Source organism: Streptomyces sp. NPDC021224, assembly GCF_044332905.1.
GTDB lineage: Bacteria > Actinomycetota > Actinomycetes > Streptomycetales > Streptomycetaceae > Actinacidiphila.
In genome coordinates this window covers 169,688-400,373 of record NZ_JBIRPW010000005.1, presented here as the reverse complement: position 1 = coordinate 400,373, position 230,686 = coordinate 169,688, and the positions used below count along the sequence as shown (strand labels likewise).

Sequence of the window (230,686 nt, the reverse complement as noted above, 5' to 3'; positions counted from 1 at the left end):
CCGTGGTGGAGGGTGGGGGCGGCTGGCCGACGAGGAGTTGTTCGCCGTCGGTGAGGGGGCGGGCGAGGTTGAGGGAGGTCGTGTCGGTGCCGGGGAGGGGGCCGCCCGCCGCGGTCAGGGCGTCGGCGACGCGGGAGCCCGGCGGGAGGTGGCGCAGGCCCGGGCTCGCGACCTTGCCGGCGATGTCGATCGTCAGGGCGGGGCGGGCCGGCGAGGGGCCGGGAGCCGGAGCGGGGGTGGACGGCGGGAGGGCCGCGGGGATCTGTACCGTCTGGGGGCGGCCCGTCATGTAATGGCGCACCGCGAGCCCCGTCGCCGCCAGCAGCACCACGGCCAGGGCCGCCACCGTGCGCAGTTCGAGGCCGCAGCGCAGCAGCAGCCAGGTCCGGACCCGGGCGGCCCGTCCGGGCGGCGGGCTCTCCCCGGGGGACGGCGGGGGCGGACCCGCCTCCGGGAAGATCGCGGACGCCCGCTCCCACGCTTCCCCGGGCACCTTCGCTTTTGCCGAGCCTGCCGAGCTTGTCGATCCTGCCGATCCTGCCGATCCTGCCGATCCTGCCGATCCTGCCGATCCTGCCGAGTATGTCGCGCGTGTCGCGCTCGTCACGTTCATACCGATCATCGTGGACCGCTCGGCACCACCCGCGATGATCTTGATCCGCAACCTGTGGAAAACTCCCGACCCCGCCCGCGGACCGGCGTGTTCAGTGCGGCGAGACCACCACGCCCAGCAGCCCCGGTCCCGCGTGGGCGCCGATCACCGCGCCCACCTCGCTCACGACGAGGTCGTCCAGGCCGGGAACGCGGTCGCGCAGCCGCTCCGCGAGGACGGCGGCCCGTTCGGCGGCGGCGAGGTGGTGCACCGCGAGGGCGACCGTCCGTGTGCCGGCCTGCTCGACGACGATCTCCTCCAGGCGCGTGATCGCCTTCGAGGCGGTACGCACCTTCTCCAGCAGCTCGATCCGCCCGTCGGCCAGCCGCAGCAGCGGCTTCACCGCGAGGGCCGAGCCGAAGAGGGCCTGGGCGGCGCCGATCCGGCCGCCCCTGCGCAGGTAGTCGAGGGTGTCGACGTAGAAGTACGCGGACGTGTCCGCCGCCCGTTTCTCCGCGGCCGCGACCACCTCGTCCGCCGTGCCGCCCGCCTCCGCCGCCTCCGCGGCGGCGAGCACGGTGAAGCCGAGGGCCATCGCGACCATGCCGGTGTCCACGACCCGGACGGGCACGGGCGCATCCTTCGCCGCGACGAGCGCGGCGTCGTACGTACCCGAGAAGTCGGCGGACAGGTGGAGGGAGACGATCGCGGACGCGCCGGACGCGGCGGCGGCCTCGTACGCGGCGGTGAACTCCGGCGGCGCGGGGCGGGACGTGGTCACCGGGCGGCGGCGTTGCAGCGCCCGCGCGACCGCGGGCGCGGAGATCTCGGTGCCCTCCTCCAGGGCCTCGTCGCCGATCACCACGGTGAGGGGAACGATGGTGATGTGGTGGCGGATCAGGGCGTCACGGCCGAGGTAGGCCGTGGAGTCCGTGACGATGGCGACGTGCGGGGGCATGTCCGGGAGATTACCCGGGGCGCGGGCCGGGGCGACAGCTCGGCCCGCCCCACCGGCCGGGACACGCCGCCCACCGGGACGTACCGCCCTCCGGCCCCCCGGCCCGCCCCACCCGCCGGGACGCACCCCCTCAAGCTCCTCCGCCCGACGCGCCCGCCGGGACACGCCCCCCGGCGGGCCGAGCTCACTCCCCCGGCGACGGCAGCTTCGGCGGTTCCGTCGGGGTCCAGTGGCGCAGGGCGGCGGATTCTATGGCGATCTGGTCGTTCAGGGAGGCCAGGTCGTCGGCGGTGGCGTGTTCGGCGCGGTCCTGGGCGGCCCAGCGCAGGGAGTTCGCGGAGTGGGTGACCTGGCGGACGCGGGTGGTGAGTTCGGGGAGGCGGGTCGCGACGCGCGACCGGTCCGGCTCGCGTTCGAGCAGCTTGAGCTCGCCGTCGAGGGCGCGGGCGTGGTCGTTGAGGCGGGCGAGCAGGGCCGCGGCCTCGGCGAGGGCGGGGTCGTCGGCGCGGCGCGCGTCCAGCGCGGCGAAGGTGCTGTCGATCGCGGCCCGCAGGTCGATGCGCAGCTGGGCCACCTCGCCGCCGGGGCCGGGCGTGGTGAAGCGGCGGGCCTTGAGCTGGGTGTCCTCGACGACCCGGCGGGCCTGCGCGGTGCCGCGGGCCACTCCGCGCTTGACGGCGCGCACGGTGCGTACCGCCACGACGCCCACCAGTACCAGGAAGGCCAGCACGAGCAGGAGAACGATGATCCCGGCGGTTTCCACAGGCCGCTCCTCCTGGGCTGGGGCGAGGTCACGTACGTCCGCGACGGACGCGTACCTCCACGGTAACGGCAAGGGGCAGGCCCGAGGGATCCGGTGGATCCCCCAAGCCTGCCCCTAAGGGACGGCCGCGCAAGCTCAGACGACGATGTTGACCAGCTTCGGCGCGCGCACGATCACCTTGCGCACCGCCGCGCCGTCCAGCGCCGCGGTGACGGCGGGGTCGGCCAGGGCCAGGGCCTCCAGGTCGGCGTCGGTGATGGCCGGCGGGACCTCCAGTCGGGCCTTGACCTTGCCCTTGATCTGGACGACGCAGGTCACGGCCGGGTCCTGGGCCAGGGCCGGGTCGGCGACGGGGAAGTCGGCGTGCGCCAGCGAACCGGTGTGGCCCAGCCGCGACCACAGCTCCTCGGCGATGTGCGGGGCCAGCGGCGCGACCAGCAGGACCAGCTGCTCGGCCACGGTGCGCGGCAGCGGGCCGCCGGTCTTCGTCAGGTGGTTGTTCAGCTCGGTGATCTTGGCGATGGCGGTGTTGAAGCGCAGGCCCGCCATGTCGCCGCCGACGCCGTCGATGGCCTTGTGCAGGGCGCGCAGCGTCTCCTCGTCGGGCTCGGCGTCGGTGACGGTGACCTCGCCGGTGGTCTCGTCCACGACGTTGCGCCACAGCCGCTGCAGCAGCCGGTACTGGCCGACGACGGCCCGGGTGTCCCACGGCCGGGAGACGTCCAGCGGACCCATGGCCATCTCGTACAGCCGCAGCGTGTCGGCGCCGAACTCGGCGCAGATCTCGTCGGGCGTGACGGCGTTCTTCAGCGACTTGCCCATCTTGCCCAGCAGCCGGCTGACCTTCTCGCCCTGGTAGAAGTAGGCGCCGTCCTCCTCGGTGATCTCGGCCGCGGGGACGGCGATGCCGCGCGCGTCGCGGTAGACGTGGGCCTGGATCATGCCCTGGTTGAACAGCTTGTGGAAGGGCTCGTAGGACGAGATGTGGCCCAGGTCGAACAGCACCTTGTGCCAGAAGCGCGCGTACAGCAGGTGCAGCACGGCGTGCTCGGCGCCGCCGACGTACAGGTCGACACCGCCTGCGGGCTGTCCCTCGCGCGGGCCCATCCAGTACGCCTCGACGGCCGGGTCGACGATCTTGTCGGTGTTGAACGGGTCCAGGTAGCGCAGCTCGTACCAGCAGGAGCCCGCCCAGTTGGGCATGGTGTTGGTCTCGCGGCGGTAGGTGCGCGGGCCGTCGCCCAGGTCCAGCTCGACGGTCGCCCACTCGGCGTTGCGGGACAGCGGGGTCTCGGGCGAGGTGTCGGCGTCGTCCGGGTCGAAGGTGCGCGGGCTGTAGTCGTCGACCTCGGGCAGCTCGACGGGCAGCATCGAGTCGGGCAGCGCGTGCGCGACGCCGTCCTCGTCGTAGACGATCGGGAAGGGCTCGCCCCAGTACCGCTGGCGGCTGAACAGCCAGTCGCGCAGGCGGTAGTTGACGGTGCCGTGGCCGATGCCGCGCTCGGCCAGCCAGGTGGTGACCGCGGCCTTGGCCTCGGTGACGCCCAGGCCGTCCAGCGAGACGGTCTCGTTGGCGGAGTTGACGATGACGGCGTCGTAGGAGGCGAAGGCGTCGTCCCACTCGGCCGGGTCCTCACCGCGGCCGTCGGTGGGCCGGACGACGCAGCGCATGGGCAGGTCGAAGGCGCGCGCGAAGGCGAAGTCGCGGCTGTCGTGGGCGGGGACGGCCATGATGGCGCCGGTGCCGTAGCCCATCAGGACGTAGTCGGCGACGAAGACGGGGACGGGCTCGCCGCTGACCGGGTTGACGGCGTAGGCGCCGGTGAAGACGCCGGTCTTCTCCTTGGCGTCGGCCTGCCGCTCGACGTCGGACTTCGACGCGGCCTGCTTGCGGTAGGCGGCGACGGCGTCCCCGGGGGTGGCGTGGCCGCCGGTCCAGGCCTCGCCGGTGCCCTCGGGCCAGGCGGCCGGGACGATCGCGTCGACCAGCTCGTGCTCGGGGGCCAGCACCATGTAGGTGGCGCCGAACAGGGTGTCCTGGCGGGTCGTGAAGACGGTCACCGCGTGCTCGCCGTCGGACCCGTGGACGGGGAAGTCGACGCGGGCGCCCTCGCTGCGGCCGATCCAGTTGCGCTGCTGCAGCTTGATCGCCTCGGGCCAGTCCAGCGCGTCCAGGTCGGTCAGCAGCCGGTCGGCGTAGGCGGTGATGCGCATCATCCACTGGCGCAGCTTGGCCTTGAAGACGGGGTAGTTGCCGCGCTCGGAGCGCCCGTCGGACGTGACCTCCTCGTTGGCCAGCACGGTGCCCAGGCCGGGGCACCAGTTGACGGGCGACTCGGCGGCGTAGGCCAGCCGGTGGCCGCCCAGCACGTCGGAGCGCTCGGCGGGGGTCAGCTCGGCCCAGGGGCGGCCGTCGGGGGTGGCGCGAGTGCCGTCCTCGAACTGCGCGACCAGGTCGGCGATGGGGCGGGCGCGGTCGGCGGCCTCGTCGTACCAGGAGTTGTAGATCTGCAGGAAGATCCACTGCGTCCAGCGGTAGTAGTCGGGGTCGATCGTCGCGAAGGAGCGGCGGCGGTCGTGGCCCAGGCCCAGGCGGCGCAGCTGGGCGCGCATGGTGACGATGTTGGCCTCGGTGGAGACCCGCGGGTGGGTGCCGGTCTGCACGGCGTACTGCTCGGCGGGCAGGCCGAACGCGTCGAAGCCCAGGGTGTGCAGGACGTTGTGGCCGGTCATGCGCTGGTAGCGGGCCGAGACGTCGGTGGCGATGTAGCCCAGCGGGTGGCCGACGTGCAGTCCCGCACCCGAGGGGTACGGGAACATGTCCATGATGAAGCGCTTGGGCTTCGCGGCCTCCTGCGGATCGGCGTTCAGGGCGCCGGTCGGGTTGGGGGCGGCGAAGGTGCCGTGCTCGTCCCAGTACTCCTGCCAGCGGCCCTCGATCTCGGCGGCCAGCTGTGCGGTGTAGCGGTGCGGCGCAGCCGTCTCGGCGGCCGGGGTGGTGTCGCTCATCGTCCTCGGTACTCCATCGATGTCATGACGGCTGCTACGGCCATCGCTGCCTGGTGGTCCTGCTTGCGGCATCCCGTCATCGGCGGGACAAACAAAAAAGCCCCTCGCGCAGGAGGGGTGCCGCACTGACGTGGTTCGTGGTCAGCGCGGCTCGCTAAGCAGGAGGCTCGTGGCTCGTCGCATGGCCCCAGATTACCGCAGCGGCCCGGCCGGACGCACGGTGGTACGGCCCGGCTGTGGACGGGCGCGGGCACGGCGGCGCGCCCGGTCGCGGACCGGCTCCGGTCAGGGTCCGGACAGGGCGACGGCCCCGCACCGTGGCCGGTGCGGGGCCGTGCCCCTGGCGGATGCCGTTACTTCTTGTGCTTGGGCGGCAGCGAGGAGGTGATGTACCCCTTCGCGGGCGTGCCCACGCCGGTGACGTCGTCGTAGCCGACCGTGGCGTGCAGCGACGCGTCGGCGCCGAGCGTACGCAGCGAGACGATCGTGCCGTCGGAGTCGTCGACGGAGTTCGCGTAGTCCACGCGGACCACGCCGAGGCCCTTGCCCTGGCCCAGCGGGTGGTCGGTCACGTCGTGGTAGGACGACGTGCCGTACTGGGAGTAGATCAGCGGGTTGGCGAAGCCGATGGCGATGCCGTGCCGGGCCTGCTCGGCGAGCGCCTGGACGCCGGCGATGACCGGCGCGGCCAGCGAGGTGCCGCCGATGCGGTAGGTGCTGTACTCGAGCGAGCCGTCCGGGTAGGTCTGGGTCTGACCCACCAGGAAGCCGGTGTTCGGGTCGGCGACGGCGGCGATGTCGGGCTCGACACGCTGCTTGACGCTGCCACCGTTGGCCAGGGCCAGCGAGTCCGGGACCACACCGCGCTGGTAGTACGGCTGGTCGTAGTACTTGCTGGTGCCGCCGCCGGCGCCCGAGGTGTACGGGCCGGGGAAGCCGCTCCAGTTCTTGCCGTCCGCGGACAGCGGGGCGCGCAGGGTGCCCCAGCCGGTCTCGAACAGGTACTTGTCGTTCTTGCCGACCGCGAGCGAGGTGCCGCCCACGGACGTGGCCCACGGCGAGTTGCCGGGCGTGTCGGCCTGCTTCACACCGGTCGAGGCGACGTTGTCGCCCGCGTCGCCGGAGGAGAAGTAGAAGCCGATGCCCTCGACCGCGCCCTGCTGGAAGACCTGGTCGTAGGCCGCCGCGATGTCCGGCGTCTCGTTGGCCTCGACGTCGCCCCAGGAGTTGGAGACGATGTCGGCGAGGTGGTTGTCGACGACCTTGTTCAGCGCGTCGAGCAGGTCGTCGTCGAAGCAGGAGGCGCCGCCGACGTAGACGATGTTCGCGTCCGGGGCCACGGCGTGCACGGCCTCGACGTCGAGGGTCTCCTCGCCGTACCAGCCGCCCGCGTCGCAGTCCTCGGTGCTGTTGTAGTCGCTCGGCAGGACCTGGCTGAGCTGGCCCTTCTTGTACTTCTGGCCGCCGGTGTCCTTGGCGTAGCGCGCCGCGTCCTGGGCGATGTACGGCGAGGCGAACGCGTCGGTGATCGCGACGGTCACGCCCTTGCCGGTGTACTTGCCCGCGCCGTACGCGGCCCGCAGCTGGTCGCCGGTGTAGCCCTGGATCGCGTAGGGCGCCTTGTCGCCGTACGCGGTCGGGTACTGCTTGGCGATCTTCGAGCCGTAGTACGTGGAGAACGGTCCGGCGTTCTTGAAGACCTCACCGGGCGGCGGCAGCTCGTCGTCGTGGGTGGACTTCTTGGGCGCCGTGTCCAGGCCCGTGACGGTGAGGACCGCGCCGTTCAGTGCGGCGGGCGCGGTCGCGGTGCCGGTCGGGGCGCGGTAGACGTGGCCCGACTTGCTGTAGTTGTGCAGCTGGGTGCCGAAGGCCTTCTCCGCGGCCGCCACGTCACCGGTGACGGTGAGGTAGTGGTCGTTGGAGGCGGTCACCTTCATGCCCGCCGACTTCAGCCACGCCGTGACCTCGGACACCTGGGCCTTGGTCGGGCCGTAGGCGGTCTTCGCCTGGGCCGCCGTCAGGTAGTGGCCGTAGTCGGCGGAGTTCGGGTCCGACACGGACTTCGCGTAGGCGGCGAGGCCCTTGGCGTCCTTGCCCGCGAGGTAGACCCGGACGGTCACCGCGGCGGAGTCGGCAGTGGCACCACGGTCCGCCTGGGCGGTGGCCCACTGCGGCTTGGTGCCGGACAGGAGCTGGCGTCCGGACGGCTGGTCGGCCGACGCGGACTGGGTCGAAAGCGCGAGCGCGCCGGCGACCAGCGGCAGCGCGGTGGCCGCCACGAGCGCCATACGCGTCCTCTTGCGCTCAAATCTCATGTAACCCCCATGCGAAGCGAGTTGTCGCGTTGTCGGGCTGTCCCTGGTACGAGCGGACCGTGCGGTGTCGCCGCTATGCGTACACACCGCACCGCAAAGCGACACTCTTTCGCTGATCAGTTCATGCCAGGACCACGATTTTCCCAAGAGCAGGTCAAGGAAACGTCCCTGCGGGAACCTCCCGAAGCCGGAAAACCTCTAAGGCGCCACTCGCTGACGGAGCCTCAGGCGGACACCCCAGACCTACTACCCATCCCCCGCCGGTGCACGCAGCCAGCACCGGCCGATCCCACGCCCGGCGGTATGACAATCACCGGAAACGACGAAAGCGGGGCCCGGATGCCTCACGCACCCGGACCCCGCCTCCGGCAGGACCCTCGACGACCCCGGCAGACACCGGAAGGTCGGACGAAGTGGAGCTACGGGGAATTGAACCCCGGACCTCTTGCATGCCATGCAAGCGCTCTACCAACTGAGCTACAGCCCCGCACACCGCCGGGATCCCCCGGCGACCTGGGGTTACTTTACACGCTCCCCGGGTGGCCGGAGCAAATCCGCGGTCCCGGCGAAGTTCATGAAGCGGCAACAAACCGACGGCCGACCCAGGGTTACGGTGGCGGCGGCCGGGGTGCCGGCCGGGCCCGCCGAGAGGGGAGACGACCGCCGTGACCACCGCGTTCGACCCGATAGACCTGGGCGGCCACCGGCTGCCCAACCGGATCGTGATGGCACCCATGACCCGCAGCCGGGCCTACGGCCCCGGGCTCAGCCCGACCGCGAGCACCGCCGCGTATTACGCCCAGCGGGCCTCCGCCGGGCTCATCGTCACCGAGGGCACCCAGCCCTCCGTGGGCGGACAGGGCTACCCGGACACCCCGGGACTGCACAGCGCGGAGCAGGTGGCCGGCTGGCGGCGGGTGACCGACGCCGTGCACGAGGCCGGCGGCCGGATCTTCGTGCAGCTCATGCACACCGGCCGGATCGGCCACCGCTCGCTGCTGCCGGACGGGCTGCGGCCGGTGGCCCCCTCGCCGGTACGGGCCCAGGGCAGCGTCTACACGGCGGCGGGCCCTCAGGAGTTCGAGGAGCCCGCCGAGCTGGACGAGAGCGGCATCGCCCGCACGATCGCCGAGCACGCCGCCGCCGCCCGCAACGCCGTCGCGGCCGGGTTCGACGGGGTCGAGGTGCACGCCGCCAACGGCTACCTGGTCCACCAGTTCCTGGCCCCCAACACCAACCGCCGCACCGACGGCTGGGGCGGCACCCCGGAAGGGCGGGCCCGCTTCGCCGCCGAGGTCGTCCGGGCCGTCGCCGACGCGATCGGGGCCGAGCGCACGGGCCTGCGGATCTCCCCCGGAAACACCCTCGGCGACATCGACGAGCCCGACCCCGAGCCGACCTACCTCGCGCTGCTGCGCGCCCTGGAGCCGGTCGGCCCCGGCTACCTGCACGTCGTGGAGAGCGGCGACCGGGCGCTGACGCTGGAGCTGCGCAAGCGCTTCCCCGGTGTGCTCGTCCTCAACGCCAGGGCCGGCGTACGGCACAACGGCCCGGAGCAGCTGGGCCTCGTCGAGGACGGCACCGCGGACATGGTCTCGTACGGCACGCTCTTCGTCGCCAACCCCGACCTGCCCGCCCGGCTGCGGGCCGGCGGCCCGTACAGCACCGCGGACCGGGCGACGTACTACGGCGGCGGCGACCGCGGCTACACCGACTACCCGGCCCTCGACGGCTGAGCCGCCCGGCGGGCGCCGGACGGCCGCAGCGCGCCGTACGCCGCTCCGGCCGCCCGGCCCCGGACGGGCCTCATACCGCCTTGCGGGCCCGGCCCCGGGCCAGGCCCGCCGCCGCACCGGCGACGCACACCGCCGTCATCGCCACCGTCAGCACCGTGTAGGCGTGCGCCGAGGCGTGGGCGCCCGGCCCGCTCACCCGGCTCAGGAAGAGCGTGCCGAGCGTCGCGACACCCAGCAGCTGGGCGATCTGCGTGACCGTGGCCAGGAAGCCGGAGGCGTCCGCCGCGTCCTGCGGGGCTATCGTGCCCAGCGCCATCGTGAGGGTGGGGCTGAAGCCGAGGCCGAGCCCGGCGCCCAGCACCAGCAGCCACACGTAGAGGGCGGCGCCGCCGTCCCCGCCGCCGCGCAGCGCCAGGCCCAGCCCCGCGAAGGACACCGCGGCGAGCAGCAGGCCCGCGCCCGCCAGCCACGGCCGCCACGACACCGGCAGCCGCCGCCAGTTCAGCCCCACCGTGCCGAAGGTGACCGCGGCGAAGGCGAACGTCAGCCCGGTGCGCAGGGCGCTGAAGCCGAGCCCGCTCTGCAGGTGCAGGGCGATGGCGAACAGGAAGCCCGCGTTGGAACCCATCGTCGCCAGGATCACCAGGCTCGCCCGCAGCATGCCCGGCGCCCGCAGCACCCGCGGCGCGATCAGCGGAGCGCCGCCGCGCCGCGCGAGCCGCATCTCCAGCAGCGCGAAGACCGCCAGCAGCGCCACGCTCAGCGCCAGGCACACCCAGCCCCACACCGGCCAGCCCTCCTCCTGCCCCAGCACGAGCGGCACGGTGAACAGCGTCACGGCCGCCGCGAGCACGACCAGCCCCGGCAGGTCGAGGCCGCGCGCACGGGCCTGGTCGCGCGGCCCGTCGGCGGGCAGCACGCGCGGCGCGATCAGCAGCATGGCCAGCCCGATCGGCACGTTGACCAGGAAGACCGGCCGCCAGCCCGTCCCGAACAGGTCCGCGCTCACCAGCACCCCGCCCAGCGTCTGGCCGAGCGCGGCGCCCGACGACAGCACCGCGGAGTAGACACTCATCGCGCGTGTCCTGGCCTCGCCGCTGAAGTTGAGCTGGAGCAGGCTCAGCACCTGCGGGATCATCAGGGCCGAGCCCGCGCCCTGCACGAAGCGGAAACCGATCAGCTCGCCCGTGCCCTGCGCCAGGCCGCACGCGAGCGAGGCCGCGGTGAAGACCGCGAGGCCGGCCATGAACAGCCGCCGGTGCCCCAGCAGGCCGCCGAGCCGGGCGCCGGTGATCAGCAGCACGGAGTAGCTGATCGAGTAGCCGGCGATGACGAGCTGGAGCTGCGCGCCCGAGGCGTGCAGGTCGTCGCGCATGGTCGGCGCGGCCACGTTGACGATGAAGACGTCCAGCAGGGCCATGAACTGGCCCATCAGGATGGTGCCCAGCAGCAGTCCGGGCGGCGGACCCGCCCGGCCGGTGCGGCGGGTCCCGGTATCGGGCCCGGCACCGGCCGCCGCGGTCGTGGGAGTACGGGTGGTGGCGCCGGTCACGGTCGCGCCGTTCGACGGAGAAGGAGTCATGGGCCGAGCCTGCGGCCCCCGCGATACGGGTAACGAGAGCCCCGTGATCCTGGTAGTGCCAGCACCTGGCAGCCGCCGGACGCGTTGGGGACGATGAGCGTATGCCCCAGCCACCGGCAGCGCCCCCCACCCGGACCGGGTCCCGGGATGCCACCGGATCCCGGCGTGCCGGCGGAGCCCGCCGCACCGAGCTCGCCGCCTTCCTGCGCAGCCGCCGCGCCCGGATCACCCCGCAGGACGTCGGCATGCCGCCCGGCCTGCGGCGGCGCACCCCCGGACTGCGCCGCGAGGAGGTCGCGCAGCTCGCCGGGGTCGGCGTCACCTGGTACACCTGGCTCGAACAGGGACGCCCGATCAACGCCAGCGTCCAGGTGCTGGACGCCGTCGCCCGGGTGCTGATGCTCGACGCCACCGAGTGCGAGCACCTCTACCGGCTGGCCGGCATCCCCTTCGTCCGCGAGCCCGCCGCCGACACCGACACGGTCGGTGAGGAGTTCCAGGGCGTCCTCGACGCCCTCAACCCGCTGCCCGCCGCGATCTACAACAGCCGCTACGACGTCCGCGCCACCAACGCGACCTACCGCACGCTGTGGCCGATGACCTCGCTCGTGGAGCGCTGGGAGCGCAACGTGCTCTACAAGCTCTTCACCGTGCCCGACTGCTGCCAGACCTTCGTCAACAGCGCGGACGAGCTGCCGTGGATGGTCGCGCAGGTACGGCGCAGCTACGGGCGGCACGTCGGGGAGCCCGCGTGGGAGTCCTTCGTCGCGCTCATGATCAAGTCGAGCGCGGACTTCGCGCAGATGTGGGCCAGCGGGGACGTCGCCGCGCCCGGCAAGCGCGTCAAGACCTTCCGGCACCCGGCCGTCGGCACGATCACCCTGACCTCGATGTCGCTCAGCATCGACGGCATGGCCGAGCACCGCTACGTCGTCTACACCCCCGCCACCGAGGCGGACCGGCAGTCCGTCGAGACGCTGCGCGCCATCCCCGACCCCGTCGTGGGCTGCGCCGTCCACGGCCGCAGGCTCTCCGTCATCCTCGCCGAGCGCGAGGCCTCAGGCCGCCCCACGAAGTGCCCGCACGAAACCTGAGCGGCACGCCGCCGCACGCACGGAGGGCGGTGCTCCCCCGCGTCTCCGCGGGAGGGCACCGCCCTCGTTTCCTGCTGCTGTGGAGCTACGGGGAATTGAACCCCGGACCTCTTGCATGCCATGCAAGCGCTCTACCAACTGAGCTACAGCCCCTTGCGACGTCAGAAATCATAGCCGTTCCCCGGACGGGAACGAAATCGGCTTTCTGCTGCGCAGGGCGGTACCTGTCAGGGGCCTGCCCTCTGCGTAGGGCGGTACCCCTCAGGGGCGCGGGGAACTGCGCGCTCAGCCCACCACCGGCCGGTGGTCCGGCACGGACCGAACTGCCCCTTCGGGCCGGTGACGACCCGCGCCCCGGTGGGGGCTGGCCGCGCAGTTCCCCGCGCCCCTGAAAAACGGGTGCCCCGCGCGGCACGCGCAGCCGCAGACAACGGGTGCCCGGCGGGGCAGGTGGGAGGTGCATACGCCCGCCCGGCGAGGGCTATGTGTCGTCGCCCAGCACGGGCTCGGGCAGGGTGCCCGCGTTGTGTTCCGTCAACCGCCAGCCGCGAGCACCCTCGCCGAGGACGGACCAGCAGCAGTTGGAGAGGCCGCCGAGGGACTCCCATGTCTCGGGGGCGAGCCCGAGCAGGCGGCCGATGGTCGTACGGATCGTGCCGCCGTGGCTGACGACGACGAGGACCCCGCCGTCGGACAGCTCGTCGGCGGCAGCGAGGACGACGGGGGCGGCGCGGTCGGCGACCTCGGTCTCCAGTTCGCCGCCGCCGCGGCGGACGGGCTCACCGCGCTTCCAGGCGGCGTACTGCTCGCCGTAGCGGCCGACGATCTCCTCGTGGGTCAGGCCCTGCCAGTGACCGGCGTAGGTCTCCTGGAGGGCCTTGTGGTGGGTGACGGGGAGGCCGGTCAGGACGGACAGCTCGGACGCGGTGGCGGCGGCCCGGCTGAGGTCGGAGGAGATGATCGCGTCCGGCGCGAGGGCGGCGAGCAGCCGGGCGGCGCGGCGGGCCTGGGCGACGCCGGTCTCGGTGAGCCGGATGTCGGTCGTGCCCTGGAAGCGCTGCTCCAGATTCCATTCCGTCTGGCCGTGCCGCCACAGCACGATCCGGCGGCCCCGGCCGCTGCGCCGGCCGTTCAGCTGACGATCCCGTCGTCGGCCGTCCCGGCGTGCTCCTTGCCCTTGCCGCGGGTGGCCACCGCGTCCTCGGGCAGGGGGATCTCGGGGCAGTCCTTCCAGAGCCGCTCCAGCGCGTAGAAGACCCGCTCCTCGGAGTGCTGGACGTGCACGACGATGTCGACGTAGTCGAGCAGCACCCAGCGGCCCTCGCGCTCGCCCTCGCGGCGGACCGGCTTGGCGTCCAGTTCGTCGCGGAGCTTGTCCTCGATGGCGTCGACGACGGCCCGCACCTGGCGGTCGTTCGGGGCGGAGGCGACCAGGAAGGTGTCGGTGATGGAGAGCACGTCGCTGACGTCGTAGGCGATGACGTCGTGCGCGAGCTTGTCGGCGGCGGCCTGCGCGGCGGCGCGGGTCAGCTCGATGGAGCGGTCAGTGGCGGTCACGGATACGGCTTTCCGGTCGGGGGCTCTACTGCTTCAAGGGTCTCACGACCCTCCGACAGCCCCCGACCGGATTTTCGACCGGGCGTCCGGTTCTTCCTGCCCACGCCGGCCGGAGCCGGTGAAAGCGCCGGTCGGCGCGGGTACGGCCGCGGCCGCGGTCAGGAGGCGTCCGGCGTGTAGTCCTTGCCGAGCGTGACGGCGATGTCCGCGTTGGACGGCACCTTGCCCTTGGCGACCGCGGTCGGCGGCAGGCCCAGGGTGGCGGCGACGTCCTTGGCCGCCTCCAGCCGGGCGGTGTCCGCGTAGAGGACCTGGGAGGTGCTCTTGGTGGCGCTCGCCTTGCCGCCGGAGACGTAGGTGTACGTGGCGCCGTTCACGATCGCGGCCTGCGCCATCGAGGCGGCGGACTTGCTGCCGGTCGCGTCGGTGATCAGGACCCGCGGCTGGGTGGTGCCCTCGGACTGCTTGACGGTGCCGCCCAGCAGCTCCTTGACGGAGTCGGTGGCGTCCGCGCTGAGGGTGCCGTCCTTCTGCACCGGGAGCATCGTGGTGTCGTACTGCCCGGTCTTGGCGAGGTCGGCGAGCTGGGCGAGGGACGCGCCGAGCTGCTTGTCGGTGAGCGACGGGTCGAGGATCTGGCTGAGGGCCTGCACGGTCTTGGTGGCGCCGTCGGCGTCGCTCGGCATCTTCTTCAGGACCGCCTGGAAGACCTGCCCGAAGCGGGCGAGCTGCTTGCTCTGCGGTTCCCCGGCGCCCCGGTAGGTGGCGTACGCGACGGCCGCCTGCCCGGACAGCTCCTGCTGCTTGCCCTGCGGCACGACGGTCTTGCCGCTGTCCTTGCCGGTGCCCTTCACCGCGGTGTCGGTGTCCACGTAGACGTCGCCGAGCGCGTCGACCAGCAGCTCCAGATAGGGGCTGTCGAGCCGCCAGCTGCCTTTGATGTCGGCGCCGAGCAGGGTGTTCAGGGAGTCCCGGGTCGGGCCTATGCCGTCGTCGACGGCCTTGTCGAGGGTGGTGGCGGTGCCGTCGTCGGAGGTGACGGAGAGGGTGTTGGGCAGCAGCACGGTGGTGCCGCGCTTCTTGGTGGCGTTGTCGACGAGCAGCGCGGTGTCGCTGGGGCCGCCGTCCACGGGCATGAAGTGCACGACGACGACGTCGCGCTTCTGCGGCCCGCCCGCCGCCGCCGTCGCGGCCTTGTCCTTGTGCGTCCCCGGCAGCTTGCCGGCCTGCCACAGGTACCCGGCGCCGCCGAGGAGGGCGAGCACCAGCACCAGGACGAGCCCGGTCTTGCGGTGGCGGCTGCGCCGCCGGGCCTCCTCGCGGCGCTCGGTGCGCGACTCGGAGAACTTCAGCCAGTCGATGACCTCTTCCGACTGCTCGGACTCCTCGTCGACGAAGGCGAACATCTCGGTCTGGTAGCCGCCGCGCCCGTCGCCCTTGCCCGGCCCGGCCTGCGGCTCCGCGGGCGGCTCGGCCTGCGCGGGGATCTGCCCGGTCGCGTACGCCTGCTGCTGACCGGTGTCGTACACCGGCATCTGGCCCGTCTGGTACGCGCTGTGCTGCCCGGTGTCGTAGGCCTGCTGCTGACCGGTGTCGAAGACGGTGTGCTGCCCGGTCTCGTACACGGGCTGCTGACCGGTGTCGTACGCCTGCTGCTGACCGGTGTCGAAGACCGGCTGCTGGCCCGTCTCGTAGACCGGCTGCCGGCCGGTGTCGTACGCCTGCTGCTGACCGGTGTCGTACACCGGCATCTGGCCGGTCTGGTACGCGGTGTGCTGCCCGGTGTCGTAGGACTGCGGCTGCGGGGGCTGTTCGTAGTACGGCTGCTGGGGCTGCTGCGGGATGTGGCCGCCGCCGTAGGTCTGGTAGGGGTCCTGGTAGCCGGGCTGCGGGGGCGGGGACTGCTGCTGCGGGGGGACGGGGCGGGCCTGCTGGACGTGCTGCCGGGGCGCCTGCGGGCGGGGGCGGCCGTACTCGTCGTAACCGCCCTGGTCGCCGTACCCCTCGTAACCGTAGGGCTGCTGCCCGTAGTAGGGCTCCTGCCGGTTCGGGTCCCTCTCGTCGTCTGGTCCACCCTCGGCATAGTGCCAACGGGGGTTTGCGTCGTTCACGAGGAACCCCTTCACCTGCTGTGGTTCGCGGTGCGTGTTATCCGGAGGCGTCCCGGTAGAGCGCGCGCTTGTCGATGTAGCGCACGACTCCGTCGGGAACCAAGTACCAGACCGGGTCGCCCTTGGCCACCCGCTGCCGGCAGTCGGTCGAGGAGATCGCCAGGGCGGGGACCTCCACGAGGGACACTCCGCCCTCGGGGAAGCCCGGGTCCGACAGGGTATGCCCGGGGCGGGTCACCCCGATGAAATGTGCGAGCGCGAAGAGCTCCTCGGCATGGCGCCAGGAGAAGATCTGCGACAGGGCGTCGGCCCCGGTGATGAAGAAGAGGTCCGCGTCGGGGTGCTCGGCACGCAGGTCGCGCAGGGTGTCGATGGTGTATGTCGCACCCCCGCGGTCGATGTCGCTGCGGCTGACCGAGAACGTCGGGTTGGACGCGGTGGCGATCACCGTCATCAGATACCGGTCCTCGGCAGGTGACACCGCGCGCTCGCTCTTCTGCCAGGGCTGCCCGGTGGGGACGAAGACGACCTCGTCGAGGTGGAAAAGGCTCGCCACCTCGCTCGCGGCCACCAGGTGCCCGTGGTGGATGGGGTCGAACGTGCCGCCCATCACACCGATACGGCGTTTGGCGTCGGACATGGTGAGACTAGTCGCGGTTGAAGCGGGTGACCAGCCACAGCAGGATGAGCAGGGCACCCAGCGCGCCGAAGCCGGTCAGGTACGGGCTGAGGCTGGGGTGGTTGCCCCCGTTGTCCTCGGCGAGCGTGGTCAGTGCGGAGACTGCGGCGGGCGACATGTCAGCGGAACCCTTTGCGAAGTCGGGGACAGGCGGCAAGACTCTCGGCACATGGTACGGGCGTGCCCGTGGGAACTTCGCGCAGGCTCCGCGCGTCCAGATTTGTGTACCGGTGGGCTAGCAGGGGGTTGGGCCAGTATGTCCGAGTCGCACGCATCAGGGGACGACCGGGTGAGTACCGAGAAGGTCCCGGGCCGTACCCGCAGAAGGTTCCCTGACATCTCGTCACGGGCGTACGAGCACCCCGCCGACCGCTCCGCCCTGGTGGCGCTGCGCAAGCTCAGCGGCTTCGACACGGTCTTCAAGTCGCTCAGCGGTCTGCTGCCCGAGCGCAGTGTGCGGCTGCTCTTCCTGTCGGACTCCGTCCGGGTGAGCGACGAGCAGTTCGCCCATCTCAACGCGATGCTGCGGGACGCCTGCCACATCCTGGACCTGGAGAAGGTCCCCACGATGTACGTGACGATGGATCCGCAGCCCAACGCCATGTGCATCGGCATGGACGCGCCTGTCATCGTGCTGACCACCGGCCTGGTCGAGCTGCTCGACGAGGAGGAGATGCGCGCGGTCATCGGCCACGAGGTCGGCCACGCGCTGTCCGGCCACTCGGTCTACCGGACGATACTGCTCTTCCTCACCAACCTCGCGCTGCGCATCGCCTGGATCCCGCTGGGCAACCTGGCGGTGCTGGCGATCATCACCGCGCTGCGCGAGTGGTTCCGCAAGTCGGAGCTGTCGGCGGACCGCGCGGGGCTGCTCGTCGGCCAGGACCTCCAGGCGTCGATGCGCGGCCTGATGAAGATCGCCGGCGGCAACCACCTGCACGAGATGAACGTCGAGGCGTTCCTCAAGCAGGCCGACGAGTACGAGGCGGCCGGCGACCTGCGCGACTCCGTCCTGAAGATCCTCAACGTGCTGCCGCGCAGCCACCCCTTCACCACCATCCGGGCCTCCGAGCTGCGCCGCTGGGCCGCCACCCGCGAGTACCAGCGGCTGATGGACGGCCACTACCCCAAGCGCACGCAGGACAAGGACGCCTCGGTCTCCGACGCCTTCCGCGACACCGCGACGCACTACTCCGACTCGATGAAGCGCAGCAAGGACCCGCTGATGGGCCTGATACGCGACATCACCAACGGGGCGACCGACGTCGGCGGCCGGCTCCGCGACCGCTTCACAGGCTCCGGCTCGCAGGCGACCGCGGAACGCCCGCAGGAGTCAGCAGCGGACTCGGGGACAGCGGAATCCGGTCCTGATCCTGAGGACGGGCAGCCGGAGAGCCCGCTGCCGTAGCGGTCACGGTGTCCAGGACGGCGGGGGCCGTCGCGCTCGGGGCCGTCGTGCTCGGGGCCGTCGTGCTCGGGTTCGCATCGGCCCCCGTGCCCTCCGTCGGGTCCACCCCGGTGAGCGGGGCGCAGCGGGCACCGGGCGGGGCGGCCGTCTCGTACGGGTTCACCCCGCTGACGGTGTCGGGCGCGCTGTGGCCGGCCAGTATCGGCAGGAAGTAGCTCTGCACCTCCGCCGCGCACGCGAGCGGCCCGGCCGTGACGTCGGAGCGCACGACCTCCAGACGGTGCTCGCGCAGCTGGCCGTGCGTGAAGTGGAAGGCCATCCGGCGCCGGACGGTGAAGAGCGACACCGGCCCGTCGGGGTCGGCGGCGTCCCGGATGGCGTAGACGTAGGTGTGGTCGGCGACGACCTCCAGCCGCCCGTCCGTGGTCAGGTCCGCGGAATAGGTGCCGCGCACCCGGATGTCGTCGGTCGCCAGCTCGACGCGGTCCCCCGGGTCCGGGTCGAAGCGCACCAGCCAGCCGGTGGCCTCGTGCACGCCGTCCGCCACCGGGGCGCTGAGGCTGCCGTTGAACAGGTCGAGCTGCTCGGGCTCCAGCAGCTTCTGCACGGCCCGGGTGTCACCGCCGGTGACCGTCTGCTCCTGGAGCCCGGAGTCGTCGAGGAAGCTCCGGACGATCTCGTAGCCGGCCGTCACGTCGTCCACGTCGAAGTCGCCGACCGCCTCCACGTCCTGCGGGAGCGCCAGGCCCTTCTCGCGGCTGTGGAAGTCGGGCCGGGCCGCGGGGGTGCCCGCGAAGGGCGCGTCGGGCGACACCGCGCGCACCGGGCCGTCGGGCACCAGCGGGGTCACGGTGACCTGAAGCTCGGTGCCGGAGGCCGGATCGTGCGCGTGGTAGGGGTGGCGCACCCCCATGTACACGGCGAAGGAGAAGGCCAGCACGATCAGCAGCACCAGGGCGACCGCCTGGCGGGCCAGGCCGCCGGGCAGCGCGTGGCGTACCCGGACGGCACGGCCGGCCTCGTCCTGCCGCTCACGGGCGGAGAACTCCTGGATCCGGGCAGCCCTCACGAACGATTCGTCGAAGACGACGGATCGGAATTCGTCCTCACCGCCTCCTGAGGCGCCCTCGGGCGTGCCCTCAGGAGGGTCTCCAGGCCCGCTCATACCACAAGGTTATGTCCGCCGACGCGGGAATAAACTCCCCCGTACCGGCCGAGTTGACATCGGATCAGGGCGCGGGTGCGCCGACGACGGGCGGCAGGCTCTGCCGCCCCACCTGACTGCCGCTGGACGGCGGCGCGTCGGCCGGCCGTCGGGTGCCCGCACCGGCTCCGCGGTAGACCGCGGCGAAGGTCAGCGCGACCACTCCGATGCCCATGACCACGGCGAGAGCCCAGGCCACCGGGCGGTGCCAGCGCGTGCTGCTGCCACGGTAGGGGTGCCCCGCGGCATAGAGGGGATCGGGGGCAAGATCCGCCGTGTCGTCCAGCTCGGGGACGTCATGGCGGCCGGACCCGCGCCGCCCGGACCACCCGGGCGCAGTAGCGGGACCTTCGGCGACGGCGAGCATCCGTTCCTGGGCCGTGGGCTCGTGGAACAGGGCAGACCGTACGAATTCTTCGTCGAGGACTACGGAGGCGAACTCGTCATCGTCCGGCATCTGTCCAGAGTAATGCGGAAGTTGGCCTTTTGGGCAGGGGAATCCGAGCCGCCTGTGGGCCGGCTGTGCACCCGGACGGCCCAGTGCCCCCGGGTCGGGGCGGCGCCGCAGGTCAGCGGATGTGGCCGTCCCCGGTGACGACGTACTTGGTGGACGTCAGCTCCGGCAGGCCCATGGGGCCGCGCGCGTGCAGCTTCTGGGTGGAGATGCCGATCTCCGCGCCGAAGCCGAACTGGCCGCCGTCGGTGAAACGCGTCGAGGCGTTCACCATCACCGCGGCCGCGTCGACCAGCCGGGTGAAGCGGCGGGCCGCGGGCTGCGACGACGTCACGATCGCCTCGGTGTGGCCCGACGACCACCGCCGGATGTGCGCGACCGCGGCGTCCAGCGACTCCACGACGGCGGCGGCGATGTCGTACGACAGGTACTCCGTCTCCCAGTCCTCCGCGGTCGCCGCCACCACGGTGGCCTTGCTGCCGGACTCCTCCGCGACGGCCAGCACCCGCGGGTCGCCGTGCACGGTGACGTCGGCGTCGGCGAGCGCGTCCAGCGCGCGCGGCAGGAAGCGGTCCGCGATGTCGCGGTGCACCAGCAGCGTCTCGGCGGCGTTGCACACGCTCGGACGCTGCGCCTTGGAGTTGACCAGGATGTCCACGGCCATGTCGAGGTCGGCCTCGGCATCGACGTACACATGGCAGTTGCCCGTGCCCGTCTCGATCACCGGAACGGTCGAACCCTCGACGACGGTACGGATGAGGGACGCGCCGCCGCGCGGGATCAGCACGTCCACCAGGCCGCGGGCCCGCATCAGCTCGGTGACGGAGTCGCGCGACTCGCCCGGTACGAGCTGGACGGAGTCCGCGGGCAGACCCGCGCCCTCGACGGCCTCCCGCAGCACCTCGACCAGCGCGGCGTTCGAGGAGTACGCGGAGGACGAGCCGCGCAGCAGCACCGCGTTGCCCGACTTCAGGCACAGGGCCGCGGCGTCCACGGTGACGTTCGGCCGGGCCTCGTAGATGATGCCGACCACGCCGAGAGGGACGCGGACCTGGCGCAGTTCCAGGCCGTTCGGCAGCGTCGAGCCGCGCAGCACCTCGCCGACCGGGTCGGGCAGGCCCGCCACATGGTCGACGTCCGCGGCGATCGCCTCCACGCGCTCCGCCGTGAGGGTCAGCCGGTCGATGATCGCCGGACTCGTCCCCGCGTCTGCTGCGCGGGCCACGTCGTCGGCGTTGGCCGCCACGATGTCGGTGGCCCTCGCGCGGAGGGCGGCGCTGATCGCCAGCAGGGCGGCGTCCTTCGCCGCGCGCGGCAGCGGGGCGAGTTCCGCGGCGGCGGCCTTCGCGCGGGTTGCCGCGCGGATGACGGGGGACTCTTCGCCTGACGTCAGCGCATCCATGCGTGCAGGGTACTGAATCCGTGGGGCCTCGCGCCCCCGCTGCCCATCCGCTGGGACGCTCCCCTGCCCCGCCGGGCACCCGTTCCTGGCTCGCGCTTGCCGCGCGGGGCAACCGTTTTCGGGCCGCGCTTGCCGCGCAGGGCGAGCGTTTTAGGGGCGCGGGGAACTGCGTGCTCAGCCCACCACCGGCCGGTGGTCCGGAGCGGACCGAACTGCCCCTTTCGGCCGGTGACGACCCGCGCCACGTGGGTGGCTGAGCGCGCAGTTCCCTGCGCCCCTAAAAAATCGGGTCCCCGGCGCGGCACGCGCACCCCGAAAAACGGGTGCCCCGCAGCGCAGCCGTGCGCTTCCCGCGGGGGGAGGTCAGAAGGGGTGGACGCCCGCCGGGATGGGGGAAGGCACCGCGCCGGCGGCGATGCGTTGGTGGTAGGTCACCCGGTCGATGACCTCGAGACCCACCGTTTCCCAGGGGGGCAGCTTCGCCGAGGAGCGGTGTTCGCCCCAGAGCCGGAGCGCCAGCGCGGCCGCGTCGTGGACGTCGCGCGCTTCCTCCCAGTAGCGGATCTCCGCGTGGTCGGGTGCGTAGCGGCTGGTCAGCAGGAAGGGGTGGTCGTTCGCGAGCTGTTCGAGGGCGCGCCGCAGCTCGGGCAGGGGGGTGTGGGGTCCCGCGACGCTGAGCGTGACGTGCCACAGCCGGGCGGCGGCCCGCTCCTGCGGACGGGCCTGGTGCGGCACGACGTGGGCGTCCGGTGCCGCGCGGTCGACGCTGACCAGCGCTCGCTCCGTCGACGTCCTGGTCAGTTGCCCTGGGCGCCCTCGTTTCACCGGCGGCCTCCCTGTGGGTTGCGCCCACCGCGGCCGGTCCCGCCGGTGCGACGGGAGCGGCGGCAGGGACGTACCTGCGCATCGCATCCTCATCAAAGTTGACCAGGCTCCGGCAGGGCGCGGGGGCGTTTTCGGCAAGAAGCCCCGGACGAGATCAGCTCGTGTGTCCCTGGCGGCGCAGCAGTACCAGGTCATCGCGGTGCACGACTTCCCGCTCGTAGGCGGGTCCGAGTTCGGCGGCCAGCTCGTGGGTGCTGCGGCCGAGCAGCCGGGGCAGCTCGCGGGCGTCGTAGTTGACCAGCCCGCGGGCGACGGCGGCGCCGGACTCGTCCACCAGGTCGACGGGGTCGCCGGCGGCGAAGTCGCCCTCGACGCCGGTGAGCCCGGCGGGCAGCAGTGAGCTGTGCCGCTGGGTGACCGCCCGGACGGCCCCGGCGTCCAGCCGCAGCGAGCCGCGCGGGGCGGAGGCGTGGGCGAGCCACAGCAGCCGGTCGGCGGAGCGCTTGCCGGTGCGGTGGAAGTGGGTGCCGGTGGGGCGTCCGGCGAGGGCGTCGGCGGCGTGCACGGCGGAGGTGAGGACGACGGGGACGCCCGCGCCGGTCGCGATGGCGGCGGCCTCGACCTTGGTGACCATGCCGCCGGTGCCGACGCCGGAGCGGCCGGCGCTGCCGATGGAGATGCCTTCCAGGTCGGCGGGGCCGCGGACCTCGCCGACGAGGGAGGTGCCGGGGGTGCGCGGGTCGCCGTCGTAGAGGCCGTCGACGTCGGAGAGCAGCACCAGCAGGTCGGCGCGTACAAGGTGGGCGACGAGGGCGGCGAGCCGGTCGTTGTCGCCGAAGCGGATCTCGTCGGTGGCGACGGTGTCGTTCTCGTTGACGACGGGCAGCGCGCCCATCGCGAGCAGCTGGTCCAGGGTGCGGTAGGCGTTGCGGTAGTGGGTGCGGCGGCTGACGTCGTCCGAGGTCAGCAGCACCTGGCCGACCCGGATGCCGTAGCGGGCGAAGGAGGCGGTGTAGCGGGCGACGAGCAGGCCCTGGCCGACGCTGGCGGCGGCCTGCTGCCGGGCGAGGTCGCGCGGGCGGCGGGGCAGGCCGAGGGGGGCGAGCCCGGCGGCGATGGCGCCGGAGGACACGAGGACGACCTCGCGCTCCTCGCGGGCCTTGGCCAGGACGTCCACGAGCGCGTCGACCCGGTCGGCGTCCAGCCCGCCGGATGCCGTGGTCAGCGAGGACGAGCCGACCTTCACCACGACTCTGCGGGCCTGCACCACGTCCTGCCGTGCCGCCGTCGTCACCTGCGTCCGTCCCTCGGGTCGACCGTTCCGCCGCCCCCAGTGTGGCCCGAAACCGCCGGGAGCCCCGCATCGTCTCGGACGGCGAGACGCGGAAGGGGCCGTTGTGGGATCTACGATGGCTCACGGGCCGTGCCGGGCCCGACACGCGCGGCAGCGCGGCCACCAGAGGAGAACTCATGCGGGAGCTTGCCGTCCCCGGTGCCTGGGTGCACGAGCCGAAGGTCTTCCAGGATGTGCGGGGAAGCTTTCACGAGTGGTTCACCGAGGGCGATTTCCTCGCCTCCGCGGGCCACCGGCTGCGGCTGGCGCAGGCCAACTGCTCGGTGTCGGCGCGCGGCACGCTGCGCGGCCTGCACTTCGCCGACGTGCCGCCCGGGCAGGCGAAGTACGTGAAGTGCGTGCGCGGCGCGGTGCTGGACGTGGTCGTGGACATCCGCACCGGCTCGCCGGACTTCGGCCGCTGGGAGGCGGTGCGGCTGGACGACGTGGAGCACCGCGCGGTCTACCTGTCGGAGGGCCTGGGCCACGCGTTCATGGCGCTCACCGACGACGCCACCGTGGTGTACCTGTGCTCGGAGGGCTACGCCCCGAGCCGGGAGCACGGCATCGACCCGCTGGATCCGGCGCTCGGCATCGAGTGGCCGCAGGACGTGCCGCCGCTGCTGTCGGAGAAGGACGCGGCGGCCCCCACCCTCGCGCAGGCGCGGGAGCAGGGGCTGCTGCCGTCGTACGCGGCGTGCCGCTCCTACGTCGAGGAGCTGCGCGCCGCGGTCGCCTCGGCCGGTGCCGCCGCGGGCTGACCGGGCGGTTCGCCGTCCGGCCCGGCGTCGCGCCCGGGGCGCGGTGCGAGGGCCAGGGCGGCGACGGGCAGCGTCAGCACCCCGAGGATCAGCGACGCGGACATGTACCGCCACAGCGGTGACGGGTTCGCGACCAGCACGGTGAGCTGGAGGCCGACCGGCAGCGCGGCGAGCGCGAGCAGCACCGGGCGCCGCCGCCGTACCACCGCCAGCAGCACGATCAGGTAGCCCAGGTACGTCCAGTTCACCCCGCGCCACACGGCGGGCTGGACGTAGTGCCGCTCGCTGCGCCGGAGCAGGTCGGTGGCCAGGTGGTTCAGCTTGTACGACAGCGGGCGCGGGTAGAGGGAGTCGCCGTACGGGACGCTGCGCGCGGAGTCGTGCCGGGCGGCGTGCCACTTGTCGAGGGCCGCGCGCGAGGAGGGCGAGTAGAGGCCGGTGTGGGTGCCGAAGGGCTTCCAGGCGATGTCCGCGCGGCACAGCCTGGCGTGCACGACGAGCCCCGGGGTGCGTTTGAGGATGCGGAACCACAGGTCCATCAGCTGGTCGTTGAGCTGCCCGGCCTTGAGGCGGTTCATCGGCTTGCGCATCAGCGCGTCGGCCTCGTGGCAGTCGGCGCCCGGTCCCGACCAGTGCGACAGCGGCGCGACCTGCCTCATGAGGGCCAGGTCGGCGGGGGTGAAGGTGTCCGGGCGCTCGCCGTACGCGACGCCGATGTCGGCGTAGTTGAAGGCGTACGCCTCGTCCGGGCGCGGCTTCTGCACACCGAGCGCGGAGTAGACGACCCCGTTGAGCAGCAGTGTGATCACCAGCGGTACGGCGGCGGCCAGCGCCATCCGGCGGCGCATGCCGCGCAGCAGCAGCACGAGCAGCACCCCGGCGCACAGCAGCACCGGGAAGCCGTTGTTGCGGAACAGGCCGATGCCGAGGAAGCCCGCGGCGAGCACCAGGGTGTCGCGGCGCAGGCCCCGGTCCGCGGGCAGCGGGCCGTCCGTGTGCAGCCGGCGGGCGGTCAGCGAGACGAGCGCGCCGAAGGCGACCAGGGTGGCCACCGCGAAGGCGACGTCCTTCCACACGTAGACCACGAAGGTGCCGCTGGAGGGCAGCAGCACCACGAGCAGTGCGGCGGGCGCGCTCCACCGGCCGCGTACGCCGAGCGCGCGCAGGCAGTGGCAGACGTAGCCGAGGGCGGCGGCGGTGGCCACCGTCTGGAGCAGCGTCAGGGCCGCGACGCCGCCGCTGAGGTGCAGCGACAGCCACTCCAGGGCGTCGTAGGCGACGGAGTGGTCCGAGCGCCAGGGCCCGTCGGTCACCTCGTAGGTGTACGTGACACTGTCCGCGCTGGTCCTGGCGGGGTAGAAGGCGGCCCACCACAGCAGGAGCACCACCTGGCAGCCGGCGTAGACGGCGGCGGCGATCCGCAGCCGGGGCGGTACGCGGCGCAGCGGCGCGGCCAGCCGACGCAGGGCGGGTGCGGTCATGAGGCGGAGGAGGACGAGGACGGGGTGGACGGACCGGAGGCGCCGGACGCCGCGCCGACGGGCTCGGGCGGAACCGCCCCGCCGAGCGGGGCCGGACGGGCCGGGCCGCGTCGCACGGGGGCGAAGGCGTGCCCGGTCAGGCTGCGCGCGGCGCCGAAGCGGCCGTGCCGCAGGGCGCGCGGCACCATCGTCAGGGCGTGCAGCCGGGTCGTCACATGGCGCCGGGCGACGCGTGCGGCGCGGTGCCAGCCCGCGGCGTCGCAGTCGGCGGCGACGCCCAGCAGGTAGCGGCGGATCTCGGCGAAGCGGGTGCCGGAGAAGGCCTGGACGGACGACTCGCTCAGCGCGTGCCGCCGGTAGTCGAAGCAGACCTCCGGGTCGGTGACCAGTTCCTCGCCGCGCAGCAGCAGCTCCATGACCAGGGCGAGGTCCTGGACGACGGTCAGGTCCTCCCGGAAGCTGACCTCCTTGAGGGTGCGCGAGCGCCAGCACATCGCCGGGAAGTAGAGCCAGTTGCCGCGCAGCAGGCTCGCCGCGAGCGCCTCGCCGGACTGCCGGGCGCGCTCGGTGCGGGCGGGCGGGCCGATGCGCTTCTTCGCCGCGTCCACCAGGGTGCGTACCGGTTCGCCCGCGCCGTCCACGACCCGCACGCCCGGCTGGTACATCGCGGCGCCCGGCATCGCCTCGGCCGCCGCCCGCTGCACGGCCACGTAGCTGGGCCACATCAGGTCGTCGCAGCCCATGAGCACCGCGAGGTCGTGCTCGACGAGATCGACGCAGCGGCGGAAGTTCCCGGTGATGCCGAGGTTGACGGGGTTGCGCAGATAGCGGACCCGGGGATCGCCGAGCGCGGCGAACCACTCGGGCACGCCGGGCTCGCTGCCGTCGTCGACGACCGTGAGCCGCCAGTGCGGGTCGGTCTGCGCCTGCACGCTGCGCACCGCCTGCCGCATCAGCTCCGGGTCGCCGTAGTACGGCAGCATGATGTCAATCGTCGTCACCGGGGGCGGTCCCTTCGGGGGTGTGCGGTGCGGGCGGGGCGCCGGCCGGTACGTACGCGGCGTCGTCCGGGCGGTGCGCGCTGCGCAGGGCCTGGTCGCGGGCGAGTTCGGTGAGCCGCTGCTCCAGGGCGCGGAAGCGCAGGTAGGTGTTGAGGGCGAGCCCGGTGACGCCGACGACGAGGAAGTACAGGACGAGGTCGGTGCCGCGTCCGACGCCGAGCAGGTGCGCGGCGCGCGTGGTGTCCTGCGGCCGGATCACCGCGTAGGCGTTGATGAGGCAGAACGCCAGGAAGGCCAGGCGCTTCCAGGCGCGGACGCCCGCGGTGTGCCAGCGGCGCGCGAAGAGCACCAGCATGACGACGACGGCGCCGATCAGGACCAGCTGGATGAGCACGGTCAGTTTCTCCGGCGGTTCAGGGACAGGTCGAAGAGGATGTTGACGCCGTTGAGCAGCGACTGGCCCTTCGCCCGCGAGTAGTCGGTGTACCGGATGTCGACCGGGGCCTCGACGACCCGCAGTCCGGACCGGGCGAGGAAGCCGGTGATCTCCGAGGCGTGCGCCATGCCGTTCATGGTGATGTCCAGCCGGGTGGCCGCCTCGCGGTTGAAGACCCGCAGCCCGTTGTGCGCGTCGGACAGCCGCAGCCTGCGCGCGGTGGGGCTGACGGCCGCGGCGGTGCGCAGCACGATGCGCTTGAGCCGGGGCACCTCGCCCTCACCGCGCAGGAAGCGGGAGCCGAGGACGGCGTCGGCGCCGCTCTCGCGGGCCAGCGCGACCATCGCGAGGGCGTCCTCGACACGGTGCTGGCCGTCGGCGTCGAAGGTGACGAAGTAGCGGGCACCGGGCTGCGCGAGCGCGTACTCGATGCCGGTCTGGAGGGCCGCGCCCTGGCCCAGGTTGACGGGGTGTCGCACCAGGTGGGCGCCGGCCTCGGCTATCCGCAGTGCGGAGCCGTCGGTGCTGCCGTCGTCGACGCAGACGACGTGCGGGAAGGTGCGTCGCGCCTCGGCGACCACGTCCCCGATGACCTGGGCCTCGTTGAAGACCGGGGTCACGAGCCAGACGTCCTCGACGCGCTCCCCCGCTAACAACGGCGTGGTGACAGTTGCCGTCATGCCGCAGCCTCTCGTGTTGCTCCCGCACAGAAACCGGCCCGGCGCGCACGTCGGTTCACCCCCCGCGCGAGCGCCTCACTTCGTCTGACGGAGAAGTCCCGCTTCTGGTTGCCTCCAAGTGACGTACGCCATCCCGGCAAGTAGCGCCTCGGTGACCGCCGCGCCAACGGCGTACGCGATCTCGACCCGGTCGCGCACCGCGAACGGGGCCGCCGTCACGACGAGCAGCGCGGCGATCCCGCAGGCCCACGCGGCGAGTTGGCGCCGGTGGCCGCCCATCGTCTGGAGCACCTGGCCGTGCACGGAGGCCAGCATGTAGAGCAGCGTGCCGCCGGACAGCCACGCGAAGTCGGCCGCACCCAGCAGATGCGGCGAGCCGAACAGCCGCGGCACCAGCCACGGTCCGGCGACGACCGCGACCAGTCCGCCCGAGCCGCCCAGCAGCAAGGTGAACGCCGTCGTGCGCAACAGCAGTTGACGGAACGTCGCCCGGTCCCCCGCGGCCACCGCGGAGGACAGCCCGCGCAGCAGCGAGGCCTGGAGCGAACCGAAGACGAACAGCGGCACCCGCGCGAGCACCACGGCCGACAGCAGCGCGGTGATGAACGCGGTGTCCGCGGCGCTCAGCAGTTTGGCGCTCACCACGGACGCGTTGACGAGCGCCTGCGCCAGCAGCGTGGACGGGACGAGCGCGGCCAGGCCGGTGGCGAGCGCGCGCCACGGCAGCCGCTCGCCGCCCGTCCACGAGCCCGCGGCCCGTATCACCGTGGGGCTCGTGACCAGCACCGACACCAGCGTCGGCAGCGCCAGTATCGCGGCGTACGGCAGCACCGTCCGCACGTGCGCGAGCGCGAGCACCACCGACAGCACGACCCGCAGCGAGCCGTCCAGCGCGAGCTGGAAGCCGTACGCGCGGAAGCGGCCCGCCCCGGCCAGCACCCCGCGGGTGACGTGCGCCACCGACAGCCCGGCGAAGGCCGCGCACAGCGCGCCGACCAGCGCAAGGTCGCCGTCGAAGAGCCGGTCGGCGAGCGGCCTGGCCACCGCGGCGGACAGCGCGCACACCACCGCGAGCAGCAGCAGCGAGGTGGCGAGCCCGCGGCGCAGCACCGGCGCGACCCGTCCGCCGACCACGACACGCGCCGCGACCAGCCGGGTGATCTCCTGCTCGACCGGGAAGAACAGCCCGAGCCCCACGGAGAAGACCAGCGTCCACAGCACGCTCAGCCCGGCCATCCGGTCCGAGCTGAGCACGTGCCCGGCGACCGCGAGCTGCACGTATCCGGCCAGCCCCAGCACCGCGGTGCCCGCGCCGACCAGCGCGGTGCCCGGCGGCAGCATCGCGACCGCGCCGCGCACCAGCCGCGCGGGCGAGGTCCGCGCCGCGGTCCGCGTCCGGGTGCCGCTGCCCGCCCCGGCCTCGGTCCCGGTCTCCGTCTCCGTTCCCGCCCCGTCAGTCATCGGCGGCCGCCCGCAGTGTGCCGAAGGCGTCGGCCAGCGCGGCCCGCCAGTCGCGGATCGGCTCCAGGCCCGCCGCCCGCCAGCGGTCGTGGCCGAGCACGCTGTACGCGGGCCGGGGCGCGGGGCGCGGGAAGGCGGCGGTCGTGGTGGGCCGCACCCGGTCGGGGTCGGCGCCGAGCAGCCGGAAGACCTCGCGGGCCAGGCCGTACCAGGTCGTCTCGCCGCCGCTGGTGCCGTGGTAGACGCCCGCGGGGGCGGTCCCGGCGAGCGCGGCGGAACCGAGCCGGACGAGCCGGTCGGCGAGGTCGGCGGTCCAGGTGGGCTGGCCGCGCTGGTCGTCGACGACATCGACGGTGGGGTGGCCGCGCTCCAGCCGGATCATCGTCCGGACGAAGTTCGCGCCGCCCGCGCCGTAGAGCCACGCGGTGCGGACGACGTAACCGGTGTCCGGGGCGGCGGCGAGCACCGCGCGCTCCCCCGCGAGCTTGCCGCGGCCGTACGCGCTGCGCGGCCCGGGGGCGGCGTCCTCGGCGTAGGGGGTGGCGGCGTCGCCGGGGAAGACGTAGTCGGTGGACAGGTGCAGCAGCCGGGCCCCGGCGCCGGCGCACGCCTCGGCGAGCCGCGCGGGCCCGTCGCCGTTGGCCCGCAGGGCGTCGGCCTCGTGCGTCTCGGCGTCGTCCACGGCCGTCCAGCCCGCGCAGTTGACGACGACGTCGGGACGGTGCGCGTCCAGCGCGGCGCGTACGGCGGCGGCGTCGGTGACGTCGAGCGCCGCGCGCCCCAGCCCGACCGCCTCGACCCCCGGCTCGGCCCGCAGCCGCCCCAGCACGTCCTGCCCGAGCATGCCCCCGGCCCCGGTGACCAGCCACCGGGAACCCCCTGCGTCGCTCACAGGGCGGCCCGTGCCTTGAGCGGCTCCCACCACGCGCGGTTGTCGCGGTACCAGCGGACGGTCTCGGCGAGGCCCTCGGTGAAGTCCTTCGTGGGGCGGTAGCCGAGTTCCGTGCGGATCTTGGTGCAGTCCACGGAGTAGCGGCGGTCGTGGCCCTTGCGGTCGGTGACGTGCTCGACGCTGTCCCAGCCCGCGCCGCACGCCTCCAGCAGCAGGGCGGTCAGCTCCTTGTTGGACAGCTCGGTGCCGCCGCCGATGTTGTAGACCTCGCCGGGGCGGCCGCCGGTGCGCACCAGGTCGATGCCCTGGACGTGGTCGTCGATGTGCAGCCAGTCGCGGACGTTGCCGCCGTCGCCGTAGAGCGGCACCGGGAGGCCGTCCAGCAGGTTGGTGATGAACAGCGGGACGACCTTCTCGGGGAAGTGGTGGTGCCCGTAGTTGTTGGAGCAGCGCGTCACCCGTACGTCCAGGCCGTGGGTGCGGTGGTAGGACAGCGCCAGCAGGTCGGAGGCGGCCTTGGACGCCGAGTAGGGCGAGTTGGGCCGCAGCGGGTCGGTCTCGGGCCAGGAGCCCTCGTCGATCGAGCCGTACACCTCGTCGGTGGAGATGTGCACGAAGGTGCGCAGGCCCGTGCGCAGCGCGGCGTCCAGCAGCGTCTGGGTGCCCAGCACATTGGTGCGGACGAAGTCGGCCGCGCCCAGGATGGAGCGGTCCACGTGCGACTCGGCGGCGAAGTGCACGACCTGGTCGTGGTCTTCGACCAGCCGCGCGGCCAGCTCCGCGTCGCAGATGTCGCCCTCGACGAAGCGGAAGCCGGGGTGGTCGCGCACCGGGTCGAGGTTCGCGGGGTTGCCCGCGTAGGTGAGCTTGTCGAGGACGGTCACCTCGACGTCGCGGCCTCCGGCGGGGCCGCCGGGGCCCAGCAGGGTGCGCACGTAGTGCGAGCCGATGAAGCCGGCGCCGCCGGTGACCAGGACGCGGTCGGTCATGAGGAGATCTGCACCTTGCTGTGGTCGCCCAGCACCAGCCGGTGCGCGGACGGATGGCGGGGGGCCGGGGTCACCTCGACGTTGCGGCCGATGAGCGAGGCCTCGACGCGGCCCACCCCGCACACCGAGGAGTCGCGCAGCACGATGCTGTACTCGATCTCGCTGTCCCGGATGACGCAGCCGCCGGCCACCGAGGTGAAGGGGCCGACGTAGGAGCCCTCGATGAGGGTGCCGGGGCCGATCACCGCGGGGCCGACGATCCGGCTGCCGGCGACCTTGGCACCGGCCTCGATCCTGACCCGGCCGATGATCTCGCTCTCCGGGTCGACCTCGCCCTCGCAGCACGGCTCCACGGTCTCCAGCACCGAGCGGTTGACCTCCAGCATGTCGGTGACGTTGCCGGTGTCCTTCCAGTAGCCGGAGATCGTGGTGGAGCGGACGTCCCGCCCCTGCTCGACGAGCCACTGGATCGCGTGGGTGATCTCCAGCTCGCCGCGCCGGGACGGCCGGATCGCGCGCACCGCCTCGTGCACGGCTGGCGTGAAGAGGTAGACGCCGACGAGCGCGAGGTCGCTGCGCGGGACGTCCGGCTTCTCCTCCAGGGTGCGCACGCGTCCGTCCGGGCCCAGCTCGGCGACGCCGAAGGCCCGCGGGTCGGAGACCTTCGTGAGCAGGATCTGGGCGTCCGGGCGCTCGGCGCGGAAGTTGTCGACCAGGGCGGTGATGCCGCCGACGATGAAGTTGTCGCCGAGGTACATCACGAAGTCCGCGTCGCCGAGGAACTCGCGGGCGATCAGCACCGCGTGCGCCAGGCCCAGCGGGGCCTCCTGGCGGATGTAGGTGATCTCCAGGCCGAGCGCGGAGCCGTCGCCGACCGCCGCGCGGATCTCGTCGGCGGTGTCCCCGACGATGATCCCGACGTCGGTGATCCCGGCGGCCGCGATGGACTCCAGGCCGTAGAAGAGGACCGGTTTGTTGGCGACCGGTACGAGTTGCTTCGCCGAGGTGTGGGTGATCGGCCGCAGACGCGTCCCGGCGCCTCCCGCGAGCACAAGTGCCTTCACGTTGCTCGTCCTTGTCAAGGGAACGGCGGTGGTCGGCCGACCGAACTTCCGGTGGCCTCGGCACGAGCATAGCGACCCGGCGGCGGAACGCCCGCCGCCGGGCCCGTGCGGGCTGACCCGCTGTCAGGCCGCGCCGGCCTCCTCGCGGGCCTGTTCGGCGTCCGCCACCCCCTCCGGACCATCGGGACCTTCCGGGCCTTCCGCGGGCGACGCCTCGTCGTTCTCGGGGGTGAGGTCGATCTGCAGGGCCGCCAGCCGGGCGATACGGCTCTCGGCGCGGCCGGCCAGCTCGCGCGCGGCCTCGCCGAAGCGCTCGATCGAGGCGGGCTCGTCCGGGCCGAGCAGGTAGGCGCGTATCTCGCGGCGGGCCGCGGCGAGCGGGTCGTTCTCGGGGCGGACGACGGCGGCGACCAGCTCGCCCACCCGGGCGGCGCTGTTGTCGAGGATCAGCGCGGCGCGCGCGGCGGTGTTCTGCCGCATGAACTCCTGCTCGCCGAGCCCGGCCGAGTCGGTGATCGCGTACGGCTTGCCGGTCGCGACGAAGTCCGACACGACGCTGGAGATGTCCGAGACCATCGCGTCGGCCTGGTTGAAGCAGTCGTACAGGTGCGGCGCCGGGCCGGTGACGACGGTGTGCTCCCACGGTGCGATCGACGCCCAGTACGCGGTGTCGCGCTCCACCCGCAGCCGGGCCAGCCGCTCGCCCGCGGCCGGGTCGGTCAGCGCGTCCCGCGAGGCGACGGCCGGGTCGTCCCCGTCCGCGCCGGGGCCCGCGGTGAGCGCGGCGATCTCCGCGTCGAGCCGGGCGACCTCGGCGCGGGCGGCGGCCCGCGCGTCGGCTCCCCCCGCGGTGCGCGCGGCCCACGCGGGGTCGGAGCGGCGGGCGGCGGCGGCCTTCTCGACCAGGGCGGTGATCTTCTGGTGGGCGGCCTTGGCGCGCTTGTCGACGGTCCCGGTGAAGGGGTGCGGCTTGTACAGCACGCGCACCGGCGGCTCGGACTCCAGCAGGCCGCGGACGATGTTCGCACCGGCCAGGATCAGCGAGGTGTTGCCGGGGTCGTCGGTCCAGCCCTCCCAGGTGGGGGCGTAGAGCACGGTGGGGATGCCGTCGGGGGCGGCGCCGTCCCAGGTGCGGATCGGGTCCAGCTGCGGGCGGCCGACCTCGACGATGTCCTCGTCGCGCACCCCGACCTCGGCGAGCGCGTAGCGGTCGCGGCCGGCCCGGCCGGCGGTCCACACCTCGTCGTAGACCTTGCTGAAGGGGTTGACGCTGGCGATCTTGTCGCTGTCGCCGTGGCCGACGAAGACGTGCTTGATGGTCGGGACCCGCAGCAGGTGGATGTTCTTGCCGACGTTCGCCGGGTAGAGCGCGACCCGCACGCTGGACAGGTCCATGTTCATCAGGTGCACGGCCCCCGGCACGCACAGCACCGGCAGGTCGGTCGGGGCGAGCTTGGCCAGGATGACCTCCTCGCGGAGGATGACCAGCGGGCGCTCCCTGAGCTGCTCCATCGTCGTCAGCCACATGTTGACCTGGTACGCGGAGTCCGGCGACCCGGAGAAGTACAGCACCGTGGTGGGCCGGTACTCGCGCAGCCAGGTGTCGATGAACGCCAGCGCCTTCGGCCGGCCGGCCGGCAGCCGCCGCCGGAGCAGCAGGTAGGGCGCGACCAGCAGCACGTACAGCAGCGCGATGCCGACGGTCAGGGCGAGGCCGGTCCAGCCGTACGCGGCGGCCTCGCCGTGGGCGTAGACCAGCAGCCCGGCCATCGCGAAGACGTCCAGGTGCAGCATCTTCTCCTGCCCGCGGCCGACCAGCCAGGACGGCGGGGCGTCCGGGATGCGCAGCCGGCTCAGGTCGATGTTGCGGGTCTCGAACGGCAGCCTGCGGCGGTTGCCGATGAGCGTGAGGAGCGCGCCGTGCGGGGCCTGGAGCCCGTAGAAGACGACGAAGACCACGACGGCGGTGGCGAAGACCGCGGTGCCGCCCAGGCCGAGGCGGGCCAGCAGCAGCAGGACGGTCAGCTCGCGGACCAGGAAGCGCGCGGGCAGCCCGACGCCGAGCAGCGCCAGCCGGTCGACCAGGTAGCTGCGGCGCTGGTGCAGCGACCAGTCGGCGAGGTAGCCGACGGCGGTCGCGACCGCGAAGAACGCGGCCGACGGCAGCAGCGCGGCCACCAGCAGGCAGGGGTAGCTGACCAGCATCAGCGCCGCCGCAGCCAGTTCGGTGCGGGAGCCGACGCGGGCTACGCGGATGGCCTTCGAGATCACGGGGTGAGTGCTCCTCGGTTCCTCAGTGTCACAATGTGCTGCGGTTCTGGCGGGCGGCAGTACCCCCTGCTGCCGCTCGTGGTGAGGCGGTGCGGGCCCGTCAGGTGCGCGCGGCCTCGGTGTCGTCGCTGTCGGCCAGGGTGCGGGCGAGGGCGGCCTCGAAGCCGGACACCGCCCCGTTGCCCCGGGTCGGGTCCTGCTGGCGCACGTCGATGACGTGCCCGGTCATGGCCGACAGCAGGACGTCCAGCGAGGTTTTGGCGACGGCCTCGGAGGACAGCAGGCTGCCCTCGGGCTCCTGGCCGAAGGCCTTGGTGCGCATGGGGGTGGCGGTGCGTTCGGGGTTGACGCAGTTGACGCGGATACCGTCGGCGGCCCACTCGTCGGACAGCGCCTGGGTGAGGTTGACCATCGCGGCCTTGGTCGAGGAGTACAGGCTGTAGTCGGCCCGTCCCCTGGTGTAGCTGCTGGAGGTGTAGAGCAGCAGCTGGCCGCCGGTCTCGGCGAGGTACTTGTGCGCGGCGCGGGCGATCAGCACCGGGCCGAGGTAGTTGACGCGCAGCGCCTCCTCGACGACCGAGCCGTCCGTCTCGGCGAGCCGGCCGATGCGCAGCACGCCCGCGGTGTTCACCACGTAGTCGATCCGCCCGGTCTCCTGGTAGGCGCGGGCGAGCGCCTCCTCGACCTGCCGCGGGTCCTCGACGTGGGTGCCGGTGGTGGAGCGGCCCAGCGCGTACACGGTGGCGCCGTGCTCCTCGGCGATCCGCGCGAGGTCGCCGCCGATGCCGTACGAGCCGCCGAAGACGACCATCGTGCGGCCGGTGAGCGCGGCCCGGTAGGCCTCCGCGTCGGCGGGGTGCGGGGCGGCGGTGGAGGCGAGCTGGAAGAGCTTGTCGGCGATGAAGACGTCGACGGGCTGGGTGACCTTCATGTTGTACTCGTCACCCGCGACGACGTGGATCGGCACGTCCGGCAGGTAGCGCAGCACCACCGAGCAGTCGTCGGTGGCCTGGAAGTTCGGGTCGTTCCCGGCGATCTCGTACGCGCGGCGGATCGTCGACAGCTTGAAGGCCTGCGGTGTCTGGCCGCGGCGCAGCCGGGAGCGGTCCGGGATGTCGGTGATGAACTCGCCGTCCTCGCCGTGGGTGCGCGTCACGATGATCGTGTCGGCGGACGGGATGGCCACGTCCACGGCCTGGTAGCGGTCCAGGGCGGCCACGCAGTCGGCGATGATGCGCTGCGACAGCAGCGGGCGGACGGCGTCGTGGAAGAGCAGGTTGCGGTCCTCGCCCTCGGCGAGGTCGGCGCCGAGCACCTGGATGGCGATCTCGGTGGTCTCGTTGCGGGTGGTCCCGCCCTCCATGATCCGGGTCACCTTGCCCAGGCCCGCCTTGGCGACGATCTTCTGCACGTCGGGCACGTAGCCGGGCGCCATCAGCACCAGGACGTCGTCGATGCAGTCCGCCTGCTCGAAGACCGCGAGCGTGTGCTCGATCACGGATTTGCCCGCGATCTTGAGCAGCTGCTTGGGTATCGAGAGCCCGACCCTTTGACCGGTGCCACCGGCGAGGATCACTGCGGTGGTACGGGGTGTGGCGGTGTGCTGCGACAACGGAAAAACCTACCCGGTGCGACGAGGGAACACTCGATGCTCTCACCGGCGATAACCCTGTAGCAAGGCAGACCACCTGTGAGCGTCTCCTGTTGTTCGCCGATCGTATGCTTTTCGAGCATCCCCGTACCGGAAGGCGCCTCACAGTGAACTACAGGGTTCAGCCCACCGCCCAGGTCGACGAGACCGCCGAGATCGGCGCCGGCAGCAGCGTCTGGGAGCTGGCACAGATCCGCGAGCAGGCCGTGCTGGGCACCGGCTGCGTGGTCGGCCGCGGCGCCTACGTGGGCACCGGGGTGGTCATCGGCGACAACGTCAAGCTGCAGAACTACGCCCTGGTCTACGAGCCCGCCCGGCTCGGCGACGGTGTCTTCGTCGGCCCCGCCGCGGTGCTCACCAACGACCAGTACCCGCGCTCGGTCGATCCCGAGGGCAAGCAGAAGCGCGGCGGCGACTGGGAGGCGGTCGGGGTGACGGTCGCCGAGGGCGCCTCGCTCGGCGCCCGCTCGGTGTGCGTCGCCCCCGTCTCCGTCGGCCGCTGGGCCCTGGTGGCGGCCGGCGCGGTCGTCACCCGTGACGTACCCGACTTCGCACTGGTCGCCGGCGTGCCCGCCAAGCGCCTCGGCTGGGTCGGGCGGGCCGGGGTGCGGCTGACCGAGCGGGACGGCGAGCCGGGCGTGTGGGAGTGCCCGCGGACCGGTGCGCTCTACGACGAGGCCGACGGCGTCCTGACCGAACGATAGGCTCGCCGCACGCCGGAGCTCGCGCGGCAGGACAGACCAGTGTGTGAAGGGATACGGATGAACAGCCAGGTGCTCTACCTCGCATTCGGCGAATACCGGATACGGGCGGCACGCACCCATGTCGAGGAGCTGGCGGCGGCCGGGGCACGGGTGGTGCTGATGATCGCCGACACCGAGGCCTGGAAGGGCGTCGCCGACGGTCTCGCGGCACTCGACGGCGTCGAGGTGACACGGCTGGCCCCGGACCGCCACGGCTCGGTGCAGAAGGCCGCGCGCAAGGCCGTCCTGTCCTCCTCCGGCCCGCTGTCCTCCGTGGACACGATCGTCGCCGGCGACGCCCAGGCGCTGCCCGTCGCGTGGGCCGCCCACCAGCGCAACCCGCAGCTCGCCCTCCGGCTCGAACCGCACGACAACGGCAAGCGCACCGCCGGTCCCGCCGACCTCGCGGTGCTCACGCCCTGGTACCCCTCCCCGAACCACGCCTACGCCGGCGCCTTCGTCCAGCAGTCGACGGCCGCCGTCGCGGACTGGTACGACAACGTCCTGACGCTGCACACCCAGGACTGGTCGGGCGCGGCCGACCCGGAGCTGAACGAGGCCGTCAAGATCGTCCGCACCCGGCTCAAGGACCGCGGCCTGTTCCCGCTGTACGACACCCCCGAGGGCACCCTGCTGCGGGTCCCGGTGCCGATCATCCACCGGAAGAAGTACGCGACCTGGGTCGAGGCCCAGGAGGCGATGCTGCGCAAGGCGCTGCCCAAGGGCCGTATCCAGGCGCCCGTCGTGCACGCCCACACCGGCATCTACGGCGGTGTGCTCGCCCTGCGGCTGGCCCAGCCGGACGCGCGCATCGTGGTGACCGAGCACTCCAGCTTCCTCGACGAGGTCTTCAAGCAGGCCGCGGCCCGCGCCCTCTACCGGGAGGTGCTGGAGCGCGCGGACGCCTTCCTGTGCGTGAGCGACCATCTGCGCGCCCAGATCGCGGCGGAGTTCCCCGAGTTCGCGGGCAAGCTGCGCGTGGTGCCCAACGTGGTGCCCTTCGACGGCCTGCGCCCCGGTACGCCGTACTCCCCGGACCTGGTGAAGTGGCTGTACGTCGGCCGGCTCGTCGAGGACAAGGGCGTGACCGAGCTGCTGGAGGCCTTCGCCCTGGTGGCAGCCAAGGAACCGGCGGCCACCCTGACGATGGTCGGCAGCGGCCCGCTGGCCGGACAGCTGCTCGACCGCGGCCGCGAGCTGGGGCTCGCGGACCGCTTCTCGGTGCTGCCCCCGGTGGCACCCGGCGAGATCAACGCGCTGATGCACCGCTACGACCTGCTGGTGCACGCCAGCAAGGCCGAGACGTTCGGCATGACGGTCGTCGAGGCCGTCGGGTCGGGGCTGCCGGTGCTGGTCGCCCGCAGCTCGGGCCCGCAGGAGACCCTCGCGGGCATCGCGGAGCAGGCCGGCGCGCTGATGGACATCAGCGACGACCCGCAGGTCATCGCCGACGCGTACTGGCGGCTGCGGGAGCGCGGCGACAGCCTCGACCTGCCGGCCGCCCGCGCCGCGCTGGAGGCCCGTTACAGCGCCCGCCGGGTCGCCGACCTGCTGATGGACGCCTACGAGGGCCGGGAGCTGCCCGTCCCCGAGCCGAAGGGCGCCGCGTCGGCCGCCAAGCCCGCGGCGAAGGCCGCGCCCGCCGCGAAGGCGGCGCAGGCCGGGGCGGAGCCGCGGGGGCGCGCGGTGCTGCTGGCGCTGATCCCGAGCCGGACCCGGCGGGTCGCCGACTTCGCCGACCACCTGCTGTCCCAGGGCGTGCACGTCACCCTGGTCACCGCCCGGATGCAGCCGTGGCAGCGCGCCCACCTCGACCCCCGGGTGGAGGTGGTCAGCGTGGAGAAGAGCGAGAAGAAGATGCTCATGCCGCGCGTCGAGCGCCTCATCGTCTTCCGCACCCCGCGCGCGGTGCTGCGCCGGGCCCGCGGGGTGGCCAGGAAGCGGCAGAAGAGCCTGGGCCCCGAGCTCACCGTGGCCAAGATGCAGCGCGTGCAGTCCCGGGCCGCGAACGCCTTCCACAAGAAGGTCTTCAACCCGGGCTTCCTCGAACTGCGGCCCCATCTGCTGTCGCGCATCACCCGCCGCGACGCACTGCCGAAGCTCCAGCTGGACCGTACCGACCATGTCTTCGTGTGCGACATCAACAGCACGGTGACGGCGTGGAAGTGGGCGAAGAAGCACCCGCACCTGACGGTCACCACGCATATGGACCGCACCGCCTACGCGGCGAAGGACGAGTAGCCGGCACGTGTCCGGGCCCCGGCCCGGACACGCCGCGGAGGCCGGTCGGTGTCGCACCGACCGGCCCCCGCTTTGTCGCGTGCCGTCCGCTCCCGGGCCCCGGGGGGCCCGGGGCGTGGTCAGTCCTCCGTGCCGCCGGCCGGGCGGCCGGTGATCTCCCGCAGCCGGGCCTCGAACGGCTCCAGCACCGCGGTCCTGCTGTAGGTGTCGGCGTGCCGCCGGGCGGCCTGCCGCTGGTCGGGCGTGAGGTCCCGGGCCGCCTTGCCCGCCGCGATCATGGTGGCGGCGAGCTTGTCCGCGTCGAGGCTGTCGGCGTGGAACCACAGCGGGTAGCCCTCCAGCACCTCCTCGGCGGCGATGCCCGGGGCGTGGACCGACACGATCGGACGGCCGGTGGCCATGTACTCGAAGATCTTGCCCGAGGTGACGTACTTGCCGCCGCCCGCGAGGAAGACCAGCACGTCGGCGTCCTCGTAGACCGAGTGGACCTCCGTCTTGGAGACCGGGCCGCGGTAACGCAGCCCGGTGTCCGCCTCGCCGGTCTGCGGTTCGCCGTCCAGGCCGAGCCGGTCCCGGAGCGCCTGCGGGCTGGTCTTGAAGAAGCCGAGGTGGCCGTAGACGCGCAGTTCCGCGTCCGTCAGGTCGGGGTGCTGGCGGGCCCGGCGGAAGGACTCGGCCATCTCCTCGACCGGCTGCTTCTCGGTCAGCGTCCCCAGGTACGCGAAACGCAGCGGGTCGGTGCGGTCCTGCGGGCCGGCCGGCTCGTCGGCGGTGTCCCCACCCTCGGGCAGGACGTCCGCGTCCCAGCCGTTGGGGACGACCATCATCCGGTCGGCGGCCTTCGGGTAGCGCTCGGCGTGCCACTTGCGCAGGGCCTCGTTGACGAAGACGGACGTGGCCGCCTTGTCCAGGGTCCGCTCCTCCCACGCCCAGGCGGGGTGGCCGTCCGGTATGCCCGGCACGTCGTGGAAGATGTCCAGGGTCCACGAGTCGCGGTAGTCCATGACGTACGGGACACCGGTCACCTTGTGGAAGAGCCACGCGGCCCCGAACGAGGCGAAGGGGTTGCCCGTCGCGACCACCACGTCGAAACGCTTCTTGGCGTGCAGCTTCAGGCCGCGCGCGACCGCCGCCCAGGCCCACGAGGCGTAGCGCTCGGGGAAGATCTTCTCCTGGCCGAACAGGTACATCCGCCGCGACATCAGCGGGAACAGCCGCCGCAGCCTGCTGTACTCGCGCAGGTCGCTCTGCCAGCTGTAGAGGTTCAGCGACGGCCGCTCGACGACGATCCGCGGATCCACCGTCTTCGACAGGTTCTCGTCGACCGAGCCGATCACGTCGTGCAGGAACTCCAGCGGCGCCGTGCACACGGTGACGTCCCAGCCCTGCTCCACGAGGTGGTTGGCCGTGGCGCGGGCCCGGTACACACCGCTCGCACGCGACGGCGGGAAGTAAAAGGCCAGATACAGGACGCGGGGCCGCCGCTCGCTTCGCTTCTTCATCGTCTTCCCTGGTCGTGCCTGCTCGGGGGGTGCTGGCGGGTCACGGTCGATGTTCTACCGGATACCCGCGGGGAGGTCGTCCACGCTGTAGCAGACCTCGGGAACGGGCAGGCCGTCACGGGCCCAGGCCTCCAGCCACTCCACCGCGACCGGCACCGACAGCGCGTCGGCGACGACCAGCAGCCGGGGGCCGCCCGCCGGGAAGGCCGCGTGGACCATCCGCGGCCCGGCCAGCGGCCAGGCACGCTTCTGCAACGGCACGAAGACCTTGCGGTGCAGCCGCCCCGCGACCTTCCGCTCGTACGCCGTCAGCGCCCGCTTGGCCCGGCCGCGCAGCGGACCGCGGCCGACCGCGCGTACCGCCGCCCGGGGCGCGCGGTACAGCACCGCACGCTCCACGCGCCGCGGCAGGTGCCGGGCTTCGAGCTCGCCGGGGGTGGCGACCTCCACGCCCGCACCGAACGTCACCGACTCCCAGGGCGCCCGCTTGCCGACGACGACCAGAACCCGGTCGCCCTTCGCAGCCAGCTCCGCCGACTCCTCCGTCACGGCCTTCTTGCGCGAGCCGGCGAGGGCCAGATACAGCACCTGCATGTCACTCCATCAATCGCGGGCGACAGCCCGTGCCGCGTCGGCATCGGGGCGGTCGGAGGGGGCGAACCACAGCCGGTAGTGGGCTTCGGCGACGGCCTCGTAGCCGTACCGGCCGGCCAGCACCTTCTGGGCCTGCTCCAGGTCGAGCCCGCCGGCCTCGAACCTCGAACGCAGGGCGCGGTAGCCCTCGGCCACCGACTCCGCGTTCTCCTCGACGTCGATGAACTGCGCGGCGGCGTCCTCGACGCCCGCGAGCGACTGCTCGGGACCGCCGCACCGCGTCACCAGCACCGGCATCCCGGCCGCCACCGCCTCGACGACGACCATGCCGAACGTCTCGTAGCGGCTGGGGTGCACCAGCACGTCGTGCTCGCGCATCAGCTCCAGCGCGCGGTCGGGACCGACCGAGCCGTGGAACTCCACCGCGTCGCCGAGCCCCAGTTCCGCCACCCGCGCGGTGAGCGCGGTACGCGACTCGCCGTCGCCGACGTAGGACAGGGTCAGCGCCGGGTCGTCGGCGTGGCACTGGGCGAAGGCCTCCAGCAGCCAGTCGACGCCCTTGAGCTTCGACAGCCCGCCCACGAACAGCCACTTGCGCAGGTCCTGGACGGGGGCCTCGCGCGGCACCCCGAAGGCGATCGGGTTGGGGATCTGCCGCACCTTGTCCACATGGTGCGGGAAGGCCTCGGCGAGGCGCTCGCGGATCGGGTCGCCGACGGCGAAGAAGCCGTCCACCCGGCGGAGCAGCTCGTCGTACATCGCGCGGGCCTCGGGCTCGGCGAGGATCTTGTCGAGGAAGCTGGCGTGCTCGGTGACGAAGACCCGGGCGCCGGGGGCGGCGCACTCCAGCGCGGCCCAGCCGCCGGGCAGGCCCACGTGGGCGTGCACCACCGAGGCCGGGATCGGGCGGCCGCCGAGCGCGGCGCTCAGCTGCCGCGCGTGGTTGCGGGCCTGCGCCCCGTAGCCCTGGCCGCGCGGGGTGGTCACGGGGAAGTGCACGAGTTCGGCGCCGCCGGACGTCGGCACCGCGTGGACCGCGCGGGCGAGCAGCTTGCGGTTGGCCGCCTCGACGCGCTCCTCCGCCGCGGCGTCCATGGCCGCGACCCAGGCGTCGCAGTGGTAGACCGTGAAGGTGTCGCAGCCCGGCGCTGTCGCGTCGACCATGGCCCGCACGAACGCCCCGCGGAACGGAAGCTCGCGTGTGGGATACCAAGGTGTGACGACGGCCGCATCCTTGGATGCCGCCTCGTTCATCCGGGGTTTCCTCTCGTGTCCACGATTCGAAGCATCACCTTATCATCGTGCTCATCCGGGCCATCGCTGCTTCCCAGCGGCCCGCAGCCCGCTCGGCCCGGCGGAAGAGAACCGCCCGGCCGTACTGTGAGGCCCGTACCCCATCCGCAAGGAGAGCACTCACCGTGAAGGTCATCAGCGTTGTCGGGGCCCGCCCGCAACTGGTCAAACTCGCCCCGATCGCTGCCGCGTTCGCCGCAACGGAGCACCGGCACGTGATCGTCCACACCGGACAGCACTACGACGCGGACCTGTCCGACGTGTTCTTCACCGGCCTGGGCATCCCCGACCCCGATGTGCACCTCGGTGTCGGCTCGGGCAGCCACGGCGTGCAGACCGGCGGGGTGCTCACGGCGATGGACAAGGTCCTGGAGGCCGAGCAGCCGGACTGGGTCCTGGTCTACGGCGACACCAACTCCACGATCGCCGGCGCCCTTTCCGCGGTGAAGATGCACCTCCCGGTCGCGCATCTGGAGGCGGGCCTGCGCTCCTTCAACCGCCGCATGCCCGAGGAGCACAACCGGGTGCTCACCGACCACTGCGCCGACCTGCTGCTCGCGCCGACCGAGGAGGCCATGCGGCACCTGGCCAACGAGGGACTGGCCGAACGCTCCGTGCTCGCCGGCGACGTGATGGTCGACATCTGCCTGCGCATCCGGGACGCGGTCGCGGCCGGCGAGTTCGCCGCGCCCGAACTGCCCGAGGGCATCGACCCGCAGGCGCCCTACCTCGTCGCCACGCTGCACCGCCCGGACAACACCGACAGCCCCGAGCGGCTGGCCTCGCTCATCGACGCGCTCGCCGCGCTGCCGGTGCAGGTCGCGCTGCTCGCGCACCCGCGGCTGCTGGCCAAGGCCGAGCAGCACGGCATCGAGCTGTCCCGCGGCGCGGTCCGGGCCGGCCGGCCGCTGCCGTACGCGGGCCTGGTCGCGGCGGTCGTCGGCTCCGCCGGTGTGGTCACCGACTCCGGCGGGCTCCAGAAGGAGGCCTTCCTGCTGGAGCGGGTGTGCACCACCATCCGGCCGGAGACCGAGTGGGTCGAGACGCTGGACGGCGGCTGGAACGTGCTCGCCCCGGACCCGGCCGCGCTGCCCGCCGGGGAGTGGGCGGCGCTCACGACCCGTCCCGCCCCGACCACCGACCGCGGGCTGCCCTACGGCGACGGCAAGGCCGCGCAGCGCGTGGTGGAGTTCCTGGAGCAGTACCACCGCGCCTGATCCGGTCCGTTCACGCACCCGGTCCCGCCGTCCGTCGGACGGCGGGACCGTTGTCGCTCGGCGGGAGGCGTCCGGGCGGACGCCGCCCCGGCGGTCAGCCGCCGATGACGACCCGGCGGACGCCTTCCCAGCGCGCCGGGTCGGTGGTGCGGCGGCCGTCCACCAGGACCCGCACCTGCGGCAGGTCGGCCGCCGCCAGCTCGCGGTACTCGGCGTGGTCGGCCTGGAGCACCGCGGCGGTGACGGCCTGCCCCGCGTGCGGGGTGAGGCCGAGCGCGGTCAGCTCCTCCGCGGTGTACATCGGGTCGGAGACGTACGGCACCGCGCCGCGCTCGGCGAGCGCCGCGACCGTGCCGAAGACGCCCGAGAAGGCGGTCTCCTTGACGCCTCCGCGGTAGGCGGCGCCCAGCACCAGCACCTCGACGCCCGTCAGGTCGCCGTAGGCGGCGGCCAGCAGGTCCACGGCGTACGACGGCATGGCCGCGTTCGCCTCGCGCGCGGCGCGCACGACGGTGGCCTCCGGGTCGTTCCACAGGTACATCCGCGGGTAGATCGGGATGCAGTGGCCGCCGACCGCGATGCCCGGCTGGTGGATGTGGCTGAACGGCTGGGTGTTGCACGCCTCGATGACGGCCTTGACGTCGATCCCGGCCTTGTCCGCGTAGCGCGCGAACTGGTTGGCCAGGCCGATGTTGACGTCGCGGTACGTGGTCTCGGCGAGCTTGGCCATCTCCGAGCCCTCGGCCGAGCCCAGGTCCCACACGCCGTTGGGGCGCGTGAGGTCGGGGCGCTCGTCGAAGTCCAGCACCGCCTCGTAGAACTCCACACCGTGCGCGGCCGAGGCCGCGTCGATGCCGCCGACGAGCTTGGGGTAGCGGCGCAGGTCGGCGAAGACCCGGCCGGTGAGCACCCGTTCGGGGCTGAAGACCAGGTGGAAGTCCTCGCCCGCGGTCAGGCCGGAGCCCTCGGCGAGCATGGGCGCCCAGCGGTCGCGGGTGGTGCCGACCGGGAGCGTCGTCTCGTACGACACCAGGGTCCCCGGGCGCAGGCCGCGCGCGATGTCACGGGTCGCGGCGTCCATCCAGCCGAAGTCGGGCACCCCCTCGGCGTCCACGAACAGCGGGACGACGACGACCACGGCCTCGGACTCGGCGACGGCCGCCGCGGTGTCCGTGGTCGCCGTCAGCAGCCCGGCGCCCACGACCTCCTTGAGCTTGACGTCGAGTGCGAACTCGCCGGGGAAGGGCTCGGTGCCGGCGTTGACCAGCTCGACGACCTTCTCGTTGACGTCGGTGCCGATCACCCGGTGGCCCTTGGAGGCGAACTGCACGGCCAGCGGGAGCCCGATCTTGCCCAGGGCCACGACGCAGATGTTCATGGGTACTACTTCTTCCTGAGTCGGAGCAGTCGCGCTGCGACGGCTCGCAGCCCGATCGGGGCGACGGTGCACATCAGCCGCCCCTTGCTGTCGTTGGAGAGTGCGACCGCGTACATCCGCAGGCCGCGGCGCACCAGACGCCACCGCTTGGCGCCGGAGGACTTCAGCCGCACCTGGTACGGCGTGCCCGCGAGCGTCACCGCCAGGACCGGGCGCCACCGGACGGTGTCCCGCGGTGCCGCGGCGGCCAGCGCCCGCAGCGGGATCCGGCCGCCGACCAGGGTCGCGGCGCCACCCTTGGGCATGCCCTTGACGGAGGAGTCGCCGGTGACCTCCGCGACCCCCTCGGGTCCGGCCAGCACGACCTGGACGCCGAAGGCGGGCCCCGCCCCGTACGGGCCGAGCAGCTTGACGCGCGCGGTCAGGTCGAGGACCGGGCCCTGGCCGGAGCGGCGAAGGGTCGCGGACGTGGCCTTGGCACCGGCGGCGAGCCGGCCCCCGACGCTCTCCTCGACGATCTCGAACCAGCGCATGGGCAGGGCCGGGTCGGCGTCCCGGAAACCGGGGTAGCGGGCGTAGGCGTGGCCGCTCTCCAGGACGAACGGCGGGGCGCCGTGCTCCGCCTCGTCCTCGATGAGCGCGCACAGCTCGGCCATCCGCCCGGCCTGCGCGAGGCCGACGCGGACCCGCTGCTTGACGCCCATGCTGTCGCGCACCGCGTCGGTGAGGTAGCGGTGGGCGAGGTCGGCGACGCCCTGGAGCAGGCGCTCGCGCACATCGGCGTCGAGAGCCGGGAAGTCGTCCTGGAGCAGCTTGGCCAGCTCCCAGCGGAAGTGCCGCATGAGCACGGCGTCCCGCAGCGGACCGGGCTCGACCAGGCCGGCGACGTGGTCCATGATGCGCGCCGCGCACGCGAGGCGGGCCTCGTGGTTCGCCCGGTAGGTGATGTTCCCGGAGTCCTCGCGCTTGACGGCGTAGTAGTACGTGTCGTCGGCGAGCACCGAGATACGGGAGGCGCGCAGGCACGCCTCGATCGTGAAGGGCTGGTCGCTGCCGACCGGCATGTCCTCGGGGAAGCGCAGCCCGTGCCGCTCGACCAGCTCACGCCGGAAGAGCTTGGTGTTGGCCACGGTCCACGGCAGCGCCGAGTTGGTGAACGTGACGTCGTGCCGCGTCTCCTGGTAGAGCTCCTGGTGGACGTAGCGCCCGTTGGTGCCCTCCATCTTGCCGATGACCACGTCCGAGCCGTGCTCGTCGGCGGCCGCGACCATCCGCTCCAGGGCGTACGGCGCGAGCCGGTCGTCGGAGCCGATGAAGAAGACGTAGCGGCCGGTGGCGGCGTCCAGCGCCTTGTTGCTGGGCGCCGCCGGGCCGCCGGAGTTCGGCTGCCGCAGCACCTTCACGGTGTCCGGGTGGAGGCTGGCGAAACGCTCCAGCTCCTTCGGGCTGTCGTCGGTCGACCCGTCGTCGACCGCGACGACCTCCAGCCGGTCCAGGCCGATGCTCTGCTCGACGAGCGAGGTCAGGCAGTCGGTCAGGTACGGCATGGTGTTGTAGACGGCCACCACGACGGTGACGTCCGGGGTGGTCACCCGCGCACCGCCACAGGGCCGAGCTGGACGGTCTCGCCGGTCTGCGCGGACTCTATGACCGCCGAGGAGACCTCGACCGTCCGCAGGCCCTGGCGCAGGGTGACGATGTCGGCGTCCTTGCCCAGCATCGCGTCCCGGAACAGCTCGTGCTCCACCAGCAGCGGCTCGCGCTTGGCGAGCGCGTAGCGCACCATGTCGCCCTCGGCGACCCCGCGGAAGGCGCGCAGCGCCTCCCACTCGGTGGTGATGACACCGTTGGCGAAGAACGTCAGGTCGGCGGTGAGGGTGTCGGCCACGAAGCAGCCGCGCTCGCCGGTGACCACGGTGGTGCGCTCCTTGAGCGGGCTGAGCCAGTTCACCAGGTGGTTGACCATCGTGCCGTCGGCGAGCTGGCCGACGACGGCGACCATGTCCTCGTGCTCGCGGCCGCTCTTGGAGACGGTCCGGGCGGACACCGAGGTGTAGTCGCTGCCGGTGACCCAGGAGGTCAGGTCGATGTCGTGGGTCGCGAGGTCCTTGACCACACCGACGTCGGCGATGCGGTGCGGGAACGGCCCCTGGCGGCGGGTGACCACCTGGTAGACGTCGCCCAGCTCGCCCGCCGCGAGCCGCGTCCGCAGGCTCTGCAGCGCCGGGTTGAAACGCTCGATGTGGCCGACACCGGCCACCAGGCCGCGCGTCTCGAAGGCCTCGACCAGCCGCTCCGCGGCCTTGACGGTGTGCGCCAGCGGCTTCTCGACGAGCGCGCCCGCACCGGCCTCGGCCAGCGCCAGGCCGACCTCCTCGTGCAGCGCGGTCGGGCAGGCCACGACCGCGTAGTCGACGCCGATCTCCAGCAGCTCCGCGACCGTGCCGACGACCGGGGCGCCCTGCGCGGCGCCGTTGACGTCGCCCAGCGGGTCGACGACGCCGACGAAGTCGACGCCCTCCAGGCCGGCCAGCACACGGGCGTGGTTGCGGCCCATCGCGCCGAGGCCGACCAGGCCCGCGCGCAGCCGCTGCGTGGACTCGCTCATCGCTGTCCCCCGAGGGCGTTGACGGCGGTGACGATCCGCTCCAGGTCGTCCTGGCTCAGCGACGGGTGGACCGGCAGCGACAGCACCTCGGCCGCGGCCTTCTCCGTCTCCGGCAGGTCCCACTGGCGGTTGGCCTTCTGGTCCGGCTCCCAGAACGGCTTGAGCCGGTGGATCGGCGTCGGGTAGTAGACGCCGCTGCCGATGCCCTGCTCGGTGAGCGCCTTCTGCGCGGCGTCCCGGTCCGCGACCCGGATCGTGTACTGGTGGTAGACGTGCCGGGCGCCCTCGGCGACCGGCGGGACGACGACCCCGGTGAGGTGCGCGTCCAGGAAGGCGGCGTTCGCCCGGCGCTGCTCGGTCCAGCCGGCGAGCTTGCCGAGCTGCACCCGGCCGATCGCGGCGGCGACGTCGGTCAGCCGCATGTTGGCGCCGACGATCTCGTTGGCGTAGCGCTGCTCCATGCCCTGGTTGCGCAGCAGCCGCAGGGTGCGGGCGGTCCCCGCGTCCGGGGTGCTGACCATGCCGCCCTCCAGGGCGTGCATGTTCTTGGTCGGGTAGAAGCTGAAGCAGGCCGCGGCGCCGAAGGCGCCGACGGGGGTGCCGTGCAGGGCGGCGTCGTGGGCCTGCGCGGCGTCCTCGACGATCGCCAGGCCGTGCTTCTCGGCGATGGGCACGATCTTGTCCATCGCGGCGGGGTGCCCGTAGAGGTGCACCGGCATGATCGCGGCGGTGCGCGCGGTGACCGCGGCCTCGACGGCGGCGGGGTCGACGCAGAAGCTGCCCGGCTCGATGTCGACGAAGACGGGCTCGGCACCCACCAGGCGGACCGCGTTCGCGGTGGCGGCGAAGGAGAACGACGGCACGATCACCTCGTCGCCGCTGCCTATGCCCAGCGCGAGCAGCGCCAGGTGCAGGGCGGAGGTGCCGGAGTTCACAGCCACGCAGTGGCGGTCGGCGACGAGCGCGGAGAACTCCTGCTCGAAGGCGGCCACTTCGGGGCCCTGCACCACGCTGCCGCTGCGCAGCACGCGCACGGCGGCGTCGATCTCGTCGTCACCGATGACGGGTCGAGCGGCGGGTACGAATGCCGGCTCAGCGCCTGACATGGTTCCCTCCCTTTCCGCACTTTGCGTATGGCGGGTGCGGACGCCTCGCCGGAGGCCGTACCCGAGGTGTGGATGTGTGTCCGGCGGCCGGTCCCGTGGGCCGCTCGGCTGCCCTCGCGGCCGGGCGTCTGTGCGGCGACCGACCGTTCGGTTCCAGATGCCCGCTGCCGCGATCGTCGTACCGGCGCAGCGGCAGGGAAGCACGGCGGGCGGGTGCTCTGGCGCCCTCACAGTACCAGGGGTGCCCAGCCCCTCCAGCGGCCCGACGTGCGGCATCGCACCGGCCCGGGCGGGCCCGCGGCACGCATTCCGCCGGGGCCGTCCGGCGTCCCCGAGGGCGCCGCGCGGTGGATCACCCGCGACGCCCGGTGATTTTCCGCGTGATCACTTCGGTGAACTCCCGGCGTCCGAATGAGGACCCCGCCTTGAATAACATCCGCCGGACTTCTCCGGTACCGGCGGCCGAATTTCCCTCATTCACCGCGTCCGCCGGCCCGTCCGGCGGCCGGACACCGGTTATTCGGCCCGCACACCCCGCCGTACCTGCGCCGCACCCCGTACCGTGTGGCTCCGGTGCCGGGCGGCGCGAACGACTCCACGGTCCAGTATCCCCCCGGCAGCGCCTCGTTATTCCTCGGTTCACTTTCTCTTTGCATTCAAGGCCGGGCGGCACAACTCGTGAATGCGGGAGGCTAAGCTGATCGAACGGGGTATGGTGCGGGCACCGCCGCCAGTCCCCCACATCCACGTGCGGCGCCGAAAGTGATCCCCATGCGACTATCGATCGTTGTTCCCTGCTACAACGAAGAGGCCGTGATCGACCTCTTCGACCAGCGGATCCGCGAGACGCTGGACACCTTGGACGTCGACTACGAGCTGTGCTACGTCGACGACGGCAGCAAGGACGCGACCCTCGACCGGCTGCGCGCCCTGGCCAAGAACAACCCGGACAGCACGCGCTACGTCTCCTTCAGCCGCAACTTCGGCAAGGAGGCCGGGATGCTGGCCGGCCTGCGGGAGGCCGGCGGTGACGCGGTCGTCGTCATGGACGCCGACCTCCAGCACCCGCCGGAGCTGATCGCCCGCATGCTGGAGCTCTACCACCTCGGCCACGACCAGGTCATCGCCCGCCGCACGCGCGAGGGCGACAAGAAGCTGCGCACCGCGGTGAGCCGGCTGTACTACCGCATGATCAACTCATGGGTGGACGTCGAGCTGACCGACGGCGTCGGCGACTTCCGGCTGCTGTCCCGCCCCGCGGTGGACGCGCTGCTGTCGATGCCGGAGTACAACCGCTTCTCCAAGGGCCTGTTCTCCTGGATCGGCTTCGACACGGTCACCTTCGACTACCGCAACGCCGCCCGCGAGGCCGGCGAGACGAAGTGGCGCTTCGGCTCGCTCATCAACTACGGCATGGACGGGCTGATCTCGTTCAACAACCGTCCGCTGCGGGTGGCCATCTACACCGGCCTGGGCCTCGCCGCCCTCGCGGCCGTCTACGCCGCCGTCATCACCGTGCAGGCCATCGTCCAGGGCCCGACCGCCCCGGGATACGTCACCCTGCTCGTGGCGATCACCGGCCTGGGCGGACTCCAGATGATCATGCTGGGGCTGATAGGCGAATACATCGGCCGTATCTACTACGAGACCAAGCGCCGCCCGCACTTCCTGGTCAAGGAGACCAACACACCGCGCAGCTTCCGGGTCGGCGACCAGGCCGGGGCACCGTACGGCGAGCTGCGCCCGGAGCGGTCGGCCGCGTCGGAGCTGCCCGAACCCGCGGAGCGTTCCGGCCCGCTGGGGATCGGTTAGGTTCGAGCGTGCCCAAGCTCTCGCCGCAACTCCTCCAGATCGTCCGGTTCGCCCTCGTCGGCGGTGTGAACACCGCCACGTTCTACGGCTTCTATCTGGCGCTGCACCCGCTGATGCCGTACTTCGCGGCCTATTCGGCGGCCTTCGTGCTGAGCATGATCGGCTCGTTCTTCCTCAACACGTACTTCACCTACCGCACCCGGCCGACCTGGAAGAAGTTCTTCCTCTTCCCGCTGACCAACGTCACCAACTACGTGGTGACCAGCATCGGCGTCTATGTCTTCGTCGAGTGGGTCGGGATGAACGACAAGATCGCACCGCTGGTCGCCGCGGCCGCCGCGATCCCGTTCACGTACGTGCTGTCCCGGCGGATCCTCACCCGTGACGTCCCCGGCGAGCCCGCCGGGAACGTCACCGAGGACAAGCCGCCGGCGACCGTCTGCTGAGACCGGGCCCCCGCCAGGACGGGGGCCGCGTCCGTTCCGGCCAGGGCCGGACCGGCCCGGACCGGGCTCAGGCGAACGGGTCGAAGCCGTGGTACTCGTCCTCGGCCTCGTCGCGCTCGGCCTGCTTGTCCTTACGGCGCTGGGCCGCCGCGCGGGGCGCGTCGAAGCGGTGGTCCTCGCCGCGGCGGCCGAGCATCTCGGCGCCCGCCGCCATCGTCGGCTCCCAGTCGAAGACGACCGCGTCCTCGTCCGCGCCGATCGCCACGCCGTCGCCCGCCTTGGCGCCCGCCTTGCGCAGCTCGTCCTCCACGCCCAGCCGGTTGAGCCGGTCCGCGAGGTAGCCGACGGCCTCGTCGTTGTTGAAGTCGGTCTGCCGCACCCAGCGCTCCGGCTTCTCGCCGCGCACCCGGAAGAGGCCGTCCTCCTCCGTCACCGTGAAGCCGCTGTCGTCGACGGCCTGCGGGCGGATGACGACCCGGGTCGACTCCTGCACCGGGCGCGCCGCGCGCGTCTCGGCGACGATCTGCGCGAGCGCGAAGGACAGCTCGCGCAGCCCCTCGTGCGCCACCGCGGAGACCTCGAACACCCGGTAGCCGCGCGCCTCCAGGTCGGGCCGGACCATCGCGGCCAGCTCGCGCCCGTCCGGCACGTCGATCTTGTTGAGGACGACGACCCGCGGCCGGTCCTCGAGACCGCCGCCGTACGCCCGCAGCTCCGCCTCGATCACGTCCAGGTCGGAGACCGGGTCGCGGTCGGACTCCAGCGTCGCCGTGTCCAGCACGTGCACCAGCACCGAGCAGCGCTCGACGTGCCGCAGGAACTCCAGGCCCAGCCCGCGCCCCTCGCTCGCGCCGGGGATCAGACCGGGCACGTCGGCGATGGTGTAGACGGTCGTGCCCGCGGTCACCACGCCGAGGTTGGGCACCAGCGTGGTGAAGGGGTAGTCGGCGATCTTCGGCTTGGCCGCGGACAGCACCGAGATCAGCGACGACTTGCCCGCGCTCGGGTAGCCGACGAGGGCCACGTCCGCGACGGTCTTGAGCTCCAGCACCACGTCCCGCGCGATGCCCGGCTCGCCCAGCAGCGCGAAGCCCGGCGCCTTGCGGCGGGCCGAGGCCAGCGCCGCGTTGCCGAGGCCGCCGCGACCGCCCTGCCCGGCCACGAAGGACGTGCCCTGGCCGACCAGGTCGGCCAGCACGTTGCCCTGGCCGTCCAGCACGACCGTGCCGTCCGGCACCGGCAGCACCAGGTCCTGGCCGTCCTTGCCGGAGCGGTTGCCGCCCTCGCCGGGCTTGCCGTTGGTGGCCTTGCGGTGCGGGCTGTGGTGGTAGTCCAGCAGCGTCGTGACGTCCTGGTCGACCACCAGGAGGACGTCGCCGCCGCGGCCGCCGTTGCCGCCGTCCGGCCCGCCCAGCGGCTTGAACTTCTCCCGGTGCACGGAGGCGCAGCCGTGGCCTCCGTTACCCGCGGCGACGTGCAGCTCGACGCGGTCCACGAAGGTGGTCATGGCGGTTCCTCCAGATACGTACGGGTGTGCGCCCTACGGCGCTGTCATAACACGCCGAGGGCGGCCCCGCTTCCCGTGCGCCGGGAAGGGGATCCGCCCTCGGAAAGTCCTCAGCGTGCCGTTCAGGCAGCCGGAACGATGTTCACGACGCGGCGGCCCCGCTTCGTGCCGAACTCGACCGCACCGGCCGACAGCGCGAACAGCGTGTCGTCCTTGCCGATGCCCACGCCCGCGCCGGGGTGGAAGTGCGTGCCGCGCTGGCGGACGATGATCTCACCGGCGTTGACGACCTGGCCGCCGAAGCGCTTGACGCCGAGCCGCTGAGCGTTGGAGTCGCGACCGTTCCGGGTGGACGATGCGCCCTTCTTGTGTGCCATCTCTCCTCAGTCCCTTACTTCGCAGCCGCGGCGGGGATGCCGGTGATCTTCAGCGCCGTGTACTGCTGGCGGTGACCCTGGCGACGCCGGTAGCCGGTCTTGTTCTTGTAGCGCAGAATGTCGATCTTCTGGCCCTTGTGGTGGTCGACGATCTCGGCCTGGACCTTGATGCCGGCCAGCACCCACGGGTCGCTGGTGACGGCTTCGCCGTCCACCACGAGCAGCGTGGAAAGCTCGACGGCGTCGCCGACCTTGCCGGTGGAAATCTTGTCGACCTCGACGATGTCGCCGACGGCCACCTTGTGCTGGCGGCCACCGCTGCGCACGATCGCGTACACGCGGAACTCACTCTCTGCTCGATGCGGAACCCCTGATGCCAGCCGTCCCACGGTGCTCGACGGGAGGCCTCGACCGGCCGGGCCGGAAGGAATGTGCTCAGGAGATGGGCGTGAAACGCCGAGGGTCAACTTTACGTAGCGGCTCCGCCGCGGGTCAAATCGCCCGCTGCCGCGCCACTGAAACGCTCACCCTGCGCCGCAGAGGAAGCCTCCACGCCGCAGGGTGAGCAGGGCACCGCCCTACGCGGAGGCCTACTCCGCCGGGGTCGCCGTCTTCTTCGCGGCAGCCTTCTTCGTCGTCGTCTTCTTGGCCGCGGCCTTCTTCGTCGCCGTCTTCTTGGCGGCCGCCTTCTTCGCCGGGGCCTTGCGCGTCCGCTTCTTCGGCTCCGCCTCGGCGGCGGGGGCCTCCGCGGCTTCCGGCTCGGCCGCGGCAGCGGCGGGAGCCGTCGCCGGGACGACGACCACGGCCGCCTCCTCCGCCGCAGCGGGGGAGCCCGCCGGGGCGGTCACCTTGCGGGTGGCGCGGCGCCTCGTACGGGCCGGGGGCTCCGTGGAGACCTCGGGCTCGGGCAGCGCCGCCGCCGGAGCGGGGGCCGCGGCCTCGGCGACGACCACGACGGCCGCCTCCTCCGCCGCCGGCGGCGCACCGGCCGGGGCCGTCGCCTTGCGGGTGGCGCGGCGCCTCGTACGGGCCGGGGGCTCGGTCGAGACCTCGGGCTCGGGCAGCGCGGCGGCCGGCTCGACGTCCGGCTCGCTCACCGGCACCACGACGACCGCGGGCTCCTCCTGCGTACCGGACACCGCGGCGGGCGCACCGGCGGGCGCGGTGGCCTTGCGGGCGCCCCGCCGCCGGGTGCGGCCGCGCGACTGGTTCGCGGCGGCCTCCGCCTCGGCGGCCGTGCCGAACCACTCCTCCTCCGGGTCGCCGACGGCCGGTACGAGGTCGGACTCGCCGACCTCGATCGGCTCCAGCTCCGGCACCTCGTCGGCCTCGACGGCCTCCGTCTCCTGGACGTGCTCGTGCTCGTGGGGCTGCGCGTCCGCGCCGGTCTTGCCGCCGCGGCGCTTGCGCTTGCCGCCACCGCCGCCCACCGTCGTGGCCTGGTCCATGTGCACGATGACACCGCGCCCGTTGCAGTGGACACAGGTCTCGGAGAAGGACTCCAGCAGGCCCTGCCCGACCCGCTTGCGGGTCATCTGCACCAGGCCCAGCGAGGTGACCTCGGCCACCTGGTGCTTGGTGCGGTCCCGCCCGAGGCATTCGAGCAGCCGGCGCATCACCAGGTCGCGGTTGGACTCCAGGACCATGTCGATGAAGTCGATGACGACGATGCCGCCGAGGTCCCGCAGCCGCAGCTGGCGGACGATCTCCTCGGCCGCCTCCAGGTTGTTGCGGGTGACGGTCTCCTCGAGGTTTCCGCCCTGCCCGGTGAACTTGCCGGTGTTGACGTCGACGACGACCATCGCCTCGGTCTTGTCGATGACCAGCGAACCGCCGGACGGCAGCCACACCTTGCGGTCCAGCGCCTTGAGCAGCTGCTCGTCGATGCGGTACGTCGCGAAGACGTCCGTCTCGGACGTCCAGCGCGACAGCCGGTCGACGAGGTCGGGCGCGACATGCGCGACGTAGTCGTGGATGGTCTCCCACCCGTCGTCGCCGCTCACGATGACCTTGGAGAAGTCCTCGTTGAAGATGTCGCGGACGACCCGCACGGTCATGTCGGGCTCGCCGTACAGCAGCGTCGGCGCGTTGGAGCCGCCGCCCTGCTTGGCCTTGCGCTGGATGTCGTCCCACTGCGCCTGCAGGCGCTCGACGTCGCGGCGCAACTCGTCCTCGCTCGCGCCCTCGGCGGCGGTGCGCACGATGACGCCCGCGTCCTCGGGGACGATCTTCTTGAGGATGGTCTTGAGCCGGGCCCGCTCGGTGTCGGGCAGCTTGCGGCTGATGCCGGTCATCGAGCCCTCGGGCACGTAGACCAGGTAGCGGCCGGGCAGGCTGACCTGGCTGGTGAGCCGGGCGCCCTTGTGGCCGATCGGGTCCTTGGTCACCTGCACCAGCACCGGCTGGCCGGACTTCAGCGCGGACTCGATCCGGCGCGGGCCGCCGGACAGGCCGAGCGCCTCGAAGTTGACCTCACCCGCGTAGAGCACGGCGTTGCGGCCCTTGCCGATGTCGACGAAGGCGGCCTCCATCGACGGCAGGACGTTCTGCACCTTGCCCAGGTAGACGTTGCCGACGTACGAGGTGGCCTGCTCCTTGTTGACGTAGTGCTCGACGAGGACGTTGTCCTCCAGCACGCCGATCTGGGTGCGCTCGCCGTTCTGCCGCACCACCATGACGCGCTCGACGGCCTCGCGGCGCGCCAGGAACTCCGCCTCGGTGATGATCGGCACCCGGCGGCGGCCCTGCTCGCGGCCCTCCCGGCGGCGCTGCTTCTTGGCCTCCAGACGGGTCGAGCCCTTGATCGACTGCACCTGGTCGGCGCCGGTACCGGCCGCCTCCTGCTGCGGGCGCGGCTCACGGACCCTGACGACGGTGCGCTCCGGGTCGTCGGAGTCGCCCGCGTGCGTGTCGTCCGCGCCCGCGTCACCGCTGCGGCGACGACGGCGACGACGGCGCCGGCTGCTGCTGCTCCCGCCGGAACCGCCCTGCGCGTGACCGTCCTCGTGCTCGTCGGACTCCTCGGCCTCGTCGCCGTCGTGCTCGTGCTCGTCGTCGTCCTCGTCGGAACCGCCCTCGCCGTCCTCGGCGTGGTCGGCGGCGTCACCGCGGCGACGGCGGCGGCCACCGCGACGGCGGCGGCGGGAGGTGTGACGGCCCTCGCCGTCGCCCTCGGCGTCCTCCGCCTCGGCCTCCTCCTCGACGTCCTCGGGCTCGGTGTCCTCGGTGATCTCGACGCTCTCGGGCGCGGCCTCCTCCACGGCGGCGGCGCCACGGCGGCGCCGGCGGCGGCGCGACCCGCCGCCCTCGTACTCCTCGGCGGCCGGCTCCTCCGGCGTCTCCGTCCGCTCGGCCCGCTCGACGGCGGGCGCGGGGGTCGGCGCGACGAAGACCGGCGGCTGGAACAGCGAGGTCGCCGGTGCGGCGGCCCGGCGGCGGCCGCGCGCGGGCGGCTCCGGCTCGGTGCGCACGTCGAGCACCACGCGCTCGGCCGGGATGCCGAAGGCGTCGGCGATCGCGGTGACCGCCATCGCGGCGGCCTCCTCGGGCGTGTCGCCGTAGCCGCGGATCTCGTAGGCGTCGTCGACCTCGACGGCCCAGCCGTCGCCGTCGCGCAGCGCGCGGCCGGTGTAGGCGTCGGTCGTGGGCGCGGCGGCGGGGGCGGCCGCGGGCTCCTCCTCGCGGGGGGCCAGCGCGCCGGGCTTCAGACGCCGGGAGGAGTCACCGGCGGAGAAGGTGGCGGCGGGAGCGGCCTTCTTCCGCGTCCGCCGCGGCCGCTCGGTGGGCTCGGCAGCGGCAGCCGCCGGGGCGGGAGCGGACTCGGCGGCCGGGGCCGGAGCCGTCTCGGCGGAGGGGGCGGACGCCGCGCGGGTGGCGCGCCGCCGGGCACGGGGCGCGGGGGCGGCCTCCTCGGCGGGGGCCTCCTCGGCGACCGCCGGGCTCTCCGTCTTGCGGGTGGCGCGGCGGGACCTGGGCGCGGCCTCCTCCTCTGCGGGCGCCTCAGCCGTCTCCGCCTCGGCGGACGCGGCGGGGCTCTCCGCCTTGCGCGTGGCACGCCGACGGGCACGCGGCGCGGGAGCCGCCTCCTCCTGCTGCTCGGGCGCCTCAACCGCCTCCGGCTCGGCGGACGCGGCCGGGGCGGCGGCCTTGCGGGTGGCGCGGCGGCTCTTCGGCGCGGCCTCCTCCTCGGCGGGGGCCTCCTCGGCGACCGCCGGGCTCTCCGCCTTGCGCGTCGCACGCCGACGTGCACGCGGCGCGGGAGCCGCCTCCTCCTGCTGCTCGGGCGCCTCGGCCGTCTCCGGCTCGGCGGACGCGGCGGGGCTCTCCGCCTTGCGGGTGGCGCGCCGCTGGGCGCGCGGCGCGGAAGCGGCCTCCTCCTGCTGCTCAGGCGCCTCAGCCGTCTCCGGCTCGGCGGACGCGGCCGGGGCGGTGGCCTTGCGGGTGGCGCGGCGGCGCTTGGGGGCCGCGGGCTCCTCGCCCTCGGCAGCGGCCTCGGCCGGCGCCTCGGCGGGGGTCTCGGGGGCAGCCGCCGCGGTCTTGCGCGTACGGCGCCGCGCGGGGGCGGCCTCGGCCTCGGTCTCCGGGGTGGTGTCGGTGCCGGCCGGCGGTCCCGCGGGGCGGGAGGCGGCACGGCGGCGGCGCGGCGGCGCCGCCTCCGCGGGCGTGTCGGCCCCGGCGGCCTGCTTCTCGTTCGTCTCGTTCTGGTCGGGCATTCGGGCAGTGCTCCCGTCGCGCTCCCGGGCGCCGCGTCCAGTTCGGAAGGGGCATGCCGCTTGGATCGCGGTTGCCGCCCTCCGGGGCGCGGGCGCCGCACGGGAGCTTGCTGTGTCGCTCGTCGGCCGCCCGTGCGGGGGCCGACGAAAGTCTCATGTGGTCAGCGGCGCCGGACCCGGGTGGCTCCCTGGTGCGTCGGCGACGCGCGTGACGACGCGGCTACGCGGTACCGGCGGGCACCGCCGCGGCGTCGCGATCGGGCGCGAGCGGGTCGGTGACCGTTCCGGTGTCCTCGGCGAGCGGCCCCTGCGCCAGCCTGGTCACCGCTGCGGGGACCGGCGGCGCGAGGTCGGCCGTCGCCTGAAGGCCGGACAGTACGTCGTCGGGCCGTACGGCAGGTGTCAGGTGCCGCACAACCAGCCGCAGTATCGCACAGGCGCGGTCCTGCGGCGTATCGGTACCCGGGCGCGGCGCGCCCGGGACGGCGGCGGTTCCGTCCTCCTCGACCACCTCGAACCGCGTGACCGCGGCCCGGCAGTCGAAGGTGCGGATGCCGTTCTTCGTGCTGCGCTGTACTTCCACGGTGTCCGCGGCGAGGAACGCCTCGACCGCCCGCCGGGCGTCGGCGGGCTCCACACCGTCCAGCCGGAGCTGCCACACCGACGCCTCCAGGCGCTCGGCCAGACCCGGTGTGCGGGCCTCGACGGCCTCGATGACATCGAGACCGGGCGGCAGCGACTCGTCCAGCAGGATCCGCAGCTTCTCCGGGTCACGGGAAGCCGACAGGCCGATCTCCAGATACTCCGCCTCGCTGCCGACGCCCGTGGGTGCGGCGTTGGCGTACGACACCTTGGGGTGCGGGGTGAAGCCCGCGGAGTACGCCATCGGCACCTCGGCCCTGCGCAGGGCCCGCTCGAAGGCGCGCTGGAAGTCACGATGGCTGGTGAACCGGAGGCGGCCCCGCTTGGTGTAGCGCAACCTGATGCGCTGCACCGTCGGCGCGGGCGGCGGGCCTTCGGGCTGTCGCTTGCCCAGTGTCGTTCAGTCCCTACGAGGAGTCGGCGGACATCGTCGTCTCCAAGGTTACGCCGCGCGGCCGTACGCCGTCGCCGCGCGGCCGTACGCCCGGCCGGTCAGCGCCGGTCGTCGTCCTCCCACGGCAGCCGCTTCGGCTCCGCCCCGCGCCGTACGGGCTCGCGCGGCTGCGCGCCGAACAGCACGTGCCGCACCGTCCTGCGGGCCTCGGCCACCGCGTCCGCCACCGGCCGCCACACGGCCCGCCGGTACCAGCGCCCCGCCGCCCGCACCGCGCGCAGCGCCGGGGCGCCCGTCCAGCCCCACACCCACGCCACCGGCTCCGCGACCAGCACCCGCGCGGCCCAGAGCAGCGCCCGGCCGAGCGCGCGCGACACGAACGCGGTGCCGCGCCACGCGAAGCACAGCGCCGCCCACAGCTCACGCGCGAGCGGCACCACGACCCGGCGCCACAACGCGCCGCCCGGCCGCCGCACCCCCCACGCGAACACCCACCCCACGGCCCGCCCGACCGCCCGCCCGACCAGGACCACACCCCGCCACACCAGGCCCAGCACCCACCCGACGGCCCGCCCGACCGGCACGACCGCCCACCGCCACACGAACGTGCCCGGCCGCACCAGCAGATACGTCCCGAGGAAGCGCAGCACCGCGCGCAGCGCGCGCCCGGTCGGCAGCGTCACCCGGCCCCACAGGAACCGCACCGCCGCACCCATCGCCCGCGCGACCGGCACCGTCACCCGGTGCCACAGGAAGCCCGCGACGGCATCGACCGCCCGCGCCACGGGCACGAGCCCCCACCGCCACACCGCCACCGCGACCGGCCGCACGACGTACCGGTAGAACGCGACGAGCGGCACGACGAAGAGGTAGCGCCCGACGGCGTAGAGCACCGGCAGCACCACGCGGCGCCACGTCCACCGCAACGCCTCGCGGCACGCGCGCGCCACCGCGAGCAGGGCGTCCCACACGAGGCGTACGGGCAGCACGACGGCAAAGGTCACGACGCGTACGGGTACGCGTACCGCGACCACCAGGCACCCTTCGCCCGCGGGCGGCGCCTCCTGTTCCCCCACCACTCCGTGAACGTAACAGCCGCGCCCACCCGGCGGATACGCCCCCAACAGCCTCTTGCGGCAAGCCCCTGACGGGCGCATCCCCCTGCGGGGGCAGGCCTTGCGGGCGAGGGCACTCGTTTTTCGGGGGCGCGGGGAACTGCGCGCTCAGCCCCCACCGGGGGAAAGGCACCATGCCACGCCAAGTGGCAATCACCTCAAGGGGCGCGTGGGGGCACTGCGCGAGCAACCCACCACCGGCGGACGATCGTGAAACCCACCCCGGGGGGCAACCCGCGGCGCCGCCGCGGAAGCCTCACGCAGTGAGGAGGCGGGTGAGGGCGGTCACGCCCGCGGTGATGTCGGGCGGGGTGCGGGCCGCGTACCCGAGGACGAGGCCCGGCGGGCCGGGCAACTGGCGGTGCCAGGAGAGCGGATGCACCTTCACCCCGTGCCCGAGCGCCGCCGCCGCGACCTCCGCGTCGGACCCCACCCCGTACGCCTCCAGCGTGACGGTGATGTGCAGTCCGGCGGCGGCGCCGTGGACGACCGCTCCGGGCAGCATCTCGCGCAGGGCCGCGACCATCGCGTCCCTGCGCCTGCGGTGTCTGCGGCGCAGCAGCCGCAACTGCCGCTCCAGCGCCCCGGTCCGCATGAGCCGGGCGAGGACGAGTTGCGGGAGGGTCGCGGTGCCGAGGTCGGCGAATCGTTTGGCCTCCACGAGCGCGTCGTGGTGCCGTGCGGGCACGAGCACCCAGCCGATGCGCAGCGCGGGCGCGAGGAGTTTGGAGACGCTGCCGGTGTAGCAGACGTGGTCGGCGAGCAGTGCGCGCAGCGCGGCGACGGGTGGGCGGTCGTAGCGGTGTTCGGCGTCGTAGTCGTCCTCGACGACGAGCCCGCCGTCGTGCGCGGCCCAGTCCAGGAGGGCGCGGCGGCGGCGTCCGCCGAGCACGACGCCGGTGGGGAACTGGTGCGCGGGTGTGACCAGTACGGCGGGGGCGCCGGTCGCGCGGAGCGCGTCGACGCGCAGGCCGTCGGCGTCGACGGGGACCGGCGGGGTGCGCAGCCCGGCGCGCACGAGGTGCTGGCGCACGCCGAGGGAGCCGGGTTCTTCGAAGGCGAGGGTGTCGATGCCGTCGGCGGCGAGGAGTTGGGCGAAGAGGCCGAGTGCCTGGGCGGTGCCGCCGACGATCACGACGTCGTCCGGGTCGGCGCGGATGCCGCGGTTCCCGGCGAGCCAGGCGGCGACCTCGCGGCGCAGGGCGGGGGCGCCGCGCGGGTCGCCGTAGCCGAGGTCGGCGGCGGGGAGGTCGGTGAGGACGGCCCGTTCGGCACGCAGCCATTCGGCGCGGGGGAAGGCGGCGAGGTCGGGCGCGCCCGGTGAGAGGTCGATCCGGGCGGGCGCCGCGCGGAGCCGGTCGAAGGCGTCGGAGCCGGGTGTCCCGTCGAAGGGTGTGGCGCCGGTGGCCGGTGCGGGCGGACGCCCGGGGGCCGTCCGCCCGCCGGCCTGCGCCGTCAGCGGCGCCGCGACCACCCGTGTGCCCGCCCGGCCGTCCGCGACGGTGTGGCCGTCCTCCGCGAGGCGGCGGTAGGCCTCGGTGACGACCCCGCGGGAGACGCCGAGGTCGGCGGCGAAGGTGCGGGTGGCGGGCAGGCGCGCGCCGAGCGGGAGCCGTCCGTCGTCGACCGCGCGGCGCAGTTCCGCGGCGAGCCAGGCGGCGCGTCCGCCGGGCGGCGCGGTGGCGATGTCGAGCTGGAGGAAGTCCGTGCCCGGCGTGCTGCCGGCGGACGGTATGGACCGGTCGAGAGGCTGCCCTTTGGACCTGTTCACCGGGCCATTGTGGCAGCAGGGTGGTGCCGCGGGCCACCCCCGCACCCTCGCCCCGAGCCCCCGCCCGGCGGGCGGAGCCGCCTCCCGCACCGGCCGCGACTCCGCGTCCGGCGGGTGGAGCCGCCCCGCGCGCCGTCGCCCCGGGGCCCCGTCCGGCCGAGCAACGGCCCTTCCCCGTACCGGAGTCGCCATGAGTACCGCCTTTCTCCTCACTGCCCTCGTCGTGTGCCTGACGCCCGGGACCGGGGTCGTCTACACGCTGTCCGCCGCGCTCGCGCACGGGCGGCGGGCCGGGGTGGTGGCCGCGGCCGGGTCCACGCTCGGGATCGTGCCGCACGTACTGGCCACCGTGACGGGGGTGGCCGCGCTGCTGCACACCAGCGCGCTCGCCTTCCACGCGCTGACGTACGCCGGGGCGGGGTGGCTGCTGGTCATGGCCTGGTCGACGCTGCGGGACCGGGACGCGCTGGTCGTGCCGGGCGACGCGGACGGCGCGCCCGAGCGGCCCGCCGCCCGCGTGATCGGGTCGGCGGTGCTGCTCAACCTCCTCAACCCCAAGCTGACCCTGTTCTTCTTCGCCTTCCTGCCGCAGTTCGTACGGGACGACGACCCGCACCCGGCCCGTCGGATGCTGGTGCTGAGCGGGGTGTTCATGCTGATGACGTTCGCGGTCTTCGCCGGGTACGGGCTGCTGGCCGCGTCGGTGCGGCAGCAGGTCGTGGCGCGGCCGCGGGTGCTGACGTGGGCCCGGCGGGTCTTCGCGGGCTCCTTCGTGACGCTGGGCGCGCGGCTGGCGCTGGCCGCCCGCTGACGCCCTCTCCCCGAGCCCCGCCCGCGGCACCTATGGTGAACGCGGGCACGGGCGGGGACGGCGACGGGGGGCGACCGCGTGATCAGCGAGCCGGAGATGGAAGGCGGCGAGGACGCCCCCGCAGCGCCCGGCACGGACCCCCTCGCGGAGCAGCCGCGCCTGCCCTTCGCACGCCGGTCCCGCGAGGACGCGGACCCGGGCACGGACCCCCGCACCGAGGTGCTCAGCGGCAGCGGCCGCCCGCCCCGCCCGCCCCGGCTGAGGCCGCTGCTGCTCCGGCTCCGGGAGCGCCCGTGGGTGTGGGCGGTGTGCGCGGCCGTTGTGACCTCGGCCATATGGGCGGGGGTGCTCGCGGGCACCGGGTACGGCCGGGCCTCCGCGCCCGACCTGCACGGCTACCACGTGGGCGACCGCAACCCCTGCACGTACCTGAACCTGCGGCCGCTCACCGCCCACCTGGACGCCCAGTCCTTCGGCCAGACGCCGCCGACGATCGCGCACAGTGCGGCGCTGGACCACGTCGAGTGCGAGCTGATCGCCGACCGGCAGGACGGCGGCGACGGCTGGACGTCCACCTACACCGTCTCCGTGACCGTGGACCTGCACAAGAAGACCGACCCCAGCACGGAGTTCGACGCGACCGGCGACGCCGTGGGGGCGCATCCGCACATCCCCGGGGCGGGATTCCTCGTCGTGGACATCGCCGAGCGGACGTCCCACCCGCGCGGCCTGGGCGACCGGGCGAACCTGGTCAGCTCGCAGTTCCGCCAGTCGCTGGGGGTACGGCACGGCGGGGCCGTCCTCACGCTGACGCTGACCGGGACGAACGACTGGGATCCGGCCCGCGGCCCGGAGCCCGACATCGCCTCCCGTCCGCCCGTCATCGACACCACCGCGCAGGCGAAGGACCTCGTCCCGGCGATGCGCACCCTGATGGCGGCGCTCTCCTCGTGACGGGACGCGCCGGTACGTCGGACGGCGGCAGCCCCGGCGCCCGGCACGGCGCGTCCGGCGACCCCCACCACGCGGATACGTAACGTCGTCGCATGACGACCAAACGTTACTTCCCGGTGTGCGGGTGGAGACCGGCGGTGGGGACGGCCCTCGCGTGCGTGGGCCTGCTCGCCGCCGCACCCACCGCGCTGGCGGCGCCGGGCGCGCGGGACATCGGGATGCCGCGCACCGCCGTACGCCCTCCCGTCCACGCGCCCGCGCACGCCCAGGGGCAGATGCCCGCCCCGGCCCGCGCGTCCGCGCACACGCCCGCCCGCGTGGGCGGCAGCCCCCGGGCCACCCGCCAGGGCGGCTCGCTGCTGCTCGACGAGACCTTCAGCGGCACCTCGGTCGCCGACCCCGGCTTCCAGCCGCTGGACACCACCTGCCTGACCGGCGCCACCACCGCGCCCCCGGCCGGCGAGTCCACCACCGGGCCGTGCACGGAAGCCGACCAGACGACCCCGCCGGTGCCCACCCCCGGTGTCACGCCGGGCTGGCTCCAGCTCACCGACAACGGCAACTACCGCGTCGGCGGCATCGTCTACAACCGCCCGCTGCCGGGCAACGGCGGCCTGGAGGTGCAGTTCGACCAGTACCAGTACGGCGGCAACGGCGCCGACGGCATCGGCTTCTTCCTCGTCGACGGCGCCCACGACCTGACGTCCGCGGGCGCGACCGGCGGCTCGCTCGGCTACGCCCAGCGCAACCTGGAGCCCGGCGTCGACGGCGGCTACCTCGGCGTCGGCCTCGACGCGTACGGCAACTTCGTCAACGACGGCGAGCAGCGCGGCCTGGGCTGCCAGCCCCCCGAGGTCTCCCCCGTGCAGGCAAACCCGCCCGCCCAGGTCCCGGACACCGTGACGCTGCGCGGCCCCGGCCAGGACCTGAACGGCTACTGCTTCCTGGCCTCCACGATCACGCCGGACGCCACCCAGCCGTCCGGCTACGTCACCACGCTGCCCGGCAGCCTGCGCGGCCCCGGCAGCACGCCGGACGACGCGCAGCGCACCGTGCGGATCAGCGTCAGCGCCAGCGTGATGCCGCTCGTCACCGTCGAGATCGACTTCCACGACGGCAACGGCTTCCAGACCGTGCTGACCCACCAGATGACGGAGAAGGCGCCGCCCACCTACAAGCTGGGCTTCTCCGGCTCGACCGGCGGGCTCACCGACACCCACCTGATCCGCAACTTCACCGCGTCCTCCGAGGTGCCCGTCGACGAGCTCAACCTGGTCAAGACCACGGCCTACCCGCCCGGCACCGACCCGGGCACGCTGCACGCGGGCGACACCGTGCCGTACCAGTTCCTGGTCACCAACACCGGGCCGACGACCCTCACCGGCGTCAGCGTCACCGACCCCGACGTCACCGGCATCACGTGCCCGCGCGACACCCTCGGCCCGATGGGCACCCCGACCTCGTCGATGGTCTGCACCGGCAGCCACACGCTGACCGACGAGGACGTCGCGGGGAAGACGGAGTTCACCAACACCGCGACCGCGCACGCCACCGGCTCCACGGGCGAGAACGTCGACTCCAACGAGTCCTCGGCGACCGTGCCCGTGGAAGGCCCGGCGCAGCCCGGCCTGGACATCACCAAGACCGCCGACGCGACCTCCGCCGAACCCGGCCAGAAGGTGGGCTACACCCTCACCGTCACCAACACCGGGACCACCCCGCTCACCGCCGCCCAGGTCACCGACGACCTCAGCGACGTCCTGGACGACGCCACCTACGACGGCGACGTCTCCGCGACGACCGGCACCGCCACCGTCACCGGCTCCACCCTCACCTGGACCGGCGACCTGGCACCCGGCGCGAGCGCGACGATCACCTACTCGGTCACCGTCCGCGGCGACGGCTACGACCACCCGGCGGGCAACGGCACCCTCACCAACTCCGCCACCACGACCACCCCCGGCGCCACCTGCTCCAGCAACCCCTCGGGCGCCCTCCCCTGCACCGTCACCATCCCCGTGACCTGCGAACCCACCCGCACTCCCCCGCCCACCACCTACGGCACCCGCCGTTCCTGACCCCACCCGCCGCGGGCCCCGTCACCCCTGACGGGGCCCGCGGCGCGCGCTCAGCGGTGGCAGCGGCAGCGGCGCCCGCAGCCACAGCCGCAGGACGTGGCGTCGTCGGCGAGCAGCCCGAGGCCCACACCGAACATCCAGGAGTCCTTCGCCAGCGCGATGCCGTTCTGCGTCGGCCAGACACTCCCCGGCTCCCGCATCCCGGGCGTGCGCCCGTAGAGCCCCAGCAGCGCCCCGGAGAACCCGGTCAGGAACGCCCCGGCCACCGCCCCCGGCACAAACGGCGCCAGCAGCAGCGACCCCGTGGCGATCTCCCCGCACGACAGCACCCGCAGGAACTGCTGCGGACTGAGCTTCCGGAACACCGGATACGCCCCACAGGCCATCCCGTGCAGCATCTCGGCGGTGGCCTCGTCACCCTTCCACTTCTGCAGTCCCGAGTGCAGGACGAAAGCCCCGGTGGCCACCCGGGGCGGGAGCTGGCGCAGCTTCATGACCGGATTCCTCCCGTCGCGACATCCCCCTCCCCCCAGGGTCCCAGCCCTGCCCCACCCCGCCACTCGACAACGAACGCACAGGCCGGCGCCATGTTCAGGACGGCGACATGTTCAGGACGGTCCGCAGCGCCCCGCGCCGCACACCGGGTCGTGGTCCCGCGCCCAGAGCCCGAGATCCCGCTCGGTCGCCCGCGCGACATGGACCAGCCGGCGCTGCCGCAGCCGCGGCTCGGTGGACGGAAGGGCGCGGAAGTCGTCGGCGCGCATCCGCAGCGCCGTGCGCACCTGCTCGCCGTCGGCCATCCGCACCAGCGCCCCGCACCACCACTGCCCCTCCACGGCGGGCAGCCGGGGAGAAGCCGGGTCGGGGTAGAGGAAGTGCTGCGACGCCAGGTCCACGTGCGCCCGCAGCCAGACGCCGTGCTCGCTCCGCTCCGCGGTCCTCTCCCCCGTCCCACCGAGCAGGGCGAGCAGCGCCTCGCCGTCCAAGGCCTTCAGGACCCGCGCCTCACGCGGTGCCCTGACCGGCCACGAGGTCAGCCCGGCGCGCTCGCGCGGGGACAGGCCGACAGGTCCCGGCCGCGGCTGCGGGATCGGGGGCGGGGGTGTCCAGCGGAAACCGGCCCGCTCGATCTCGCGGTGCATCCACTCCCGCTTCTCGGGGCCCGAGACCTGCCAGACGTAGCTCATCGGGCGCTCGCGCACCGCCCGGTCGTACGCGGACGGGCGGCGGGCGCCGGCCGGACGCCGCCGTCGCGGACCGAGCGGCATGTTGTCGCACAGGTCCGCGAGGAAGCGGATGCGCGACAGCGCCTCGGCGGGATCCGCTCCCTCACGGCGCGCGCGGCCCGCCAGCGCGCGGATCTGCCCGAGCGCGACGGCCGTCAGGTACGCCGCGAGCTCCCGGTCGTCGACCTCCCGCACAACCCCCGCCTTGTCACTGCCCCGCGGGCGCGCCGGTCGGGGAGTTGACGACGCTCAACGGGAGGAGCTTCTTGCCCGTCGGGCCGATCTGGATGTGGGTGTCCATCTGGGGGCAGACGCCGCAGTCGAAGCAGGGGGTCCAGCGGCAGTCCTCGACCTCGGTCTCGTCGAGGGCGTCCTGCCAGTCCTCCCACAGCCAGTCCTTGTCGAGGCCGGAGTCGAGGTGGTCCCAGGGCAGGACCTCCTCGGCGGTGCGCTCGCGGGTGGTGTACCAGGGGAGGTCGATGCCGGCGGCCGGGAGGACGGCGTCGGCGGCGCGCATCCAGCGGTCGTAGGAGAAGTGCTCGCGCCAGCCGTCGAAGCGGCCGCCGTCCTCGTAGACCGCGCGGATCACCGCGCCGACGCGGCGGTCGCCGCGGGAGAGCAGGCCCTCGACGATGCCGGGCTTGCCGTCGTGGTAGCGGAAGCCGATGTTGCGGCCGTACTTCTTGTCGCCGCGGATCGCGTCGCGCAGCTTCTCCAGGCGCGCGTCGGTCTCCTCGACGCCGAGCTGCGGCGCCCACTGGAAGGGGGTGTGCGGCTTGGGCACGAAACCGCCGATGGAGACCGTGCAGCGGATGTCGTTCTGCCCGGTGACCTCGCGGCCCTTCTGGATGACGCGCTTGGCCATGTCGGCGATCTGCAGCACGTCCTCGTCGGTCTCGGTGGGCAGGCCGCACATGAAGTAGAGCTTCACCTGCCGCCAGCCGTTGCCGTACGCGGTCGCGACCGTACGGATCAGGTCCTCTTCGGAGACCATCTTGTTGATGACCTTGCGGATGCGCTCCGAGCCGCCCTCGGGGGCGAAGGTCAGACCGGAGCGGCGGCCGTTGCGGGTCAGCTCGTTCGCCAGGTCGATGTTGAAGGCGTCGACCCGGGTGGACGGCAGCGACAGGCCGATCTTGTCGTCCTCGTAGCGGTCGGCCAGGCCCTTGGCGACCTCGGCGATCTCGCTGTGGTCGGCGGACGACAGCGACAGCAGGCCGACCTCCTCGAAGCCGGTCGCCTTCAGGCCCGCCTCGACCATCTCGCCGATGCCGGTGATGGAGCGCTCGCGCACCGGGCGGGTGATCATCCCGGCCTGGCAGAAGCGGCAGCCGCGCGTGCAGCCGCGGAAGATCTCCACCGACATCCGCTCGTGCACGGTCTCGGCGAGCGGCACCAGCGGCTGCTTCGGGTACGGCCACTCGTCGAGGTCCATGACGGTGTGCTTGGACACCCGCCACGGCACCCCGCTGCGGTTCGGCACGACCCGGGCGATCCGGCCGTCGGCCAGGTACTCCACGTCGTAGAAGCGCGGGACGTACACCCCGCCGGTGCGCGCCAGCCGCAGCAGCAGCTCGTCGCGCCCGCCCGGCCGGCCCTCGGCCTTCCAGGCGCGGACGACGTCGGTGATCTCCAGCACGGCCTGCTCGCCGTCGCCGATCACGGCCGCGTCGATGAAGTCGGCGATCGGCTCGGGGTTGAACGCGGCGTGCCCGCCCGCCAGCACCACCGGGTCGTCCACCGTGCGGTCCGCCGCGTTCAGCGGGATACCGGCCAGGTCGAGCGCGGCGAGCATGTTGGTGTAGCCCAGCTCGGTCGAGAAGCTCAGGCCGAAGACGTCGAAGGCCCGCACCGGGCGGTGCGCGTCCACCGTGAACTGCGGCACACCGTGCTCGCGCATCAGCGCTTCCAGGTCCGGCCACACGCTGTACGTGCGCTCGGCGAGCACGCCCTCGCGCTCGTTGAGCACCTCGTAGAGGATCATGACGCCCTGGTTGGGCAGCCCCACCTCGTACGCGTCCGGGTACATCAGCGCCCAGCGCACATCGGTGGCGTCCCACTCCTTGACGGTGGAGTTCAGCTCACCGCCCACGTACTGGATCGGCTTCTGGACGTGCGGGAGAAGTGCTTCCAAGCGCGGGAAGACCGACTCGACAGGCATCTCGGCGACTTTCATCAGCTGACGGTGGGCGGTGGTCCCGGGGCGGCGACGCGCCCCGACGGGGACGGGTGACCCTCAAGAGTACCCGGCCGCCCGCGCCTCCCGGTCCGCGTGCGCCCACGCCCGGGGGAGTTCCGCCCGCGCCCGCGCCGCCAGCGACCGCTCGGCCCGCGCCATCGCCTGGTACGGCCCCGGGTCCTCCCCCGCCGCGCGCGCCCGCGCCACCGCGCCCTCCAGGGCCGTACGGCACATCACACTGTCCTGGTGCTCGCCCAGCAGCTCCTGGAGCCGCTTCATCCGCGCGGAGTGCGCCTTCGCCGCGCCGCCCAGCACCGGGCGCACCGCCTCGCCGCTGTAGCGCGCCCGCTTGGCCGCCTTGCGGGCCTCGTGCAGCGCGGTGTCGCGCGCCGCGCCGGGGGCAGCCGCGAGCGCCGCCGCCATCCGGGAGCGCAGCCGCGCCAAGTCCCGCCGTACGGTCGCCTCCGCGGCGGGCCCCGCCGGGCGGCCCGCCGCCTCGCGGTACGGGGGTGCGGACGTCAGCGCGTCCAGCGCGCCGAGCAGCGCGGCGTACCGGGCGCCGTCGAGCGTGCGCAGCACCGCCGCGTGCGCCGCGAGGGCGCTGCCCGTGCCCAGCGCGTGCAGCCGCCCGCGGACGGCGCCGGGGGGCGCCGGCCCCACCCCCTGCTCCAGCTCCGCGAACCGGAGCGCCAGGCGCTCCGCGAGGACCTCGCGGTCGCGTTCGGCGCCCAGCTCGGCGGTGAGCCACTTCAGCTCCGCGGCCAGCGGGTCGGTGGCGGACCGGGCCAGCTCCGGGCGGAAGCTCTTGAGCGCGCTGCGGGCTCTGCGGGTGGCGACCCGCATCTTGTGGACGGCGTCCGGCTCGCCGCGGCGGACCTCGGGGTCCAGCGCGTGGAGCGCTGCGAGCTGGGCTTCCAGGTACGAGGTGGCCGTGCGGCCGGCTTCGGCACCCATACGGTTGACGCTACCCGTGCCCTCGCCGGGCAAGCGTTTTTCCGGGGCACGTGGGGCGCCTCCCACGCACCCCCCCCCAAACGGGCGGAGCCCCTACGCGGACATGGGTCTTTGCATCTTCACGGATTGCAGGAGCCCTATGGCAATACAGTTCGCGAACATCGACGACCCTCCGTAGGAGACGAAGGGCAAGGGGATGCCGGTCACCGGCATGATGCCCAGCGTCATGCCGATGTTCTCGAAGGACTGGAAGGCGAACCAGGTCACGACGCCCGCGGCCACGATCGTGCCGTAGAGGTCGGTCGCGCCGCGGGCGATCGCGCAGGCGCGCCAGAGGATGACGCCGATCAGGGCGATGATGAAGGCCGCGCCGACGAAGCCGAGTTCCTCACCGGCGACGGAGAAGACGAAGTCCGTCTGCTGTTCGGGGACGAACTGGCCGCTGGTCTGGCCGCCGTGGAAGAGGCCCTTGCCGAGCAGGCCGCCGGAGCCGATGGCGATACGTGCCTGGCTGGTGTTGTAGCCGACGCCGGAGGGGTCGAGCGCGGGGTTGGCGAAGGCCGCGAAGCGGTCGATCTGGTACTTGTCGAGGATGCCGAGCTGCCAGACCAGGACGGCGCCGACGATGCCGGAGCCGATGAGGCCGAAGATCCAGCGGTTGGGCGCGCCGGAGGCGAGCAGGACGCCGAGGACGATCGCGCCGAGCACCATGACGGAGCCGAGGTCCGGCATCAGCAGGATGATGAGGATGGGCAGCATTGCCAGCGCGAGGGACTGCATGACGGTGCGGTGGTCGGGGTGTTCGCGGTCGCCCGCGTCGACCCGGGCGGACAGCACGACGGCCATCCCGACGATGATCGCGACCTTGACGAACTCCGAGGGCTGGAGCGAGAAGCCGCCGCCGATGACGATCCAGGAGTGCGCGCCGTTGACGGTGGAGCCCAGCGGGCTGAGCACCGCGAGGATGCCGAGGATCGCGAGCCCGTAGTAGAAGGGCACGACGTCGCGCATCCGGCGGTGGCCGATGACGACCGTGCCGATGCCGAGGGCGGTGCCGATCCCGGCGTTCATCAGGTGCCGGATCAGGAAGTAGTACTGGTCGCCGTGGGTGAGGTTGGTGCGGCCGCGGGTCGCGGAGTAGACCAGCAGCGTGCCGATGCCGGTGAGCATCAGCGCCGCGAAGAGCAGCACCCAGTCCATCCGGCGGAAGACCGAGTCGCGCGCGAGGATCTTCCCGAGGGTGGACTTCTCGGGGGTGTAGCGGGGGACGCTCGCGTAGCCGGATGCGGTCATGACCAGTACTTCCTGCCGAGCAGCAGCTTCTCCGGTCGGCCGGGGCCGAGCGCGGCGACGGCGGGGGCGGCGCCGCCCGAGGTCGCCGGGCCGTCGGCGGGGACGGTGAACTGGTCGGTGGCGGGCACGGTGTACGAGGCCTGCGTCACGACGCCGTCGTCGGAGATCTTCGGCAGCGTGTTCACCGGCTTGGGCATGAGGCCCTTCTTCGGGTCGATCGTGGCGCTGTCCTTGGTGATGCCGTACATCGCCTCGTAGATGCGCCGGACGGCCTCACCGGAGGCGCCGGAGCCGGTGCCGCCCTGGGAGATCGTCATGACGATCGTGTAGTCCTTGGTGTACGTGTCGAACCAGGACGTGGTCTGCTTGTTGTAGACCTCGGCCGTACCGGTCTTGGCGTGCAGCGGGATCTTGTCCTGCGGCCAGCCGCCGAACTTCCAGTCGGCGGTGCCCTCGGTGACCACGCCGGCCAGCGCGTTGTCGATGTACTTGATGGTGGCCTTGGTGTCCGGGAGCTTGCCGGTGGCCTTGGGCGCGATCGGGGTGACGGTCTTGCCGTCGGCGCTGACGATCGCCTTGCCGATGGTCGGCTGGTAGAGGGTGCCGCCGTTGGCGAGGGCCGCGTAGACGCGGGCCATCTGCACCGGCGTGACGAGCGTGTCGCCCTGGCCGATCGCGTAGTTGACGGAGTCACCGGCGCGGATCACGTTGTGGTCGGCGCACTTCTCGATGGAGTTCTCGACCACCAGGCTCTTCTGCTTGTCGTTCTTGTGCTGGGCGGCGGTGCGGCACCAGTAGTCGTGCATCTCGTCGTTGTAGTCCGAGGCCCACTGCCGGTCCGGGACGCGCCCGGTGACCTCGCCGGGCAGGTCGACCCCGGTCTTGGCGCCCAGCCCGAACTGGTGGGCGGTCTTGAAGAACCAGTCCTTGGGGTGCTTGGGGTTGGTGCCGCCGTCCTTCTGCCACTCCTGGTACGCCACCCCGTAGAAGACGGTGTCGCAGGAGACCTCCAGGGCGCGGCCGAGCGAGATGTAGCCGAAGTTCTCGTTCTCGAAGTTCTGGAAGGTGCGGTCGCCGATCTGCATCGAGGACGAGCACATGTACTTGCCGTCGGGCTCGTAGCCGGCGTTGATGGCGGCGCTGGTGGAGATGACCTTGAAGGTCGAGCCCGGCGCGGACTGGCCCTGGATGGCCCGGTTCAGCAGCGGGTAGTCGGACTTCTTGTCGATCAGCGCGTTGTACGCCTTGGCGGAGATGCCGCCGACCCACTCGTTGGGGTCGTAGGTGGGCAGGCTCGCCATGGCGATGATGCGGCCGGTGTGGTTGTCCATGACGACCGCGGCGCCGGAGTCGGCCTTGTAGTTCTTGTGCGTGACGGTGTCGTACGTCTTGCGCGCGGCCACCATCGCGTCGTTCAGCTCTTTCTCGGTGACCGCCTGGACGCGGGCGTCGATGCTGGTCACGAGGTTGCTGCCGGGCTCGGCGGGGGTGTCGCCGGCCTTGCCGATGACGCGGCCGAGGTTGTCGACCTCGTAGCGCGTGACGCCCGCGGTGCCGCGCAGCTGGTCGTCGTAGACGCTCTCCAGGCCGGAGCGGCCGATCTGGTCCGAGCGCAGCAGCGGCGCCTTGGTCTTCTCCGACGCGCTGACCTCGTCGTCGGTGACCGGGCCGAGGTAGCCGAGCACCTGCGCCGCGTTGGACTTGAAGGGCCCGGCGTAGCGGCGTACGGCGGTGGGCTCGGCGGTGATGCCGGGGAAGTCCTCGCGCCGCTCCATGATCTGCAGGGCCTGCTGGGTGGTGGCCGAGTCGGTGATCGGGATGGGCTGGTAGGGCGAGCCGTTCCAGCACGGCTTGGGCGTCTTGGCGTCGCACAGCCGGACCTTGTCCATGACCTCCTGCGGCGTCAGGCCCAGCACCCCGGCGAGCCGGGTGAGCACGGCGGTGCCGTCGTCGGCCTGCTTGAGCAGGTCGGTGCGGGAGGCGGAGACGACGAGCTTGGTCTCGTTGTCGGCGAGCGGCACCCCACGGTCGTCCAGGATGGCGCCGCGGACGGCGGAGGTGACGACCTGCTGGATGTGGTTGCTCGCGGCCTTCTCGTCGTACTGCTGGCCGTTGCGGATCTGCAGGAACCACAGCCGGCCGCCGAGCGTGAGCAGCAGCGACACCACCAGGATCTGCAGGATGACCAGCCGGATCGTCACCCGGGTGGTGCGCCCGGTCTCCGGGATGTTGCCGCTCATCGCCTGGCCCCCCTGACCATCGTGCCGCCCCTGCCGAACAGTCCGCCGCGGGGTGCGGCGAGACCGGTCCTGATGCGTCCGGCCCGGCCGCCGCCGTAGCCGCCGGAGACGTCCTCGGACATCGGGTCGTGGTCGAAGTGCCGTGCCATCGCCATGACCAGCGGCACCACGAAGGGCGCGAGCAGCAGGTCGTAGATCGCCGCGGTGACGACCAGTTTGGCGAGGCCCACGTGGGCGCCCGCGGTGTCGCCGACGAGACTGCCGACGCCCGCGTACAGCAGCGTGGTGGCGACGGCCCCGCCGATGACGACGAGCATGGGCCCGGCGGCGGTGCGCAGCCTGCCGCTCTCCGGCTTGGCCAGGCCCGCCGCGTAGCCGACGACGCACAGCACGAGCGCGTAGCGGCCCACCGCGTGGTCGGCGGGCGGCGCGAGGTCGGCGAGCAGTCCGGCGAAGAAGCCGATGAGGCAGCCGGCGACATGGCCGTAGCTGATGGCCAGGCCCAGCACGGTCAGCAGCAGCAGGTCGGGCACCGCGCCCGGCAGGTGCAGCCGGGCCAGCACGCTGACCTGGACGACCATCGCCACGACGACCAGCACGGTGGGGAGCACGATCCGGTTCAGGCGCATGGCTCAGTCCCTGCCGCTGCTGGTGGGCGTGGAGGTGGTCGTCGCGGGCGGCAGCGCTCCGTCGGCCTGGTTGTTGGCGCCGCCCGGGGAGGCCGGGGCGGTCGGGGTGCCGGTCGCCTTGGGCTTGGGCGGCGGCGGGGTCGTCGGGCGGGGCGGCAGCACGCTGTCGCGCGGGTCGGTCCGCGGGCCGAGGACGACGACACCGACGACGTCGAGCCGGGTGAAGCCGACGAACGGCTGGACCTGGAGGGTCTTGGTGAGGTTGCCGCCGGACGGGTCGACGCCGATGACCTTGCCGACCGGCACGCCGGGCACGAACGGCTTGTCCTTCTCCGAGCCGAAGGTCACCAGCCGGTCGCCCTTGTGCACCGCGACCTTGCCGTTGAGCAGCTGCACCCGCATCGGGCGGTCGCCCTGGCCGCTGGCCAGGCCCAGCTCCATGGAGCTCTCCAGCCGGGTGCCGACGGTGAAGTCCGGGTCGTTGGCGAGCAGCACGGTCGAGGTGCTGTTGCCAACGGTGGTGACCCGGCCGACGAGCCCGTCGCCGTTGATGACCGTCATGTCGCGGGTGATGCCGTCGCGGCTGCCGGCGTCGATGGTGACCGTCCAGGAGAAGCCCTGCGCGGCTCCTATCGCGATGACCTGCGCGCCCTTGATGGTGTACTGCCCGGCGCCGGCGGTCTTGAGGAGCTGGTCGAGTTCCTGGGCCCGGTTGCGGGTGATGTCGTTGCTGCCGAGCTTCTGCTTGAGCGCGGCGTTCTCGCGTTCCAGCCGGCTGATGGTGCTGCTGCGGTCGCCGGAGTCGCGCACCGCGTCCACCGCGTTGCCGACCGGGTCGACGACTCCGGAGACGGCGTTCTCCACCGGGCCGAAAACGGATTCCGCGGCCTGCCGCGGCCGGTCGAGCGGCGAGTTCTCACCGCCCCGGATGTCCACGGTGATCAGCGCGAACGCGATCACCACCAGCAGCACCAGCAGCAGCCGGCTCTCCTTTGTGTCCCTCACGGGCGCCAGTCCGTGCCTTCCTCATCGGACCCGCCGCCGAGTGGGCAAGCGGCCGGTCGGAGCTACTGTGCTGGGGTGCGGGCCTCGCGGGCGGCCGGGCCTCGCGAGGCGGCGGCCCGCGGGCCGCGTGTCATCTGCGGGGGGCGGCGTCGAGGACGCGCTGCAGCGCCTCGAACTCCTCGACGCACTTGCCGGCACCGAGCGCCACGCAGTCCAGCGGGGTCTCGGCGATGTGGATGGGCATGCCCGTCTCGTGCCGCAGCCGTTCGTCCAGGCCGCGCAGCAGCGCGCCGCCGCCGGCGAGCACGATGCCGCGGTCCATGATGTCGCCGGACAGTTCCGGCGGGCACTTGTCGAGCGTGGTCTTGACGGCGTCGACGATCGCGTTGACGGGTTCCTCGATGGCCTTGCGCACTTCCGCGGCGGAGATCACGACGGTCTTGGGCAGCCCGCTGACCAGGTCGCGGCCGCGGATCTCGGTGTGCTCGTCGTCGTCCTTGTTCGCGAACGCGGAGCCGACGGTCAGCTTGATCTGCTCGGCGGTGCGCTCGCCCAGCAGCAGGCTGTACTCCTTCTTGATGTGCTGGATGATCGCGTTGTCCAGCTCGTCGCCCGCCGTCCGGATGGACTGCGCGGTGACGATGCCGCCGAGGCTGATGACCGCGACCTCGGTGGTGCCGCCGCCGATGTCGACGACCATGTTGCCCGTCGCCTCGTGGACCGGCAGGCCCGCGCCGATCGCGGCGGCCATCGGCTCCTCGATGATGTGCACGGTGCGCGCGCCGGCCTGGTTGGCCGCGTCGATCACGGCGCGGCGCTCCACACCGGTGATGCCGGACGGCACGCAGATGACCATGCGCGGACGGGCGAGGTAGCGGCGGCGGTGCACCTTGAGGATGAAGTACCGCAGCATCCGCTCGGTGATCTCGAAGTCGGCGATGACGCCGTCCTTGAGCGGGCGGACCGCCACGATGTTGCCCGGGGTGCGGCCGATCATCTTCTTGGCCTCGGCGCCGACCGCCAGGATGCCGCCGGTGTTGGTGTTGACCGCCACCACCGATGGCTCGTTCAGCACGATCCCGCGGCCCCTGACGTACACCAGCGTGTTGGCCGTGCCGAGGTCGACAGCCATGTCACGGCCGATGAACGACATGTTGTTCGCCATGAGGATACGTCTGGCCTTCCCGAGCTTGAGCGGAGATTCCATCGTAGTCGCGACCTGTGAGGCGCGCGGGCCGGGGCTCCGACGTCATTGTCATCAGAACACACAGCAGACCCCAGTAATGGTGACGCCGTGTCGGAGTGTTTGGTTCCCGACAGGCCACGGGCTACGCCCGCGGTTGCGGGAGTTAGGCCAGACCGGGGAAGAACAGCTTGATCTCGCGCTCGGCGGACTCCGGCGAGTCCGACGCGTGCACGAGGTTCTCCCGGACGATGGTGCCGAAGTCCCCCCGGATGGACCCGGGTGCCGCGGCGATCGGGTCGGTCGGGCCGGCCAGCGCGCGCATCCCCTCGACGACCCGCTCGCCCTCGACGACCAGCGCGACCGACGCCCCCGCGGACATGAACTCCACCAGCGGCTCGTAGAACGGGCGTCCGACGTGCTCGGCGTAGTGCTGCTCCAGGGTGCCGCGGTCCAGGGTGCGCAGTTCCAGGGCGCTGATCGTCCAGCCCGCCTTGCGCTCGATGCGGCCGATGATCTCGCCGACCAGGCCGCGGCGGACAGCGTCGGGCTTGAGAAGGACGAGGGTGCGCGTGGACACGGGCGGCTCCTGCGGGGAAGACGGGTGACGGTGGTGCGATGAGCCTACAAGGCCGCACTCAGGCGGACTGCGCCGCGTTCCTGGCCTTGGCCTCGTCGATCACGCGCCCGTAGTGGATCGACGCCCACCACAGAGCCGCGAAGACCGCGCCGAGGAAGAACATCGTACCGACCGCGAGGCCGCTCAGGATCAGCCCGATCTGCAGCGCCCAGCCCACCGTGAGCGCCCCGCGGCGGCCGAGCATGCCGCACAGCAGCAGGCACAGCACCATCACGATCCCGCACACCGTCCACACGGTGCCCACCGACAGGTCCTCGTTCTTCATCGCGACCAGACCCGCGAAGCCGACCACGAAGAACTCGCTGATCAGCGTGGTCGAACACAGCATGCGCATGAGATCAAGCCCCTCAACTGCGACCCAGCAGCAGCCGGGCCTCTCCCACGGTGATGACCGAGCCGGTGACCAGCACGCCCGCTCCGGCGTACGCGCCCTCGTCCTCGGCCAGCGTGATCGCCGCCTCCAGCGCGTCGTCCAGCCGCGGTTCGACCTGCACCCGCTCGTCGCCGAACACCTCGACGGCGAGCGCCGCCAGTTCGTCCACGTCCATCGCCCGCGAGGTGGAGTTGCGGGTCACGACGATCTCGGCGAGGACCGGCTCGAACGCCTCCAGCAGCCCGCGCACGTCCTTGTCCCGGCTCGGGCTCACGACGCCCACCAGGTGTGTGAAGTCGAAGGCCTCGCGGATCGCGGCGGCGGTGGCCTGCGCGCCCGCCGGGTTGTGCGCGGCGTCCAGCACCACGCTGGGGCTGCGCCGTACGACCTCCAGCCGGCCCGGCGAGGTGACGGCGGCGAAGGCGCCGCGCACGGTGTCCAGGTCCAGGGTGCGCTGGTGGACCTGGCCGATGCCGAAGAAGGCCTCCACCGCGGCGAGCGCGACCGCGGCGTTCTGCGCCTGGTGCTCGCCGTACAGCGGCAGGAAGACCTGGTCGTACTCGCCGCCGAGGCCGCGGAGCGTCAGCAGCTGCCCGCCGACGGCGACCTCGCGGGCGACGACGCCGAACTCCTGGCCCTCCCGGGCGACCGTCGCGTCCTCCCGCACCGCCCGCTCCAGCAGCGTGTGCGCGGCGTCCGCGGGCTGCCGGGCGAGGACGGCGGTCGAGCCCTTCTTGACGATGCCGGACTTCTCCACCGCGATCTCGCCCGGGGTGCGGCCGAGCCGGTCGGTGTGGTCCAGCGCGATCGGGGTGACGACGGCGACCTGCGCGTCGATCACGTTGGTCGCGTCCCAGCTGCCGCCCATGCCGACCTCGACGACCGCGACGTCGACCGGCGCGTCGGCGAAGGACGCGTACGCCATCGAGGTGATGACCTCGAAGAACGACAGCCGGTGCTCCTGCGCCTCGTCGACCATCTGCACGTACGGCTGGAGGTCGCGGTAGGTCTCGATGAAGCGCTCGGCACTGATCGGGGCGCCGTCCAGGCTGATCCGCTCGGTGATGGCCTGCACGTGCGGGCTGGTGTAGCGGCCCACCCGCAGCTCGAAGGCCATCAGCAGCCGCTCGATCATCCGCGCGGTGGTGGTCTTGCCGTTGGTGCCGGTGATGTGGATCGACGGGTAGCCGCGCTGCGGTTCGCCGAGGACGTCCATCATGGCCTGCATCCGCACCAGCGACGGGTCGAGCTTGGTCTCCGGCCAGCGGGCCAGCAGCTCCGCCTCGACCTCGCGCAGCTCGCGGTCCACCGCCGGGTCCTCGGGGCGGCGCGGCACGTCGTCCGCGGCGGACGCCGGGGCGACGCCCGCCCGCAGCGTGCGGCTGCCGGCCTCGATGACGGCCATGTCCACCTCACGGGGCGCGTCGCCCGCGGTGCGCTCGTCGTCGTCGGTGTCGTACGCGGCGGCGTCCGGGGCGGCGTCCGGATCGAAGGCCTCGTAGGCGTCGTCGCCGGGGGCGCCACGGCTGGGGAGGTCGGTCACGCCGTCCAGTCTACGGAAGGCGGCCCCGGCCTCATGGCCAGGGCCGCCCCCTTCCGCGCGTGTGCTCCGGCCGGCCCGTCAGCCCTGCGGGAGGGCGGCGAGCTGGGCGGTGATCCGCTCGATGTCGGACTCCGCCGTGGCGAGCCGGGCCCGGATGCCGGTCACGACCTTCTCCGGGGCCTTGGCGAGGAAGCCCTCGTTGCCGAGCTTGCGCTGCGCGTCGGACTTCTCCTTCTCGGCAGCCGCAAGGTCCTTCGCGAGCCGCTTGCGCTCGGCGGCCACGTCGATCGTGCCGGACAGGTCCAGCTCGACGACGGCGCCGCCGACCGGCAGCGAGGCCGTGGCGTGGAAGCCCTCCTCGGCGGGCTGGAGCCGCAGCAGGCGCCGCACGGCGTCCTCGTGCGGGCCGAGCACCGTACCGCCCAGGGAGAGCCGCGCGGGCACCTTCTGGGTGTCCTGGAGGCCCTGCTGGGTGCGGAACCGGCGGACCTCGGTGACCAGCCGCTGGACCTCGGCGATCTCCGCCTCGGCCGCCGGGTCGCGGAAGCCGCTGTCCTTGGGCCAGTCGGCGACCACGAGCGTCTCGCCGCCGGTGAGGGTCGTCCACAGCGTCTCGGTGAGGAAGGGCACGATCGGGTGCAGCAGCCGCAGCAGCGTGTCCAGGACCTCGCCGAGAACCCGGCCGGAGACCCGGGCGCTGTCGCCGCCGTTGAAGAACGCGGTCTTGGACAGCTCCACGTACCAGTCGAACACCTCGTCCCACGCGAAGTGGTAGAGCGTGTCGGAGAGCTTGGCGAACTGGTAGTCGTCGTAGAAGCCGTCCACGTCGGCGACGATCCGGCCGAGCCGGGACAGGATCCAGCGGTCGGCCGCCGACATCTGCTCGGGCGCGGGCAGCGGGCCCTCGGTGGTGGCGCCGTTCATGAGCGCGAAGCGGGTGGCGTTCCAGATCTTGTTGGCGAAGTTGCGGGACGCCCGCACCCAGTCCTCGCCGATCGGCACGTCAGCGCCCGGGTTGGCGCCGGTGGCCAGGGTGAAGCGGACGGCGTCCGAGCCGTAGGCGTCCATCCAGTCCAGCGGGTCCACCGAGTTGGGGTTGGACTTGGACATCTTCTTGCCGTGCTCGTCGCGCACCAGGCCGGTGAGCGCGATGGTGTGGAAGGGCGCGACGCCGTCCATCGCGTACAGGCCGAACATCATCATCCGGGCGACCCAGAAGAAGATGATGTCGTGGCCGGTCAGCAGCACGTCGGTCGGGTAGAACTTCGCCAGTTCCGGGGTGCTCTCGGGCCAGCCGAGGGTCGAGAAGGGCCACAGGCCGGAGGAGAACCAGGTGTCCAGGACGTCGGAGTCCTGCGTCCAGCCCTCGCCCGTGGGCGCCTGCTCGTCGGGTCCGACGCACACCGTCTCGCCGTTCGGGCCGTACCAGACCGGGATGCGGTGGCCCCACCACAACTGGCGCGAGATGCACCAGTCGTGCATGTTGTCGACCCAGTCGAAGTAGCGCTTCTCCATCTCCCGCGGGTGGATGGAGACCCGGCCGTCGCGCACCGCGTCGCCCGCCGCCTGCGCCAGCGGGCCGACCTTGACCCACCACTGCAACGACAGCCGCGGCTCGATCGTCGTCCGGCAGCGCGAGCAGTGGCCCACCGAGTGGACGTACGGGCGCTTCTCGGCGACGATCCGGCCCTGCTCGCGCAGCGCGCCGACGATCGCCGACCGCGCCTCGAAGCGGTCCAGGCCTGCGAACGGGCCGGGCGCGGTGATGACCGCGCGCTCGTCCATGATCGTCAGCGACTCCAGGCCGTGCCGCTGGCCGATGGCGAAGTCGTTCGGGTCGTGCGCGGGCGTCACCTTGACCGCGCCCGTGCCGAACTCCGGATCGACATGGGTGTCCGCGACGACCGGGATCGTACGGTCGGTGAGCGGCAGCTTGATGCGCCGGCCAACCAGGTGCCGGTAGCGCTCGTCGTCCGGGTGGACGGCGACGGCGGTGTCGCCGAGCATCGTCTCGACCCGGGTGGTGGCCACGACGACGCTGTCCTCGCCCTCCCCGTAGCGGATCGAGACCAGCTCGCCGTCGTCGTCCTGGTACTCCACCTCGATGTCGGAGATGGCCGTCAGACAGCGCGGGCACCAGTTGATGATGCGCTCGGCGCGGTAGATCAGCTCGTCGTCGTAGAGCCGCTTGAAGATCGTCTGGACGGCGCGCGAGAGGCCCTCGTCCATCGTGAAGCGCTCCTTGGACCAGTCGACGCCGTCGCCGAGCCGCCGCATCTGGCCGAGGATCCGCCCGCCGTACTCCTCCTTCCAGCGCCACACGCGCTCGACGAAGGCCTCGCGGCCGATGTCGTGCCGCGACTTGCCCTCGTCCGCGAGCTGCTGCTCCACCTTGTTCTGGGTGGCGATGCCGGCGTGGTCCATGCCGGGCAGCCACAGCGCCTCGTAGCCCTGCATGCGCTTGCGGCGGGTGAGGGCGTCCATCAGCGTGTGCTGGAAGGCGTGGCCCAGGTGCAGGCTGCCGGTGACGTTGGGCGGCGGGATGACGATCGTGTACGGCGGCTTGTCGCTCTTGGCGTCCGCCGTGAAGTAGCCGCGTTCTACCCAGCGCTCGTACAGCGGCCCCTCTACCTCGGCCGGCGCGTACGTCGTCGGCAGATCGGGGGTGCTGTTCGGCCCGCTGGCGGGGCGCTGAGTGTTGTCGGTCACCCGCCGATTCTACGGGGGCGGCCGGGGCTGTTACGAATCAGTTGGCCCCTTACGGCGCCCCCGCCCGCGGCGTCCGCGAGGATGGGGGGATTCGTTGACGGAGGGGACGATCCATGAGCAGCAACCAGCCGCCGCCCGGCCCGTACGGGCAGCAGCCGCCGAATCCGTACGGTGGCGGGCAGCCCGGCGGTTACGGTCAGCCGCAGCCCGGCTACGGGCAGCAGCCGCCCGCCCAGCCCGGCTACGGCTACCCCCAGCCCGCGCCGCCGCAGCCCGGCTACGGGCAGCAGCCCCCGCCGCCGCCGGGCTACGGCCAGCAGCCCCCGCCGCCCCCGCAGGGTTACGGCCAGCAGCCGCCCGCCCCGCCCGGATACGGGCAGCAGCCCGGCTACGGCTACCCGCAGCAGGGCGGCCAGCCGCCGTACGGCCAGGTGCCCCAGCAGGGCTACGGCTACGGGCAGCCCCCGGCGGGCCCGCAGGGCGGCGGGAGCGGCAGGCGGACCGGCCTGATCGTCGGCGCGGTCGTGGTGGTCGCGGCGATCGTCGGCGGCGTCGTCCTGCTGATGAACGGCTCCAGCGGCGGCGGCATCAAGAACGACGGCAAGAAGTACAAGCTCACCACGCCCGACACGGTCGCGCAGACCTACAAGAAGGCCTCGGGCGACGACTCCGAGGACGACACCATCAGCTCCGAGGACCGCACCCAGCTCAGCGCGCTGGGCATCACCGACCCGCACAGCGTCGGCGCCGACTACGCGGAGGGCGACTCGGCGGCCGCCGCCGGGCTGCGCTTCGGCGGGCTCTACGGCACCGTCGCGGACCCGGACAAGGTCGTCGACGGGCTGCTCGCCTACGTGGCCGCGGCGAGCAAGAAGGATCAGGCGAGCGGCGACAGTTCGGACGGCGGCACCTTTGAACCCGTCGGCTCCCCGCAGAAGGAGAGCCCGGCCGGCATGGACGACGCCGTGATGAAGTGCCAGAACGTGAAGGTGAGCGAGGGGGACAAGACGATCACCACACCGGCGTGCGTGTGGTCCGACTACAGCACCGTCGGCTTCGTCATGCCGCTCGACCCCAAGGCCGCGCTGCTGGGCACCGGCATGTCGCTCAAGGACGCCGCCGACCTGACCTTCAAGGTCCGCCAGGACACCCGCGTACCGCTGGGCTGACCCGGCCCGCACACACGAGGGGCGCCCGGTGCGGAACCGGGCGCCCCTCGTGTCCGCGGATCCGTGCCCGCGGTGGCGCTACGCGCTCTTCTGCTCGCCCTTGCCGACGATGCGCGGCTCACGCGGCACCAGCGTCGGGTTGACGTTGGAGTGCACGACCTCGGCGGTGATCACCACACGGGCGACGTCCTTGCGGGACGGCACCTCGTACATCACCGACATCAGCACCTCCTCCATGATCGCCCGCAGACCCCGGGCGCCGGTCTGCCGCAGGATCGCCTGGTCGGCGATGGCCTCCAGCGCGCCGCGTTCGAACTCCAGCTCCACGCCGTCGAGTTCGAAGAGCTTCTGGTACTGCTTCACGAGCGCGTTGCGCGGCTCGACGAGGATCTGCAGCAGCGCCTCGCGGTCCAGGTTGTGCACGCTGGTGATGACCGGCAGACGGCCGATGAACTCCGGGATCATCCCGAACTTCACCAGGTCCTCCGGCATGATCTCCTGGAAGAGGTCGGCCGCCTGGAGTTCCCGCTTGGAGCGGATGGTCGCTCCGAAGCCGATGCCCTTGGCACCGGCCCGCGACTCGATGATCTTCTCCAGCCCGGCGAAGGCGCCGCCCACGATGAACAGCACGTTCGTCGTGTCGATCTGGATGAACTCCTGGTGCGGGTGCTTGCGGCCGCCCTGCGGCGGAACGCTCGCGGTCGTGCCCTCCAGGATCTTCAGCAGCGCCTGCTGCACGCCCTCACCCGACACGTCACGGGTGATCGACGGATTCTCGCTCTTGCGGGCCACCTTGTCGATCTCGTCGATGTAGATGATCCCGGTCTCGGCCTTCTTGACGTCGTAGTCCGCCGCCTGGATCAGCTTCAGCAGGATGTTCTCGACGTCCTCACCGACGTAGCCGGCCTCGGTGAGCGCGGTGGCGTCGGCGATGGCGAACGGCACGTTCAGCATCCGGGCCAGGGTCTGCGCCAGCAGCGTCTTGCCCGAGCCGGTGGGACCGAGCAGCAGGATGTTGGACTTCGCCAGCTCGATCGCGTCCTCGTGCCCGGGGCGGCCGTTCTCCCCGGCCTGGACGCGCTTGTAGTGGTTGTAGACCGCCACCGAGAGCGCCTTCTTGGCGGGCGTCTGCCCGACCACGTAGCTCTCCAGGAACTCGTAGATCTCCCGCGGCTTGGGCAGATCCTCCCAGCGGACCTCGGAGGACTCCGCGAGTTCCTCCTCGATGATCTCGTTGCAGAGATCGATGCACTCGTCGCAGATGTACACACCGGGGCCTGCGATGAGCTTCTTCACCTGCTTCTGGCTCTTTCCGCAGAACGAGCACTTCAGCAGGTCTCCGCCGTCACCGATGCGTGCCACGAGGTCTTTCCCCTTCGCCTGGGTTCCGCCGGCCTTCAACGGAGCCTGGGTGCTTCTCTCATCGACGGTACCTTGCCGCGCCCCCCGTGTGGGCCCCCCTTGGACGTACTCGCTCATCCGGGTCCAGGGGGCGGGGGGCGCGGCAGGCGGCCGCCGCTCGGGTGGATCAGTCCTGACGCGGACGCATCAGGACGATCCCGGGGCGTCCTCAGACGCCGACGGAGGTCTTGCGGGTCGAGACGATCTGGTCGACGAGACCGTAGGACAGGGCCTCCTCGGCGGTCAGGATCTTGTCCCGCTCGATGTCGTCCCGGATCTGCTCGATCGGCGTGGTGGAGTGCTTGGCCAGCATCTCCTCCAGCTGCTGCCGCATCCGGATGATCTCGTTGGCCGCGATCTCCAGGTCCGAGACCTGACCGCGGCCGGTCTCGGTGTACGGCTGGTGGATGAGCACCCGGGCGTTCGGCAGCGCCATCCGCTTGCCGGGGGTACCGGCGGCCAGCAGCACCGCGGCGGCGGAGGCCGCCTGGCCCATGCAGACCGTCTGGATGTCCGGCTTCACGAACTGCATCGTGTCGTAGATCGCGGTGAGCGCCGTGAAGGAGCCGCCGGGGCTGTTGATGTAGACCGAGATGTCGCGGTCCGGGTCCATCGACTCCAGGCACAGCAGCTGCGACATCACGTCGTTCGCCGAGGTGTCGTCGATCTGCACGCCCAGGAAGATCACCCGCTCCTCGAAGAGCTTCGAGTACGGGTCGTAGCGCTTGTAGCCCTGGGAGGTGCGCTCCTCGAACTGCGGAACGAGGTAACGGGCCTCGGCGCCGAACACGCCGGGCCGCTCGGCCCGGGTGCGCTCGTACAGGCCGCTGCCGGGGAAATTCTGAGTGTTCACGTCCACCGTCCTGGTGATGTCGAGCTTCGAGTGATCGTCGGGGCTGCCGCGGCCCGGCTCAGGAGCCGGAGCTCGCGCCGGTGCCACCGCCGCCGGGCACGTGCGCGGCGGAGAGCATGACCCCGTCCAGCAGGCCGTACTCCTTGGCCTCCTCGGCGGAGAACCAGCGGTCGCGGTCGGAGTCCTTGGTGATCTGCTCGAAGCTCTGGCCGGAGTGCTGGGCGATCAGCTCGGCCATGCGGCGCTTGGTGTGCAGCAGCTGCTCGGCCTGGATCTTGATGTCGGTGGCGGAACCGCCGAGACCGGCGGACGGCTGGTGCATCAGGATGCGGGTGTTCGGCAGCGCGAAACGCTTGCCCGGGGTGCCCGCGGTGAGCAGGAACTGGCCCATCGAGGCCGCCATGCCCATCGCGATCGTCACGACGTCGTTCTGGATGAACTGCATCGTGTCGTAGATCGCCATACCGGCGGTCACCGAGCCGCCGGGGCTGTTGATGTAGAGGAAGATGTCCTTGTCCGGCTCGGCGGCCAGGAGCAGCAGCTGAGCCGTGATCTTGTTGGCGATGTCGTCGTCGACCGCTTGGCCGAGGAAGATGATGCGCTCGCCGAGCAGTCGGTTGTAGACCTGGTCGCCGAGGCCACCGGGGTTCGGCTCGCCGGCGGCGGAAGGCATCGGAGTCGTCACGTATCCACCTGCTCGTTGTCGGACGGTAGACGGGCCGTCACAGGGTCTTCGTCTGAGTCGGTCACCTTCCCCGCAGGGGGACTGCGCCCTTCTCCTTACGGACCCTAACGCGCGGGTGGTGGCCGTAAATCCTGTACGGCCACCTGTTCGCTCTGAGCGCATGGCGCATACCGCGCCGGATACGCCCAGGGGCGCGGGGAACTGCGCGAACAACCCACCACCGGCCGGTGGTCCGGAGCGGGCCGAAGAGACCCCCTGGGTCGGTGACGACCCACGCCCCGGTGGGGCTGAGCGCGCGGCTCCCCGCGCCCCTGATGCGTACCGCCCTCCGCGGAGGGAGGGTCAGGCCTGCTCGACCTCGGAGGGACCCTCGGACGCGTCAGCGTCCGCCGCGGACCCGTCCTCGTCCTCGTCCTCGTCGTCGGCCAGGTCGACGACCTCACCGTTGGAGTCGGTGACCTTCGCCGCCTCGACGACGACCGCGAGGGCCTTGCCGCGGGCGACCTCGCCCACCAGCAGCTGGACCTGGTTGCCCTCGACGACCGCCTGGGCGAACTGGTCGGGGCTCATGCCGGAGGAAGCGGCGCGGCGCACGAGGTGCTCGGTGAGCTCCTCCTGGTTGACCGACAGCTTCTCCTTGCCGACGAGCTCGTCGAGGATGAACTGGGTCTTGATGCCCTTGACCGCCTGCTCCTCGAGCTGCGCGTCGTACTCCTCGCGCGTCTTGCCCTCGCGCTCCAGGAAGGACTCCCAGGTCAGACCCATCTGCGGGAACTGGTGGTGCTCCAGGTTGTGGGTCCGGGTCTCGATCTCGTCCTTGAGCAGCTTCTCCGGGATCGCGACGTCGGTCAGCTCGATGAGCGCGTCCAGGACCTTCTCCTGGGCGGCCGTGGCCTGGTCGTACTGCTTCATCGACTCCAGGCGCTTGCGGCTGTCCGCGCGCAGCTCCTCCAGGGTGTCGAACTCGCTCGCCAGCTGGGCGAACTCGTCGTCCAGCTCCGGCAGCTCGCGCTGCTGGACGTCGGAGACCTCGACCTTGACCTCGGCGGCCTGGCCGGCCGCCGAGCCGCCCTTGAGCTCGGAGGTGAAGGTGGCCGAGCCACCGGCGGACAGGCCCGTCACGGCGTCGTCGATGCCGTCGAGGAGCTGGCCGGAGCCGATGGTGTAGCTGACGCCCTTGGCGATGCCGTCGCCGAGGACCTCGCCGTCCACGGACGCCTCCAGGTCGACGACCACGACGTCGCCCTCGGCGGCGGCGCGGTCCACGGTGGAGGTGGTGGCGAAGCGGTCCCGCAGCTGCTCCAGGGACTTCTCGACGTCCTCGTCGGAGACCTCGACGGCGTCGACGGTGACCTCGATGCCGGAGTAGTCCGGGATCTCGATGGTCGGGCGGACGTCCACCTCGGCGGTGAACTTCAGCTCGTTGCCGTCGTCGAACTCGGTGATGTCGACGTCGGGCTGCCCGAGCACGTTGATCTCGCCCTCGGTGACCGCCTGCGTGTAGAACTTCGGCAGCGCGTCGTTGATGGCCTCTTCGAGGACCGCGCCGCGACCGAAGCGCTGGTCGATGACGCGGGCAGGGATCTTGCCCTTGCGGAAGCCCGGCACCGTGACCTGGTTGTTGATCTTCTTGTACGCCGCGTCGAGGCTGGGCTTGAGCTCCTCGAAGGGCACCTCGACAGTGAGTCGAACCCGGGTCGGGTTCAGAGTCTCGACGGCGCTCTTCACGGTTGGGTCTCCTTGGGGCTTTACGTTGATGGGGGCGGACCTTCGGCCCTTCGGCGCGGCTCGCGCATCCGGTACCCGGTACCCGGCCATGCCTTGTACCCGGTCGCCGGCGGCCCATCCTACCCGTACCACAAACCCGCCCGGGCGGGGTCGCCCGGCAGCCCGCCGGCCGCTCCCGCACAACGCGTCAGCGCTGGTCGGGGTGGCCGGATTCGAACCGACGGCCTTCCGCTCCCAAAGCGGACGCGCTACCAAGCTGCGCCACACCCCGCTGGTGCGACACGTAGAGTACATGCCCCTTAGACCGTGGGCAGCCGGTATTCACCCGCGCCCGATCCGGTTCGACCGCCAACCGCACGATGTGCCAGAATCAAGGCGCTGCGGGCGTAGCTCAATGGTAGAGCCCTAGTCTTCCAAACTAGCTACGCGGGTTCGATTCCCGTCGCCCGCTCTGTACGACGAACCGGCCCGGTCCCGTGGATCACCTCCACGGAACCGGGCCGCCGTCGTTGCGGGGGCGGGGTCAGTCGACGGGGACGCCCTGGGGGGACTTGATGCGGCGCATGATCATTTGGGAGTTGACGTCGCTGACGCCCGGCATGCCGATGAGTTTCTCGGTCCAGAAGCGCTCGTAGGCGTCGGAGTCGGCCACCGCGATGCGCAGGAGGCAGCCGGGGGCGCCGTAGAGGCGGTAGGCCTCGACGACGTCGGTGGTGGACAGGACCTCGGTCTCGAAGGCGGCGACCGAGGCGCGGTCGCGGTGGACCTCGACGGAGGCGAAGACCTCGAAGCCGCGGCCGACGGAGGCGGGGTCGACGACCGCGCGGTAGGTCTGGATCACCCCGTCGTCCTCCAGCTGGCGTACCCGGCGCAGGCACGGGGAAGGGGTGAGGCCGACCCGCTGGGCCAGCTCCTGGTTGGTCAGCCGGCCGTCGGCCTGGAGTTCGCGCAAGATATGTCTGTCGATGGCGTCCATCGCAGCATTATCAACCAGGATTTAACAAAGTACCGGCTGGTATTCGCAATCATATGCTGGGTCTACGCGCATATCATTGCAGTGGAGACCGTGTACGGTGCCGAGCCCTGCTCCCACGGGTGTCGGCGGCCCCCGCGGCAACGGTCGGCGCAGCGGCAGCAATGGAGGCGGAGGCATCGTGCGACACGTCGTGGTGATCAGCACCGGGGGCACCATCGCCAGCCGGTGGCAGGGCGACGGATACGCGGCCGAGGCCGCCGGGCGCGAGGTGCTGGAGGCCGGCGCCGTGCCCGAGGACGTGCAGGTGCGGGTCGTCGACCTCTTCACCGTCAACAGCTCGCGGCTGACCACCGACCACCAGCTGCGGCTGCTGTACGCGGTGCACGAGGCGCTCGCCGACCCCGAGGTGGACGGCGTGGTCGTCACCCACGGCACGGACACCCTGGAGGAGTCCGCCTTCTTCGTCGACCTCTTCCACCACGACCCGCGCCCGGTGGTCTTCACCGGCGCGCAGCAGCCGCTGGACGCCCCCGACGGCGACGCGGCGGGCAACCTCTACGACGCGCTGCTGACCGCCAGCTCCGGGCGGGACATCGGCGCGGTGATCGTCTTCGCCGGACAGGTCTTCGCCGCCCGCGGCACGGTCAAGCAGCACACGGTGGACGCGCGCGCCTTCGGCGCCCCGGACGGGCAGCCGCTGGGCCGGGTCGACTTCGGCCGGGTGCGCTGGTCGCGGCGGGTGCCGCGGCACGCGCCGCTGCCGCTGCCCGCGCGCACCGGCAGCACCCCGCGGGTCGACATCGTGATGCACCACAGCGACGGCGACTCGGTCCTCTTCGACGCGGCCGTGGCGGCAGGCGCCCGCGGCATCGTGGTGGTCGGCACGGGCGCGGGCAACGCCAACCCGGAGGTCGCCGACGCGGTGCGCCGCGCGGTCGGCGCCGGGGTGCAGGTCGCCGTCAGCACCCGGGTCGCGGCGGGCGCGGTGGCCCCGCTCTACACCGGCGGCGGCGCCGTGGACCTGGCGGCGGCCGGCGGGCTGCTGACCGGCTCGCTCAAGCCGGGCCAGGCCCGTATCGCGGTGCTGGCCGCGCTGCTGGCGGCGGGCGGCCCGGACCGCGGTCCGGACGCGCCGGACGCCGGAACGCTGCTGCGTGCCCTGCTGGCCCCGGCGGCGGAGCCGCAGCGGCCGGCGTCAGATCTTTATCTGGTTGATGGTGTCGGCCACTGAGTTCAGGAACCGGTTGATCTCCGGCGCCATGTCCGTGGACGCCAGGAAGAAGCCGAAGAGGGCGGCGACGATCGCGGGCCCCACCTTGATCGACTTGGACCGGATCATGACGAAGAGCACGACGGCCAGCAGCACTGCCGCGGACAGCGAGATCACCACAGCGGATCACTTCCTCAATCGGTTCCAAGCCGAGCCTGTCCGGGGAACCACGCTGCGCCCCCGCCTCGCCCGTAGTCCATGGTGCCATCCCTGACCGACAATCAACGCCCTTCGGCGGCAGGGCAGATGGTTGCGATCGGGTGTGCTAGGGCCTGTCGTGTGGATCTCCGTGGAGGAAGGAGCGGGGTCCGGCGCTCCCCCAGAGCTTCGCCTGGGAGGTACCCCCAGCTGCAAGGCGGAGGAGGGAGGCAACGCGGCGGGGGTCCCCCCATGGCGAAGCCTCTGGGGGAGTTGTCGACCGACGACAACGCCGGGGGCACCTCCCGCCGAAGGCAGGGGGAAGATGTGCGTGCCGGGGCACGCGACGCCGCGGAGATCCACACGACAGGCCCTGGAGACAGACGCGGCGTGTCGCGCGGGGCGGCTCAGGAGGCGCGGTGGGTACGGCTGACGATGAGCAGCGCCCGGTCGTCGTTGACGTCCTTGGCCACGGCCTCGATGAGCCGCCAGGCCGCGCCGCGGAAACCCGTCGTGATGAAGCGGTCCGCCTCGCCGATGAGCCGGTCCACGCCCTCGCTGATCTCGCGCTCGGCGGTCTCCACGAGCCCGTCGGTGAAGAGCATCAGGACGTCGCCGGCCCGCAACGTGCCCTTGACGCCGTGGAATTCGGCCCCGTCGTAGACGCCGAGCAGCGGCCCCTCGGCGGTTATCTGCTCCCACACGCCGCTGCCCGCGTGCAGTTGGACGCCCGGCGGGTGGCCCGCCGACAGCAGTTCGAAGTCGCCGCTCTCCAGGTCGAGCACCAGGTGCACGGAGGTCGCGAAGCCCTCCTCCCAGTTCTGCCGCAGCAGGTAGCCGTTGGCGGCGGGCAGGAAGGAGTGCGGCGGCAGCGAGCCGAGCAGGCCGCCGAAGGCGCCGGACAGCAGCAGTGAGCGCGAGGCGGCGTCCATGCCCTTGCCGGACACGTCGGTGAGCACCGCCTCCAGCACGCGCCCGCCGGAGCTGCGGGTGGCCACGACGAAGTCACCGGAGAAGGACTGCCCGCCGGCCGGCCGCAGGGACATCTCGGCGTGCCAGCCGCCGGGCAGCCGTGGCAGCCGGCTCTGCACCCGGATACGTTCCCGGAGGTCGAACAGCATGGTGTGGCCGCCCCGCCACGGCACCCCGACCCGGGACCGGAACTGCGCGATGACCAGGCCCGTCAGCGCGACCGCGGTGACCTCCAGCACCGTGCCTGGCGTGACCCGGGCCGGGCCCTCCCGGTAGGGGCCGAGCGTCGCGGACTCGGCGATGAGCGCCACCGCGGAGGCCGCGTAGAGCAGCAGCAGGCTCGCGGGGCGCAGCAGCAGTCCGCCGGCCAGGATCGGCAGCACCAGGGCGCTCGGCGGGCACCAGGCGGGCGTGACGACCGAGACGTACGCCAGCAGCGGGATCGCCGCGACGAGCACGGCCAGGCCCGCCCAGTCCGAGACGCCGCCGCGGAAGTAGTCGACGGCGGCCTTGCGCACGCCGAGCCGGGCCCGGTGCAGCCGCCTGCGCCACCGGAGCCCGATCCCCTCGCCCACCGCCTCTTTCGCCATGTCCCGGCGACCCTACCGAGCGGCGGCCCGGCTGTGCAGGGCGGATGACCTGTGAGCCGTCCGGGTGAGCCGCCCGTCCGCTCCTTTCGCGCCGGAAAATACGTTCGCCTGCTACCCGGCGCCCTGGTAGGCACGGTTCATGACGATCGAGTTGCGGGCGCTCGCCGAGGGCGAGTGGGAAGCGTACGAGCGGTGCCTCACCCGGTCCTTCGGCGGCCCCGGCGAGGACCCCGCCGAGGCACGTCTGTGGCGGGAACTGCTGCCCGTCGAACGGACGGTCACCGCGTGGGACGGCAAGGACGTCGTGGGGACGGCGGGCGCCTTCGACTTCCGCATGACCGTGCCGGGCGGCGCCCCGGTGGCGGCCGCGGGCGTCACGGCGGTGAGCGTGCTGCCGACGCACCGCAGGCAGGGCGTGCTGACCGCGATGATGCGCCGCCAACTCGACACCTTCCGCGCCGACCGCACACCGCTGGCCGTCCTCACCGCCTCCGAGCCGCAGATCTACGGCCGGTTCGGCTACGGGGCCGGGGCGCGCCAGGTGCACGGAAGCTTCGACGTCCGGCACCTGACGGTGGAACTGCCGCCGGGCGCCGAGCGGTTGCGGATGCGGCTGGCCGACCCGGCCGAGGCCTCGGCGGCCTGCGAGGCGGTCTACGCCCAGGTGGTGCCGCGGCGGCCCGGCATGCTCGCCCGCCGCCCCGGCTGGGAGCGCCACCCGCTGCTGGACCCGGCGAGCGGGCGCGGGGACTTCGGGCCGATGCTGTGCGTGCTCGCCGAGACCGCCGAGGGCGAGGTGCGCGGCTACGCCCGCTACTGGACGTCGAACCGCGGCACTCCCGAGGGCATCCCCGACGGCACCGTCAGGCTGCGGGACGCCGAAGCGCTCGACCCGGCGGCGTACGCGGCGCTGTGGCACTACCTGACCGGCATGGACCTGACCTCCCGGCTGGTCTTCCACAACCGCCCCGCCGACGACCCGGTGCACCAGCTCGTCTCCGACATCCGCCGCTGCCGGCTGGGCTGGCGCGACGGCCTGTACGTGCGCCTGGTCGACCTCCCCGCCGCGCTCGCCGCCCGCGCCTACACCGTGCCGGTGGACGTGGTGCTGGACGTCGAGGACGCCTTCTGCCCGTGGAACTCGGGGCGTTGGCGGCTGTCCGCGGACGCCTCGGGCGCGGTGTGCGCGTCCACGTCCGACCCCGCCGACCTCGCCCTGACCGCCCGCGACCTGGCCACCGCCTACCTGGGCGGCCACACCCTGCGCACCCTCGCGGGCGCCGGGCTGGTCACCGAGCCGCGTCCCGGGGCCCTGGGGCCCGCCTCGGCGGCCTTCCAGTCCGATGTGCAGCCGTGGGTGCCGCACGGCTTCTGAGGGCCGCTCAGGCCGCCTGGCAGCGCGGGCACCAGAAGAGGTTGCGGGCCGCGAGGGTCTGGGTGCGCACCTGCGTGCCGCACACCAGGCACGGCTGTCCGGTGCGGCGGTAGACGTACACCTCGCCGCCGTGGTCGTCGACCCGCGGCGGGCGGCCCATCGCCTCCGGCTCGTGCTCGGGGCGCACGGTGTCGATGCGGTTGTTGCGCACGCCCTCGCGCATCAGCGCGACCAGGTCCGCCCACATCGCGTCCCACACCGGCCGCGGCAGGTCCCGCCCGGCCAGGAAGGGGTCCACGCCGTGCCGGAAGAGCACCTCGGCGCGGTAGACGTTGCCGACGCCCGCGACGACCTTCTGGTCCAGCAGCAGCGCCGCGACGCTGATCCGGGAACGCGCGATCCGGGCGTACACCCGGTCCGGGTCGTCGCCCGGACGCAGCGGGTCCGGGCCCAGCCGGTCGTGTATCGCGCGCTTCTCCGGCTCGGTGATCAGCGCGCAGGCGGCGGGGCCGCGCAGATCGGCGTGGTGCCGGGCCGTGGCGATCCGCAGGCGGACGGTGTCCGCGGGCAGCGGCGGCGCGCCCTCGCCGAAGCGGAAGGTGCCGATCAGGCCGAGGTGCACATGCACCCAGCCGACACCGCCGAAACCCAGGAAGAGGTGCTTGCCGTGCGCCTCGGCGGCCTCCATGACCCGGCCGTCCAGCAGCGCGGCGCCGTCCGAGAACTTGCCCTGCGGGCTGGCCGCCCGCACCACCCGGCCGCCGAACCGCTCGGTGTGGTCGGCGGCCAGCCGGTGGATCGTGTGCCCTTCCGGCATCGTCGGCCGGTCAGTCCTGCTGCGGGTGGTGTGCCGGAACCGGCGGCAGCTCGCCCGTCGCCTCGTACGCCGTGAGCATGTCGATACGGCGCTGGTGCCGCTCCTCGTGGGAGTACGGCGTCGCGAGGAACAGCTCGACGAACTTCACCGCCTCCTCCTGCGTGTGCATCCGGCCGCCGATGCTCAGCACGTTGGCGTCGTTGTGCTCGCGGGCCAGCGTCGCGGTCTGCTCGCTCCACGCGAGGGCGGAGCGCACGCCGCGCACCTTGTTCGCGGCGATCTGCTCGCCGTTGCCCGACCCGCCGATGACGACGCCGAGGCTGCCCGCGTCGGCGGCCGTCCGCTCGGCGGCCCGCAGGCAGAAGGGCGGGTAGTCGTCGAGCGCGTCATAGACGTGCGGCCCGCAGTCCACGGGCTCGTGCCCGTTGGCGGTGAGCCATTCGACGAGGTGGTTCTTGAGTTCGAAGCCGGCATGATCGGAGCCGAGGTACACACGCATGGGGCCAGTCTTTCACCTCGCGCGGCGAGCCCGCGTAGCGGCTGCGCCGGGCAGGGGTTGCTCGCGCACCATCAGGGGCGCGGGGAACTGCGCGAGCAACCCACCACAGGCCGGCGGTCCGGTACGAACCGAACTGCCCCTTCGGGCCGGTGACGACCCGCGCCCCTGAAGAACGGGTGCCCCGCGGCGCAGCCGCAGCCCGGAACGCTCACCGCCCCGCGCAGCGGTCAGTGGCGGACCAGGCGCCAGGTCAGGGGGAGGGCGGTCATCGCGAAGGCCGCCTTGATCGCGTCGCCCAGCAGGTAGGGGCGCAGCCCCATCGTGAGGGCCTGGTGGGCGGAGAGGTGGGCGGAGAGGGCGAGGTACGGGACGCCCACCGCGTAGATGACCGCGGAGCCGACGGCCATGACGCCCGCGGTGCGCAGCACGGTGCGGTCGCCGCCGCGGCGCGCGAGGAAGCCGACCACGCCGGAGGCGAGCAGCATGCCGAGGATGTAGCCGAAGCTCGCCATGGACCAGCCGGACGCGCCGCCCGCGAACCACGGCAGGCCCGCGACGCCCGCGGCGGCGTAGAGGCCGAGGGAGGCGAGGCCGCGCCGGGCGCCCAGCGTGGTGCCGACCAGGAGGGCGGCGAAGGTCTGGCCGGTGACGGGCACCGGCGAGCCGGGGACGGGCACGGAGAGCTGCGCGGCGAGCCCGGTGAGGGCGGCGCCGCCCGCGACGAGCGCGGCGTCGCGCAGCCGGGCCCGGGTCGCGGAGGAGGCGGGCAGCAGGTCGGCGAGGACGGTTCCGGCCCGGCCGGTGGCAAGGGTGGCGGCGCTCATGGAGTTCTCCCGCGGGGTGAGGCGGCTGGGGGTCGCCGCGGTGGGCGACGCTCCGACGCTAGCCCAGCGGTCGGGCGCCGATCATCGTCCGCTTCCGACAAAGGCGCGATCTTCCGCTTGGAGAGTCCGGCTCCGCCCCGGCGGGAGGTTTACGCAGGTGACGTGAGCTGCGTCACGCCACCGGAGCACGGCCGGGGCGGGCTGCGGGAGCCCGCCCCGGACCACATGTGCTGTGCGTTTCCACCAAGTTACGCGGGCTGGATGAGATCCCACCGGTTGCCGTAGAGGTCGCGGAAGACCACGACCGCCCCGTACGGCTCGTAGCGCGGCTCCTCCTCGAAGACGACGCCCTCGGCGACCATGCGCTTGTAGGCGCCGTCGAAGTCGTCGGTGGTCAGGAAGTGCCCGACGCGTCCGCCGGTCTGGTCGCCGATCCGGGCGGACTGCTCCGGGGTGGACGCGCGGGCCAGCAGCAGGCCGGTCTCGCGGGCGCCGGGCGGGGAGACGACGACCCACCGCGAGCCGTCCGCGCGCGGGGTGTCCTCGCGCAGCTCGAAGCCGAGCGCGCGGGTGTAGAAGGCGATGGCCTCGTCGTAGTCGCGGACGACGAGGGCCACCAGGCCGAGGTGCGCCATGGTGTGCCGACCGTCCTACTCGAAGCTCGGCCCGGCGGTGCGGGTGCGCTTGATCTCGTAGAAGCCGGGGATGGAGGCGACCATGAGGGTGCCGTCCCACAGCTTGGCGGCTTCCTCGCCCTTGGGCGCGGGGGTGACGACGGGGCCGAAGAAGGCGATCTGCTCGCCGTCGGCGCCGGGGACGGCGATGACGGGGGTGCCGACCTCCTGGCCGACCTTGTCGATGCCTTCCTTGTGGGAGGCGCGCAGCTCGGTGTCGTACGTGTCGCGGTCGGCGGCGTCGGCCAGGTCCGCGGGCAGGCCGACCTCCTCCAGGGCCTCGACGATCGTCTCGCGGGTCCTGGGCAGCGCGCGGTTGTGGAAGCGGGTGCCGAGCGCGGTGTAGAGCGGGCCGACGACGTCGTCGCCGTGCTGCTGCCGGGCGGCGGTGACGACCCGGACCGGGCCCCAGGCGTCGCGCAGGAAGGTGGCGTACTCCTCGGGGAGGGTGTCGAGCTTGTCCTCGTTGAGCACCGCCAGGCTCATCACGTGCCAGCGCACCTCGATGGGGCGGACTTTCTCGACCTCCAGCATCCAGCGGGACGTCATCCATGCCCACGGGCACAGCGGGTCGAACCAGAAGTCGGCGGGCGTCTTGGCCGGGTCGGCGGCGGTCGCGGTCACTGCGTACTCCTCGTCGGGGGGCGTCCGGGACGGGCCGGGCGCGGCTGGGCAAGCCCCTGCCACAGCCGACAACGCGACGGGATCGGTGGCGCATTCCCCGCTCCCGGCCGTCCGGGGATCTTCCGGCGGACGCGGCGCCGGAACGCCGCGTCCGCGACCGTACCCGCTGGTCGGCGCCCGGGTGTCGGACCTCCGTGGAAGGATGCACAACGTCAGCTCTCCGATGTGCTTGGGGTACCTGAGGTGCCTGGGGTACTGAGACGAAGGAGTCCGCCCGTGCCCGGCGAGAACCTGAGCCGCGAGGAGGCCCGCGAACGGGCCGCGGTGCTGTCCGTGGAGCGCTACGACGTGGCGCTCGACGTGCGGTCCGCGGTGGGCGCGGTGCCCGGCGGCGCCGTCCGCACCTTCCGGTCCACCACGGTGATCGACTTCCGGTGCGCGCGGCCGGGCGTGCCGTCCTTCGCCGACCTGGTCGCGACCGAGGTGGTGTCGGTGCGGCTCAACGGCCGCGAGCTCGACCCGGCGAAGGTCTACGACGGTGCCCGGATCGCCCTCGACGGCCTGGCCGAGCGCAACACCCTGGTGGTGGACGCGCGCTGCGCCTTCAGCCGTACGGGCGAGGGCCTGCACCGCTTCGAGGACCCGGAGGACGGCGAGGTCTACCTCTACACGCAGTACGAGCCGGCCGACGCCCGCCGGGTCTTCGCGAACTTCGAGCAGCCCGACCTCAAGGCGCCCTTCACCTTCCAGGTGACCGCCCCGGAGGAATGGACGGTGCTGTCCAACGCCGAGCCGGAGGGCGCGCCCGCCCCGGCCGAGGACGGCGGCACGGTGACGCGCTTCCGGCCGACGCTGCCGATCCCGACGTACATCACCGCGGTCGTCGCCGGCCCGTACCACGTCGAACGCGACCACTACGCGCGCGCCCTGGACGACCGGTCGACGCTGGACATCCCGCTCGCCGCGCTGTGCCGCCGGTCGCTGGCCAAGCACTTCGACGCCGACGAGATCTTCACCGTCACCAAGCAGGGCCTGGACTTCTACCACGACACCTTCGGCTACCCGTATCCGTGGGGGAAGTACGACCAGGCCTTCGTGCCGGAGTACAACATCGGCGCGATGGAGAACCCGGGGTGCGTGACCTTCCGCGAGGAGTTCGTCTTCCGCGGCAAGGTGACGCGCGCCTCCTACGAGCACCGGGCCAGCGTGGTGCTGCACGAGATGGCGCACATGTGGTTCGGCGACCTGGTGACCATGCGCTGGTGGGACGACCTGTGGCTCAAGGAGTCCTTCGCGGACTTCATGGCCGCCTTCTCGCAGGTCGCGGCGACGCAGTACACCGAGGGCTGGATCACCTTCGCCAACCGCCGCAAGGGCTGGGCCTACCACGCCGACCAGCTGCCCTCCACGCATCCGGTCGTCGCCGACATCCGCGACCTGGAGGACGCCAAGCTCAACTTCGACGGCATCACCTACTCCAAGGGCGCCGCCGTCCTCAAGCAGCTCGTCGCCTACGTGGGGCAGGACGCCTTCTTCGAGGCCGCCCGGCGCTACTTCCGGCGGCACGCCTACGGCAACACCGAGCTGGGCGACCTGCTGTCCGTGCTCAGCGAGACCTCCGGGCGCGACATGCCCGCCTGGTCGCGCGCCTGGCTGGAGACCGCGGGCGTCAACTCGCTGACGCCGGAGGTGAGCTACGGCTCGGACGGGCGCGTGGTGGAACTCGCGGTGGCCCAGGGTGCCGACGACCCGGCGCATCCGCAGCTGCGCCCGCACCGTGTCGCCGTGGGCCTCTACCGGCGTATGCCGGGCGGCGCCCTGGAGCGCTACGCCCGCGCCGAGACCGACGTGGCGGGCCCGCGCACGGTCGTCGCCGACCTCGCCGGGCAGCCGCGGCCCGACCTGGTGCTGGTCAACGACGACGACCTGACCTACTGCAAGGTGCGCTTCGACGCCGATTCGCTGGACACCCTGCGCGCGCACCTGGGCGACCTGTCGGACCCGCTGGCACGCGCGCTGGCCTGGTCGGCGGTGTGGAGCATGACGCGGGACGGCCTGATGCCCGCCGGCGACTACCTCGCCCTGGTGCTGCGCTTCGCGGGCCGCGAGACCGACATCGGCGTGCTCCAGTCGCTGCACCTCCAGGCCCGCACCGCGCTCACCCGCTACGTCGCCCCCGGGCGGCGCGACCTCACCGCGACCGAGCTGGCGCAGGGCGCGGTGCAGGAACTGCGGCGCGCCGAGCCGGGCAGCGGCCACCAGCTGGCGTGGGCGCGCTTCTTCGCCTCCGTGGCGTCCTCCCCCGCCGACCTCCAGCTGCTGCGCGGCCTGCTCGACGGCTCGGCCCGCATCGACGGCCTGGAGGTGGACCAGGAGCTGCGCTGGACGCTGCTGGGCGCCCTCACCGCGCAGGAGGCGGCGGACGCCGCGGACATCGCCGCCGAGCGGGCCCGCGACGACACCGCCTCCGGCCACCGGCACGAGGTGCGCTGCCTCGCGGCCCGGCCCTCCGCCGAGGTCAAGGAGCAGGTGTGGGCCGACGTGGTGGGGTCGGACGCGCTGTCCAACGCCCTCGTGGAGGCCAGCATCGCGGGCTTCGTGCAGGCCGGGCAGCGCGAGCTGCTCGCCGCCTTCACGGACCGGTACTTCGCGGCGCTGGAGGGCATCTGGGCGTCCCGTTCGATCGAGATCGCGATGTCGGTCGTCAGCGGCCTCTACCCGGGCCTCCAGGACCGCCGGGAGACGCTGGAGGCGACCGACGCGTGGCTCGCGGCCCACGAGGACGCCGCGCCCAACCTGCGCCGCCTGGTGCTCGAAGGGCGCGACGACCTCGCGCGGGCGCTGCGCGCACAGGAGTGCGACGCGCGGGCGGCCGAGGCGGGCCGCTCCGGCACGGCCCTCTGACCCCGCGCCGGGCACGGACCGGGCCCGGGCCCCGACGCCCCTGCCGGGCAGGGGCTCGGGGCGGGTCCGGGCAGCGCTCCGACGCCCCGCCGGACAGCGGTCCGGGCTGGTCCGGGGGCGGCGCCGGGGGCCCGCCGGACCCGTGCCTCCGGGTGCCGTCCCGCCGGGCGGGGTGGCACACGGAACCCGCCGCCGCGCGTCCCGCGTCACCCGGATGGGGGAAACGCATGATCGGCATCCGAACACGTGCACTTTAGCCCGGTGTTGTCCGGTTTTGTCGACGAGCGTGTAACAGGGGTTAGGGGCCGTACGGGTGACGGGAACGACGTCGCCATGAACGTGAACCCCCGCCTCCCCCACGGTCCCCGCGACTCGCACGTCCCCCGCCCCGCAGCCCCCGCTCCCGCCGGACGCCCGCCGCGCGCCGGGAACGGCGAGGACGCCGCCGACCCCGCCGGGTACGTCCCGGACCCGCGGCTGCCCGCGGACGAGCCGGTCATGACGCTGCGCCGGCTGCGCGCGCACGGCGTCCCGGCCTCCGTCGTGGCCGAGCGGAGCCGGCCGGGCGGACCCTGGCGGCAACTGCTGCCGCAGGTCTACCTGCTGCGTCCGGGCCCACCCGGCACCCGGGAGCGGCTCCGCGCGGCGCTGCTGTACGCGGGCCGCGAACCCGGCGGGCGCGAGGCGATGGTGACGGGGCCGGCCGCGCTCGCCCTGCACCGCTTCGCGGGCGTCCCCCCGCTGTCCGCGCTGCTGCGGATCGACGTGCTGGTGCCCCGCCAGCGGCGGCTGCGGGACGCCGGTGAGGTGACCGTGCACCACGCCCGCGCCCTCCCCCGGGCCCAGGAGCTGGCCGGGCTGCCCTGCGCGCCCGTGCCGCGCGCGCTGGCCGACACCGTGGGTAGCCTGGACGACGCCCGTACCGTACGGCAGTTGCTCACCGAGGCGGTGCGCGGCGGCCACTGCGACGCCGCCGCCGTGATGCGCGAGCTGGGCGCCGCCGGGCTGCTGGACCACCCGCACGTGGCCGACGCGGTGGGGGCGCTGCACGGCGCCGACCGCCGTATGGCCGAGCAGCGGCTCTACGCGATGGTGCGCGCCCACGCGCTGCCCGACCCGCTCTGGAACGTCGAACTGCGGCTGCCCGGCGGCCCGCCGCTGGGCGCGGTGGACGCGTACTGGCCCGACCACGCCGTGGCCCTCGCACTCGACCCGCGCCACGGCGGCCCCGACCCGTACGACGGACCGGGCGCGTACGACGGCGTGGCGGACGGCGGCCTCCGGGCCGACCCGTACGCGGCCCCGTACACCGGGTCCTACGGTGCGGACGGGGGCTGGGACACCGAGGTGTGGCAGCCCGAGACGGTCTTCCGGGACGACGAGGTGTGGTCGCGGACCGTGCGGCAGCGCGACCGGCTCGAAGCGCTCGGCATCACGCTCGTGCACGTCACACCCGCCGAACTGCGCGACGGGTACGTGCGGCAGGCGGCCGTGGTGCGGACCGCGCTGGTCGCCGCGGCCGACCATCTGCCCGCCGCCTACATCGTGGTGACGCCGCGCTGACCGGGGCGGTCCGGTCGCGGTGAGGCGGTGGCGGGGACGCGGCCTTTGCTCCGGTTTGCCGTCTCCGGCACTGGCGGATTCACGTCACCGGAGCACCAAGCGAAGGTCAACGCACCACAAAGAGAGGCTTTTCCCGGCAGGGTGACGATCCGTACGGTCTGTTCCGCACAGATGTCCGCACACCGTCACGACGACCGACCAGGGATGCCCATGCCACTCGTCCACATATCCGGCACCAGACGCACGGCGCGGCTCGCCCTCGCCGCGGGCCTGGTGGCCGCCCTCACGGCCGCGAGCCCCGCGCTCGCGGCCGCCGACACCCCCGCGCCGACGCTGCCCGCCCAGGCGCCCGCGAACACCGCGCCCACCGCCCCCGACGGCACCGGCGCGCCCGGCAAGGACGCCGACGACAAGCTCGGCGCCGCCGACGCCGAGGCGCTCGCCAAGGCCAAGGCGGACGGCGACAAGACCGTCACCTTCATGGTCGCGGGCAAGCCCGGCAGCACCGCCGAGATCAGCTCCCGCCTGCACGCCCAGGGCGCGAGCGTCGGCCGGACGTTCGACCAGCTCGGCTACGTGCGCGCGACGGTGCCCACCGCGAAGGCGGACGCGGCCCTCGGCGCCGCGCAGAAGCTCCCGCAGGTGCTGGCGATCGACCTCAAGCAGGAGATCCAGCTCGACGACCCGACGCCGTCCGCGGACACCGCCACCGCCTCGCACGGCAAGGGCAAGCCCGCGAAGACCTACCCGGGCCCCGGCAGGAACACCCCGGCGGTGAACCCCTACCAGCCGGCCTTCGAGACCGGCGCGGTCGACTTCGTCAAGCACAACCCCGCCGCCGACGGCCGCGGCATCACCATCGGCATCCTGGACTCCGGTGTCGACGTCGGCCACCCGGCGCTGCAGAAGACCACCACCGGGCAGCGCAAGATCGTCGACTGGGTCACCTCGACCGACCCGATCCTGGACGGCGACGCCACCTGGCGCCCCATGGTGACCGCCGTGTCCGGTCCCTCCTTCACCGCCTCCGGCCGCGCCTGGACCGCGCCCGCGGGCAGCTACCTCTTCAGCACCTTCGCCGAGGCCGCCACCAAGGGCGGCGACGCCAACGGCGACCTCAACCGCGACGGCGACACCACCGACGTGTGGGGCGTGCTGTACGACCAGGCCGCCGGCACGGTGCGCGTCGACCTCGACAACGACGGCGACTTCACCGACGAGACGGCGATGAAGCCGTACAAGGACGGCTACCAGATCGGCCACTTCGGCACGGACAACCCCGCCACGGCCATCTCGGAGTCCGTCCCCTTCACCATCGAGATCCGCAAGGACGTCCCGATGGACCCCTACGGCGGCACGTGGGTGGGCAAGAAGGCCGACTTCGTCAACATCGGCGTCGTGGAGGCCGAGCACGGCACCCACGTCGCGGGCATCACCGCCGCCAACGGGCTGTTCGGCGGCGCGATGGACGGCGCCGCGCCCGGCGCGCAGATCGTCTCCTCGCGCGCCTGCACCTGGACCGGCAGCTGCACCAGCATCGCGCTCACCGAGGGCATGGCCGACCTGGTGATCAACCACCACGTCGACGTCGTCAACATGTCCATCGGCGGCCTCGGCTCGCTCAACGACGGCGCCAGCGCCCGCGACCTGCTCTACAAGCAGCTCATCGACACCTACGGCGTGCAGCTGGTCATCTCCGCGGGCAACGACGGCCCCGGCGTCAACACCATCAGCGACCCGGGCCTGGCCGACCACGTACTGAGCGTCGGCGCGTCCATCTCCCGCGAGACATGGGCCGCCAACTACGGCTCGCAGACCACCGTGCCCTACGCGATGATGCCCTTCTCCGCGCGCGGCCCGCGCGAGGACGGCGGCCTCGCACCCGTCATCACCGCCCCCGGCGCCGCCATCAACGCCATCCCGACGTGGGAGGCCGGCGCGCCCGTCGCCGAGGCCGGCTACAGCCTGCCGCCCGGCTACGCCATGCTCCAGGGCACCTCGATGGCCTCCCCGCAGGCCGCCGGCGCCGCCGCCCTGCTGCTGTCCGCCGCCAAGGCCCGGCACCTGACCGTCACCCCGGCGCAGCTGCGCACCGCGCTCATCAGCACCGCGAAGACGATCCCCGGCTTCCAGACCGCCGACCAGGGCGCCGGCCTCATCGCCGTCACACCCGCCTGGAACCTGCTCAAGCGCGGCGGCACCACCGACACGTACACCGTCACGGCGCCCGTCGACACCACGCTGTCCAGCTACCTCCGGACGCCCGGCTACGGCACCGGCATCTACGACCGCGAAGGCGGCCTGACCACCGGTCAGAGCCGCACTTACACCGTCACCGTGACCCGCACCGGCGGCCCGTCCTACGCGCTGCTGCACACGCTGCGCTGGGCGTACGACGACGGCACCTTCTCGGTCGCGAGCCCCGTCGTGTCGCTGCCGCTCAACAAGCCGGTGACGGTCAAGGTCACCGCGCGGCCGCGCGCCGCGGGCGTGCACAGCGCGCTGCTGAACGTCGACGACCCGCTGACGCCCGGCACGGACACGCAGATCGCCGCCACCGTCATCGTCTCCACGCCGGTCACCGGCCCGTCCTACACGCTCACCCGCTCCGGGACGATCCAGCGCGACAGCACCCGCTCGTACTTCCTGACCGTCCCGGCCGGGGCCACCTCGCTGGAGGTCTCCATGGGCGGCCTCAAGGCGGGCAGCCAGACCCGCTTCATCACCATGCACCCGTACGGTGTGCCGCTGGACTCCACGCAGACCCCCGACTGCTACCCCAACTACGACAACCCGGCCAACACCTGCCGCCCCGACCTGCGGTCGTACGCGCAGCCGCTGCCGGGCGTCTGGGAGATCGAGGTCGAGGCCCGCAGGACCTCGCCGCAGCTCGACAACCCCTACACGCTCAAGGTCGCTGTGCTCGGCGCCGCCTTCGACCCGGCGGTGCAGACGCTCCCCAGCGCGAAGGTCGGCGAGCCGACGCCCGTGAGCTGGACCGTCACGAACGGCTTCGCGCCGATCAGCGGCGGTACGGTCACCGGCGGGCCGCTCGGCTCCGCCGCCACCGACACGCCCACGATCGCCCAGGGCGAGACCCGCACGACGAACCTGACCGTGCCGGCGGGCGTCTCCCGGCTCGACGTCTCCATCGGCTCGCCGTCCGACCAGCAGGCCGACCTCGACCTGTTCGTCTACCGCGACGGCGTGCTCGTCGCGCAGAGCGCGGACGGGGACGCGGAGGAGTCCGTGAGCCTCGCGAACCCCGCGCCGGGTGAGTACACCTTCGAGGTGGACGGCTACTCGGTGCCGTCCGGCTCGACGACGTACGCGTACGAGGACGTCTACTACTCCGCTGCGCTCGGGCAGGTCACGGTGGGGTCGGGTGCGCCGCAGACGCTGTCGCTGCCGCACGGTGCGTCGGCGGTGGTCACCGCCGACGTGGTGGCCTCGGCGGTCGCGCCCGCCGGGCGCCAGCTCTTCGGGCAGGTCAGCCTGCTGACGGCGGGCGGTACGCCCGCGGGCACGGGATCTGTCCTGATCACGTCGACGCTGCCGTAGCGTCCCGCTTTTCTGGGGGCGCCCTCCTTTTGGGGGGGCGCCCCCTTTTTGGTGGGCGCTCCGGGGGGCTCGTTGCGGTGCGGTGTGCGACCTTGCGGTGGGTGGGGGGTTGCTCGCGCCGTTCTCCCCCAGGCTCCGCCTGGGAGGTACCCCCACGCGCCCCTGGTTGGTACCCGGCGGGGCATCGCGCTTTCCCTCCGGGGGTGGGATCGGGGGCCGCCACGGGGCACCTCCTCGGAATGCGCCTTCACCCTCTTCCCGAGTTGGTGAGCTACTCCCAGCGCATTCCTGCGGGGGCACCCCGCACCGTCCCCCTCCAGGCCGGTTCGGCGGCTGCCTGCCGATGAGGATGAGCGCTTTCAGGGGCGCGTGGGGGCACCTCCTAGGCGAAGCTCCGGGGGAGAACGGAGCGACAAGCCACGACGGCGGGAAGGCCGCGACGACCACCGCAACAGGCACCCCAGGGCGAAGCGGCGGCGGGTCAGGCGCCTGCGGAGGGTTGGGTGCGTAGCAGGGCGCGGGCCGGGAGGGTGGTGGAGGCGAGGGTCAGGGTGAGGGCGGCGGCGGTGAGGGCGAGGGGCTGGGCGAGGGGGATGTACGGGGCGGCCCCGGTGAGGCCGCGGGCGATGGGGACGAGGGTGATCCAGGCGATCGCCCCGCCGATGCCGAGCCCGGCGACGGCCACGACGAGCGCTTCGGCCCGCAGCATGCGGAGGACCTGGTGGCGGGTCGTACCGGCGAGCCGGAGGAGGGCGACCTCGCGGCGGCGGTCGAGCACGGTCATGACGAGCGTGTTGGCCGCGGCGACCGCGGCGAAGCCGCCGAGGACCCCGGCCATGACGCGGTTGGCCCAGCCGTTGAGTTCGAGGTCGCGGTCGGCCTGCGCGCGGTAGCCCGCGCGGTCGGTGACGGTGAGTCCGGGCACGCCGAGCCCCGCGAGGGCACGCCGGACGGTGCCGTGGTCCGCCCTCGGGGCGTCGTGCACGAGCACCTCCGTGTCGAGCGCGGCGGACGCGTGCGGGGCGACCACGGAGCGCGGCAGCAGGAGCGAGCCGAGGCCCAGGCCGCGGCTGTAGACGGCGACGACGGTGGGCCGCAGCTCCGTACCGTCGCCGAGCCACAGCGAGATGCGGTGGCCGACGTGCGCGCCGGCCGTACCGGCGAGCAGCGTGTCTACGGCGACGGTGCGCCCGTCGCCGGTGAGGTCCGCGAGGGAGCCCTCGCGGACGCCGAGGTCGAGGACGCGGGGCAGCGCGGCGGGGTCGCCGTCCACGCCCAGCACGCTGGTGGAGTTGAGGGAGCCGCTCGCGCGGTAGAGCGCCCCGCTGCGGAGCGCCCCGACCACCGTGTCCACGCCGGGCGTACGCGCGGCGCGCGCCGCGGTGTCGGCGGGCAGCCCCGGGCCACCGGAGAGCACCTGGTCGGCCACGACACCCTCCCTGATCTGCCGGGACGACTCGTGCGCGACCGAACTCTGCATCCACACGAGCGTTCCGGTGAAGGCGGTGACGAGTACGAGGGGCGTGATCGCGGAGGCGAGCCGGCGCGCGTTGGCACGGGTGTTGGCGGCCGCCAGCTCGCCGGGCGCACCACCGGCGCGCAAGGGGAGCCCGAGGAGCGCGGACGCCAGCCACGCCACGACCGGTCCGAGCAGCGCGACGCCGACCATGAAGCAGAAGACGACGCCGAGGGCGACGTTCGCCGCGTCGTCGCCGGTGGTGTGCGCGGCGACGATCGCGAGCGTGACCCCGCCCGCGACGGCCGCCACCCCCAGCACCGTACGGATCACGCCGGGCCGCCGCCGTTCCACGGCCGCCTCGCCGAGCGCGGCGCTGGGCCGCGCCTTCGCCGGGCGGCGGGCCGCGAGCCGGCCCGCGAGGAGCGCGGCGAGCAGCCCGGCGCCGACGGCCGAGACCATCGGGATCCAGCCGACCGAGAGGGTCACGCCGTGCGGCACGGCGTCCTTGTGCACGAGCTGGTCGAGCCACCAGCGGGCCAGCGCGATGCCCGGCAGGATGCCCGCCGCACCGGCGACCGGCGCGACCAGCAACGCCTCGGTGGCCACGGTGCGGCGGATCTGCCGCGGGGTGGCGCCGACCGCGCGCAGCAGCGCGATCTCCCGCCCGCGCTGGCCGATCGCCAGCGAGACGGTGCCCATCACGACGAAGACGGCGGTGGCGGTCGCGATCCCGCCGAACGACCCGCCGAGCGCGGTGAGCATCTCCCGTGCCTCGGCGAGCTGCGGCTGCTCCGCGGCGCCGCGCCCGTTCCCCGTCCGCACCTCGGCGGCACCGCCGACCGCGTGCCGCGCCCGGTCGGCGAGCCGCTCCGTGCTCACACCGGGCTTGCCCAGCACCGCGACGGCGTCGGCGAGCCCGGGGTGGCCGGACAGCCGGTCCGCGGTGGCGTCCGCGAACCACGCGGTGGGCGCGCCCCCGGGCGCGGTGAGCCCGACGACCCGGAAGGCCGTGGTACCGCCCGGCGTCCCCAGGGTGACGCTGTGCCCGGGGCCGGTGTGCGCCGCACGCGCGGTCGCCGGGTCGAGGACCACCTCACCCGCGCCGGGCGCGCGCCCCTGCACGGCGTCGGCGCCGTCGATGACCCTGGCCGACCAGTTGCGCCCCGTCAGCCCGGACTGCCCGGCGTCCTGCACCGGAAACGACGTGTCCGCGACAGCCGCGGCCACCCCCGGCTCCGCGGCGACCCGGGCGGCGAGCCCGGCGTCCAGCCGCGGCGTGTCGGTGAGCGGCTCCTTCTCCGTCTCGGCGTCGTCACCGTGCCCGACATGGATCCGCGCCTCCGGATGCGGCGCGACGACGACCGGCACCCGGGCGTACCGCTCGGGCGCGACATGCGCGGTGAGCCCCGTCTGGAGCAGTGTTCCGCAGGCGGTGACGACGACCGCGGCGAAGAACAACGCGATGAACGTCCCCGCGAACGAGGCGGGCCTGAACCGCACGGATGCCCGCGCGAGCCCGTTCATTTCCGCCCCCACCGGCGGGACGGCCGCCGACGCCCCCTGGAGGGGGACGGTGCGGGGTGCCCCCGCAGGAATGCGCATCGACTGCGTCGGCTTTGCGGATGAGGTCGTACGCGCATTCCGAGGAGGTGCCCCGTGGCGGCACCCGACCCACCCACGCACCGGGTGCGCGATGCCCCGCCGGGCACCCCCAGGGGCGCGTGGGGGCACCTCCCAGGCGAAGCTCTGGGGGAGAACTGCGCGAGCAACCCACCACCGGCCGGTGGTCCGGAGCGGACCGAACTGCCCCTTCGGGCCGGTTGACTACCCGCGCCCCGGTGGGGCCTGGGGGCACCTCCCAGGCGAAGCTCTGGGGGAGCGCAGTTCCCCGCGCCCCTAAAAAACGGATCCCCGGCGCCGCACGCACAGCCCCAAAAACGCGTCCACCGCGCCGCACGCGTACCCCGAAAGACAAGTGCCCGGCGCGGCACGCGCAGCCCGGAAACGAGGGCCCCGCGCGGCATGCGCTGAGGGAAGGGGCGACGGGGGTGCTGGTCCGGCGTCATGCCGCCCTCCGGGCGGCGGAGGCGGCGGAGGCCGTGAGGGCGACCATGCGGTCGGCGACCTCCGTGGGAGAGGGGGAGCGCAGCTCCCCGGCGAAGCGGCCGTCCGCGAGGAAGAGGACGCGGTCGGCGTGCGACGCGGCGACGGGGTCGTGCGTGACCATGACCACCGTCGCCCCGAGCGCGTCGACCGCCCTGCGCAGCAGCCCCAGCACCTCCCTGGCCGTAACCGTGTCGAGCGCCCCGGTCGGCTCGTCCGCGAAGATCACCTCGGGGTCGGTGACGAGCGCCCGCGCGATCGCGACGCGCTGCTGCTGGCCGCCGGACAGCTGCCCGGGGCGCCGCCTCCCGTATCCGTCGAGGCCGACCTCCGCGAGCAGCGTCTGCGCGCGGCGGCGGTCGGGGCGGGCCCCGGCCAGCCGCAGCGGCAGCAGCACGTTCTGCTGCACCGTCAGCGACGGCAGCAGGTTGAAGGCCTGGAAGACGAAGCCGATGCGACGGCGGCGCAGCTTGGTGAGCTGGTTCTCGCCGAGCCCGGTGATGGGTTCGCCGCCGAGCAGCACTTCTCCCCCGTTGGGCCGGTCGAGGCCCGCCGCGCATTGCAGGAACGTGCTCTTGCCGGAGCCGGACGGCCCCATCACGGCGGTGAAGCTGCCGCGCGGCAGGGCGAGGTCGATGCCGCGCAGCGCGTGCGCGGCGGTGTCGCCGCGCCCGTAGGTGCGGGTGACCGAGCGGAGTTCGACGGCGTAGGCGCCGGGGGCGCCTGCGCGGCGGAGGGCGTCGGGTGCGGAGACGGTGCCGTGTGCAGCCATGTCCTCGACGCTACGGAGTGGCGACCGGGTGAACCATGACGCCCGCTGCCCTCCGGAGGGTGGGGAGAACCCCACCATGACCCTCCGCGACGGGTGTGGCACCCCCCGGAAGGGGTAGGGCTGAGGTGATCGGCCGGAAAAATCCGGACGTGGACGACGGAGGCTCGATGGACCGGGCACGGCTTGCCGCGCTGCACGGTGTGGATGTGACGTACAGCCCGGCACCCGGGCAGCAGGTCGGGGTCGCCGAGGACACGGTCGTGGCCGTGCTCGCCGCCCTCGGCGTGGACGCCTCCACGCCCGACGCGGTACGCGCCGCCCTCGCCGGGTACGAGGCGCGGGCCGCGCGGCGGCTGCTGCCGCCCTGCACGGTGCTGCGCGCCGGGGAGCCGCTGACGGGGCTGCCGGAGGGCACCGAGGTCACCGTCGAGACCGCGGCGGGCGAGGCGCTGAGCCGGCTGCCGGGCCGCCCGGGGCGCTACGGGCTGCGCGCGGTCGCGCCGGACGGCCGGTCCGCGCGCGGTGACCTGGTCGTGGCGCCGACCCGGCTGCCGGGTCCGCGCGGGCGGACGTTCGGCTTCATGGCGCAGCTCTACTCCGTGCTGTCCCGCCGCTCGTGGGGCATGGGCGACCTGGGCGACCTGGCGGAGCTGGCCGCGTGGTCCGGGCGGGCGCTGGGCGCGGGGTTCGTGCAGATCAACCCGCTGCACGCGGCCGTACCGGGACGTCCCACCGACCCGTCGCCGTACCGCCCGTCCTCCCGGCGCTTCCCCGATCCGGTCTATCTGCGGATCGAGGAGATCCCGGAGTACGCCTACCTGCCGCCCGACACGCGCGCCGCCGCGGCGCGACTGCTGGCCAAGGCCGCGACGCTGCGCGACACCGTGCTGCTCAAGGACAGCCTCATCGACCGGGACGCCGTCTGGGAACTGAAGTCGCAGGCCCTGGAGCTGCTGCGAGAGGTGCCGCTCAGCCCCGGGCGGCGCGCCGCCTACGCCGACTTCCTCGCCGCGCAGGGCCAGGCGCTCGACGACCACGCCACCTGGTCGATGCTCGCCGAGCTGCACGGCCCCGACTGGCGGACCTGGCCCCCGGGCCTGCGCGACCCGCGCTCGGCTCAGGTGGCGCGGGCCCGCAGCGAGCACCAGGAGCGGGTCGACTTCCACTGCTGGCTCGGCTGGCTGACCGACAGCCAGCTCGCGGCGGCCCAGCGGGCGGCCCGTGACGCGGGGATGGCTGTCGGCGTCGTCCACGACCTGGCCGTGGGCGTCAACCCGGCCGGGTCCGACGCCTGGGCGATGCAGGACGTGCTGGCCACGGGCATGTCCACGGGCGCCCCGCCGGACGCCTTCAACGCCCGCGGCCAGGACTGGGGCCTGCCGCCCTGGCGCCCCGACGCCCTCGCCGCCACCGGCTACGCGCCCTACCGCGACCTCGTCGCCCGCATGCTGCGCCACGCGGGCGGCCTGCGCATCGACCACGTCATGGGCCTCTTCCGCCTCTGGTGGGTGCCCGAGGGCCGCCCCCCGACCGAGGGCACGTACGTCCGCTACGACGCGGACGCCCTCCTCGGCCTGCTGGCCCTGGAGGCGTACGAGGCGGGCGCCGTCGTCATCGGCGAGGACCTCGGCACGGTCGAACCCGGCGTCCGGGAGGAACTGGCCGACCGCGGCATCCTCGGCACCTCGGTGCTCTGGTTCGAACGGGACTACGGGACGGGGGCCGCACCGCAAACGGACCCGGACCGGGACCCGGAGACGGAGGATCCCGGCCCCGAGGCCGTACCGGAGGCGGACCGGCGGCCCCTCCCGCTGCCGCCGGACGCCTGGCGGGAGGCCTGCCTGGCCACCGCCACGACCCACGACCTGCCGAGCACCGCCGCCCGGCTCACCGGCGAGCACGTCGGCCTGCGGCACCGCCTGGGCCTGCTCACCCGGCCCCTGGAGGAGGAAGAGGCGGACGACGCCGCGGAGGTCGCCGAATGGATCGCCCTGCTCGGGCGGCTCGGCCTGCTCCCCGAGGGCGCGTCGGACGAGGAGGCCGTGGTGAAGGCCGTCCACCGCTTCCTGGTGGCCACCCCCGCACGGATGGTCGGCGTCTGGCTGGGCGACGGCGTCGGCGACCGGCGCCCGCAGAACCTGCCGGGCACATGGAACCAGTACCCCAACTGGCGGCTTCCCGTCGCGGACCCCGAGGGCAACCCCCTCGCCCTCGAACAGCTCGCGGCCTCCCGCCGCCTGCACGCCCTCACCGACGAGATCCGCCGCGCCCTCGCGGCCCCCTCTTAGGCACCCCCGGGCGCGCGGCCCGCGGAGGTGGTCACTACATTGGCCACGTGGACAAGAAGCTCACCAAGAAGGTCATGCGCGCCGGCGTCGTCACTGCGACCGCCACGGTGCTGATGCTGCTGTCGTCGCCTGCGTTCGCGGTGGCGCACGACGACGGCGACGACCCGGGCTCGGGCCTGAGCGTCGCCCAGACCCTCGGCCTCTACGTCGCCATCCCGATCGTGGCTTTCGCGGTCATCGCGGGCCTCGTCATCGTGACGGACAAGTCCCGCAAGTAGCCACTCCCTGCGGAGTGCCTGACGGTTCACGCCCGGGGCTGCCCCTTGCGGTGTCCCGCGCGCCCGCCGCGCCGTCGTGGCTGAGCGCGCAGTTCTCCCCCAGAGCTGCGCGACAAGCCCCCACCGGCGGGAAGCCGCAGCACCCACCGCAAGGGGCACCCTTTTACGCGCCCGCGGCAGACGCGGCGAGCAGGCGCCGCAGCAGCGCGGCAAGCTGAGCCCCTTCCTCCGGAGCCAGCGCGGCAAGCGCATCGTGCTGGACGGCGAGCCCCGCGACGAGCGCGCTGTCGACCACCTCGACGCCGCGGTCGGTGAGGGTCACCCGGAGCCCGCGGCGGTCGTGCGGGTCGGGCGAACGGACCAGCAGCCCCGCGCGCTCCAGCTTGTCGAGGCGACCCGTCATCCCCCCGGTGGTGAGCATGAGCGTCGCGGACAGCTCTCGCGGCGACAGCGTGTAGGGCGCGCCCGCCCGCCGCAGCGTCCCGAGGACGTCGAACTCCCCCCGCCCGATGCCGAACCGCTGGTACTCCGCCTCCATCCGGTCGCCCATCACCCGCGCGATGCGGTACACGCGTCCGTAGACGGCCATGGCGAGCGTGTCGAGCTCGGGCCGTTCGACGGCCCATTGCGCGGTGATCGCGTCAACGGCGTCACCCGCCTCAGCACCCTCAGAGCCCTCGGCGCTCTCAGCGCCCCCCTCGCTCTCCGCACCATGTCGCATCCCGCCAGTATCGGGCGTACGGCCGCTCGACGGCAAGAAAGTAGCTTGACGTTAACTAGTTTAGAGCTAAGCTAATGACTGCCAATCTACTCACGGAGCCACCCATGCCCCTCCCCCTGCTGCGCCGCCGCCCCGCGCAGGACCGCCTGCCCGGCGAACGGGCCATGCTCACCGCGATGGCCGTCGACGCGGTCGGTTCCGGCATGTACGTGCCCTTCAGCCTGGTCTTCTTCCACCACCTCACGGGGCTGTCCTTCGCCACCGTCGGCGCGGTGCTGAGCGTGGTGGGACTGGTCGGCATGGCGGGGCTGCCACTGGCCGGCGCGGCGGTGGACCGGTTCGGCGCCCGGCGGGTGCAGCTCGTGCTCTACGGGGTGCGGGGCACCGGCTTCGCGCTCTACCCCTTCGCCGCCGCGCTGCCCGCCTTCGCCGCCGTCGCGCTCGGCACCGCGCTCGGGGACCGGGCCTTCCCCGCGGTGCAGCAGTCCTGGATCGGCGAGGTGGCGGCGGGCGCGGACCGGGACCGCCTGCAGGCCGCGTCCCGGGCGCTGCGCAACGGCGGGCTGGGGGCGGGCGCGCTGCTCGCCTCGCTGGTGGTCTCGCTCGCCGGGGACCGCGGTTTCACGCTCGCGGCGTGGCTGAACGCGGCGAGCTTCGGCGTCGCCTTCCTGCTGATGCGCCGCGTCCACGCCCCCGCCGGGCGGCGACCGGCGCAGGCCCCGCGGGCGACGGCGGGGGCGGGCTACCGGGTGGTCGCCGCCGACCGCCCCTTCCTCGCCCTCACCGGCGCCAACTTCCTCACCGCACTGGGCTACTCGGCCCTCGGCGTGCTCTTCCCGCTCTTCATCGCGGGCCCGCTGCACGGGCCGGAGGCACTGACCGGCGCGGCCTTCACCCTCAACACGGTGCTGTGTGCCGTGGGCGGGGTGCATGTCGCCCGGCGCACCCGGCGGGGCGGGGCCCGGCGTACCCGGGCGGCGGCGCTGGGCGCGGTGCTCTTCGCCGCGTCCTTCGCGGGGCTGGGGCTGCTGGCCACCGTGCGGCCCACGGCCGGGTGGGCGGCGGCAGGGCTGCTGCTGGCGCTGGTCACGCTCTACACCGCGGGCGAGACCGTGCACAGCCCGGCGGCGAGTTCGCTGGCCGTGGCCGCGGCGCCCGAGGCGTTGCGCGGGCGCTACATGGCGGCGTACCAGCTGTCCTGGTCGCTCGCGATGATCCTGGCGCCGTCCCTGTTCACCGCGCTGGCCGCCGCCGACCCGCGGCTGCCGTGGCTGCTGCTGACCGGTACCGCCCTGGGCGCCGCGGCCCTGCTGCTCCGGCTGGAACGCAGCCTGCCGGACGCGGCCGTGCACCTTCCGCCGCCCTCCCGCACCTGGCCCGCCCCGACCGCGGCCCGCGCTCCCGTACAGCCGGCGGCCGGCCGGTGAGGGTCCGGCGTCCGGGCGGACCCGCGCGACGCGCCCGGGACGGACGGCCGCCGGTGACGTACCCGGCGCCCCGCCCGTAGCGGGCCGAAGCACGCAGCTGCCGGCCCCGGGGTGACGTACCCCGGGGCCGGCCGGGGTCAGTCCGTGGTGGACGCCGCGTCCACCTCCTGGGCCCGCAGCGCGCGCTCGACGCCCGCGCGGCTCTCGACGACCAGGCGGCGCAGGGCCGGGGCCGGGTCGGCGGTGGCGAGCCAGGCGTCGGTCGTGTCCAGCGTCGCCTGCGAGACCTGGTGCGCCGGGTAGAGGCCGACGACGATCTGCTGGCCCATCTCGTTGCTGCGCTCGGCCCACACCTTCTTGATCGCGGCGAAGTACTTCTCCACGTAGGGCGCAGTCAGTTCGCGCTGGTCGGCCTGCGCGAAGCCGGCGATGACGGCCTCCTGCATGGCGTTGGGCAGCGTGTCGGACTCGACGACCGCCGACCAGACCGCGGCCTTGGCCTGCGCGGTCGGGAGGGCGGCGCGGGCGGCGCCGGCGTGCTGCTCGCCCGCGGACGTCGGGTCGAGGGCGAGTTCGGCGGCGATGGCCTGCTCGTCGGCGCGACCGGTCGCGGCGAGCCGCAGCAGCAGCGTCCAGCGCAGGTCGGTGTCGATGGCGAGGCCCTCGTAGCCGACCGAGCCGTCGAGCAGCCCGGCGAGCACGTCGAGCTGCTCGTCGGTGCGGGCGGTCGCGGCGAACGCGCGGGCCCAGGCGAGCTGGTGGTCGCTGCCGGGCGCGGCGTCGGCGAGGTGCTGCTGCGCGGCGGCCGTCCAGGTGGCCAGTCCCGTCTCGCGCCAGGCCGGGTCGGCGTACAGGTCGAGGGCGAGCTTGACCTGGCGGTGCAGCGACTGCACCACGCCGATGTCGGTCTCCTTGCCGATGCCGTGCAGCACCAGCTCCAGGTAGTCGCGGGTGGCGACCTCGCCGTCGCGCGTCATGTCCCAGGCGGAGGCCCAGATCAGCGCGCGGGGCAGCGACTCGGTGAAGTCGCCGACGTGGTCGCGGACGACGGCGAGGGACTGCTCGTCGAGCCGGATCTTGGCGTAGGACAGGTCGTCGTCGTTGAGCAGCACCACGTCGGGGCGGCGGGCGCCGACGAGGTCGGGCACCTCGGTCAGCTCGCCGTCCACGTCCAGCTCGATGCGCCGGGTGCGGACCAGCGTGCCGTCCTGGAGGTCGTACGCGCCGACGGCGATGCGGTGCGGGCGCAGCACGGGCTCGCCCTTGGCCCCGGCGGGCAGTGCGGGCGCCTCCTGGCGGACGGCGAAGGACGTCACGACGCCCTCGGCGTCGACGGCGATCTCCGGGCGCAGCACGTTGATGCCCGCCGTCTCCAGCCAGGCCTTCGACCAGGCCTTCAGGTCGCGGCCCGAGGTCTCCTCCAGCGCGCCGAGCAGGTCGGCGAGGCGGGTGTTGCCCCAGGCGTGCCGCTTGAAGTAGGCCTGGACGCCGGTGAAGAACTCGTCCATCCCCACGTACGCCACGAGCTGCTTGAGCACCGAGGCGCCCTTGGCGTAGGTGATGCCGTCGAAGTTGACCTGCACGTCCTGGAGGTCGTTGATCTCCGCCATGATCGGGTGGGTCGAGGGCAGCTGGTCCTGCCGGTAGGCCCAGGTCTTCATGGTGTTGGCGAAGGTCGTCCAGGCGTGCGGCCAGGCGGAGCCGTCGGCGTGCGCGAGGCAGGCGATGGAGGTGTAGGTGGCGAACGACTCGTTCAGCCACAGGTCGTTCCACCACTCCATGGTGACCAGGTCGCCGAACCACATGTGCGCCAGCTCGTGCAGGATGGTCTCGGCGCGCACCTCGTAGGCGGCGTCGGTGACCTTGGAGCGGAAGACGTACTGGTCGCGGATCGTCACCGCCCCGGCGTTCTCCATGGCGCCCGCGTTGAACTCGGGCACGAACAGCTGGTCGTACTTGGCGAACGGGTACCCGAAGTCGAACTTCTCCTGGAACCAGTCGAAGCCGATCCGGGTGACCTCGAAGATGGCTTCGGCGTCGAGGTGCTCGGCGAGCGAGGGGCGGCAGTAGACGCCCAGCGGGACGCTGCGGCCGTCGCCCTCCCAACTGCTGTGCACCGAGGTGTAGGGGCCGACGATCAGCGCCGTGATGTACGACGAGATCCGCGGGGTCGGCTCGAACGACCAGACCCCGTCGGACGACGGCTCGGGCGTCGGCGAGTTCGACACCACCGTCCAGCCCTGGGGGGCCTTGACCGTGAAGGTGAAGGTGCCCTTCAGGTCGGGCTGCTCGAAGACGGCGAAGACCCGGCGCGAGTCGGGCACCTCGAACTGGGTGTAGAGATACGCCTGCTTGTCCACCGGGTCGACGAAGCGGTGCAGGCCCTCACCGGTGTTGGTGTAGGCGCAGTCCGCGACGACCACCAGTTCGTTGCGCCCGCCGGGCAGCCACTCCAGGGCGATCCGCGAGTCCTTGAACACCTCCGCCGGGTCGAGCGGCGCTCCGTTGAGCACCACCTCGTGCACCTCCGGCGCCACCAGGTCGATGAAGCTCGTGCCACCGTCGCCCGCGACGTCGAAGACCACCTTGCTCCGTGACCGGAACGTCCCCCCCTCCTGGGCCCCCGTCAGGTCCAGTTCGATCTCGTAGCCGTCCACAGTCAGCAGACCCGCCCGCTGCTGCGCCTCCTCGCGCGTGAGGTTCGTACCAGGCACGGTGGCCCAACTCCTTCTCGTCAGGTGAGACAGCCATCCTCGCACGCGACCCGTTCACCCCGCGGAACCGCTGTGGACAACTCCGGCGCCGCCGTCAGCGGACACGGCGTCGCGCAGAACAGGACATCGCGGCAGGACGGTACGATCACCCTCCGTGACGTGGCACGCGTGCGGCGTCACGGGGTGGCCCACCGGGTGGCGGTGGGCACCCCGTGACACACGAAGGCCCGGATCTCAGGCCGATATGCCGTCGATCCGGGCCAGGGCGTCATCCGCGCCGAAGGGTTGCAGATATGGCAGCCACCGCGGGTCCCGGTGGCCGGTGCCGATGATGCGCCAGGCCAGTCCGGTGGGCGGTGCGGGTTGATGGCGCAGCCGCCAGCCGAGCTCGGCGACGTGGCGGTCGGCCTTGACGTGGTTGCAGCGGCGGCAGGCGGCCACCACGTTCTCCCAGGCGTGCTGGCCGCCGCGGCTGCGCGGGATCACATGGTCGACACTGGTGGCGGCCCCGCCGCAGTAGGCGCAGCGGCCGCCGTCGCGGGCGAAGAGGGCCCTGCGGGTGAGCGGAACGGTGCCGCGGAAAGGGACACGGACGAATTTGGTCAGTTTGACGACACTGGGCGCTGGCAGAGCCTGTGTCTCGCTGTGCAGGTAGGCGCCGGATTCCTCAAGGCACACGGCCTTGTTGTTGAGCACGAGGACAAGCGCACGGCGGAGCGGTACGACGCCGAGCGGCTCGTACGACGCGTTCAGGACCAGGACATGCGGCACGTATGCCTCCTTTAACGCCGGCGGCGCGTGGCTCGCGCCGGGACGATCTGTCTCAGTCTCTCCGGAAGGCGGGGCGAGGCGCCACCATGCCCGGGTAACGGAGCGGAAGTGTTTTGGACCACACCGAACCTCCCCGACAGGCGCCGCTCCCCTGGTTATCCCCCCTTCTTCCCCCATTTTCTCCCCCGCCGGACGCCTTTCCGCCCCTCGGACGGTGCAACGGAACGGCATCGGTCCTTCGTTACTGTGGATGCTTCGAAACACTCCGGAGGTCTCCGCCCGTGTCCACCGCGACGCCCCCACCCGCCGCACCCCTCGACTCCGTCTCCCAGACCGCCTCGCAGGCCGGGAGCTGGGTCGACGACAACTGGGCCGGATGGCTGAGCGCGGGCCTGCGGATCGTGCTGATCCTGGTCATCGCGATAGCGCTGCGCACCATCGTCCGGCGCACGATAAGCAAGCTCATCGAGCGGATGAACCGCGGCGCCGAGGCCGCGGCGGCGACCGCGCTGGGCGGGCTGCTGGTCAACGCGGAGCGGCGGCGGCAGCGCAGCGAGGCCATCGGCTCGGTGCTGCGCAGCGTGGCGTCCTTCCTGATCCTGGGCACCGCGGCGCTCACCGTGCTGTCGGTGCTGCGGATCGATCTGGCCCCGCTGCTGGCCAGCGCGGGGGTCGCCGGTGTCGCGATCGGTTTCGGCGCGCGCAACCTGGTGACGGACTTCCTGTCCGGCGTGTTCATGATCCTCGAGGACCAGTACGGCGTCGGCGACGTCATCGACGCGGGCGTGGCGAGCGGCACGGTCGTCGAGGTGGGCCTGCGGGTGACCAAGCTGCGCGGCGACAACGGCGAGATCTGGTACGTCCGCAACGGCGAGGTCAAGCGGATCGGCAACCTCAGCCAGGGCTGGGCGACGGCCGCGGTGGACGTCCAGGTGGGCGCGGCGGCCGACCTCACGCGGGCACGCACGGTGATCACCGAGACCGCGGACGTGATGGGCAAGGAGGACCCCTGGGACGAGTACCTGTGGGAGCCGGTGAAGATGCTGGGCCTGGAGTCGGTGGGCCCGGAGTTCTCGGTGATACAGCTCCAGGCCAAGACCATGCCGGGCAAGGCCGCGCCGGTCGCCCGCGAGCTGCGCTGGCGGATCAAGCAGGCCTTCGACCGTGAGGGCATCCCGCTGTCCGGCGGCGCCCCCGCCGCGACCGTGACCGACCCCGCGGCCGACGCCGCCGAGGGCGCCCCGATGCCGCCCGGCGCCGACGAGAGCGCCCCGCCGCCCGCGGGCCAGCGCCCCAGCGCCGTGCCGTCCCCGGCGGCCGGCGAGGACTGAGCCGGCCCGCTCCGGACGCGGGCGCGAACCGGTCCTCGACCGCCGGTGAGGACCGCGCCCGCCTTTTCCGCGGCACCGGCGTCCGGCGGGCGGCGGAAATCCCACCTCCCACGCGTCCGAAATGACCGGCCGTTCGGGATTTGACAAGATCGCCGACGCCTTCGCTACCCTGCTCCGGCTTGAACCAAGTCACCCGCGTGCCGCACCGGCACGCGGGCCGGAATCGGGGGTTCCTATTTCCACTCGGAAAATTCTGGCCGCCCTGGTCATCGCGTCCGCGGCGTTCACTCTCGCCGCCTGCGGACCCGACGACCCGGTGGCCGACGACACCGGCAGCCCGACCGCGGGGGCCGGCAATGCCGCCACACCCAAGGCACCGAAGGCGACAGCGGCGGGCGAGGACCACAATTCCTGCCCGACCCTGGCGCCGGGCCATTCCTACATCTGGGTCAACAACGTGGAGGGCGCGATGAACAACGTCATCGCGCGCGAAGCGAAGGCCTCGTGCGATCCGACGATGAACGAGGGCGCGGCCTACCACCCGGTGGGCGCGCTCAAGACCTACGCGCTCTCGCTCAGCGCGAAGATCACGATCCTCGGGGAGAAGGGGCCCGAGAAGCGCGGGGCCACGGAAGGCCCGGAAACGGGAATCGCGCACGTGAAATCGTGCGCCGACCCGAACGGTGACACCTGGGACGGCGGCCAGGCCCAGAAGTCCAAGGAATTCTGCTACGGCCAGAACTACTACGACGTCGTCCTGGACGGCAGCACGATCACGGAGATGACGGAGCTCTACGGCTCCTGATCCCGGCCGGAGAGCCCGTTCTCCGGACCCGTGACCCGTACGCGCCCGGCCGCCGGAGAGCCCGTTCTCCGGATCCGTGGCCGTGACCCGCTCAGCCGCCGGAGGGCCCGCGCTCCGGACCCGCACCCGTACCCGCTCAGCCGCCGGAGAGCCCGTTCTCCGGACCCGCGTCCGCTCGGCCGCCGGGGGGCCCGTACCCCGGCCGCGGAGGCGGCGGCCGCGCCGGTAACGACTTGGCCGACTCCCCCGCGCATCCCTTGACGCTCCGCCGACGCCGGGCCTACCTTGACGTCCACCGATAGGAAGGTTTCCTAACAGTGAACTGAGGGAGGATGGCGCGCATGGCTGGCACCCCTGGCACCCCGCGCGTGTTGCGCGCCATGAACGACCGCGCCGCGCTCGACCTCCTGCTGGAGCACGGCACCCTCTCCCGCACACGGATCGGCAAACTCACCGGCCTGTCCAAGCCGACGGCCTCGCAGCTGCTGGCCCGCCTGGAAGCGGCCGGACTGGTGCTCGCCACCGGCACCACCGCGGGCCACCCCGGCCCGAACGCGCAGCTCTACTCGGTCAACCCGGCAGCCGCCTACGTCGCGGGCCTGGACGTGACGACCGAGCGTATCCGGGCCGCGGTCGCCGACATCACCGGCCGCACCGTGGGCTCCTTCCGGCTGCCCACCCCGCGCCGCCGGTCCGGGGGCGCCGTCGAGCAGGTCGTCGCGGCACTGGACGGCGCCGTGAAGGCCGCCGGGCTCAGCCGCCCCGACGTGCACCGCGCGGTCATCGGCACCCCGGGCGCCTTCGACCCCAGCACCGGGCGGCTGCGCTACGCCAGCCACCTGCCCGGCTGGCACTCCCCCGCGCTGCTGGACGAGCTGGCCGCGGCCCTGCCGATGCCGCTCGACTACGACAACGACGTGAACCTCGCCGCCGTCGCCGAGCAGCGTGTCGGCGCCGCCCGCGGCCACGACGACTTCGTCCTGCTGTGGAACGAGGAGGGCATCGGCGCCGCCCTCATGATCAACGGCCGGCTGCACCGCGGCTGGACCGGCGGCGCGGGCGAGGTCGGCTTCCTGCCCGTGCCCGGCACCCCGCTGGTCCGCAACGTCACCCGGGCCAACAACGGCGGCTTCCAGGAGCTGGCCGGCTGCAACGCGGTGCTGCGCAACGCCCGCGAGCTGGGCCTGGAGATCCCCGACGCCCCGCTCCCGGACGCCGCCGCGACGGTGCTCGGCAAGGCCGCGGCCGTGCACGAGGAGTGCGAGCAGGCCGCCGACGGCCCGTACGCCGAGCTGCTGGCGCGCTGCGCCACCGGGATGGCCGTCGGCCTCGCCTCGCTGGTGGCCGTCGTCGACCCGGAGCTGATCGTGCTGGCCGGGAACGTCGCCGTCGCGGGCGGCGAGCCGCTGCGCGCCCTCATCCAGTCCGAGCTGGCCGAACTCGCGGTGCCCCGGCCCCGGCTGGTGCTGGGCACCGTGGAGATGCACCCCGTCCTGACCGGCGCGCTGGAAAGCGCCCTCGCCACGACCCGCGACGAGGTGTTCGACACCTCACGCTGAGCCCCCGCACGCCCCGACCCGTCCACCCGCACCGTCCGCAACGGAACGGCACCCCGCCGTCCCGGCGGCACCGCACACCCTCGACCGGCCCCGACCGGCCACAGAACCCCCCGGAGGTAGAGAGCAGTGACCCGTATCCGCAAGGCCGCGGCCGCCGTGGCGGCGAGCGCCGCGATTGCCCTGCTCGCGAGCGCGTGCACCGGCCAGAGCACCACCTCGGCCGACGACGACGCCAGCAAGGACGTCACGATCACCTTCTGGCACGGGTGGACGGCCCCCAACGAGCTGAAAGCCATCAACGACAACGTCGCCCGCTTCGAGAAGGCGCACCCCAACATCCACGTCAAGGTGCAGGGCAACATCACCGACGACAAGATCAACCAGGCGCTGCGGGCCGGCGGCGACAAGGCCCCGGACGTCGTGTCGTCCTTCACCACCGACAACGTCGGGCAGTTCTGCTCCTCGGGCACCTTCGCCGATCTCGCGCCCTTCCTGAAGAAGTCGGCGATCGACCCCGAGACGACCTTCCCCAAGCCGATGCTGGAGTACACCCAGTTCCAGGGCAAGCGCTGCACCCTGCCGCTGCTCGGCGACGCGTACGGCCTCTACTACAACAAGAAGGAATTCGCCGCGGCCGGCATCACGGCGCCGCCGAAGACCCTCAGCGAGTTCAAGGACGACGCCGTCAAGCTCACCAAGGCCTCCGGCGACAGCTACACCCAGCTCGGTTTCATGCCGGACTTCCACGGCTACGAGTCCACCCCGGGCCACTTCGCCGCGCAGTGGGGCGTGAAGTACTTCGACGCGGACGGCAAGTCGCAGATCGCCAAGGACCCCGGTTTCGCCGCGATGTTCACCTGGCAGCAGGAGATGGTCAAGGCGCTCGGCGGCTTCTCCAAGCTGGAGAAGTACCGCTCCGGATTCGGTGACGAGTTCGGCGCCAAGAACCCGCTGCACACCGGTCAGGTCGCGATGGGCATCGACGGCGAGTGGCGGCTCGGCATGGCCAAGGACGCCGGCATGAACGACCTGGCGGTCGCGCCCTTCCCGGTGCCCGACGACCAGGCCGACACGTACGGCAAGGGCTACCTGAGCGGCACCGTCATCGGTGTCGCCAACACCAGCGCGAAGAAGAACGCCGCCTGGGAGCTGGTGAAGTTCATGACCACCGACACCGACGCGGTCGTGTCCTTCGCCAACGCCATCCACAACGTGCCGTCCACGCTCGCCGCCCTGAAGTCCCCGAAGCTGGACCAGGACCCGGGCTTCAAGACCTTCCTCGACATCGCGCAGAACCCGAACAGCACCACCACCCCGCCGAGCGTCAACGGCGGCGCCTACCAGGTGACGCTGCAGGACTTCGGCTACTCCTACGAGTCGGGCAAGGCCAAGGACCTCACCGCCGGTCTGCGGGGTGTCGACACGCAGGTCGACAAGGACATCGCGCAGGCCCAGTGATGAGCGCCGCCGTCCACCCCCTGCTGAAGGCCCGGCGCCGCAAGGCGGCGCTGCGCAACCTCGCCTTCCTGTCCCCGTGGATCATCGGGTTCAGCGTCTTCTTCGCCTACCCGCTGGTCTCCACCGTCTACTTCTCCTTCATGCACTACAACGGCGTCAACCCGCCGACGTGGAGCGGCACGAAGAACTGGACGTACGTCTTCCGCGACTACCCGTTCTTCTGGCCGGCGCTGCGCAACACGCTGTGGCTGGTGGTCGTGATGGTCACGCTGCGGGTCGTCTTCGGCCTCGGCATCGGCCTGCTGATCACCAAGATCAAGACCGGCGCGGGCTTCTTCCGCACCGCGTTCTACCTGCCCTACCTGGCCCCGCCGGTCGCCGCGACCATGGCGTTCGTCTTCCTCCTCAACCCCGGTACGGGCCCGGTCAACCACATCCTCGGCGACCTCGGCGTCCCCACCCCGGGCTGGTTCACCGACCCGCACTGGTCCAAGCCGGCGCTGACGATCCTCGCGGTGTGGGGCATCGGCGACCTGATGGTCATCTTCATGGCCGCGCTGCTCGACGTGCCCAAGGAGCAGTACGAGGCCGCCGAGCTGGACGGCGCGGGCGCGTGGTCGCGCTTCCGCTACGTGACGCTGCCGAACATCTCGCCGATCGTGATGTTCGCGGTGGTCACCGGGGTCATCCAGACCATGCAGTACTACACGCAGCCGCTGGTGGCGGGGAAGGTCGCGTCCGGCATCATCGGCAACTCGGGCCAGCAGTTCGAGCCCGGCTACCCCGACAAGTCGACGCTGACCCTGCCCCAGCTGGTCTACGAGCGCGGCTTCCAGCGCTTCGACTACGGCTCCGCGTGCGTCATCGCGCTCGTCCTCTTCGTGCTCTCGATGGCCTTCACCGCGCTGCTGATGCGGCGGCGCAACGGATTCCTGACGGCGCATGAGGACTGACGATCGAGCGGCCGGAGTGGCCGGCCGATGGGCCCCTCCTGCCCGATGGCGGGCAAGGAGGGCGAGGCCGTCCGCGCAGGGCGCGAGAAGGAAGGCCGACCAGAAAAGGAGGACTGAGCCATGACCCACGCAACGCTCACCGCCCCCGCCGCCCAGGCCCCGAGCCGACCGGCGGACGCGCGGGCCCGGCGCACCGCGCGCCGCAGGGCGCGGCTGAACTGGATCGCGGTGCACGCCCTCGGCATCGCCGCCGCCGCGTTCTTCGTGCTGCCCTTCGTCTTCGTCTTCCTCACCGCGGTGATGACGGACAACCAGGCCCTCACCCGGGACCTGTGGCCGCACACCTGGCAGTGGTCCAACTTCAGCACCGTGTGGCACGCGCCGGGCTTCCTGACCTGGTGGCGCAACACCCTGATCTACGCCGTCGTCGGCACCACGCTGACGGTCGTGTCGTCGCTGCCGGTGGCGTACGCGCTCGCCAAGTTCCGCTTCCGCGGGCGCAACCTGGTGATGGTGCTGGTCATCTCCACGATGATGCTGCCGCCACAGGTGATCGTCATCCCGATGTACCTGTTCTGGACCAAGCAGCTGGGCCTGGACGGCACGCTGTGGCCGCTCATCATCCCGATGGCCTTCGGCGACGCCTTCACGATCTTCCTGCTGCGACAGTTCCTGCTGACCATCCCGAAGGAGTACACCGAGGCCGCCAGGGTCGACGGCTGCGGTGAACTGCGCACCCTCATCCGGGTGATCATCCCGATGATCCGGCCGGCGATCGCCGCCGTCGCGCTCTTCCAGTTCTTCTACTGCTGGAACGACTACTTCGGTCCGCAGATCTACGCCAGCTCCAATCCGGGCGCCTGGACGCTCAGTTACGGGCTGGAGTCCTTCAAGGGGGCGCACCACACCAACTGGAACCTGACCATGGCCGCGACCGTTCTGGTGATGGCGCCGGTGATCGTGGTCTTCTTCTTCGCGCAAAAGGCCTTCATCGAAGGCGTGACCCTGACGGGAGTCAAGGGATGAAACTGGCAGTCGTGGGCGGCGGGTCCACGTACACCCCCGAGCTGATCGACGGGTTCGCGCGGCTGCGCGACACCCTGCCCGTCGAGGAGCTGGCGCTGATCGACCCGGACGCGCACCGCCTGGAACTGGTCGGCGGGCTGGCCCGGCGGATCTTCGCCAAGCAGGGGCACCCGGGCCGCATCGTCACCACCTCCGACCTCGCGGCCGGCGTCGAGGGCGCCGACGCGGTGCTGCTCCAGCTGCGGGTCGGCGGGCAGGCCGCGCGCAACCAGGACGAGACCTGGCCGCTGGAGTGCGGCTGCGTCGGCCAGGAGACGACCGGCGCGGGCGGCCTCGCCAAGGCGATGCGCACGGTGCCGGTGGTGCTGGACATCGCCGAGCAGGTGCGCCGGCTCGCTCCCGAGGCGTGGATCATCGACTTCACCAACCCGGTCGGCATCGTCACCCGGGCCCTGCTCCAGGCCGGCCACCGCGCGGTCGGGCTGTGCAACGTGGCCATCGGCTTCCAGCGCCGCTTCGCCACCCGCCTCGGCGTGGCGCCCGAGCAGGTGCACCTCGACCACGTCGGCCTCAACCACCTGACGTGGGAACGCGCGGTGCGCATCGGCGGCCCCGGCGGCGAGGACGTGCTGCCGAAGCTGCTGTCCGAGCACGGCGACGACATCGCCGCCGACCTGCACCTGCCGCGCCCGGTCCTGGACCGCCTCGGCGTCGTCCCCTCGTACTACCTGCGCTACTACTACGCGCACGACGAGGTGGTGCGCGAGCTGCGGACCACCCCGTCGCGGGCCTCGCAGGTCGCAGCGATGGAGAAGGAACTGCTGGAGATGTACGGCGACCCGGCGCTGGACGAGAAGCCCGAGCTGCTCGCCAAGCGCGGCGGCGCCTTCTACTCCGAGGCCGCGGTGGCACTGGCCGCCTCCCTGCTGCGGCCCACGGCCGAGGGGGACGTGCAGGTGGTCAACACCTACAACAACGGCACCCTGCCCTTCCTCGCCGACGACGCCGTCATCGAGGTCCCGGCCACGGTGGGCCCGCAGGGCGCCCAGCCGCTGCCCGTCCCGCCGCTGGAGCCGCTCTTCGCCGGGCTGGTGGCGAACGTGACGGCGTACGAGGACCTGGCTCTCGACGCCGCCCTGCGCGGCGGCCGCGACCGCGTCTTCACCGCGCTGCTCGCCCACCCGCTGGTCGGCCAGTACGACCTGGCCGAGCAGCTGACGGACCGTCTCGTCGCGCACAACCGGGAGCACTTCGCGTGGGCCTGACCATGGGGCCGCCGCTCGTCCCCGGCGGGGTCCTCGCCGTCGACGCGGGCAACAGCAAGACCGACGTGGCGCTCGTCGCCGCCGACGGACGGGTGCTCGGCGCCGCCCGCGGCGGCGGCTTCCAGCCCCCCGTGGTCGGCGTGGAGCCCGCGGTGGGCGAACTGGCCGCGATCGTACGGCGGGCGGCGGCCGACGCCGGATTCACCCTCGGACCGGACGGTGCCGACGACGGGCGGCCGCTCGCCGCGTACACCTCGGCGTGCCTGGCCAACGCCGACCTGCCGGTCGAGGAACAGCAGCTGGAGGCGGCCGTGCACGCGCGCGGCTGGGCGCTCACCACCCGGGTGGCCAACGACACCTTCGCGATCCTGCGGGCCGGTGTCGACGAGCCGCGCGGGGTGGCGGTGGTGTGCGGCGCGGGCATCAACTGCGTCGGCATGCTGCCCGACGGGCGCACCGCCCGCTTCCCCGCCATAGGCAAGATCTCCGGTGACTGGGGCGGCGGTTCGGGCCTCGCCGACGAGGCGCTGTGGTACGCCGCACGCGCCGAGGACGGCCGCGGCGAACCCACCGAGCTGGCCCGCACCCTGCCCGCGCACTTCGGCCTCGGCTCGATGTACGCGCTCATAGAGGCGCTGCACCTGGGCACGCTGGAGGCGGAGCGCAAGTACGAGCTGACGCCCGTGCTCTTCGCGACCTCCGACGCGGGCGACCCGGTGGCCCGGTCCATCCTGGCCCGGCAGGCCGACGAGATCACCGCGCTCGCGGTGGTGGCCCTCGGCCGGCTGGGGCTGCTCGACGAGGAGGCCGACGTGGTGCTGGGCGGCGGTGTGATGAGCGCGCGCAACCCGTACCTGATGGACGCCCTCGCCGAACGGCTCACCGCGCGCGCCCCCAAGGCCCGCACCCGGGTGGTGACCGCGCCGCCCGTACTGGGCGCGGCCCTGCTCGGCCTGGACCAGCTGGCCGCGCCGCCCGAGGCGCACGCCGCGCTGCGCGCCCACTACGCCTGACCCGCGCCCCGCGCCCCGCCCCCGTACGGCTTGACACGTGCCGTACGGGCGCGGGGCGCGGCTGCGTACGGTGGGGGCGAACACGGCCGCGGGGCGCGGGAGGTGCGGGCCGTACCGCGCGGGCGGGAACCGAACCCGGACGGCGCGCGTGTGATCGGTCGGGGGCGGGTAGTGACCGGGCAAGATCACACAGCCGCTGGAGCTATCCGGGCGGCTGCGGCCATACTGGGCGCCTACAGCGCAGACGTGCCGGCTCGTGGCACGCCGGAATCGGGGGAGGGTACGTGACGCACACGCCGACGGGCAGTCAGATTCCCGACGCGCGCGGGGGCGTCCAGGTGCCCGCGCCGCGCGGGGGCGGGGCGCCCGCCGCGCCGTCGGCGCCGCCCCCGCGGCGGCACGGCTGGGCGGAGGTCAGCGCCCGGGCCAGGGCCGCCGCCACGACCGAGCCGGGCCGGCTGCGCATCATCGGCGCGGCGCTCGCGGTGCTGGTCGTCGCCTTCGGTGTGGCCACGGCCTGGCAGGTCAACGACCGTGCGCAGGCCGCCGACAACGTCGTCTCGCACAGCGCGCCGCTGAGCGCCACCGCCGCCGAGATCTACCGCTCGCTCGCCGACGCCGACGCGACCGTGACCGCCGGGTTCCTGGTCAGCGGTCCGCAGCCGGACGAGGTGGCGGAGCAGTACCAGAAGGACATCGACACCGCCTCCAAGCTCATCACGGACGCCGCCGCCAACAGCCGGCAGTCCCCCGAGGCGCAGGCGCAGATAGCCAGTCTCAACAAGCAACTGCCCACCTACACCTCGCTGGTGGCGACCGCGCTGGCCGACAACCGGCTGGGCCTGCCGATCGGCGGCGCCTATCTGCGGTACGCCAACCAGCAGATGCGCCAGCACGGCGGCCTGCTGGACGCGGCCAACAGCCTCTACACGATCGAGAACGGCCGCCTCGCGCACGACTACACGCAGGCCAAGGCGCTGCCGTACGTCTCGTGGGCGCTCGGCGTGCTGGCGCTCGGCGCGCTGGCCTGGGCGCAGCGCCGCCACTACCGGCGCACCAACCGGGTGTTCAACCAGGGCATGCTGGCGGCGACGGCGGCCACCGCGGTGCTGCTGCTGTGGCTCGCGGCCGGGCACACGGTCGCGCGCACCCAGCTGGAGAACTCCTCCGCGCACGGCGCCCGTTCCGTCCAGGTGCTCAACAACGCCCGGATCCTGGTCCTCCAGGCCCGCGGCGACGAGAACCTGACCCTGGTGGCGCGCGGCTCGGGCGACACGTACGAGGAGAGCTACACCAAGGACATGACCGACCTCACGACCGGCGACCCCGCCAAGCACGTGCCCGGCGACCTGCCCGAGGCGCTGCGGCTCGCCAACGACGCGGACGGGCGCAAGGCGGTCAACGCGGCGATCGACAGCGTGCAGCAGTGGCGCACGCTGCACGGAACGGAACGGACGAAGGACGACAGCGGCGACTACGCCACCGCCGTCGCCGACGTCATCGGCAAGGACGCCAAGGGCAACAAGGTGTCGCCGTCGACCGCCGACCACTTCGACGACGCCGACCGGGCCCTGGGCCGGGCGGTCGCCCACGAGCAGGACGAGTTCCACCAGGCGGCCACCAGCGGGCGCGACGCGCTGACGCTGCTGCCGGTCGGCGCCGGGGTCCTCGCGGTCCTGGGCGCGGCGGGCGCGCTGCTCGGCATCGGCCGGCGGCTGTCGGAGTACCGGTGAGGGGGCCGGGAGGGCGATGGCCGCGCGGCGGACGCGAAGGACGGGAGGGACAGCGGTGAGGTTGACGGTGCGAGCACATCGGCACGGCTGGGGCGGTGTCGCGGGCATGGCACTGGCGTGCACGCTCGCCGTCGCCGGCACCCTGGTCCCGCTGCGGGACGACACGGCGCCCGTGCAGGCCCGCAGCTCCGGCCCGGCGGTCCGGGCGGACTACGCGTCCGCCGCGGACTGCACCGACTCCCGGGTCCCCAGCCTGAGCCCGACCAGCGGCAGCCTCGACGGCCCCACCGTGGCGGCGATCAAGAAGCGCGGCAGGCTGCGGGTCGGCGTCGACCAGAACAGCTACCTGTGGGGCTTCCGCGACCCCGCCACGGGCCAGTTCGCCGGTTTCGACATCGACCTCGTCAAGGCCGTCGCGAAGGACATCCTCGGCAACGAGAACGCGGTCCAGTACCTGACCGTGCCCACCAACAAGCGCATCGAGAAGATCCAGGACGGCGACGTCGACATGGTCGTCCGCACCATGACGATCAGCTGCAAGCGGGCGCAGGATGTCGCCTTCTCCGCCCCCTACTTCTCCGCCGGCCAGCAGATCCTCAGCGCCGAGCCGGACATCACCGGCTACAACGACTCGCTGAAGGGCAAGACGGTCTGCACCGCGTCCGGCTCCACCGGCGAGGACGTGCTCAACGGGGACATGCCGACCTCCCCCGCGCCACTCGCGCAGCCTGACCCGCGGCACGGGGCCAAGGCGGTGCTCACCCCCGCCAACCAGCTGGACTGCCTCGTGCTGCTCCAACTGCACCAGGCCGACGCGGTCTTCACCGACAACGCGCTCGCCGCCGGCCAGGCCGCCCAGGACCCGACCGTGAGCCTCAAGGGCGGGCCCGTCACCGTCGAGCCGTACGGTGTGGCCATGAAGCTGGGCGACGACGACCTGGTACGGCGGGTCAACAAGGTGCTCGCCGCCTACATCGCGGACGGCCGCTGGGCCGCCGCGTACCACAAGTGGCTGGTGTCCGAACTGCCGAACATGGCACCGCCGTCGCCGCTGTACAAGTAGACCCGGGCAGCCGGAGAGGAAGGGCCAGATGGCGGTCGCGGGACGTTCCGGACCGGTGATGGGACGGGAGGACGTCGACCGCGCGCTCGCGCGGCTGGCCGCCGAGCACGAGGCCGTCGAGTCCTCGCTGCTGTCGCTCCAGGACCACTCGGGCCGCCGGCTGCTGGAGGGCGCCGAGCTGACCGGCGTCACCAAGGAGCGCTGGGCGGCGACCGACGCGGCGATCACCGCGCTGTGGGCGCACTTCGACGCGTACACCGACGCCCTGCGGGCCGCCCGCGACCTGCGTGCCCGGCGCCGCTGGCCGACGCAGACCGAGCTGCGCGAGCTGACCGACCTGCTGCGCGGCGACGGGGTGACCGTGACCGGCGCCGACCTGCCCGATCACGCGCGCTCCCTCACCGGCCCGGCCCGGCTCACCGAGCGGCTCAGCCTGGAGGAGGTCGTCGGGCGGATGAACGCCTGGTACGACCAGGCGATGGAGACCGTGGCCGCGGCCGACTCCGTGTGGTCCGCGCTGCCCGCCAGGATCGATTTACTGGCCGCCGAGACCCAGCGGGTCCGCTCGCTCGCCCATTCGGTGGGCGTGCGCCCCGGCGCGCACCCGGCGGGCGACGACCTGGAGGCGCTCGTCGCCGACCTCACCGCGCTGCGCGCGCGGGCGGTGTCCGACCCGCTGTCCTTCTGGTCCGCGGCGCCCCCGCCCGGCCGCCCGGACACCGCGCGCTACGAGGAGGCCGGGCGGCGGCTCGACGACATCCGCCGCGAGGTCGAGGCGGTGCTGCACGTCCGCGACGACGCCGAGCACCGGCTCGCCCGGCTGCGCGACGTCCTCTCGCGCGCCGACCGCACGCTGACCGAGGCGCGCAGCGCACGCGTCGAGGTGCTCTCGAAGATCCTCGCCTCCGACGTCCCCGCGGTGAGCGGCCCGGCGTCCGCGCTGCACGAACAGCTCGCGGCCGCCGCCGACTTCGCCCGCACCGCGCAGTGGCACCGCCTCTCACCGCTGCTGGACAGCCTGGAGCAGCACGCCGACGACGAGCTGCTGCGGGCCCGCGAGTCGCTGACCGCGGTGACCGCGCCGCTGGCCGTACGCGCCGAGCTGCGCGGCCGGCTGGACGCCTACCGGGCGAAGGTCGCACGGCTGGGCCTGGCCGAGGACCCGCTGCTCATCGAGCGGTACGACCAGGCGCGGCGGCTGCTGTGGAGCGCGCCGTGCGACCTGGCCGCGGCCGAGCGGACCGTGCGGCGCTACCAGGACGCGGTCGCCGAGGTGGGAGCCCAGCGTCCGCAGGGGCCGCCGCAGGACCGCCGGTGACGTCCCCGCGGCCGGCCGCGGTCCCCGCCGGGGCCCGGACGTCGGCGGGAGTTCCCGCGCGGTTCGCAACCGGGGCGTACCGTACGGCCGTCGTAGCCGTTACGGACAGGGCGGCCGACGGCGGCGCGGGAGCACCGGGTCCGGCGCGCACCGGGAGCGGCTCCGGCGATGCCGGCACACCAGGGGAAAGGCTGAGGGGGAAACAGTGACCAAGTGCCAACGGCCGGGCTGCGGCGGGACCTTGGAGGACATGGGCGGCGGCGAGCTGTACTGCGACACCTGCGGCCTCGCGCCGGTCGCCGCGCCCGCCGCGCCGCCCGCCGCCTCCGCCGCGTCCGGCGGCCCCGCGCTCCCGCCGCCCCCGGCGCACGCCCCGGGCGCGGACTCCGGGCGCACCTCCGGCTCCACCTCCTCACGCTCCTCGAAGTCCTCCTCGCGCGCCTCCCGCCGCTCGGTGTCCGGGCGGCTGTCGCAGACGCTGGCCGGGGCGGCCACGGGCCGCTCGGTGTCGGTGCGCAGCAGCCGCTCCGGCCCCTCCGGACCGACCCGCGGCAAGCTCGGCGCGGGCCTGGTCGCGGTCCCGCCCGTACCGCGGCCCGACCCGGCGGCCGCGGTGCTGGACAACCCCGAGGTGCCCGAGCGCAAGCGCTTCTGCAGCAAGGGCGACTGCGGCGCGCCGGTGGGCCGCAGCCGCGGCGACCGGCCGGGCCGTACCGAGGGCTACTGCACCAAGTGCGGCCACCCGTACTCCTTCACGCCCAAGCTGCGCCCCGGCGACATCGTGCACGGGCAGTACCACGTGGTGGGCTGCCTCGCGCACGGCGGCCTGGGGTGGATCTACCTCGCCGTCGACCGCGCGGTGTCGGACCGCTGGGTCGTCCTCAAGGGCCTGCTGGACACCGGGGACGAGGACGCGCTGGCCGCGGCGGTGTCCGAACGGCGCTTCCTGGCCGAGATCGAGCACCCCAACATCGTCCGCATCTACAACTTCGTCGAGCACCTCGACCAGCGCACCGGCACCCTCGACGGCTACATCGTGATGGCCTACGTGGGCGGCAAGTCGCTCAAGGAGATCGCCAACGAACGCCGCACACCCGACGGACGGCGCGAGCCGCTGCCCGTCACGCAGGCCATCGCGTTCGCGATCGAGGCGCTGGAGGCGCTCGGCCACCTGCACAGCCGCAACCTGCTCTACTGCGACTTCAAGGTCGACAACGCGATCCAGACCGAGGACCGGCTGGAGCTCATCGACATGGGCGCGGTCCGCCGGATGGACGACAACGAGTCGGCCATCTACGGCACGGTCGGCTACCAGGCGCCCGAGGTCGGCGAGGTCGGCCCGTCGGTCGCCTCCGACCTCTACACGGTCGCCCGCACCCTCGCGGTGCTGACCTTCGACTTCCAGGGCTACACCAACGTCTTCGTCGACAGCCTGCCCGACCCGGCCAACATCGACGTCTTCTCCCGCTACGAGTCCTTCTACCGGCTGCTGGTGCGGGCCACCGACCCCGACCCGGACAAGCGCTTCGCGACCGCCGAGGAGATGTCCGAGCAACTGCTGGGCGTCCTGCGGGAGATCGTCGCGATGGAGAGCGGGGTGCAGCGGCCCGCCCTGTCCACCCTCTTCGGCCCCGAACTGCGCGTCGTCGACACCGAACTGGTGCGGGCGGTGACCGGCGACACCTCCGCGCTCGGCGCCGACCGCGCGCTGGAGAAGGCCTCCAGACGCAGGGACAAGGCCGCCGGGGCGGGCGGTGGCGGCGCCCCCGCTCTGCCCGGCCGGCCGGGCCGCCCGGCGGTCGCGGCCACCGGGCAGGCCCTGGCCTGGACGGCGGCGCCGCTGCCGGTCGTGGCCCGGCTCGACACCACCGCGGCCGTACTCGCCCTGCCCGTACCGCTGGTGGATCCGTCGGACCCCAACGCGGGCTTCCTCGCGGGCCTTTCCGCCGCCGCGCCCGCCGAACTGGTCGCCGCCCTCCAGGCGGCGCCGGTCGACTCGGTCGAGCGGCGGCTGCGCGAGGTGCGGGCCCGGCTGGAGCTGGGCGACGCGCGCGGCGCCCGGCAGGTGCTCGGCACCCTCGCCGACCCGGACGACAACGCCGACTGGCGGGTGGTGTGGCACCGCGGCCTGACCGCGCTGTGCACCAGCGACCAGGAGACGGCCGCGCTGAGCTTCGACGCGGTCTACGACGCCTTCCCCGGCGAGTCCGCGCCCAAGCTCGCGCTCGGGGTGTGCGCGGAGGTGCTGCGCCAGCTCGACAACGCCGCCGAGTACTACCGCCTGGTGTGGACGACCGACCACTCCTACGTCAGCGCCGCCTTCGGCCTGGCGCGGGTGCTGCTCGCCTCCGGTGACCGGGCGGGCGCGGTGGCCGCGCTCGAATCCGTGCCCGAGGCGTCCATCCACTACACGGCGGCACGGGTCGCGGCGGTACGGGCACGCTTGCGCGACCGTTCCCCCAACGAGCCGCTGCTGCCGGACCTGCACGCGGCAGGATCGCAGGTGGACGCCCTGCAGCGGCAGGGACTGGACTCCGACCGGCGTGAACAGCTGGCCACCGAGGTGCTCGGCAGCGCGCTGGACTGGGTGCTGGCCGGCCGTGTCGGCGACCACCCGGGGGCGCCCGCGGGCGTACCGTCGTCGGTGTCCGGCTCCGCCGGGCTGCTGGGCGCCGAACTGACCGAGCGGGGGCTGCGGTTCGGCCTGGAGCGCTCGTACCGGGTCCTTGCCAGGCTCGCCCGGCAGGGCAGTACGAGGATCGAACTGGTGGAGCGGGCCAACCGTTTCCGCCCCAGGACGTGGGTGTAACCAGATGCCGCCACTCCCCGAATCGGCGCGGGCCCAGACGCCCGCACCGGAGGTCTGCCCCAACTGCGCGGACCCGCTGGACTCCGACGACCGCTTCTGCGGCCGCTGCGGTCTCGACCTGAGCGCGCCGCCCCCGCCGCCCGCGCCCGTACCGCCGCCCGCCGCGCCCGCACCGCCCGCACCGGCGCCCGCGGGCCTGCCGGTCGCGGCCTCTCCGGCGTCCTCTGCGGCCCCGGCGGGCCCGGCCCCCGCGGCCGCGCCGGTGTCGTCGGCGGCCCCGGCGTCCGCGTCGTCCGCGCCCTCCGCGGTCGCCTCCGACCCGGCCACCGACTCCTTCGTGCTGGCCCCGCCCAAGCCCGCGGGCGCCGCCCCGGCGTCGGCGTCGGCATCGGCATCGGCGGAAGACGCCGACGCCGACGACACCCTCGCGCTGGGGGTCCCGGTGCCCGCCGCGCGGATCTCCGACCCGCGCGAGGAACCGCCCGCCCCCGACGGGCCGGTGTGCGTGGCCTGCGGGCTCGGCGGGGTCGACGACGACGGCTACTGCGAGCACTGCGGCCACGCCCAGCCGCGCCAGCGCGACCACCAGGAGCAGGAGTTGGAGGGTGTCGCGGCGGTCAGCGACCGCGGCCTGCGGCACCACCGCAACGAGGACGCCTTCGCCGTGGCCACCACCGCGCTGCCGGACGGCTCCCAGGCCGTGGCCGCCGTGGTGTGCGACGGCGTCTCGACCGCGCACCGCCCCGACGACGCCTCGGCGGCCGCCTCCGCCGCCGGGCGGGACGCGCTGCTCGGCGCGCTGGAGCAGGGCAGCCCGGCCGAGGACGCGATGCGCACGGCGCTGATGACGGCCTTCGAGGCGGTGACCGCGCTCGCCGACGAGGAGGAGCCGCCGGGCGCCCCGCCCCGCCAGAACGCGCCCGCCTGCACGTGCGTGAGCGCGGTGGTGACCGGGCCGGTGTTCACGGTGGGCTGGATCGGCGACAGCCGCGCGTACTGGATCCCGGACGACCGCACGCTGCCGCCCGCCCGGCTCACCGAGGACGACTCGTGGGCGGCCCGGATGGTCTCGGCGGGCCTGATGTCGGAGGCCGAGGCCTACGCCGACCACCGCGCGCACGCCATCACCGGCTGGCTCGGCGCGGACGCCGTCGAGGTCGATCCGCATGTGGCGGCCTTCCAGCCGGAGGGCCCCGGGGTGATCGTCGTGTGCACCGACGGGCTGTGGAACTACGCCGAGTCGGCCGCGGAGATGGCGCAGGCCGTCCCGGCCGACGCGCGCAGCCGCCCGCTGCACAGCGCCCGCGCCCTGGTGGGCGTGGCGCTCGACGGGGGCGGCCACGACAACGTAACGGTCGCGGTGCTGCCGTTCCCGGCCGCCGCGCCGCGGGCAGGATTCCCATCCGCATAGTCACCCGCCACGGGATGGGCGGGGCTGTGTACGGGCTTTGAGGAGTTACGAGGAAACGATGGCCATTCTTTCGAAACCGAACGTGCCGCAATTCACCGTCGACGTCTACCAGAACGAGTTCCTGCCGGACGGCGGTCGCGAGGTCAACGCCGTGGTGACGGTCACCTCGACCGGCGGCGGCACGACCGGCGGCCACCCGCTGCCCGGATCGGCCCCGGCCGGCGGCCCGGCCACGGCGAACGCCGGCGTGGTGATCATGGTCGACTGCTCGGGCTCGATGGAGTACCCGCCGACCAAGATGCGCAACGCGCGCGACGCGACGGCCGCCGCGATCGACACCCTGCGCGACGGCACCGCCTTCGCCGTCGTCGCGGGCACGCACGTGGCCCGCGAGGTCTACCCGGCCAACGGCGGCCTGGCGGTGGCCGGTCCCGGCACCCGCGAGCAGGCCATGCAGGCGCTGCGGCGGCTCAGCGCGGGCGGCGGCACCGCGATCGGCACCTGGCTGCGGCTCGCCGACAAGCTGCTGTCCACCGGCGACTCGGCGATACGGCACGGCATCCTGCTGACCGACGGCCGCAACGAGCACGAGAAGCCCGAGGAACTGCAGTCCGCGCTCGACGCGTGCGCCGGCCGCTTCACGTGCGACGCGCGCGGCGTCGGAACGGACTGGGAGGTCAAGGAGCTGACCGGCATCGCCTCCGCGCTGCTCGGCTCCGTCGACATCGTCGCCGACCCGGCGGGCCTGGCCGCCGACTTCCAGGCGATGATGGAGAACGCGATGGGCAAGGAGGTCGCGGACGTCGCGCTGCGGCTGTGGTCGCCGCTGGGCTCCGAGATCGCCTTCGTCAAGCAGGTCGCCCCCACCGTGGAGGACCTGACGGCGCGCCGCACCGAGGCCGGTCCGCGCGCGGGCGACTACCCGACCGGTTCGTGGGGCGACGAGTCGCGCGACTACCACGTGTGCGTGCGGGTGCCCGGCGCCCAGCTCGGCCAGGAGATGCTGGCCGCGCGGGTGTCGCTGGTGCTCCCGCAGCCCGACGGCACCACGCAGGTGCTGGCCCAGGGCCTGGTGCGCGCGGTGTGGACCGACGACATGGCGATGTCCACCCGGATCAACCCGCAGGTCGCCCACTACACCGGCCAGGCCGAGCTGGCGCAGGTCATCCAGCAGGGCCTGGAGGCGCGCAAGGCGGGCGACATGGACGGCGCGACGGCCAAGCTCGGCCGGGCGGTGCAGCTGGCGAGCGCCTCCGGCAACGAGGACACGGCCAAACTGCTGGCGAAGGTGGTCGACGTCGTGGACGCCGCGAGCGGTACTGTGCGGCTGAAGGCCCGCGTCGCCGAGGCCGACGAAATGACCCTGGACACACGGTCGACGAAGACGGTTCGGGTGAAGAAATAGCGCACGGGGCGCCGGGGTACGGCGCCCCGGGGGCCGCTGACGCGCACAACCTGTGGATCCGCCGCGGAAGGCGGAGGGGGAGTCGGCACGATGCTTTGTCCCAACGGCCACGAGTCCGCCGACAACGACTGGTGCGATTCCTGCGGCATGCGGATGGCCCCGCCGCCGTCCTCGTCGTACGGCTCGCGCCCCCCGTCGTCGTCGGCGTCGTCCTCGTCGACGCCGCCGGTCTCGCCGCAGCCCGCCTTCGGCCCCGACCTGGCCGGGGCGGGCGGCGCCGTCCAGCTCTGCCCGGCGTGCGGGACCCCGCGCGAGGGGCAGGCGCTGTTCTGCGAGGAGTGCCGCTACAACTTCCAGACGCACTCCGCGACGACCTTCGTCCCGCCCCACGCGGCCGCCGGTCCGGTCCTCACCACCCCGCCGCCGCCCGTGAGCCCGGGGCCGGCCGCCCCGGAGCAACCGCCGTACCAGCGCTACGAGTCGGCGATGTCGCAGCCCTCCCGGGTCAACCGGCCCGCGGAACCGCTGCCTTCGGAGTCCGTCACGGTGACGTCCGGCTCCGGCGACTTCCTGCTGGACCCGCCCAGCTCGCCCACCGTCGCGCCCGCGCAGTCCGCCCCGGCGGCCGCCGCGAAAACGGTGGTGCCCGCGCAGGGCGGCGCGGGCACCGCGTGGATGGCGGTGATCGCCGCGGACCGGGAGTACTTCACCTCGATGATGGCCCGCAGCGGCCCGGAGGCCGGCGGCCTGTACTTCCCCGCGTACTCCCCCGAGGTGCAACTGCCGCTGACCGGCCACCAGGTCACGATCGGGCGGCAGCGGCACAGCACGGGCGAGGCCCCGGACATCGACCTCTCCCGCTCCCCGGAGGACCCGGGCGTCTCCCACAAGCACGCGGTGCTGGTCCAGCAGCCGGACGGTTCGTGGTCGGTGGTCGACCAGGACTCGACCAACGGCACGACCGTCAACCTCGCGGAGGACCCCATCCCCGCGTACACCCCGATCCCGCTGAACGAGGGCGACCGGGTGCACGTCGGCGCGTGGACGACGATCACCGTCCGGCGGATCTGACCGCGCTCTAGGAGGAGGCCGCCGGGACGGGCCAGGTGTCGGGGCCGTCCGGGTCGTCCAGCCAGATCCACTGGCGGCTCCCCTCGACGCTCAGCCCGAAGCGGGTGCGGGACGGCCGCCGGTCCAGCAGCGACGGCTCGCCGCCCACCGCGTCCGGCGCGATGCCCGCGCCCGCGCCCCGCAGCGGTACGAAGTAGGCGGGCGTCGGCAGGAAGCGCCCCTCGGCCCGCTCCGGCCCAAGCACGGTGAGCAGCACCAGACCCGACGCGAGCGGCGCGAGGATGCGCCCGCCGGTACGGCACTGCGCGACCCACGCGGGCGGTACGGACGGCAGCTCGCACGTCGCCATGACCCGGTCGTAGGGCGCGCCCGGCTCGTACCCGAACGTCCCGTCCCCGGTGACCACCGTGACGGCGAGCGCCTCGGGGGTGCCGTACGCGGCCAGGTGCGCGCGGGCCGCGGAGGTGATCGCCTCCTCCAGGTCCACGGTCGTGACCGCGCCCGTACCGCCGAGGCGGTGCGCGATCAGTGCCGCGTTGTAGCCGGTGCCCGCGCCGATCTCCAGCACCCGGTGGCCCTCGCGGACGTCCAGCGCCTCGCACATCAGCGCCATCAGCGACGGCTGGCTGCTGGAGGAGACCAGTTCGCCGCCGCGGGCGACGTGGGTGGCGATCGGCTGGTCCGCGTACGCGCCGCTCAGCCAGCTCAGCCGGCGCCGCGGGTCGGGGTCGTCGGCGGCGAACCGCGCGTCCTCGCCGACGCCGCGGTGGTACTCGGGCACGAACAGATGGCGCGGCACCTCGTCGAAGGCGGCCCGCCACGCGGGGTCGGCGAGCCCGCCGCCGGCGACGATGCGGCGCACCATCCGGTGCCGCAGCGCGGCCGCCGCGGCCCGCGTCCGCTGGTCCTGCCCCGACCCGGCCATGCCTCCATCGTGCTCCCCCGGCGCAGGTCCTACGACCCGGGTCCTGGTCCGGGCGGTCTGAGAAAATGGTGGTGTGACCGACATCCCGCAGGGCAGCGCAGCGCAGCAGACGTTCTTCGAGCAGGTCGGCGGCGAGGACACCTTCCGCCGTCTGGTCCACCGCTTCTACCAGGGCGTCGCGGACGACCCCGAGCTGCGGGCGATGTACCCGGAACAGGACCTGGGCCCGGCCGAGGAGCGGCTGCGGCTGTTCCTCATGCAGTACTGGGGCGGCCCGCGCACCTACAGCGACGAGCGCGGCCACCCGCGGCTGCGGATGCGCCACTCCCCCTTCCGCGTCGACCGCGCCGCGCACGACGCCTGGCTGCGGCACATGCGGGCGGCCGTCGACGATCTGGGGCTGACGCCCGAGCACGAGAAGCAGCTGTGGGACTACCTGGTGTACGCGGCGGCCTCGATGGTGAACAGCCCGGGCTGACCCGCGCCCGGCTCGTGGCCGATCCCCGCCTGGCCCGCGCCCGACCCGTCGCTGACCGGCGGCCGGCCCGCGCTCCGGGCCGCCCCGCGGAGGGGCGGTTTCCGGCCGCTCAGGGCGGTCCGGACGCGGTGCGCCGAGGGTTCCGTTTGGGTGCGACCGGGCTCCGGGCGGGGTCCGGCGCGAGCGGCGGACGGGTCCGGCGAGGCCCGTGCCGACGGTTTCGCGCCCGTTCAGCGGACGGTCACGATCGCATTCCGACAATCCGCGACATGTTTCGCCGGACCCTCATCAATTGAGAACATCCCGTCAGCAACAGGACGGGGGGCTTTCGCGTGACCGGATTCGTACTGCTGCGCGTCCGCGCGCACCGGTTGCTGCTGTCCGCCGCCCTGCTGACCGTCCTGCTGACCACGTGCGTGCTGGCCGCGCTCGCCGCGTACACCGGCGCGATAGGCGACGCGGCCGTCCGCCGCACCCTCCAGCACCAGGCCGCCGACCGCTCCACCTACAACGCCAAGGCCTCGCTGACCGGCAAGGACGCGGCAGCCCTCGACCGCGCCGTGCGCGAGCGGCTGCGCGGCGCCTTCGACGGGCTCCCCACGGACGTCGCGACCAGCACCCGTTCCGGCCCCTACGCGCTGCCCACGGCCCTGCGCCCGGCCGGGACCCCGAAGAGCACCGACCCCGACCTGACGCTGCTGGCCACCTTCGACCATGCCAAGCTCACCCTCGTCGGCGGCGCCTGGCCGGCCCCCGCCGCCAAGGGCTCCACCGGCGTCGAGGTCGCCGTGCCGGAGGCGGTCGCCCGCGCCCTGCACCTGGCCGCGGGACGGCAGCTCACCCTCGCCGACCGGCTCGGCGGCCCCCCGCTGCACATCACCGTCACCGGCGTCTACCGCCCCGCCGACCCCGGCTCGCCCTACTGGCAGCTCGACCCGCTCGCCGGGCGCGGCATCCACACCCTCGCCTTCACCACCTACGGCCCGCTGCTCGCCGACCCCGGCACCTTCGCCTCCGGGCGGGTCGCCGCCGACGAGATGTCCTGGCAGGCCACCGCGGACTTCGGCAGCGTCGGAACGAACCGCATCGACGCGCTGGAGACCTCCGTCGAGGACACCACCACCGCGCTCGGCGCCGACCGGGCCACCGGCGGCGCCCAGACCACCAGCGCGCTGCCCGGCCTGCTCGACGGGCTGCGCCGCAGCCTGCTCGTCACCCGCTCCACCCTCCTCATCGGCGCCCTCCAGCTGGTCATCCTCGCCGCCTTCTCGCTGCTGCTGGTCGCCCAGCTGCTCGCCCAGGAGCGGGCGGGCGAGACCGCGCTGCTGCGCGCCCGCGGCGGCTCGCGCGGCCGGGTCGCCCGGCTCGCCGCCGGGGAGGCGCTGCTGCTCGCGGTGCCCGCCGCGGTGGCCGCCCCGCTGCTCGCGGGCCCCCTCACCCGGCTGCTGGCCGGGACGGGCGCCATGTCCCGCACCGGGGTGACCCTCGGCGGCACCGACCCGGCAAGCGCCTGGCTGGTCGCCGGGGCCGCCGCGCTGGCCTGCGCCTTCGCCGTCGTCCTGCCCGCGCTGCGGACCGCCCCCGGGGCGCGCGCCGGGCGCCGCGGCGGGGTGCCGGGAATCCTCCAGGCGGGCGCGGACGTGGCGCTGCTCGCCGTCGCGGGCGTCGCCTACTGGCAGCTCCAGCGCCGCGCCTCCGGCGGCGGGGCCCTGAGCGCCGACCGCTCCGGCGGCCTCGGCATCGACCCCGTACTGGTCGCCGCCCCCGCGCTGTGCCTGCTGGCCGGCACCGTGCTGGTGCTGCGGCTGCTGCCGCTGCCGGCCCGGCTCGGCGAACGGCGCGCCGCGCGCGGCCGCAGCCTGTCGCTCGCGCTGGCCGGCTGGCAGCTCTCCCGCCGCCCGCAGCGCGGCGCCGGGGTGGCGCTGCTGCTGGTGCTGGCCGTCGCGATGGGCATGTTCGCGATCGGGCAGGGCGCCAGCTGGGACCGCTCACAGCGCGACCAGGCCGACTACGCCGTCGGCGCCGACCTGCGGGTGACCGGCATGACCACGCCGCCGTTCGGCCAGGCCGGCATCTTCTCCGGCGTGCCCGGCCTCACCGCCGCCACGCCCGCCGCCCGCGAGACCCTGATCCTGCCCGACGGCAAGACCACCAGCGCACTGCTGATGGACACCGGCAAGGCCGCACAGACCGTACGGCTGCGCTCCGACCTGGCCGGCGGCCGCCCGCTGCCCGCGCTGCTCGCCCCGCTGCGCTCCACCTCGCAGTCCCAAGGACTGGCCCTCGGCGCCACCGTCCGGCAGGTCGCCTTCCAGGCCACCCTCGCCACCCTCGCCTCCACCAGCGGTTCCGGCGGCCCCGCGGGCGGCGCCGACGCCGACCAGCCCGACCGCGTCAGCGCGGTGCTCGTGGACGCCGAGGGCGTCCCGTACGACTTCACGCTCGGCGACCTGCCGCCCGACGGCCGCCCGCACACCCTCACGCTCGACCTCGGCCTCGCCGCGGGCAAGGGCGCCCCGGCGGGCCCGCTGCGGCTGGAGCGCTTCGAGGTGTCCTTCGCCGTGCCGGAGGCGGCCGAGAACCGCGTCCTCACCCTGGCCTCGGCCCGCACCACCCTCGCCGACGGCACACAGGCGCCGCTGACCACCCTGGCGGGCACCTCGTGGAAGGCCGAGGCCGCCTTCGACGACGACTCGATCGCCTCCCTCCCCGACGTCGCGGCCCCCAGCTCCGACGCCCCGCGCACGGGCGGCCCCGCCCTGCTGACCCTCCCTTACCGCACCGGCTCCTTCGCCGGGAACACCTACCTCCAGACGGCCGCGACCGTCCGCGTCCGCGCCCCCGCGCCCGTACCGCCACCGCTGTCGGGGATCGCCACCGACACCTACCTCAAGGCGGTCGGCGCGAAGGCGGGCGACACCGTCCAGGTGCAGATCGGCAACGTGACCACGCCCGTCAGGATCACCGCCGCCGTACGCGCGCTGCCCGGCACCGACCAGACCGGCGCCTCCAGCGGACTGCTGCTCGACCTGCGCGCCGTCAACGCCGTGCTGTCCGCGAAGGACGCGCTGCCCGTGCAGCCCACCGAGTGGTGGCTGGCCACCCGCCCCGGCGCCACCTCGCACGTCGCGGCCGCGCTGCGCTCCCGCGACGACGTCGACACCGTCCTGGACCGCACCGAATCCGCCGCCGGGCTGCGGTCCGACCCGCTCGGCGCCGGTCCGCAGTCCGCGCTGCCCGCCGCGGTGATCGCCGCCGCCGTACTGGCCGCTGTCGGCTTCGCCGTCGGCGCGGCGGGGGCGGCGCGGGAACGGCGCGGCGAGTTCGCGGTCCTGCGGGCACTCGGCGCCCCGCGCCGCCAACTGGCCCGCATGCTGGCCGCCGAACAGGCGCTGCTGGTGCTGGTGTCGCTCGTCGTGGGCGTGGTGCTGGGCGCGCTGCTGACCCGGCTGATCACCCCGCTGATCGTGCTCACCGGCCAGGCCGCGCGCCCCGTGCCCCCGCTGATCGTGGAACTCCCGGTGGGCCGGCTCGCCGAGCTGCTCGCCATGCTGCTGGCCGCCCCGGTCGTCGTCCTGGCCGCCACCGCGGTACGCCGCGCCGACCCGGCGACAGCCCTGCGACACCAGGTGGAGGACTGACCCATGCCACCCACTCCTCCCCCCTTCCCCGGCCCCGAGGACCCTCGGGAGCCCACGGGCTCGCCGGAACGGCGGGGCGCGTCGGGGCCTTCGGATGCGGTCGAGCCGCAGGGCGCGTCGGGGCCTTCGGGTCCGGTCGAGCGGCGGGACGCGTTGGGGCCCTCAGATCCGCCCGAGCCCCAGGACGCATCGGAGGAGCAGGGCCCGTCCGGGGCTTCTGGTGCGCCCGAGCCGCACGGTTCGTCCGCGCCGCCCGCCTCGTCCGGGCCGCAGGGCTCACCGGACTCCCCCGGTGCCGCCGCCGGGGGCGGGGAGCTGCCGTCCGGCGGGTCGTGGCTGGTGCTGCGGCTGCGTGCCGCGCCCGGCGGGGCGCTGGCGCTGGCCGCGCTCGTCCTGGTCACGTCCTTCCTGGCCGCCGCGCTGCCGCGGGCCGTCGACCGCTACGAGGACACCGCGCTGCGGCACGCCGTCGCGGACGCCGCGCCGCGCAACCACGGCATCTCGCTCGCCGAGGACTACGGCACGTCCGAGGACCCCGGCGCCGACCCCCTGGCGCCCGCCTCACTGGACGCCGTCGAGAAGGCCTTCCGCTCGCTGCTGCGCCCCCCGCTGCGGTTGCAGCCGGGCGGTGTGGTGCAGGGCGTGCGCACCGGCGCGGAGGCGGAGGTCCCCGACCCCGAACTGCCGCGCACCTCCGAGCACGCCCCGGGCGCCGACCTGGTCGCCCAGGCCGGGCTCGCCGGGCACTCCAGGGTCGTGGCCGGCCGGCTGCCCGCGCCGAGCAAGGGCGAGTCCGGGCTCTCGCTGGAGGGCGCGGTCACCGAGAAGACCGCGCGGGTGCTGCATCTGAAGGTCGGCCAGACCATCCACCTGATGAAGTTCGGCGCGACCCCGCTGTCCGTGCGCATCAGCGGCATCGTCGCCCCGCGCGACCCGACGTCCGGCTTCTGGACGATGGACGACGACCTGCTCGCGCCGCTCGTCAGCTTCCCGCCGCACCCGATGATCGACCCGCCGAAGACGTACTGGCACTTCACCGTCCTCATCGACGGCACCGCCGCACATTCCATCCCGCTGCTCGGCACGGGCGCGTCCCTCTACTGGCACCACCCGCTCGACACCGCGCACCTCACCGCGCACGACGTGCCCGCGCTCCGCGACGAACTGGCCTCCTTCGGCAACGGCCCGCTCGCCACGGACCTCGCGGCCGCCACGGGCTCGTCGTCGCTGCACGCGGTCGCCGGGATCAGCGGGGTGCTGACCGCCTTCGACGCCGACCGCGGCGCCGCCCACCCCCTGGTGCTCATCGCGGCCGTCGGCGTCGGCACCACCGCGCTGGCCGTCCTGCTGATGGCCGCGGGGCTCGCCGCCGACCGCAGGCGGCGCGAGATCGCCCTGCTGCGCTCCCGGGGCGGCTCGCTGCGCGGCATCTTCGCCCGGCTGACCGCCGAGACGACCGCGGCCGCGCTGCCCGCCGGAATCCTCGGCACCGCCCTGGCCCTGCTGCTCCTGCCGACCGGACGGTACGGGGCCGCGCTCGCGCTCGGCGCGCTCGTGACGGCCGCCGGGGTGCTCGCACTGCCGCTGCGGGCCACCTCGGCGGTCCGCCGCCCGCGCCCGGCCGAGCGCGACGACCTCGTGGCGCACCGCCCCTCGCGGCGACGGCTCGTGCTGGAGCTGACCGTCGCGCTGCTGGTGGCCGGAGCGGTCGCGACGCTGCGCCGCCGCGGCTCCGCGGACGGCTCGGACCCGTACCTGGCGGCCGCACCCGTGCTGGTCGCGGTGGCCGCGGCGCTGGTGCTGCTGCGGATCTACCCGCTGCCGCTGCGCCGGCTCGCCCGGCCCGCCGCCCGGCTGCGCGGGGCGGTCACCCACCTGGGGCTCGCGCGGGCCGGGCGCGCGCCCAGCGGGGGGCAGCTGCCGCTGGTGGCCATGCTGGTCGCGCTGACGGTCGCGTCCTTCGGCGGCTCCGTGCTCGCCGGGATCGCCCACGGCCGGGACCGCGCGGCGGCCGTCGCCGTGGGGGCCGACGCCCGGGTCGACTCGCTCTTCCCACTGGACGCCGCGCTCCCGGCCAAGGTCCGCAAGGTGCCGGGCGTGGGCGACGTGGCCGCCCTACGGGTCGAGCCGCACGCCGCCGACCAGGACATCCCGCAGAACTACGAGCTGCTCGTGGTCGACGACCCGGCCGCGTACGCCCGCATCACCCGCTCCGCGGGCCTGCCGGACCTCCCGCCGGACGCGTTCGGGCCGGGCACCGCGGCGGGCGCGCACGGGCCGCTGCCCGCCGTCGTCTCGCCGAAGATCGCCGATCTGCTCGGCGACCGCACCACGCACGTCCCCACCGACGTTGGCCTCTGCGACATCCGCCCGGTGGCGACGCTGTCCTCGACCCCGGCCGCCACCGACGGCGAGTTCGTCATCATCTCCGCGGCACAGCTGCACGCCCAGCACCCGCAGCTCGGCGCGCTCCCGCAGTACGGGGGGCCGACGATGCTGCTGGCCGCCCAGGCGCCGGGACAGCACATCGACACCGCCGCGCTGCGCGACGTCGCCGCGCACACCGGGCCCAACGCCGCCGCGGTGCTGCTGCGCTCCGAGCAGCGCGCCGCGCTGGCCGACACCCCGCTGCAGCACGGCACCCGCACCCTCTACCTGTCCGCCGTCGCGGCCGGGGCCGGCTACAGCGCGCTGGCGCTGCTGCTGTCCCTGATGGCCGCGGCACCCGGGCGCACCGCGCTGCTGGCCCGGCTGCGCACAATGGGGCTCACCCGCCGGCAGTCCCGGCGGCTGGTGCTGCTGGAGATGCTGCCGCAGGTGCTGCTCGCCGCCGCCGGCGGTGCGCTGGTGGGCCTCGCCGCGATACCGCTGCTCCGGCCCGGCATCGACCTGGGCACCCTGGCCTTCGGCAGTACGGCGGGCAACGCCTCGGTGGTGCCGCCGCCCGCCCTCGCGGTGACCCTCCGCGCCGACCCCTGGTCGCTGGCCGTACCCTCCGCGGGGCTGCTCCTGCTGGCCTGCGCGGTCCTGCTGGCCCAGGCGTGGGCCAGCACACGACGACACGAGAGCACCGAGCTGAGAGCGGGTGACCGGACCACATGAGCGCCGACGACGTGACGACCGACGCGGCGGACGCCGCCCGCCGCCCCGAGCACAAACCCCCCACCGCCCCGGCCCCGGACGGCGGTGCGCCGCCCGCACCCGCACCCGCAAGCCTCGCCGAGCTCGAACGGCTGGCCGCGGAGCGCCGTGACCGCCCCGCGTACGGCAGGGACGCGCTGATCAGCTGCGACCGGCTGGTACGGATCTTCACCGCCGACGGCGTGGAGGTGCAGGCCCTCCAGGGCCTGGACCTGCTGGTCGCCAAGGGCGAGCTGATGGCCCTTGTCGGGGCCTCGGGCAGCGGGAAGTCGACGCTGCTCAACATCCTCGCAGGCCTCGACGTCCCCACGGCGGGCGCGGCCGCGGTCGGCGGCTACGACCTGCTCGCCATGGACGCCAAGTCCCGGCTGCGCTACCGGCGGGAGGTCGTCGGCTTCATCTGGCAGCAGACCTCGCGCAACCTGCTGCCCTACCTGACCGCCGCGCAGAACGTCATGCTGCCCATGCAGCTCTCCGGCGGCGGCTCCGGCCTGCGCGGACGCCGCCGCCGCGCCACCCGGGCGGCCGATCTGCTCGGCCTGCTGGGCGTCTCGCACTGCCAGGACCGGCACCCCGCGCAGATGTCCGGCGGCGAGCAGCAGCGCGCCGCCATCGCCGTCGCCCTCGCCAACGGCCCGGACGTCGTGCTCGCCGACGAGCCCACCGGCGAGCTGGACTCCACGACCGCCGAGCAGGTCTTCGCGTCCTTCCGCACCGCCAACGAGCAGCTCGGCACCACCGTCGTGGTCGTCACCCACGACCAGTCCGTCGCCGACGCCGTCCACCGCACGGTCGCCATCCGCGACGGCCGCACCGCCTCGGAGGTCGTGCGCCGCACGGAGATCGACGAGCACGGCCGCGAGTCGGTCGTCGCCCGCGAGTACGCCACCGTCGACCGCGCCGGACGCCTCCAGCTCCCCCACGACTACACCGAGGCCCTGGCCATCCGCCGCCGCGTCCTGCTGGAACTCCAGCCCGACCACATCACCGTCCGCCCCGACGACCACCCCGCCGCCGAGGAGTGACCCCCGCCCCGCGGGACCCCACGCCGGGGCGGAACCCAACCCGGGGCCACGGGAGCCGAGGCGTAGGGCCTGGGTGTGGAGGGCCCTCACCCGCGACGCCGCACCGCAGCGTCCTGCACCCCGCCGGAAGCGCTACGCCGGAGTGAAGCTCAGCCCGGCTCCCGGGGTCTCACGGCGGACCGCCACCGAGCCGTACTCGGTACGCAGCCGCGCCCACGGACCGGCCGCCAGCAGCGCCAGGGGGGCTCCGCCGGTCGCGCTCTCGCCGCCTCCGCGCAGGAAGCCCAGCGCGTGGGCGGCGTGCACCACCCGCAGCGTGGTGCCCTGCCACGGGCGGGTCCACAGCTCCTCCGCGAGCGCGTCCAGCACCGCCCGCGTCCGCTCCTCCCGGGGCAGCCCCTCGCTGCGGGCCCGGAATTCCGCGACCGCCCCGGCGGCGGCCCGGCGCACCTGCCCGGCGTCCAGCTCGGCCAACCGCTGCCAGCCGGTACGGGGCGGCAGCACCCCCGCCCAGGCGGGCCCGGTGACGGACGGCGGCAGCCCGAAGCCCGTCTCCGCCGCCGTCACCTCCTCCAGCAGCTGCCCGGCGGACACCGTGGCGTCCACCGCAGCGCCCACCGGCCCGGCCCCGCGCAGCGCGGCACTGCGCACGGCCAGCACGCCGCCGAACGGCGGGTGCCCGAAGACGCCCAGCGCCGGCTCGCCCTCGGCGGACCGCAGCCGGACCACCGCCGCCTTGTCCCAGCGGACCAGCCGCCCGAGGAAGGCGGCCAGGTCCGCCGCCTCCCGCTCGCCGTCCGCGTCGGCGGAGCCGCCGTCATGGCCGAGCACCAGCCGGACCTCGGTCATACGGCGACGGCCCCGTCGTCGTCCGCGTCACGGTCGTCGTCGCGGTACTTCTCCAGGAAGGCCCGCTCCTCCGGCGTGATCCGCCGCGGACGCCCCGCCGCCAGGTTGTACGGCACCACGACCGTCGTGGCCCGCGCGTAGACCGTCTCCTCGTCCTTGACCTCGTACGCGACGGTCATGGACGCCGCCGATATGTGCGTCACCCACGTCTCGACGACCACCGGCTCGTGCCGGTGCACCAGCGGCCGGAGGTAGTCGATCTCGTGCCGCGCCACCACGGAGCCTCCCGTGAAGGACGCGCTCCCCTCCCCCGGCGCCAGGCGGAACATGAAGTCGATCCGCGCCTCTTCCAGATACCGCAGGAAGACGACGTTGTTGACGTGCCCGTAGGCATCCATGTCCCCCCAGCGCAGGGGGCAGCGGAAGATGTGCCGAGCCATCAGCCGCGTGTCAGCTTCTTGTAGGTGGCGCGGTGCGGCCGTGCGGCGTCGGCTCCCAGCCGCTCCACCTTGTTCTTCTCGTACGACTCGAAGTTGCCCTCGAACCAGAACCACTTCGAGTTGCCCTCGTAGGCCAGGATGTGCGTCGCCACCCGGTCCAGGAACCACCGGTCGTGGGAGACGACCACGGCCGCACCGGGGAATTCCAGCAGCGCGTTCTCCAGCGACGACAGCGTCTCGACGTCGAGGTCGTTGGTCGGCTCGTCCAGCAGCAGCAGGTTGCCGCCCTGCTTGAGGGTCAGCGCCAGGTTCAGCCGGTTGCGCTCACCACCGGACAGCACCCCGGACGGCTTCTGCTGGTCCGGGCCCTTGAAGCCGAACGCCGACACGTAGGCCCGCGACGGCATCTCGACCTGGCCGACGTTGATGTAGTCCAGGCCGTCGGACACGACCTCCCACAGCGTCTTCTTGGGGTCGATGTTGGACCGCCCCTGGTCGACGTAGGAGATCCGCACCGTGTCGCCGACCTTGATGCTGCCGGAGTCGGCCTCCTCCAGCCCCTGGATCATCTTGAACAGCGTGGTCTTGCCCGCGCCGTTGGGGCCGATGACGCCCACGATGCCGTTGCGCGGCAGCGTGAACGACAGGTCGTCGATCAGCACCTTGTCACCGAAGGCCTTCGACAGGTGCTCGACCTCGACCACGACGCCGCCCAGCCGCGGGCCCGGCGGGATCTGGATCTCCTCGAAGTCCAGCTTGCGCACCTTGTCGGCCTCGGCCGCCATCTCCTCGTAACGCGCCAGGCGCGCCTTGGACTTGGCCTGCCGCCCCTTGGCGTTGGAGCGCACCCACTCCAGCTCTTCCTTGAGGCGCTTCTGCCGCTTGGCGTCCTTCTGGCCCTCGACCTTGAGCCGGGAGGCCTTGTTCTCCAGGTAGGTGGAGTAGTTGCCCTCGTAGGGGATGGCGCGTCCGCGGTCCAGCTCCAGGATCCACTGGGCCACGTTGTCCAGGAAGTACCGGTCGTGGGTGACGGCCACGACCGTGCCCGCGTACTTGGCCAGGTGCTGCTCCAGCCACTGCACGGACTCGGCGTCCAGGTGGTTGGTGGGCTCGTCCAGCAGCAGCAGGTCGGGCGCCTCCAGCAGCAGCTTGCACAGCGCCACCCGGCGCTTCTCGCCACCGGACAGGTTGGTCACCGCCCAGTCCCCGGGCGGGCAGCCGAGCGCGTCCATGGCCTGCTCGAGCTGCGCGTCCAGGTCCCAGGCGTCGGCGTGGTCGAGCTTCTCCTGGAGCTTGCCCATCTCGTCGAGCAGCGCGTCGGAGTAGTCCGTCGCCATCAGCTCGGCGATCTCGTTGAAGCGGTCCAGCTGCGCCTTGACCTCGGCCACACCGTCCTGGACGTTCTCCAGCACGGTCTTGGTCTCGTCCAGCGGCGGCTCCTGGAGCAGCATGCCGACGCTGAACCCGGGCGACAGGAACGCGTCGCCGTTCGACGGCTGCTCCAGGCCCGCCATGATCTTGAGAACGGTGGACTTTCCGGCGCCGTTCGGACCGACCACACCGATCTTCGCGCCCGGCAGGAAGCTCAGCGTCACGTCATCGAGGATGACCTTGTCGCCGTGCGCCTTGCGCGCCTTGCGCATCGTGTAGATGTACTCAGCCAAGAGAAACCGTCCGGCAGATCGAGAAGGGCCAATGTGCGGCTCCGCCGCGTGAGGGCAGATACACCCCATCTTGCCGTACGTCCACCCCACGGGGCGAACGGGTACCGGCGCCGGGTGCGGGCGCGCCGGGACCGGCGGCGGCACGAAGGGCGCGGGCCCCGGACGCCCTGCGACCCTCCCGTGCGCCGGTGCTCAGCTCACCGGCACCGGTTCCGGGGCGGCCGGCGGGGGTGCCACGGGCTCGGGCCGGGCCGTGGGCGGCAGCAGCGTCCGGCTGAACCGCGCGACGCCCCGTGACAGGTCGTGGCCCACGGCCACCGCCTCGATCTCGGCGTCGACGTAGCGGCGACCGTCCCGCTCGTCGTCACGAATCTTCAAGCGGCCCTGGACCAGGAGCGGTTCGCCGAGCCCGACCGACTCCTTGACGTGCCCGGCGAGCGTCCGCCACGCGCGCACCGTGTAGAAGCTCGTCGGGCCGTCCGCCCATGCCCCGCGCGTCGCGTCCCACCGCCGGCTGGTCGAGGCCAGCCGGAAGCGCGTCACGCCCACGCCCGTTGCCGTCGTGTGCATCTCGGGCTCCGTCGCCACGTTTCCGACGACGGTCACCAGGGTCTCGTTCATCACAGGGGCCTCTCTCCTCCGGCGTCCCGGGTGGGACGCGCTGAGAACATCGTGCCCTGAATCCAGGACAGTCGAGGAGGGATCCTCTCAAGCCTGTGGATAACTCTCTTCCGTGGACAACCAGGTCACTCGGACGAGCGGGTGTGGGACACCACGGCGTGGGAATCACGTGCGTGCGCGACGCGCGGGGAGACGGGCGAGGCGGCGGCCACGACGGCGAACTGCTCACGCACCTCGCGGTAGCGCATCAGCTCGGCGGCGACCGGTTCCAGCACCCGGGCCCGCCCGCAGTCGGCGGCCGCGTCCCGCAGCCGCCGCTCGGCGGCCTGGCCGTGCCGCCGGGCGGGACCGCGGGCCGCGGCCCGGCAGACCGCGGAGACCAGCGGCCCGCCCGCCCCGCCGGTCGCGACCATCACCACGGGCGGCCACCACGCCAGTTCCAGCGAGCCGACGGAGAGGGTGATCAGGCACACCGCCCCGGCGACCGCGAGCGCCATCAGCAGCCACTGCACCCCGCGCGCGAACGACCACCACCCGGGGTGCTCCGGCGGCCCCGGCTCGGCGCGGCCCGCCGCCGCGTCCAGCGCCGCGGGCAGTCCTTCGCCCCCGCGCCGCGCCGCGTCACGTACGGCCTGCCCCCAGGGCGCGGGAAGCCCCCGCGCGGCGTCGGCCGCCAGTCCCCGCACCGCCTCGCCGACCAGCGGGCGGGAGGCGGTGAGCGACGCCGCACCGGCCCCGCCGACCGGTCCCTTCGGCCGGTCGGGTGAAGCCGGCGCCTCCCGGGATCCGGCGTCCGCCGTCGTCCGTTCTCCTCTCAGCCGCCCCCACGGTGTCCCGCACGCCGCACGGGCGGCGGCAGCCCAGTCCCGTTCCGCCGACTGACCGGCCGCGGCCGCCCCCACCGCGTCCGCCAGCCGGTCGACGAATTCCTCCCGGGCCGGGTCGGTGAGCCCGGCGCCGCCTTCGGCCACGTACAGCGGGCGCAGCCGGTCCGCCGTCCGGTCCAGGTCGGCCGCCAGCCGGCGGCCGGCGGCGGCGCGCTCGGCGACGATCTGCGCCAGCACGCCCCGCAGGTCGGCCACCCCCTGCCCGGTGAGCGCGGAGGTGGCCAGCACCACCGCGCCGGCCTCGCCGTGCTCACCCACCGCGAGGCCGTCCTCGTCGAGCAGCCTGCGCAGGTCGTCGAGGACGAGGTCGGCGGAGTCGCCCGGCAGCCGGTCGACCTGGTTGAGCACCAGCACCGTCACATCGGCATGGCCGGCAAGAGGGCGCAGATAGCGTTCGTGCAGCGCGGCGTCGGCGTACTTCTCCGGGTCCAGCACCCACACCACGACGTCCACCAGCCCCAGCAGCCGGTCCACCTGCGCGCGGTGGCCGGGCGCCGCGGAGTCGTGGTCGGGCAGGTCGATCAGAATCAGGCCGCCCAGGCTCGTGCCGCCCCCCGCGGTGTCGCCTCCCCGCCCCGGGAGCCGTTCGCCGCCGGGGCGGGCGGCCACCTCGCCGGAACCGGCGGAGAAGCCTCCGTCGCCGACCGGGATGCCGTCGGCCCCGCCGTGTCCGCCGTCGCCGACCTCGGGTTCGACGGCGGCGGCAGGCCCCGCACCGTCGGCGCCGGGTCCGGCGGGCGCGTCCGTTCCGGGTTCCGCATCGCCCGCGGGCGCCGCGGCACGGTCTGGGGCGTCGGCCGGTGCGGGGATGCGGGGGCGCCGGGCGTAGCGGTCCTGGGGTGCGATGCCCAGCCGGTCCAGCAGCCCGGCGGCCCGCTCGGGGTGCCAGGCACAGGAGACGGGCCGCGCGGTGGTCGGCCTGCGCAGTCCGGTCGCGGACAGCGGCAGCCCGGCGAGGGCGTTGAAGAGCGACGACTTGCCGCTTCCGGTCGCTCCGGCGAGCGCCACCACGGTGTGCTCGTGCGAGAGCCTGCGCCGCTCCCCGATGCGCTCCAGCAACTCGCCGGTCTCGGCGAGCGCGTCGGGGCTGATCCGCGCGCGTGACAGCCCGAGCAGTTCGCCGAGGGCGTCCACCCGCGCGCCGAGCGGGTCGGCCGGTCCGCCGCCGGTCTCCGTGCCCGCGGGGGCCGCGGAGCCGGGGAGCGGGGTGCCGGGGAGCGCGCGTCCGATCTCCGGCTCCGGCACCGCGGACGACTGGTCGGTGGTGGTCGGGCGCACCGGGGTCACCTTTCCTTCTGCAGCAGGGACAGCGCGGAGATCAGCGAGGCCTGCTGTCCCGCCGTGACGTCGTAGCCGTCGACGGGCGCCAGCCGGCGGTCGCGCTCGGCGTCCAGCAGGCCCGCGACCGCGTCGGCGAGCCGGTCCCGGGCCGCGTCGCGCATCCGCAGCGCCGCCTGGGCCCCGACGGTCTCGGCGAGCCGCTCGCCGGCCACCCGCCCGCGACGGCCGCCGAGCAGCGCCGTGCACAGCAGCGCGGCGAGGTCCTCGGGGTCGGTCGCCTGCCGCTCGCCGTCCCGTCCGGACCGCACATGCGCGTACGAGAGGTCGATGACGGCGCGGCGCCAGCGCCGTACGCCCTTGTCGATCCGTGCGGCGACGGCCACCTGGTCGCGGTCCGGGCGCGTGGCGGGGTCGTCGAGCAGTGCGGACCCGGCCGGGTCGTTCTGCCAGGCCTCGGCGATGCGCTCGTCGGCGGCGTCGGTCTCGGCACGCAGCAGCGCGGCCACTTCCTCGGCGAGGGCGCCCTGCAGGGCGTCGGGCCCGCAGGCCGGGTAGCCGCGCCAGTGGGCGAGCGCCTCCCCGGCGAGCGGGGCACCGGCGGCCACGGCGGCGTCGATGTGCCGGGCGGCCAGCTCGTACGACTCCTCGGCGGCGCGGGCCAGCCGCAGTGCGGCGGCGTGCTGCGCGGCGGAGGCGGCGGCCAGCTCGGGCAGCCTGCTGCGCAGCGAGTCGAGCACGCCCTCGGCGGTGCGGCGGGCGGCGTGCTGCCGCGCGGCGGGGTCCTGGGCGCAGTGCGTGAGCCATTCACGCAGGCCCGCGACCGCGGTGAGCGGCAGCAGCCCGCCGCCGCCCGCGGATTCGGGCAGCTCGGGCACGGTGAAGCGGGGTACGTCGCCGAGCCCCGCCTTGGCCAGCAGCGCCGCGTAGTGCCTGCTCACGTCGTCGGCGATCTGGTGCGGCACCCGGTCCAGGACGGTGGCCAGCGTGACGTCGTACTCCCTCGCGGTGCGCAGCAGGTGCCAGGGCAGCGCGTCGGCGTAGCGGGAGGCGGTGGTGACCAGGATCCAGATGTCGGCGGCGCAGATGAGCTCGGCGGCCAGTTCGCGGTTGCGGGTGACGAGGGAGTCGATGTCGGGCGCGTCGAGCAGGGCGAGCCCGCGCGGCAGGGAGTCGTCGCACTCCAGGCGCAGTTCGGCGCGGGCCGGTTCGCTGCGGTCGGGCGCGTCGTCGTCCCCGCGGACCCGCTGGCGCACGGCCCAGACGCGGGACAGCCGGGGCAGCACCCGGGGGTCGGCGAACCAGGCACGGTCTTCGGGGTGGCAGACGAGAACGGGGGTGCGGGTGGTCGGGCGCAGAACGCCGGATTCGCTCACACGTCGGCTGATAAGTGAGTTGACAAGGGTGGATTTGCCCGCCCCGGTCGAGCCGCCGACCACGGCGAGCAGCGGCGCCTCGGGGGCGGTGAGCCGGGGTGTGAGGTAGTCGTCCAGTTGCGCCAGCAGTTCCTGGCGGGTGCGGCGGGCGCGGGCGGCTCCTGGCAGCGGGAAGGGGAAGCAGGCGGTGCCGACGCGATCACGCAGCGCGGACAACGCGTCGAGCAGCTCGGGCCGTACATCCAAGATCGCCACATCGGCAGAATGCCCGATATTGGACTGTTTATGAAGCGTATTTCGGGCAATTGGCCCCATTCAGCCGGGATAACGCCCAACCGGCGGCGGCAGCCGGGACGGCGCCGACACCCGACAGGACACAGGGCGGCAACCACCGGAAAGGCCGGGCAATGGCCGTACGAAAGGGCGGCGAACGGCGCGGAAGCCCTGGTGGACGGTGCCCAGTGGGGCGTGGGAGCCAGAATGAGCCACCGGCATAACGAGTGCACAACAGCAGCGTTGCGACCCGTCAAAAGCGATGCGGCTCGCGCGCCTGCCTGCGATTATCGGACCGCTTCACCGAACCTCCACAACGTGCCACGCGGGTGAAGCAGACAGCAGCACGGACGCGGCGCCCTATCCTTGACCTCGGCACAGGTCACGGAACCAGCCAGGGGCGTAGACAGCCGCGGCCGCTGTCCGGCCCCCGTAGCTCAGCGGATAGAGCAGGTGCCTTCTAAGCACTTGGCCGCAGGTTCGAGTCCTGCCGGGGGCGCTTCTGCGCGGCCGGTGCCTCCCCCAGAGGCACCGGCCGTCGCCTTGCAGCCTGCGCCCGCGCCGCACCCCGGCGGCACGTGCCCCGTCGATCGCGGACGTCCACCGGGATCCACTGGTTCGGGCGGCCCGAATCTAGCGGGGTACGCGTAGCGACGACGTAAAGGAACCCGGCGGTCCGCTGGTGCCGTTTCGGCGCCTCCGCCTGCGGTATCCGTAGGCGCCGCACCCGGCCGAAGAGGCAGGGACAGGGGGGCGGACAACCTCGCCATTCCCGTCCGCCCCACTGGTCAGCAGGGGTAGCGGCCTTTTACCTAAGTCGTATGAGCTGCTTATGGGGTTGTGAGAGGGTGTGCACCAAAGCCACCTCTGCCGGACCGCAGATGCGGCAGCCGGAAGGATCACGTCCGCCCGGACGTCGCGCCGCGGTGGTGCGGTAGTTTTTTGCCTGTCCCCGCGTGCTAGCGATTACGAGGATCGTCTGCGTATGGATTCCACACTCCCCGGGACCACGTCGGCAGCTTCGGCAGCACGACGGCGGAGGCGACTGACTCACCGCATCCAGGACGGCCTGCGCGATCTCAGCATCCAGATGGCGCTGCTCAACCACCAGGTGGGCATGCACCTCGATCTGCGGGACGCCGACCTGGAGTGCCTGGACCTGATCAGCCGACACGGACCGATCGGACCGACTGCCCTCGCCAAGCGCGCCGGCATGCACCCGGCGACCCTCACCGGCGTGCTCGACCGCCTGGAGCGGGGCAACTGGGTGGTGCGCACGCCCAACCCCGCCGACCGCCGGTCCGTTCTGGTCCAGGTGGTCAAGGAGCGCACGACCGAGGTGGCGCGGCTCTTCACCGCGATGAACAACGCGGTCGACGGAATCTGCTCCGACTACGACGACGCCGAACTGCTCCTGATCGCCGACTTCCTGCTGCGCACGGCACGTGCCGGACGCCTGGCCACGGACGAGCTGGCCGACAGCTGACCCGGGCCTCCACCCACCCCCTTGCGCACTGTTACCTGTTCGCGACATTTGTCACCGTTACGCGGGTTCCGCGTCACAGATGATCGACAGGCCCACGTGGCTTCCCCACCGGCGACGTTGCCAGGGCGAGTGTGCTGACGGACAGTCACGCTCGCTCGGGAGGTAGCGATATGCCGGACCGGACTCTTTGGTCGTACGCGGACATCGCGACGTACATCCGCGTGCAGGTCGACACGGTGCGCTCCTACCGCAAACACGGGCACCTCCCCGATCCCGACCGCGTGGAGGGCGGCAAGCCGTACTGGTACGCCGACACCATCCGGGCCTGGAGCGCCCGGCGGCCGGGAAACCGGGGCCGTTAGCCGCCGGGCCGGACGTCAGCTCCTGCCCGCCGGTTCGGGGTCCCGCCGTCCGCCGGGGCGCGGGGCTCCGTCGTCCGTTCCCCCGTGGGCCGCGTCCCCGCCCTCGGATATGCCGAACCTCTCGTGGAAGCGGCGCAGGGCGGGCGGTGCCCACCAGGTCGCCCGCCCGGTCAGCCGCATCACCGCGGGCACCAGCAGCGTCCGGATCACCATCGCGTCCATCAGGACCGCCAGCGCGATGCCCAGGCCCAGCATCTTGGTGTTGGCGACCCGGGACATGCCGACCCCCACCATCACCACGGCCAGGATCACGGCGGCGGCGGTGATCAGCCCGCCGGTCCGTCGCAGGCCGAAGACGATGGACGACTGGTGGTCGCCGGTCCGGTCGTACTCCTCCTTGATCCGGGAGAGCAGGAACACCCCGTAATCCATGGACAGTCCGAACGCCACGCAGAACATCAGCACCGGCAGGCTCGTCTCTATGCTGCCTGTCGCGGTGAAGCCCAGCAGTCCGGACAGATGGCCGTCCTGGAAGACCCAGACCACCGCGCCGAACATCGCCGTGAGGCTGAGCGCGTTGAGCAGCACCGCCTGCACCGGCACGATCACGCTGCCGGTCAGCAGGAACACCAGTAGCAAGGTGACCACCCCGACGATGGCCGCCGCCCAGGGCAGTCGCTGCGCTATGGCGTGCTTGCTGTCGACGAGCACCGCCGACTGGCCCGTGACCGAGGCCCGGAAGTCCGTCCGCACGGCGCGGATCTCCCCCACCAGGTGCTGCGGACCGGAATCCACCGCGGCTCCCTTGGGCACGACCGTCAGATAGGCGGTGCCCGACTGCTTGCCGGCGACCGGTCCTTCCACCCGCACCACACCCGGCAGACCGGCGACCCGGTCGCGGTAGGCCGTCAGCGCGGCAGGGTCGGCGCCCTCGGCGAACACGGTGATCGCACCCACCGGGCTCCCGGCGTAGTCCTGCCGCAGATGCTGCTGCACGACATGGGACTCGGCTCCCGACGGCAGCTGCCGGTCGTCCGCCGATCCGAACTGCACCTTCAGGAAGGGCAGTCCGAGCAGCAGCAGCGCCGCCACCGCGGCGACCGCGAAAGCGGGCGCCCGGCGCATCACCAGCCGGGCCAGCGCGGCGTAGCGGGCACCGGGCTCGGCGGCCGCCTCCCCCGCGGGCCGTCGGCGGCGCAGCAGCCGCCGCAGGTCCAGTGCGTTGACCCGCCCTCCCAGCAGCACCAGGGCGGCGGGCAACACGATGAGCGCCGCTCCGGCGGCGAGCACCACCACGGCCACACCCGCGTAGGCGAAGGAGCGCAGGAAGTACTGCGGGAAGACCAGCATCGCCGAGAGCGCGGCCGCCACCGTCAGCGCCGAGAAGAGCACCGTGCGGCCGGCCGTCCGCAGCGTCGTGGCGACGGCATGCCGTGGGGCGGCGCCCGCGGACAGTTCCTCACGGAAGCGGCGCACGATGAACAGCGAGTAGTCGATGGCCAGCCCGAGGCCGAGCGCGGTGGTCAGGTTCTCGGCGAAGACCGAGACGTCGGTGAATGCCGTGATGCCGCGCAGCACCGCGCTCGTACCCAGGATCGCGATGATGCCGATGCCGAGCGGGAGCAGTGCGGCGACGGCGCTTCCGAAGACCATGACGAGGAGCACCAGGGTGATCGGCAGCGCGATCATCTCCGCCCGCAGCAGATCCTCCTGGATCGTCGTCTGCATCTCGTGCAGCACCTCCGCGGTGCCGCCGACCGTGACGTCCACCGGGCCGTGCGCGCCGCGGAGGGCGGGGGCGATGCGCTTGACCTCGGTGGCCACGGCGTCGTCGTCACCCCGCAGCCGGGCGGCGATCATCGCGGAGCTGCCGTCCTTTGCGCGCAGCGCCGGCGCCCGGGTGTCCCAGTACGAGCTGACCCCGGACACATCGGGATCCGCCGCGAGCCGGGCGGCGAGCCTGCGCCCCTCGGCCGCCACGGCCGGGGCGTCCGGGCCGACGCCCCGGGTGTCGACCAGCAGCACGAAATTGGGCTGGGAGTCGGGGAAGTGCTCGGCGAGCGCCTTCGTGGCGTACGACGACTGGGATCCGGGGGCTTCGAATCCCCCGCTGGACAGCCGGTCCCCGACCCCGCTGCCCGCGACGACGGCGAGCGCGGTGAAGAGCAGGGCCAGCAGCAGGGTCAGCCGCGGTCTCGCGGTCACGACCCGCGTCCAGCCCCCGACCGCACCTGCATGGTTGACATCAGCCATGGCAGAGGTGTCCTCTCCCCCTAGAACGACTAGAATCACAAACACGAATGATCGCTCGCATTCTCAGAATGCGAGCGATGGCTCGTGTTTGTCAATCCCCCTCTGGGAGTACACGTGTCCGAGGCGGACGAGAAACCGAGACGGCGTCAGGCGCGCGGCGAGCGCCGGGTCACGCAGTTGCTGAAGGCTGCCGCCAGCGTGTTCTGCGCGGTCGGCTACACGGCGTCGAGCACCAACGCCATCGCACGGGAGGCCGGCGTGTCCCCGGGCACGCTCTACCAGTTCTTCCCGAACAAGGAGGCCATCGCCGTCGAGCTGGGAAGCCGGCTGATCGGGGAGATGGAGGAGACCCACGGCCGGGTCTTCACCGCGGCGAACGCCCGCCTCCCGCTCGATCAGCTGGTGGACGCGGTGGCGGACCCCTTCATCGAGTTCAACTGCGCCAACCCCGCGTTCTTCTCCCTCATCAAAGGCTCCGACACGCCGGGCCAGGTCGCGGACGAGCACGACACGCTGCACGCCACCTTGCTGGACCGGGTGGCGTGGGTGCTGGCACTGCGCCGCCCGTCGCTCTCGTCCGCCGAACGCACGGTGATCGCTCAGATGAGCTTCGCGACGTTCAAGGCCGGCCTCGAACTCATCCTGCTGACCGAGGACGACACCGCGCGCGCCGCGTACGCCAGGGAGCTGAAGAGCATGCTCTCCCGCTACCTCGCGCCCCACGTGGGCACGGGGCCGGTCGAGATCGGGGAGGAGGAGAAGGCCGCGGCCAGGTCCTCGCTGGCCGCAGCGGGTGCGATCTGGTTCGACGGTCCGCCGCAGGACGTCGCGTACCTCCCGGCGTCCGGCACCGACGCCGGACCGCACGACGTCGCCGCCCCGGAGCCTGCTACTCCCCCCGGCCCGCCGACGGGCAGGTGAACGTCCCGTCGTGGCCGTCACGCGGTCCCGCCGGCGGCCCGACCGTTCCGCTGCCCTTACCGGACGGTCCGGACGGTCCGGGGACCTTCCGGCTCTCCCCGGCCAGGGAAGCCGCGATCACGGCCGAGGGGCGCGGCGCACCGCCCGCCTGGCGGCGCTCCCTGGCCCGTGAGAGCCACTGCGCGCACATACCGAGGGCGGCGACCAGCAACGAGATCCCGAGGCCCAGAGAGAGGGCGTAGAACGAATTCGAGGCGGCCTCACCGCTGACATACCCTGCCCCGACGGAGTACGACGCCCACACCGACTCGGCCACACCCGCCCCGACCGCGTAACGGCGCACCGGATAGCGCATGATCCCCGCCGCCAGACCGCCGATCACCCGGCCGCTGGGCAGGAAGCGGACGCCGATCACGAACGGGACGCCGTGCCGCTGTATGCGCAGCGCCGCCCACTTCAGCAGGGCCTCGCGACGCGGCCTGCGGTGCATCCGCTCCAGCACACGGCCGCTGAGCGCCCGCCCGGTCCGGTGCATCACGAGGTCGCCGAGCACCGCGCTGGCGGCCACCACGAGCAGCACGAGGGCGAGGTTGAGATGGCCCTCGGCCGCCATCACCCCGCCTGTCACGAGGAGTACGGAGTTGGGCACCAGGGGTGGAGCCGTGGTCGCGGCCAGGATCGCGTACGCCCAGATGACGTGGCCGCCCCTCAGGAACTCGGCGAGTCCGGAGGTGAAGTCAAGTGACGACACGCTCAGTGCAACGTCCATCCCACCGCCCCTCTTCCCCTACCCCTACTTCAACGCTGACAGCGTGGGGCGGGGTCGGCAAGCGCATTGACCGCACTTCGGCCGATTCCCAGCGAAGCTCATCCTGAGGGTCCAGAACCGGTACTCCCCAGGTAGTACGCCGCCGCACGGGAGTTGGGACGGCGGGCGCGGGCGGACCGCTCAGCGGCCGAGCAGTTCGCCGCCGTTGACCTGGAGGATCTCGCCGGTGATGAACCCTGCCTCGGGCGAGGCGAGGAAGAGCACAGCTGAGGCGACGTCCGCGGGGCGGCCCACCCGGCCGACCAGGGTCCGGCCCGCGCGCCGCGTCAGCTCGGCGTCGTTGAGCCGCGAGCCGAAGAACTCGGTGCCGGCGACCGTGCCCGGCGCGACGATGTTGCAGGTCACGCCTTGCGGGCCGAGCTGGGCGGCGAGGGAGTGGTTCCACGCGTGCAGGGCCGCCTTGGAGGCCCCGTAGGATCCGCCGCCGCGCAGCGCGGCCACCGACGTCACCGTGACCACCCGGCCGCTGTCCGTGGTGAAGCGGTCCCGCAGCGACTCGGTGAGCAGGACGGCGGTGAGCACATTGCGTTCGAAGTCGCCGCGCCAGCGGGCCAGCACCCCGTGCGGCCCGGCGCCCACGGCCAGTTCCCGGCTGCCGGCGTTGTTGACCAGCACGTCCACCCGCTCGGGCAGGTGGGCCAGCGCCGCCTCGACGTCGTCGGGGTCGGCGAGGTCGCAGACCACGGGGGTGATGTCGAGCCCGCGCTCGGCACGGATCTCCTCGACCGCGGCGTGCAGGACCTCCCGTCGGCGACCGACGATCGTGACCCGGTGGCCCTCTTCGGCGAAACGCACCGAAACAGCCCGACCGATGCCCGTACCGCCCCCGGTCACCACGATGTTGCGCACCGCCGCCGCGCTCTGTGCCATGAACTCCGCCCCTCCAGGAGAGACAGCACGGTACGGGATGCCCCCGAAGCGGGCGCGAGCGGGGTAGCCTGCGAAAACAGCCTTCGCGAAGAGACGTAGATCACACGGCGGAGAACGTAACCATTACAGTGGTTGGCGGGTCTTATGTCTTGAGTACCGTGCTCCCGGCGGAGCCGGTCGGGGGGCTGTGGAACGGATCGTCTTGGGGGACGGTCCGGAACGCGTCGCCGGGGCGACGCCCGGGGAGCTTGAGCGGCCCTCCCGGGCCGTTTTCGTCCCGGCAACGGCGCACAGCCGCCGATGAACGCCCGGTCGGACCCGTGGGGGGATCCGTTCCGGGGAACGGGAGCGCCCCGTGCCGGACCCGTGGGGGGATCCTGCGCGGGGCGCTTCCTTGTACTGCTTCGTACGGGGTGCGCGCGCCGGACGACGCCGAGGCGTACGTCCGGGGCGCGCGGCGGACGCCGAGCGTCAGCGGGCCTCGACCGAGACGTAGTCGCGGATCTCGACGCCGGTGTAGATCTGCCGCGGACGGCCGATCCGGGAACCGGGCTCCTTGATCATCTCGTGCCACTGGGCGATCCAGCCGGGCAGTCGGCCGATGGCGAACAGCACGGTGAACATGCTGGTCGGGAAGCCCATCGCGCGGTAGATCAGGCCGGTGTAGAAGTCCACGTTCGGGTAGAGCTTGCGCGACACGAAGTAGTCGTCGCTGAGCGCGTGCTCCTCGAGCTTGAGCGCGATGTCGAGCAGCTCGTCGGACTTGCCGAGCGCCGAGAGGACGTCGTGCGCCGCGGCCTTGATGATCTTCGCCCGGGGGTCGAAGTTCTTGTAGACCCGGTGGCCGAAGCCCATCAGCTTGACGCCGTCCTCCTTGTTCTTCACCTTGCGGATGAAGGAGTCCACGTCGCCGCCGGTGGCCTGGATGCCTTCCAGCATCTCCAGCACCGACTGGTTGGCACCGCCGTGCAGCGGGCCCCACAGGGCGCTGATGCCGGCCGAGATCGAGGCGAACAGGTTCGCCTGCGACGAGCCCACCAGGCGGACGGTGGACGTCGAGCAGTTCTGCTCGTGGTCGGCGTGCAGGATGAACAGCTTGTCCAGCGCGCTGACGACGACCGGGTCGAGCTCGTACTCCTCGGCGGGGACGGAGAACGTCATCCGGAGGAAGTTCTCGACGTAGCCGAGGTCGTTGCGCGGGTAGACCACCGGCTGTCCGACGGACTTCTTGTACGCGTACGCCGCGATCGTCGGCAGCTTGGCGAGCAGCCGGATCGTGGACAGGTACCGCTGCTCGGGGTCGAACGGGTTGTGGCTGTCCTGGTAGAACGTCGACAGCGCGCTGACCACGGACGACAGCATGGCCATCGGGTGGGCGTCGCGCGGGAAGCCGTCGTAGAACCGTTTGACGTCTTCGTGCAGCAGGGTGTGCTGGGTGATCTGGCCCTTGAACTCCGCCAGCTCGTCGACCGTCGGCAGCTCGCCGTTGATCAGCAGGTAGGCGGTCTCCAGGAAGGTGCCGCGCTCGGCGAGCTGCTCGATCGGGTAGCCCCGGTAGCGCAGGATGCCTTCCTCGCCGTCGAGGAAGGTGATCGCGGACTTGTAGGCCGCGGTGTTGCCGTAACCGCTGTCCAGTGTCACCAGGCCCGTGTCGGCGCGCAGCTTGCCGATGTCGAAGCCCTTGTCACCGACAGTGCTCTCAACCACCGGGTAGCTGTGCTCGCTGTCCCCATACCGCAGTACTACAGAGTTGTCGCTCACGTCATTCCCTCACCGACGGTTTTGCCTCTTCTTCGAGGTGCCCTGACTACGTCCACTGTCCCCCATTTGGCACTGGCGCGTGCACTCGGGGTCGGCCATCGGGCCGAAAAGTGGCACGGAGTGCCTATTTTGCGCCCCTGGACAGCCGGTGGTCGAGAGCCGTGAAGCGTCGGCCTGCCGAGACCGTGCGTACCGCCTGCCCGATCGCCCGCCGGGAGCCGACGAGGACGACCAGGCGTTTCGCCCTGGTGACCGCGGTGTAGAGCAGATTCCGCTGGAGCATCATCCAGGCGCTCGTGGTGACCGGGATCACCACCGCCGGGTACTCGCTGCCCTGGGAGCGGTGGATGGTCACGGCGTAGGCGTGGGCCAGCTCGTCCAGCTCGTCGAAGTCGTAGCCGACCTCCTCGTCCTCGTCGGTGCGCACGGTGAGCCGCTGCTCGACGGCGTCCAGGGCCGTGACCACGCCCACCGTGCCGTTGAAGACACCGTTGGCGCCTTTGTCATAATTGTTACGGATCTGGGTCACCTTGTCGCCCACACGGAACGTCCGGCCGCCGAACCGGCGCTCGGGCAGGTCGGGACGGGCCGGGGTGACGGCCTGCTGGAGCAGTCCGTTGAGCGTCCCGGCCCCTGCCGGGCCGCGGTGCATCGGGGTGAGTACCTGGATGTCGCGCCGCGGATCCAGCCCGAACCTGGCCGGAATGCGACGGGCGACGACGTCGACGGTCAGCCGGCCCGCCTCCTCCGCGTCCTCCTCGGCGAAGAGGAAGAAGTCCGGCAGGCCCTGCGTCACCGGCGGCAGCCCGGAATTGATGCGGTGCGCGTTGGTGACCACCCCCGACTGCTGGGCCTGCCGGAAGATCCTGGTCAGCCGCACCGCCGGCACCGGGCTGTCCGGAGCCAGCAGATCCCGCAGCACCTCTCCGGCACCGACGCTGGGCAGCTGGTCGACATCCCCCACGAAGAGCAGGTGCGCGCCCGGGGGCACCGCCTTGACCAGCTTGTTCGCCAGCAGCAGGTCCAGCATGGACGCCTCGTCGACGACCACGAGATCCGCGTCCAGCGGGCGGTCGCGGTCGTACGCGGCGTCGCCGCCGGGTTTCAGCTCCAGCAGGCGGTGGACGGTGGACGCCTCCGCCCCGGTCAGCTCCGCCAGGCGCTTGGCCGCGCGCCCGGTCGGCGCCGCCAGCACCACCTTCGCCTTCTTGGCCCGCGCCAGCGCCACCACGGAGCGCACCGTGAAGGACTTGCCGCAGCCCGGGCCGCCGGTCAGGACGGCCACCTTCTCCGTCAGCGCGAGCCGGACCGCCTGCTGCTGCTCGGGGGCGAGATCCGCGCCCGTGTGCCCGGCCAGCCAGGACAGCGCCTTGTCCCAGTCGACCTCCCGGAACGCCGGCAGCCGCTCCTCCGGCCCGCGCAGCAGCCGGACCACCTGCGCGGCCAGCGCGATCTCGGCGCGGTGGAAGGGCACCAGGTAGACGGCCGTGACCGGCTCCCCGTCCCCGTCCGGGGCGGGGACGCTCTCGCGGACCACGCCCTCCTCGTCGGCCAGCTCGCCCAGGCAGTCGATCACCAGGCCGGTGTCGACCTGGAGCAGCTTCACGGCGTCGGCGATCAGCCGCTCCTGGGGCAGGAAGCAGTTGCCCCCGTCGGTGGCCTGCGACAGCGCGTACTGCAGACCGGCCTTCACCCGCTCCGGGCTGTCGTGCGGGATGCCGACGGCCTGGGCGATCCGGTCCGCGGTCAGGAAGCCGATGCCCCACACCTCGGCCGCCAGCCGGTAGGGCTGCCCCTTCACGACGGAGACGGACCCGTCCCCGTACTCCTTGTAGATCCGGACGGCGATGGAGGTGGACACCCCCACGCCCTGGAGGAAGACCATCACCTCCTTGATGGCCTTCTGCTCCTCCCACGCGACCTCGATCTTCCTGGTCCGCTTGGGCCCGAGGCCGGGCACCTCGATGAGCCGCTTCGGCTCGCCCTCGATGACCTCCAGTGTGCTGACACCGAAGTGGTCCACGATCCGCTCGGCGGTCCGCGGGCCGATGCCCTTGATCAGCCCGGAGCCGAGGTAGCGGCGTATCCCCTGGACGGTGGCGGGCAGCACCGTCGTGTAGTTCTCCACGGTGAACTGCTTGCCGTACTGCGGATGGGAGCCCCAGCGGCCGTGCATCCGCAGGGACTCGCCGGGCTGGGCGCCGAGCAGTGCGCCCACGACCGTCAGCAGGTCGCCCGAGCCGCGGCCGGTGTCCACCCGGGCGACCGTGTAGCCGTTGTCCTCGTTGGCGTAGGTGATCCTCTCCAGGACACCTTCCAGCACCGCGAGTGGCCTGTCCGTCATGCCGACCTCCCTCCCCGGAGACGATCAGATCCGACGGTACCGGCAGGCAGGGACACCGCGTTCGCAACCTGTGGACAACCGCGCGGGGAGGCGGCCCCGCACGGAAAAGACGGGAGCGGGGCCAGGCTCAGCCTGGCCCCGCTCCCGTTCCCACCCCCGAAGCCCCCCTCGGGCGCATTACCCTCACGGCCGCCCGGAAGCCTTCCCGGAAGCCGTGACGCCCTATACGACATGTCACCGGCCGTCAGGGTTGTCCTACGGCAGCCATACTTCTCAAGATTTTTTCAGCTGACGTGCGCCACGTACCTCTCGGCGATCTCCGCGACGACCTCGTCGCCCTCGCGCGCCCACAGTGCCGGGTTGAAGATCTCCACCTCCACGGGTCCCCGGTAGCCGGCCGCGTCCACCGTCTCCCGCCACCCGCGCAGGTCGATGCACCCGTCGCCGAGCTGGCCGCGCCCCAGGAGCACTCCCTCGGGGAGCGGGGTCACCCAGTCGGCGAGCTGGAAGGCCGCGATCCTGCCGCCCTCCCCGGCCCGCCGGGTGTGCGCGGGCGCCTGGTCGTCCCACCACAGATGGTAGGTGTCGACGACGACACCGACCTGGTCGGCGGGGAAGCGCTCGGCGATCTCCAGCGCCTGGCCGAGGGTGGAAATCACGCACCTGTCGGAGGCGTACATCGGGTGCAGCGGCTCGATCGCCAGCCGCACCCCGCGCTCTCCGGCGTACGGGGCGAGCTCCGCGAGTGCGTCGGCGACCCGCTCGCGCGCCGCCGCGATGTCCCGGTCGCCCGCCGGCAGCCCCCCGGACACCAGCACGAGCGTGCCGGTTCCCAGCGCGGCGGCCTCGTCGATCGCCGCACGGTTGTCGTCCAGCGCCTTGGCGCGCGGTTCTGCGTCCGCCGCGGTGAAGAAGCCCCCGCGGCACAGCGAGGTCACCGTCAGCCCGCTGTCCCGCATCAGGCGTGCGGCGCGTTCCACGCCGTACTCCTGCACCGGGGCGCGCCACAGCCCGACCTTGCCGATGCCCGCGGCCAGGCATCCCTCGGCCAGCTCCGGCAGCGACCACTGCTTGACGGTCTCCTGGTTGATGCTCAGCCGCGCCAGGTCGCGCGTCTGCGTCCCTCCGGAGTCGGTCATGCGTCCACTCCGTGCAGGGTCAGCAGTCGGCGCATCCGGTCCTCCGCGAGCGCGGGATCGGGGAAGAGCCCGACCCGGTCGGCGAGTTCGTAGGCGCGGGCCAGGTGCGGCAGCGAGCGCGCCGACTGCAGCCCGCCGACCATGGTGAAGTGCTGCTGGTGGCCTGCCAGCCAGGCGAGCAGCACCACGCCCGTCTTGTAGAAGCGCGTCGGCGCGCAGAACAGGTGGCGCGACAGCTCGACGGTCGGGTCCAGGATCCGGCGGAATCCGTCGGTGTCCCCCGTGTCCAGGACGCTGACCGCCGCCGAGGCCAGCGGCGCCAGCGGGTCGAAGATACCGAGCAGCGCGTGGCTGAAGCCCTGCTCGTCCCCGGCGATCAGTTCGGGGTAGTTGAAGTCGTCGCCGGTGTAGCAGCGCACCCCGCCGGGCAGCCTGCGGCGCAGTTCCACCTCCCGCCGCGCGTCCAGCAGTGAGATCTTCACGCCGTCGACCTTGTCCGGATGCGCCGCGATGACCTCGAGGAAGGTCTCGGTCGCCGCGTCCAGGTCGGCGCTGCCCCAGTAGCCGTCGAGCGCCGGGTCGAACATCGGTCCGAGCCAGTGCAGGAACACCGGTTCGGCGGACTGCCGCAGCAGGTGCCCGTACACCCTCAGGTAGTCGTCCGGGCCCTGGGCGACCGCCGCCAGCGCCCGTGAGGCCATCAGCACCGCCTGCGCCCCGGCGGCCTCCACGAGCGCGAGCTGCTCCTCGTAGGCGGCCGTCACCTCGGCCAGGGTGGCGGGGCCGGTCAGCTGGTCGGTGCCGACCCCGCAGGCGATCCGGCCGCCCACCGAGTGCGCCTCGGCCGCCGACCGGCGGATCAGCTCGGCGGCACCGGCCCAGTCCAGGCCCATACCCCGCTGGGCGGTGTCCATGGCCTCTGCGACGCCGAGACCGTGCGCCCACAGATGGCGCCGGAAGGCGAGCGTCGCGTCCCAGTCCACCGCCGCGGGCGCGTCGGCCGCGGCACGCAGCGGATCGGCGACCACATGCGCGGCCGAGTAGACGACACGGCTGCGCAGCGGCAGATCCGTCACCATGGCGACGGCTTCCGCGCGCGGCACATAGGTGTGGGTCGTCCCTGACTCGTCGGGCAGTTCGATGCTCACAGCGACAGCTCCGGCACGTCGAACCGGCGGCCCTCCGCGGAGGACCTGAGGCCGAGTTCGGCCAGCTGGACGCCGCGCGCGCCTGCCAGCAGGTCCCAGCGCCAGGGCTCGTCGAGGACGACGTGCCGCAGGAAGAGCTCCCACTGGGCCTTGAAGCCGTTGCCGAAGTCGGTGTTGTCGGGGACCTCCTGCCACTGGTCGCGGAAGACCTCGGTCGCGGGCAGGTCGGGGTTCCACACCGGCTTCGGGGTGGCCGAGCGGTGCTGGGCGCGGCAGTTGCGCAGGCCCGCGACGGCCGAGCCGTGGGTGCCGTCGACCTGGAACTCCACCAGTTCGTCCCGGTTGACGCGGACGGTCCAGGAGGAGTTGATCTGCGCGACGGCGCCGCCCTCGAGTTCGAAGATGCCGTAGGCCGCGTCGTCGGCGGTGGCGTCGTAGGGCTTGCCGCGCTCGTCCCAGCGCTGCGGGACATGGGTGGCGGTGAGCGCCTGGACCGTGCGCACCCGGCCGAAGATCTCGTGCAGGACGTAGTCCCAGTGCGGGAACATGTCCGCGGTGATACCGCCGCCGTCCTCCGTGCGGTAGTTCCACGACGGTCGCTGCGCGCTCTGCCAGTCCCCCTCGAAGACCCAGTAGCCGAACTCGCCGCGGATGGACAGGATCCGGCCGAAGAAGCCGCCGTCGACGAGCCGTTTGAGCTTCAGCAGGCCGGGAAGAAAGATCTTGTCCTGGACCACGCCGTGCTTGACGCCCGCCTCCTGCGCGAGCCTGGCCAGTTCCAGCGCCCCGGCGAGCGACGTGGCGGTCGGCTTCTCGCAGTAGATGTGCTTGCCTGCTGCGATGGCCTGCTTGACGGCGTCCTCGCGTGCGGAGGTCACTTGGGCGTCGAAGTAGATCTCGACCGACGGGTCGGCCAGTACCGCGTCCAGGTCCGTCGACCAGTGCTCGATGCCGTGCTGCTCCGCGATGGCGCGCAGCGCGTGCTCCCGTCGGCCGACCAGGACGGGTTCCGGCCACAGCACCGTGCCGTCTCCCAGGTCCAGCCCTCCCTGCTCGCGCAGGCTGAGGATGGAGCGGACCAAGTGCTGCCGGTATCCCATGCGCCCGGTGACGCCGTTCATGGCGATCCGCACAGTCCTGCGTGTCACGTGGGGTCCTCTTCTCGGTGGTTCGGCGGGGCCCGGCCGGTGCGGAGCCCACGGCGGCAACTGATGGCGAGCGCCGCAGCAAGGCGTACAGCAAGCGCTTTCTTTCGGTCTCACGCTAACCCGCGAGTCCCGTTTCGAGCAAGAGGTGCCGCAGGCGCGGAAAGCGCTTGCTGCCGCTCTGGTGTGCACTCCCCATGACGTCCGGGCGGCGGGGATGAGAACATGACCCGCGGGACCACCGGCTCCCGCCCACGGCGCGCGCGGCCGGTCACCGCCGACAGGCCCGGCCGGCACCCAGGACCAGGACGACGGAGGACGGCAGCGAGATGGCAGTGACTCTGGCCGATGTCGCGGCACGCGCCGGGGTGTCGTCCGCGACGGTCTCCCGAGTGCTCAACGGCAACTACCCGGTGGCCGGAAGCACCCGCGAGCGGGTGCAGCGCGCGGTGGCCGAACTGGACTACGTGGTCAACGGCCAGGCACGCGCGCTTGCCGCCGCCACCTCCGACCTGGTGGGGGTGCTCGTCAACGACGTCGCCGACCCCTTCTTCGGGATCATCGCCAGTGCGCTCCAGGCCGAGGTCGGAGTGAGCGCCGCCGAGCCGGGCGGCAAGCTGACCGTCGTCTGCAACACCGGCGGATCGCCGCAGGCCGAACTGACCTACCTCACCCTGCTGGAGCGCCAGCGGGCCGCGGGCGTGGTCCTCACCGGCGGCGCGGTCGACAGCCCGGCCCACACCGATTCCGTCAGCGCCCGCCTCGCCCGCCTGGCGGCTTCCGGCACCCGCATCGTGCTGTGCGGCCGCCCGCCGCTCACACTGCCGGGTGAGACGGGACCGCTGACCACCCTGGCGTTCGACAACTTCGGCGGGGCGCGCCGCCTCACAGAACATCTGCTCTCGCTGGGCCACCGCCGCATCGGATACGTGACGGGGCCGGCCGAGCGCAGCACCACCGGCGACCGGCTGGCCGGCCACCGCGCCGCACTCGCCGCCCACGGGCTCGCACCGCGCCGGCCGAGCGGCGGCACCGGCACCGGCACCGGCACCGGCACCGGCACCGGCACGGCGGAGGACGCCGCGGACGACCCGTTGACGGTGCACGGCGGTTACGACCGGAACGCCGGCTACGACGCGACGCTCGAACTGCTCCGCCGCGACACCGCCGTCACCGCGATCGTCGCCGCCAACGACACCGTCGCGCTCGGGGTCTGCGCCGCGCTGCGCGACCGGGGGCTGCGCATCCCCGCTGACGTGTCGGTCGCCGGATTCGACGACCTGCCCTTCAGCGCCGACGCCTCGCCCGCGCTGACCACGGTCCGCATCCCGCTCCAGGAGGCGGGCGCGCGGGCGGGCCGGCTGGTGATGGGGCGGCTCGCGCCTCCGCCCGGCGGGGTGACCACCATCGCGACCGAACTGATGGTCCGCGGATCGACCGCGCCCCCGGTCGCGGGGCGGCCCTGAAAGTTATCCACAGGCCGCGAAGGCCCCTTCCGTCCGACTCCCGCACGGGCATATCTTTGACTCAGTCAAGGTTCGACCGGTCGGGCAGCGGCCGGCGCAACGGCAGGACGGGGGACGGATCATGGCCGTCACGGAAATCCGCGAGTTCAACCGCTTCTACACCAACCTCATCGGGGCGCTCGACTACAGCCGCCACCTGCACACGCCCTTCACCCTCACCGAGGCACGCGTGCTGTACGAGCTGGCCCACGCCCCGCGTACCGACGCCGCGGACCTCCGGCTCGAGCTGTCGCTGGACGCCGGATATCTCAGCCGGATGCTCGCCCGTTTCGAGGAGCAGCGGCTCGTCACACGCGGCCCGTCCGCCGAGGACGCCAGGAGGCAGCGGATAGAGCTGACGGAGCAGGGCTGGGAGGCGGCGGGGCTGCTGGAGGAACGGTCGCAGGAGGCCGTGGCCACGCTGGTCGAGCGGATGGCGCCGGAGGACCGCCCGCGGCTGGCCGAGGCCATGCGGACGGTGCGGGAGATCCTGCGGGACAACGCCCCGGCGCCCGTGAAGGGCCGGGTCACGCTGCGCGGGCCGCGCCCCGGCGACCTCGGGTGGGTCGTGGAGCGCAACGCGGCTGTCTACGCCGAGGAGTTCGGATGGGACGAGGGCTACGAGACGCTGGTCGCGCGGATCGTCGCGGATTTCGCCGAGACACGGGAGCCGGAGCGTGAGGCCGTGTGGATGGCCGAGCTCGACGGGCGGCGCGCCGGATGCGTCTTCTGCGTGCGTGACAGGGAGCCGGGTACGGCGCGGCTGCGGCTGCTGCTGGTCGACCCGTCGGCGCGCGGGCACGGGATAGGCCGGCGGCTGGTCGAGGAGTGCCTGGCCTTCGCCCGTTCGGTGGGCTACCGCGACATGGTGCTGTGGACGAACGACGTGCTCGGCCATGCGCGGTCGATCTACCAGCGAGCCGGATTCCAGCTGGTCAGCGAGCAGCCGCACCACAGCTTCGGCAAGGATCTGGTGGGGCAGGACTGGCGCCTCTCCCTCTAGTCCACCGGCTGCCCGGTGCGCCGGGCGGGCCGCGCGGCGGCCGGACGACACTGCCGGATCACGGTTGACCAGGCCGGATCGGGTGCCTAGTGTCCGGCGAATGAGATTCGCGTTCTCCACTCTCGGTGTTCCCGAACTGCCCGTCGACGAGGTGGCCCGGCTTGCCGCGGACAACGGCTTCCACGGCGTCGAACTCCGCGCGAGCCCAGAGGGTCCGGTGCACACCGGGCTGTCCGCGGGTCAGAGAGCCGAGGTGGTGGCGGAGTTCGCCAAAGCCGGGGTGGAGATCCTGACGGTGGCCGGTTACGCCAAGGTGGCCGCCGCAGGGGACGACCAGCCGGTGCTGGACGAGATCTCCGCGGGGGTGGCCCTGGCCCACGACCTCGGAGCGCCGTTCCTTCGGGTCTTCCCCGGGGGCGAGGGCCTGCCCGCCGAGGAGGCGGACGCGCTGGCCGCCCGGCGGCTCGCGGCGGCGGCTCCCGTGGCGGCCGACCTGGGAGTCAGCGTGCTGCTGGAGACCCATGACTCGCACCGCGCCGGGGCCGACGTCGCGCGCGTGGTCGGCCGGGTCGGGCACACCGCCGTCGGCGGCCTGTGGGACGTCATGCACACCTGGCTCGCGGGAGAGCAGCCCGCGGCGAGCTTCGCGGCGCTGGCGCCCTACCTGGGGTATCTCCAGGTCAAGGACATCGCCTCGGCGGACGACACCACCCCGCTGCCGCTGGGTGCGGGTGTGCTGCCGCTGGCGGAGACGGTCGAGGTGCTCAGCCGGGCGGAGTGGGACGGCTGGCTGTGCTGGGAGTACGAGAAGCGCTGGTATCCGCAGGCCCCGGAGCTGCCGGAGCTGCTGGGGGCCGCGCGGGAGCATCTGGACCGGCTCCTGATGGAATCCGCCTGACGGTCGGCGGATCCCGGCGAGCGGGTCTCGGCCCGGCCCCCGCCCGGACACCCGGCGGCCGCCGGGTGTCCGGGCGGGGGCCGGGCCGAGACGGGGAGGGACCGGGCGAGGGCCGGGAGCGGAGGAGGGACGCATGCTCGATCTGGGGCGGCTGAAGGCGCTGCACGCCGTGCACGCGCACGGCTCCATCGGCGCCGCGGCGACCGCGCTGGGGTACACACCCTCGGCCGTGTCGCAGCAGATCTCGAAGCTCGAACGGGAGACGCGGACGGTCCTGCTCGAACGGCAGGGCCGCGGGGTGACGCTGACCGATGCCGCGCAGATGCTCGTCGCCACCGCGGGGCAGTTGATGGCGATCGTGGAGCAGGCGGAGGTGGCGCTTGAGGAGCAGCGCGGCAAGCCGTCGGGCCGGCTGACGCTGGCGGCGTTCCCCACCGCGGCGAGCGGGCTGCTGCCCGGGGTCCTGGCGGAGCTGGCGGCGACCTGCCCGGCGCTGGAGCTGCGGCTCGTGGAGGTGGACGCCCATCTGTCGGTGGACCTGGTGGCGCGCGGCGTGGTGGATCTGGCGGTGGCGCACGACTGGGACATCGCACCGCTGCCGGCTCCCGAGGGCGTGGAGCGTTGCGTCATCGGTCATGACTCGTGCGACGTGCTGGTGCCCGCGGGCCACCGGCTGGCGGACCGGGAGCGGCTGGTGCGGTCGGACGTGGCGGCCGAGCGGTGGATCTGCCAGCCTCCGGGCTCGGTCTGCCACGACTGGCTGGTGCGGACGCTGCGGGAAGCCGGCCGGGAGCCTGACATGGCCTTCCAGGTGGGCGAGTACGGCACGCAGGTGGCGCTCGTGGCGGCGGGGCTCGGCATCGCGCTGGTGCCCAGGCTCGGGCGTGGGGCGATACCCGAGGGGGTGCGGGTGCTGCCGCTGGAGCCGGCGCCCGTGCGGCGGCTCTACGCCCTGTGGCGGCAGGGCGCGGCGCGCAGGCCGTCGATCGAGGTGGCGGTGGCCACGTTGCGAGCCCACTGGCCCGAGACCGGCTGACGCCCCGCCAAGGGCACGGAACCGCCGGCGCGGGCGGCCCGTCCCACCGGCATGACGGTGACGAGGACTTCGCGCGGGGCCGCCGCGGCCGTGGTGCTGGCGGCGGCGGTCGCCCTGGTGGGCGGGTGCGGGACGCAGGAAGGTCCGGGCGGACGGCAGGGCACGCCAGGTCCGGCCGCCTCCACCCGGGTGCCGGGTGACGGGGCGTCCGTGGGGCAGGTGGTCTTCTTCACCCCGGCGCCCCGCGGGCCGCGGGACGGCCACGAGGTGCTCGACAGCCGGGCCGACGCCGAGCGTTACGCGGAGGCCTTCGGCGACGGGCAGGCCCGGACGCGGCTCGCCGCCGTGGCCCGGAGCACCGACTTCACCCGGCAGGTGCTCGTCGGCTGGACGCGGCCGACCGGGTGCAGCACGGCCACCGCGGCGGCCCTGCTGAGGTCGGGCGACCGGCTGGAGCTGCACGTCAGCCAGCCCGAGCCAGCGCCGGAGTGCGTGGCGTCCTTCCGGGTCTCGGTGGTCTTCCAGGTGCCGCGTGAGCGGATGCCGGAACGGCCGGAGTTCGCCTGACGGGGCATCAGGCGTGCCGGGCGGGGATCGGCCGGACGGAGGACGTCGCGCGGGAGTTCGACCAGGCCATTGACTGGCGAAAACTTCCACGCTATCCGTGTACACCTGGAAATTTCCTTCAGTGTGCCTTTCTCCTCCGTCAGAAGGAGTTCGTCGTGCACCATCACCCGTCCCGCCGCTCCCTGCTCACCGCCGCCGCGGCCGGCTCCGTCCTCGCCGCCGGTGCGGCACCCGCCGCGGCGGCAGGCGGCCGCTCCGCGCTCAGCAGCGCGCAGCGCCGTACGATCCGCTCCCTCATCCGGCGCATGAGCCTGGAGGAGAAGGTCGGCCAGCTGTTCGTGATGCGGGTCTACGGAGCGTCGGCCACCGACCCCGACCCCGCGGACGCCGCCGCCAACCAGAGCGAGATCGGCGTCTCCACCGGCGCTGAGCTGCTGGCGAAATACCACGTCGGCGGCATCATCTACTTCGCCTGGGCCCACAACACGCAAAATCCGCACCAGATCGCCGACCTGTCCAACGGCCTCCAGCGTGCGGCCCTCGCGCAGCGCACCCCCGTACCGCTGCTGATCTCCACCGACCAGGAGCAGGGCGCGGTGGCCCGCATCGGCGCACCGGCCACCCTGTTCGGCGGCGGCATGGCGCTGGGCGCCGACGGGAGCCCCGCGGACGCGCGCACGGCGGCCCGGGTGATCGGCACCGAACTCGCCGCGATGGGCGTCAACCAGAACTACTCCCCCGTCTCGGACGTGAACATCAACCCGGCGAACCCGGTCATCGGCGTGCGGTCCTTCGGCGCCGACCCGGCCGCGGTCTCCGCTCTCGCCGCCGCCCAGGTGCGGGGCTACCAGAGCGCCGGCATCGCCTCGACCGCCAAGCACTTCCCGGGCCACGGCGACACGGGCACCGACAGCCACTTCTCGCTGCCGGTCATCACCCACACCCTGGAGCAGTGGCGGACCACCGACGCCCCGCCCTTCCGCGCGGCCATCGCCGCGGGCATCGACTCGATCATGACCGCGCACATCCTGGTGCCCGCCCTGGACGACTCCGGCGACCCGGCGACGCTCTCCCACCCCATCCTCACCGGCGTCCTGCGCGAGCAGCTCGGCTACGACGGAGTGGTGGTCACCGACGCGCTCGACATGGCGGGCGTACGGGAGAAGTACGGCGACGACCGGGTGCCGGTGCTCGCGCTCAAGGCGGGCGCCGACCAGCTGCTCAACCCACCGCTGCTGGACGTCGCCTACCGGGGTGTCCTCGACGCGGTGGCCTCGGGTGAGCTGACCGAGGAACGGCTGGCGGTCTCGCTGGAACGCGTCCTGGCGCTCAAGCTGCGGCTGGGCCTCTTCCGCGACCCGTACGTCAGCCACGCCGGGGTGGACCGCGCGGTCGGCACCCGCTCCCACCTCGCCACCGCCGACCGCATCACCGACCGCGGCATCACCCTGCTCGGAAACGACGCGGGTGTGCTGCCGCTGCCCCGCCGCTCGCACCGCGACCTGCTGGTGGTCGGAGCCGACCCGGCCGCCCCGTCCGGGACCGGCGGGCCGCCCACCGCCGTCCTCGCGCGGGCCCTGACCGAACTCGGGCATCCCGCGCAAGCGCTGTCCACCGGCACCGCTCCCGGGCAGACGCTGATCGACCAGGCCGTGGCGGCGGCCGCGGGCAAGGACGTGGTGGTGGTGTGCACCTACAACGTGACGGGCGCCGCGACCGCGCAGATCGCGCTCGTCGCCGCCCTCACCGCTGCGTCGGTGCCGGTCGTGCAGGTCGCCGTCCGCAATCCCTACGACATCGCCTATCTGCCGCCGGTGGCGGCCTCGCTCGCCACCTACGGCTGGACGGACGTGTCGATGCGCGCGGTGGCCCGGGTCATCGCCGGCAAGGCGTCACCGGCGGGCCGCCTGCCGGTCGCCGTGCCGCGTGCGGACGACCCGGCCACACCGCTCTTCCCGATCGGCTACGGCCTGGACTACTGAGCCGCCGCCAGGGTCCGTACCCACGGGTGCGGGCGGTCACGCCGCCGCCCGCACCTCGCCGGTGAAGGTCCGCCACAGCTCGGCGTAGCGTCCGTCGCGGGCCAGCAGCGCCTCGTGCGTACCGTCCTCGACGACCCGGCCGTGGTCCATGACGACGACCCGGTCGGCCCGCGCCGCCGTGCTCAGCCGGTGCGCGACGACCAGCGTCGTCCGGCGCGTCGCCAGCCGGTCGGCGGCCTGGTTGACCAGTGCCTCGGTCGCCAGGTCGAGTGCCGCGGTGGCCTCGTCCAGCAGCAGGATCGCCGGGTCGACCAGCTCGGCACGGGCCAGCGCGATCAGCTGCCGCTGGCCCGCGGACAGGTTCCGCCCGCGCTCGGCGACCTGGTGGAGGTAGCCGCCGTCCAGCGTGGCGATCATCGCGTCCGCGCCGACCGCGCGCGCGGCGGCCTCGACCTCGGCGTCCGTGGCGCCCATCCGCCCGTAGGCGATGGCGTCGCGCACCGTCCCGGGGAAGAGGTACGGCTCCTGGGGGACGACGCCGAGCTGCTGCCGGTAGCCGGTGAGGTCGAGCTCGCGCACGTCGTGGCCGTCCACCAGGACCGCCCCGTCGGTCGGGTCGTAGAACCTCGCGACCATCTTGACCAGCGTCGACTTGCCCGCGCCGGTCTCGCCCACGAAGGCGACGGTCTGGCCGGCCGGTATGCGCAGGTCGATGCCGGAGAGGGCCTCGTTCCCCTCGGCCTGCGGTCCGCCGTAGCGGAAGTGCAGGTCGCGGAAGGCGATCTCGCCGCGCAGCGGGCCGGTCTGCTTCGGTGCGGCGGCGGCCGGGGTGGTGGTGGGTTCGCGGAGCAGCTCGCCGATCCGGCCGAGCGACACCGACGCCTGCTGGTAGCCGTCGAAGACCTGCGAGAGCTGCTGCACCGGGGAGAAGAACAGGTCGATGTAGAGCAGATACGCCACCAGGGCGCCCGCGGTCAGCGTTCCCGCGCCCACCCGGTGTGCGCCGACGATCAGCACCAGAGCGGCGGCCACGCTGGACAGCAACTGGACGAAGGGGAAGTAGACGGAGATCAGGAACTGGCCGTGCACCCGCGCCTGGCGGTATTCGGCGCTGCGCCGGGCGAATCGCCCGGCGCCCGCCCGCTCGCCGCGGAAGGCCTGCACCACGCGCAGCCCCGCGACGTGCTCCTGCAGGTCGGCGTTGACGACCGCGACCCGCTCGCGCGCCAGCTCGTAGGCGCGGACGGACTTGCGGCGGAAGGCCCATGTCCCGACGATCAGGATCGGCAGCGTGGCAAAGACCAGCAGGGCCAGCTCGACGTCGATGAGCAGCAGCGCCACCAGGATGCCGACGAAGGTGAGCACGCTGACCAGCGCCGTCACCAGGCCTGTCTGCAGGAATGTGGACAGCGCGTCGACGTCCGTCGTCATCCGCGTCATGATCCGGCCGGTCAGCTCGCGCTCGTAGTAGTCCAGGCCCAGCCGGTGCAGGTGCGCGAAAATCTTGACCCGCAGTGTGTAGAGCACCCGTTCGCCGGTGCGGCCGGTCAGCAGCGCGGAGCCCCATTCCGCGGCCCACTGCGCCAGCACCAGCCCGAGACCGAGCAGCGACGCCGCCCACACCGCGCCCAGCGCCTGGCGTCGCACACCCGCGTCGATACCGTGCCGGATCAGCACCGGCAGCAGGAGCCCGGCGAGGGCGTCGACGGCGACCAGCAGCAGGCTCACCAGCAGCGGTGAGCGGAAGCCGCGCAGCAGGGCGCGCAGTCCGAAGGACTCGTCGGCGGCCCGCGCCCGCTCCTCGTCGACCTGCGGGGTGTCCAGGGCGGGCGGCAGCGCCGCCACCTTGGCCAGCAGCTCGGGTGTGGCCGGCATGCCCGCGAGCGCCCCGGCCATCGCGCCGGGCCCGCCACCCGGCCGGGCCGGGACCGCGCCGGCGCGCGCGCCTGCCGTGTCGTCCTCGTCCTGCGCCGGGCGGCGCCGGTCGGCGGGCCACAGCTCGGGCGTGACCGCCCCGGGCCCGTCCGTCCCGGCCACGGCGGCGCCGCTCGTCGCCCTCCCGTCCTCGCGGCCGAGGGCGGCGACGGGGTCGATCTCGATCACATCGGCGCCGAGGGCGTCCGGGTCGGTCAGCAGGGCGCGGTAGAGGGCGCTGCGCTCCTGGAGCTCGTTGTGCGTGCCGATGTCGGACAGCCGCCCGGCGTCGAGGACCGCGATGCGGTCGGCGAGGGCCAGCGTGGAGCGGCGGTGGGCGATGAGCAGGGTCGTCCGGCCGCGCATGACCTCGCGCAGCGCGTCGAAGATCTCGGCCTCGACCCGCGCGTCGACGGCGGAGGTGGCGTCGTCGAGCAGCAGCAGCCGCGGGTCGGTGAGGATGGCCCGTGCCAGGGCGACGCGCTGACGCTGGCCGCCGGACAGGGTGAGGCCCTGCTCGCCGACCACCGTGTCGTAGCCGTCCGGCAGGGCGCTGATGAAGCCGTGCGCCTGGGCGGCCCGGGTCGCGGCGAGGATCTGCTCCTCGGTGGCGTCGGGGTGGCCGTAGGCGATGTTGGCCCGCACGGTGTCGGAGAACAGGAAGCTGTCCTCGGGGACCATGCCGATGCGTGACCGCAGCGAGGCGAAGGTCAGCTCCCGCACATCGACCCCGCCGACGCGCACCGCGCCACCGGTGACGTCGTAGAAGCGGGGCAGCAGCAGCGAGACCGTGGACTTGCCCGAGCCCGAGGCGCCGACGACGGCGACCGTCTCGCCGGGCGCGATGCTGAGGTCGAAGCCGTCCAGGACGGGACGCTCGGCGCTGTAGCCGAAGGTGACGTGGTCGAAGTCGACGGTCGCGGGCGCGTCCGCGGGCAGTTCCGCGGTGCCCTCCCGCAGGGTGGGCTCGGTGTCGATCAGCTCGAAGACGCGCTCGACACCCGCCCTGGCCTGCTGCCCGACGGTCAGCACCATGGTGAGCATCCGGACCGGGCCGGTGAGCTGCGCCAGGTAGGTGGAGAAGGCGACGAACGTGCCCAGGGTGATCTGGCCGCGCGCTGCCATCCAGCCGCCGAGCGCGAGCATGCCGATCTGGCCGAGCGAGGGCACCGCCTGGAGGGCGGGGGTGTAGCGGGCGCCGAGCCGGACCGTGCGGAGCCGGCCGGCGAAGAGCCTGCGGCTGACCTCGGTCAGCTTGCTCATCTCCTGCTGCTCCTGGCCGAACCCCTTGACCACCCGCACCCCGGTGACGGAGCCGTCGACGATCCCCGCGACGGCCGCCGCCTGCCCCTGGGCGTACCAGGTGGCGGGGAAGAGGCGGTGGCGCGAGCGGTTGGCGATGAACCACAGCGCGGGGGCGACGGCCAGCGCGACGAGCGTCAGCAGCGGGGAGAGCACCAGCATGACGACCAGCGAGAGCAGGAAGAGCAGCAGGTTGCCGATGACCATGGGCAGCATGAAGAGCAGGCCCTGGATGAGCTGGAGGTCGCTGGTGGCGCGGCCGACGACCTGGCCGGTGCTCAGCTCGTCCTGGCGGCGGCCGTCCAGCTTCATGATCGTGCCGAACATCTCCGTCCGCAGGTCGTGCTGCACGTCGAGCGCGAGCCTGCCGCCGTAGTAACGGCGCAGGTACGTCAGCCCGTACACCACGACCGCGGCCGCGACCAGGGCGAACGCCCACGGGGCGAGCGGCTTGTCGTGCTTGACGATCACGTCGTCGATGATCAGCCGCGGGACGAGCGGCACCAGCGCGGTGACCGCCATACCGAGCAGCGAGGCCCCGAGCGACAACAGGACGCTGCGCCTGTACCGCCAGCAGTACGCGGACAGCCGGCGGAGCCAGCCCTGTTCCGGGCCGTCCTTCGCCGCCGTCTCCGGCTTCGCCGTCGTCACGCCGTCCTCCCACCGATTCGTCCGTCGTCCACCCCGCGACTCCAACACGCTCTGCTGCGCATTTCATCCTCCCGCAACAAACCAACGACCAAGGTCGCACAAGAGTGCGACCTTGGTCGTAATCCCTTCGAGTGATTCCGGACGCGCGGACCGGCTGCGGCGCGGCCCCTTAGGAGGCGTCCCGGCCCGCGGCGATCTGCCGGGCCATGATCGTCGTGAGCTCGTAGGCCGTGTGGGAGGCGGCGACCGAGGTGATCTCGGCGTGGTCGTAGGCCGGGGCGACCTCGACGACGTCCGCGGAGACCAGCGTGCAGTCCGCGAGCCCGCGCAGGATCTCCAGCAGCTCGCGCGAGGTCATCCCGCCCGCCTCCGGGGTGCCGGTGCCGGGCGCGTGGGCGGGGTCCAGGACGTCGATGTCGACCGAGATGTACAGCGGGCGGTCGCCGATCCGCTCCCTGAGCTGCTGCGCCACCTCGTCGACGCCGCGCCGCATGACGTCGGCCGAGGTGACGATGCCGAAGCCCATCCGCTCGTCGTCGTCCAGGTCGCGGCGCCCGTACAACGGGCCGCGGGTGCCGACGTGGCTGAGCGCGGAGGTGTCGAGCAGGCCTTCCTCGACCGCGCGGCGGAAGGGCGTCCCATGGGTGTACGGGGCGCCGAAGTAGGTGTCCCAGGTGTCCAGGTGCGCGTCGAAGTGCAGCAGCGCGACGGGGCCGTGCCGGCGGGCGACGGCCCGCAGCAGCGGCAGCGCGATGGTGTGGTCGCCGCCGAGCGTCATCAGCCGGGCCCCGGTGTCCAGCAGTTCGTCGGCACCCGCCTGCACCCCCTCCACCGCCTCGGCGATGTCGAACGGGTTGACGGGGATGTCACCGGCGTCGGCCACCTGGGCGAGCGCGAAGGGCGACGCGTCCTGCGCCGGGTTGTAGGGGCGCAGGAGGCGCGACGCCTCACGGATCGCGTTGCCGCCGAAGCGGGCTCCGGGCCGGTAGGACACCCCGCTGTCGAACGGGACGCCCACGACGGCGATGTCGGTGCTGCCCACCTCGTCCAGCCGGGGCAGCCGGGCGAAGGTGGCCGGGCCTGCGAAGCGCGGGGTGCGCGAGGAGTCGACGGGGCCGCGCGGCTGTGCGCTGCTCATGCTGACTGCCTTTCTGCGTGCGGGAGGCACGCGGTGCGGGTCCCGGCGACCGTACGTCGCCGCGGGAAGTCCCCGACTTGTACGTTCCCGCACAACCAGGCGGTCTATTACGCCTCGGCGTCGATCCACAGGACCTCGCACGTGCGCGCCGCGGGGCGGGACAATGTCCCCATGCCCAAGCATCCCGGCGCCGCCGCGCCCACCCGCCGCGCCCTCGTCTCCCATCTGATACACGCCCGGATAGCCGGGGACGTCGCCACGAGCCGGGAGAACAACCTCGACCACTACCGCGAGCTGGCGGAGGGCAACCGCTACTACTGGTTCGGCCTGGACCTCGGGGACCGCTGGACCGACCGGGCCGACGTCCTCGGGCTGATGGCCGAGCGCTGCGGCGTGGTGGCCGACGCCGGGCACATCGTCGGGCAGGACACGATCGACCCGGAGCTGACGGTCGACGGTCTGGACCGGATGGCGGTCGCGCTGCACAAGGCGGCGGAGAACCGCTCCCGGGTGCTGCTGGCCACCGGCCACCCCGCGGGGCTGTACGAGGTGCACCACACGCTGGGCCTGGCGCTGCGGGCGGCGGGCTGCACCCTGGTGCTGCCCGCGGACCGGCTCTACGCCGACGGGGGCGAGATCCGGCACGTCGGGTCGGTCGCCATGCTGCACCGGGCCGGCGGCCTGGTGCACACCCACTCGCCGGACCCGATGCGGGAGGTCCTGAACGGGCTGGAGCGCCAGGGCGAGGCGCCCCCCGATCTGGTGGTCGCCGACCACGGCTGGGCCGGGTGCGCGGGCTCCCGCGGCATCGACACGGTCGGCTTCGCCGACAGCAACGACCCGGCGCTCTTCGTCGGCGAGGCGGAGGGAAAGGTGCTGGTGACGGTGCCGCTGGACGACAACGTGCCACCGCATCTGTACGCGCCGATGACGGCGTACCTGCTGGCGCAGGCCGGGCTTCCGCAGCCCGGCTGAGGTCCCGCCCCCGCCCCTGGTGGACCTGACGCACCCCCGTTCCCTCGTTACGATCAGTGAAGGAGGTCGAGGAAGGCAGGCAGCAGCGTGGTCAAGGTGGCGATCGTCGACGACGAAGCGCTGGTCAGGGCCGCCCTGCGGAGCATCCTCGAATCCTCCGGCGACATCCGCGTGGTCGCCGACTGTGACGGACACCGGGCGCTGGCCGCGGTCACCGCGTCCCGGCCCGACCTGGTGCTGCTCGACGCGGTGATGCCCGCGCCGGACGACGGCCTGAGCGTCCTGCGCGCGCTGCGGGCCCTGCCGGAGCCGCCCGCGGTGGCCATGCTGACCGCCTTCGACACCAGCGCGCACCTGCGGGCCGCCATGGCGGCAGGGGCTGCCGGCTTCCTGCTCAAGGACACCGCGGTCGGCACCCTGATCGACGCCGTGCGCATCCTCGCCTCCGGGGGGACGGTCTTCACCCCGACCGTGGGCCGGGCCGTGGTCGACGGTTTCCTCGGCGCCCCGGCCCAGGGCCCGGGGCCCGTACCGGCGCGGGAGGACGGGACGGGCGGCGTGCGGGAGGCTCGGGAGGCCGTGCCGGGCGGGCTCACCGGGCGGGAGCGGGACGTGCTGGCGCTGCTGGCCGCGGGCGAGCCGAACGCGCGGATCGCGGCGGAGCTGCACATCTCCGTGGGCACGGTGAAGGACCATGTCCGCGCGGTGCTGCGCAAGCTCGGTGCCCCCAACCGGGTGGCCGCCGCGGTCATCGCGCACCGAGCGGGGCTGGCCCGGCACCCGGAGCGCGGGTGAGACTCCGCGCCGCGGCCCCCGACACCGCGCTGCTGGCCCTTTCGGCGACCGAGGTATGGGCCACACGCTCCTTCGGCGGGCCCGTCTCGCTGGTCTTCGCCTGCCTCGGCACAGCGGTGCTGCCCCTGCGCCACCGATTCCCCCTGACGGCCTACGCGGCGACCCTGCCCGCCCTCGCGCTCGGCTACATCTGGTTCTCGCCGATGGGCACCCTCTACGAGGTCTCGGCGGGCGGGGCGGCGCGGGAACGCGGCACATTGCCGCGCCGTACGCGCCGCCCGGCAATGTACGGGTGGCTGTCCGGCCGGGCGCTGCTGATCGGTGGCTGCGCGCTGCTCGCCGCCGTGGTGAACCTGGTGCCGTGGCCTTTCCGCGACCCGGTCACCTGGTCGCTGTCGGACACGATCCTCGCCGTCATGCTGTCCGCGCTGCTGGCCGTCGCACCGACCGCGCTGGGTCTGCTGGCCTCGTCCCGCCGCGAGCTGAGCGGGCGGCTGGCGGAGCTGGCGGCCAGCAGGGAACGCGAGCACGCGCTGGCGGCGGAGCAGGCGGTGGTACGCGAGCGGGCGCGGCTGGCCCGCGAGATGCACGACACCGTCGCCCACCACATCAGCCTGATCGCCGTGCAGTCCGGGGCGCTGGAGGCGACGGCGAAGGGGCCGCAGGCGCGGGCAGCGGCGGGAGCGGTGCGCGAGCTGAGCCGGGACGCGCTGGACGAGCTGCGCCGGATGGTCGGACTGCTCCGGCTGCCCGCCGCGACGGCGCAGGAACTGGCCGCGGGCCCAGGCCTGGCCGGCATCCCGGCGCTTGTCGCGGCGGCCGGACCGCAGACGCACGGGGAGCTGGACGCGGCCGGCGAAGGGGCGGAGGACGAGCCGCCGGCCGAGGTGCAGCAGGCCGCCTACCGCATCGTGCAGGAGGCGCTGACCAATGTGCGCAAGCACGCGCCGGGCGCCCGGACGTGTGTGCGGGTCCGGCGCAGCGGCGCGGACCTGCTGGTGGAGGTGCGCAACGGGCCGGGCACCGAGCCGCCGCCGACCGCGCTCCCGTCCGGTGGCCACGGCCTGGCCGGGCTGCGCGAGCGCGCCGTCCAGCTCGGCGGGGACTTCGAGGCGCGTCCCGCGCCCCCGGGGGGCTTCCTGGTGCGAGCCAGGCTGCCGCTCCTCCCGGACGGCCGGGCCGCGTGAGCGGCGCGGGTCGACACACCTCGCGGCGTCAGGCCCGGGGGATGCGGACGAGGCCTTCCTGGATGACCGAGACGGCGAGCCGTCCGTCCTGCGTCCAGATACGCGCCGAGGCCAGGCCGCGGCCGCCGGAGGCGGAAGGGCTCTGCTGGTCGTAGAGCAGCCACTCGTCGGCGCGGAAGGGCCGGTGGAACCACATGGCGTGGTCCAGGCTCGCGCCGACGACGTCGCCGACCGCCCATCCGCCGCGGCCGTGCGCGAGCAGTACGGAGTCCAGCAGCGTCATGTCCGACACATAGGTGGCCAGACACACGTGCAGCAGCGGGTCGTCGGCGAGCTTGCCGCGGGTGCGGAACCAGACCTGGGAGCGCGGCTCACGGGCGGTGCCCGCGGTCAGGAACGGCGGGTCCTCGACGTAGCGCAGGTCGACGGCCGCGCGGGCTTCCAGCAGCCGGTCGATGACGCCGGGGTCGGGGAACTTGTCGGCGTGGGCGGGCAGCAGCTCCGCTGCGTCCGGGAGCGTTTCCGGATCGGGTGCCCGCGGCATCGGCTCCTGGTGCTCCAGGCCCTCCTCCGCGGCCTGGAAGGAGGCCGACAGGTGGAAGATCGGCTGGCCGTGCTGGATCGCGACGACCCGCCGGGTGGTGAAGGAGCGGCCGTCGCGGATCCGGTCGACCTGGTAGACGATCGGCGCGCCGGGGTCGCCGGGCCGCAGGAAGTACGCGTGCAGGGAGTGCGCCCCGCGGTCCGCGGGGACCGTGCGCCCGGCGGCGACCAGGGCCTGCGCGGCGACCTGGCCGCCGAAGACCCGCGGCACGACCGCCGGGCGGCTGACACCGCGGAAGATGTCCTGCTCGATCGGTTCCAGATCGAGCAGGGCGAGCAGTGCGTGCAGGGGCTCGTTCAGTTCGCTCACAGACCCATCGACTTGGCGATGATCGACTTCATGACCTCGCTGGTGCCGCCGTAGATGCGGTTGACGCGGTTGTCGGCGTACAGGCGCGCGATCGGGTACTCGTTCATGTAACCGTACCCGCCGTGGAGCTGCAGGCAGCGGTCGATCACCCGAGCGGCGACCTCGGTGCAGAACAGCTTCGCGGAGGCGGCGTCGGCGGCGGTCAGCTCGCGCACGTCGTGGGCGTCGAGGGCGCGGTCGACGACGGCCTGGGCGGCGTCCACCTCGGCCTTGCAGGCGGCCAGCTCGAACTTGGTGTTCTGGAACGACGCGACGGACTGGCCGAAGACCGTGCGGTCCTGGACGTACGCCTTGGTGAAGCCGATCGCGGCGGCGGCCTGCGCGTAGGCGCCGACGGCGATGGCCAGCCGCTCCTGGGGCAGGTTCTGGCCGAGGTAGGAGAAGCCCTTGCCCTCCTCGCCGAGCAGGTCCTCCAGCGGGATCCGGACGTCGGTGAAGGACAGCTCCGCGGTGTCGGACGTCTTCAGGCCGAGCTTGTCCAGCTTGCGGCCCACCGTGTAGCCGTCGGACGTGGTGTCGACGACGAAGAGCGAGATGCCCGCCCGGCGGTCCTCCTTCGTCGCGGGCGCGGTGCGCGCGCAGACGATGACGCGGTCGGCGTGGACACCGCCGGTGATGAAGGTCTTGGCGCCGTTGAGCACGTAGTGGCTGCCGTCGGCGGAGAGCTTGGCGGTGGTCTTCATGCCGGCCAGGTCCGAGCCGGTGCCCGGTTCGGTCATCGCGATGGCGAACATGGTGTCGCCGCTCGCGAAGCCCGGCAGCCAGCGCTTCTTCTGCTCCTCGGTGGCGTACGCCATCACGTACGGCAGGCACAGGCCGGTGTGCACGCTGCTGCCGCCGAAGCTGACCCCGGCGCGGGCGCACTCCTCGGTGATGACGGCCTGGAACTTGAAGCTCTCCTCGCCCGCGCCGCCGAACTCCTCGGGCACCTCGATACCGAAGACGCCCAGCTCGCCGAGCTTGCGGTAGAAGTCGCGCGGCACCTGACCGGCGGCCAGCCACTCGTCGTGGACCGGGACGACCTCGGCCTCGATGAACGCGCGTATGGTCTCGCGGAATGCTTCGTGGTCCTCGTTGAACACCGTACGACGCACAGCGCGCCTCCCGTCGGCGAGTGGTGACGACTGAACTGACTGACCGGCCCGCCGTCCCCCGCCGCCGCGCGCGGGCACGGCCGACGGAATAAGCAAGCGCTCAGTAAGTTACCCGCCAGTCCTGGGCGCTGTCCAGGGCGGACAGGGCACCCAGGGCCAGCTTGCGCAGCAGTTCGGACATCCCGGCGCGGCTGGCGAGCACGGCCTGGGCGCCGAGGCGGGGCGTCGAGTTCAGCAGGCCGAAGACGGCGTGCACGGCGGCCCGCACCTCACGCTCCGTGGCGTCCGGATGGACGGCGCCGACCACGCCCACCCACACCTCCACGTACTGGCGCTGGAGCTGGCGGACGAGCTTGCGGTCGGACTCGCGCAGCCGGTCCAACTCGCGGTCGTGCAGGGTGATGAGCGGCCGGTCGTCGATCGCGAAGTCGATGTGGCCGCGGATCAGCGCGTTCAGCGCCTCCTCCGGACCGTCCGCCTCGGCGACCCGGCGCCGCCCGGCGGTCAGCAGCCGGCCGCTGATCCCCACGAGCAGCTCGGCGAGCATCGCGTCCTTGCCCGCGAAGTGCCGGTAGAGCCCGGGACCGCTGATACCGACCGCCGCGCCTATCTCGTCCACGCCCACGCCGTGGAAGCCGCGCTCGGCGAAGAGCCGTGCGGCCTCCCTGAGGATCTGGTCGCGCCGGCTGAGCGCCGAATTCGTCGAGTTCATGGGGTCGAGTCTAGACAATCCGGTTAGCGAGCGTTAACGTGGGGTAATCAAGTTAACGACCGCTAACACCCTCACTCGCACCGCCGGGGGGCAGAACCATGGCAGCACCCGTCCTCACCACCGCCGCGGATCCGGCGTCCGAGGCATTTCGCAGCAACACGGCCGCGCACACCGCGCTCTCCGCGCACCTGCGCGACACGCTCGCGGCCGCGCGCCTGGGCGGCGGGGAGCGGGCCAGATCCCGACATACCGCGCGGGGGAAGCTCCTGCCCAGGGACCGGGTGGACGGGGTGCTCGACCCCGGCTCCCCCTTCCTCGAACTGGCACCGCTGGCCGCGGAGGGGATGTACGACGGCCAGGCACCGGCCGCCGGGGTGATCGCGGGAATCGGCCGGGTGTCCGGGCGCGAGGTCGTGGTGGTCGCCAACGACGCGACGGTCAAGGGCGGCACGTACTACCCCATGACGGTCAAGAAGCACCTGCGCGCCCAAGAGGTCGCCCTCGACAACCGGCTGCCGTGCGTCTACCTGGTCGATTCCGGCGGCGCCTTCCTCCCCCGGCAGGACGAGGTCTTCCCCGACCGGGACCACTTCGGCCGGATCTTCTACAACCAGGCCACCATGTCCGCCCGTGGGATCCCGCAGATCGCGGCCGTGCTCGGATCGTGCACCGCGGGCGGCGCCTACGTCCCCGCGATGAGCGACGAGGCGGTGATCGTCCGGGGGCAGGGCACGATCTTCCTGGGCGGACCGCCGCTGGTGAAGGCCGCGACGGGCGAGGTCGTGACGGCCGAGGAGCTGGGCGGCGGCGAGGTGCACTCGCGCGTCTCCGGGGTCACCGACCACCTCGCCGAGGACGACGCGCACGCGCTGAGCATCGTGCGGGACATCGTCGCCACCCTGCCCGCGCGCGGCGCCGCGCCCTGGACACTGCGGCCCGCCGAGGCACCGGCCGTGGATCCCGCCGGTCTCTACGGAGTGGTGCCGGTCGACTCCCGGACCCCCTACGACGTGCGCGAGGTCATCGCCCGGCTGGTCGACGGCAGCCGGTTCGCCGAGTTCAAGGCGGAGTACGGCACGACCCTGGTCACCGGCTTCGCCCACCTGGAGGGCCACCCGGTGGGGATCGTCGCGAACAACGGCATCCTCTTCGGCGAATCGGCCCTCAAGGGCGCCCACTTCATCCAGCTGTGCGACCAGCGCGGTATGCCGCTGCTCTTCCTGCAGAACATCTCGGGCTTCATGGTCGGCCGCCAGTACGAGGCGGGCGGCATCGCCAAGCACGGCGCCAAGATGGTCACGGCCGTGGCCTGCGCGCGGGTCCCCAAGCTCACCGTCGTCATCGGCGGATCCTACGGAGCGGGCAACTACTCGATGTGCGGCCGGGCGTACAGCCCGCGCTTCCTGTGGATGTGGCCCAACGCCAAGATCTCCGTGATGGGCGGCGAGCAGGCGGCCTCGGTGCTCGCGACGGTCAAGCGCGACCAGCTCGCCGCGGCCGGCGAGAAGTGGAGCGAGGAGGACGAGGAGGCCTTCAAGAAGCCCGTCCGCGAGCAGTACGAGACGCAGGGCAACGCCTATTACGCCACCGCCAGGCTCTGGGACGACGGAGTGATCGACCCGCTGGAGACCCGCACGGTGCTGGGGCTGGCCCTCACCGCGTGCGCGAACGCCCCGCTGCCCGCCGCCGACCCCGCCGCGCCCGGCTACGGCGTCTTCCGGATGTGAGGCCGAAGATGAGCACAGTCGACACCACCACCCCCCAGGGCCGGGACGAGCGCGACGAACGAGCCGCGGCGGCCGTTGCCTTCGGCACCGTCCTGGTCGCCAACCGGGGCGAGATCGCGGTACGGATCATCCGCACGCTGCGGGAGCTGGGGATGCGGTCTGCCGCCGCCTTCACCGCGGCGGACGCCGGGGCACGGCACGTCCGGGAGGCCGACACCGCGGTGCGGGTGGAGAGCTATCTGTCCGCCTCGGACCTGGTGCGGGCGGCGCTGGCCGCCGGCGCCGAGGCCGTCCACCCCGGCTACGGCTTCCTCGCGGAGAACGCCGCCTTCGCCCGGGCGTGCGCCGACGCGGGGCTGGTCTTCGTGGGACCGCCCGCGGATGCGGTCGAGCTGATGGGCGACAAGATCCGGGCGAAGGAGACGGTACGGGCCGCCGGAGTGCCGGTGGTGCCCGGAAGCCATGGCAGCGGGCTGACCGACGGCCAGCTGGCCGAGGCCGCGCGGGAGATCGGCATGCCGGTGCTGCTGAAGCCGTCGGCAGGCGGCGGTGGCAAGGGCATGCGGCTGGTGCGGGACACCGCGCTGCTGGCCGACGAGATCGCCGCGGCCCGGCGGGAGGCGCTGGGGTCGTTCGGTGACGACACCCTGCTGGTGGAGCGCTGGATCGACCGGCCGCGGCACATCGAGATCCAGGTGCTGGCCGACGGGCACGGCGGGGTGGTGCATCTGGGCGAGCGGGAGTGCTCCCTCCAGCGGCGCCACCAGAAGGTCGTCGAAGAGGCGCCCTCGGTGCTGCTGGACGCGGCGACCCGGGCGGCGATGGGCGAGGCCGCGGTGCAGGCGGCCCGGTCCTGCGGGTACACGGGCGCGGGCACGGTGGAGTTCATCGTGCCGGGCGCCGATCCGTCGGCGTACTACTTCATGGAGATGAACACCCGGCTCCAGGTCGAGCACCCCGTCACGGAGCTGGTCACGGGGCTTGACCTGGTGGCCTGGCAGCTGCGGGTGGCCGCGGGCGAACGGCTGGACTTCGCACAGGAGGACGTCACGCTCACCGGGCACGCGGTGGAGGCGCGGCTGTGCGCGGAGACGGCACGTCCGGCGGACGGGCGGGTCGACTTCCTGCCCTCGGCGGGAAGGGTGCTGGCGCTGCGCGAGCCGGTGGGACGGCCCGGGGTCCGCGTCGACTCGGGCCTCGCCGAAGGCACGGAGATCGGCACGGCGTACGACCCGATGCTGGCCAAGGTCATCGCACACGGCCCCGACCGGGAGACTGCGCTGCGGCGGCTGCGGGCGGCGCTGGCGGAGACGGAGGTGCTGGGCCTCGACACCAACACCGGATTCCTGCGGCGGCTGCTCGGCCATCCGGCGGTGGTGGCGGGAGATCTGGACACGGGGCTGATCGACCGGGAGGCGGCCGGGCTGGTGCCGTCCGAGGTGCCGCCGGAGGTGTACGTGGCGGCGGCGCTGCTGCGCCACCAGGCCCTGGCACCGCGGCCCGGCGCGGAGGGCTGGACGGACCCCTTCTCCGTGCCCAGCGGCTGGCGGCTCGGCGCCGCGCCCGCCTGGACGGTGCACCACCTGCGGGTCCCGGGCCGGGATCCGGTGGAGGTACGGGTACGGCCGGGCGAGGTGCGGATCGGCGACGGGCCCGCCGTGCCGGCCCGGATCACGGTCGAGGGCGCACGGGTGCGGCTGGAGCTCGCGGACCGGATCCTGGCCTTCTCCCACGCGGGCGAATGGCTCGGCAGAGAGGGCGACGGCTGGCGGGTGCGGACATACGACCCGGTGGCCGAGGCCCTGCGGGGCGCCGCGCTGGGCGCGGGCGGCGGAGCACTGACGGCCCCGATGCCGGGGACGGTCACGGTGCTGAAGGCCGCCAAGGGCGACGAGGTGGTGGCGGGTCAGAGCCTGCTGGTGGTGGAGGCGATGAAGATGGAGCACGTGATCACCGCGCCGCACGACGGCACGGTGACGGAGATCGACGTCACCGTGGGCGCGGCGGTGGCGATGGACCAGGTGCTGGCCGTGGTGACCCCGGCGGAAAAGGAGCCCGGCAGCACGGACACGGGCACGCACGCGGCTCCGGACGCCGGTGCGGATGCGGGCGCGGGCGCGGGTGCGGGCGCCGGACCGGGCCCGGACGCCGTTACGGGTACGGGCGCCGGGCCGGACGCGGTGGCCGGGGGTGCGTCGTGACGGCGGCGGACGCGGTCGTGGAGCCCGGTGGCAGCGCAGCGGTGGATCCCGGGGTGCTGGAGCTGGGGCTGCCGATGCCGGTGCGGGCCGACGGGCTGCCTCGGAGCGTGCGGATTCACGAGGTGGGCGCGCGGGACGGGCTGCAGAACGAGAAGGCGGTGGTGCCGACCGCGGTGAAGGCGGAGTTCGTGCACCGGCTGGCGGACGCGGGGCTGGGGACGGTCGAGGCGACGAGCTTCGTGCGGCCCAGCTGGGTGCCCCAACTGGCCGACGCAGCCGAGCTGATGCCGCTGCTCACCGATCTGGCCGGGCGGGATCCCGCGGTGCGGCTGCCGGTGCTGGTGCCCAACGAGCGGGGCCTGGAGCGGGCGCTCGACCTCGGGGTGCGGGAGATCGCGGTCTTCGGCAGCGCCACGGAGTCCTTCGCGCGGGCGAATCTGAACCGCACGGTGGCGGAGTCGCTGGCGATGTTCGAGCCGGTGGTGGCGCGGGCCCGGCGGGAGGGGCTGGCGGTGCGCGGCTATCTGTCGATGTGCTTCGGCGATCCGTGGGAGGGCCCCGTGCCGTCGGCGCAGGTCGCCGCGGTGGCCCGGCGGCTGTACGCGATGGGCTGCACGGAACTGAGTCTCGGCGACACCATCGGGGTGGCCACGCCCGGACAGGTGGCGGCGCTGCTGGACGAGTTGACGGGAAGCGGAGGAGCCGGCGCCCCGGGCGGACCCGGGCAGTCCGGCGGGCCGATTCCCGTGGAGCGGCTGGCCGTGCACTTCCACGACACCTACGGGCAGGCGCTGGCGAACACGCTGGCCGCCCTCCAGCGGGGCGTGACCGTGGTGGACGCCTCGGCCGGCGGGCTCGGCGGCTGCCCGTACGCCAGGAGCGCCACCGGCAATCTCGCCACGGAGGACCTGGTGTGGATGCTGCACGGGCTCGGCATCGACACCGGGGTCGACCTCGGCCGCCTCAGCGCCACAAGCGTCTGGATGGCGGAGCAGTTGGGGCGGCCCAGCCCGTCCCGTACCGTCCGCGCCCTCACCCACCGGGAGCAGTAGCCATGACCATCGACCACCGGCTGTCCGACGAGTACGAGGAGCTGCGCGTCACCGTCGCGGAGTTCGCCCGCGAGGTGATCGCCCCTACGATCGGCGACTTCTACGAGAAGGAGGAGTTCCCGTACGAGATCGTGCGGGAGATGGGGCGGATGGGCCTGTTCGGGCTGCCCTTCCCGGAGGAGTACGGCGGGATGGGCGGGGACTACTTCGCCCTGTGCCTGGCGCTGGAGGAGATCGCCCGGGTGGACTCCTCGGTCGCGATCACGCTGGAGGCCGGGGTGTCGCTGGGGGCGATGCCGGTCTTCCGGTTCGGCACCGAGGAGCAGAAGCAGGAGTGGCTGCCGAAGCTGTGCTCGGGCGAGATGCTCGGGGCCTTCGGGCTGACGGAGCCGGACTGCGGCTCGGACGCAGGCGGCACGCGCACCACCGCCCGGCTCGACGAGAGCACCGACCAGTGGGTCGTCAACGGCACGAAGAGCTTCATCACCAACTCCGGTACGGACATCACCGGGCTGGTGACCGTGACCGCGGTGACGGGGCGGACGGACGACGGGCGGCCGCTCATCTCGTCGATCATCGTGCCGTCCGGGACGCCGGGCTTCACGGTGTCGAAGAAGTACAGCAAGGTCGGCTGGAACGCGTCGGACACGCGGGAGCTGTCCTTCTCCGACTGCCGGGTGCCGGCGGCGAATCTGCTCGGTGAACAGGGCCGCGGCTACGCGCAGTTTCTGCGCATCCTCGACGAGGGGCGGATCGCGATCTCCGCGCTGGCCACCGGGCTGGCGCAGGGCTGCGTGGACGAGTCGGTGGAGTACGCGCGGACGCGGGAGGCCTTCGGCCGGCCGATCGGGGCCAACCAGGCCATCCAGTTCAAGCTCGCCGACATGGAGATGCGCGCGCACACCGCGCGGCTGGCCTGGCGGGACGCGGCGTCCCGGCTGGTGCACGGGGAGCCGTTCAAGAAGGAGGCCGCGCTCGCCAAGCTCTACTCCTCCGAGGTGGCCGTGACCAATGCCCGCGAGGCCACCCAGATCCACGGCGGCTACGGCTTCATGAACGACTATCCGGTGGCGCGGATGTGGCGGGACTCCAAGATCCTGGAGATCGGGGAGGGCACGAGCGAGGTGCAGCGGATGCTGATCGCCCGGGAGTTGGGGGTGACCGGCTGAGCCGCGGCGGCCGAACCGCACCCGAGACACCGCCGACCCGCGACGGGACCGGGCCGTTACGCACCACGGGACCGGGCCGGGACGAGTCCCGGATCCGGCCGGGTCCGGCCCGATCCGGCCAAGCCGGGACGCGGGTGCAGCCGAAACGCGCGCCGGGGAGCCGATGGATCATGACTTAGGTTAGGCTTACCTTAGTCGTGATCCATCAGGAGGCCTCTTCATGCGCGCACACCTGCTCAACGGCACCACCACGGAGCACTACCGCACGTCCGTGCTCCAGGGAGTCGAGCGGGTGGCGGCGGCCCTGACCGCCGCCGACCGGCCGTTCACCGGCGTCCGCCCCGATGCGCTCGCGCCGCGCATCGACGCGATCGACCTGGACCGGCCGCTCGGCGACACCGCGGCCGCGCTGGAGGAGCTGGAGTCGGTCTACCTCCGGGACGCCGTCTACTTCCACCATCCCCGCTATCTGGCCCATCTGAACTGCCCCGTCGTCATCCCGGCGGTGGCGGCCGAAGCGGTGCTCAGCGCGGTCAACTCCTCCCTCGACACCTGGGACCAGAGCGCCGGTGCCACCCTGATCGAGCGCCGCCTCGTCGACTGGACGGCGGGGCGGCTCGGCCTCGGCCCGGCGGCCGACGGCGTCTTCACCAGCGGCGGCACCCAGTCCAACCTCCAGGCGCTGCTGCTGGCCCGCGAGGAGGCGCTGGCCCGCGGCGCCGCGCCCGACCGGCTGCGCGTGCTGGCCTCGGAGTGCGCGCACTTCAGCGTCCAGAAGGCCGCCCGGCTGCTCGGCCTGGCCGCCGACGCCGTGGTCGCGGTGCCCGCGGACGACGCCAAACGCCTCTCGGTCCCGGCGCTGGAAGCGGAGCTGGACCGCTGCCGTCGCTCCGGCCGTACCGCGATGGCGATCGTCGGCACCGCCGGCACCACCGACTTCGGCTCCATCGACCCGCTCCCCGAACTGGCGGACCTGGCGGCCCGGTACGGCAGCTGGCTGCACGTCGACGCCGCCTACGGCTGCGGGCTGCTGGTCTCGCACCGGCACCGCCGGCTGCTCGACGGCATCGAGCACGCCGACTCGGTCACGGTCGACTACCACAAGTCCTTCTTCCAGCCGGTCAGTTCCAGTGCCCTGCTGGTCCGCGACCGGGCCGCGCTGCGGCACGCCACCCACCACGCCGACTACCTCAACCCGCGCCGCGCCGCCGCCGAGCGGATCCCCAACCAGGTGGACAAGTCACTCCAGACCACCCGCCGCTTCGACGCGCTCAAGCTGTGGATGACCCTGCGGGTGATGGGCGCGGACGGCATCGGCGCGCTCTTCGACGACGTCCTGGACCTGGCGCGGCGCGGCTGGGAGCTGCTGGACGCCGACCCCCGGTTCGAGGTGGCCGCCCGGCCCACCCTCTCCACTCTGGTCTTCCGCTGGCTGCCGCCCGCGCCGCGCGGCGGCGCCGGCACCGATCCCGCCGTCGTGGACCGCGCCAACCTGCACGCCCGCAAGGCCATCTCCGCCTCCGGCGCGGCCGTGGTGGCCGGGACGACGGTCGCGGGCCGCCACTACCTCAAGTTCACCCTGCTCAACCCGCTGACCACGCCCGCCGACATCGCCGAGGTCCTGGACCTGCTGGCCGGACACGCGGCCGAGAGCGCCGCCCGCCAGGCAGGAGAGTCCCTTGTCCACGCGTCCTGACGCCGCCCGCCGCGAGACCACCGCCGACTTCGTCGCGATCGGGCTCGGCCCCTTCAACCTGGGCCTGGCCTGCCTCGCCGAGCCCGTCGAGGGCCTCGACGGCGTCTTCCTGGAGAGCAAGCCCGACTTCGACTGGCACTCCGGGATGTTCCTGGAGGGCAGCACCCTCCAGACGCCCTTCCTCTCCGACCTGGTCACCCTTGCCGACCCGACCTCCCCCTTCAGCTTCCTCAACTACCTCAAGGAATCCGGCCGCCTCTACGCCTTCTACATCCGCGAGAGCTTCTATCCGCTGCGCGAGGAGTTCAACGACTACTGCCGCTGGGCTGCCGCCCGCATCCCCGGCATCCGCTTCGGCCGGACGGCCACCGAGGTCACGTACGACGAGGCCGACGGCCTCTACACGGTCACGGCGGACACCGGCGAAATCTTCCGCGCCCCCCGCCTCGTGCTCGGCACCGGCACACCCCCCTACCTCCCGCCCGCGTGCGAGGGTTTGGGCGGCGACGCCGTGCACACCTCCGGCTACCTCCCGGCCCGTGAGCAGCTGCGCCGCAAGAGCAGCGTCACCGTCGTGGGCAGCGGCCAGAGCGCCGCGGAGATCTACCACGACCTGCTCCAGGACATCGAGATCTACGGCTACCACCTCACCTGGGTGACCCGCTCCCCCCGCTTCTTCCCGCTCGAATACACCAAGCTCACCCTGGAGATGACCTCACCGGAGTACGTGGACTACTTCCACGCCCTGCCCGCGGCCACCCGCGACCGTCTCAACGCCGCGCAGAAGAGCCTCTACAAGGGCATCAACTCCGAGCTGATCAACGCCGTCTTCGACCTGCTGTACGTCAAGAGCCGGCGCGGCAAGGTCCCCACCCGGCTGCTCACCAACACCTCCCTCGTGCACGCCGCCTACGACACGCCGGACGCGCCCGGCGCGTACACGCTGGGCCTGCGCCAGGACGAGCAGGGCATCGACCACACCCTCACGACCGAGGGGCTGGTGCTCGCCACCGGTTACCGCTACCGCACACCCGGCTTCCTGGCGCCCGTCCGCGACCGCATCCGCCGCGACGAGCAGGGCCGCTTCGCCGTCACCCGCGACTACGCCGTCGACGTCACCGGCAGCGGCATCTTCGTGCAGAACGCCGAGCTGCACACCCACGGCTTCGCCTCCCCCGACCTCGGCATGGCCGCCTACCGCAACTCACGGATCATCCGGCAGCTGCTCGGCCGCGAGCACTACCGGGTGGAGACCGCCATCGCCTTCCAGGAGTTCACCGCATGACCGCCCCCCAGCACACCGCCCCCGCCGCCGGGCCCGGACCCGGCGCCCCCGACCCGGCCGGTTTCACCTTCCGCCTCGTCGATCCCGCCACCGACGCCACGCTGCTGCACCGCTGGGTCGCACACCCCAAGGCGTCCTTCTGGCTCATGGGCGACGCCGACCTGGAGGACGTCGAGCGGGCGTACGCCGAGATGGCCGCGGCGCCGTACGAGGACGCCTTCCTCGGGCTGTACGGCGGCGAGCCGGTGTGCGTCATGGAGCGGTACGACCCCGCACGGGTCGAGCTCGCCGGGCTCTACCCGGCCGAGCCAGGCGACGTCGGCATGCACTTCCTGGTCGCGCCCGCCGACACCCCCGTGCACGGCTTCACCCGCGCGGTGCTCGAGGCGGTGATGGCCGAGCTGTTCGCGGACCCGGCGACCCGCCGGGTGGTCGTCGAACCGGACGTGCGCAACACCGCCGTGCACCGGCTCAACGCGGCCGTCGGCTTCGAGGTCGTCGGCACGGTCGCCAAACCGGAGAAGGACGCGCTGCTCAGCGTCTGCACGCGCGAGCGCTTCGAGGCGGCGACCCGATGACCGCCCACCCGACGAACCCGCCGACGAATGCGCCGACGCACCCCTCGACGGACCCGGGGAACCCCCCGTACGCCCCCGCCGCCGTGGACCACCTCACGGCCGGCGCGTGGCGGCGGGCCACCCGGCGGCTGCTGGCCAAGGCCCTCGGCGAGTTCGCCCACGAGCGCCTGCTGGAGCCCGTACGCCGGGGCCCCGCCCCCGCCACGCCCGGCGGGCCCGCCCGCTACGAGGTCACCGACGACGACGGCGGCACCGCCCACCGCTTCACCGCCCGCCGCCTCACCCTCGACCACTGGCAGGTCGACCCCGCCTCCCTGACCCGGCACACCCCGCCCTCCGGCGAACCGGCCGAGCCCGACGCCCTCGCCTTCTTCACCGGCCTGCGCGGCGCCCTGGGCCTGAGCGACGACATCCTCCCCGTCTACCTGGAGGAGATCACCGCCACGCTCTCGGCGGCCGCCTTCCGGGCGCGTCCGCGTGAGCCCCGCGCCCACACGGCCGCCGAGCTGCCCGCCGCGGGCTTCCAGGCCGTCGAGGCGGCGATGACCGAGGGCCACCCCTGCTTCGTCGCGAACAGCGGACGGCTCGGCTTCGGTTCCGCCGACCACCGCCGCTACACGCCCGAGGCTGCCGCGCCCGTACGGCTCTTCTGGCTCGCCGCCCACCGCGACCACGCGGACTTCAGCGCGGGCGAGGGCGTCGCCGAGCAGGACTTCATGGCCGCCGAGCTGGGCGCCGCGCAGTACGCGCGGCTACGCGGCACGCTCACCGCGCGGGGCCTGGACCCGGCCGCGTACGTCCTGCTCCCAGCGCATCCGTGGCAGTGGGAGCACAAGCTCTCGGTGAGCTTCGCGGGCGAGATAGCCGCCGGGCGGCTGGTGCCGCTCGGACCCGGCGACGACGACTACCTGGCGCAGCAGTCCGTCCGTACGTTCTTCAACGCCGCCCACCCCGGGCGGCACTACGTGAAGACGGCGCTGTCCGTCCTCAACATGGGCTTCATGCGCGGCCTGTCCGCCACGTACATGACGGGCACCCCGGCGATCAACGACTGGCTCGCGGGTCTGATCGCCGCCGACCCGACGCTGCGGGCGGCGCGCTTCTCGATCATCCGCGAGCGTGCCGCCGTGGGGTACCACCACCGCGGCTACGAGGCCGCGACCGCGTACGGGTCGCCGTACCGGATGATGCTGGCCGCGCTGTGGCGGGAGAGCCCGGTGCCGGGGCTCGCACCGGGCGAGACCCCGGCGACGATGGCGGCCCTGCTGCACACCGACGAGCACCCGACCGGCGAGCAGCCGACCGGCGAGCACCCCGACGACGGCACCCACGACGGCACCGGCGACGGCACCCGCCCCCACCGCACCGACTCCTTCGCCGCCGCCCTCGTCGAGCGCTCCGGCCTGCCCCCGGCGCGCTGGCTGCGCGGCTACCTCGACGCCTACCTCGTCCCGGTCCTGCACAGCCTCTACGCCTACGGCCTGGCCTACATGCCGCACGGCGAGAACGTCATCCTCGTCCTGGGGGCGGACGGCGGCACCGTCGAGCGCGTCGTCTTCAAGGACATAGCCGAGGAGATCATGGTCATGGACCGTGATCTCCCGCTGCCCCCGGCCGCCGAGCGCATACGCGCGGCCAACGTGCCCGACGAGGAGCTGGTCCTCGCGGTCTTCACCGATGTCTTCGACTGCTTCCTGCGCTTCCTGAGCGCGATCCTGCACACCCGGGGCGTGCTGGACGAGACCGCCTTCTGGCGCACGGTCGCCGCCTGCGTCACGGACTACCAGCGGGCCCACCCGCACCTGGCCGGCCGCTTCGCGCGGCACGACCTCTTCGCCGACCGCTTCGCGCTGTCCTGCCTCAACCGGCTCCAGCTCAGGAACAACCGGCGGATGGTGGACCTGGCCGACCCGTCGGCCGCGCTCCGGTTCGCCGGCACCCTCGCGAACCCCCTGGCCCCGTACCGGCCCCGCCCTTCCCCCGAGGCCGACCGCGAAACCATTTGACACGAAATATGGCGTTCCTCCGCCGACTGTCACCCCTTTGGCCGTTCTTGACCCACCTTCCTGCCCGGAATCGGGCAGGATTCTTGCAAAGCAAAGATCATCACACCAGTATCAACGGGTGCTCGAACGCCGGACCCCGTACGACGACCTGATCGACCACCTGGTGCGCACCACGCCGCTGCACCGCGGCGAGGCCTCCCGGGTCGTCCTGGACGTCCTGGCGTACTTCGACGAGACGACGGAGGAGTTCGTCCGCCGCAGACACCGCGAGCTCCAGGCGAAGGGCCTGGTCAACGCGGAGATCTTCGCGCGGATCGGCGAGGAGCTGCCGCACCGCGCGGTGGCCCCCGCCGCGCTCTCCCAGCGCCAGCTGCGGCGCATCGTCTACGGCTGAGGGGCCGCCGGGCACCAGGGCGAGCGGGGCGAGCGGGGCTCCCGGAACATCGGGGCACCAGGGCACCAGGGCTTTCAGGGACAAGCGCAGGACGACGGAGAGGGACGGACGGCTCATGTGCGGAATCGTCGGGTACATCGGCAAGCGTGACGTGGCACCGCTGCTGCTGGAGGGTCTGCAGCGGCTGGAGTACCGCGGTTACGACTCGGCCGGCGTCGTCATCACCGGCAAGTCGGGCGAGCTGCGGACGGTCAAGGCCAAGGGCCGGGTGCGAGAGCTGGAGTCGCGGATCCCCAAGCGCTTCGCGGGCACCACCGGCATCGCCCACACCCGCTGGGCCACCCACGGCGCGCCCAGCGACGTCAACGCGCACCCGCACCTGGACGGCGAGGAGAAGGTCGCCGTCGTCCACAACGGCATCATCGACAACGCCTCCGAGCTGCGCATCCGGCTCACCGCCGAGGGCGTCGTCTTCGCCTCCGAGACCGACACCGAGGTGCTGGCCCACCTCATCGCCCGGTCGGCGGCCGAGACGCTGGAGAAGAAGGTCAGCGAGGCGCTGCGGTCGGTCGAGGGCACGTACGGCATCGCCGTGCTGCACCAGGACTTCCCGGGCCGTATCGTCGTCGCCCGCAACGGCTCGCCCGTGGTGCTGGGAATCGGCGAGAAGGAGATGTTCGTCGCCTCCGACGTGGCCGCGCTCGTCGCCCACACCCGGCAGGTCGTGACCCTCGGCGACGGCGAGATGGCCACCCTCAAGGCCGACGACTTCCGCACCTACACCACCGAGGGCTCGCAGACGACGGCGACGCCGACCACGGTGGAGTGGGAGGCCGAGTCGTACGACATGGGCGGCCACGACACCTACATGCACAAGGAGATCTTCGAGCAGGCCGAGGCCGTGGACCGGGTGCTGCGCGGCCGGATCGACGACCGGTTCGCGACCGTCCACCTGGGCGGCCTCAACATGGACGCCCGGGACGCGCGCAGCGTGCGCCGTATCAAGATCCTCGGCTGCGGCACCAGCTACCACGCCGGGCAGATCGGCGCGGGCCTGATCGAGGAGCTGGCGCGCATCCCCGCGGACGCCGAGCCCGCCTCGGAGTTCCGCTACCGCAACCCGGTGGTGGACCCCGACACCCTCTACGTCGCCGTGTCGCAGTCCGGCGAGACCTACGACGTGCTCGCGGCCGTACAGGAGCTCAAGCGCAAGGGCGCCCGGGTGCTGGGCGTGGTCAACGTCGTCGGCTCGGCGATCGCCCGCGAGGCGGACGGCGGCACCTATGTGCACGCCGGGCCCGAGGTGTGCGTGGTGTCCACCAAGTGCTTCACCAACACCGTCGTCGCCTTCGCGCTGCTGGCGCTGCACCTGGGCCGGGTGCGCGACCTGTCCGTCACCGACGGGCGGCGGATCATCGAGGGCCTGCGCAGGCTGCCGGCGCAGATCGAGGAGATCCTCAAGACCGAGGAGGACATCAAGCAGCTGGCGAAGTCCTACGCCGACGCGCACTCGATGCTCTTCATCGGCCGGGTGCGCGGCTACCCGGTCGCGCGCGAGGCGTCGCTGAAGCTCAAGGAGGTCAGCTACATCCACGCCGAGGCCTACCCGGCCTCCGAGCTCAAGCACGGGCCGCTGGCGCTGATCGACCCGTCGATGCCGACCGTCGCGATCGTGCCGGACGACGACCTGCTGGAGAAGAACCGCGCCGCCATGGAGGAGATCAAGGCCAGGAACGGCCGGATCCTGGCGGTCGCCCACCAGGTGCAGGAGAAGGCGGACCACACGATCGTGGTCCCGAAGAACGAGGACGAGCTCGACCCCATCCTCATGGGCATCCCGCTCCAGCTGTTCGCCTACCACACCGCGCTCGCGCTGGGCCGTGACATCGACAAGCCGCGCAACCTGGCGAAGTCCGTCACCGTGGAGTAGCCGCACCGGGCGCGGGGGCGTACGCGGTCGTACGCCCCCGCGCCCGATCGCGTAGGCGGGCACGCCCGGCGCGCGCGGACCACACTCGTACGGATGACGGCCGAACGGGTGACGCCGGGTGCGGCCAAGGGTGCGGCGAAGCGGCGGGAGCGGGCGCGCTACGGGATGACGACGACCGGGCGCTGGGCCCGGCGGGCGAGCCGGCCGGCGACCGAGCCGAAGATCCGCCCGGCCAGCCCGTGCGTGCCGCCGACCACGATGGCGTCGGCCTCGTACTCCCGGCCGACCTCCTCCAGCTCGTGGCAGATGTCGCCGCCGCGCTCCACCAGCACCCAGGAGATCTCGGCGAGGTGGTCGGAGCAGGCCAGCTCCAGGCCGAGCACCTCGGTGCGGTGGTCGGGGACGTCGACGAAGACCGGTGGCTCGCAGCCCGCCCACACCGTGGCCGGCAGCCGGTTGGCCACATGCACGATGATCAGGGCTGACGCCGTCCTGCGGGCCATGCCGACGGCGTAGGCGAGCGCGCGCTCGCTGGAGACGGACCCGTCGAAGCCGACGACGACACCGTGCCGGAAGGCGGGATCGCAGGGCTGCCGGGCGGGCGCCTGTTCGGGCAGCGCCGCTGCCGATTCGGCCAGCGGCCTGCGATCGGCGGGCTCGGGGAAGTCATGACCGGCCATGATGCGGATTCTCGGCGAGGGCGGCGCTGACGCGCCGAGCAGCGGACGGGACGGGGCGCGTGGGTCGGTCCGCCGGACCGGCCGGTTTGGGCCAGTTCGCCACTTCCCGTCCCACTCTCTCCAGAGTACGGCTGTAAGGACCGCCTGCACAGGTTCGGCAGCGTCTCCACCGAGTCGGGTACCCGGAGTTCCCAGGAGAATGCCGGAGCGGCGCCGCGAGCGCAACGCCATCCCGCCAACCGGCGGCACGGCGCGGCGCACCGGAGCATCCCGGGGGCGCATCGGTTCACCCGCGGGCGGCCGTGCGCCGTGAGACGGTCATACCCGCTGCGGCCATGGGATATCCGCCGGATTCACCCGTTCCGTGCGGCAGTTACCGGCGCGCCTGGGAGCCGCCCCGCGCACGCGCGGGCGCCTTGTACGCGCCCCGCGCTCCTCAACGTCGATTTTCGGCCAACTTCTTTGCTGTGCAACGGTGTTCGGTCGGACGCCCACTAACACCTCTGTCACCTGCGGTTCTACGATGCGGCGTGTCGCGGCTGAGCCACTGCGTGGCCGAAGTGACGGGAGGCGTACTTCCCTCAGCGCTCAACGAGTGAAACGCTTCGTGATCGAATGCTTTACGCCACGTTGTCTTGTCGATTTGCCGTCAGGTGACAAAGACGTCACTGACGCCCCACCTGACACAGTAGATTTGATCTTGGGTGGCCGCGCGGGGGGTACGTGCAGGACCGAGGTGACGACGCGTCGATTCGAGGGGGGCTTGAGCTCCATGAGCCAGGAGTCCGGTTCCGTTACGGCGACGGAGAGCCCGTCGCAGGCACCATCGGCATCGCCTCGCGCCATCCGTAAGCTCTCCGCGCGCCGGCGACCGGAAGTCGTCGCGGTGCTGCTGTTCAGCGGTGGCCCGATCTTCGAGAGTTCCATACCGCTGTCCGTCTTCGGGATAGACCGCCAGGACGCCGGGGTACCGCGTTACCGGCTGCTGGTCTGCGCCGGCGAGGACGGACCGCTGCGCACCACCGGCGGTCTCGAACTGACCGCGCCCTACGGCCTGGAGGCGCTCTCCCGGGCCGGCACGGTCGTCGTGCCGACCTGGCGGTCGATCTCCCAGGCCCCACCACCCGAGGCGCTGGAGTCGATCCGCCGCGCCCACGAGGAGGGCGCCCGCATCATCGGCCTGTGCACCGGCGCCTTCGTGCTGGCCGCGGCCGGGCTGCTGGACGGCAGGCCCGCCACCACGCACTGGATGTACGCGCCCACGCTCGCCAAGCGCTACCCGTCCGTGCACGTGGACCCGCGTGAGCTGTTCGTCGACGACGGCGACGTGCTCACCTCGGCCGGCACCGCCGCCGGCATCGACCTATGCCTGCACGTGGTGCGCACCGACCACGGCGGTGAGGCGGCCGCCGCGCTCGCCCGGCGGCTGGTCGTACCGCCGCGCCGGTCGGACTGGCAGACCGGCCAGCGGCACCTGGACCGCTCTTTACCCGAGGAGATCGGCGCCGACCCGCTCGCCGAGGTCGTCGCCTGGGCGCTGGAGCACCTCCACGAGCAGTTCGACGTGGAGGCGCTGGCCGCGCGCGCGTACATGAGCCGGCGGACCTTCGACCGGCGCTTCCGCTCGCTCACCGGCAGCGCGCCGCTGCAGTGGCTGATCACCCAGCGGGTGCTCCAGGCGCAGCGGCTGCTGGAGACGTCGGACTACTCGGTGGACGAGGTCGCGGGCCGCTGCGGCTTCCGCTCCCCGGTGGCGCTGCGCGGCCACTTCCGGCGGCAGCTCGGCTCCTCCCCCGCGTCCTACCGGGCCGCCTACCGGGCCCGCAGGCCGCAGGACGAGCCGGAGCGGCACCCGGCGCCCGCCGAGTTGTCCGCGCTGCGCCGGGGCCCCGCCCCGGCCGGGGCGGCGGCGCTGGCGGGGCACCACGCACCGGTCTCGCAGGTGCTCGCGGTGCCGGGCAAACCGGAGAGCGACGCGTACGCCGCGCGGGTCCCCGACCAGCCGGGCCGGGGTGAGCCGCAGGACGGGCCCGCCCGCTCCCGGCTGCGGGGCGCACGCGGTCTGGGCGCCGCACTGCCGGGACCGCGTGACCGCCCCGTAGGGTGAGACACATGAACGACCGGATGGTGTGGATCGACTGTGAGATGACGGGGCTGTCACTGGCGCAGGACGCGCTGATCGAGGTGGCCGCCCTCGTCACCGACTCGGAGCTGAACGTGCTCGGGGAGGGGGTGGACGTCGTGATCCGCCCCCCCGCCGAGGCGCTCGACACCATGCCGGACGTGGTCAGGGCCATGCACACCGCCTCCGGCCTGCTGGAGGAGCTGGCGGGCGGGATGGCCCTGGCCGAGGCCGAGCGGATCGTGCTCGACTACGTGCGCACGCATGTCGCCGAGCCGCGCAAGGCGCCGCTGTGCGGCAACTCGGTGTCCACCGACCGCGGCTTCCTCGCACGTGACATGCCCACGCTGGAGCAGCACCTGCACTACCGGATCGTGGACGTCTCCTCGGTCAAGGAGCTGGCCCGCCGCTGGTACCCGCGGGCCTACTTCAACAGCCCCGAGAAGAACGGCAACCACCGCGCCCTCGCCGACATCCGCGAGTCCATCGCCGAGCTGCGCTACTACCGCGAGGCCGTCTTCGTCCCGCAGCCCGGCCCCGACACGGACACGGCCCGCGCCATCGCCGCCCGCCACGTCCTCCCGTCGGAGGGCCCCGCGGTGCACTGACCCCACCCCGCGCGGGGCCCCCGGGGGACCCGCGCAAAAGCAGGGCGCGACCACCCCTCGCCACCCTGTACACTTTTCGAGGCGGCGCCACCCCGGCAAGATCACCGGGGCGACGCAGCACCGATGGTGGGTGTAGCTCAGCTGGTAGAGCACCTGGTTGTGGTCCAGGATGCCGCGGGTTCGAGTCCCGTCACTCACCCCACCGAGGCCCCGGCCCGCGCAAGCGGTCCGGGGCCTCAGCCGTTCCGGGCCCCCCGTGCGCGGGCGCGCCGCGCCTTCCCGGCGTCCGCGCGGATCCGACAGGGTGTCACCTGCGGCCCGGTCGAGATGGGCCGGAAAACGCCGCCGGGGGTGGCGGGGTGGGGTCCGAGGCGATAAAGCGCTGGACGCGCCGGGGCTCACGCGGTCAGGCCGAGGGACGTCACGAGGGCGTGCATCTCGTCGCGGTAGACGGTCGCCGGGTCGTGGACGAGGCCGCGCAGGTGGCCGTAGATCTCCAGGGCCATGAGGCCGTGCATGCGGCCCCACACGCGCAGGGCGAGGGCGAGGCCGGACGGCGGCAGGTCGGGGAAGTCCGTGCGGACGTGGGCGGTGAGGCCCGCGTCGAAGTCGTCCCAGGTGTAGGCGGGGCCGTCCGGCTGGAGCGGGCCGGCTGTCGGCCAGGCGGCGGCGACGAGGTCGACGAGGCCGGTACAGGCGCGCAGTTCGGCGGTGGCGCCCGGTCCGTCGTCGGGCGGGCGGTAGCCGGAGACGGGGTCGCCGTAGATGAGTTTGAAGCCCGCGGGGTCGGCCAGCGCCCAGGTGCGCATCGCCTGCGCCCAGGCCAGGATGCGGGCGCCCGGCCGATCCTCGGGGACGGCGTCGCGGGCGGCCTCGGCGCCGTCCACCGCGGCGGTGTAGACGTCGCCGATCAGCGTGGTGACCAGGTCGTCCCGGGTGCGGAAGTAGCTGTAGATCGCGCCGGCCGTCATCCCCATCTCGCGGGCGATGGCGCGCAGCGAGAGGGCGTCGGGGCCGCCCTCGGCCATGAGCCGGAGCGCGATCGCCTTGATCTCGGCGGTGGTCTGGGCGCGCATCCGCTCGCGGCGGCTCACGGGCTTCTCGGTCACGGTTGACACTCTACAGGGTTGGGTTACTGTACGGCGTGTCGTTCATTGAACGGCGTGTAGTAATTTCACGGCTCTAGGAGTGACATTGGACCGGGCCCGGCTACGCCTTGGGCTGCTGGCACTGACGCAGCTCATCGTGGCTCTCGACTACAACATCGTGTACGTGGCGCTGCCCGACATCGGGGACGCGCTCGGCTTCACCCCGCAGTCCGTGCAGTGGGTGGTCAGCGCCTACGCCGTCGGGCTCGGCGGGCTGCTGCTGTTCGGCGGGCGGGCGGTGGACCGGCTCGGCGCCCGCCGGATGTTCATGACCGGGCTGGCGCTGTACGCCGTCGCCTCCCTGGCCGGTGGCCTCGCGGCGGACGGCGGCGTGCTGATCGCCGCCCGCGCGGTGCAGGGCGCGGGCGGGGCGCTGCTCACCCCGGCGACGCTCACCCTCATCTACCGCGGCTTCGCCGAGGGGCCGGAGCGCAACCGGGCGCTCGCCGCCTGGGGCACGGCGGGCAGCGCAGGCCTGGCGACGGGCTCGCTGCTGGGCGGGGTGCTCACCAACTACCTGGGCTGGGAGTGGGTGTTCTTCGTCAACGTGCCCCTCGCGCTGGGCTGCGCGCTGATCGCCCCGCGGCTGCTGCCCGCCGACCCGCCCCGCACCAGCGGCTCCTTCGACGTCCCCGGCGCGGTGCTGGCCACCGCCGGGTCGGTGCTCCTGGTCCTCGGACTGGCCGGCGGCCCCGAGGCCGGGTGGCTGTCGCTGCGCGGCGCCGGGGCGCTGGCGGCCGGGGCGGTGCTGATCGGCCTGCTGCTGGCCGTGGAGGCGCGCACCCGCGACCCGCTGATCCCGCTGAAGCTGGCGCGCGGCCGCAACCTGGCCACCACGATGGTCGTGATCGCCCTCTTCCAGGGCACGCTCGGCGGCGGCTTCTACATCCTGACCTGCTACCTGCAGCCGGTGCTCGGCTACAGCGCCCTGCGGACCGGACTGACCTTCCTGCCGCTGACACTGGCCTGCATGTTCTCCGCCCTCAAGGCCACCCCGGTGCTGCTCGCCCGCTTCGGGGTCCGCAGCACGCTCGCCGTCTCCCTGGCCGGTACCGGCGCCGGGATCGCCGTGGTCGTCGCGGGCACCACCTCCGGCGGCGGCTTCTGGACGCTACTGCCCGGCAGCATCGTGTGGGGCCTGTTCGGCGGCGTCGCCTTCGTCACCCTCTTCGCCTCCGCCGGTTCCGGTGTCGCCCCGCACGAGCAGGGCGTCGCCTCCGGACTGGCCAGCAGCGCCAAGGAGATCGGCGGCGCGATGGGCCTGGCGGCCTTCGTCGCCCTCACCACCGGCGCGCGGCGCCCGCTGGACGGTCTGCACACGGCCGGCTGGACGGCCGCGGCCGTGACCGTCGTCGCCGGCCTGATCGCCCTCGTCCTCGAACCCCCGCGGCCTCGTCCGCAGGCCGACCCGTCCCCCGCCCTCGAAGGAGCGAACCGATGAGCACCACCGACCTGATCGACGCCTACATCGCCGTCTGGAACGAGCGGGACGCCGCCGCCCGCGAGAAGCTGGCGGCCGCCGTCCTCACCGACGACTGCTTCTACTCCGACCCCGACTACGCCGGGCTGCACGGCCGCGCCGCGCTGTCGGAGGCGATCGGCCTGGCCCACACCAAGCTCGGCGACCTGCGTTTCACCCTCGGCGACGTCATCGGCGTCCATCACGACCGGGCGCTGTTCACCTGGCGGCTGGGCGACGTCGCCACCGGCTACGACGTGGCCGAGTTCGCCGGGGACCGCATCCGCAGCGTCGTGGGCTTCTTCGTGTGACGCGCCCGGGGTCCTGACGCCGTGCACCCCCCGACGCCGTACGGTCGGGGGGTACTTCGACGAGGAGAGGGCGCGGCGGTGCTGATCGACACGGTGGCGTGGGTGCGGACCGAGGGCGGGCGGGTGCTGTGCGCGCGGCCGCGGGGCAAGGACGTCTTCTACGTGCCCGGGGGGAAGCGGGAGGGCGCCGAGAGCGACCTGGAGACGCTCGTCCGGGAGATCCGGGAGGAGCTGGACGTCGCGCTGGACCCGGCGACGGCCGCGCACACGGGTACGTACGAGGCGCCGGCGGGGGACGCTCTCGTACGGATGGCCTGCTACACCGCGGACTACCGGGGGGAGTTGGCGCCCAGCAGCGAGATCGAGGAGATCGCCTGGTTCTCCTACGCCCACCGGGAACTGGTCCCGCCCGTGGACCGGTTGCTCTTCGACGACCTCAGGGACGCCGGGCTGCTGGCCTGACGCCCTCGGCCGGACCGGGCTCCTGCGCGGCCAGCAGGTCGTCGGCGTAGGCGCGGGTCCAGGCGGCCAGGGCGTGCAGGGGGCCGTCGACGAAGGTCACGCCCAGCGGGGTGAGGGCGTAGTCGACGTGCGGCGGGGCCGCGGGGTGGGCCCGCCGGGCGACCAGGCCGTTGGCCTGGAGGCGGCGCAGGGTCTCGGTCAGCGCCTTGTCGCTCACCCCGCCCAGCCACGCCAGCAGGTCGCGGCGGCGGCGCGGGCCGGGGCGCAGGCCGGCCAGCACCACCGCGTCCCAGGTGTGGGCCAGCAGGTCGGTCGCCGCGCGCAGTCCGCAGTCCGCGAGGAAGGGCGGGCCGGGCGGCTGCGGCTGCGGGGTGGCCGCGGGGCAGGAGGCGGCGGGGTCCGCCGTCGCGGGGTCGGGTGCGGTCCGGCTCGTCATGCCCCCATGGTGCCGCAGCCGTTTCCTACCGGGTGGTGCGTATCGGCCCGCCTACGGTCCTGGAAAACCGTCTGAGGGGAGCAGGACATGCGGATCGGCATTCTGGGCACGGGCACGCTCGCGGTCGCGCTGGGCGCGGCGTGGGGGCGTGCGGGGCACGAGGTACGGGTCGGCGGGCGGTCGCGGGCGCGGGCCGGGGACGCGGCGGCGGCGATGGGCGGGGCGGCGGCCGCGGTGGAGCCGCGGGAGGCCGTCGAGGGGGCGGACGCGGTGCTCGTCGCGGTGGCGTGGGAGGGGCTCGCGGACATCCTCGGCCTCGCGGGCGCGGCGGACGGGACGCTGGCCGGCACGCCGCTGATCGACCCCACCAACGCGGTCGCGCACGGGGTCGGCGAACTCCTCACCGGCGACGGGCGCTCCGCCGCCCAGCACGTCGCGGACCTCGCGCCGGGCGCACATGTCGTCAAGGCCTTCCACCTCTTCGCCTCCGACCAGTGGAGCGGCGGGCGCGAGCCGGTCACCGTGGCGATGGCCGGGGACGACGCCGGGGCGCTCGCCGCGGCCGCGAGGCTGGTGGAGGACGCGGGCGGGCGGCCTGCGGTGGTCGGACCGCTGCGCCGGGCCCGGCAGCTGGAGGAGGTGGCCGGATTCGTCATCGGCCTGGTCTTCGCGGGCGTGGACCCGTCCACGGCGGTGCCGGGCGTCCCGGTGAAGGTGCCGAGCCTCCTGGCGTGAGGGCACGGGGGACGCCGCCGGGAGCGCTCCCCGTGCGCCCCCGGCGGCGTGGCGTACCGGAGCAACACCGCGGCCCCGCGCCCTCCCAGTGCCCAGGGAGGTGCGGGGCCGCGGCCGGGGTCCCGGAGGGAGCGGGGCGGCCGGGCGACTGTCAGGAGGCCCGGGTCATCTCCCGCCCCGGCTCCCGCCGGGAGTACGGATCACGCGCCGAAGAGCAGACCGTAGGCTCCCATCGCCATGGCGATGTCGGCCTGGGCCCAGAAGCGGTGATAGGTGAAGGTGGGCGCCGCGCCACCGTCGAGGTAGGCCTGCACCTTGGGCCAGTTCGGGTCGTTCTTGTAGAAGGACCGCAGCTCGATGAAGGTCGAGCTGGAGTTGATCTTGTCGCCGTTGGGCATGGTGCCGGAGAAGCTGGACGGCACGTAGACCGGGTCGTCGAACCGGTTGTAGTCGGTCCGGGTCTCCGGGGTCGCGATGCCCAGCGGGTCCTGGTAGTTGGTCCACATGCCGTCGAGCAGCTGCTTGGCCATGGTCTTGGCGGCCGTGCTGCCGGACTTGGCGGCGTAGTAGGACAGCGTCTTGGCGTAGGCCGCCGTGACGCCCAGGTCGTTGCCGTAGGCCGAGACCGTCACGTGCAGACCGGCGTTGCTGCCCGGGCTGGACGCGTTCCAGGTGTCCGGCTGGCCGGACCACTGGAGGTCGGACGGGATCTTGAAGGTGCCGTCCGCGTTGATGGTGGTCTGCGACATGGCCCAGGTGACCCACTTGTCGAGGATCTTCTTGGCCTTGGCGTCACCGGTCTGCTGGTAGTACTCCGCGACGCGCTCCATCGACCAGGCCTGCATGCCGAACCACTGGTTCGACGGCGGGTCGTGGTAGACGGGCTCCCAGTCGTACGCCATCCCGTAGAAGGTGGGCGTGCCGGCCGGGGGCTGCGCGTAGGCGCCGTCCCAGCTGTTGGTGGCGCCACCGGCGATGGCGCCCTCGGAGGACTGCAGCCACTGGTAGAACTCCAGCTGGCGGCTGAGGCTCGTGGTCCAGTCGGCCTTGCCGGTCGCGGACTTCGGGGCCATCGCCGTGTCGGTGGTCAGCGCGTAGGCCGCCAGCGGGTTCTGGTAGCCGAAGTGCGAGGCGCCGTCACCGATGCGCCAGGACCAGCCGCCGCCGGTGCCGGACGAGCCGCCCCAGGCGTAGTACCAGGACAGCAGGTAGTGCTCGCTGTCCTTGCCGGTGCCGGCCGCGCAGGTGCTCGGGTTGGTGCAGTTGCCGATCTTCTTGAAGTACTTGTCGAAGAACGAGTACCGCAGGTAGTCGCCCATCTTGCCGGCCTTGGCGACGGTCGCCGAGACGTCCGCCTTCTTGCCCTGGGCGGTGGCCCACTGGTCGGCCCAGTACGCGGCCTGGATGGCGCGCGCGTCGGCGTCGGGGGCGTCGGTGTACTTCCACTGCTGCGCGTAGTTCGAGTCACCCGTGAAGAGGTCCAGGTAACCGTTCTTGCCACCGTACTTGAACGCGTCGCAGGTCGGCTGCGGGATGGTCTCCCACACCGACTCCTGCGCGCCGCGCTGGAAGGTGTTGATGTACGACGGGCCCTTCGCCGTCGGGCCGAGCTCGCAGCCGCCACCGGGCGTGTCACCGTAGCCGTAGATGTTGTCCACATCCTCCAGCCAGTGCATGCCGTAGATGTCGTCCGAGCCGTAGGCCGACTTCAGCTCGCCCGCGATCGGGTCCACGCCGACCTTGATGCTGCTGTCGAGCTGCGACGGGTAGTCGCTCGGCAGCGGGTGCTCGGGGGCGTAGGTGGCCGGCGAGTTGGGGTTGTACGAGCTGCCGGACGGCTGGTCCGCGTGCGTGGGGATCATGTACTTCTCCATGGTGCCCCAGGCCGCGTTGAACTTGCTCCAGTCACCGCTGACCTGCCCGTACATGGCCTGCAGCCAGATCATGTACGAGTACGCCTCGGACGTGGTCTCGTGACCGTAGTCCGGGGCCTCGGCCATGAGCGTCTCGACCGAGTGGTACGGGATGCCGTCGGTCGAGAAGTAGCCGCTCGACGGGTCGGTGATCTTGGTGTAGAGCGACAGGAAGCGCGCCGCGTAGTCACCGGTCGCGGCGATCTCGCTGACCGAGACCGTCGCGGTGCTGTAGCCGGTGGCGGTGGCCGAGAAGGTCGCCGAACCGGTGCCGGAGGCGTCGGCCGCGACGGTCACGTTCTGCGCCGTCGACCAGTTGGCCGGGGTGAAGGTCAGGCTCCCCCCGGACTGGACGCTCAGCCCGCTGTTGCCAGCGGTCCGCGCGACGGCGACCGTCACGTTGGCCGCCGGGGCGCTGGACAGCTTCAGGCCGAACGTGCCGGTCTTGCCCTGCTGGACGGACAGCGTCGTGGGCGAGGCCACGATCGCCGGGCCGCTCGCGACGTGCACGCCCACCGGGGTCGACTCGGCGGAAGCGCCCAGGCTGTCGTAGGCCTTGGCGTAGACCGAGTAGTCGCCCGCCGGGACGCTCGCCCAGTTGAACGTGTACGGCGAGGTGGTGTCGGTGCCCAGCAGCGTGGTGTCGTTGTAGAACTCCACCTTGGTGATCGTCGCGCTGTCCGCCGCGACCGCGGTCGCGGCCAGCGGGATCGTGGCGCCCGCGCTGTAGGTGGCACCGGCCGACGGGCTGGTGAGCACCGGCAGCGGCGCCTGGTGCGCGCCACCGCACACCGTGCCGTTGACGCTGAAGGACGTCGGCGCGGTGTTGGTGCCGCTGTAGTTGAAGTTGGCGCTGGTGGTGACGTTGGCGTTGGCCGCGATCGTCCCGTTCCAGTCGAGCGACTTGACGGTGACGGCCTTGCCGGACTGCGACCAGGTGCCGTTCCAGCCGCTCTGCAGCGTCTGGTTGCCGGTGTAGGAGTACGTGAGCGTCCAGCCGCTGATCGCGCTGCTGCCCAGGTTGGTGATCTTGGCGTTGGCGGTGAAGCCGGAGCCCCAGTCCTGGGTGGTGTAGTCGACGCTGCACGACAGGCCCGCGGCGTGCGCGGAACCGCCGGCCGCCACCGTCATGCCGAGCGGCAGGGCGAGCGCGGCCGCCAGGGCCGTGAGCAGTTTCGTGACCCGCCGTCCCGGCCTTCTCAGGATCGGTCTTCCTCTTGCCATGCGGGAGGTCCTCCTCGCGCTGGTGTGTGGGGGGATGGAAGTGGTGCGTCTGAGCTGTGAACCAGTGGGAGCGCTCCCACCATCAAGGCGTTGCCGAATACCTGTCAAGAGGTGAAGCACAAAGCCCTGCTGGGGCGCCTGCGATGTGCACTAGTCGGCATGCGCGGCACACAGTCGGCGGATGGCCGGGAAGTTGCCCCTACCCTTGGACGGCACTTGACGCTAGGGTCGTGCGCCGGACCAGTGGGAGCGCGTCCACTTCTTGTCGACGTCCGCCGGTACCCGCCCGGGGCACCGCGGACGGCACCATTCCTCGATCCCCCCACCTCACGAGGAGTCGCTCATGCGACGACCCACGCGCACCGCGGCGCTCGCCGTCGCGGCCGTGAGTACGGCGGCCGCGGCCGCCGCCCTGCTCCCCGCACTCGGCGCGACCGCGGCGGGTGCCGCACCGGCCTGCGCCGTGTCCTACTCGGTGACGAACCAGTGGGACTCCGGTTTCCAGGGCAACGTTGTCATCACCAACAACGCCGCTCCCACCACCAGCTGGAAACTCGGCTTCACCTTCTCCGGCGGCCAGAAGGTCACCCAGGGCTGGAACGCCGCCTGGACCCAGTCGGGCACCGCCGTGACCGCGGCCTCCGAGTCGTACAACGGCGCGATCCCCACCGGCGGCACCGTCAGCGCCGGCTTCCTCGGCAGCTGGTCGGGCAGCAACCCGGCGCCGACGGGCTTCACGCTCAACGGCACCACCTGCAACGTCGACGGCGGCGGCACCACGCCCCCGACCACACCGCCCACCACCCCGCCGACGACGCCTCCCACCACGCCGCCGACGACCCCGCCGACCACTCCCCCGACCACGCCGCCCGGCGGCGACACCGCGCCGCCCAAGCTGCACGTGTCAGGGAACAAGCTGCTCGACTCGACCGGCAAGCAGGTCGTGCTGCACGGCGTGAACCGCTCGGGCACCGAATTCGCCTGCGCGCAGGGCAACGGCATCTTCGACGGTCCGGTCGACGACGCCGCGATCAACGCCATCACCAGCTGGAAGGGCGTCAACGCGGTCCGCGTGCCGCTCAACGAGGACTGCTGGGAGGGCCTGAGCTACGTGCCCGGGGCCGACGGCGGCGCCAACTACGTCGCGGCGATCACCGGCTGGGTCAACCGGCTGGTCGCGCACGGCATCACCCCGATCGTCGAGCTGCACTGGACGCACGGCCTCTACACGGGCAACTCCGCGGGCTGCACCGACGTCAACGCCACCTGCCAGAAGCCGATGCCGGACGCGCAGTACGCGATCCCGTTCTGGACCAGCGTGGCCAACACCTTCAAGTCGAACACCTCGATCGTCTTCGACCTGTTCAACGAGCCCTACCCGGACCGCGCGACGTCCACCACCGACCAGGCCTGGGCCTGCTGGAAGGACGGCGGCACCTGCCCCGGCATCAATTACGAGGTGGCGGGTATGCAGGACATGCTGGACGCCGTGCGCGGCACCGGCGCGCAGAACGTCGTCATGATGGGCGGCCTGGCCTACTCCAACGACCTGACCGGGTGGCTGGCCCACAAGCCGACCGACCCGACGGGCAACCTGGCGGCGGCCGTGCACGTCTACAACTTCAACTCATGCGCGAACAGCTCCTGCTGGGACTCCCAGCTGGCGCCGGTCGCCGCGAAGGTGCCGCTGGTGGCCGGTGAGATCGGCGAGAACACCTGCGGGCACTCCTTCGTCGACAGCTTCATGAGCTGGCTGGACAGCCACCAGGTGGGCTACCTCGGCTGGACGTGGAACACCTGGGACTGCTCGTCCGGTCCGTCGCTGATCTCCAGCTACGACGGCACCGCGACGGCGTACGGCCTCGGCCTGAAGAACCACCTGGCGTCGCTGGGCTGACCCGGCGGCACCCCGAGAACGGGGGCGGTCCCGTGCATGGATGGCGTGCACGGGCCCGCCCCTCCCTCGCGTCCGGGGCCCGCTGCGGGCTCCGCGGGGGCGCCGGGCGGGCGCTGAACTGGGGCTGAGCGCCAACTCCCGTGCCCGGCACGTCCGTTCGAGTCTCGTACTCGTTGCAGGCGCCAACTGGCCATTATTGAACAACTTATTGACGCGCCTATGGGTGCCTTGTATACATCACCTCGCCGAGAGAGCGCTCTCATCCCGCTCTGCCGGCCTCCGGCACGGACCCCCACCCGGTTGAGGAGAACACATGTCAGGCAGTACATCCCTGCTGGTGCGCAGAGCCGCGGGGCACCGTCGCGGGCGCCAGCCGTACCTCGTCCTAACCGCCCTGCTCGCGCTGCTGGCCGGGCTCGTCCTGGTGGTCGGCTCGCAGTCGCCGGCCCGCGCTGCGGGCACCCTGCTCTCGCAGGGCAAGCCGGCCACCGCGTCGTCCACCGAGAACGCCGGGACCCCCGCCTCGGCGGCCGTGGACGGCAACACCGGCACGCGCTGGTCGAGCGCGGCGTCCGACCCCCAGTGGCTCCAGGTGGACCTCGGCAGCAGCCAGGCCATCAGCCAGGTGACGCTCAACTGGGAGACGGCCTACGCCAAGGCGTTCACGATCCAGACGTCCGCCAACGGCACCACCTGGACCACCGTCTACTCCACCACCACCGGAACCGGTGGCGTGCAGAACCTCGCCGTAAACGGTTCCGGCCGCTACGTGCGGATCAACGGCACCGTGCGGGCCACACAGTGGGGCTACTCGCTGTGGGAGTTCCAGGTCTACGGCGGCGGCACCCAGCCCGGCGCCTGCACCACCACCAACGTCGCGCAGGGCAAGTCGGCCGTGGCGTCCTCCACCGAGAACGCCGGCACCCCCGCCTCGGCGGCGGTCGACGGCAACACCGGCACCCGCTGGTCCAGCGCCTTCAGCGACCCGCAGTGGCTGCGGGTGGACCTCGGCTCGTCGCAGCAGATCTGCGGCGTCGGGCTGAACTGGGAGGCCGCCTACGCGACCGCCTACCAGATCCAGGTCTCCGACGGCGCCGACGGCCCGTGGACGAACGTCTACTCCACCACCACCTCGACCGGCGGCGTGCAGAAGCTGGACGTGACCGGCACCGGCCGCTACGTCCGGGTCAACACCACCGCGCGGTCCACCGCGTACGGGGTGTCGCTGTGGGAGTTCCAGGTCTTCACCACCACCGGCGGGACGACCGACGGCGGCGGCAACAACGGCGGCACGACCGGTGGCACCACCGGCGGCACGACCCCGCCCGACGACTTCTGGGGCACCACCGACGACATCCCGGCCGCGCACAACGTGATGGAGCTGAAGATCCTCAACCGGACCAACGGCGCCTACCCGGACAGCCAGGTCTACTGGAGCTTCAACGGCCAGGTGCACTCCATCGCCGAGCAGCCGTACTTCGACATGCCGGCGAACTCCTCGGGCCGGATGTACTTCTACGTCGGCTCGCCGAACAGCCAGTACAACGACTTCATCGAGTTCACGATCGGCCCGAACGTCTTCAACGGCAACACCACCCGGGTCGACGCCTGGGCGCTGCCGCTGGCCATCCGGCTGCACTCGCACGACGGCCAGGACATCCAGCTCGGCGACAGCCAGGACCTGTTCACCATGAGCCGCGACCAGGTCTTCCAGTCCTTCCAGAACGCGGTGCCGCAGCAGTTCAAGGTGCTCGCGCAGACCCAGGCGCCCTACCGGATCATCGCTCCGGGCAGCGACCCGAGCTTCCGTGAGGGCGGGGTGAACGCGAACTACTTCACCGCGTACGCCCAGTCGGTCGGCGTCAACGAGCCCACCTCGAACATCTTCGGCTGCGCCGGTTCCATGGGCGCCGACGCCGCCAAGTGCGCCGCGCTCAACCGGCACACCGCGACGCTGCCCGCCGACCAGCAGCAGGACCCGACCAAGTTCTACAGCGGCGACCCGGCCAACTGGTACGCCAAGTACTGGCACGACCACGGCATCAACCACCTCGCGTACGGCTTCCCGTACGACGACGTGGCCGGCCAGGCCGCGTACGCCTCGCAGCAGAACCCGCAGTGGATGGAGGTCGCGGTCGGCTTCTAGCCGGTCCGCCGCCTCGCAGCCCCCGAGGAGTTCCCCGGTTCCCCCCACATCCCCCCACAAAGCCGGGGGCGGGCCCGGTGCACACGCCATGTGCACCGTTCCCGCCCCCGGCGGTCCGCCCTCCGCAGGCGTCCTACGCCTCGCCTCGCGGCCCCGCAGCCGCCGGACGCCCCCCACGGCGTCCGGCGGCCGCTGCCGCGTGCACGGCGCTCATACGGACTCCCGCTGCACCAGCTCCGTCGAGAGCACGACGTGCCGGCGCACGGACTTGCGTTCGGCGATCTCCTCCAGCAGCACCCGGGCCATGGTGCGGCCCATCTCCTCGGTGGGCTGCCGGACGCTGGTGAGCGCCGGGTCCATGTGGCGGGCGATCGCGGAGTCCTCGAAGCCGACGAGCGCGACGTCCTCGGGCACCCGGCGGCCCGCCTCGCGCAGCACCGCCCGCGCGCCGGCCGCCATGACGTCGGAGGCGGCGAACACGCCGTCGATCTCCGGGCGGCGCACCAGCAGCTCGCGCATCGCGCGCCGGCCACCCTCCTCGGTGAAGTCGCCGCGGGCGACCAGGGCGCTGTCGAAGCCGCCGAGACCGCCGGAGCCGGACGCGGCCTCGACCGCCTGCCGGTAGCCGTCCAGCCGGCTGCGGGCCACGTACATGTCCGGCGGGCCGGTGATGGTGGCGACCTGGCGGCGGCCGCGGGCGATGAGATGGGCGACCGCGGCGCGCGCCCCGCCGACGTTGTCGGCGTCGACGTAGGACACCGACTCCAGGTCGCTGCGGCGGCCGTTGAGGACCGCCGGCATCTCCAGCTGCTCCAGCAGGTCGGGCAGCGGGTCGTCCTCGTGGACGGACACCAGCAGCACGCCGTCGACCCGGTGGGCGGCCAGGTACTGCGCGAACCTGGTGCGTTCCTTGGGCGTGCGGATCAGGGTGAGCAGCAGTTGCATGTCGGTGTCGGCCAGCTCGGCGCCGATGCCGCGGATGATGTCGGAGAAGTAGGGCTCGGCGAAGAGCCGGGTCTCCGGTTCCGGGATGACCAGGGCGATGGCGTCGGTGCGGTTGCCGGCCAGCGCGCGGGCCGCGCGGTTGGGCACGTAGCCCAGTTCGGCGATGGCGGCCTCGACGGCGGCCTTGGCGCGGTCACTGACTCTGGGTGATCCGTTGATCACCCGGGAGACCGTGCCTCGCCCGACTCCGGCGCGCAGCGCCACCTCCTCAAGGGTGGGACGCCCGCTGTGCCGTCCGTTCATGGCCACTGCCGCCTCCTGTACTCATTTCGCGCCACCTTAGCGCCCGGTCCTTCCCCGTAGGAGCGGTACCTGAGAGCGCTCCCACACTACAAGCCCCAGGCAGGGGCTTCCGTTCAAGAAGTAATCGCGAGTCAGCTCCGGACACGTTCCGGCAACGAAATGGACTTCACATCTTGACACTGACCCCTCCGAGGCGTGAATGTTCCGGAAAGCCTACGTGGGAGCGCTCCCACAGCGCCAACTTTCGTACCACCCCGGGGACCACGCACCACCAGCACGCTGACCCACCCTGACAAGGAGAGTGGAATGCGCACTTCCGGCAGAACCCGCAAGGCCGCCGTCATCGCGGTCGCGGGTCTCGCAGCCTGCGCGACCCTGATCACCGGCTGCAGCAGCGACAGCAAGGACGACAGCAAGGACAGCTCGAAGGGCGGCACGTCCAACGAGAACATCACCCTGCACGTCGGCGACTTCGGCTCGTTCGGCTACGACGACAAGAACGGCGCCGCTCTCTACGCCGAGTACCACAAGCTGCACCCGAACATCACGATCGTCGAGGACAACGTCTCCGACGGCCAGCAGTACTGGGACAAGCTCAAGCTGCACCTGACCCAGAACAGCGGTCTGGCGGACATCCAGGCGATCGAGGTCGGCTACATCGGGCTGGCGATCCAGCCGAACCTGGCGAACAAGTTCGTGGACTTCAAGACGGTCCAGGGCTTCGACGCCAACGCGTGGCTCCCCTACAAGGAGAAGCAGGCCACCACCGGCGACGGCAAGATCATCGGCCTGGGCACGGACGCCGGCCCGACCGCGATCTGCTACAACAAGGACGCCTTCGCCAAGGCGGGCCTGCCCACCGACCGCGACCAGCTCGCGACGGCGTGGAACGGCGACTGGCAGAAGTTCATCGACCTGGGCAAGCAGTTCCAGGCCAAGGCCCCCAAGGGCATGAAGTTCTCCGACTCCGGCAGCGGCCTGTTCAACGCGATCCTGGCCAGCCAGTCCACGCAGTACTCGGACGAGAACGGCAAGCTGATCTACGACACCAGCGCGGGCGTCAAGACCGCCTGGGACCTGTCGACGGAGGCCGTGCAGGCCGGCATCACCGCCGGCTACCAGCAGCTGGACCCGCAGAACGCGTGGGCCGCGGCCTTCAAGACCGGCAAGTTCGCGACCGTGACCTGCCCGAGCTGGATGGTCGGCCTCGTGCAGACCAACTCCGGTGACGCCGGCAAGGGCAAGTGGGACGTCGCCGCGCCGCCGCAGGTCGGCAACTGGGGCGGTTCCTTCCTGGCGGTGCCGAAGTCCGGCAAGCACGTCAAGGAGGCCACCGCCCTGGCCCAGTGGCTGACCGCCAAGGAGCAGGAGGTCAAGGTCTTCCAGAAGTTCGGGAACATCCCCTCGAACGTGGCGGCCCTTGAGGACCCGGCGGTCCAGACCCTCACCAACCCGTACTTCCCGGGCACCCCGATCGGCAAGATCTTCGCGGGTGCGGCCAAGAACATCACCCCGGCCCCGATCGGCCCGTGGGACGGCAACGTGAAGGACATCATCACCAAGAACGGCATCATGGACATGGAGAAGCGCGGCACGGCCAAGGACAAGGCCTGGTCGAACGTGGTCTCCCAGATCAAGGACAAGGTCGTTCAGTAACCCCCGGCGGGGCCGCCCGGCAGTGTCTCCCACCTGCCGGGCGGCCCGTCATACGGCCGGCTGCGAGAAGTGAAGCCATCCGGCCGAGGCCCCTACAAGTTCTGAACAACCCTCCCCCCTCCCCCGGTTCACCGCCCGCACCCCTACGGGAAGGACGCCACTCGTGGCCACCTCCGTCAGGGCGACGTCCGACGGCAGCCCGCCGTCTTCCAGGCCCGCCCCGCGCTCCACATCCCAGGACGGCAGCCGACCTCCCGGCTGGCGCGCCCGGCTCTACCGCTTCGACACCAAGGCGTCGCCGTACGCCTATGTCGCCCCGTTCTTCATCGTCTTCGCCGCCTTCGGCCTGTTCCCGCTGATCTACACCGGCTGGCTCTCGCTGCATCAGGTCGAGCTGGGAACGCACGGATCGTGGGTGGGTTTCGACAACTACACCGCCCTGTGGGACAGCCCGTTCTTCTGGAAGGCGCTGCGCAACACCTTCACGCTCGCGGTGATCTCCACGGTCCCGCAGCTGCTGATGGCGCTCGGCATCGCGCACCTGCTCAACTACAAGATGCGCGGCCGTTCCTTCTTCCGGGTCGCGGTCCTGGCCCCGTACGCGACGTCGGTCGCCGCGGCCACGCTGGTCTTCGTCCAGATGTACAACCCCGACTACGGCATCGTGAACGAGGTGCTGGGCAAGGTCGGCTTCCCGCACATCGACTGGGAGTCGTCCAAGTGGCCCGCGCAGATAGCGATCTCCTCGATCGTCACGTGGCGCTGGACCGGCTACAACGCGCTGATCTACCTGGCCGCGATGCAGGCCGTCCCCGCCGACCTGTACGAGGCGGCCGCGCTGGACGGTGCCTCGCGCTGGCGGCAGTTCGTCAACGTCACGATCCCGTCGATCCGCCCGACGATCCTCTTCACGATCATCGTCTCCACCATCGGCGCGACCCAGCTGTTCGGTGAGCCGCTGATGTACGGCGGTGGCGTCGGCATCACCGGCGGCACCGACCACCAGTACCAGACGCTCAGCCTCTACATGTACGACCAGGGCTGGAACGTCGGCGAGCTCGGCCGGGCCTCCGCCGTGGCCTGGGTCATGCTGCTGATCCTGCTGCTCATCGGTGCCGCCAACCTGCTGATCGCGCGCTCCAACCGCAAGAAGCTGGGGGGCTGACCCATGGCTCAGATCGCCGAGAACGCGCGGACCGCGGGTCCGCGCCACTCCACCGCCGCCGTCCCGCGCCGCCGCCGCGGCAGGGCCGGAGCGCCGGGCAAGCAGCAGAACGCCGGTCCGATCGCGTACCTGCTGCTGATCTTCGCCGCGCTGGTGTCGCTCTTCCCGCTGTACTGGACGGTCAGCGCCGCGTCGCACACCGACCAGGACATCATCGACGCGCACCCGTCGCTGCTGGTGCCCAGCGGCCACCTGATCTCCAACATGAAGATCGTCTGGGACCAGGTCGACATGACCAAGGCCCTCATCAACTCGACGATCGTGGCGGGCCTGGTGGCCCTCAGCACCGTGCTGTTCGCGACGCTGGCCGGCTTCGCCTTCGCCAAGCTCCAGTTCCGCGGCCGCAACGCGCTGCTGACCATCGTCGTCGCCACCATGACGATCCCGCCGCAGCTCAGCGTGATCCCGCTCTACCAGATCATCACCAACGTGGGCTGGGTCAACCACCTGCAGTCGGTCATCCTGCCCTCGCTGGTCGCCGCGTTCGGCGTGTTCTTCATGCGGCAGTTCCTCTCCGAGGCGCTGCCGATCGAGCTGATCGAGGCCGCCCGCGTCGACGGAGCGCACAGCCTGCGCATCCTGTGGCACGTCGTCTTCCCCATCGCCCGACCCGCGATGGCCGTCCTGGGCATGCTCGTCTTCGTCCAGGCCTGGAACGACTTCTTCTGGCCCCTCATCGCCCTGAGCGAGCAGAACCCGACGGTGCAGGTCGCACTGGCCGGTGTCGGCTCCGGCAACCACAGCGTGGACCACGCGGTGGTCGTGACCGCCGCCCTGGTCGCGACGCTGCCGCTGCTGATCGTCTTCGCCGTGCTGGGCAAGCAGATCGTCGGCGGTATCACCGCGGGCGCCGTCAAGAGCTGACCTCACGCGCCCGTACGGCGACCACCCCCGCGCCGTACGGGCCCGTGAGAGCCCCCTTCCCCCGACTACCCCCTGATTCCCCTGGAGTCCCCCGTCATGACAGCTGTCCATTCAGAGGGCACCGAGCTTTCCACCGGCTCTGCCTCGCTCCGATTCCCCCCCGGCTTCGTCTGGGGGTCGGCAACGGCCGCCTACCAGGTCGAGGGCGCCGCAGCCGAGGACGGCCGGACGCCTTCGATCTGGGACACGTTCAGCCACACGCCTGGCCGGGTCCGCAACGGGGACACCGGTGACATCGCCGCCGACCACTACCACCGCTACCGCGACGACGTCGCCCTCATGTCCGACCTGGGCCTGGGCGCGTACCGCTTCTCCGTGTCCTGGTCGCGGGTCCAGCCCACCGGGCGCGGCCCCGCCGTCCAGCGCGGACTGGACTTCTACCGCCGGCTGACCGACGAGCTGCTCGACAAGGGCATCACCCCGGTCGCCACCCTCTACCACTGGGACCTGCCCCAGGACCTGGAGGACGTCGGCGGCTGGACCGTCCGCGACACCACCGAGCGCTTCGCCGAATACACCGAGATCGTCGCGAGCGCGCTCGGCGACCGGGTGCCGTACTGGACGACGCTCAACGAGCCGTGGTGCTCGGCCTACCTCGGCTACGGCTCCGGCGTGCACGCCCCCGGGCGCACCGAGCCGGAGTCCGCCCTCAAGGCCGCCCACCACCTCAACCTCGCCCATGGCCGGGCGATCGGGGTTCTGCGTTCCGTTCTCCCCGCTACAGCGCAGACCTCGATCACCCTCAACCTGCACCAGGTCCGCCCGCTCAGCGACTCCGCCGCCGACCTGGACGCCGCCCGCCGTATCGACGCGGTCGGCAACCGGGTCTTCCTCGGCCCGATCCTCGGCGACGGCTACCCCGCCGACCTGCTCGACGACACCGCGCACATCGTCGACTGGGAGAGCCTGGTCAAGGACGGCGACCTCGCCGAGATCAGCCGCCCCATCGACCTGCTCGGCATCAACTACTACACGCCGACGCTGGTCTCCGACGGCCGCGCGCACACCGAGGGCGCCCAGCTGCCGCGCAACGACGGCCACGGCGACAGCGACCACTCCCCGTGGCCCGGCTCCGAGCACGTCGCCTTCCACCAGTCGCCCGGCGAGACCACCGCGATGCGCTGGTCCATCGACGCGACCGGCCTGCGCGACCTCATCAACCGCATCGCCCGCGACTACCCGGGCCTGCCGATGATGATCACCGAGAACGGCGCCGCCTACGACGACTACGTCTCGCCCGAGGGCCAGGTCAACGACCCCGAGCGGATCTCGTACGTGCACGGTCACCTCGCCGCCGTCCACGAGACCATCGCCGGCGGCGCCGACGTGCGCGGCTACTTCCTGTGGTCCCTCATGGACAACTTCGAGTGGGCCTACGGCTACAGCAAGCGCTTCGGTGCGGTCTACGTCGACTTCGGCACCCAGCGCCGGATTCCGAAGCGCAGCGCCCACTGGTACTCCCAGGTGGCGCGGTCAAACGTCCTTCCGGACCTCCCGGAGGAGGACGGGAAGTCCTGAGGGGACGGGAAAAAGGAGCGGTACGGCAGTTCGAGGGTGCTGCCGTACCGCTCCTTTCGTCGTCCGCGGATCCGCCCTACGGGGGCGGCTCCAGCTTGACGCCCACCCCGCGCAGCGTGTGCAGGTAGCGCGGCCGGGCCGCCGACTCGCCGAGCTTGCGGCGCAGCCACGACAGGTGCACGTCGATCGTCTGGTCGTCCCCGTACGACTGCCGCCACACCTCCGCGAGCAGCTCCCGCCGCGCCACCACCACCCCCGGCCGCGCCGCCAGGAAGCTCAGCAGGTCGAACTCCCGCCGGCTCAGCGCCAGCGCCACCCCGTCCAGCACGGCGAGCCTGCGCCGCGCGTCGATCGTCAGCCCCCCGACCCGGATCACCGCCTCCACCGGCGGCACCGCCCGCCCCCGGGCCCGGCGCAGCACCGCCGCCAGCCGCGCGGCCAGCAGCTCCACCGCGTACGGCTTGACGACGTAGTCGTCCGCCCCCACGTGCAGCAGCCGCACCGCCTGCGGCTCCTCCCGGCCCGTCGCCGTCACCAGCACCGGCACGTCGCTGAAGCCGCGCAGCATCCGCAGCGCCTCCGCGCCGCCCATGTCCGGCAGCCCCAGATCCAGCACGACGGCGTCGAACCGCCCGCGCCCCACTTCCCGTAACGCCTCCAGGGCGGTTCCGACACTGCGGACGCTGTACGAGGCGTCCGTCAGATGACGGATCACCGTGGAGCGTAAGAAGGTGTCGTCCTCGACGACCAGAACGCCGGCCATCCCGGCAACTTAGCGCGTTCGGCTCCGCCGGGTTCGCCGGTTGTGACGCTCCGCCGACGCCGTCAGCCGAAGGCGTGCGGGGGCGGGGGCGGGGACGGGGTGGCGGTCGCGTCGGTCACGACCGGGGCGCCGGCGGTGAAGGCGGTCAGGGAGGGGCCGGACTCGACCCGGCCGGGGTGCGGGTCGGTCGCCACCCGGCGGGTCAGCTCGGCCACCGGCAGGGGGTGGTCGGCGGCCCACAGCACGGCGTTGCCGAAACGCTTCCCCCGCAGCACCGCCGGGTCGGCCGCGACGCAGACCTCCGCGAAGGCCGCGCCCGCCGTGGCGATCTGGCCGCGCAGGAAGGCCAGCGCCCCGCCGTCCGTCAGGTTCGCGGCGTAGCAGCCGTCGGGCCGCAGCACCCGGCGCACGTCCGTGAGGAACTCCGCGCTGGTCAGGTGCTTGGGCGTGCGGGCACCGCCGAAGACGTCGGCGATGACCAGATCCGCCCACCCGTCCGGCACCTTCGTCAGGCCCTCGCGCGCGTCACCGCTGCGCACCTTGATCCGCCAGCCGCGCTCCCACGGCAGATGCGTCCGCACCAGCTCGACCAGCGCGGTGTCCAGCTCGATGACCTGCTGCGTGGACCGCGGCCGGGTGAACGCGGTGTACCGCGCGAGCGTCAGCGCCCCGCCGCCGAGATGGACGACCCGCAGCGGGGCGCCCGGCGGCGCGGCCAGGTCGATGACATGGCCCAGCCGGCGCTGGTAGGAGAAGCCCAGGTGGTCCGGCTCGGCGAGGTCCACATGCGACTGCGGCGCGCCCTCCACGACCAGCGCCCAGGCCCGCGGGCGCTCCCGGTCCGGTACGAGGGCCGCGGCGCCGCCGCCGACCTGTGCGGTCACCGCCTCGGGGGTACGCGCTCTGCCGCCGCGCTCTCTTCTGCCTGCCATGCGCCGATTATCCGGGCCCGGCGGCTACCTCGTGCGCAACCCCAGGTAACCGTCGGCCAGCTCGATCGTGCGGGCCGCCTGACCGAGCGCGGCACGCAGCACCGCGGGGTCGGTCACCGCGGTCTCCTCGCGCGGCGGCACCAGCCACCCGCCGTCCGCACCGGGCGCGACCGCGCTCGTACACGAGCTGCCCGGCACGTCCCAGCCGTCGGCCGTCCCCGGCGGCACGAGGAAGCCGAGGCTGGCGCCGTCGCCGTCGTGCAGCACCGGGCCCACGCCGCTGCCGTAGCGCAGCAGGTCGACCGCTTCGAGGCCCTGCCGGGCCGGTACCGTCACCAGCTCGCACGACGCCGGCAGCTCGCTGCCCTCCGGGCTGGGGCCCGACCTGTGCGTACCGCTCGTGTCCGCCACGGCAAACACTCCTCTCACGACGGGATGTGCCACACCCGTACAACGCGGGAGTCCGGCGCGGATTCGCTTCGCCAGGGGTGGCGTTGCCTGGCGAATAGTGGGTGGGATATCCGGTTTGTACGATGTGCTCCCGGTGGGGCTCCCGCCGGGGGGCCCGGCGGCCCGCCCGTGGCCCGGGGAGCCACCCGTACGGAGCAACGACGCAGGGCGCGGCCGGCGCACCCGGCCTAGCGTGAAAACATGGCCCGCCTGCGCATCGTCGCCGCCCTCGCCGCGGCCCTGACGGCGACCCTCCTGGCCGCACCGCACCCGGCGGACGGCACCGCCTCCGCCGCCCCCTACGACCAGCACCCCACCTGGGCCGGCTGCCCCAACGTCCCCACCCCCCGTGCGGGCGCCGGTCCGCAGCACATGGAGTGCGCCACCCTCAGCGTCCCCCGCGACTACGCCCGCCCCGACCGCGGCGAACTCGACCTCGCGATCAGCCGGATCCCGGCGACCGGCCCCGGCCCGCGCCTCGGCTCGCTCCTGGTCAACTTCGGCGGCCCCGGCCTGCCCGGCATCCCCGAACTCGCCGCGGTCGCGGCCAACGGCGACCTCGCCAGCCTCAACCGGCGCTACGACCTCGTCGGCTTCGACCCGCGCGGAGTCGGCCGCAGCACCCCCGTGGACTGCGGCGACCTCTCCGGCGTGACATCCACCGACGCCGCCGTCCAGGCCCGTCAGGTGGCCCAGGCCTGCCGCGCGCACTCCGGCGGCCTGCTGCCCTTCGTCGGCACCCGCAACGCCGCGCACGACATGGACGTCATCCGCTCCGCCGTCGGCGACGACCGGCTGACCTACCTCGGCTTCTCCTACGGCGGCCGCCTCGGCTCCGTCTACGCCCACGAATTCCCCCAGCACACCGGGCGCATGGTGCTCGACGGGGTGCCCGACCCCACACTCGACGACATCGGCACCGCGCTCGCCCAGAGCGCCGCCTTCCAGCACGCCCTCACCGACTTCGCCGCCGACTGCGCCGCGCGCTCCTGCCCCATCGCGGGACACACCGCGAAGGAAGTCGTCGCCGGCATCGCGGAACAGGGCCACGCCCTCGACGGCGGCGGCGTCGCCACCGTCACCGGCCAGCTCGACCACGAGGGCTTCGTGCAGGGCGTGCAGAACGCCCTCTACTCCAAGGACGACTGGTCCGACCTGCGGGACGCGCTGCGCGCCCTGCGCACGGGGGACGGCGAACCGATGATGCAGCTCGCCTACCCCGGCCAGATGGGACAGCTCGGCGGCGGCATGCTCGGCCGGCTCACCACGACCGGCTCCGGACCCGGCTCCGGCTCCGGACCCGACTGGGCGGTGCCCGACAACTACGAGATGGCCAAGCTCGCGATCGACTGCCAGGACACGCCGGAGCGGCGCACGGCCGCGGCCGTGCACCGCCTCGACGGGCGCTTCACCGCCGCCTCCGACGTGTTCGGGCCCTCCATCGAGGCCACCCTGCTCGCCTGCACGGGCTGGCCCCCGGGCGACCGCGCCTCCCGCGAGGTCTCCGCCCGGACCGCTCCGCAGGCCCTGCTCGTCGGCACGACGGCGGACCCCGCGACCCCGTACCCGGGCGCCGCCCACATGGCCGCGGCCCTCGGCAACGGAAGCCGTGTCCTGACGTACCGGGGTGACGGGCACGGGGCGTACTTCGCGCACAACCGCTGCGTACGGGGTTCTGTCGAGGCGTATCTGGTCGAGGGCACGCTGCCCTCGCCGGGGGCGGTGTGCTGACGCTCCGTCCTGGGCGGTGCGGTTTCGCCGTGCGACCTTGCGGTGGGGTGGGGGTTGCTCGCGCAGTTCTCCCCCAGGGCTTCGCCCGGGAGGTGCCCCCACGCGCCCCTGGTTGTTGCCCGGCGGGGCATCGCGCTTTCCCTCCGGTGGGTGGGGTCGGGGGCCGCCACGGGGCACCTCCTCGGAATGCGCCTTCACCCTCCTCCCGAGTTGGTGGAGGGACCGGCAGCGCATTCCTGCGGGGGCACCCCGCACCGTCCCCCTCCGGGACGGTGCGGCGGCTGCCTGCCGGTGGGGGGTTCTCGTGCGAGGGAGGGTGCCGCTCGCGGGGTCAGGGGTGGCCGGGGAAGCGGCGGGGGAAGAGGAAGCCCTCGGCCACCGCGGTGGCGGCGGCGACGCGGGGGAGGTCGGGGCGCCGCTCGCAGAGCAGGTGGCGGGGGTACCACGTGGGGTCGTACGCGGAGTACGTGCGGGAGCGTTCCGCGATGTTCCAGTGCCGGGCGAGCAGCCGCAAGGGTCCACGGGAAGCCGCTGCGGAACGGAACGCCGTGGTGTTGAGGGAGACGCGGGTGACCCCGGCGACGGGGCCGGACGCCCCGGACGCCGCGGTGAGGAGCAGGTCGGTGAGGAGGTGGTCCGCGGGGGCGCGGCCGGAGTCGCGGTCGTAGCGGACGAGGTCGAGGGTGAGTCCGTCCGGGCCCCAGGGGACGAAGCCGAGGAGCGCGCAGGTGCGGCCGTTGGGGTCGAGGCACTCGGCGAGCAGGCAGTCGCCGTCGGTCTCGTCGCCGAGGCGGCCGAGGGCGACGGCGAAGCCGCGTTCGGCGGGGTGGCGGCGCCAGGCGTCGGCGAGCTGGCGCAGGCGGCGCCAGTCGTCGGGCGGGACGTCGCGCTGGCGGCGGATCCGTGCGGTGTAGCCCGCGCCGGTGAGCAGGTCGTGGGCGTTGCGGAGGGCGGGGGTCTCGCCCGCGGCGAAGTCCCGGGGGGTGACGACGGCCTCCCCGCCGGAGGCGTACGCGTGGAAGCCCTGCGCGGCGTAGGCGGCGGCGGCTTCGGCGCCGGCGTTGGTGACGGCGGGGACCCAGGCGTGCGCGCCGGCCAGGTCGAGCCAGGCGGTGACGGCGGCGGACCAGGCGGCGGGCGGGCCGAGGGGGTCGCCGGAGGCGAGGGCGACGCCGTTGACGACGCGGTAGAGGATCGCCGCGTCCCGGTCGGGGGACCAGCACACGGATTTGTCGCGGCGCAGCGCGAAGTAGCCGAAGGAGTCGCGCCGCCCGTACGCGCGCAGCAGCGCCCGCAGCCGGCGTTCGTCGGTGGGCTGGAGCCGGGCGCGGCGGCGGGGGGCGCGGAAGAAGGCGAGCAGGACGACGAGCAGGAGGGCGACGCTGAGGACGTTGATCGCCAGGTCGGTCCAGCCGGGCACGGTGATGCCGGGCAGGTCGAACAGCCCGGAGACGGTCAGGACGCGCACGGAGGCGTAGCGCAGGCTCGCGGCCCATTCGCGTGGCGGGGTGCGGTCGGTGGCGTGCACCAGCAGGGTGCCGACGCCGACGGCGACGACCGCGCCGATCACCAGGCTGGTCAGGCCGAGGGCGACGTTGCCGCGTTCGCCGCGCACGTTGAAGACCGGGCGGGAGACGAGCAGCGCCAGCAGGAAGGCGACGGTGACGGCGAGCGCGAGCCAGTTGACGGCGTGGCCGCGGGAGGTGCCCACGGCCCCGAGCGTGCCGACGAGGATGAGCGTGTAGCCCGCGGCGAGCACCGTGGTGAGGATCCAGGCGGCGCGTTTGCGGCGGCGCAGGCTGACGGAGAGCAGCAGCGCGAGCACCGCGCCGGTGAAGCCGGGGCTGACCAGGAAGGCGGTGACGTACTCGCCGTCGGTGGCGGCCCGCACCCGCTGGCGGAAGGGGGTGACGAGGCCGGTGACGACGTTGACGGCGGTCGCGAGCCGCAGGTACCAGACGGCGGCGGTCGCGCCGGGCGCGCGCAGCGGGCGCAGCACCCGGCCGAGCAGCACCTCCAGCCGGGAGGGCGGGATGTCGACGATCGTCGGCCGGGCCGCTTCCGCCTTGCTGAGCGACACCGGGCTGGGCGCGCCCGCGACCGCGTCCATCGCGCGGGTCTTCCAGGCGACGAGCCGCCGGTGGATGCGCTCCTCGCGGCGCTCGGCGCGGGCCATCCGGCGCGGCCTGCTGCCGTAGCGCCAGCGCGCCCAGGGGCTGCCGGGGCGGGCCAGCCGCAGGGCGCCGACGACGGCGAGGAAGGGCAGCATCACCCCGAGCAGCCCGGTCCACACCTTGCCCTTGGCCAGGCACAGCACGACGAAGCCGAGCAGGACGGCGGCGATCAGGTAGGTCGTCCAGGAGGTGCCGCCGACGTAGCCGCCGAGCGGGGCCTGGCCGATGAGCAGCAGGCCGATGACGCACACCGCGAGGATCACCGCGTCGACGGACCGGCGGCCCTCCTCCCGCCAGTAGACGTCCTCCAGGTGCAGCACGAGCGCGAACTCGTCGAGGACCAGGCCGCAGCCCGCGCCGAAGACGACGGCGAGGATGTCGTGCGCCAGCGGGCCGCCGTGCACCGCGAAGGAGCCGACGCCGCCGACGATCATCATGATCTGCCCGAAGACGACATGGTGGATGTGCAGGCCGCCGGGCTGCACATTGCCCGGCCACCAGGACACGCCCCGGCGGATCATCCGGACGCTGAAACGGATGAAGAGGAAGGAACCGAGCAGACCGGCGAGGAGCAGGAAGAGCGGGGTGCGGCCACCGGTGCCGGAGATGTGTACGCGGACGGCGTCCGACAGCGACCAGTGGCCCATCGTCCCAGGGTGCGTTCCAGGGCACACCCGGCCAAGCGGGCACGCCGGTCTCACGATGTCTTACCGCGTCCTACGGCCTTGTACGACGCCGAAGGCCCTCCGTGAACACGGAGGGCCTTCGAATCAGGTGCGCCGCCAGGGACTCGAACCCCGGACCCGCTGATTAAGAGTCAGCTGCTCTAACCAACTGAGCTAGCGGCGCCTGCTGACGAGGAAGACATTAGCACCCCCTGCGGCGACCTGGGAAATCGATAAGGTTCAGGCGCTCCCGGGCACCCCGGCGAGCACCGGCGGGGCCTCCCTGCGGGCCTCCCGGACGGCCCGCAGACACGCCCACAGCAGCACGTCCGGGCCCGGCAGCCAGGGGTGGCGGGTGTCCGGCGCGACGACCCAGCGTGACATTCCCGGGCCCGGCTCCCGGTCCGCGGAAGCGGCCGGAAGGTCGTCCGGGGGCAGCGCCCGCACCGGCGGCACGGTCACCGCGTCGCCCGCGCCGTGGCAGAGCATCGGCGGCACCGCGCCCGCCCACTCCTCCCAGCCGAGCAGGAAGGGCAGCCGCTGGGCGGTGCCCGGCGCGGCGAGCAGCAGCACCCGGCCGCGGTGCACGGCGACCGGGCCGCTGCCCGGACCCGCCGCCCACAGCTGCTCCAGCACCCGGCGGCCGAACAGCGGGGTGAGGTTGACCACGTCGAAGGCCTTGCCGCACGGCAGGACGCTCGGGGCGCCCGGCCGCGCCGACCACAGGGCCTCCACACTGCGCGGGAAAGCACTCGCGGAGGCCAGCCAGGCGGCGCCTTCCGGGGTGACACAGGCGGTGTGCCGGCGCCGCTGGGCCTCGGTGACTATGCCGACCACACTTCCCGCTGGGGTGTTCCGCTGCCATTCATCCATGTCATCTACAGGTACGCGCCCGACGGGCCCCGCCCCGGCGAATCGGCGGAACACGGGACAGCGGCGGACAGGAGGGGTACCCTTCCTTCCTCACACCGCGCGACTGACCCGTTACGGGGTGGTACCGCCACCCGCGATCAGGGCCGCGCCCCACTCGGCCATCCTCCGCGCGTAGTCCTCCGACCAGCCCGCCTGCCGGGCGACCTCGTCGGCACCGAGCCGGTCGAAACGGCGCGGATCGGTGAGCTGCGCGGCCGCGATGGCCTGGAACTCCGCCGCCCGGTCGGCCGCGCTGCGGAAGGCCTGCTCCAGCTCGCTCGCACGGGCCAGCAACTCCTGCGGGTCGTCCATCGACTCCAGCTCGAAGAAGCGGTCGCCGCCCTCGTCGCCGCCGGGCGCCCCCGGCTCGAAGAGCAGCCGCGCGGGACGCCTGGGCCGCTCCACCCGGCCGGCCCGTCCGCCGTCGCCCTCCCGGCCCGAACTCCCCTGCTGCTCCTCGGACATACGCTGACCTCCGCCGATCCGTTCCGGTTCCCGACCCTCCATTGTCCCGCGTGCGCCCTACCCACGAGCCCGGCCCCGTACGCCCGCCGGCCCCGTACGCCGATCCGGGCCGCCCTCACGGCCGCCACGCCACCCGGTGCTCCGCCAGATGTGCCAGCACCGCGTGGTTGGCCTCCCAGCCGTCGGGACTGCGACCCGACAGCCGCCTGGCGGCGGCGCGCCGGACTCCGCCCGGCCGACACGGGGCCACACCCCACCTCACGGCCGCCACGCCACCCGGTGCTCCGCCAGATGTGCCAGCACCGCGTGGTTGGCCTCCCAGCCGTCGGGGAACTTCACCGTCACGCCGAGGCGGACCGGGTCGGAGGAGGGGTGTTCGTCGAGGAGGTCGGCGACGCCCGCGCGGCAGACGACGATGCAGGCGTGGCGGTGGCGGGAGGCCAGCACGCACAGGCGGCCGGTCTCCAGGTGGAAGGCGGTGGCGTCGGGGCGGCCGGACAGCGGGTGGAGGACGACGGTGACGTCGAACTCCCGGCCCTGGAGGCGGTTCGCGGTGTCCACCGCCACCCCGGACGGCCCCGAGGGCACGCCCACCGCGGCGAGCGCCGAGCGGACGGCCGCGGCCTGGTCGCGGTGCGCGGTGCCGACCGCGATCCGGTCGGCGGTCAGCGGCGCGGGGTCGGGGCCGCGCTCGGAGTACGTCAGGCCGCCGCGGTCCAGCAGCCGCCGGACGACCGCGGCCACCGCCCGTACCGCCTCCGGGTCGGTGCGCGGGGTGTGCCGGGCGGGCAGCTCCAGCAGGCCCCAGCCGGACTCCGCGGCCTCGTCCAGCACCCGGTCCGGCCCGCCGCCCTCCCCCGGCACCCCGAAGACCAGCCGCCGGTCGCCGTGGCCCGTGCCGCTGCGGAAGGGGGTGTACGGGTAGAACGCGCGGGAGACCAGCGGCGCCGCCGACGCGGGCAGCCGCCACGACACCGGCAGCCGGTGCTGCGGCAGGCCCGGGTTGTGGGCCAGCAGCGTCACGACCGCGCTCGCCGACGGATCCCAGCTCAGCCCCGCCCACTGCTCGGCGCCGACCACACTGAAGGGGTCGAGCTGGCCGGGGTCGCCCACGAACAGGGCACGTTCGAACAGGCCCGCGACCTGGAGCAGCGCGTCCGACCGCATCTGGTACGCCTCGTCCACGATGGCGTGCCGCCACGGCTCGACGTCCTTGACGTACGCCCACTTCGCCGCCGTCGCGATCACCACGGCCCGGTCGCGCAGCTCGGCGACCGAGGAGGACTTCGCGATCCCCGGATGCCGGTCCAGCGACGGGTCCGGGGGCGAGTCCGCGCCGTGCAGGCGGCCCACGGCGAGATCGGGGTCGGCGCTCGCGAGACGGTCGGCGAGGTCGTCGACCTGCGCGTTCGTCTGCGCGACGATCATCAGCTGCTCACCGGACGCGGCCAGTTCGCGGGCCGCGCGCACCACGAGGGTGGACTTGCCCGCGCCCGGCGGGGAGTCCACGACCACCCCGCGGGCGGTGCCGCTCATGGTGCCGGCCAGGATCGCCGCGGTCGCCGCCGCGGCCTCCGCCCCCGGGTCGAAGCGGTCGGCGGTGGCGGCGCCACCGGAGCCCAGCGTCACAGGAAGTCCTCCGCGGTCACGGTGTCGGGGGCCTCGGCCGGCAGCGGCTGCTGCTGCCCGCCCTGGCCCGGCGGCCCCCCGTGCGTCCAGGGCGTCGCCTCCGGCTCGGGCAGCGCGGGTCCGCCGCGCGGGTCGTGCGCGAAGAAGGTGAAGGTCACGCGGTCGCCGGGGGCGGGGACGGAGCCCTCGCGGGGCGTCTTCCCCGCGCCCATGCCGCCGGTGAGCCGCACGGTGACGAGCCACTCGGCGGGGGCGGGCCCGTCCGCC

178 protein-coding genes and 7 tRNA genes (2 of these 185 cut by a window edge) are annotated in these 230,686 nt (G+C 73.1%); 78 read left to right on the top strand and 107 right to left on the bottom strand.

All coding sequences use genetic code 11. From position 1 onward, the window contains the following. The 6 genes from ACH4PY_RS15950 to ACH4PY_RS15925 all read right to left on the bottom strand — a co-directional run. Positions 1 to 493, bottom strand: partial view of a helix-hairpin-helix domain-containing protein gene (locus ACH4PY_RS15950; RefSeq protein ID WP_398181748.1) — the 5' portion only. 209 nt of this gene lie to the left of the window's left edge; only the first 493 of its 702 coding nucleotides appear in the window; it begins with the start codon at positions 491 to 493; the stop codon falls past the left edge of the window. Between the two features lie 211 nt (positions 494 to 704). Beyond that, the gene (locus ACH4PY_RS15945) at positions 705 to 1,550 is read right to left on the bottom strand and encodes a DegV family protein (protein WP_398181745.1); all 846 of its coding nucleotides are present in this window, start codon (positions 1,548 to 1,550) and stop codon (positions 705 to 707) included. 184 nt (positions 1,551 to 1,734) lie between these two features. Then, positions 1,735 to 2,313 (bottom strand): hypothetical protein, encoded by a 579-nt coding sequence (locus ACH4PY_RS15940; RefSeq protein ID WP_398181742.1) that lies wholly within the window; start codon positions 2,311 to 2,313, stop codon positions 1,735 to 1,737. A 135-nt stretch (positions 2,314 to 2,448) separates the two neighbouring features. Further along, positions 2,449 to 5,322 (bottom strand): leucine--tRNA ligase, encoded by a 2,874-nt coding sequence (gene leuS, locus ACH4PY_RS15935; RefSeq protein ID WP_398181739.1) that lies wholly within the window; start codon positions 5,320 to 5,322, stop codon positions 2,449 to 2,451. 353 nt (positions 5,323 to 5,675) lie between these two features. Then, complete coding sequence (locus ACH4PY_RS15930; protein WP_398181735.1) at positions 5,676 to 7,610, bottom strand: protease pro-enzyme activation domain-containing protein; 1,935 nt, start codon at positions 7,608 to 7,610, stop codon at positions 5,676 to 5,678. A 441-nt stretch (positions 7,611 to 8,051) separates the two neighbouring features. Continuing rightward, positions 8,052 to 8,124: transfer RNA gene (locus ACH4PY_RS15925), tRNA-Ala, on the bottom strand. 178 nt (positions 8,125 to 8,302) lie between these two features. On the opposite strand from ACH4PY_RS15925, the gene ACH4PY_RS15920 reads away from it, so the two are divergent. Beyond that, complete coding sequence (locus ACH4PY_RS15920; protein WP_398181732.1) at positions 8,303 to 9,373, top strand: alkene reductase; 1,071 nt, start codon at positions 8,303 to 8,305, stop codon at positions 9,371 to 9,373. A gap of 70 nt (positions 9,374 to 9,443) precedes the next feature. On the opposite strand, the gene ACH4PY_RS15915 is transcribed toward ACH4PY_RS15920, so the two are convergent. Beyond that, positions 9,444 to 10,955 (bottom strand): MFS transporter, encoded by a 1,512-nt coding sequence (locus ACH4PY_RS15915; RefSeq protein WP_398181729.1) that lies wholly within the window; start codon positions 10,953 to 10,955, stop codon positions 9,444 to 9,446. 101 nt (positions 10,956 to 11,056) lie between these two features. Here ACH4PY_RS15915 and ACH4PY_RS15910 point away from each other — a divergent pair, with 101 nt between their 5' ends. Further along, complete coding sequence (locus ACH4PY_RS15910; RefSeq protein ID WP_398181726.1) at positions 11,057 to 12,049, top strand: helix-turn-helix transcriptional regulator; 993 nt, start codon at positions 11,057 to 11,059, stop codon at positions 12,047 to 12,049. Positions 12,050 to 12,129: 80 nt separating this feature from the next. Here the strand turns inward: ACH4PY_RS15910 and ACH4PY_RS15905 are convergent. The 6 genes from ACH4PY_RS15905 to ACH4PY_RS15880 all read right to left on the bottom strand — a co-directional run bounded on the left by ACH4PY_RS15905 (position 12,130) and on the right by ACH4PY_RS15880 (position 16,514). Continuing rightward, positions 12,130 to 12,202, bottom strand: a tRNA-Ala gene (locus ACH4PY_RS15905). 328 nt (positions 12,203 to 12,530) lie between these two features. Beyond that, positions 12,531 to 13,184 carry a histidine phosphatase family protein gene (locus ACH4PY_RS15900; RefSeq protein WP_398182145.1) on the bottom strand — a complete coding sequence of 218 codons (654 nt, stop codon included), beginning with the start codon at positions 13,182 to 13,184 and terminating at the stop codon, positions 12,531 to 12,533. After that, positions 13,181 to 13,606: a ribosome silencing factor gene (gene rsfS, locus ACH4PY_RS15895; protein WP_398181723.1), complete on the bottom strand. Its 426-nt coding sequence runs from the start codon at positions 13,604 to 13,606 to the stop codon at positions 13,181 to 13,183. The genes ACH4PY_RS15900 and rsfS overlap by 4 nt, the downstream gene beginning before the upstream one ends. A 158-nt stretch (positions 13,607 to 13,764) precedes the next feature. Then, entirely contained in the window at positions 13,765 to 15,717 is a 1,953-nt protein-coding gene (locus ACH4PY_RS15890; protein WP_398181721.1) for an LCP family protein, read from the bottom strand. Between the two features lie 37 nt (positions 15,718 to 15,754). Continuing rightward, positions 15,755 to 16,357: a nicotinate-nucleotide adenylyltransferase gene (gene nadD / locus ACH4PY_RS15885; RefSeq protein ID WP_398181718.1), complete on the bottom strand. Its 603-nt coding sequence runs from the start codon at positions 16,355 to 16,357 to the stop codon at positions 15,755 to 15,757. Positions 16,358 to 16,364: 7 nt separating this feature from the next. Further along, entirely contained in the window at positions 16,365 to 16,514 is a 150-nt protein-coding gene (locus tag ACH4PY_RS15880; protein WP_398181714.1) for a hypothetical protein, read from the bottom strand. Between the two features lie 171 nt (positions 16,515 to 16,685). Here ACH4PY_RS15880 and ACH4PY_RS15875 point away from each other — a divergent pair, with 171 nt between their 5' ends. Next, positions 16,686 to 17,804: a M48 family metallopeptidase gene (locus ACH4PY_RS15875; RefSeq protein WP_398181712.1), complete on the top strand. Its 1,119-nt coding sequence runs from the start codon at positions 16,686 to 16,688 to the stop codon at positions 17,802 to 17,804. Here the strand turns inward: ACH4PY_RS15875 and ACH4PY_RS15870 are convergent. The 5 genes from ACH4PY_RS15870 to proB all read right to left on the bottom strand — a co-directional run bounded on the left by ACH4PY_RS15870 (position 17,686) and on the right by proB (position 22,983). After that, the gene (locus ACH4PY_RS15870) at positions 17,686 to 18,969 is read right to left on the bottom strand and encodes a hypothetical protein (RefSeq protein ID WP_398181710.1); all 1,284 of its coding nucleotides are present in this window, start codon (positions 18,967 to 18,969) and stop codon (positions 17,686 to 17,688) included. The two genes, ACH4PY_RS15875 and ACH4PY_RS15870, sit on opposite strands and share 119 nt — an antisense overlap. A 64-nt stretch (positions 18,970 to 19,033) precedes the next feature. Beyond that, positions 19,034 to 19,465 (bottom strand): hypothetical protein, encoded by a 432-nt coding sequence (locus ACH4PY_RS15865; protein ID WP_398181708.1) that lies wholly within the window; start codon positions 19,463 to 19,465, stop codon positions 19,034 to 19,036. A 112-nt stretch (positions 19,466 to 19,577) separates the two neighbouring features. Then, a complete protein-coding gene (locus ACH4PY_RS15860) occupies positions 19,578 to 20,864 on the bottom strand; it encodes a glutamate-5-semialdehyde dehydrogenase (protein ID WP_398181705.1) in 1,287 nt (428 codons plus the stop codon). Positions 20,865 to 21,227: 363 nt separating this feature from the next. Continuing rightward, complete coding sequence (locus ACH4PY_RS15855; protein WP_398181702.1) at positions 21,228 to 21,689, bottom strand: hypothetical protein; 462 nt, start codon at positions 21,687 to 21,689, stop codon at positions 21,228 to 21,230. 154 nt (positions 21,690 to 21,843) lie between these two features. Continuing rightward, positions 21,844 to 22,983: a glutamate 5-kinase gene (gene proB / locus ACH4PY_RS15850; protein ID WP_398181699.1), complete on the bottom strand. Its 1,140-nt coding sequence runs from the start codon at positions 22,981 to 22,983 to the stop codon at positions 21,844 to 21,846. A gap of 176 nt (positions 22,984 to 23,159) precedes the next feature. Between proB and rfbC the strand changes: the two genes are divergently transcribed. Then, on the top strand, positions 23,160 to 23,783 hold the full coding sequence (rfbC, locus tag ACH4PY_RS15845; RefSeq protein ID WP_398181696.1) for a dTDP-4-dehydrorhamnose 3,5-epimerase: 624 nt from the start codon (positions 23,160 to 23,162) through the stop codon (positions 23,781 to 23,783). Here rfbC and ACH4PY_RS15840 read toward each other — a convergent pair. From ACH4PY_RS15840 to ACH4PY_RS15795, 10 genes are all read right to left on the bottom strand, one after another. After that, positions 23,729 to 25,264 (bottom strand): DUF6020 family protein, encoded by a 1,536-nt coding sequence (locus ACH4PY_RS15840; RefSeq protein WP_398181692.1) that lies wholly within the window; start codon positions 25,262 to 25,264, stop codon positions 23,729 to 23,731. The two genes, rfbC and ACH4PY_RS15840, sit on opposite strands and share 55 nt — an antisense overlap. Further along, complete coding sequence (locus tag ACH4PY_RS15835; protein WP_398181689.1) at positions 25,261 to 26,265, bottom strand: glycosyltransferase family 2 protein; 1,005 nt, start codon at positions 26,263 to 26,265, stop codon at positions 25,261 to 25,263. Before ACH4PY_RS15835 ends, ACH4PY_RS15840 begins: the two co-directional genes overlap by 4 nt. Continuing rightward, positions 26,252 to 26,659 (bottom strand): DUF2304 domain-containing protein, encoded by a 408-nt coding sequence (locus ACH4PY_RS15830; protein ID WP_398181686.1) that lies wholly within the window; start codon positions 26,657 to 26,659, stop codon positions 26,252 to 26,254. Before ACH4PY_RS15830 ends, ACH4PY_RS15835 begins: the two co-directional genes overlap by 14 nt. A 2-nt stretch (positions 26,660 to 26,661) precedes the next feature. After that, entirely contained in the window at positions 26,662 to 27,381 is a 720-nt protein-coding gene (locus ACH4PY_RS15825) for a glycosyltransferase family 2 protein (RefSeq protein ID WP_398181683.1), read from the bottom strand. 75 nt (positions 27,382 to 27,456) lie between these two features. Next, a complete protein-coding gene (locus ACH4PY_RS15820) occupies positions 27,457 to 28,842 on the bottom strand; it encodes a lipopolysaccharide biosynthesis protein (RefSeq protein WP_398181680.1) in 1,386 nt (461 codons plus the stop codon). Further along, entirely contained in the window at positions 28,835 to 29,734 is a 900-nt protein-coding gene (rfbD, locus tag ACH4PY_RS15815) for a dTDP-4-dehydrorhamnose reductase (RefSeq protein WP_398181677.1), read from the bottom strand. Before rfbD ends, ACH4PY_RS15820 begins: the two co-directional genes overlap by 8 nt. After that, positions 29,731 to 30,723, bottom strand: coding sequence for a dTDP-glucose 4,6-dehydratase (rfbB, locus tag ACH4PY_RS15810; protein ID WP_398181675.1), 993 nt, complete (start codon positions 30,721 to 30,723; stop codon positions 29,731 to 29,733). Before rfbB ends, rfbD begins: the two co-directional genes overlap by 4 nt. Next, complete coding sequence (locus ACH4PY_RS15805) at positions 30,720 to 31,787, bottom strand: glucose-1-phosphate thymidylyltransferase (RefSeq protein ID WP_398181672.1); 1,068 nt, start codon at positions 31,785 to 31,787, stop codon at positions 30,720 to 30,722. Before ACH4PY_RS15805 ends, rfbB begins: the two co-directional genes overlap by 4 nt. Before the next feature lie 123 nt (positions 31,788 to 31,910). Beyond that, entirely contained in the window at positions 31,911 to 34,058 is a 2,148-nt protein-coding gene (locus ACH4PY_RS15800; RefSeq protein ID WP_398181669.1) for a hypothetical protein, read from the bottom strand. A gap of 100 nt (positions 34,059 to 34,158) precedes the next feature. Continuing rightward, positions 34,159 to 35,670 (bottom strand): SDR family NAD(P)-dependent oxidoreductase, encoded by a 1,512-nt coding sequence (locus ACH4PY_RS15795; protein WP_398181666.1) that lies wholly within the window; start codon positions 35,668 to 35,670, stop codon positions 34,159 to 34,161. A gap of 146 nt (positions 35,671 to 35,816) precedes the next feature. Here ACH4PY_RS15795 and ACH4PY_RS15790 point away from each other — a divergent pair, with 146 nt between their 5' ends. Next, positions 35,817 to 36,413, top strand: a complete 597-nt coding sequence (locus ACH4PY_RS15790; protein ID WP_398181662.1) for an acyltransferase — start codon at positions 35,817 to 35,819, stop codon at positions 36,411 to 36,413. A 57-nt stretch (positions 36,414 to 36,470) separates the two neighbouring features. Further along, positions 36,471 to 38,693 carry a glycosyltransferase family 4 protein gene (locus tag ACH4PY_RS15785; RefSeq protein ID WP_398181659.1) on the top strand — a complete coding sequence of 741 codons (2,223 nt, stop codon included), beginning with the start codon at positions 36,471 to 36,473 and terminating at the stop codon, positions 38,691 to 38,693. Positions 38,694 to 38,812: 119 nt separating this feature from the next. Here ACH4PY_RS15785 and ACH4PY_RS15780 read toward each other — a convergent pair whose 3' ends face one another. The 3 genes from ACH4PY_RS15780 to ACH4PY_RS15770 are packed head-to-tail and all read right to left on the bottom strand — an operon-like array spanning position 38,813 to position 42,043. Next, positions 38,813 to 40,195 carry a glycosyltransferase gene (locus tag ACH4PY_RS15780; RefSeq protein WP_398181656.1) on the bottom strand — a complete coding sequence of 461 codons (1,383 nt, stop codon included), beginning with the start codon at positions 40,193 to 40,195 and terminating at the stop codon, positions 38,813 to 38,815. 54 nt (positions 40,196 to 40,249) lie between these two features. Next, a complete protein-coding gene (locus tag ACH4PY_RS15775) occupies positions 40,250 to 40,789 on the bottom strand; it encodes a hypothetical protein (RefSeq protein ID WP_398181653.1) in 540 nt (179 codons plus the stop codon). A gap of 9 nt (positions 40,790 to 40,798) precedes the next feature. Then, positions 40,799 to 42,043, bottom strand: coding sequence for a glycosyltransferase family 4 protein (locus tag ACH4PY_RS15770; protein WP_398181650.1), 1,245 nt, complete (start codon positions 42,041 to 42,043; stop codon positions 40,799 to 40,801). Positions 42,044 to 42,207: 164 nt separating this feature from the next. On the opposite strand from ACH4PY_RS15770, the gene wecB reads away from it, so the two are divergent. Beyond that, a complete protein-coding gene (gene wecB, locus ACH4PY_RS15765; RefSeq protein WP_398181646.1) occupies positions 42,208 to 43,299 on the top strand; it encodes a non-hydrolyzing UDP-N-acetylglucosamine 2-epimerase in 1,092 nt (363 codons plus the stop codon). A gap of 94 nt (positions 43,300 to 43,393) precedes the next feature. Here wecB and ACH4PY_RS15760 read toward each other — a convergent pair whose 3' ends face one another. Genes ACH4PY_RS15760 through ACH4PY_RS15745 form a run of 4 tightly spaced genes read right to left on the bottom strand, consistent with a single transcriptional unit; the run spans position 43,394 to position 48,391 of the window. Beyond that, positions 43,394 to 44,677: a nucleotide sugar dehydrogenase gene (locus tag ACH4PY_RS15760; RefSeq protein ID WP_398181643.1), complete on the bottom strand. Its 1,284-nt coding sequence runs from the start codon at positions 44,675 to 44,677 to the stop codon at positions 43,394 to 43,396. A 5-nt stretch (positions 44,678 to 44,682) separates the two neighbouring features. Further along, the gene (locus tag ACH4PY_RS15755) at positions 44,683 to 46,269 is read right to left on the bottom strand and encodes a glycosyltransferase family 2 protein (RefSeq protein ID WP_398181640.1); all 1,587 of its coding nucleotides are present in this window, start codon (positions 46,267 to 46,269) and stop codon (positions 44,683 to 44,685) included. Beyond that, entirely contained in the window at positions 46,266 to 47,285 is a 1,020-nt protein-coding gene (locus ACH4PY_RS15750; RefSeq protein ID WP_398181636.1) for a Gfo/Idh/MocA family oxidoreductase, read from the bottom strand. Before ACH4PY_RS15750 ends, ACH4PY_RS15755 begins: the two co-directional genes overlap by 4 nt. After that, positions 47,282 to 48,391 (bottom strand): DegT/DnrJ/EryC1/StrS family aminotransferase, encoded by a 1,110-nt coding sequence (locus ACH4PY_RS15745; RefSeq protein ID WP_398181633.1) that lies wholly within the window; start codon positions 48,389 to 48,391, stop codon positions 47,282 to 47,284. The genes ACH4PY_RS15750 and ACH4PY_RS15745 overlap by 4 nt, the downstream gene beginning before the upstream one ends. A gap of 771 nt (positions 48,392 to 49,162) precedes the next feature. Here ACH4PY_RS15745 and ACH4PY_RS15740 point away from each other — a divergent pair. Both ACH4PY_RS15740 and ACH4PY_RS15735 read left to right on the top strand, forming a co-directional pair. After that, positions 49,163 to 50,203 (top strand): glycosyltransferase family 2 protein, encoded by a 1,041-nt coding sequence (locus ACH4PY_RS15740; protein ID WP_398181630.1) that lies wholly within the window; start codon positions 49,163 to 49,165, stop codon positions 50,201 to 50,203. A gap of 8 nt (positions 50,204 to 50,211) precedes the next feature. Continuing rightward, positions 50,212 to 50,649: a GtrA family protein gene (locus tag ACH4PY_RS15735; protein ID WP_398181627.1), complete on the top strand. Its 438-nt coding sequence runs from the start codon at positions 50,212 to 50,214 to the stop codon at positions 50,647 to 50,649. A 67-nt stretch (positions 50,650 to 50,716) separates the two neighbouring features. Here the strand turns inward: ACH4PY_RS15735 and obgE are convergent, their stop codons facing one another. The 7 genes from obgE to ACH4PY_RS15700 form a co-directional block, all read right to left on the bottom strand. Beyond that, entirely contained in the window at positions 50,717 to 52,156 is a 1,440-nt protein-coding gene (gene obgE / locus ACH4PY_RS15730; RefSeq protein ID WP_398181624.1) for a GTPase ObgE, read from the bottom strand. Between the two features lie 122 nt (positions 52,157 to 52,278). Then, on the bottom strand, positions 52,279 to 52,533 hold the full coding sequence (gene rpmA / locus ACH4PY_RS15725; RefSeq protein WP_398181621.1) for a 50S ribosomal protein L27: 255 nt from the start codon (positions 52,531 to 52,533) through the stop codon (positions 52,279 to 52,281). A 14-nt stretch (positions 52,534 to 52,547) separates the two neighbouring features. Continuing rightward, positions 52,548 to 52,871, bottom strand: coding sequence for a 50S ribosomal protein L21 (gene rplU / locus ACH4PY_RS15720; RefSeq protein WP_031514535.1), 324 nt, complete (start codon positions 52,869 to 52,871; stop codon positions 52,548 to 52,550). 252 nt (positions 52,872 to 53,123) lie between these two features. Further along, entirely contained in the window at positions 53,124 to 57,245 is a 4,122-nt protein-coding gene (locus tag ACH4PY_RS15715) for an Rne/Rng family ribonuclease (RefSeq protein ID WP_398181617.1), read from the bottom strand. Positions 57,246 to 57,465: 220 nt separating this feature from the next. Then, positions 57,466 to 58,239, bottom strand: coding sequence for a TIGR03936 family radical SAM-associated protein (locus tag ACH4PY_RS15710; protein ID WP_398181614.1), 774 nt, complete (start codon positions 58,237 to 58,239; stop codon positions 57,466 to 57,468). Between the two features lie 140 nt (positions 58,240 to 58,379). Beyond that, positions 58,380 to 59,360: a hypothetical protein gene (locus ACH4PY_RS15705; RefSeq protein WP_398181611.1), complete on the bottom strand. Its 981-nt coding sequence runs from the start codon at positions 59,358 to 59,360 to the stop codon at positions 58,380 to 58,382. A 292-nt stretch (positions 59,361 to 59,652) separates the two neighbouring features. Beyond that, positions 59,653 to 61,167, bottom strand: coding sequence for a PLP-dependent aminotransferase family protein (locus tag ACH4PY_RS15700; RefSeq protein ID WP_398181608.1), 1,515 nt, complete (start codon positions 61,165 to 61,167; stop codon positions 59,653 to 59,655). Positions 61,168 to 61,357: 190 nt separating this feature from the next. Between ACH4PY_RS15700 and ACH4PY_RS15695 the strand changes: the two genes are divergently transcribed. From ACH4PY_RS15695 to ACH4PY_RS15685, 3 genes are all read left to right on the top strand, one after another. Continuing rightward, positions 61,358 to 61,978, top strand: coding sequence for a LysE family translocator (locus tag ACH4PY_RS15695; RefSeq protein WP_398181605.1), 621 nt, complete (start codon positions 61,358 to 61,360; stop codon positions 61,976 to 61,978). Between the two features lie 78 nt (positions 61,979 to 62,056). Then, positions 62,057 to 62,932 carry a hypothetical protein gene (locus ACH4PY_RS15690; protein WP_398181602.1) on the top strand — a complete coding sequence of 292 codons (876 nt, stop codon included), beginning with the start codon at positions 62,057 to 62,059 and terminating at the stop codon, positions 62,930 to 62,932. Positions 62,933 to 63,024: 92 nt separating this feature from the next. After that, the gene (locus ACH4PY_RS15685) at positions 63,025 to 65,010 is read left to right on the top strand and encodes an isopeptide-forming domain-containing fimbrial protein (RefSeq protein WP_398181599.1); all 1,986 of its coding nucleotides are present in this window, start codon (positions 63,025 to 63,027) and stop codon (positions 65,008 to 65,010) included. Between the two features lie 50 nt (positions 65,011 to 65,060). On the opposite strand, the gene ACH4PY_RS15680 is transcribed toward ACH4PY_RS15685, so the two are convergent. The 13 genes from ACH4PY_RS15680 to ACH4PY_RS15620 all read right to left on the bottom strand — a co-directional run bounded on the left by ACH4PY_RS15680 (position 65,061) and on the right by ACH4PY_RS15620 (position 80,984). Beyond that, the gene (locus tag ACH4PY_RS15680) at positions 65,061 to 65,504 is read right to left on the bottom strand and encodes a hypothetical protein (protein WP_398181597.1); all 444 of its coding nucleotides are present in this window, start codon (positions 65,502 to 65,504) and stop codon (positions 65,061 to 65,063) included. 114 nt (positions 65,505 to 65,618) lie between these two features. Next, a complete protein-coding gene (locus ACH4PY_RS15675; RefSeq protein ID WP_398181594.1) occupies positions 65,619 to 66,431 on the bottom strand; it encodes a hypothetical protein in 813 nt (270 codons plus the stop codon). Positions 66,432 to 66,444: 13 nt separating this feature from the next. Continuing rightward, complete coding sequence (locus ACH4PY_RS15670) at positions 66,445 to 68,397, bottom strand: TIGR03960 family B12-binding radical SAM protein (RefSeq protein WP_398182143.1); 1,953 nt, start codon at positions 68,395 to 68,397, stop codon at positions 66,445 to 66,447. 75 nt (positions 68,398 to 68,472) lie between these two features. Continuing rightward, positions 68,473 to 69,369 (bottom strand): CHAD domain-containing protein, encoded by an 897-nt coding sequence (locus tag ACH4PY_RS15665; RefSeq protein ID WP_398181591.1) that lies wholly within the window; start codon positions 69,367 to 69,369, stop codon positions 68,473 to 68,475. A gap of 93 nt (positions 69,370 to 69,462) precedes the next feature. Beyond that, a complete protein-coding gene (gene rodA / locus ACH4PY_RS15660) occupies positions 69,463 to 70,662 on the bottom strand; it encodes a rod shape-determining protein RodA (protein ID WP_398181589.1) in 1,200 nt (399 codons plus the stop codon). Further along, entirely contained in the window at positions 70,659 to 72,902 is a 2,244-nt protein-coding gene (mrdA, locus tag ACH4PY_RS15655) for a penicillin-binding protein 2 (RefSeq protein ID WP_398181586.1), read from the bottom strand. The genes rodA and mrdA overlap by 4 nt, the downstream gene beginning before the upstream one ends. After that, a complete protein-coding gene (gene mreD / locus ACH4PY_RS15650) occupies positions 72,899 to 73,531 on the bottom strand; it encodes a rod shape-determining protein MreD (protein ID WP_398181583.1) in 633 nt (210 codons plus the stop codon). The genes mrdA and mreD overlap by 4 nt, the downstream gene beginning before the upstream one ends. 3 nt (positions 73,532 to 73,534) lie before the next feature. Then, positions 73,535 to 74,536 (bottom strand): rod shape-determining protein MreC, encoded by a 1,002-nt coding sequence (gene mreC, locus ACH4PY_RS15645; protein ID WP_398181581.1) that lies wholly within the window; start codon positions 74,534 to 74,536, stop codon positions 73,535 to 73,537. Between the two features lie 130 nt (positions 74,537 to 74,666). Beyond that, positions 74,667 to 75,689 carry a rod shape-determining protein gene (locus ACH4PY_RS15640; protein WP_398182140.1) on the bottom strand — a complete coding sequence of 341 codons (1,023 nt, stop codon included), beginning with the start codon at positions 75,687 to 75,689 and terminating at the stop codon, positions 74,667 to 74,669. Between the two features lie 196 nt (positions 75,690 to 75,885). After that, positions 75,886 to 76,299: a nucleoside-diphosphate kinase gene (ndk, locus tag ACH4PY_RS15635; RefSeq protein ID WP_398181578.1), complete on the bottom strand. Its 414-nt coding sequence runs from the start codon at positions 76,297 to 76,299 to the stop codon at positions 75,886 to 75,888. Between the two features lie 58 nt (positions 76,300 to 76,357). After that, the gene (locus ACH4PY_RS15630; protein WP_398181575.1) at positions 76,358 to 76,693 is read right to left on the bottom strand and encodes a DUF4233 domain-containing protein; all 336 of its coding nucleotides are present in this window, start codon (positions 76,691 to 76,693) and stop codon (positions 76,358 to 76,360) included. A gap of 13 nt (positions 76,694 to 76,706) precedes the next feature. Continuing rightward, positions 76,707 to 78,275 carry a bifunctional folylpolyglutamate synthase/dihydrofolate synthase gene (locus ACH4PY_RS15625; RefSeq protein WP_398181573.1) on the bottom strand — a complete coding sequence of 523 codons (1,569 nt, stop codon included), beginning with the start codon at positions 78,273 to 78,275 and terminating at the stop codon, positions 76,707 to 76,709. Positions 78,276 to 78,353: 78 nt separating this feature from the next. Continuing rightward, positions 78,354 to 80,984: a valine--tRNA ligase gene (locus tag ACH4PY_RS15620; RefSeq protein ID WP_398181570.1), complete on the bottom strand. Its 2,631-nt coding sequence runs from the start codon at positions 80,982 to 80,984 to the stop codon at positions 78,354 to 78,356. A 113-nt stretch (positions 80,985 to 81,097) separates the two neighbouring features. Between ACH4PY_RS15620 and ACH4PY_RS15615 the strand changes: the two genes are divergently transcribed. Further along, on the top strand, positions 81,098 to 82,153 hold the full coding sequence (locus tag ACH4PY_RS15615) for a hypothetical protein (protein WP_398181567.1): 1,056 nt from the start codon (positions 81,098 to 81,100) through the stop codon (positions 82,151 to 82,153). Positions 82,154 to 82,231: 78 nt separating this feature from the next. On the opposite strand, the gene clpX is transcribed toward ACH4PY_RS15615, so the two are convergent. The 5 genes from clpX to ACH4PY_RS15590 all read right to left on the bottom strand — a co-directional run bounded on the left by clpX (position 82,232) and on the right by ACH4PY_RS15590 (position 87,091). Then, complete coding sequence (clpX, locus tag ACH4PY_RS15610) at positions 82,232 to 83,515, bottom strand: ATP-dependent Clp protease ATP-binding subunit ClpX (RefSeq protein ID WP_398181564.1); 1,284 nt, start codon at positions 83,513 to 83,515, stop codon at positions 82,232 to 82,234. A 208-nt stretch (positions 83,516 to 83,723) separates the two neighbouring features. Then, positions 83,724 to 84,407: an ATP-dependent Clp protease proteolytic subunit gene (locus ACH4PY_RS15605; RefSeq protein WP_398181561.1), complete on the bottom strand. Its 684-nt coding sequence runs from the start codon at positions 84,405 to 84,407 to the stop codon at positions 83,724 to 83,726. Positions 84,408 to 84,465: 58 nt separating this feature from the next. Next, a complete protein-coding gene (locus tag ACH4PY_RS15600; protein ID WP_031514585.1) occupies positions 84,466 to 85,080 on the bottom strand; it encodes an ATP-dependent Clp protease proteolytic subunit in 615 nt (204 codons plus the stop codon). Positions 85,081 to 85,434: 354 nt separating this feature from the next. Next, entirely contained in the window at positions 85,435 to 86,820 is a 1,386-nt protein-coding gene (tig, locus tag ACH4PY_RS15595) for a trigger factor (RefSeq protein ID WP_398181558.1), read from the bottom strand. A gap of 194 nt (positions 86,821 to 87,014) precedes the next feature. Further along, positions 87,015 to 87,091 (bottom strand) — tRNA-Pro (locus ACH4PY_RS15590). Positions 87,092 to 87,200: 109 nt separating this feature from the next. Between ACH4PY_RS15590 and ACH4PY_RS15585 the strand changes: the two genes are divergently transcribed. Then, a tRNA-Gly gene (locus ACH4PY_RS15585) sits at positions 87,201 to 87,271 on the top strand. Between the two features lie 72 nt (positions 87,272 to 87,343). Here the strand turns inward: ACH4PY_RS15585 and ACH4PY_RS15580 are convergent. Further along, positions 87,344 to 87,796 carry an Lrp/AsnC family transcriptional regulator gene (locus ACH4PY_RS15580; protein ID WP_398181555.1) on the bottom strand — a complete coding sequence of 151 codons (453 nt, stop codon included), beginning with the start codon at positions 87,794 to 87,796 and terminating at the stop codon, positions 87,344 to 87,346. Positions 87,797 to 87,974: 178 nt separating this feature from the next. Between ACH4PY_RS15580 and ACH4PY_RS15575 the strand changes: the two genes are divergently transcribed. Further along, positions 87,975 to 89,027, top strand: coding sequence for an asparaginase (locus tag ACH4PY_RS15575; RefSeq protein WP_398181552.1), 1,053 nt, complete (start codon positions 87,975 to 87,977; stop codon positions 89,025 to 89,027). On the opposite strand, the gene ACH4PY_RS15570 is transcribed toward ACH4PY_RS15575, so the two are convergent. Both ACH4PY_RS15570 and ACH4PY_RS15565 read right to left on the bottom strand, forming a co-directional pair. Beyond that, positions 88,992 to 89,186, bottom strand: coding sequence for a hypothetical protein (locus ACH4PY_RS15570; RefSeq protein WP_398181549.1), 195 nt, complete (start codon positions 89,184 to 89,186; stop codon positions 88,992 to 88,994). The two genes, ACH4PY_RS15575 and ACH4PY_RS15570, sit on opposite strands and share 36 nt — an antisense overlap. A 425-nt stretch (positions 89,187 to 89,611) precedes the next feature. Continuing rightward, positions 89,612 to 90,766, bottom strand: coding sequence for a PP2C family protein-serine/threonine phosphatase (locus ACH4PY_RS15565; RefSeq protein WP_398181546.1), 1,155 nt, complete (start codon positions 90,764 to 90,766; stop codon positions 89,612 to 89,614). Between the two features lie 139 nt (positions 90,767 to 90,905). Between ACH4PY_RS15565 and ACH4PY_RS15560 the strand changes: the two genes are divergently transcribed. Beyond that, positions 90,906 to 92,141, top strand: a complete 1,236-nt coding sequence (locus ACH4PY_RS15560) for a GNAT family N-acetyltransferase (protein ID WP_398181544.1) — start codon at positions 90,906 to 90,908, stop codon at positions 92,139 to 92,141. Between the two features lie 7 nt (positions 92,142 to 92,148). On the opposite strand, the gene ACH4PY_RS15555 is transcribed toward ACH4PY_RS15560, so the two are convergent. The 5 genes from ACH4PY_RS15555 to ACH4PY_RS15535 all read right to left on the bottom strand — a co-directional run bounded on the left by ACH4PY_RS15555 (position 92,149) and on the right by ACH4PY_RS15535 (position 95,579). Further along, the gene (locus ACH4PY_RS15555; RefSeq protein ID WP_398181541.1) at positions 92,149 to 92,958 is read right to left on the bottom strand and encodes an Fpg/Nei family DNA glycosylase; all 810 of its coding nucleotides are present in this window, start codon (positions 92,956 to 92,958) and stop codon (positions 92,149 to 92,151) included. A 10-nt stretch (positions 92,959 to 92,968) separates the two neighbouring features. Beyond that, positions 92,969 to 93,457 carry a ribose-5-phosphate isomerase gene (locus tag ACH4PY_RS15550; RefSeq protein ID WP_398181538.1) on the bottom strand — a complete coding sequence of 163 codons (489 nt, stop codon included), beginning with the start codon at positions 93,455 to 93,457 and terminating at the stop codon, positions 92,969 to 92,971. A gap of 227 nt (positions 93,458 to 93,684) precedes the next feature. After that, a complete protein-coding gene (locus tag ACH4PY_RS15545) occupies positions 93,685 to 94,281 on the bottom strand; it encodes a biotin transporter BioY (protein WP_398181536.1) in 597 nt (198 codons plus the stop codon). A gap of 248 nt (positions 94,282 to 94,529) precedes the next feature. Then, positions 94,530 to 94,916, bottom strand: coding sequence for a VOC family protein (locus ACH4PY_RS15540; RefSeq protein WP_398181533.1), 387 nt, complete (start codon positions 94,914 to 94,916; stop codon positions 94,530 to 94,532). A 15-nt stretch (positions 94,917 to 94,931) separates the two neighbouring features. Beyond that, complete coding sequence (locus ACH4PY_RS15535; RefSeq protein WP_398181530.1) at positions 94,932 to 95,579, bottom strand: DsbA family protein; 648 nt, start codon at positions 95,577 to 95,579, stop codon at positions 94,932 to 94,934. A gap of 276 nt (positions 95,580 to 95,855) precedes the next feature. On the opposite strand from ACH4PY_RS15535, the gene pepN (ACH4PY_RS15530) reads away from it, so the two are divergent. From pepN (ACH4PY_RS15530) to ACH4PY_RS15520, 3 genes are all read left to right on the top strand, one after another. After that, positions 95,856 to 98,483 (top strand): aminopeptidase N, encoded by a 2,628-nt coding sequence (gene pepN, locus ACH4PY_RS15530; protein ID WP_398181526.1) that lies wholly within the window; start codon positions 95,856 to 95,858, stop codon positions 98,481 to 98,483. A gap of 333 nt (positions 98,484 to 98,816) precedes the next feature. Continuing rightward, positions 98,817 to 100,046, top strand: coding sequence for a hypothetical protein (locus ACH4PY_RS15525; RefSeq protein ID WP_398181523.1), 1,230 nt, complete (start codon positions 98,817 to 98,819; stop codon positions 100,044 to 100,046). 210 nt (positions 100,047 to 100,256) lie between these two features. Further along, positions 100,257 to 103,607: a S8 family serine peptidase gene (locus tag ACH4PY_RS15520; protein ID WP_398181520.1), complete on the top strand. Its 3,351-nt coding sequence runs from the start codon at positions 100,257 to 100,259 to the stop codon at positions 103,605 to 103,607. A gap of 481 nt (positions 103,608 to 104,088) precedes the next feature. Here the strand turns inward: ACH4PY_RS15520 and ACH4PY_RS15515 are convergent, their stop codons facing one another. After that, on the bottom strand, positions 104,089 to 106,566 hold the full coding sequence (locus tag ACH4PY_RS15515) for an ABC transporter permease (RefSeq protein ID WP_398181517.1): 2,478 nt from the start codon (positions 106,564 to 106,566) through the stop codon (positions 104,089 to 104,091). 562 nt (positions 106,567 to 107,128) lie between these two features. Further along, a complete protein-coding gene (locus ACH4PY_RS15510; protein WP_398181514.1) occupies positions 107,129 to 107,941 on the bottom strand; it encodes an ABC transporter ATP-binding protein in 813 nt (270 codons plus the stop codon). A gap of 167 nt (positions 107,942 to 108,108) precedes the next feature. On the opposite strand from ACH4PY_RS15510, the gene malQ reads away from it, so the two are divergent. Together malQ and ACH4PY_RS15500 are read left to right on the top strand one after the other, a co-directional pair. Further along, positions 108,109 to 110,229: a 4-alpha-glucanotransferase gene (malQ, locus tag ACH4PY_RS15505; RefSeq protein ID WP_398182136.1), complete on the top strand. Its 2,121-nt coding sequence runs from the start codon at positions 108,109 to 108,111 to the stop codon at positions 110,227 to 110,229. 47 nt (positions 110,230 to 110,276) lie between these two features. Beyond that, on the top strand, positions 110,277 to 110,507 hold the full coding sequence (locus tag ACH4PY_RS15500) for a hypothetical protein (protein ID WP_398181511.1): 231 nt from the start codon (positions 110,277 to 110,279) through the stop codon (positions 110,505 to 110,507). Between the two features lie 163 nt (positions 110,508 to 110,670). Here ACH4PY_RS15500 and ACH4PY_RS15495 read toward each other — a convergent pair whose 3' ends face one another. Continuing rightward, positions 110,671 to 111,228, bottom strand: coding sequence for a MarR family winged helix-turn-helix transcriptional regulator (locus tag ACH4PY_RS15495; protein ID WP_398181508.1), 558 nt, complete (start codon positions 111,226 to 111,228; stop codon positions 110,671 to 110,673). Between the two features lie 104 nt (positions 111,229 to 111,332). On the opposite strand from ACH4PY_RS15495, the gene ACH4PY_RS15490 reads away from it, so the two are divergent. After that, positions 111,333 to 112,655, top strand: coding sequence for an MFS transporter (locus ACH4PY_RS15490; protein WP_398181505.1), 1,323 nt, complete (start codon positions 111,333 to 111,335; stop codon positions 112,653 to 112,655). A 137-nt stretch (positions 112,656 to 112,792) separates the two neighbouring features. Here ACH4PY_RS15490 and pepN (ACH4PY_RS15485) read toward each other — a convergent pair whose 3' ends face one another. Together pepN (ACH4PY_RS15485) and ACH4PY_RS15480 are read right to left on the bottom strand one after the other, a co-directional pair. After that, a complete protein-coding gene (gene pepN, locus ACH4PY_RS15485) occupies positions 112,793 to 115,369 on the bottom strand; it encodes an aminopeptidase N (protein ID WP_398181502.1) in 2,577 nt (858 codons plus the stop codon). 234 nt (positions 115,370 to 115,603) lie between these two features. Beyond that, positions 115,604 to 116,140, bottom strand: a complete 537-nt coding sequence (locus ACH4PY_RS15480; protein WP_031514630.1) for an HNH endonuclease — start codon at positions 116,138 to 116,140, stop codon at positions 115,604 to 115,606. A gap of 281 nt (positions 116,141 to 116,421) precedes the next feature. Here ACH4PY_RS15480 and ACH4PY_RS15475 point away from each other — a divergent pair, with 281 nt between their 5' ends. The 15 genes from ACH4PY_RS15475 (at position 116,422) to ACH4PY_RS15405 (ending at position 136,360) form a co-directional block, all read left to right on the top strand. Next, positions 116,422 to 117,471, top strand: a complete 1,050-nt coding sequence (locus tag ACH4PY_RS15475) for a mechanosensitive ion channel domain-containing protein (protein WP_398181498.1) — start codon at positions 116,422 to 116,424, stop codon at positions 117,469 to 117,471. A 121-nt stretch (positions 117,472 to 117,592) separates the two neighbouring features. After that, positions 117,593 to 118,276 carry a hypothetical protein gene (locus ACH4PY_RS15470; RefSeq protein WP_398181495.1) on the top strand — a complete coding sequence of 228 codons (684 nt, stop codon included), beginning with the start codon at positions 117,593 to 117,595 and terminating at the stop codon, positions 118,274 to 118,276. A gap of 332 nt (positions 118,277 to 118,608) precedes the next feature. Next, positions 118,609 to 119,835, top strand: coding sequence for an ROK family protein (locus tag ACH4PY_RS15465; RefSeq protein WP_398181492.1), 1,227 nt, complete (start codon positions 118,609 to 118,611; stop codon positions 119,833 to 119,835). Between the two features lie 126 nt (positions 119,836 to 119,961). After that, positions 119,962 to 121,293: an ABC transporter substrate-binding protein gene (locus ACH4PY_RS15460; RefSeq protein WP_398181490.1), complete on the top strand. Its 1,332-nt coding sequence runs from the start codon at positions 119,962 to 119,964 to the stop codon at positions 121,291 to 121,293. Further along, positions 121,293 to 122,246: a carbohydrate ABC transporter permease gene (locus ACH4PY_RS15455; protein WP_398181487.1), complete on the top strand. Its 954-nt coding sequence runs from the start codon at positions 121,293 to 121,295 to the stop codon at positions 122,244 to 122,246. The genes ACH4PY_RS15460 and ACH4PY_RS15455 overlap by 1 nt, the downstream gene beginning before the upstream one ends. A gap of 120 nt (positions 122,247 to 122,366) precedes the next feature. Then, positions 122,367 to 123,272 carry a carbohydrate ABC transporter permease gene (locus tag ACH4PY_RS15450; RefSeq protein ID WP_398181484.1) on the top strand — a complete coding sequence of 302 codons (906 nt, stop codon included), beginning with the start codon at positions 122,367 to 122,369 and terminating at the stop codon, positions 123,270 to 123,272. Further along, positions 123,269 to 124,537 (top strand): 6-phospho-beta-glucosidase, encoded by a 1,269-nt coding sequence (locus ACH4PY_RS15445; protein ID WP_398181482.1) that lies wholly within the window; start codon positions 123,269 to 123,271, stop codon positions 124,535 to 124,537. The genes ACH4PY_RS15450 and ACH4PY_RS15445 overlap by 4 nt, the downstream gene beginning before the upstream one ends. A 2-nt stretch (positions 124,538 to 124,539) precedes the next feature. Beyond that, positions 124,540 to 125,550: an N-acetylglucosamine kinase gene (locus ACH4PY_RS15440; protein WP_398182134.1), complete on the top strand. Its 1,011-nt coding sequence runs from the start codon at positions 124,540 to 124,542 to the stop codon at positions 125,548 to 125,550. A gap of 284 nt (positions 125,551 to 125,834) precedes the next feature. Then, positions 125,835 to 127,283: a hypothetical protein gene (locus ACH4PY_RS15435; protein WP_398181479.1), complete on the top strand. Its 1,449-nt coding sequence runs from the start codon at positions 125,835 to 125,837 to the stop codon at positions 127,281 to 127,283. A 67-nt stretch (positions 127,284 to 127,350) separates the two neighbouring features. After that, positions 127,351 to 128,346, top strand: a complete 996-nt coding sequence (locus tag ACH4PY_RS15430) for a glutamate ABC transporter substrate-binding protein (RefSeq protein WP_398181476.1) — start codon at positions 127,351 to 127,353, stop codon at positions 128,344 to 128,346. A 28-nt stretch (positions 128,347 to 128,374) separates the two neighbouring features. Next, a complete protein-coding gene (locus ACH4PY_RS15425; protein ID WP_398181474.1) occupies positions 128,375 to 129,664 on the top strand; it encodes a hypothetical protein in 1,290 nt (429 codons plus the stop codon). A 250-nt stretch (positions 129,665 to 129,914) separates the two neighbouring features. Beyond that, positions 129,915 to 132,473, top strand: a complete 2,559-nt coding sequence (locus ACH4PY_RS15420) for a tetratricopeptide repeat protein (protein WP_398182131.1) — start codon at positions 129,915 to 129,917, stop codon at positions 132,471 to 132,473. 4 nt (positions 132,474 to 132,477) lie between these two features. After that, positions 132,478 to 133,884 (top strand): PP2C family serine/threonine-protein phosphatase, encoded by a 1,407-nt coding sequence (locus ACH4PY_RS15415; protein ID WP_398181471.1) that lies wholly within the window; start codon positions 132,478 to 132,480, stop codon positions 133,882 to 133,884. 58 nt (positions 133,885 to 133,942) lie between these two features. Further along, positions 133,943 to 135,289 carry a VWA domain-containing protein gene (locus tag ACH4PY_RS15410; protein ID WP_398181468.1) on the top strand — a complete coding sequence of 449 codons (1,347 nt, stop codon included), beginning with the start codon at positions 133,943 to 133,945 and terminating at the stop codon, positions 135,287 to 135,289. Positions 135,290 to 135,379: 90 nt separating this feature from the next. Beyond that, positions 135,380 to 136,360, top strand: coding sequence for an FHA domain-containing protein (locus ACH4PY_RS15405; RefSeq protein ID WP_398181465.1), 981 nt, complete (start codon positions 135,380 to 135,382; stop codon positions 136,358 to 136,360). Between the two features lie 7 nt (positions 136,361 to 136,367). On the opposite strand, the gene ACH4PY_RS15400 is transcribed toward ACH4PY_RS15405, so the two are convergent. Further along, positions 136,368 to 137,285 (bottom strand): methyltransferase domain-containing protein, encoded by a 918-nt coding sequence (locus tag ACH4PY_RS15400; RefSeq protein WP_398181462.1) that lies wholly within the window; start codon positions 137,283 to 137,285, stop codon positions 136,368 to 136,370. Between the two features lie 73 nt (positions 137,286 to 137,358). Between ACH4PY_RS15400 and ACH4PY_RS15395 the strand changes: the two genes are divergently transcribed. The 4 genes from ACH4PY_RS15395 (at position 137,359) to ACH4PY_RS15380 (ending at position 145,570) form a co-directional block, all read left to right on the top strand. Beyond that, the gene (locus tag ACH4PY_RS15395; RefSeq protein ID WP_398181459.1) at positions 137,359 to 137,763 is read left to right on the top strand and encodes a globin; all 405 of its coding nucleotides are present in this window, start codon (positions 137,359 to 137,361) and stop codon (positions 137,761 to 137,763) included. Positions 137,764 to 138,095: 332 nt separating this feature from the next. Then, the gene (locus ACH4PY_RS15390) at positions 138,096 to 141,404 is read left to right on the top strand and encodes an FtsX-like permease family protein (protein WP_398181457.1); all 3,309 of its coding nucleotides are present in this window, start codon (positions 138,096 to 138,098) and stop codon (positions 141,402 to 141,404) included. Positions 141,405 to 141,557: 153 nt separating this feature from the next. Further along, positions 141,558 to 144,506: an FtsX-like permease family protein gene (locus tag ACH4PY_RS15385; protein ID WP_398181454.1), complete on the top strand. Its 2,949-nt coding sequence runs from the start codon at positions 141,558 to 141,560 to the stop codon at positions 144,504 to 144,506. Then, positions 144,503 to 145,570, top strand: a complete 1,068-nt coding sequence (locus tag ACH4PY_RS15380) for an ABC transporter ATP-binding protein (RefSeq protein ID WP_398181451.1) — start codon at positions 144,503 to 144,505, stop codon at positions 145,568 to 145,570. The genes ACH4PY_RS15385 and ACH4PY_RS15380 overlap by 4 nt, the downstream gene beginning before the upstream one ends. A 132-nt stretch (positions 145,571 to 145,702) precedes the next feature. Here the strand turns inward: ACH4PY_RS15380 and ACH4PY_RS15375 are convergent, their stop codons facing one another. The 6 genes from ACH4PY_RS15375 to ACH4PY_RS15350 all read right to left on the bottom strand — a co-directional run bounded on the left by ACH4PY_RS15375 (position 145,703) and on the right by ACH4PY_RS15350 (position 152,940). Continuing rightward, a complete protein-coding gene (locus ACH4PY_RS15375; RefSeq protein WP_398181448.1) occupies positions 145,703 to 146,419 on the bottom strand; it encodes a hypothetical protein in 717 nt (238 codons plus the stop codon). Continuing rightward, on the bottom strand, positions 146,416 to 146,859 hold the full coding sequence (locus ACH4PY_RS15370) for an acyl-CoA thioesterase (protein WP_398181446.1): 444 nt from the start codon (positions 146,857 to 146,859) through the stop codon (positions 146,416 to 146,418). Before ACH4PY_RS15370 ends, ACH4PY_RS15375 begins: the two co-directional genes overlap by 4 nt. Next, positions 146,859 to 148,523, bottom strand: coding sequence for an energy-dependent translational throttle protein EttA (gene ettA / locus ACH4PY_RS15365; protein ID WP_398181443.1), 1,665 nt, complete (start codon positions 148,521 to 148,523; stop codon positions 146,859 to 146,861). Before ettA ends, ACH4PY_RS15370 begins: the two co-directional genes overlap by 1 nt. A gap of 192 nt (positions 148,524 to 148,715) precedes the next feature. Continuing rightward, positions 148,716 to 149,144 carry a single-stranded DNA-binding protein gene (locus ACH4PY_RS15360; RefSeq protein WP_398181441.1) on the bottom strand — a complete coding sequence of 143 codons (429 nt, stop codon included), beginning with the start codon at positions 149,142 to 149,144 and terminating at the stop codon, positions 148,716 to 148,718. Between the two features lie 125 nt (positions 149,145 to 149,269). Beyond that, the gene (locus ACH4PY_RS15355; protein ID WP_398181438.1) at positions 149,270 to 151,309 is read right to left on the bottom strand and encodes an ATP-binding protein; all 2,040 of its coding nucleotides are present in this window, start codon (positions 151,307 to 151,309) and stop codon (positions 149,270 to 149,272) included. 5 nt (positions 151,310 to 151,314) lie between these two features. Further along, positions 151,315 to 152,940: a dynamin family protein gene (locus ACH4PY_RS15350; protein WP_398181435.1), complete on the bottom strand. Its 1,626-nt coding sequence runs from the start codon at positions 152,938 to 152,940 to the stop codon at positions 151,315 to 151,317. A 444-nt stretch (positions 152,941 to 153,384) separates the two neighbouring features. Between ACH4PY_RS15350 and ACH4PY_RS15345 the strand changes: the two genes are divergently transcribed. The 3 genes from ACH4PY_RS15345 (at position 153,385) to ACH4PY_RS15335 (ending at position 154,806) form a co-directional block, all read left to right on the top strand. Further along, a tRNA-Arg gene (locus tag ACH4PY_RS15345) sits at positions 153,385 to 153,457 on the top strand. 486 nt (positions 153,458 to 153,943) lie between these two features. Continuing rightward, on the top strand, positions 153,944 to 154,444 hold the full coding sequence (locus ACH4PY_RS15340; RefSeq protein ID WP_398181432.1) for a MarR family transcriptional regulator: 501 nt from the start codon (positions 153,944 to 153,946) through the stop codon (positions 154,442 to 154,444). 170 nt (positions 154,445 to 154,614) lie between these two features. Continuing rightward, a complete protein-coding gene (locus ACH4PY_RS15335) occupies positions 154,615 to 154,806 on the top strand; it encodes a MarR family transcriptional regulator (protein ID WP_398181430.1) in 192 nt (63 codons plus the stop codon). Positions 154,807 to 154,821: 15 nt separating this feature from the next. Here ACH4PY_RS15335 and ACH4PY_RS15330 read toward each other — a convergent pair whose 3' ends face one another. After that, complete coding sequence (locus ACH4PY_RS15330) at positions 154,822 to 157,059, bottom strand: MMPL family transporter (protein ID WP_398181427.1); 2,238 nt, start codon at positions 157,057 to 157,059, stop codon at positions 154,822 to 154,824. A 114-nt stretch (positions 157,060 to 157,173) separates the two neighbouring features. On the opposite strand from ACH4PY_RS15330, the gene ACH4PY_RS15325 reads away from it, so the two are divergent. After that, complete coding sequence (locus ACH4PY_RS15325; protein ID WP_398181424.1) at positions 157,174 to 157,980, top strand: TetR/AcrR family transcriptional regulator; 807 nt, start codon at positions 157,174 to 157,176, stop codon at positions 157,978 to 157,980. Here ACH4PY_RS15325 and ACH4PY_RS15320 read toward each other — a convergent pair. The 7 genes from ACH4PY_RS15320 to ACH4PY_RS15290 form a co-directional block, all read right to left on the bottom strand. After that, the gene (locus ACH4PY_RS15320) at positions 157,949 to 158,749 is read right to left on the bottom strand and encodes a DedA family protein (protein ID WP_398181421.1); all 801 of its coding nucleotides are present in this window, start codon (positions 158,747 to 158,749) and stop codon (positions 157,949 to 157,951) included. The two genes, ACH4PY_RS15325 and ACH4PY_RS15320, sit on opposite strands and share 32 nt — an antisense overlap. Before the next feature lie 180 nt (positions 158,750 to 158,929). After that, complete coding sequence (locus tag ACH4PY_RS15315; protein ID WP_398181418.1) at positions 158,930 to 159,679, bottom strand: SDR family NAD(P)-dependent oxidoreductase; 750 nt, start codon at positions 159,677 to 159,679, stop codon at positions 158,930 to 158,932. Positions 159,680 to 160,150: 471 nt separating this feature from the next. After that, positions 160,151 to 161,440 (bottom strand): citrate synthase, encoded by a 1,290-nt coding sequence (locus ACH4PY_RS15310; protein WP_031514696.1) that lies wholly within the window; start codon positions 161,438 to 161,440, stop codon positions 160,151 to 160,153. A gap of 124 nt (positions 161,441 to 161,564) precedes the next feature. Next, on the bottom strand, positions 161,565 to 163,784 hold the full coding sequence (locus tag ACH4PY_RS15305; protein WP_398181414.1) for an ATP-dependent RecD-like DNA helicase: 2,220 nt from the start codon (positions 163,782 to 163,784) through the stop codon (positions 161,565 to 161,567). Positions 163,785 to 164,068: 284 nt separating this feature from the next. Then, positions 164,069 to 164,923, bottom strand: coding sequence for a sugar phosphate isomerase/epimerase family protein (locus ACH4PY_RS15300; protein WP_398181411.1), 855 nt, complete (start codon positions 164,921 to 164,923; stop codon positions 164,069 to 164,071). Beyond that, complete coding sequence (locus tag ACH4PY_RS15295; protein ID WP_398181408.1) at positions 164,920 to 166,071, bottom strand: dihydrodipicolinate synthase family protein; 1,152 nt, start codon at positions 166,069 to 166,071, stop codon at positions 164,920 to 164,922. The genes ACH4PY_RS15300 and ACH4PY_RS15295 overlap by 4 nt, the downstream gene beginning before the upstream one ends. After that, complete coding sequence (locus ACH4PY_RS15290) at positions 166,068 to 167,219, bottom strand: Gfo/Idh/MocA family protein (protein WP_398181405.1); 1,152 nt, start codon at positions 167,217 to 167,219, stop codon at positions 166,068 to 166,070. The genes ACH4PY_RS15295 and ACH4PY_RS15290 overlap by 4 nt, the downstream gene beginning before the upstream one ends. A gap of 326 nt (positions 167,220 to 167,545) precedes the next feature. On the opposite strand from ACH4PY_RS15290, the gene ACH4PY_RS15285 reads away from it, so the two are divergent. From ACH4PY_RS15285 to ACH4PY_RS15260, 6 genes are all read left to right on the top strand, one after another. Continuing rightward, complete coding sequence (locus ACH4PY_RS15285; RefSeq protein ID WP_398181402.1) at positions 167,546 to 168,682, top strand: LacI family DNA-binding transcriptional regulator; 1,137 nt, start codon at positions 167,546 to 167,548, stop codon at positions 168,680 to 168,682. Positions 168,683 to 168,803: 121 nt separating this feature from the next. Beyond that, the gene (locus ACH4PY_RS15280; RefSeq protein ID WP_398181398.1) at positions 168,804 to 169,724 is read left to right on the top strand and encodes a GNAT family N-acetyltransferase; all 921 of its coding nucleotides are present in this window, start codon (positions 168,804 to 168,806) and stop codon (positions 169,722 to 169,724) included. 100 nt (positions 169,725 to 169,824) lie between these two features. After that, positions 169,825 to 170,622 (top strand): sugar phosphate isomerase/epimerase family protein, encoded by a 798-nt coding sequence (locus ACH4PY_RS15275; RefSeq protein WP_398181395.1) that lies wholly within the window; start codon positions 169,825 to 169,827, stop codon positions 170,620 to 170,622. 133 nt (positions 170,623 to 170,755) lie between these two features. Further along, a complete protein-coding gene (locus ACH4PY_RS15270; protein WP_398181392.1) occupies positions 170,756 to 171,658 on the top strand; it encodes a LysR family transcriptional regulator in 903 nt (300 codons plus the stop codon). 57 nt (positions 171,659 to 171,715) lie between these two features. Beyond that, on the top strand, positions 171,716 to 172,225 hold the full coding sequence (locus tag ACH4PY_RS15265) for a hypothetical protein (RefSeq protein ID WP_398181389.1): 510 nt from the start codon (positions 171,716 to 171,718) through the stop codon (positions 172,223 to 172,225). A 155-nt stretch (positions 172,226 to 172,380) separates the two neighbouring features. After that, on the top strand, positions 172,381 to 174,207 hold the full coding sequence (locus tag ACH4PY_RS15260; RefSeq protein WP_398181386.1) for a glycoside hydrolase family 3 protein: 1,827 nt from the start codon (positions 172,381 to 172,383) through the stop codon (positions 174,205 to 174,207). A 36-nt stretch (positions 174,208 to 174,243) separates the two neighbouring features. On the opposite strand, the gene ACH4PY_RS15255 is transcribed toward ACH4PY_RS15260, so the two are convergent. Beyond that, positions 174,244 to 178,074 carry an ABC transporter ATP-binding protein gene (locus tag ACH4PY_RS15255; protein ID WP_398181382.1) on the bottom strand — a complete coding sequence of 1,277 codons (3,831 nt, stop codon included), beginning with the start codon at positions 178,072 to 178,074 and terminating at the stop codon, positions 174,244 to 174,246. A 169-nt stretch (positions 178,075 to 178,243) separates the two neighbouring features. Further along, positions 178,244 to 179,212: an agmatinase gene (gene speB, locus ACH4PY_RS15250; RefSeq protein WP_398181379.1), complete on the bottom strand. Its 969-nt coding sequence runs from the start codon at positions 179,210 to 179,212 to the stop codon at positions 178,244 to 178,246. Between the two features lie 171 nt (positions 179,213 to 179,383). On the opposite strand from speB, the gene ACH4PY_RS15245 reads away from it, so the two are divergent. The 3 genes from ACH4PY_RS15245 (at position 179,384) to ACH4PY_RS15235 (ending at position 182,169) form a co-directional block, all read left to right on the top strand. Next, a complete protein-coding gene (locus ACH4PY_RS15245; protein ID WP_398181376.1) occupies positions 179,384 to 180,187 on the top strand; it encodes a phosphatase in 804 nt (267 codons plus the stop codon). 96 nt (positions 180,188 to 180,283) lie between these two features. Then, on the top strand, positions 180,284 to 180,982 hold the full coding sequence (locus ACH4PY_RS15240) for a response regulator (RefSeq protein ID WP_398181373.1): 699 nt from the start codon (positions 180,284 to 180,286) through the stop codon (positions 180,980 to 180,982). Further along, positions 180,979 to 182,169 (top strand): sensor histidine kinase, encoded by a 1,191-nt coding sequence (locus tag ACH4PY_RS15235; protein ID WP_398181370.1) that lies wholly within the window; start codon positions 180,979 to 180,981, stop codon positions 182,167 to 182,169. Before ACH4PY_RS15240 ends, ACH4PY_RS15235 begins: the two co-directional genes overlap by 4 nt. A gap of 28 nt (positions 182,170 to 182,197) precedes the next feature. Here the strand turns inward: ACH4PY_RS15235 and tesB are convergent, their stop codons facing one another. The 3 genes from tesB to ACH4PY_RS15220 form a co-directional block, all read right to left on the bottom strand. Beyond that, positions 182,198 to 183,073 carry an acyl-CoA thioesterase II gene (gene tesB, locus ACH4PY_RS15230; RefSeq protein ID WP_398182128.1) on the bottom strand — a complete coding sequence of 292 codons (876 nt, stop codon included), beginning with the start codon at positions 183,071 to 183,073 and terminating at the stop codon, positions 182,198 to 182,200. A gap of 5 nt (positions 183,074 to 183,078) precedes the next feature. Next, positions 183,079 to 184,236, bottom strand: a complete 1,158-nt coding sequence (locus ACH4PY_RS15225; protein WP_398181367.1) for an acyl-CoA dehydrogenase family protein — start codon at positions 184,234 to 184,236, stop codon at positions 183,079 to 183,081. A gap of 100 nt (positions 184,237 to 184,336) precedes the next feature. Beyond that, the gene (locus ACH4PY_RS15220) at positions 184,337 to 184,948 is read right to left on the bottom strand and encodes a TetR/AcrR family transcriptional regulator (protein ID WP_398181364.1); all 612 of its coding nucleotides are present in this window, start codon (positions 184,946 to 184,948) and stop codon (positions 184,337 to 184,339) included. A 98-nt stretch (positions 184,949 to 185,046) separates the two neighbouring features. On the opposite strand from ACH4PY_RS15220, the gene ACH4PY_RS15215 reads away from it, so the two are divergent. The 10 genes from ACH4PY_RS15215 (at position 185,047) to glmS (ending at position 198,986) form a co-directional block, all read left to right on the top strand. Then, positions 185,047 to 186,675, top strand: coding sequence for a carboxyl transferase domain-containing protein (locus ACH4PY_RS15215; protein WP_398181361.1), 1,629 nt, complete (start codon positions 185,047 to 185,049; stop codon positions 186,673 to 186,675). An 8-nt stretch (positions 186,676 to 186,683) separates the two neighbouring features. Continuing rightward, positions 186,684 to 188,876, top strand: a complete 2,193-nt coding sequence (locus tag ACH4PY_RS15210) for an acetyl/propionyl/methylcrotonyl-CoA carboxylase subunit alpha (RefSeq protein WP_398181358.1) — start codon at positions 186,684 to 186,686, stop codon at positions 188,874 to 188,876. Between the two features lie 74 nt (positions 188,877 to 188,950). Continuing rightward, on the top strand, positions 188,951 to 189,928 hold the full coding sequence (locus ACH4PY_RS15205) for a hydroxymethylglutaryl-CoA lyase (protein WP_398182125.1): 978 nt from the start codon (positions 188,951 to 188,953) through the stop codon (positions 189,926 to 189,928). A gap of 8 nt (positions 189,929 to 189,936) precedes the next feature. Beyond that, positions 189,937 to 191,097 (top strand): acyl-CoA dehydrogenase family protein, encoded by a 1,161-nt coding sequence (locus ACH4PY_RS15200; protein ID WP_398182122.1) that lies wholly within the window; start codon positions 189,937 to 189,939, stop codon positions 191,095 to 191,097. A gap of 220 nt (positions 191,098 to 191,317) precedes the next feature. Next, complete coding sequence (locus ACH4PY_RS15195) at positions 191,318 to 192,793, top strand: pyridoxal phosphate-dependent decarboxylase family protein (protein WP_398181355.1); 1,476 nt, start codon at positions 191,318 to 191,320, stop codon at positions 192,791 to 192,793. Beyond that, on the top strand, positions 192,777 to 194,078 hold the full coding sequence (locus ACH4PY_RS15190) for a lysine N(6)-hydroxylase/L-ornithine N(5)-oxygenase family protein (RefSeq protein WP_398181352.1): 1,302 nt from the start codon (positions 192,777 to 192,779) through the stop codon (positions 194,076 to 194,078). The genes ACH4PY_RS15195 and ACH4PY_RS15190 overlap by 17 nt, the downstream gene beginning before the upstream one ends. After that, on the top strand, positions 194,075 to 194,656 hold the full coding sequence (locus ACH4PY_RS15185; protein WP_398181349.1) for a GNAT family N-acetyltransferase: 582 nt from the start codon (positions 194,075 to 194,077) through the stop codon (positions 194,654 to 194,656). The genes ACH4PY_RS15190 and ACH4PY_RS15185 overlap by 4 nt, the downstream gene beginning before the upstream one ends. Beyond that, entirely contained in the window at positions 194,653 to 196,662 is a 2,010-nt protein-coding gene (locus ACH4PY_RS15180) for an IucA/IucC family protein (RefSeq protein WP_398181346.1), read from the top strand. The genes ACH4PY_RS15185 and ACH4PY_RS15180 overlap by 4 nt, the downstream gene beginning before the upstream one ends. 118 nt (positions 196,663 to 196,780) lie before the next feature. Then, complete coding sequence (locus ACH4PY_RS15175) at positions 196,781 to 197,056, top strand: hypothetical protein (RefSeq protein ID WP_031514749.1); 276 nt, start codon at positions 196,781 to 196,783, stop codon at positions 197,054 to 197,056. Positions 197,057 to 197,171: 115 nt separating this feature from the next. Then, positions 197,172 to 198,986, top strand: coding sequence for a glutamine--fructose-6-phosphate transaminase (isomerizing) (glmS, locus tag ACH4PY_RS15170; protein ID WP_398181342.1), 1,815 nt, complete (start codon positions 197,172 to 197,174; stop codon positions 198,984 to 198,986). Positions 198,987 to 199,144: 158 nt separating this feature from the next. On the opposite strand, the gene ACH4PY_RS15165 is transcribed toward glmS, so the two are convergent. Then, a complete protein-coding gene (locus ACH4PY_RS15165) occupies positions 199,145 to 199,666 on the bottom strand; it encodes a universal stress protein (RefSeq protein ID WP_398181339.1) in 522 nt (173 codons plus the stop codon). 772 nt (positions 199,667 to 200,438) lie between these two features. On the opposite strand from ACH4PY_RS15165, the gene ACH4PY_RS15160 reads away from it, so the two are divergent. From ACH4PY_RS15160 to ACH4PY_RS15150, 3 genes are all read left to right on the top strand, one after another. Next, complete coding sequence (locus ACH4PY_RS15160) at positions 200,439 to 201,773, top strand: helix-turn-helix domain-containing protein (RefSeq protein ID WP_398181336.1); 1,335 nt, start codon at positions 200,439 to 200,441, stop codon at positions 201,771 to 201,773. 5 nt (positions 201,774 to 201,778) lie between these two features. Then, positions 201,779 to 202,396, top strand: coding sequence for an oligoribonuclease (gene orn / locus ACH4PY_RS15155; RefSeq protein WP_398181333.1), 618 nt, complete (start codon positions 201,779 to 201,781; stop codon positions 202,394 to 202,396). A 126-nt stretch (positions 202,397 to 202,522) separates the two neighbouring features. Then, a tRNA-His gene (locus tag ACH4PY_RS15150) sits at positions 202,523 to 202,598 on the top strand. A 196-nt stretch (positions 202,599 to 202,794) separates the two neighbouring features. On the opposite strand, the gene ACH4PY_RS15145 is transcribed toward ACH4PY_RS15150, so the two are convergent. Next, positions 202,795 to 203,505, bottom strand: coding sequence for a TetR/AcrR family transcriptional regulator (locus ACH4PY_RS15145; RefSeq protein WP_398181331.1), 711 nt, complete (start codon positions 203,503 to 203,505; stop codon positions 202,795 to 202,797). Between the two features lie 79 nt (positions 203,506 to 203,584). Between ACH4PY_RS15145 and ACH4PY_RS15140 the strand changes: the two genes are divergently transcribed. The 3 genes from ACH4PY_RS15140 (at position 203,585) to ACH4PY_RS15130 (ending at position 205,776) form a co-directional block, all read left to right on the top strand. Next, entirely contained in the window at positions 203,585 to 204,985 is a 1,401-nt protein-coding gene (locus tag ACH4PY_RS15140; RefSeq protein WP_398181328.1) for an MFS transporter, read from the top strand. Further along, positions 204,982 to 205,314, top strand: a complete 333-nt coding sequence (locus ACH4PY_RS15135) for a nuclear transport factor 2 family protein (RefSeq protein WP_398181325.1) — start codon at positions 204,982 to 204,984, stop codon at positions 205,312 to 205,314. The genes ACH4PY_RS15140 and ACH4PY_RS15135 overlap by 4 nt, the downstream gene beginning before the upstream one ends. A 78-nt stretch (positions 205,315 to 205,392) precedes the next feature. Further along, entirely contained in the window at positions 205,393 to 205,776 is a 384-nt protein-coding gene (locus ACH4PY_RS15130) for an NUDIX domain-containing protein (RefSeq protein ID WP_398181321.1), read from the top strand. Here the strand turns inward: ACH4PY_RS15130 and ACH4PY_RS15125 are convergent. After that, the gene (locus ACH4PY_RS15125; RefSeq protein WP_398181318.1) at positions 205,751 to 206,212 is read right to left on the bottom strand and encodes a winged helix-turn-helix transcriptional regulator; all 462 of its coding nucleotides are present in this window, start codon (positions 206,210 to 206,212) and stop codon (positions 205,751 to 205,753) included. The genes ACH4PY_RS15130 and ACH4PY_RS15125 overlap by 26 nt on opposite strands. A gap of 87 nt (positions 206,213 to 206,299) precedes the next feature. On the opposite strand from ACH4PY_RS15125, the gene ACH4PY_RS15120 reads away from it, so the two are divergent. Further along, entirely contained in the window at positions 206,300 to 206,947 is a 648-nt protein-coding gene (locus ACH4PY_RS15120; protein ID WP_398181314.1) for an NADPH-dependent F420 reductase, read from the top strand. A gap of 200 nt (positions 206,948 to 207,147) precedes the next feature. Here ACH4PY_RS15120 and ACH4PY_RS15115 read toward each other — a convergent pair whose 3' ends face one another. After that, on the bottom strand, positions 207,148 to 210,084 hold the full coding sequence (locus tag ACH4PY_RS15115) for a glycoside hydrolase family 48 protein (protein ID WP_398181311.1): 2,937 nt from the start codon (positions 210,082 to 210,084) through the stop codon (positions 207,148 to 207,150). 343 nt (positions 210,085 to 210,427) lie between these two features. Between ACH4PY_RS15115 and ACH4PY_RS15110 the strand changes: the two genes are divergently transcribed. Next, the gene (locus ACH4PY_RS15110; RefSeq protein WP_398181308.1) at positions 210,428 to 211,981 is read left to right on the top strand and encodes a cellulose binding domain-containing protein; all 1,554 of its coding nucleotides are present in this window, start codon (positions 210,428 to 210,430) and stop codon (positions 211,979 to 211,981) included. Between the two features lie 313 nt (positions 211,982 to 212,294). Then, positions 212,295 to 214,127 (top strand): discoidin domain-containing protein, encoded by a 1,833-nt coding sequence (locus ACH4PY_RS15105; protein WP_398181305.1) that lies wholly within the window; start codon positions 212,295 to 212,297, stop codon positions 214,125 to 214,127. A gap of 210 nt (positions 214,128 to 214,337) precedes the next feature. Here the strand turns inward: ACH4PY_RS15105 and ACH4PY_RS15100 are convergent, their stop codons facing one another. Further along, positions 214,338 to 215,375, bottom strand: coding sequence for a LacI family DNA-binding transcriptional regulator (locus ACH4PY_RS15100; protein ID WP_398182119.1), 1,038 nt, complete (start codon positions 215,373 to 215,375; stop codon positions 214,338 to 214,340). Between the two features lie 306 nt (positions 215,376 to 215,681). On the opposite strand from ACH4PY_RS15100, the gene ACH4PY_RS15095 reads away from it, so the two are divergent. The 4 genes from ACH4PY_RS15095 to ACH4PY_RS15080 all read left to right on the top strand — a co-directional run bounded on the left by ACH4PY_RS15095 (position 215,682) and on the right by ACH4PY_RS15080 (position 220,698). Continuing rightward, positions 215,682 to 217,031: an ABC transporter substrate-binding protein gene (locus ACH4PY_RS15095; RefSeq protein WP_398181301.1), complete on the top strand. Its 1,350-nt coding sequence runs from the start codon at positions 215,682 to 215,684 to the stop codon at positions 217,029 to 217,031. Between the two features lie 163 nt (positions 217,032 to 217,194). Further along, entirely contained in the window at positions 217,195 to 218,196 is a 1,002-nt protein-coding gene (locus tag ACH4PY_RS15090) for a carbohydrate ABC transporter permease (protein WP_398181298.1), read from the top strand. Between the two features lie 3 nt (positions 218,197 to 218,199). Further along, entirely contained in the window at positions 218,200 to 219,120 is a 921-nt protein-coding gene (locus tag ACH4PY_RS15085) for a carbohydrate ABC transporter permease (RefSeq protein WP_398181295.1), read from the top strand. Between the two features lie 96 nt (positions 219,121 to 219,216). Further along, positions 219,217 to 220,698, top strand: coding sequence for a GH1 family beta-glucosidase (locus ACH4PY_RS15080; protein WP_398181292.1), 1,482 nt, complete (start codon positions 219,217 to 219,219; stop codon positions 220,696 to 220,698). Positions 220,699 to 220,774: 76 nt separating this feature from the next. Here ACH4PY_RS15080 and ACH4PY_RS15075 read toward each other — a convergent pair whose 3' ends face one another. From ACH4PY_RS15075 to ACH4PY_RS15065, 3 genes are all read right to left on the bottom strand, one after another. After that, positions 220,775 to 221,461 (bottom strand): response regulator transcription factor, encoded by a 687-nt coding sequence (locus tag ACH4PY_RS15075; protein ID WP_398181289.1) that lies wholly within the window; start codon positions 221,459 to 221,461, stop codon positions 220,775 to 220,777. A gap of 62 nt (positions 221,462 to 221,523) precedes the next feature. Further along, on the bottom strand, positions 221,524 to 222,393 hold the full coding sequence (locus tag ACH4PY_RS15070; RefSeq protein WP_398181286.1) for a spermidine synthase: 870 nt from the start codon (positions 222,391 to 222,393) through the stop codon (positions 221,524 to 221,526). A 24-nt stretch (positions 222,394 to 222,417) separates the two neighbouring features. Further along, the gene (locus ACH4PY_RS15065) at positions 222,418 to 222,804 is read right to left on the bottom strand and encodes a hypothetical protein (RefSeq protein WP_398181284.1); all 387 of its coding nucleotides are present in this window, start codon (positions 222,802 to 222,804) and stop codon (positions 222,418 to 222,420) included. 240 nt (positions 222,805 to 223,044) lie between these two features. Between ACH4PY_RS15065 and ACH4PY_RS15060 the strand changes: the two genes are divergently transcribed. Beyond that, the gene (locus tag ACH4PY_RS15060) at positions 223,045 to 224,574 is read left to right on the top strand and encodes an alpha/beta hydrolase (RefSeq protein WP_398181281.1); all 1,530 of its coding nucleotides are present in this window, start codon (positions 223,045 to 223,047) and stop codon (positions 224,572 to 224,574) included. Positions 224,575 to 224,905: 331 nt separating this feature from the next. Here the strand turns inward: ACH4PY_RS15060 and ACH4PY_RS15055 are convergent, their stop codons facing one another. The 6 genes from ACH4PY_RS15055 to ACH4PY_RS15030 form a co-directional block, all read right to left on the bottom strand. After that, positions 224,906 to 227,395, bottom strand: coding sequence for a phosphatidylglycerol lysyltransferase domain-containing protein (locus ACH4PY_RS15055; RefSeq protein WP_398181277.1), 2,490 nt, complete (start codon positions 227,393 to 227,395; stop codon positions 224,906 to 224,908). Between the two features lie 128 nt (positions 227,396 to 227,523). Continuing rightward, a tRNA-Lys gene (locus ACH4PY_RS15050) sits at positions 227,524 to 227,597 on the bottom strand. 56 nt (positions 227,598 to 227,653) lie between these two features. Continuing rightward, positions 227,654 to 228,286 carry a bifunctional DNA primase/polymerase gene (locus ACH4PY_RS15045; RefSeq protein WP_398181274.1) on the bottom strand — a complete coding sequence of 211 codons (633 nt, stop codon included), beginning with the start codon at positions 228,284 to 228,286 and terminating at the stop codon, positions 227,654 to 227,656. Positions 228,287 to 228,397: 111 nt separating this feature from the next. Next, positions 228,398 to 228,790: a hypothetical protein gene (locus ACH4PY_RS15040; RefSeq protein WP_398181271.1), complete on the bottom strand. Its 393-nt coding sequence runs from the start codon at positions 228,788 to 228,790 to the stop codon at positions 228,398 to 228,400. A 258-nt stretch (positions 228,791 to 229,048) separates the two neighbouring features. Then, positions 229,049 to 230,419 carry an AAA family ATPase gene (locus ACH4PY_RS15035; RefSeq protein WP_398181268.1) on the bottom strand — a complete coding sequence of 457 codons (1,371 nt, stop codon included), beginning with the start codon at positions 230,417 to 230,419 and terminating at the stop codon, positions 229,049 to 229,051. After that, a protein-coding gene (locus ACH4PY_RS15030; RefSeq protein ID WP_398181265.1) for a hypothetical protein crosses the window boundary here: on the bottom strand, positions 230,416 to 230,686 show its 3' portion. 1,346 nt of this gene lie beyond the right edge of the window; 271 of the gene's 1,617 nt are visible here — the last part of the coding sequence; the start codon falls outside the window, past its right edge — the gene reads right to left on this strand; it ends in the stop codon at positions 230,416 to 230,418. Before ACH4PY_RS15030 ends, ACH4PY_RS15035 begins: the two co-directional genes overlap by 4 nt.

Bases quoted from the DNA above. Each gene is read 5' to 3' on its own strand.
- mreD (WP_398181583.1), bottom strand. From the start codon at position 73,531: ATGCGCCTGAACCGGATCGTGCTCCCCACCGTGCTGGTCGTCGTGGCG.
- ACH4PY_RS15540 (WP_398181533.1), bottom strand. From the start codon at position 94,916: ATGGCGCACCTCGGCCTGGTGGCCCTCGTCGTCCGCGACTACGACGAG.
- ACH4PY_RS15440 (WP_398182134.1), top strand. From the start codon at position 124,540: ATGGGGCCGCCGCTCGTCCCCGGCGGGGTCCTCGCCGTCGACGCGGGC.
- ACH4PY_RS15770 (WP_398181650.1), bottom strand. From the start codon at position 42,043: ATGAACGAGGCGGCATCCAAGGATGCGGCCGTCGTCACACCTTGGTAT.
- ACH4PY_RS15160 (WP_398181336.1), top strand. From the start codon at position 200,439: ATGAGCCAGGAGTCCGGTTCCGTTACGGCGACGGAGAGCCCGTCGCAG.
- ACH4PY_RS15375 (WP_398181448.1), bottom strand. From the start codon at position 146,419: ATGACCGAGGTCCGGCTGGTGCTCGGCCATGACGGCGGCTCCGCCGAC.
- ACH4PY_RS15320 (WP_398181421.1), bottom strand. From the start codon at position 158,749: ATGGACGTTGCACTGAGCGTGTCGTCACTTGACTTCACCTCCGGACTC.
- ACH4PY_RS15075 (WP_398181289.1), bottom strand. From the start codon at position 221,461: ATGGCCGGCGTTCTGGTCGTCGAGGACGACACCTTCTTACGCTCCACG.
- ACH4PY_RS15820 (WP_398181680.1), bottom strand. From the start codon at position 28,842: ATGACTGACGGGGCGGGAACGGAGACGGAGACCGGGACCGAGGCCGGG.
- ACH4PY_RS15410 (WP_398181468.1), top strand. From the start codon at position 133,943: ATGGCCATTCTTTCGAAACCGAACGTGCCGCAATTCACCGTCGACGTC.
- ACH4PY_RS15380 (WP_398181451.1), top strand. From the start codon at position 144,503: ATGAGCGCCGACGACGTGACGACCGACGCGGCGGACGCCGCCCGCCGC.
- ACH4PY_RS15775 (WP_398181653.1), bottom strand. From the start codon at position 40,789: ATGCAGGTGCTGTATCTGGCCCTCGCCGGCTCGCGCAAGAAGGCCGTG.
- ACH4PY_RS15465 (WP_398181492.1), top strand. From the start codon at position 118,609: ATGGCGCGCATGGCTGGCACCCCTGGCACCCCGCGCGTGTTGCGCGCC.
- ACH4PY_RS15285 (WP_398181402.1), top strand. From the start codon at position 167,546: ATGGCAGTGACTCTGGCCGATGTCGCGGCACGCGCCGGGGTGTCGTCC.
- ACH4PY_RS15825 (WP_398181683.1), bottom strand. From the start codon at position 27,381: ATGACGGCAACTGTCACCACGCCGTTGTTAGCGGGGGAGCGCGTCGAG.
- ACH4PY_RS15630 (WP_398181575.1), bottom strand. From the start codon at position 76,693: ATGCGCATGCTGTGTTCGACCACGCTGATCAGCGAGTTCTTCGTGGTC.
- ACH4PY_RS15745 (WP_398181633.1), bottom strand. From the start codon at position 48,391: ATGTCAGGCGCTGAGCCGGCATTCGTACCCGCCGCTCGACCCGTCATC.
- ACH4PY_RS15670 (WP_398182143.1), bottom strand. From the start codon at position 68,397: ATGCCTGTCGAGTCGGTCTTCCCGCGCTTGGAAGCACTTCTCCCGCAC.
- ACH4PY_RS15400 (WP_398181462.1), bottom strand. From the start codon at position 137,285: ATGGCCGGGTCGGGGCAGGACCAGCGGACGCGGGCCGCGGCGGCCGCG.
- ACH4PY_RS15335 (WP_398181430.1), top strand. From the start codon at position 154,615: ATGCCGGACCGGACTCTTTGGTCGTACGCGGACATCGCGACGTACATC.
- rfbB (WP_398181675.1), bottom strand. From the start codon at position 30,723: ATGACCGACCGCGTCCTGGTCACCGGCGGCGCCGGCTTCATCGGCTCG.
- ACH4PY_RS15685 (WP_398181599.1), top strand. From the start codon at position 63,025: ATGACGACCAAACGTTACTTCCCGGTGTGCGGGTGGAGACCGGCGGTG.
- ACH4PY_RS15340 (WP_398181432.1), top strand. From the start codon at position 153,944: ATGGATTCCACACTCCCCGGGACCACGTCGGCAGCTTCGGCAGCACGA.
- rpmA (WP_398181621.1), bottom strand. From the start codon at position 52,533: ATGGCACACAAGAAGGGCGCATCGTCCACCCGGAACGGTCGCGACTCC.
- ACH4PY_RS15185 (WP_398181349.1), top strand. From the start codon at position 194,075: ATGACCGCCCCCCAGCACACCGCCCCCGCCGCCGGGCCCGGACCCGGC.
- ACH4PY_RS15865 (WP_398181708.1), bottom strand. From the start codon at position 19,465: ATGCCGGACGATGACGAGTTCGCCTCCGTAGTCCTCGACGAAGAATTC.
- ACH4PY_RS15060 (WP_398181281.1), top strand. From the start codon at position 223,045: ATGGCCCGCCTGCGCATCGTCGCCGCCCTCGCCGCGGCCCTGACGGCG.
- ACH4PY_RS15210 (WP_398181358.1), top strand. From the start codon at position 186,684: ATGAGCACAGTCGACACCACCACCCCCCAGGGCCGGGACGAGCGCGAC.
- ACH4PY_RS15415 (WP_398181471.1), top strand. From the start codon at position 132,478: ATGCCGCCACTCCCCGAATCGGCGCGGGCCCAGACGCCCGCACCGGAG.
- ACH4PY_RS15080 (WP_398181292.1), top strand. From the start codon at position 219,217: ATGACAGCTGTCCATTCAGAGGGCACCGAGCTTTCCACCGGCTCTGCC.
- ACH4PY_RS15870 (WP_398181710.1), bottom strand. From the start codon at position 18,969: ATGAGCGGGCCTGGAGACCCTCCTGAGGGCACGCCCGAGGGCGCCTCA.
- ACH4PY_RS15840 (WP_398181692.1), bottom strand. From the start codon at position 25,264: ATGACCGCACCCGCCCTGCGTCGGCTGGCCGCGCCGCTGCGCCGCGTA.
- ACH4PY_RS15215 (WP_398181361.1), top strand. From the start codon at position 185,047: ATGGCAGCACCCGTCCTCACCACCGCCGCGGATCCGGCGTCCGAGGCA.
- ACH4PY_RS15915 (WP_398181729.1), bottom strand. From the start codon at position 10,955: ATGACTCCTTCTCCGTCGAACGGCGCGACCGTGACCGGCGCCACCACC.
- ACH4PY_RS15945 (WP_398181745.1), bottom strand. From the start codon at position 1,550: ATGCCCCCGCACGTCGCCATCGTCACGGACTCCACGGCCTACCTCGGC.
- ACH4PY_RS15205 (WP_398182125.1), top strand. From the start codon at position 188,951: ATGCCGGTGCGGGCCGACGGGCTGCCTCGGAGCGTGCGGATTCACGAG.
- ACH4PY_RS15740 (WP_398181630.1), top strand. From the start codon at position 49,163: ATGCGACTATCGATCGTTGTTCCCTGCTACAACGAAGAGGCCGTGATC.
- ACH4PY_RS15245 (WP_398181376.1), top strand. From the start codon at position 179,384: ATGCCCAAGCATCCCGGCGCCGCCGCGCCCACCCGCCGCGCCCTCGTC.
- speB (WP_398181379.1), bottom strand. From the start codon at position 179,212: ATGAGCAGCGCACAGCCGCGCGGCCCCGTCGACTCCTCGCGCACCCCG.
- ACH4PY_RS15525 (WP_398181523.1), top strand. From the start codon at position 98,817: ATGAACGTGAACCCCCGCCTCCCCCACGGTCCCCGCGACTCGCACGTC.
- nadD (WP_398181718.1), bottom strand. From the start codon at position 16,357: ATGTCCGACGCCAAACGCCGTATCGGTGTGATGGGCGGCACGTTCGAC.
- obgE (WP_398181624.1), bottom strand. From the start codon at position 52,156: ATGACCACCTTCGTGGACCGCGTCGAGCTGCACGTCGCCGCGGGTAAC.
- ACH4PY_RS15280 (WP_398181398.1), top strand. From the start codon at position 168,804: ATGGCCGTCACGGAAATCCGCGAGTTCAACCGCTTCTACACCAACCTC.
- ACH4PY_RS15125 (WP_398181318.1), bottom strand. From the start codon at position 206,212: ATGACGAGCCGGACCGCACCCGACCCCGCGACGGCGGACCCCGCCGCC.
- ACH4PY_RS15315 (WP_398181418.1), bottom strand. From the start codon at position 159,679: ATGGCACAGAGCGCGGCGGCGGTGCGCAACATCGTGGTGACCGGGGGC.
- ACH4PY_RS15420 (WP_398182131.1), top strand. From the start codon at position 129,915: ATGGGCGGCGGCGAGCTGTACTGCGACACCTGCGGCCTCGCGCCGGTC.
- ACH4PY_RS15455 (WP_398181487.1), top strand. From the start codon at position 121,293: ATGAGCGCCGCCGTCCACCCCCTGCTGAAGGCCCGGCGCCGCAAGGCG.
- ACH4PY_RS15470 (WP_398181495.1), top strand. From the start codon at position 117,593: ATGACCGGCCGTTCGGGATTTGACAAGATCGCCGACGCCTTCGCTACC.
- ACH4PY_RS15220 (WP_398181364.1), bottom strand. From the start codon at position 184,948: ATGAACTCGACGAATTCGGCGCTCAGCCGGCGCGACCAGATCCTCAGG.
- ACH4PY_RS15695 (WP_398181605.1), top strand. From the start codon at position 61,358: ATGAGTACCGCCTTTCTCCTCACTGCCCTCGTCGTGTGCCTGACGCCC.
- ACH4PY_RS15305 (WP_398181414.1), bottom strand. From the start codon at position 163,784: ATGACGGACAGGCCACTCGCGGTGCTGGAAGGTGTCCTGGAGAGGATC.
- ACH4PY_RS15045 (WP_398181274.1), bottom strand. From the start codon at position 228,286: ATGGATGAATGGCAGCGGAACACCCCAGCGGGAAGTGTGGTCGGCATA.
- leuS (WP_398181739.1), bottom strand. From the start codon at position 5,322: ATGAGCGACACCACCCCGGCCGCCGAGACGGCTGCGCCGCACCGCTAC.
- glmS (WP_398181342.1), top strand. From the start codon at position 197,172: ATGTGCGGAATCGTCGGGTACATCGGCAAGCGTGACGTGGCACCGCTG.
- ACH4PY_RS15275 (WP_398181395.1), top strand. From the start codon at position 169,825: ATGAGATTCGCGTTCTCCACTCTCGGTGTTCCCGAACTGCCCGTCGAC.
- mrdA (WP_398181586.1), bottom strand. From the start codon at position 72,902: ATGAGCGGCAACATCCCGGAGACCGGGCGCACCACCCGGGTGACGATC.
- ACH4PY_RS15085 (WP_398181295.1), top strand. From the start codon at position 218,200: ATGGCTCAGATCGCCGAGAACGCGCGGACCGCGGGTCCGCGCCACTCC.
- ACH4PY_RS15450 (WP_398181484.1), top strand. From the start codon at position 122,367: ATGACCCACGCAACGCTCACCGCCCCCGCCGCCCAGGCCCCGAGCCGA.
- ACH4PY_RS15930 (WP_398181735.1), bottom strand. From the start codon at position 7,610: ATGGCGCTCGTGGCGGCCACCGCGCTGCCGCTGGTCGCCGGCGCGCTC.
- rfbC (WP_398181696.1), top strand. From the start codon at position 23,160: ATGCGGGAGCTTGCCGTCCCCGGTGCCTGGGTGCACGAGCCGAAGGTC.
- ACH4PY_RS15880 (WP_398181714.1), bottom strand. From the start codon at position 16,514: ATGTCGCCCGCCGCAGTCTCCGCACTGACCACGCTCGCCGAGGACAAC.
- ACH4PY_RS15615 (WP_398181567.1), top strand. From the start codon at position 81,098: ATGAGCAGCAACCAGCCGCCGCCCGGCCCGTACGGGCAGCAGCCGCCG.
- ACH4PY_RS15270 (WP_398181392.1), top strand. From the start codon at position 170,756: ATGCTCGATCTGGGGCGGCTGAAGGCGCTGCACGCCGTGCACGCGCAC.
- ACH4PY_RS15495 (WP_398181508.1), bottom strand. From the start codon at position 111,228: ATGCGACATGGTGCGGAGAGCGAGGGGGGCGCTGAGAGCGCCGAGGGC.
- rodA (WP_398181589.1), bottom strand. From the start codon at position 70,662: ATGACCGCATCCGGCTACGCGAGCGTCCCCCGCTACACCCCCGAGAAG.
- orn (WP_398181333.1), top strand. From the start codon at position 201,779: ATGAACGACCGGATGGTGTGGATCGACTGTGAGATGACGGGGCTGTCA.
- ACH4PY_RS15560 (WP_398181544.1), top strand. From the start codon at position 90,906: ATGACGATCGAGTTGCGGGCGCTCGCCGAGGGCGAGTGGGAAGCGTAC.
- ACH4PY_RS15715 (WP_398181617.1), bottom strand. From the start codon at position 57,245: ATGCCCGACCAGAACGAGACGAACGAGAAGCAGGCCGCCGGGGCCGAC.
- ACH4PY_RS15055 (WP_398181277.1), bottom strand. From the start codon at position 227,395: ATGGGCCACTGGTCGCTGTCGGACGCCGTCCGCGTACACATCTCCGGC.
- ACH4PY_RS15405 (WP_398181465.1), top strand. From the start codon at position 135,380: ATGCTTTGTCCCAACGGCCACGAGTCCGCCGACAACGACTGGTGCGAT.
- ACH4PY_RS15550 (WP_398181538.1), bottom strand. From the start codon at position 93,457: ATGCGTGTGTACCTCGGCTCCGATCATGCCGGCTTCGAACTCAAGAAC.
- ACH4PY_RS15120 (WP_398181314.1), top strand. From the start codon at position 206,300: ATGCGGATCGGCATTCTGGGCACGGGCACGCTCGCGGTCGCGCTGGGC.
- ACH4PY_RS15565 (WP_398181546.1), bottom strand. From the start codon at position 90,766: ATGGCGAAAGAGGCGGTGGGCGAGGGGATCGGGCTCCGGTGGCGCAGG.
- ACH4PY_RS15520 (WP_398181520.1), top strand. From the start codon at position 100,257: ATGCCACTCGTCCACATATCCGGCACCAGACGCACGGCGCGGCTCGCC.
- ACH4PY_RS15760 (WP_398181643.1), bottom strand. From the start codon at position 44,677: ATGAACATCTGCGTCGTGGCCCTGGGCAAGATCGGGCTCCCGCTGGCC.
- malQ (WP_398182136.1), top strand. From the start codon at position 108,109: ATGGACCGGGCACGGCTTGCCGCGCTGCACGGTGTGGATGTGACGTAC.
- ACH4PY_RS15095 (WP_398181301.1), top strand. From the start codon at position 215,682: ATGCGCACTTCCGGCAGAACCCGCAAGGCCGCCGTCATCGCGGTCGCG.
- ACH4PY_RS15445 (WP_398181482.1), top strand. From the start codon at position 123,269: ATGAAACTGGCAGTCGTGGGCGGCGGGTCCACGTACACCCCCGAGCTG.
- ACH4PY_RS15545 (WP_398181536.1), bottom strand. From the start codon at position 94,281: ATGAGCGCCGCCACCCTTGCCACCGGCCGGGCCGGAACCGTCCTCGCC.
- ACH4PY_RS15860 (WP_398181705.1), bottom strand. From the start codon at position 20,864: ATGGATGCGCTGACGTCAGGCGAAGAGTCCCCCGTCATCCGCGCGGCA.
- ACH4PY_RS15360 (WP_398181441.1), bottom strand. From the start codon at position 149,144: ATGAACGAGACCCTGGTGACCGTCGTCGGAAACGTGGCGACGGAGCCC.
- ACH4PY_RS15370 (WP_398181446.1), bottom strand. From the start codon at position 146,859: ATGGCTCGGCACATCTTCCGCTGCCCCCTGCGCTGGGGGGACATGGAT.
- ACH4PY_RS15165 (WP_398181339.1), bottom strand. From the start codon at position 199,666: ATGGCCGGTCATGACTTCCCCGAGCCCGCCGATCGCAGGCCGCTGGCC.
- ACH4PY_RS15750 (WP_398181636.1), bottom strand. From the start codon at position 47,285: ATGAGCGAGTCCACGCAGCGGCTGCGCGCGGGCCTGGTCGGCCTCGGC.
- ACH4PY_RS15785 (WP_398181659.1), top strand. From the start codon at position 36,471: ATGAACAGCCAGGTGCTCTACCTCGCATTCGGCGAATACCGGATACGG.
- ACH4PY_RS15490 (WP_398181505.1), top strand. From the start codon at position 111,333: ATGCCCCTCCCCCTGCTGCGCCGCCGCCCCGCGCAGGACCGCCTGCCC.
- ACH4PY_RS15195 (WP_398181355.1), top strand. From the start codon at position 191,318: ATGCGCGCACACCTGCTCAACGGCACCACCACGGAGCACTACCGCACG.
- ACH4PY_RS15040 (WP_398181271.1), bottom strand. From the start codon at position 228,790: ATGTCCGAGGAGCAGCAGGGGAGTTCGGGCCGGGAGGGCGACGGCGGA.
- ACH4PY_RS15510 (WP_398181514.1), bottom strand. From the start codon at position 107,941: ATGGCTGCACACGGCACCGTCTCCGCACCCGACGCCCTCCGCCGCGCA.
- ACH4PY_RS15680 (WP_398181597.1), bottom strand. From the start codon at position 65,504: ATGAAGCTGCGCCAGCTCCCGCCCCGGGTGGCCACCGGGGCTTTCGTC.
- ACH4PY_RS15110 (WP_398181308.1), top strand. From the start codon at position 210,428: ATGCGACGACCCACGCGCACCGCGGCGCTCGCCGTCGCGGCCGTGAGT.
- ACH4PY_RS15425 (WP_398181474.1), top strand. From the start codon at position 128,375: ATGGCGGTCGCGGGACGTTCCGGACCGGTGATGGGACGGGAGGACGTC.
- ACH4PY_RS15100 (WP_398182119.1), bottom strand. From the start codon at position 215,375: ATGAACGGACGGCACAGCGGGCGTCCCACCCTTGAGGAGGTGGCGCTG.
- ACH4PY_RS15180 (WP_398181346.1), top strand. From the start codon at position 194,653: ATGACCGCCCACCCGACGAACCCGCCGACGAATGCGCCGACGCACCCC.
- ACH4PY_RS15115 (WP_398181311.1), bottom strand. From the start codon at position 210,084: ATGGCAAGAGGAAGACCGATCCTGAGAAGGCCGGGACGGCGGGTCACG.
- ACH4PY_RS15105 (WP_398181305.1), top strand. From the start codon at position 212,295: ATGTCAGGCAGTACATCCCTGCTGGTGCGCAGAGCCGCGGGGCACCGT.
- ACH4PY_RS15300 (WP_398181411.1), bottom strand. From the start codon at position 164,923: ATGACCGACTCCGGAGGGACGCAGACGCGCGACCTGGCGCGGCTGAGC.
- ACH4PY_RS15580 (WP_398181555.1), bottom strand. From the start codon at position 87,796: ATGGACGCCATCGACAGACATATCTTGCGCGAACTCCAGGCCGACGGC.
- ACH4PY_RS15665 (WP_398181591.1), bottom strand. From the start codon at position 69,369: ATGGGTGCCGAAGCCGGCCGCACGGCCACCTCGTACCTGGAAGCCCAG.
- ACH4PY_RS15330 (WP_398181427.1), bottom strand. From the start codon at position 157,059: ATGGCTGATGTCAACCATGCAGGTGCGGTCGGGGGCTGGACGCGGGTC.
- ACH4PY_RS15910 (WP_398181726.1), top strand. From the start codon at position 11,057: ATGCCCCAGCCACCGGCAGCGCCCCCCACCCGGACCGGGTCCCGGGAT.
- ACH4PY_RS15600 (WP_031514585.1), bottom strand. From the start codon at position 85,080: ATGCCTTCCGCCGCCGGCGAGCCGAACCCCGGTGGCCTCGGCGACCAG.
- ACH4PY_RS15070 (WP_398181286.1), bottom strand. From the start codon at position 222,393: ATGGCAGGCAGAAGAGAGCGCGGCGGCAGAGCGCGTACCCCCGAGGCG.
- ACH4PY_RS15135 (WP_398181325.1), top strand. From the start codon at position 204,982: ATGAGCACCACCGACCTGATCGACGCCTACATCGCCGTCTGGAACGAG.
- ACH4PY_RS15780 (WP_398181656.1), bottom strand. From the start codon at position 40,195: ATGAAGAAGCGAAGCGAGCGGCGGCCCCGCGTCCTGTATCTGGCCTTT.
- ACH4PY_RS15640 (WP_398182140.1), bottom strand. From the start codon at position 75,689: ATGTCGTTCATCGGCCGTGACATGGCTGTCGACCTCGGCACGGCCAAC.
- ACH4PY_RS15555 (WP_398181541.1), bottom strand. From the start codon at position 92,958: ATGCCGGAAGGGCACACGATCCACCGGCTGGCCGCCGACCACACCGAG.